This window comes from Bradyrhizobium sp. CB3481 (assembly GCF_029714305.1).
GTDB lineage: Bacteria > Pseudomonadota > Alphaproteobacteria > Rhizobiales > Xanthobacteraceae > Bradyrhizobium.
Genome location: NZ_CP121647.1, coordinates 7,714,062 through 7,940,212 on the forward strand (window position 1 = coordinate 7,714,062; position 226,151 = coordinate 7,940,212).

The following is a 226,151-nucleotide window of genomic DNA, read 5'->3' on the forward strand; positions in this document are numbered from 1 at the left end:
ATGATGGATCGGACGATGATCTAATGCTGATCCAGACTCATGATGACGTGCACGAGGCAGCCATTCACCGTCCGGCCCGGCGGGTGCGAGGATGACGGCGTCGCGACGTGGAAGTCGCCGGCCTTGAGATCGAGATCGCCGAACGAGAGATCCCCTTCGATCACCAGCGTCTGCTCGTCGGCGTCATGCGCGTGCGGCCGATAGGACGCGCCCGGCGCCATCCGGATCAACAGATGCTGCCGGTTCTGCGCGCGGTCGACATGCAGGAGACGGCCTTTGATGCCCGGGCTGATCTCGAACCAGTTCGCAGTGCCGCCGCGCCTTGTCACCGTACCCGGCAGCTCGGCGCCTTCGCTCTCGATCCGGCCGAGAATTTTCTCGAACAGGCCCGACGGCGGCGGCTCGGCCTCGCCGGCGGGTACGTTGGCAAACATACCCTCCCAATATTCGACCTGCGCCCGCAGCGCCTCGTCCGATTTCAGGCGCTGGGCGAAGGCACGGGCGTCCTCCGCGCCGAGCAGCCCGAGCACATACTCCGCCGCATCAGTGGCCCCGGGCTTCACTGGCTTAGACATAGCTGCAGCTTTCAACAGCACGGTGAATCCAGGTCTTGACGGTTCCGACCGGAACGGCCGAGTGCGCGGCCAGCTCCTCGTAGCTCAGCCCGTAATAATAGGCCAAAAGGACCGACTGCCGGTAGTTCTGTTCCAGGAGGCCCAGGCACTTTCGCAAGTCCGGAGCGAGCGAGGGATCGCCAGGCGACTGCCTTGACAGCGCGTCGATGGCGGAAGCGACGCTCTCGTCGGTCAGGGCTACCGGCGAAGACCGCCGCGCCGGCAGCCGATCCAGCACGACGCGGCGCGCGACCGTCACCATCCAGTTCAGCGCGGCGCCCTTGGCCGGGTCGTAGAGATAGGACTTTTGCCAGATCCGCAGCATCGCCTCCTGGAAGGCGTCTTCGGCGGCGGCGCGATCCCGCAGGATGCGGCTGCAAATCCCGAACAGGGTCGGCCCGGCCTGCTCGTACACCGCGCGGAAAGCCGCCCGGTCGCCTTGGGCGACAGATCTTAGCAGCTGCCCCAAATCGTCCTCGGGAATCTGTCGCATTCTGAGCGGGATAGGCCGGATACACAATCAAGGGTGGCGTTTCCTCGCGAACTATAGGGCTCAGGAAGCTACGGTTCAACGGGCCGGGGTTTCAAACGGGGCCACTTGGCCAAGACCCAAAAATTTTGGCCGGCCGGTAGCGGCACCGAAACTTTTTTCGCGGGCGATCCGTATTGGGGGCCATACGGCCAATCCAGCGAGGGATAGCCGGGACCAACGACCATCGAGCTGGAGAAACCATGGTGAACGCGACACCACAGGCGAATATCGGACAGCCGGACGGCCGAGCGCTTCTTCTGCAATTGATCACCGAGGTCGCCCAAGGCAACAAATCCGCTTTTGCAAGGCTATATGGCCTGACCCACGCCAAGCTGCTCGGCGTCGCCTTACGCATCCTGCGGGACCGCGCGCTCGCCGAGGACGTGCTGCAGGAGAGCTACCTGAAGATCTGGCGTCATGCCGCCAGCTACGATCCAAAGATCGCCTCGCCGATGACCTGGATGGCGACCATCATCCGGCATCGCGCCATTGACGCCGTGCGCAAACGGCAGCTCGAGGCGTTCGGCTGCGACGATGAGATCTCTGCGATGGCCTCTGATGATCCCGACCCGGTCGAGGAGATGCATCTGGCGCGGCTGCGTCCGAAGGCGCTGGCGGCATTCGCGCGGCTGCCCGAAGGCAAGCGGCGCCTGATCATGCTGGCCTATCTCAGGGACCGCAGCCGCCAGGAGCTGTCGATGCGGCTCGGCATTCCCGCCAACACGGTGAAAACGCATCTGCGGCGAGCGCTGCTGGAGCTGCGCGCCACGATGTTTGCGTCGGTCGAGACGCGAACGCGCAGCGCGGCATAATACTGTTTGATGACGACTTAGACCCTCCACGTCATTGCGAGCGCAGCGAAGCAATTCACCTACCCAAGCGCCGAGACGTGGATTGCTTCGCTTCGCTCGCAATGACGGGGAAAGAGCTGGCTTCGCTATTTCCCCTCATCCCTGAGGAGCGCATCTTCGCGCGTCTCGAAGGACGAATGGCACAGACCCCGGGCCACGTGGTTCGAGATGCGCGGAGCCTGTCATCGAGCCGCGCTACGCGCGGACCCGGTGGCGCTCCTCACCATGAGGGTCCGATAACGCAGCATGACTAAAATAAGAAGGGCGGCCCTCTCGGCCGCCCCTCGTTGTTCTCGAATGGCTCGCTTGTTTGGCCGCGAGCCTACTCCGCCGCGAGCTTGGTGTCCGGCGCAGCGGCGCGGACTTCGGCGTCGACCTGGGCTTCGAACTTGGCAAAGTTCTTCTGGAACATGCCGACCAGCGCGCGCGCCGTCTTGTCGAACTCGGCCTTGTCCTTCCAGGTGTTGACGGGATTGAGGATCTCGCTCGGCACGCCCGGCAGCGCGGTCGGCACCGCAAAACCGAAATACTTGTCGGTGCGGAATTCGACGTTGCGGAGCGAGCCGTCGAGCGCGGCCGTGAGCAGCGCGCGCGTCACCTTGATCGGCATGCGGCTGCCGACGCCATACTTGCCGCCGGTCCAGCCGGTGTTGACCAGCCAGCAGTCGACATTGTGCTTGGCGATCAGCTCACGCAGCATGTTGCCGTACACCGAGGGATCGAGCGGCAGGAACGGCGAGCCGAAGCAGGTGGAGAATTCCGGCTGCGGCTCGTTGCCGAGGCCGCGCTCGGTGCCGGCGACCTTGGCGGTGTAGCCGGACAGGAAATGATACATCGCCTGCGCCGGCGAGAGCTTTGCGATCGGCGGCAGCACACCGAAGGCGTCGGCGGCGAGCATCACGACGTTCTTCGGCTGGCCGGCGCGGCCGGTGCGCGAAGCGTTCGGGATAAAATCGAGCGGATAGGCCGAACGGGTGTTTTCCGTCTTCGAGCCGTCGTCGAAATCGACCACGCGGGTGTCTTCGTCGAGCACGCAATTCTCGAGCACCGCGCCGAAGCGGCTCGAGGCAGCGAAGATCTGCGGCTCGGCTTCCTTTGACAGCTTGATACACTTGGCGTAGCAGCCGCCTTCGAAATTGAAGACGCCATCATTGCCCCAGCCGTGCTCGTCGTCGCCGATCAGCGTGCGGTTCGGATCGGCCGACAGCGTGGTCTTGCCGGTCCCTGACAGCCCGAAGAAGATCGCAGTGTCGCCCTTCGGCCCAACATTGGCCGAGCAGTGCATCGGCAGCACGCCCTTGGCGGGCAGGTAGTAGTTCAGCGTGGTGAAGACCGACTTCTTCATCTCGCCGGCATAATAAGACCCGCCGATCAGGACGATCTTGCGGGCGAAGTCGATCGCAACGACGTTCTCCGAGCGCACGCCGTGACGTTTCGGATCGGCGTGGAAACTCGGCAGGTCGATGATGGTCAGCTCCGGCACGAAGTCCTTCAGCGTCGAAGCTTCGGGGCGGATCAAGAGCGTGCGGATGAACAGCGAGTGCCAGGCGAGCTCGGTGAAGACGCGGGTCTTGATCTGGAAGTTCGGATCGGCGCCGCCATAGAGGTCCTGCGCGAACAGCGTCATGCCTTCGGCATGTTTGAGGAAGTCGGCATAGAGCGCCGAAAACTGCTCCGAGGTGATCGACTGGTTGCCGGCCCACCACATGTTCTTGTCGGTGGTCGCATCGCGAACCGTGAACTTGTCCTTGGGGCTGCGTCCGGTGAACTCACCGGTATCGGCGCAGAGCGCGCCGTCGGCCGACAATACGGCCTCGCCCGCCGCAAGCGAATATTGATAGAGCTGTGGCGCACCGAGATTCCAATGCACCGTCTTGAGATTCTTTAAGCCGAATTTGTCGGCGCCGAAGGCACCGTTCCGTAGACCCGTTTCTTGCACGAAGAAATCCTCCTCGAACCCGCGTTACTTAAGATCGCGCGCACACCGCTTGACGCGCTCTGTCGCGGTGACCCCTGAATATAGCCTTCCGGCTTCGGTCCGGCGACCTAATACTGATGAACGCGGTGCTTGCCAAGCCGATCCCGCCGATTTGGTTTATTCAAGCGGGCGCGATTGATCTGAATCAATCACTTGCTGCGGCGCTTCGCATTGGTTTGCCCTTTTGGTTGCGCGACCATCCGTCGTGGGTTAGCTCAGCGACAATTGTTGCGTCGCACAATCATATCATTTGCTCCTCTCTGATCAGCGCGAACGGAGCCCAAAATGTCGGATAGGCATTAAGCGGCGAGGATGTATCGTTGAGATCGGCCAGCATGGCATGACGCAGCGCCACCGCTCGTTTTTCCAACAGCAGCGACTGAATCTCCTTCACTGTCATCGGCGATGGATTCGACAGCACGGCGTAGTTGCTCGCTGACGGCAAGCGTTAACTCTTGTCAGCCCTTGGCGCGCGCCTCGCCCGCCAACCGCACCAGCATTTTGCGTAGCGCGATGGCACTGGTGACACGCTCCGGAAAATCCAGCCGGAGCGTTGCGCTGCCGGCTTGCATGTCCATACCGCCGGGGTCGCAGCCGATGCAGCGCCAATCGGCGGACTCGGCACCGAGCAATCTCGTCGCGTAGAGTTTCATCGCGTCGCGGTGATCCTCATTCATATGTTCGACAGCGCCCTGCTCGGCTTGCAGCAAATCGCCGGCGTCGCCGATCTCGGTCAAAAACTGCTCAGGCTTGAGATCGATGATGCGGCCGAATCCGGCAACCAGATGCAGGCCCGAGGGCGCTATTCGAAAGAACGAAAAATCCTTGAAATCGACGAACGCTTCCGCCGCCGGATGCGCGTTGAGGTAGCGCCGGCGCAGGATGTTTGCACTCTCGTCAGTCGCCTCCTCAGCCCGGCCCGCCAGCATGATTCGTGCGCCTTCCAAGGGATCGCCAGTGGCGCGCTCGTCGAGCATCAGCGATACTCTGGCGTCGGCAAGGATGTTTTTCGTATGCAGCGCCAGGCGCGAAAGCAGCAGAATCGGCGAGGCGTCGGCATGGCTCGCTACGTTCACCAGTGAGCAGTAAGGGTCGCCACTTTCAGGCATAAGCGTGGCCAACGCGCCCTGCCGACTTCGTCGCAGCAGCGAGCGGGCGAGCTTGGAAGCATCAAAATCTGCGGTTGGCTGCATGGCTTTCTTTCCGGCCATCTTATTGCAAAAAAGGGGTTTTCTCAGCCTGAGGGGGTGCTATATGGGGGTCGGCGCGTCTCCTCGGGAGCGTTTTACGGAACTCGGTCATAGTTCAGCCCAGCTTGCATTGCTCGTTGACCGTGTACGAAGCCCTTTTATGCGGCGTCTGGCTGAAGTGCCCGCCGTTTAAGCCACTCTTATTCGAAAGCAGAGGCTCATGCCCACAATCGCCCTGGTCGATGATGACCGCAACATTCTTACTTCCGTGTCGATCGCACTCGAAGCCGAAGGCTATCGCATCATGACGTACACGGACGGTGCTTCGGCGCTGGACGGCTTCCGCACTTCGCCGCCCGACCTCGCGATACTCGACATCAAGATGCCGCGCATGGACGGCATGGAAACGCTGCGCCGGCTGCGGCAGAAATCCGATCTGCCGGTGATCTTCCTGACCTCCAAGGATGAAGAGATCGACGAACTGTTCGGCCTCAAGATGGGCGCCGACGATTTCATCCGCAAGCCGTTCTCGCAGCGCCTGCTGGTCGAGCGCGTCAAGGCCGTGCTCCGCCGCGGCCAGCCGAAGGATCCGACCGCCGTGCCGAAGGAGCCGGATGCGCGGGCGCTGGACCGCGGCCTGCTGCGGATGGATCCGGAGCGTCACACCTGCACCTGGAAGAACGAGCCGGTGACGCTGACGGTGACGGAATTTTTGATCCTGCAGGCGCTGGCCACGCGCCCCGGCGTGGTGAAGAGCCGCAATGCGCTGATGGACGCCGCCTATGACGATCAGGTCTATGTCGACGACCGCACCATCGACAGCCACATCAAGCGGCTGCGTAAGAAGTTCAAGGTGGTCGACGACGATTTCGAAATGATCGAGACGCTGTACGGCGTCGGCTATCGCTTCAAGGAAGCCTGATCTGCGTTTTCCGGGCGGATGTGCCGACTGACACATCCGCCCGTTCGGCGTAAAAGCGTAGAACTACAACGGCGCATCACAACCGACGGCTCAGCCATTGCTAGATCGAACGCAGTCCGACCTTACCCTGACCCACGAGGACACTTCCGAGCTCCTCGAACGGGATCGCGTTGCCGAGGATAATGCGGGCGAGACGGGCTGGCGGCGACCGCTCGGCTGGCTGCGCCGGGCCGGCCAATTCTTTTTCGCGCTCTCCTTCTCCAGCCTCACCCGCCGCATCGTCTCGCTCAACCTGGCCGGCCTCGTCGCGCTGGTGGCGAGCATTCTCTACCTCTCGCAGTTCCGCGCCGGCCTGATCGACGCGCGGGCGCAGAGCCTTCTGGTGCAGGCGGAAATCATCGCCGGCGCGATCGCCGCCTCGGCCACCGTCGAAACCAACACCATCACGATCGATCCGGACCGGCTGCTCGATCTGAAGCCCGGCGAGAGCTACGGCGCGCCGGATGAATCCTCAGGTCTCGATTTTCCGATCAATCCGGAACGCGTCGCGCCGGTACTGCGACGGCTGATCTCGCCGACCAAAACGCGCGCGCGCATCTATGGCGGTGACGGCGGCATGATCCTCGACAGTCGCAGTCTCTATGGCCGCGGCGACGTGATGCGCTTCGAGCTGCCGCCGCCATCGACCGAGAAGCCGGGCTTCGTCGAGCGTGCCACCATCTCGATTCGCACTTGGCTCAATCGCGGCGACCTGCCGCTTTATCGCGAGCTCGGCCCTGAGAACGGCAAGGGCTACCAGGAGATCGTGCAGGCGCTCGACGGCGTCAAAAGCAGCGTGGTACGTGTCAACGACCGCGGCGAGGTGATCGTCTCGGTCGCGGTGCCGGTGCAGCGCTTCCGCGCCGTGCATGGCGCGCTGATGCTGTCGACCCAGGGCGACGACATCGACCAGATGGTGACGGCCGAGCGCCTCGCCATCCTCAAGGTCGGCGGCGTCGCTTCCGCCGTCATGATAGTGCTGTCGCTGTTGCTGGCGAGCACAATCGCAGGTCCCGTGCGGCGGCTCGCCGACGGCGCCGAGCGTGTCCGCCGCCGCATCCAGACCCGCGTCGAGATTCCCGATTTCACCCGCCGCCGCGACGAAATCGGCCATTTGTCCGGCGCGCTGCGCGACATGACCAATGCGCTCTACAGCCGCATCGAGGCGATCGAGATGTTCGCCGCCGACGTCGCCCACGAATTGAAGAACCCGCTGACCTCGTTGCGCTCGGCGGTGGAGACGCTGCCGCTGGCGCGCAACGACACCAGCCGCGCCCGCCTGCTCGAAGTGATCGAGCATGACGTCAAGCGGCTCGACCGCCTGATCTCGGATATTTCCGACGCCAGCCGGCTCGACGCCGAACTGCAGCGCCAGGATATGGCGCCGGTCGATCTGCGCCGCTTGCTGACGACCCTGACCTCGGTGGCCAACGAAACCAGGCTGGGGCACGACGTCGCAGTCGAATGCCGTTTCGAGGGCCGCGGCGCGACCGACACCTTCTCGGTGCCGGGCCATGATTCCCGGCTCGGACAGGTGATCTCGAACCTCTTGTCCAATGCGCAGTCGTTCTCCACCCCCGGCGGAAAGGTCCGCGTGATTAGCCGCCGCGCCCGGGGAGAAATCGAAATCGTCGTCGATGACGACGGGCCGGGCATCGGCGAGGATGCGCTGGAGCGCATCTTCGAGCGCTTCTACACCGACCGTCCCCATCAGGGCTTCGGCCAGAACTCAGGCCTAGGGCTCTCGATCTCCAAGCAGATCATCGAAGCGCATAACGGGCGGATCTGGGCGGAAAACCGCCATGGTCCCGCCGACGCTGACGGCAAGCCGAGCGTCGCGGGTGCGCGCTTCGTGGTCCGGCTGCCCGCACTATGATGACGCAGGTCGCGAGCGTCCACGCGTCCGCCGTCCTGGTGGGCGAGCGCGCCGTGCTGATCCGCGGTCCGTCAGGCGCCGGCAAGTCGCGCCTCGCCTTCGATCTGATTCTCGCCGGACGCGCCGGGCAGGTTCCCCCGGCCATTTTGGTCGGCGATGACCGTGTCCATCTCGACACAGTGGACGGACAATTGTGGATTCGCCCGGTGCCGGAACTGGCCGGCCTGATCGAAATTCGCGGCCTTGGAATCCGCCGCTGCGCGTTCGCCAGCGAGGCCGTGGTTGGACTGATTGCGGACCTCGCGGCGACCGATGCGGATCGGATGCCCACGCCAGAAGCGCTCTCCATCAGCCTTAATGGTGTTACAATACCGCGAATCCCGGTAGGAGAGGGATATGACCCCCTCCCGTTGATTGTAGCGGCCCTGACAACAACCGACGGTACAGGTTCGGTCCAACCTTTGGATGATTGTTCGAAGGGGATTGGTAACCATATAAGCCCCAATATCGCCACCGATTAATCCGGCGCAGGCCTCACTTCTTACCGGCAAATTCCGGAACAATAGCCAAGATGCCCTCTTGCGCGGGGCCTCTGGATGGTCAAAGTGGCGCGTTCGTGCGGTGCACCAAAAAGCACCCGCGAGGAGTTTCCGATGATTGGTCTAGTGCTTGTGACCCATGGGCGCCTTGCCGACGAGTTCAAGGCGGCGCTCGAACATGTCATGGGTCCGCAAAAACAAATTGAAGCCATCACGATTGGAGCCGAGGACGACTCCGATCTGTGTCGAAGCGATATCATCGAAGCGGTGAATCGCGTTGACAGCGGCGATGGTGTCGCCATCCTCACGGACATGTTCGGCGGCACGCCTTCCAACCTCGCCATTTCCTGCATGAGCCGTCCCAAGGTGGAAGTGCTCGCAGGCATCAATCTCCCCATGCTGGTCAAGCTTGCCAAGGTGCGCGAAGAGCGCTCACTTCCCGATGCTATCGCGATGGCGCAGGAGGCCGGGCGCAAATACGTCACCATCGCCAGCCGCGTGCTCGCCGGCAAATGAGCGACGACGCCGCGCCCGAAAAGGAACTCGGGTCCGGCGTGCCTGCCGGCGCCATCTCGCGGGAACTCCTGATCATCAACAAGCGCGGCTTGCATGCGCGGGCGTCGGCGAAGTTCGTGCAGATGGTCGAAAAGTTCAACGCCGAGGTCTGGGTGACGCGCGGCAGCGAGACCGTCGGCGGCACCTCGATCATGGGCCTGATGATGCTGGCGGCAGGACCTGGAACCACCGTCACGGTCTCCGCCATCGGCCCCGAGGCGCAGCAAGCGGTTGATGCAATCGCCGCGCTGGTGGCGGATAAGTTCAACGAAGAGGGTGTGTGAAGCCTGCGGGGTTGACGGTGCCGTAGGGTGGGCAAAGGCGCACTCGCGCCGTGCCCACCATCTATCCGAGCCGTTGCAGCAGATGGTGGGCACGCTCCGCTTTGCCCACCCTACAGGACCGTCGCCATCAAAACGGATTCGTGACAATCCCGCCATCAACGCGCAGTGCGGCGCCATTCGTGGCGCTGGAGGCTTTTGAGCAGACGTAGCAGATCAGATTGGCGACCTCTTCCGGCTTGGCGTAGCGCTGCAGCAGCGAGGCCGGGCGGCGTTCGCTGAAGGTGCGCGAGACCAGATCGTCGACGCTCGTTGCCATCGCCTTGGCGCGCGCGGCCAGGCGCACCGGCGCCATCTCGACCCAAGTCGGGCCGGGCATCACCGAATTGACTGTCACGTTGGTGCCCTTGGTGGTTTCCGCCGCGCCGCGCGCGATCACGAGCTGCGCCGATTTCGAAAAACCGTAATGCACCATCTCCTTCGGAATGAAGACGCCGGATTCGCTTGAGACGAACACGACGCGGCCCCAGTCCTTGTCGTCGAGCATCCGCTTCAGATAGTGCCGCGTCAGCCGCACCCCGCTCATGACGTTGACCTCGAACATTTTCGACCAGTCGGCATCCTCGATTTCGAAAAAGCCCTTCGGCTCGTAGATGCCGAGATTGTTGACGAGGATGTCGACGTCAGGGAATTGCGCGATCAGCGCGGCGCAGCCTGCGGCGTTGCCGAGGTCGAACGCCGCGGGATGCACCTTGGCCGCGGGCGCCGCCTGCTGAACTTTCGTCACGGCCTCGCCGACCGCCGCCGCCTCGCGGCCGTTGACGATGACATCAGCGCCCATCTGCGCAAGGCCGATCGCCGTGGCGAGCCCGATGCCGCGCGTCGAGCCGGTGACCAGCGCCGTCTTGCCTGTGAGGTCGAGATCCATGCGTCACTCCCTTTGATTTTCTTGTGGCTGCTTCTATCTGGCCGGCGGCACGATGAAGATGTTCCAGGCCGTGGCCGGGCCGGGATGGCCCAAAAAGAACCGCCGCGTGGTCATCACGATGCGCTCGGCATTGGCGGCATGGGCCTTCATCCACGCCTCGCATTTTTCCAGCTTCCAGTCGCCGGTTTCGCAGATACCGATGAAGCCCGATCGCTTGGCGTCCTCGAGCGAGGTCAGGCCGGACGACCACGGCTCGTCCGGTGTCAGCGGCGCCGGATGATCGGGGCTGTAGAAGGTGACAGGCTGGCCGGTATCGGTATAAGCCGCCACCACCGGCCAGCGTGAATTGAAGCGCAGGCGCCAGACTTGCGTCAGTTCGCGGGCAAGTTCAGACCGCGCCCGGTAGGTGGCGCCGGCCGTGCGCTTTTCGCTGAGCTCGTACGCGACGATCCTCGGCGAGACCGCCAGCACCACGAGCGTGATCACCAGCCAGCTCACGGTCAGGTTTGCGAGCGCGACTTTCCGGACCCGCACCGCTGGGATCGCGATCAGCGCGAGCGGCACCAGGAAGAACATCGGGATGCCCCAGTCGGTCTTGATGTAAAAATGGAGCAGCAACGCACCGAGCGGCGGGCCGACGGCGACCACCGCCTGGATGATCCAGACGTGAATCGCTTGCGAGACGTTCACGCTGGCATTGCCGCCGCGCGCCAGCGCCGGAAACGGCGCCAGGCGGAACGGCCGCCAGACCAGCGCGATCGCGCCTAATATGACCGGCGCGGCGAGCAATGCGAGATTATGCCCGACGTAACCCAGCGCGAGGTCGTTGATCATCGCGCGGTCGGTCAGGGAATAGGTATCGCCGGCATAAGTGAAGGGGACGAAATCGACTTGCTTCAGCCACATCAGGTGCGGGAGCATCGCAACCACCGTCACCGCGATCGCCACCCAAGGCGCCGGAGAGCGCAGGAACTGTAGCCGCGCGGGATGGATCAGCGCGGCAAGGCCGATGGCGCCGATCACCGTGACGGCCCAGTATTTGGTCATCAGCGCCAGCGCACCCGCGAGCCCGAGCCACACGCCGGACCTGACACTGCGCTTCTCGAAAGCATCGAGATAGGCCAGCACCATCAGCGGCAGCGTCACGAGCTGCAGCAGGTCCGGATTGTATTTGAAGCCCTTGAAGTTGAAGATCGGGTAGAGCGCGAGCATCACCACGACGAAGAACGCGCGGCGATGATCGACCACGCGCAGCGCCACGAGCCAGCAGATCACGAGGCCGCAACTCACCGTCGCCATCGCCAGCGCATAGCTCGCCCAGTCGGTGACCGGAAACAGCATGAACCAGACACCGGCGACCCATCCTGACAGCGGCGGGTGCTTGCCATAGCCGAGCAGGAACTTCTGCCCCCAGGCATAGGCTTCCGCGACGTCCATGTGGACGTCCTGCCCAGTCTTCAGATTGACCAGGATCAGCGTCCACAGCACGGCGTGAATCACGGCAAAGCCGGTCACCAGCCACAGACCGGGAATCGGGGCAGCCCTGGGGCCGCTGGCCAGCGCGGCCAGCCACGCCGCCGGCCGCCGGATTGACAGGGAACGCTTGCCGCGCGCGGAAGTGGGCAAAATGGATGCAGTCGACATGGCCCATTCCGTAGCGTGTTTTTGTGCCTAGTGGAATCAGCTTGGCGTGAAGAAACCCCCTTGAAATTCAGCAAGATGGTTGCCGCACGGGGACGCCAATGCTATCCCGCGCCCCATGACAACGACGCCGATTTCCAACATCCGCAACTTCTCCATCGTCGCCCATATCGACCATGGCAAATCGACGCTGGCCGACCGCCTGATCCAGATGACAGGCGGGCTGTCGGACCGCGAAATGGCGGGCAAGGAGCAGGTGCTCGATTCCATGGATATCGAGCGCGAGCGCGGCATCACCATCAAGGCGCAGACAGTGCGGCTGAACTACCGCGCCAAGGACGGCAAGGATTACGTCTTCAACCTGATGGACACGCCCGGCCATGTCGACTTCGCCTACGAAGTCTCGCGGTCGCTGGCGGCCTGCGAGGGCTCGCTGCTCGTGGTCGACGCCAGCCAGGGCGTCGAAGCCCAGACGCTCGCCAACGTCTACCAGGCGCTCGACAACAATCACGAGATCGTGCCTGTCCTCAACAAGGTCGACCTGCCGGCGGCCGAGCCGGACAAGGTCAAGCAGCAGATCGAGGACGTGATCGGCATCGACGCTTCCGACGCCGTGATGATCTCGGCCAAGACCGGCCTCGGCGTTCCCGACGTGCTGGAAGCCATCGTCACCCGCTTGCCGCCGCCGAAGGGCGACCGCGACGCGACGCTGAAGGCGCTGCTGGTCGATAGCTGGTACGACGTCTATCTCGGCGTCGTCGTTCTCATTCGTGTCGTCGACGGCGTGATGAAGAAGAACCAGCGCATACGCATGATGGGCACCGGCGCGGCCTATGATGTCGAGCGCGTCGGGTTCTTCACGCCGAAGATGGAGCAAGTCGAGGAGCTCGGCCCCGGCGAGATCGGCTTCATCACCGCGGCGATCAAGGAAGTTGCAGATACCCGCGTCGGCGACACCATCACCGACGACAGGAAGCCGATCAGCGAGATGCTGCCGGGTTTCAAGCCGGCGATCCCGGTGGTGTTCTGCGGCCTGTTTCCAGCGGATGCCAACGATTTCGAGACGCTGCGCGGGGCGATGGGCAAGCTGCGGCTGAACGACGCGAGCTTTTCCTACGAGATGGAAACGTCAGCCGCGCTTGGCTTCGGTTTCCGCTGCGGCTTTCTCGGCCTGTTGCATCTCGAAATCATCCAGGAGCGGCTGTCGCGCGAGTTTGACCTCAACCTGATCGCGACGGCGCCGAGCGTGATCTACAAGATGCACTTGACCGACGGCCAGGAGATTTCGATCCACAATCCGGTCGACATGCCGGATGTCGTCAAGATCGCCGATATCGAGGAGCCGTGGATCGAGGCCACCATCCTCACCCCTGACGAATATCTCGGCAGCGTGCTGAAACTGTGCCAGGACCGCCGCGGCGCACAGAAGGAGCTCACTTACGTCGGCTCCCGCGCGATGGTGAAATACGATTTGCCGCTCAACGAAGTCGTGTTCGATTTTTACGACCGGCTGAAGTCGGTCTCCAAGGGCTACGCCTCGTTCGACTATCACCTGACCGACTACAAGGTTGCGGATCTCGTCAAGATGCAGATCCTCGTCAACAACGAACCGGTGGACGCGCTGTCGATGCTGGTGCACCGGACCCGCGCCGAAGGCCGCGGCCGCGCCATGGTCGAGAAGATGAAGGAGCTGATCCCGCCGCACATGTTCCAGATCCCGATCCAGGCGGCGATCGGCGGCAAGGTGATCGCCCGCGAAACCGTCCGCGCGCTGCGCAAGGACGTCACAGCGAAGTGCTACGGCGGCGACATCACCCGCAAACGCAAGCTGCTGGAGAAGCAGAAGGAAGGCAAGAAGAAGATGCGGCAGTTCGGCAAGGTCGACATCCCGCAGGAAGCGTTCATTGCCGCGCTGAAGGTGGATAGCTGAGGCGAGCGGGCAGAGCCGCATACTCTTCCTCCACCATCCGCTCCAGCGCAGCCTTTGAGGCGCGCTGGTCGCTTACCAGCTTCTTCACCATCGCAAGCCGCGTAATGGTCCGCACCAGCGCCGTCGCTATGAGATTGCCTGCTTCCGGTTTCGCGCAGCGCAACGACAGATGCGTACCGCCGTTTTCGAGCGGCGTGAGTTCCGCCGTCTGCCTCACGATGGCGCCCATCGGGAGCCGGATGTGCCAGGTGACGTAGTCGAACGGCCGCCAGTCGACGATATCGTGCACCGTCGAATCCTTGCCATGGGCGCAATGCTGCGTCGCTCCCAGCCCGATCCGTCCCCCGGCAAGTCCGGTCATCGTCATGGCGTCGATGCCGTGCTGCCAGCGGATCTTCTTCTCGATGTCGGTGACATAGGCCCAGGCAATCGCCGCCGGCACCGGCAGGTCGCATTCCATCGATTCGAAAGCCAGGGGCTCGTCGTGCTGCACCACAACGCGGCGCGTCGTGCGCCATCGCGCAAAGATCGGGGCCAGATCGTAAACGTAACAAACCGTCTCGCCGAGCTCGCCAAGGCTCTCGACGTGACGGATCGCGGCTGCGAAGAAATCCGGCAGGTCGATGGCGGCTGCCGCCTGCTCCGTCACCAGCGCGTAGGCCTTGATGCCGGTCGCCGCCGTCACCGAATTCTTCATCAGCCGGTGCAGACGGATCACCTCCGCTCCCTGCAATTCGGTGCGTCCCGCCATCTCCTGCGTGGCATAAGTGCCGTGATGCAGGAAGAACTTCAGATCGAGCTGATCCATGTTGCGGCATGCATTGCAGGTGCACGACGTATTCAGGCGCATGGCACCTAGCGTATTGGCAAAACTGCAATAGATGCGCTCGATCGCATCGAGCGGAAACTGGCGCTGCGGCAGGTTCGTGTCGGGCAGATAGGCCAGCGCCGCGTCGCCCTGCAGGTTGGACAGAATGATCGGCGCCTTGATCTCGGCAAAAATGCTCTTGAATAGCGCGTCGAGAATTCCCTGTGCGTGCTCGAGCTCCGAGCGCGTGAGGAACATGGTGTAGCCGGTAATATCGGCAATGAGCAGAAAACCGGTTTGCGTCATAGCCTGCCCCTTCGGGATCGCGACGCGAAATACGGCTATTTTAGCAGAAAGTTGCAGCCTATGCGGCCGACAAATGATGCCCCCGGGCTACCCGCGATCCGGGTAAGAGGCATTCCCGTCTACGCCTTGCCCGGCGGCGCCGAATAGGCCACCATCACCCCGCGCATATAAACAACAGCACACGCGCGAGGAAACGCATGAGCCAATCGTCCGGATCTTCCTACGGCTGGGTCGTGGTCGCGGTCGGCGCGCTGATGACCTGCGTGGCGTTCGGCTCGATGCTGTCGCTGGCGGTATTTTTGCAGCCGATCTCCGAGGCGATGGGCTGGTCGCGCAGCGGTATCTCGGCGGCGGCCACGATCGACTTTCTTGCGATGGGCCTGGCGGCGTTTTTCTGGGGCGCGCTGTCCGACCGGTTCGGCACCCGTATCGTCGTACTGTTGGGCACGATGCTGCTCGGCGCCGGCCTGATCGGCGCGAGCCAGGCCACCAGCCTGTGGCAGTTCCAGCTCGCGTTCGGGGGATTGATCGGGATCTCGGCCGGCAGTTTTTACGCGCCGATGGTCGCCGCGGCGAGCGCCTGGATCGAACACCAGCGCAGCCTCGCGGTCGCGCTGGTCTCGGCGGGCATGGGCGTTTCGCCGCTGACGGTGGCCCCGTTCGCAAGCTGGCTGATCGCGAACTATGATTGGCGCACGGCGATGCTGATCATCGGCGTCGTCGCGTTGACACTGTTGATCCCGGCCTCCCTCCTGGTGCGGCAGCCGCCCGCGCCCTCAACGCCCGCCGCAACCAATGGAGCCGACATTCCCGACCGGGAGTGGACCGTTGGCCAGGCCTTGCGGACACCGCAATTCATCACGCTGGCGCTGGCCCATTTCGCCTGCTGTGCGGCGCATTCGGGGCCGATCTTCCATCTGGTGAGCTACGCGATGGTCTGCGGCATCGCGCCGCTCACCGCCGTCACCGTCTACAGCCTCGCCGGATTCTCCGGTCTCGGCGGCCGGCTGGTGCTCGGCGTGCTCGCCGACCGTTTCGGCGCCAAGTACGTTCTGGTCGGCGGCCTGTTCGTGCAGGCGCTGGCGATCGCGACCTACCTCGCGGTCGGCCAGCTCGGCGAATTCTACGCGCTGTCGGTCGTCTTCGGCCTCGCCTATGGCGGCGTGATGCCGCTCTATGCCGTGCTGGTGCGCGAATATTTCGGCGTGCGCATCATGGGCAGCGTGTTCGGCGCGGTCTCGGCCTTCGCCAGCCTCGGCATGGCGCTCGGCCCGCTCGCCGGCGGATGGGTGTTCGACACCTTCCACGCCTATCGCTGGCTCTATGTCGGCTCGTTCGCGATCGGCCTGGCCGCCGTTGCGGTGGCGCTGAGCTTTCCCTCCGCCAGGCGGCCGTCGCAACGCTCGCTCGATATCGAGCGGGCGGCGGCGTAAGCGGCCGGCCGTCTCCGCCGTCTTGATCGACGGCGATGGATGCGTCACCATCGCCGCTAAAGCCAAGAAAAAGCCAAGAACAAGAGAATGCGGGGAAGCATGAACAAGCATCCGGGCGTCGATCTCGTGGAGCGCGCCCGCGCGCTCGGCCCCCTGATCATGCGCGAGGCCGACGAGATCGAGCGGACGCGGCGGCTGACGCCGGCGGTGACAGAGGCGCTGATCGAGAACGGGCTCTATCGCGCGCTGCTGCCGAAGCGCTTTGGCGGCGCCGAGGTGCCGCTCGAAACCTTCATGCAGATGCAGGAAGAGATCGCCAAAGCCGATGCCTCGACCGCCTGGTGCCTTGGCCAGTGCAGCGTCTGCGCCATGACCGCGGCCTATCTCGATCCCGACGCCGCCAACGAGATCTTCAACGTCGCGCCCGGCATTCTGGCCTGGGGTGCGATCAACCATGAAGTGCAGGCAGTGCCGGGCGGCTACATGGCCAGCGCGCGCTGGGATTTTGCCTCCGGCATGCGGCAGGCGAGCTGGCTCGGTGCCCATGTCCGCGTCGTCGAGGCCGACGGCACGCCGCGGCGCAAGAAGGATGGCACGCCGGAGATCCGCACCATCCTGTTTCCCATCACCAGCGCCACGCTCCACGACGTCTGGGACGTGATCGGCCTGCGCGGCACCGGCACCGATTCCTATTCGGTCGAGAACCTCTTCATACCGGAGAAATTTGCCGCCCTGCGCGACGAGCCGGAGGCCCGCCGCGAGGACGGGCCGCTGTACAAGCTCTCCACCAACATGGTGTTCGGCATGGGCTTTGCGGCGACCTCGCTCGGCGTTGCCCGCGCCACGCTCGACGCGGCGATCGACCTTGCTCGCGCAAAAACCCCGCAGGCGCTGAAGGCGATGCGCGACAACAATGCCGTGCAGGGCGTGATCGGCCGCACCGAGGCACAATGGCGCGCCACCCGCGCCTATCTCTATGCCACCGCAGGGGAGGTATGGCGCGACCTCTCGCGCGGCGATGCAATTACGGAAGCCCACCGCATCGCGCTGCGCATGGCAGCGACCTGGACCATCCATCAATCGGCCGCCGTGGTCGATACCGCCTATCGCATGGCCGGCGCCACCGCCGTGTTCAACGCCAACAAATTCGAGCGCCGTTTCCGCGACATGCACGGCATCGCGCAGCAGATCCAGGGCCGCGATGCGCACTATGAGGATGTCGGCAAGGTAATCCTGTCAGGTGATCTGGACTCACCGCCAACCGCGCGGTGATCGATGGTCCGTATTTCTACGGACCCCGCCGGCCGCCCTGTTATTAAGTAATCCATGAAATCTCTTGAGGGCCTCGCCTTCGGGAGCTTGCGTAAAACTCATGTTCAAACTTCGTTCGATCGCCGCCCGGCTGATCCTCGCCATTTCATTGACGGTCGCCGTCGCCTGCGGCGTCCTTGGAACCTTTTCGATCGTCCAGCAGCGCACGCTGACCCACCTCGCACTCGATCAGCAGCTCAAGCTGCAATATGACAGCGTGATCGCCGCCATCGACTACGAAGGCCGCGCTGCGCTCGCCGTCTCATCCGTAATCGCCGCCCTGCCCCCGGTCGCCGACGCCATCGCGAAGACCGACCGCGATGCACTGGGCAAGTTGCTCGGCGACACCTTGGAGCCGATGAAGGCGCAGGGCATCCCGCTGATTTCGTTCTGGCGGGCGCCCGCGATTTCGATCTACCGCGTCCATGCGCCAAAAGTGTTCGATGACGACGCCTCGGCGCGGCGCTCCACCGTGGTGGAGGCTATCAAGACCGGCAAGACCATCGTCGGCGTCGAGCCCGGCCGCGAGGCGCTCTCGATCTTCGGCATGACGCCGATTGTGCGCGACGGCAAGACGCTGGCCAATGTCGACGTCGGCGCCGCCTTCGGCAAGGAATTCGTCGATCGCGCCAAGAAGCGTTTTGGCATCGACCTTGCGGTCTATTCGTACGACGGCAAGGCGTTCAAGAAGCTGTCAGCGACCTACAGCGACGAAGCGGTCACGACATCAGACGAGCTGAAGGGCGTGTTCGACGGAAGGCCGTTGCGCCGCGACGCCACCATCAACGGCCGGCCTGCCGCGCTCTATCTCGGCCAGATCAAGAATTACGCCGGCCAGCCGGTGGGTATTCTCGAGATCATCAAGGATACCACGGAGTATGAAGCGGCGGCGGCGAGCTCGCAGCGCAACCTGATCCTCGGCACGATCGCCATCCTGTTCGGCGCGGTGATGCTGGCGTTCCTGCTCGGCCGCGGCCTGTCACGGCCGCTGGCGGCGATCACGGTGGTGATGAACCGCCTTTCCGGCGGCGAGATCGACGTCACGATTCCCGGCCGCGAGCGCCGTGACGAACTCGGCACTATGGCGAGCGCCGTCGACGTGTTCCGCCGCAGCATGATCGAATCGCGCGATATGCGCGAGGCGCAAGAGGCCACCAAGCAGCAGACCGAGCTCGAGAAGAAGGCCCTGCAGCGCCAGATGGCCGATCGTTTTGAAAGCGACGTCAAGAGCGTCGTCGCCGCGGTCGCACAGGCTACGTCAGACATGCAGCGCGTGGCCGGCGAGATCGCGACAAGCGTGAACGGCACCTCGCAGCGCGCCGCGGCTGCTGCGGCAGCCTCCGACGCGGCATCCGCCAGCGTCAGCGCCGTTGCCGCTGCGACCGAGGAACTGGCGTCGTCAGTGACCGAGATCGGCCGCCAGGTCACCCATTCCAGCCAGGTTGCCGACAACGCCGTGGTCAAGGCCGGGCAGACCACCGAAATGGTCGGTAGCCTTGCATCAGCCGCCGAAAAGATCGGCGACGTGCTTCGCCTGATCGGGGCGATTGCGAGCCAGACCAACCTCTTGGCGCTGAACGCGACCATCGAGGCCGCGCGCGCCGGCGAGGCCGGCCGCGGCTTTGCCGTCGTCGCTTCCGAGGTCAAGGGACTTGCCAGCCAGACCGCGAAGGCCACCGAGGAGATCGCCGGCCAGGTTGCCGCGATTCAATCCGCCACCGGCGACTGCGTGACGGCGATCGGCGGCATCAGCGACACCATCCGCGAGATCAGCGGCATAGCCACCACCATCGCGGCTGCGGTGGAAGAGCAGGATTCGGCGACGCGTGAAATCGCCCGCAGCGTCCAGCAGGCGGCCACCGGCACCGGCGAGGTCTCGGCAAACGTCACCGGCGCGAGTCAGTCCGCTGACCAGTCGCGTGCGCTGGCCGAGAACGTCGCAGCGGCCACCGGCCAGCTCAGCCGGCAGGCGGACGCGCTGTATAGAAGTGTCGACACCTTCCTCGCGGGCCTTCGCGACGCCGCCTAATCGAACGGAACCCCCTCGCCGAGCCTGCGTTGCTCTTCGGTAACCGCAGCAACGAGGGAGATCCAACATGCCCCGCGGTGACAAATCGAGCTACACGAACAAGCAGAAGCGCAAGGCCGAGCATATCGAGGAAGGTTACGAGGAGCGCGGTATCGGCGAGAAGGAAGCCGAACGGCGCGCCTGGGCGACCGTCAACAAGGAGACCGGCGGCGGCAACAAGAGCGGCTCCGGCCGCGGCGTGAAGGACACCAACATCGCAGCGAAAAAGGGCGGCCGGATCGGCGGCCCGCGCGGCGGCAAGGCCGCGGCGCGGCGGCCCGCAGCGGCGCGATCCCGCTCCGCTAAGAAGGCGGCGGCGACGCGCAAGCGAAAGGCCGCAGCAAGGTCCAGCGCCCGCAAGACCACGCGATCCGGCACGCGCAAGACGTCTCGCTCGAGCGCCCGCAAGACCGCGCGCCGAAGGTAACGTCCCGTTTCCGCTTCCGCCGGATGGCATCCTGCCTTAGGTTGCGTGTGGCAATCCGGGCAGGATGGGCGGACCTTCAATGGCAATGTCGGCGAAGAAGGCGGCAAGGCGCATCGCCGCGAAACCGCTAGCCGCCTTCACTGCGAGCCACCGGGCACGGGTCGGCGCGACCCGATGGCTCGCAATGACGGCTTGCGAAGGTGGCGCCAGCTTTACGCCACCAACGCCGCACCCGATGGCGTGCTCCAGTTGCCCTGTGTCTTCAACAGGCTCACGATTTCCGCATTGGGCCGCGCCCGGCTGAACAGGAACCCCTGTCCCTCGTGACAGCCCTCGCTGCGCAGGCAGTCGACCTCGGCCTCCGTCTCGACGCCTTCCGCCGTGATGGTGACGCCGAGCCCCTTGCCGAGGCTGATGATCGATCGCACGATCGCCTGCGCGTCCGGATTGGCGGTGAGGTCGCGCACGAAGGACTGGTCAATCTTGATCTTGTCGAACGGAAAGCTACGCAGATAGCTCAGGCTGGAATAACCGGTGCCGAAATCGTCCATCGAGATGCGAACGCCAAGCGCGCGCAGCGCATGCAGCGTCGCCAGCACTTCGCTACTCTTTTCCAATAGCAGCGTCTCGGTGATTTCGAGCTCCAGCCGCTTCGCCGGCAGGCCGGACTGCTTCAACGTTTCCAACACCAGCGACAACAGGTTGCCGACGCGGAACTGCAGCGGCGACAAATTGACCGCCACGCGGACGTCGTCCGGCCATTGCGCGGCGTCGGTGCAGGCCCGCCGCAGCATCAACCCGCCAACGGCATTGATCAGCCCAGTCTCTTCCGCGACGGGAATGAATTCGGCCGGCGAGATCATGCCGCGCTCGGGGTGCGGCCAACGTACCAGCGCCTCGAAGCCGGTGATGCGGCCGCTCGAAAGGTCGACCAGCGGCTGGTAGTACGGCCGCAGCGCGTCGCCCCTGATAGCCTCGCGCAATTCGGTTTCGATCTTGCGGCGGGTCTGGGCCCGCGCATCCATTCCCGCCTCGAAGAACGAGAACGTGCCGCGAGAATCGTTTTTTGCGCGCGAGAGCGCGAGGTCGGCATGCTTGAGGAGTTTTTCGGATTCATCGCCATCGCCGGGCGATATCGCAATGCCGATGCTGGCCCCGACCACGACGGAATGGCCGTCGATGAGATGGGGATCGCCGATCGCGTCCAGGAGGCGCCGCGCCAGGAACGCGGCATCCTCGGGCCGTGTCACCCCGCCTTGGACGATAGCGAACTCGTCCGAGTTGAGTCGGGCCAGCGCATCGTCTTCACGCAGCATCGATTGCAATCGCTTGCCGACGCCGCGCAAAAGCTTGTCGCCGATGCCATGGCCGAGCGTATCGTTGACCGCCTTGAAATGGTCGAGGCCGAGCATCAGCACCGCGGCCTTCTCCGCGCTGCGGCGCGAGCGCAAGAGGATGTCGTCCATCTGCTGGCGCAGCAGGTTGCGGTTCGGCAGCCCGGTGAGCGCGTCATGCTGGGCCATGAAGGTCAGCCGCGCCTCGGCGCGCTTGCGTTCGGTCGTGTCCATCAGCGCCAGCAGTACCGCGGGCCGGTCGCCGTAGACGAGCTGGCGCGAATAGATCGCCAGATCGATCAGCGCGCCGTCGGCCCTGACATGCTTCCAGGCCCGTGCCGCGCGCTCTTCGCCGGCATGCTCAGTCGCCCATGGCGGCTCGATGTCGAAGGCCTGCAGATTGCGGATCGTCAGCTTCTCGAATTCGGCGCGGCTGTAACCGTAATGCTCGACCGCGGCGTCGTTGACGGCGAGGATACGTTCGTCGCCCAGCGCGCAGACGATCATCGGAACCGGATTGCTGTCGAACAGCAGGCGAAACGACGCCTCGCGCTGCTTCAGCTCGGTGATGTCGGCTCGCTTGCTCGTAACCTCTTCGGTCGTTTGTCGCCGGTTGATTGACAGTTTCGGAGCGGGCTTTGCTGGCCGGCCTGGGAAGCGGGTCATCGTCGCCTGTTTCGGCTTACGGCTCGTTCTGGGCTTCTTCGGCATTGCTCCGCTCTACTCGCACTCTGCGTGCAAAGTTTTCGGATAAGTCTCTGAAAAAATGCTTTCTCTTGTCGATGAAACTGGCCTATCTGCGTAATCACGTGTGATCAGGCAAAAATACAACCACACGCCTTGCGTGTATCGCTGCTGCAAGCGGCAGTCGCAAATCGCAAATTCGCGAGCGAAATCGTCACCCCAATATAACGGCCATGCCCCGCTTGTCCCCGCGGTACAAGGAATGCGCGAAACCCCGCGCGTTCGTTTAAATGTCTATCGATAATCAGCAGGGTTATTGCACCGTTAAGGCAATCGCGGACACAACGCCAGTTCAGCTCAGGGAGGCCGCCGCGGCCCGCGCCTCCGGCACAACGTCATGATCGTACAGCCGCCGGCGGAATGCCGCATGGGCCGATATTTCGGCATCGCGCACCCCGAGATCGGCATAGGACGAGTCGTAGCGCATGCCGTTTTCGCGCGCGCCGCGCTGCACCGCCGCGACCCGCTCGCGCCTCAGTCGCTCATAGGCCAGCAGCGCGGCCGGCACGTTGGCGTGCGAGGTCAGCGACAGAATGGTTGCCAGCGCCATGCCGTCCTCGATCGACTGGTTGGCCCCCTGGCCGAGATGCGGCAGCATCGGGTGCGCGGCATCGCCGAGCAGCGTCAGCCGGCCGCGCGTCCAGGCCGGCAGCGGCTCGCGATCGTACAGCGCCCAGCGGAACGTCCTGTCGACCTTGCTCAATAGGGTCCCGATGCGCGAGTCCCAGCCCACGAACTCGCGGCGCAGCACGTCGGGATCGCCGGGCGCGGACCAGGATTCCTTCATCTCTGCGTCGGCCGGCACGAAGCCGACATAGTTGATCAGGTCGCCCGCTCGAACCGGAAAACTGAGAAAGTGTTTTCCCTTGCCCAGCCACATCTGCCAGCGATCGGTCGGCCAGTGCGGAAGGCGCTCACGCGACAGCAAGCCGCGATAGGCAACGGAGCCGTGAAACACCGGCCGCGACGGCGGCGCTACATACCGTCGGAGCTCGGAGTGGATGCCATCGGCGGCAATGACGATATCGCCCTCGGCAACAGCGCCGCCCGCGAACGTCACGCGCGCAATCTCGTCGGTCTGCTCGAATCCCGTGGCGCGATGGCCGGTGTGAACCACGGCAGACGGCAATGCATTGGCCAGAATATCGACGAGATCCGCGCGATGCATGCCGAACGTCGCGTTCCAGCCCGCCGTATCAGTCACCTGCACCGGCGCGATCGGCGCGCCGTCATGGCGGAAATAATGCGACGCCTTGCCCACCCTGGCGCCCCATTTTTCCACCGGAGCCGCAAGACCCAGGCGCTGCAGTTGCCGCACGCTGTTGGGCGTCAGAAAGACCCCTGCTCCGACCTCACCGAGCGCGGGCGCCTGCTCATGGACGGAAACATTGAAGCCATGCGCGACAAGCGCGTTGGCGGCGAACAATCCACCTATACCGCCACCAATGATCACAATGTTGAGCTGCGGCCGGGTCATCATCACACGCGAAAAATGCTTGGAAGCTCGTGCGTTCAAGCTATCCTCCCTCGCTGCAAACACAAGTGGCGGGTGCCGATGGCCGGACCGAACGAACGACAGCGGAGGAATTCAATGCATGGCTTCATGCCAGCTCTGCTTGCCGCCTGCCGTAGACCGCAGCTTCGGCCGCTGGTTCTGGCCCTATTCGCGCTTTTTGGTGCGCCGGCATCGGCCGCTGACTATCCGAACCGCGCCGTCAAGATCGTCGTCCCCTTCCCCGCCGGGGGAACGGCCGATGCCATTCCACGGATTGTCGCGGACTGGCTGTCACGCAAATGGGGACAGCCGGTGGTGATCGAAAACCGCACCGGCGCGGCAGGCAACATCGGCGCCGAACAGGTCTTTCATTCGGCGCCCGACGGCTACACGCTGCTCGCCTCGCCGCCGCCGCCGCTCGTGATCAATCACAATCTGTACCCAAAGCTCGGCTTCGATCCGACCAAGTTCGAGCCCGTCATCGTGATGGCCCAGGTCCCCAACGCGCTGATGGTCAATCCGGATAGCATCAAGGCATCGAGCGTGCCCGGGCTGATCGCGTTCCTTAAAGGCAATTCCGACAAGACGCTCTGCGCCACCCAGGGTAACGGCACCACCTCGCATCTGACATCGGAGCTGTTTCAGCTGAAAGCGAAGGTGAAGCTGCGGCACGTTCCCTATCGCGGCTCGGCGCCTGCGCTGCAGGGGCTCGTCGCTGGCGATGTCGACGTGATGTTCGATAATCTCGGCGTCTCGCTGGCGCTGGTTCAGGCCGGCAAGCTGAAACTGCTTGCCGTTGCCTCGTCCGAACGGCTCCCGACGCTGCCGAACGTGCCGACGATATCGGAAACGTTGCCGGGATTCGAAGCGGTCGCCTGGTACGGCATCGTGGCGCCGCCGAAAACGCCGAAAGAGATCGTCGACAAGATCAACGCCGATGTGAACGAGGCGCTGCGCCAGCCCGAGATACGCAATCAACTGAAGAAACTGTCCGCCGAAATCTTCGGCGGCCCGGTCGACAAGTCGTCCGCCTATATGCGCGCGGAGATCGACCGCTGGGCCGCAGTGATCAAGTCAGCCAATATCGAGCTGCAATAGGCTGCCTTCCGACGGACATGATCGCGGCAATGGCGCTTATTCCTTCTTGCCGATTTCGTGCTATTTTTGCGCGAACAGAGTGATCCGATGAACCCCCGCCTGATTCTGATCCCGCTCATCGCCTTGATCGTTGCCGCCAATGCGCTGAGCGCATCGGCGCAGGACAAAGGCACGGTCAACCCAAAACCGCTGCCGCCGCTCGCCAATCCGCACGATCCCAAGATCGCCGCCAAGGAGTTGTTCGGCCGCAAGCGGCTGCCGGCGGCGATGCCGACACGCGTGTTCGGTTTCTACGCCCATGGCTGCATCGCGGGCGCAGAAGGGCTGCCGATCAATGGCGACAATTGGCAGGTGATGCGGCTATCGCGCAACCGCAATTGGGGTCATCCCGATCTGGTTGCGCTGGTCAAGCGGCTGGCCGCTCGGGCGCACCGGGACGCCGGCTGGCCCGGCATATTGGTCGGCGACATGTCGCAGCCGCGCGGCGGGCCGATGTTCACCGGCCATGCCAGTCACCAGGTCGGGCTCGATGCCGACATCTGGCTGACGCCGATGCCGAACCGGCAGCTATCGCGCAACGAGCGTGAGGAAATGTCGGCGGTGATGATGGTGCGCGGCGACCGGCTCGACATCGATCCGCACGCCTGGACGCCGACGCATCTCGCGGTGATCCGCGCCGCCGCGCAGGAAGCCAGCGTGCAGCGCATCTTCGTCAATGCCGCGATCAAGAAGGCGCTGTGCCGCGAAGCGAGGGGCGATCGGTACTGGCTGCACAAGGTGCGGCCGATGTACGGCCACGACTATCATTTTCACATCCGGATCAAATGCCCACCCGGCGCCGGCGATTGTGAGAGCCAGCCCGACCCGAACGAAGGTGAAGGCTGCCAACCTGCCGATCTCGCCTATTGGTTCAGCGATGCCGTACTGCATCCCAAGCCGCCCAAGGTGCCGCCAAAGCCGAAGCCGCCGATGACGATGGCTCAGCTGCCGCCGGCCTGCAAGGCGGTACTGGACGCACCGGATGCCAAACACGAAGTGTCAAGCAGACCCACCGGAGAACATCAATGAAGATTTGGCCCCTGATTGCATCCATCGCCTTGGTCACCAGCGCGCACGCCCAGACCCCATACGCTGGAATGCAGTCGCGCCCGATCAAGGCGCTCTCCGAACAGCAGGTCGCGGACCTGAACGCCGGCCGCGGCATGGGGCTGGCGCTCGCCGCCGAGCTGAACGGATATCCGGGTCCATCACACGTGCTCGAACTTGCCGACAAGCTCGAACTGTCCTCCGATCAGCGCGCCAGCATGCTGCGCCTGTTCGATGCCATGAAGGCCGAGGCGATGCCGCTCGGCGCCAAGCTGATCGAGCAGGAGGCGGAGCTTGACCGGCAGTTTGCCGCCCGGACCGTGACACCAGAGAGTCTGAAGGCGTCGACGGCGGCCGTTGCCACAACCCAGGGAATACTGCGCGAAACCCATTTGAAGTATCACCTGTCGACCGAAAGCATTTTGACCCCCGCACAGATGACGAAGTATGCAGAATTGCGCGGGTATGGGAGCGGCGGCCACAAGCGTCACCATCATCACTGACGGCGCGGCTGCATCTTGCAACGGGATGCGGCCGCCTTTACCTCCTCCTGAAACCTGACTATTGTCTGGGTGAGCGATATCCCGATCGACCGCAAGTCCTTCGGGGAATACCGGAACGGCGCTTCCGACGATCGCTCCTATCCAACCAACGCCTGTTCTGCGTGCGGAATCCGTCGCTCGCACATGCATGGAGCGCCCTATGTATCGCCTTGCCGGCCTCTTTCTGAGCTTTGCCGTGCTGTTCGCGGCTCTTCCTGCGGATGCACAAGACAAGGCCCTGACCGTGTTCGCCGCTGCGTCGATGAAGAACGCGCTCGACGAGATCGACGCGGCCTACACCGCCAAGACCGGCGTCAAGATCACGGTGAGCTATGCCGCCTCTTCGGCGCTCGCGAAACAGATCGAACAGGGCGCGCCAGCCGACGTGTTCATCTCCGCCGATACCGACTGGATCGACTACGCGATCGGAAAGAAGACCATCAACGAGCCGAGCCGGGTCAATTTGCTCGGCAACAGCATCGTGCTGATCGCACCGAAGGATTCGAAGATCGACAACGTCAACATCGCCGCCGGCTTCGACCTTGCAAAACTCGCCGGTGACGGCCGAATCGCAACCGGCGACGTCAAGTCCGTGCCAGCAGGCAAATATGCCAAGGCGGCGTTGGAAAAGCTCGGCGCATGGCAGGCGGCGGAGCCGAAATTCGCCATGGCCGAAAGCGTGCGCGCCGCGCTGACGCTGGTGGCGCGCGGCGAAGCCGCGCTCGGCATCGTCTATGCCACCGACGCCAAGATCGAGCCCGGCGTCAAGATCGTCGGCACCTTTCCACCCGATTCCCATCCGGCGATCGTCTATCCGGTGGCGGCTACGGTGACGGCAAAGCCGGAAGCGTCCGGCTATCTCGCCTTCCTGCGCTCGACGGCTGCCAAGACCATCCTCGAGAAATACGGCTTCAAGTTTCTCGTCAGCCCCTCGACCTGATGTTCGACATCTCGCCCGCCGAATGGACGGCCATCCTGCTGTCGCTGCGGGTGGCCGTCATTGCCACCCTAGTGGCGACGCCGTTCGGCATCGCGCTGGCGTGGCTGCTGGCGCGTCGTGAGTTCTGGGGCAAATCGGTCGTCGATGCGCTGGTGCATCTGCCGCTGGTGTTGCCGCCGGTCGTCACCGGCTATCTGCTGCTGCTGAGCTTCGGCCGCCGTGGCCTGATTGGCGCCTGGCTCGCCGACAATCTCGGCATCGTGTTCGCGTTTCGCTGGACCGGCGCCGCGCTGGCCTGCGGCGTGATGTCGTTTCCGCTATTGGTGCGTCCGATCCGGCTCTCGATCGAGGCGATCGACCGCCGGCTGGAGCAGGCCTCGAGCACGCTCGGCGCTGCGCCCTGGCAGGTGTTCGCCACGGTCACGCTGCCGCTTGCGCTGCCCGGCGTGCTCGCCGGCATGGTGCTCGGCTTCGCCAAAGCGATCGGCGAGTTCGGCGCCACCATCACCTTCGTCTCGAACATTCCCGGCGAGACCCAAACCATTTCGTCCGCGATCTATTCGCTGATCCAGACGCCGGATGGCGACACTGCCGCCATGCGGCTGGTCGTCGTTTCCACCGTGATCGCGATGGGCGCGCTGATCGCCTCCGAATGGTTCGCGCGGCGCGCCACCAAGCGCCTGCACGGGAATTGACCATGCTGCGCGTCGACGTCACAAAACAGCTCGGCGAGTTCTCGCTCGAAGCCAAATTCGAAAGCCAGGGCCGCGTCACCGGCCTGTTCGGCGCGTCGGGCGCCGGCAAGACCTCGCTGATCAACATGATCGCCGGGCTGCTGCGACCCGACCGCGGCGTCATCGCACTCGATGATGAGACGCTGGACGATACGTCGGCCGGCGTGCATGTGCCGCCACACCGGCGGCGGATCGGTTACGTGTTTCAAGACGCGCGGCTATTTCCGCATCTCGACGTACGGCAGAACCTCGATTACGGCCGGCGGATGAATCGCCTCGCAGCGGATAAAGCGCAATTCACCCGCATCACGGATTTGCTCGATATCGGCAGTCTGCTCGACCGCCGGCCCGGAAAACTCTCCGGCGGCGAACGCCAGCGCGTCGCGCTCGGCCGCGCGTTGCTCTCAAAGCCGCGCCTGTTGCTGATGGACGAGCCGCTGGGCTCGCTCGACGAGAGCCGCAAGGAGGAAATCCTGCCCTACCTGGTGCGGCTGCGCGACGAGGGCATTCCGATGGTCTATGTCAGCCACGACGCCGCGGAGCTGCGTCAGTTAGCTACGCAAATCGTGATGCTGAGGCGCGGCCGGGTGACCGCGCTCGGTGGGGTGAAGGTGTTGACTTAGCTTCTTCGTAGGATGGGTAGAGCGAAGCGAAACCCATCAATCCCGATCGCCGATACATGACGGGTTTCGCTTCGCTCTACCCATCCTACAAGACTGACGTAAGGCGATACAGCATCCGCGAACGCGGTGCGCCCCCTCTCCCGCTTGCGGGGGAGGGCCGGGGTGGGGGTGCTTCCACGAGTCAAACCGCCCGTGTGGAGAGAGCCCCCACCCGGCGCTTCGCGCCGACCTCCCCGCAAGCGGGAGAGGTGAAGGGACTCGCGGACAGTTCACTCACACATGACGCAGATCTTCACTCCGGCACAATGCGCACCGCGCCCTTGGCGGCGCTGGTGGTCAGCGCGGCATAGGCCTTGAGCGCCATCGTGACGTTGCGCTTGCGTTTCTGGGCCGGCTTCCAGGCCTCCGCTCCGCGCGCCAGCATGGCCTCGCGGCGCTTCGCCAGCGTGGCATCATCGACGACCAAGCTGATCGAACGCGCGGGGATATCGATCTTGATGAGATCGCCGTCCTCGACGAGGCCGATCAGGCCGCCTTCGGCGGCTTCCGGCGAGAGATGTCCGATCGACAGACCCGAGGAGCCGCCGGAGAAGCGGCCGTCGGTGACCAATGCGCAGACCTTTCCGAGCCCCTTCGATTTCAGGTAGCTGGTCGGGTACAGCATCTCCTGCATGCCGGGACCGCCGCGCGGGCCCTCGTAGCGGACGACCACGACATCGCCGGCCTTGATCTTGCCGCCCAAGATGCCTTCGACCGCGGCGTCCTGGCTTTCAAAAATCCGCGCCGGGCCCTCGAACTTCAAGATGCTCTCGTCGACGCCGGCGGTCTTCACGATGCAGCCATCGAGCGCGAGATTACCCGACAGCACCGCGAGGCCGCCATCCTTGGAGAAGGCATGCTCGGCATCGCGGATGCAGCCGGCCGCGCGGTCGGTGTCGAGCTCCTCGAAGCGGCGCTCCTGGCTGAAGGCGACCTGCGTCGGCACGTTGCCGGGCGCCGCCGTGAAGAACTTTTTAACGCTCTCGCTCTTGGTGCGGATGATGTCCCAGCGGCCGAGCGCATCCTCCAGCGTCTTCGAATGAACCATCGGCAGGCCGCGGTTGAGCAGGCCGGCCCGGTCGAGCTCGCCCAAAATCGCCATCACGCCGCCGGCGCGGTGGACGTCTTCCAGATGCACATCGGCCACCGACGGCGCCACCTTGCAGAGGACCGGCACGCGGCGCGACAGGCGGTCAATGTCCTGCATCGTGAACGGCACTTTGCCTTCGTAAGCGGCGGCCAAGAGATGCAGCACGGTGTTGGTCGAACCGCCCATCGCGATATCGAGCGTCATGGCGTTCTCGAACGCCTTGAAGTTCGCGATCGTGCGCGGCAGCGCGGTCTCGTCATCCTGCTCGTAGTAGCGCCGCGCCAGATCGACGATCAAATGGCCGGCCTCGACGAACAGGCCCTTGCGGTCGGCATGCGTCGCGAGCACCGAGCCGTTGCCCGGCAGCGCCAGCCCCAGCGCCTCGGTGAGGCAGTTCATGGAATTGGCGGTGAACATGCCCGAGCACGATCCGCAGGTCGGACAGGCCGAGCGCTCGATCACCTCGACATCGGCGTCGCTGACATTGGTGTCGGCGGCGGCGACCATGGCGTCGATCAGATCGACCGCGCGGATCTTGCCCTTGAGGTTGACCTTGCCCGATTCCATCGGCCCGCCCGAGACGAACACGGTCGGGATGTTGAGGCGCAGCGCCGCCATCAGCATGCCGGGCGTGATCTTGTCGCAGTTGGAGATACAGACCATGGCGTCGGCGCAATGCGCATTGACCATGTATTCGACGCTGTCGGCGATGATCTCGCGCGACGGCAGACTGTAGAGCATGCCGTCATGGCCCATCGCGATGCCGTCATCGACCGCGATGGTGTTGAACTCTTTCGCAACGCCGCCCGCCTTCTCGATCTCGCGCGCGACAAGCTGGCCGAGGTCCTTGAGGTGCACATGGCCGGGCACGAACTGGGTGAACGAATTGACCACGGCAATGATCGGCTTGCCAAAATCCTCGTTCTTCATGCCGGTGGCGCGCCAGAGGCCGCGGGCGCCCGCCATGTTGCGGCCGTGGGTCGTGGTGCGGGAGCGATAGGCGGGCATGATCTGTCCTTCTGGAAGCGGGAAAGGCGTCTTTTAGACGCTGGGCCCGGCCGATAAAAGCGGCTTGGCGCAGGGTCGCCATGCGCCGGCACGCCCAAAACGGGACAGGAACCGGATGCCCTGCCCCGGCTACGGCTAGAGCATGATGATTTTTAGTTAGATCGATCCGGCCCGCAGACGCGCTTCACCTCTCCCGCTTGCGGGGAGGTCGGCGCGAAGCGCCGGGTGGGGGCTCTCTCCACTCGGGCAATATCGCCCGCGGAGACACCCCCACCTCAGCCCTCCCCCGCAAGCGGGAGAGGGAGCGCACCTTCTTCTTGGTCGCAATCAAAATCTAATTTCATCATCCCTTAGACGACCTCGCGGGCCCGCAGTTCCGCGATGGCTTGCGTATCGTAGCCCAGCGAGGCCAGCACCTCCTCGGTATGGGCGCTGAGCGCGGGCGCCATTCGGTCGAGCCGTCCGCCGCCATGGGCGAGCTGAAAGCCGCTGCCGGCAAAGCGTAAGCGGCCATAGGGCGTATCGAGCTCCTGGATGGCGCCGCGCGCGACGATCTGCGGGTGATCGATCACCTCCTCGACCTTCCAGATGCTGGCGCAGGGCGCACCCGCGGCCTCCAGGATCGTCTCCCACTCGCGCGGGTCCTTCTTCGCCAGCGCCTCCTCGATGATGGCCCGCAGCGCCTTCTCGTTCTCCTGCCGGGCGAACCAGTCGGCGAAGCGCGGGTCCTCCAGCGCATCGGCGCGGCCGAGCGCCGTCATCAGCGCCTGGTATTGCTTCTCGCTGTTGACGGCGAGCAGCAGGTAGCCGTCGCCGGCCTTGAACAGATTGGCGGTGGGCCGGCGGCTGACCGCCTGATTGCCGGAAAGCTGCTGACGATGGCCGGCGACCGAATAGTCCGCCACCTGCCCGGACAGGAACGCCAGCGTCGCCTCCAGCATGGAGACGTCAACCAGCTGGCCCTTGCCGGTATGGGTGCGCTGAAACAGCGCGCTCGACACGCCAAACGCGGCAGTTGCGCCCGACAGCACGTCGCAGACCGCAAACCCGGCGCGGGTCGGCCCGGTCTCGGGATGGCCGGTGATCGACATGATGCCTGACAGGGCCTGGATCTTGCCGTCATAGCCGGCGCCCGATCGGCCCGGTCCGGTCTGGCCGAAGCCGGAAATCGCGCAATAGATCAGCCGCGGATTGATTGCCGACAGCGCGGCATAGCCGATGCCGAGCTTGTCCATCACGCCGGGGCGGAAATTCTCCATCACCACGTCGGCCTGCTCAGCGAGCTGCTTGACGATGGTGATCGCCTCCGGCTTGGAGAGGTCGAGCGTCAGGCTGCGCTTGTTACCGTTGATCGCCTGCCAGCCGGGCGCCAGGCCCCGTTCGGCCCATTCGCGGCTCAGCGGCGTGCGGCGCATGTCCTCGCCCTCGCGCCGCTCCACCTTGATGACATCGGCCCCGAGCAGCGCAAGCTGGTAGCTCGCATAGGGGCCGGCCAGCACCTGCGTGAAGTCGAGAATCTTCACGCCTTCGAACGGTCGGGTCAAAGCGGCATCCTCCTGATTCTTTTTCACCCTCCCTTGGAGGGGGAGGGTCGCCACGCATCGCCAGATGCGTGGCGGGGGTGGTGACGGTCTCTCCACGTCCAACAGTGCCCGAGTGGAGAGATCACCCCACCCCGTTTCGCATTTCGCTGCGCTCTATGTGAGCCGACCCTCCCCCTCCAGGGGAAGGTGAAGCGATCACGCCGCGCGGTTGCCGCGAGCGATCTCTTTCTGCTTGTCGAACTCGGCGCGGCGGCGTGCCAGCTCTTCCGGACTCATCTGCGCGATGTTGTTGTAGTCGAGCTTCCAGGAGGCATCCTCGCTCCAGCGCAGCGGCGACTGCATCGTGGTGCGCGCACCGGGCGCGGATTCGAGGAGGCGCAGCGCCAGCTCCAGCGTCAACGCCTGTGACTCCACGTCATGCGGCTTGCCGGCGGAGTTGCCGAGCGGGAAGTCCGAAAACAAAAAGCGCGGCGCGGCGGCGAATTCGACGATGTCCTTGGCGCAGCCCATGACAACGGTCGGAATACCGTTGGCTTCCAGATGACGCGCGACCAAGGCCGACGTCTGGTGGCAGACCGGGCAATTCGGCACGATCACGGCAGCATCGACCTTGTCGGCAAGGCAGCGGACGAGAATGTCAGGCGCATCGGTCTCGATGGTGACGCGGTGGCTGCGATTGGTCGGCGCGCCGAAGAAGCGCGGCGCCACTTCGCCGATCCGCCCTGAGGCCTTGGCTTTCAGAAGCTGCGGCAGCGGAAACCAGGTGCCGCTGTCGGTGGCTGTCGTGTGCTTGCGGTCGTAGCCGATATGCGAGATCCGCAAGTCGTGCTGCTTCGACGTATCGCCGTCATAGACTTGGTAGAATTTTGCGCTGCCATTATACGCCGCACCCGGCCCCTGATCGCCCTTGGTAGGATCATATGGCGCGGCTGTGGTGACGATGGTGACGCGCGATTGCGCGAGCGGTTTTTTCAGCGGCTGAAACGGCGCGTCGACGTAGTGCGCCCAGCGGTAGGGCGTGGTGTAACCGATCGCCGCGTAATAATCGCGGGTCCGCTGCATGTAGGGCACGGGAGAATCGTAGTCGGGCGCAAAGCCGAGCTGTTCGTCAGAGGGGGCGGACATTGTTCTGTCTCTCCTTGCGTTTCCACCGTGAGGCCAGCGGCTGGCCGGCAGCTAAGCTAATGATAGTTTAGCCATTCCTCAACAGCGGAAAATGCGCAGGAAGGCCCGCGTGTTGCATGCCAGTCGCGCGGCGGCGCATTGCGGCCGCCAGATGCACAGGCTGGCAGAAAGTCTTGAAACCAAAATCTTGGAACTGGAGCGGTCGCCAACTCGTTCACCACCGAGCAGCAATCGCCGCAACGGAGGATAGCCATGGCCGATACCGGAATGAAGGATCACGTCTACAAAATCCTGGATCTCGTCGGCTCGTCCGAAAAAAGCATCGAAGATGCGATCCAGAACGCCATCACCCGCGCCTCAAAAACCATCCGCGAAATGAAATGGTTCGAGGTCGTGCAGACCAGAGGCCATATCGAAAACGGCTCCGTGCGACACTACCAGGTCACCTTGCGGGTCGGATTTACCCTGGAGGAGTAATTTTGGGCTAACCCCGTCATTGCGAGGAGCCAACGGGTCGCGCGAACGCGCGCCCGATGACAGGCTTCGCGACGAAGCAATCCATCCATCCGTTATGCCGCGCGCTTCGCTTCGCTCGCAATGACGAGGAAGCGGCGGAGCCTCTATACGCCAAATTGAAGCACCGCGGCTTCCGGGCGATCAGACACCTGCCACCGACGCCCAGATCTCTGCCAGCTTGCGCCTTGCCCGCTGCATGCGTGTCAGCGGCACGACCACCTCCTCTTCTTCCGGCAATCGGAGGCCGACGACGTTGACGCGTCCGCCGCCGATGTTGCGCGCGACCAATACGATCGGATCGAGCGCCAGCTCGGCGCCCTCCTTTGGTGCATGGTCGAGGTGAATGTCGAAATAGTCCGCCAGCGTCAGTTTTGCCTGCTCTTCCGCGACGGATACACCATAGATCTCGGCCAGTTCGCCAAGCGTGTGCTCGCCCGACACCATGAAATCGCCGAGCAGATGTGGATCGGGCGCCGAGCTCGGCGCCATGTCGACGAAGAAGCGGTCGAGCGCCTCGGCCTTTTCCGGCGGCGCCAGCAGGTAGAGGTAATCGCCGGCCGCGACGGGATCGGCCTCCGCAGGCGACAAGATCCGCTCGTCGCGGATCACCAGCGTCGGCTTCGACCAGGACGGCAGCAGGCCGCGGCGGAAGTAGAGGCTCTTCGGCCGCACCGGATAGCCGACCAGTTGCTGCTCGAGCTGGCCCGGCAGATCGAGCTCGACGCGCCGCGGACCGCGGTCGACGCGCGGCAGCGCCACGTGCAGCCACCGCGCCGCCGGCGCCAGCGTCCAGCCCTGCAGCAGCAGCGAGATGATGACGACGACAAAGGCGACGTCGAAATAGAGATAGGCTTTCGGCAATCCGATCAGCATCGGGATCGAGGCCAGGAAGATCGCGACCGCACCGCGCAGGCCGGTCCAGGCGATAAAGATCTTTTCGCGCCAGTTGAAGCGGAACGGCACCAGACACAGCAACACCGCCAGCGGCCGCGCCACCAGCATCAGCACCAACGCCACGATCACCGCAGGCCCCACGCTGTCCAGGATGCGCTGCGGCGATGACAATAGCCCGAGCAGGACGAACATCACGATCTGCGCCAGCCAGGTCGCGGCGTCGAGGAAGGTGACCACGGAATTGTGCGCGCGGGTCGGCCGGTTGCCGATGATGATGCCGGCGAGATAGACCGCGAGAAAGCCGGAGGCATGGGCGATCTGCGCCATGCCGAATATCACCACGGCCGCCGTCGTGACGAACGGCGCATGCAGGCCCTGTGGTAGCGCCATGCGGTTCAGCGCCAGCACCACCAGGCGTCCGCCGATCACGCCGACGAAGGCGCCCAGCAGGCCTTCACGGGCCAGCTCGAACACGACATGCGAGGGCGAGCTCTCGCCGAGCGAAATGAATTGGACCAGCATCAGGGTGAGGAAGATCGCGAACGGATCGTTGGTGCCGGATTCCGCTTCCAGCGTTGCCCCGACGCGGGGCCGCAGGCGCAGGCCCTGCGTATGCACCAGCAGGAACACCGCCGCCGCATCCGTCGACGCCACCACGGCGCCGACCAGCAGGGACTCGGTCCAGTTCAGATCGAGGACGTATCTCGCGGCCGGCGCTGTGACCAGCGCAGTGAGCAGGACGCCGATCGTCGCCAGCACCATCGACGGCGCCAGCACCGTGCGAATGCTTTGAAACTTGGTCCGCAGGCCGCCGTCGAACAGGATCAGCGCCAGCGCCACCGATCCGACCAGATAGGTGGTGCGGACGTCATCGAAGCTGAGCTTGCCCGGCCCGGCATCGCCGGCCAGCATGCCAATTCCGAGGAACACCAGCAGCAGCGGCGCCCCGAACCGCAGCGCCAGCAGGCTCGACAGGATGCCCGCCATCACCAGAACGGCGCCCAGAAAGATGGCGATGCTGACCGAGTCGAGAGAAGCCATGAACCTCCGATAATTCGCCCGCAAATACCTGCAATTGCATCCTTATCGTTGCCATAGTTGAACGCCAACCCATTTCTGCGATAGCGGCAATGAGCCCTGTTTTAAGGACTGAACCGGCTTCGCCGGTCCAGGTACCGATGGTCCGCCTGCCCGGTTTGTGGAAATCTGCCGTGCGTGCGAATCAAATTGCCTTGCGCTCCCTGACGAGATTTGCCGATGGACATGGCCCCGAAAGAAATCATTGAGTTTCTGCAATCGACGGCGCGGTCGGTCGGCGCCGAGATCACCTCACCATGGTTCTATCTGCAGTTCGGGCTGATGCTGACCGCGGCCGGCATTGCCTATGCGGCGGAGACGGCGATCCGTAAGCGGGTCGACATGACCTCGCTGGCGATGCGCTGGCCGCTGCCGCTCCGGCATTTCGTCCGCGTCTTGGTCGGCAGCGCGTCGACCGCGGTGTTCGCCATCCTGGTGATCGCCGAGCGCGTCACGATGTACCACCTGACGTGGCCAAGCCGCAGCTACCTCCTGATGGTCGCCGCCAAGCTGGCGCTGGCCTGGCTGGTGATCCGGCTGATCACGTCGGTGATCCGCAACGCCTTCATCGTCAAGCTGGTCTCGATCACGGCCTGGTTCGTCGCGGCGCTGAGCATCCTCGGCCAGCTCGACCCCGCGGCGGAAACGCTTGATTCGTTTGCGATCGAGATCGGCGGCCTGCGGCTGACGCCGCTGCTGCTGATCAAGGCCGGCGCGCTGTTGATCGCGGCGTTGTGGCTGACCAACATCGCCGCCAACTTCATCGAAAGCAGGATCACCCGCGCCAGCGACCTGACGCCGTCGGTCCAGGTGCTGCTGGTCAAGATCATCCGCATCGGCCTGATGGTGGTGGCGATCGCCATCGCGCTCGGCGCCGTCGGCATCAACCTTTCGGCGCTGGCAGTCTTTACCGGCGCGGCCGGCGTCGGCATCGGTCTCGGCCTGCAGAAGATCGTCGCCAACTTCATTTCGGGCATCATCCTGCTGGCGGACAAATCCGTGAAACCGGGCGACCTCGTCACCATCGGCGACAATTCGGGCCGGATCAGCGCCATGAAGACGCGCTATATCTCGGTGGCCGCCGGCGACGGGCGCGAGTTCCTGATCCCGAACGAGGATCTGGTGACACAGAAGGTCGTGAACTGGACCTATACCGACAAGAACACGCTGGTGAAGGTGCTGTTCAGCACCAATTACGACGCCGAACCCCGCCTCGTCTGCAAGCTGGCGATCGAGGTCGCGGCGGCCGCCCCGCGCGCCATCAAGAACAAGCCGCCGAACTGCATCATCACCGAGTTCGCCGAGGCCGGCATGAAATTCTCGCTGACCTTCTGGATCGCCGACCCCGATGGCATGGACAATGTGAAAAGTGACGTGATGCTGGCGCTATGGGACGCCTTCAAGCGCGAGGGCATCCGTGTTCCCTATCCGGTCCGCGAAATCCGTATCCGCGGCGGCGCGCTGCCGGTCGAGCCCGTGGTGGAAGTTTCCGGCTAGATGCAGGCCATTTATGCGGGCCTGCGGCCCAACGTCAGCTTGCACTGACCGTCCCGATCATTAAATTAGGCCTTCAAATCAGCCCCTTGCCATTTTCACCGAAGCATGACCGCCCATGAGCTATATTGAAGCGACCGAAACCTCGTTGCGGAAGACCGGCCAGATCAAGCTGCACGGCCCGAGCGGATTTGCCGGCATGCGCAAGGCCGGCGCCCTGGTCGCCAAATGCCTGGATGAGCTCACCGACATCGTCAAAGCGGGCGTGCCGACCTCGCGGGTCGACGAATTCGTCCGCGACTTCGCCTTCAGCCATGGCGCCTATCCGGCGACGCTGATGTATCGCGGTTACCGCTACTCGACCTGCACCTCGATCAATCACGTGGTTTGCCACGGCATGCCGGGCGACCGTGCGCTGAAGGACGGCGACATCGTCAACATCGACGTCACCTTCATCGTCGACGGCTGGTATGGCGATTCCAGCCGCATGTATGTGATCGGTTCGATCCCGCGCAAGGCGGAGCGGCTGATCGAGGTCACCTATGAAGCGATGATGCGCGGCATCGCCGCCGTGAAGCCCGGCGCCACCACCGGCGACATCGGTCACGCCATCCAGAGCTTCGTCGAGCCGCAGGGCATGAGCGTGGTGCGCGATTTCTGCGGCCATGGCCTCGGCCGCATGTTCCACGACGAGCCGAACATCATCCATATCGGCCGGCCCGGCGAAGGCGTGATGCTCAAGCCCGGCATGTTCTTCACCATCGAGCCGATGATCAACCTCGGCAAGCCGCATGTGAAAATCCTGTCCGATGGCTGGACCGCGGTGACGCGCGACCGCTCGCTGTCAGCGCAGTTCGAGCACTCGGTCGGCGTGACCGCTGATGGTGTCGAGATCTTCACGCTGTCGCAGCGCCACGGCGAGAAGCCGCTGGTTATCACGTAAGCCGGCCAGCACTTTAGAGTTGCAAAAGCCCGCCGGCTCGGCATGGTTACGGCCGATGCCAGCCAAGACCAGCAATCCCCCGGATCAACCCGCCGAGACGCCGCATTATCACGGCCACCGCGAGCGCCTGCGCGAGCGCTTCCACGCGGCCGGGCCGGAGGCGCTGAGCGATTACGAGCTGCTGGAGATGGCGCTATTCCCGGCCTTGCCCCGCCGCGACACCAAGCCGCTGGCCAAGGCGCTGCTGAATAAATTCGGCTCGTTCGCCGAAGTGATCCACGCCCCCGTTGCGCGCCTGCGCGAAGTCGACGGCATCGGCGAAGCCTCGATCAACCAAATCAAGCTGCTGGCGGCCGCCGCGCACCGCGTCGCCAAGGGCGAGATCAAGCGCAAGGTCGCGCTGTCGTCCTGGAATGACGTGATCGATTATTGCCGGACCGGCATGGCATTCGCCGACAAGGAGCAATTCCGCCTGCTGTTCCTCGACAAGCGCAACCAGCTAATCGCCGACGAGATCCAGCAGACCGGCACCGTCGACCACACCCCGGTCTATCCGCGCGAGGTGATCAAGCGCGCGCTCGAACTGTCGGCGACCGCGCTGATCCTGGTGCACAACCACCCTTCCGGCGATCCGACACCCTCGCAGGCCGACATCCATATGACGAAGGCGATCATCCAGATCGCCACCCCACTCGGCATTTCCGTGCACGATCACATCATCGTCGGCAAGAATGGGCACGCGAGCCTGAAGGGGCTGCGGCTGATCTAGGAGCACATGTTGATTAACGACCCTTTCCTGTCTGACCAGAAGATAGCGGAGATCATACTCCGTGTTGCCTCCGAAATCAGACACGCCGACAGGCCGCGCCGGCAAACAGCCATCCGCGACCTGTCCGATCTCTGCCGGAAAGTCCGGGTTCGCGCGCGCGCAGCGATTCCCGTCTGGCTTGAGCTCCTGGACGATGAAGACAAGGAGGTCGGCGAGAGCGCGAGCTATGGCCTCAGCCATTGTGCGCCAGACAGCATCGAACCGTTGATCGAGCAGCTCAGGCACAATAATCACCTCGTGCGCCAGCGCGCATGCTCGTCGTTCGGGACGATCGGCAAAGAGGCAGTTCTCGCCACAGACAGTATCCTGCCGCTGCTCGAAGACTCCGCTCAGGCGGTGCGCTCTCGCGCAGCCTGGGCCCTTGGTCTGATCGGAGACGGCCGTCAACGCACAATTGCTGTCCTGTTCGACATGGCACGCACGGGAATGACAGAGGATCGGCGCGCTGCCTTGCATGGCCTTGGCAGCGTTGCAAAAGCGGCCATAGACCTCGCGCCATTGCGCGCACGTCAGCAGGAAATCTTCGACGCGCTCACAGACGAGGATGACGACGTCCGCTGGAGCGCCTGCTACGCCATCGAATCCCTCGATCTCGATCCGGCGACTCACGTCGACCTGATCGTGCCTCGGTTATCGGATCGATCCGCGCGGGTTGAGGAGATTGCGATCTGTCAACTGAAAGAGCTCGCGGACGACGTCGATCTCACGTCCCACCTTGCGCCGATCTGTCAGGTCGTCCGGGGCGCGCGAAAACGCTCGGCGGCTACCGCCTGCAAGGTGATTGGCATGTTGGGCCCGAGGGCGCATGCGGCCGTGCCGTCCCTCATCGACGCGCTGAACGGCGAAGACGACTTCACCGTCATCGCTGCCGCTGTGGCACTGTGGCGTGTAGACGGCCGCATTGACGCGTCGCGGCCCCACCTGGCAAGGCTGTTCCCCGATTCCGGCGAAACAGTGTGCGACGCGATCAGTCAGATTGGCCCTGCTGCGACTCCACTCATCGGTCAAGTTCGTGCGGCGCTGGAGTCCGATGATTGGGACTTGCAGTGGGCCGCCGCCGACGCACTGGGCTCCATGGGCTCTGGCGATCCTGCAACCCTTTCGGCGCTAACGGCAGCGCTCGGACACGACAGCGGCATCGTCGTGTCGGCGGCAGCAACGGCACTTGTCCGCATTGGTGTCGCGGCGGTACCGGCACTCTCGGACACTCTTGTGCAGCAAGGCGATCCGCGCGCAGAATGGGCGGCGGACGCGTTGGGACGGATCGGGCCGGCCGCCGTCGCGGCAGCTGAATTGCTACTCGCACAATTGCACTCATCGCGACCCGGGCTGGCGGCGTGGTCAGCAATCGCCCTGGCGAAGATCACGGGGGATGAAAGGGCCGTGCCTATGCTGGTGAAACTTCTCGAAAGGACGGACCGCGCCGACTTGAGACAGCAGGCAGCCCTCGGTCTCAAGGCTGTTGGGCCGCGGGCGTGCGGTGCCGTCGGGGCCCTGAATGCGCTGCTTGAGGATCCGGATGACGATGTCAGGACGGCCGCCGAGGCAGCGCTATCTGCCGTAACAGCGGCGCGCCACTAATCATCTCGGCAAGAACGGCCATGCGAGCCTGAAGGGGATGAAGCTGATTTGATCTTGTCGGGCGAAATGCGCTCCGCTCATTGTGCACACGCCGCCTGCATTTACCATTTATTAACTCTGCGCTTCGCGCTTTGGTGAATGCGTGAGAGAGTAGTTCAGCGGATGAGAGGGGTAGCTCATTCTCGAATGAGAGGGGATCCATGATAGCTCAACTGGCATGGCGGATACGGGGCGCGGCTCTTTTGATGAGCCCGAAGCATCTGGTCGACAAATTTCTCGACCGGATCGAGGAACTGAGGAGCGCGATGTCGCTTGCTGAAACCGACAGATTGGTCCGCAACGAGTTGCGAACCAGGATGCTGTTCGATTGATTCGGTGACCCTAGCGCGATGGCACGATCGAACGGCCATCGCGCTTTATTATTGGCCGGGTTCAATGGCACAAAGAGCCGCCTCAAATGGGGCGGTCCTCGTAGGGCACAGTCGCATCGGAGAGGTTGTTTATGCGAAGCCTCTTGTCGCGCGACATACGATCCCTGGCATCGCACGCCGACAGCCATCATAGATATCGCCGCCCCACTAAGGCATCTCCGTCCGCGGCCATATCCATTATCGGCAAGAACGGTCACGCAAGTTTGAGAGGACTGAAGCTGATCTAGCGGTGTTTAGCTCGGGCGGCGCGGCCCTGCCGCGATGATGGAGCCCCGAATGCGGACGACCCGCCGGACCTTCCTGCAAGCCTCCCTGGCCGTGGCTGCGTCCTTGCCGGGCACGTTGCGTGCGCAGCAAGGTCAACCCGTCCGCCGCGCCATCCCCTCAACCCGCGAGGAGATTCCGGTCATTGGCCTCGGGACCTGGATCACCTTCAATGTCGGCGAAGACGCAGCGCTCAAGGACGAATGTGCCGCCGTCATCGCCGCTTTCTTCGAGGCCGGCGGCCGCGTGATCGACTCCTCGCCGATGTATGGCTCGTCGCAGCCGGTGGTCGGCTATGGGCTGCAAAAACTCGGGCGGCCGCCGGCGTTGTTCGCAGCCGACAAGGTCTGGACCTCCTCGGCATCGGCAGGCCCGGCCCAGATCGAGCAATCGCGTCGCTTCTGGGGTGTACCGAAGTTCGATCTGCTTCAGGTTCATAATCTCCTCACCTGGAAGCCGCACCTGCAGACGCTGTTTCAGATGAAGGCCGCCGGCACGGTGCGATACGTCGGCATCACCACGTCCGAAGGCCGCCGACATGACCTGCTTGAACAGATCATGCGCAGCGAGCCGATCGATTTCGTGCAGTTTTCCTACAATGTCGTCGACCGCGAGGCGGAGGCGCGGCTGTTGCCGCTGGCCGCGGAGCGCGGCATTGCGGTCATCATCAACCGGCCGTTCCGACAGGGCGCGCTGATCGAGCGGCTGAAGCGCGAGCAGCTGCCCGAATGGGCGGCTGAAACAGGCGCCTCGAGCTGGGCGCAGCTCATGCTGAAATTCATTCTCGCCCATCCGGCCGTCACCGTCACCATTCCCGCGACCACCCGCGTCGACCACGTCCGCGAAAACCTTGCGGCCGCCACCGGCCCGCTGCCTGACGCTGCCATGCGGCAACGCATCTCCGCGCATGTGAAGGCGCTTTGATGTCGGAATGGTGGACCTATCGTCCCGAGGATTTCCTGCTGTTTTCGCCGCGCGTCTATTGGCGCCTGTTCGAAGCGCACAATGCGGCGCTATGGCCACTGCACCTCGTGACGCTCACCGCCGGCCTCGCGATCATCCTGCTCATCGCGCGGCGGCCGCAAATCGGGACGCGCTGGATCGCCCTCATCCTCGCCATCGCCTGGATCTTCGTCGGCTGGTCCTTCCTGTGGAACCGCTATTCGACCATCAACTGGGCTGCGACCTATGTCGCGCCGGCGTTTTTCGTCGAGGGCGCGCTGCTCCTTGTCGCATCCCTGCGCGATGCCCTCGCCTTCGACCGGCGCGGGCCTTCCGATTGGATCGGATACTTCATTCTCGGCTTTGCCTTTGCCGGGCAGCCATTGCTGGCGCCGCTAGGGGGACGCGGCTGGGCGTCGTCGGAGGTGTTCGGCATCGCGCCCGATCCGACTGTGATGGCGACGCTCGGCGTTCTGCTGCTCGCCCAGAGCAAGCTTGTGCCATGGCTGCTGCCGATCCCCGTTCTCTGGTGCCTCCTGAGCGGCATGACCCTGCAGACCATGGGAGAGCCGCAGGCCTGGGCGCCCTATGGCGTCCTCGCGCTTACCGCTGCTGCCGCCATCTGGACGGCCGTCCGTCAGACGCGGTAGCAAGCGCAACCGTCAGACCACCTGCGAAACGGCGTAGGCGATGCCGCCCTCCACCAGATAGCCCGATCCGACACAGACGATGTCGTTCATCCAGGCATATTGTTTGGCCCCGGTTTCGAACAGCGGGTTGGTGCGGAAGTAGTAGCGCGACGGATCGACCCGATATCGTTTAGCCGGGTCAGCCATCTCGGCGCGCAATTCGGGTGGCGTGATCCAGCGGCCGCCATAGGTCATCTGTATCAGCGCATCGTCATGGGTGCGCAAGGTCAGGCGTACGTCGAGCGACATCGCGCCATCAGCGCGAAACAGCGCCCAGTCGCCGCCGCCCGGCACCACCTCGCCGCGCAGGCTCGGACCTTCGAAGCGGCCGCCGGCGGCGCCGAACAGGATGCGGCGGCCGAACGGGCCATCGCCGATGTTCAGCCGTGGATTGAGATCGACGACGATGTCGAAGAGAGGTGCCGTGCTGATGGCTGCAACGGATTTGACGCGCGGGTCCATGTTCATCTTTAAACTCTTGCCTTGCTGGGAGACATCATTCGGCGGCGACCGGCCGGGCGGTGGTGGCGCCGAAAATCCGGCTCCTGACCGCATCGGTCGAGACGCCCGACTGGGCGCACAGCTCCGATAGATCGAAAAAGAAGCGTTCATGGACGATCAGGTCGTCCCTGAAGGCGAACTGAATGAAGACCGGCAGCTCGGCCCGCGCACCGTTAGGAACGACGCCAAAGCGGTCGCCCGTCATGGTCATCTGTGCATGTCCCCAGCAAACCAGGGTCTCGTCGTTGGCGGCATGGCCATCGAGGACGACGTTGTAGTCCGGGAACGCCGCAAAGAAGCGGCCGAGCACTTTCTCGTTCTCGGCAAGACCGCGGGCACGGGTACCGAATGCCGGATTTTCCAGCAGCATGTCGGGATGGAGAACCTTCAGCGCCGCCGGCACGTCCTGCCGGCTCTTCGCAACAGCAAGCGTCTTGGCAAGCTCGAACATCCGATCGCTATTCATGAGCCGCTCCCTCGCGCCTGAAGCCTGTTCGTACCGCGTGTCTTTCACATACAGTATGTATGTTATATGCTGGTGGTATCTAGTACGTCAAGTGGTATGTCGGAAGCATGCAGGAAACTGGACGCGAACGAACCCGCCGCGAGGAGTACACGGAGGCCACGCGGCAGGCGCTATTGGCCGCCGGCCGTGAGGCTTTTGCGGATGAGGGCTATCAGGCGGCGGGAATAGAGGCGATCTCGCGCGCGGCGCGGGTGACGCGGGGCGCCTTCTATCATCACTTCGAGGACAAGACGGCGCTGTTCGACGCCGTGGTCGTGGCATTGCAGATCGAGGCTGCCGGTAAAATCGAGGCGCGCGCGAAAACTCAGCGCAAGATATGGGATCGCCTGACCGAGGGCATCGAGGCTTATCTCGATGTCTGCCTGGAGCCGGCGTATGCGCGCATCGTGATCCAGGAAGCACCGGCGGTGCTCGGCAATGCGCGCTACCGCGAGATCGAGGAAGCTCACCCGATGGCCCTGCTCACGGCAACGCTGGCGGCGCTGAACCGCCAGGGTGAGCTCGATTTCGAGGACATCGAACTATTGAGCCGGATGGTCGATGCGATGATCTGCGAGATGGCGCTGCTGCTGCCGGGAGCCGAGAATCCGAAGAAGCTTCGCGCCCGCGGTCAAAAGATCATCGACAGCCTGCTCGGTTCCTTTCGTCCAACGTAACCGCGTGCAAGCTCACGGCGTGACCCACCGCTGCACCGCCTCGGCGGTATCGGCCGGCGTGGTGTTGAAGCAGATGCGGGTTTGCGGCGCGGCGAGGTGAACCAGATTGATGATCCGCTCGAACAGCTCAAGCCGCTCGCGCGGCTCGCGCAGGCCGGCGCCGATTACCACGCAATCATAATGCTTGGCGCCCAACGCCAGCGATGCGACGGCTTCAGCGGTGTCGCCGAGATCGATCAGGCAGCTGTCGGCGTCATAACCCATGGCGCGAAGCCGCTCGATCTGAGCCTGAAGGGTGCTCGTCACCAATTCGTCCGTGAGCCCCGGGAAAGCGCTGAAATCGACGAGGGAGGGTTCGATGCCGATCGCAAGCACGGTCTTTTTCGCCATGGACCTGCTCCATTTCCAAAACCGGCGGCAGGATGCCTAACGCGTCGGTCGCCAGGCGGGTTCCAACATCACGACCACGACAGTTCGATACCTATCGAAACATCCCGTCGTGCAAGCGCGCATGATGACCGCAAGCCACAGGCCGGAGAAACCAACTGGCAGCGGCCTCCACAGGAGAGAGCATCATGGCAACCACCGACGCTACAAACCAGAACCTGATCGTCACCGCCTTCTGGGAAGTCAATTCCGGAGAGGAAGGCGCGGTCGCGGCACTTCTGAAGGATTTCCTTCCGCAGGCGCAGCGCGAACCGGGCGTGAAGGAGTTCCAGATTCACCAGAACCTCGCCAAGCCGAGGGAGTTCTTTTTCTACGAAGTGTTCAAGGGCGAGGCGGCGTTTGCCGAGCACCAGCAAACCGATCACTTCAAGAATATCATCCTTGGCCAAGCCATTCCGAAACTCGCCAAGCGCGAGCGCTCGCAGTTCCGCTTCATCTGATCTCGCTTCATCTAATCTAAAAGGCGATCCGGCGCACTGCCGCGTAGCGCGGCGGCGCGCCGTTTCAGCAGTTCTTGCTCGCGCCTGTTACCCGCAAGCGCCGCGGCGATTTCAAATGCCGCGCGGGCTTCAGCATGGCGGCCGAGCCGGCAGAGCAAATCGCCGCGGACGCTCTCCAGCAAATGATAATTCTTCAGCGCCGGCTCGCCAGCCAGCCCATCCACGATCGCAAGCGCGGCGGCTGGCCCCTCGGCCATGCCGATGGCGACCGCGCGGTTGAGCTCGATGATGGGCGAACGTACCAGGGCCGCCAGTTCGGCGTAGAGCGCGGCGATGCGCGGCCACTCCGTCTCATCAGGCGTGGCGGCTCTGGCGTGACAGGCGACAATCGCCGCCTGCAGCGCATAGAAGCCGCGTCCGCCGTCGAGTTCATGCGCGCGCGCCAGCGCCGTCAGCCCGCGGCGGATCTGAAGTTGATCCCAGCGGGCGCGGTTCTGGTCCATCAACAGGATCGGATCGCCTGAAGCGTCGGTGCGCGCCGCGGTTCGGGAGGCATTTAGCTCCATCAGCGCCAGCAGGCCGTGGGCTTCGGCCTCCTGCGGCGCGACCAGTGTCAGCACACGGCCCATGCGCAGCGCATCGTTGCAGAGCTGCGGCCGCAGCCATTCGTCGCCGTGGGCGGCCGTATAGCCCTCGTTGAAGATGAGGTAGACGACCTCCAGCACCGAGGCCAGCCGCTCCGAGAGCTCCGCGCCGCGCGGCGTCTCATAGGCGAGCCCGGATTCCGACAGCGTCCGCTTGGCGCGCACAATACGCTGGGCAATGGTCGCCTCCGGCTGCAGGAAGGCGCGGGCGATCTCTTCCGTGGTCAGGCCGCAGATCATCCGCAGCGCCAGCGCCGCGCGGGCCTCACGCGGCAATCGCGGATGGCAGGCGGTGAAGATCAGCCGCAGCAGCTCGTCGCCGATATCGTCGTCAAGCGCCGTGTCCGGGTCAGGCATCGTCTGCTGTTCCTGCTCGAGATCGCGTATCAGCATCTCGTGCTTGCGGGCGAGCATGCTGCGCCGGCGCAAATCATCCAGCGCGCGGCGCTTGGCGGTTGCCATCAGCCACGCGCCGGGCTTTTCGGGCACGCCGGTATCAGGCCAATGTTCGAGCGCCGCGACCAGCGCCTCCTGCGCCAAGTCTTCGGCCAGCGGCACATCGCGCAACATCCTCGACAGGCTGGTGAGCAGGCGCGGCTGCTCGATGCGCCAGACCGCCAGGATGGTGCGATGGATGTCGGCGGCCGTCATCGCCGCCGACTGCGTCCGGCCAATGTCGGCATCAGGCGTGGGCGCGGATGGCGGCCTCGCAGGCGCCATCGACCCCCGGTGTCGCCATCACGCGAACCTCGCAGGTGCCCTCCCATCCCGGCATATGCTCGAGGTGCAGCTGCATGAATTCCCGCGCGGCCGCCACCGCCTCATCCATGCCGCGGAATTCGAAGATCGCGTAGCCGCCGATCAGCTCCTTGCTTTCCACAAACGGCCCGTCAGTCACGCTGATCTTGCCATTGGTGATCCTGACCTGCGCGCCGCCCATGGCAATCGGCAGCAGCCCGCCCATGTCGAGCATGCGGCCGGCCTTGATCTCGCGCTCGGCGAGCTTGCCCATCGCTTCCATCAGGGCGGGCGTCGGGGCTTTATCCGGCTGGGGTGAGGTAACGATAGACATGAAGCGCATCGAAAAAACTCCCGTTGAGGCGAGCCGCGGCGGCAATCGCCGCAAAACTGTCTCGCTATGGGAGACGACGAACGGGAGGGCGCCGGATCGACAGGGCCGCTGAATAAATTTTTGCGGCTTGCCGCGGACCAGCCGGCCTATCCGGCCGCGACCGGGGCATCGGCCTGGAGTTTAGCCGTTACAGTTCCAGAAAAACGCAACATGCGATGTCGGTTCGGCAGGCTTTCAACCGTCTTTAAGCCGGGACGATCGCCCTTTGCGCCATTCGCTGGAGAGGGACATCCAACAGGTGAAGGAAAGAGTTATGAGCAATATGATTTTTGTGAGCCTGCCGGTCACCGACCTGAAGGCGTCCATGGCCTTCTACGAATCCATCGGTTTCAAGAACAATCCCCAGCTGACCGATGAGACGGCTGCGTGCATGGTGTGGAGTGAAGCAATCAACTTCATGCTGCTCACCCATGCAAAATGGCACACCTTTACGAGCCGCCCCATCCCGCCAAAAACGTCGAGCGAAGTGATGCTGGCTCTGTCGTGCGACAGCCGCGACGCTGTCGATGCGATGAACAGCGCAGCCGCCGCAAATGGCGGCACCGCCGACATCAACCCCATTGAAGACCATGGCTTCATGTACGGCCGCGACTTCGCTGATCCCGATGGCCATGCTTTGGGAGCGATGTGGATGGACATGTCCGCGATGCCTTCGAGCGACAAGGCGGGCTGATCGCCCGGCGATGTCCGCCTTTGCGCTGCTGTTGAGCGACGGGCCAAAATCAGGCGCGACCAAGACCAAGCGCCTGATTTACGAGTACACGCCGCCGTTCACGATCCGAACAACTGGACGCTACTGCCCGCGCAGCATGATCAACGGATCGGCGGTATCGGGCACCCGCCGCCACTGCGCATTGTCGTCGGCCTCGAATTGCCAGCTTTCGCCGGACTTCGACATCAGGATCATCTGCCCGCGATCCAGCCGCCATTCCGTCGGCGCGAAGGCCGCGACCGCCGGATCGCATTTCGGTTTCAGGAAAACCTGGAAATTATCGCCCGAGGCCTCGGTGTTGGTCAGCGTCAGGCCGCAGATCGTCTGGCCGCTGCCCCGGACCATCGACCAGTCGCCGATCATCTGGTCCATCGACTTGGCGAGCGAGCGGGCGGCGGCGAGGTTTTGCAGGATGTAGACGCCCTCCCCGGTCCGCAGGCCCTCGAAGATGCCGCTTTCGACCTCGGTGAAGTCGATCACCGGCTGGCCGGCCGCATCCTGCAACCGGACGATGTCCAACCCCTTGATGTTCCAGGCCGCGATGTCCTTGGTGAACGGCAATGCCTTCGGGCAGTTCGGCTCAAGCTCGAGCTTGAGCCCTTGCGGCGCCGCATCGCCCTTCAGCGTGACGACGCAGGTCTTGCCACGCTCAGTGGTGGAAAGCTCCCACTGCCCGATCATGTCCTTCTTCAGGTTCGAAGCATCCTGCGCCGCCGACGGCGTAAGCAGCGCGATCAGCGCTGCTGCTGCGATACCCGAACGCGAAAGCGACATCAGCGTCCCTTCACCGGGGTTTCCGGCACCGGCGTCAGCGGCGCCTTGCCGGCAAACCAGGTCTCCAGATTGTCGACCACGAGCTGGTCCATGGCATTGCGCGTTACCACCGAAGCCGAGCCGATATGTGGCAACAGCACGACATTTTGCATCGCCTTCAGCTCGTCCGGCACGTTCGGCTCGTTGGCGAAGACGTCGAGCCCGGCCGCGAGGATGGTGCCGGATTTCAAGGCGGCAACCAGCGCCGGCTCGTCGACGACAGAGCCGCGCGCAACATTGATCAGGACGCCGCGCGGCCCGAGCGCCTTGAGCACATCGGCGTTGATCATCTTGGCGGTGGAGGCGCCGCCCGGAACGATCACGACGAGCGTGTCGACGTCCTTCGCCATCTCCATCAGATCAGGATAGTGCTTGTAGGACACCGCCGAAGACTTGTTGCGCGAGTGGTAGACGACCGGCACCAGCGACGCTTCGAGCCGGCGTCCGATCGCCTGGCCGATGCGGCCCATGCCGACGATGCCGACCGTGCGGTCGCGCAGCGAGCCGGCGCTGAGGGGATAGTTCTGCGCCTGCCACAGGCCGGAGCGCAAATAGCGGTCGGCCTTGACGAATTCGCGCAACGTCGAGATCAAAAGCCCCATCGCGACGTCGGCGACTTCTTCCGTCAGCACGTCGGGCGTGTTGGTGACGACGATATTGTGCTCGCGCGCATAGGCGGAATCGACGTGGTCGTAGCCGACGCCGAAGCTTGCGACGATTTCGAGCTTTGGAAACTGCGACAGCGCCTTCGCGTCCGCCGGCACCATGTGATAGGTCACCGCCATGCCGCGGATCTTTGCGACCGTATCAGGCGTCAAGCGTTCGAGGTCGGCGCGGCTCTCCGCCATATGCAGGACGTACTGATCCGAAAAGCCGTTTTCCAGGATCGGCCTGACAGGCCCATAGATCAGGAGATCGATCTTGTCGGACGAAACATTAGCGGCGGCCATCAATTTTCCTTTCCAAGCGCGCTTTCGTGCCAGCGGCGTAGCACGAGGTGCGAAACTAGCGCCAGCAGGGCATAGATGACAATCCCGGCCACCGACAGCAACAACAGCGCCGCGAACATTCGGGGAATGTTGAGGCGATAGCCGGATTCTGCGATCCGGAAGGCGAGGCCAGAGCCGGCGCCGGCCGTGCCTGCCGCAATTTCGGCGACCACGGCGCCGATCAGCGAAAGACCGCCCGCGATCCGAAGGCCGCCGAGAATATAGGGCAGTGCCGCCGGCAATTTCAGATAGCGAAGCGTCTGCAGGCGCGATGCGCCATAGAGCTGAAACAGCCCGGCCAGATTGCGGTCCACCGAATTCAGCCCGAGCGTGGTGTTGGCGAGAACCGGAAAAAAGCCCACGATCCAGGCGCAGACTATCACCGCGGTCTGCTGCGGCAGATAAATCAAAAGCAGCGGCGCGATGGCGATGACAGGCGTGACCTGCAGGATCACGGCGTAAGGAAACAGCGAATATTCCAGCCATTTCGACTGGTTGAACAACAGCGCCAGCGCGATGCCGACGACCGCGGCCGCGATGAAGCCTTCCAGCGTCGTGAGCAGGGTGACGCCGAGCGATTCCGACAGCACGCTCCAGTCGGCAACAAGCGTCTGCAACACGACATAGGGGCTCGGCAGCACATAGGGCTGGATGTCGTTGACGCGCACCACGAGTTCCCACAGCGCAAGCCCTGCCGCAGCCACAATGATGGGCATGAGCATGCGGCCGATATTCTGGAACGAGCTCATGCGCCGCGCTGCCCGGAATAGGACGGCGCGAGCGCGCCGGAGACCTCACGGCAGTGGGCCGCGTACTCCGCCGAGGTACGAAACTCCTCGCTGCGCGGCTCCGTCGTCGTGATGCGAAACTCGCGTGCCAGGCGGCCCGGCCGCGCCGTCATCACGATCACCCGCTGCGACAGATAGACCGACTCGAACACCGAATGGGTGACGAAGATGATGGTCTTGTGCAGCTTGCGCCAGAGATCCAGCAAATCGTTGTTGAGCCGAAAGCGCGTGATCTCGTCGAGCGCCGCGAACGGCTCGTCCAGCAGCAGAATATCGGGGTCGGTGACCAGCGCGCGCGCCAGCGAGACCCGCATCTTCATGCCGCCGGAGAGTTCTCTGGGGTATGCACCGGCAAATTCGACAAGGCCGACCTGAGCCAGCGCCGCGTCGATGCGCCGGTCGGCGTCATCAGTCGTTACATGCGCCAGCTTGAGCGGCAGACGCACGTTCTCGCGCACGCTCGCCCACGGCATCAAGGTGGGCTCCTGAAACACAAAGCCGATGGGATGACGCCCATCCGCCTTGCTGGCGCGATGGGAAACCTCCACCGTGCCCGCGCTCGGCGCAGCGAGCCCTGCAATCAGCCGCAGCGCGGTCGATTTTCCGCAGCCCGACGGCCCGAGCAGCGAGACGAATTGGCCCTTCGCGACATCGAGATCGAGCGGCCCCAGCGCCGTCACGCCGTTGTCATAGGTCTTGGTCACGGCGCGCAGCCGCACCGCGAGGCCGGCGGCGTCGATATCCGTCTCGGACAAGGCCGGCTCGGCCATCTCGCGTCAGTTCTTCGGCCGCAGATCGACACCGACGCCCTTGTTGACGAAGCGCAGCGTGTAAGCCTGGCGATAATCGATATCGCGGCGAACCACGCCGGCCCGCACCATCTTGTCGAAGAAGCTGGCGACGCGCGCATCGCTCATGGCGCCGATGCCGTCGCGCAAGGTGTCGCCGGAATCGACGATGCCGTATTCCTTCATCTTGGCGACGGAATAGCTCAGCAATTCGTCGGTCATTTCCGGGTTCATCTTCTTGATCATGGCATTGCCAGCCGAATTATCGCCATAGAGATAGTTGTACCAGCCGATCGCGGAGGCATCGACAAAGCGCTGCACGAGGTCCGGCTTCTTGTCGACGATCTCGCGGCGCGTCTCGATCAGCGTCGAATAGGCGTTGAAGCCGTGATCGGCGAGCAGGATTACGCCCGGCTTGAAGCCGGCCGCCTTCTCGACGGCAAAGGGTTCGGAGGTGACGTAACCCTGCATCGCGCTCTGCTTGTTCACGATGAAGGGCTGCGAATTGAAGGTGTAGGGTTTGACCTTGCTCTCGCTGAACCCGTATTCGGACTTCAGCCACTGGAAATAGCTCGCGACGCCTTCCTTGGACACGAACAGCGTGAGCGGCTTGAGATCTTCGAGTTTGGTGAACTTGGTTTCCGGATGGATCAGGAAGACCTGCGGGTCCTTCTGGAAGATGGCGGCGACCGCGACCACCGGCACGTTGTTGGTGACGGCGTCGAACGATTGCAGCGTGTTCGCGGTCATGAAGAAATCGAGCTTGCCGGCAGTCAGGAGGATGCGGTTGTTGGTGTTGGGACCGCCGGGAACGATGGTGACGTCGAGGCCGTATTTCTTGTAGGTGCCGTCGGCGACCGCCTGGAAGAACCCGCCATGCTCGGCCTCTGCGACCCAGTTGGTTCCAAACGACACCTTGTCGAGGGTTTCCGCGCGGGCGGGCATCAGTCCCGTCAGCAACGCCAGAAGACCTGCGGTTAACGCTCGCGCAAAAAAGGCCGCCTTCATGGTTGGACTCCGTCTCTTGTTCTGGCCCATGATGGGATTCTATGGACGTTGACCACGTCCCCACGGAATTTCTCAGGGATCTAATCCAGGATTGGACTCGTCCCCGGAATATCTAGCAAACTACCCGGCAAATTCATCCAAAGAAACGCTCCGCTCGATGGCCTCCACCGTTCCGCCCCGCAACTGGACCGACATCAACTGGCCAGATGTCGCCAAAGCCGATGCCGCGCGCTGGATCGCGGTGCTGCCGCTGGCGGCGACCGAGCAGCACGGCCCGCATCTGCCACTGGAAACCGACGTCCTGATCGGCGAGGCCTATCTGGCCCGCGTGCGCGAGCTGTTGCCCGCTGCGCTGCCCGTCACCTTTCTGCCGCTGCAGCCGATCGGCATTTCCACCGAGCATATCGATTATCCCGGTACCAAGACGCTGCCGACCGATGTCGCCTTGAAGGAATGGATTGATATCGGCGAGATCGTCGCCCGGTCGGGTATCCGCAAGCTGGTGATCGTGACCAGCCATGGCGGCAACAGCGCGGCGATGTCGCTGGTCGCGCAGGACCTGCGCGCGCATCACAAGCTGCTCGTCGTCACCACGAGCTGGTCGCGCTTCGGCGTACCGGACGGATTGTTTTCCGCGGAAGAAATCCGCCACGGCATTCATGGCGGTGCGGTCGAGACATCGATCATGCTGGCGCGCTATCCGCACACGGTGCGCCGCGAAGCGATCGCCGATTTTCGTCCCGCCAGCATCGCGATGGAGCAGAAATTCCGCTGGCTCTCAGCCCATCGGCCGGTCCCATTCGCATGGCAGGCGCAGGACCTCAATGAAAGTGGAGCGGTGGGAGATGCCACCAAAGCCTGCGCCGAGAAAGGCGAGCAATTGCTCGATCACGGCGCGCGCGCGTTCTGCGAATTGCTTAGCGATGTCGACACATTCGACGTCGAATTGTTTCGTCGTAAGCCCCGCTGACAGCCTAACTATCTGTAATATTTATGAAATAATTGACGAAACCATATTTCCGGGCGGCCTTTCGAACCGCTTTGGAGGGCGCTCCGTCCAACTCGCATGCGGACCACAATGGCCGCGCAACACAGGATGGAGATTGAAATGTCCCTCAAGACCAAGTTCGCCGCTCTCGCTCTCGCCACCCTTGCGATCACCGGAACGGTTGCTTCCGCGACCCAGGCCCAGGCCAAGCCCATCGGTTGGGGCTGGGGTGTCGGTGCCGGTCTCGTCGGTGCTGCCATCGTCGGCAGCGCCATCGCCGCCAGCAATGACGGTTACTACTACGACGGCTATCGCCGCTGCGGCTGGGTTCGCCAGTTCGACGCTTTCGGCAACTACATCGGCCGCGTCCGTACCTGCGCTTACTGATTTCCGCGGCTGACCTGGTCTCTGTTTGAGAAGCGTCTTCTTTCAAGCAAGCCACTTCAGACCTGAAAACGCTTCTCGTGGATCTGGGTCCAGCACGGGCGCCTCATCCACCCCGTGCTGAACCCGACCCGCCCGGTGGTCCCCCCGGGCGGGTCACCTTTTTCGTGCGGAGGCCCCGCAACGTCTGCGCACGCGCGACGTGTCAGCCATATCTCCGAATACCTGTCAGCGATCTGTCCGAACGGCGGCCAACCCTGCCTGAGGCTGTTGCAGCCGCGTCACGTAACGATGCCATCCAACCCTAGCAGTCCGGCAGCTTCTTGCTATTGCGAATTACTTGCAATAAGGATCGAACGGTAAATGGCGGATCGTCCTAGTCTGAGGGCTGGACCCGGGCGGAACCGCGCGCATTCGATTGGGGCGACGGGGTTGATGACTGTATTTGTTGGGTGGCGGCAGGCGTTCGAATCTGCGGTGATGGTGCGCGGCGACGACAGGCGTCGCATTGGGACGATCAGCCCTGTGAACAGCAACCGCCGACCTCTGGAACATGCGCTGGCCGGTGCCGCATTCGGTGCGTTGGCGCTCGGCAGCCCGGCCATTGCGGCCGACCTGCCGCTGAAGGCGCCCTACCTTCGCCCGGCATTCGACTGGAGCGGCTTCTACATCGGCGGGCATACCGGCTATCACCGCGGCTCTTCGTTCGCGACGCTGGCCGACCCCGCCGTCAGCACGACCAACAGCGTGGTCAGCGGCCTGATCGGCGGCGTGCAGGCGGGCTACAACTATCACCTGCCTTCAGGGCTCCTCCTCGGCGTCGAAGCCGATCTCACCTTCCCGAATTATCTGCCGTCCAACCACGTCGTGGCCAAGTTCGCCACGCCGAACTCCGATCTCGAAGAGCGCTGGGACTATTTTGGCACCGTGCGCGGCCGCGTCGGCTATACCAGCGGGCCCTGGCTGGCCTACGCCACCGGCGGTTTCGCATGGACCGGCGGGCGGTTTCTGAATACGCCAACCGGCGTCGACGTCGAAGAAAAGCATATCAACGTCCGCCCCGGATGGGCCGCGGGCGCCGGGCTGGAATACGCCTTCGCGCCGCACTGGACCGTGAGGCTTGAATATCTCTATGCCCAGTTCGGCAAAGCCGATGTCAATTTCCCGTCAGGGACGCAGTACAATTCGACGCTCGATTTCCAGTCACTTCGGCTTGGCCTGAACCGCAAAGTCGATTGGCCGGGATCGAAAGGCTGGTCGCCGAAAACCGACATCACCGATCCTGAATCTGACCGCTGGGAGATCCACGGCCAGACCACCTATCTGGGACAGGGCTACCCGGCATTCCGCGCGCCCTATACCGGCACCAACAGCCTGACGCCGGCGCGGCAGGCGCAGGCCACCTGGAGCAACAGCCTCTATCTGAACGCCCGGCTCTGGGAAGGTGGCGAGGTCTACTACAACCCCGAACTGCTGCAGGGTTTTGGCCTCAGCGACACCGTCGGTGTCGCCGGCTTCACCAGCGGCGAGGCGCAGAAGTCGAATTTCCCCTACCCGCACTACAACACCTCGCGGCTCTACGTGCGCCAGACCTTCGGATTCGGCGGCGAGCAGGAGGAGCTCGCCAGCGCACAGCAGCAGCTTGCCGGCAAGGTCGACGTCAATCGCCTGACGCTGCAGGCCGGCAAATTTTCGGTCGGCGACGTCTTCGACGGCAATTCCTACGCCAAGGATACCCGCCGCGACTTCATGAACTGGTCGATCTGGGCGCCCGGCGCCTTCGACTATGCCGCCGACAAGCTGGGCCTCACCTACGGCTTCACCGCCGAGCTCAACCAGAAGCAATGGGCGTTGCGCGCCGGCTATTTCCTGATCGGTGCTGTCTCCAACTCCAACAATTTCGATACCCAGGTCTTCCGCCGCGGCCAATATGTCGCCGAGCTGGAGACGCGCTACTCCATCTTCTCCCGTCCGGGCAAGCTGCGCACCATCGGCTGGGTGAGCAGCGCCAATTCCGGCAGCTATCGCGACACGTTGAACGATCCCTCGCTCAACATGGACATCGCACTGACACGCACCGGCCGCACCAAATACGGCTACGTCCTCAACGTCGAGCAGTCGATTACGGACGATATCGGCCTGTTCGGCCGCTGGAGCTGGAACAACGGCAAGACCGAGATCATGTCGTTCACCGACATCGACGCCTCACTGTCGCTCGGCACCTCGATCAAGGGTACGGCGTGGGGCCGGCCCGATGACACCATCGGCATCGCCGGCGCGATCAACGCGCTGTCGCGCGACCATCGCGACTTCCTCGCCGCCGGCGGCCTCGGCCCGCTGATCGGCGACGGCCAGCTCAACTACCGCAAGGAGCGCATCCTCGAGACCTATTATGCCTATGCGCTCACCAAGGCGGTCACGCTGACGGCAGACTATCAGTTCGTCACCAATCCCGCCTTCAATGCCGACCGCGGGCCGGTTCACGTGTTCTCGGGACGACTGCACGGGGAGTTCTGAAGATTCTCCCCCGTCGTCCCTGCGAGCCCAATCCGGCTACGCAGTGCTCAGGTGTCTTGTGGGGCTGGAGCACCATCGACCTTCGCCGCCAGCACCTTGTCGATGCGCCGGCCGTCGAGATCGATGATCTCGAAACGCCAGCCTTCCACGTCGGTGTGATCGCCGACCTCGGGTATCCGCCCGAACTGGCTGAGCAGGAAGCCTGCCACCGTTTGGTAGTGCCGCGACAACGGCAATTCGAGCTTGAGCAGCGACGCAAACTCGACGGCGGGCATCCAACCCGAGATCAAGTACGAACCATCATCGCGCTTCACGGCCGCTGCCTCAGGCGGTCCTTCGTCGGTATGAAAACCGCCGACAATTGATTCCAGGATGTCGGCGCTGGTGACAACGCCCTGGAATTCACCGTACTCATCATGGACCAATCCCATATGGACGGTGGAGTCGCGCAGAATAGCAACGACGTCCCGCGCATCGAGAAATTCCGGAATGACGGGCGCGGGGCGAACCAGCTTGCCGACGTCGAGTGACTGCTCCGCGAGAACGCAGTCCAGCATGTCCCTGGCCTTGACGATTCCGACCACGGTGTCAGCCGCCGGATCGAACACCACAAGGCTGGAATGGTTACTGCTCGCCAGCGCGGATCGGATCGTCTGCTGATTGTCGGTCAGGTTGATCATGCTGACCTCGCGGCGCGGCGTCATGACGGCGCCGACCGGAAGATCACCAAGGCGCATGACGCCCGCGATCATTTCCTTCTCGCCGGGTTCGAGCACGCCGGCGTTCTCCGCTTCGACGGCCAGCGTGTGGATTTCATCCTCGCTGACCTTGCCGCCCGCCGGACCGCGGTGGCCGAGCAGCCATAACAGCGCCTTGCCGGACCGGTCGAGAAGCCAGACTGCCGGCAACGAGATCTTCGCAAGCAGCATCATGTAGGGCGCCACCCGCACTGCTACCGATTCCGGGTCGCGCAGGGCAATCTGCTTGGGCACCAGTTCGCCGATGATGAGCGAGGCATAGGTGATCACAGTCACGACCGTGCCGACGCCGATCGTATCGGCCAGGCCTTGCGACCATCCGGCCCCGACCAGAAAGCCGCTCAACCGCGCGCCGAGCGTGGCGCCGGAAAACGCGCCCGACAGAACGCCGATCAGCGTGATGCCGATCTGGACCGTCGAGAGAAACTTTCCGGGATCAGACGCCAGCGCGAGTGCGCGGCGCGAGCCCTTGACGTTCTTTTCCACCAAGGCCGCCAGCCGTGCCGGCCGCGACGAGACGACGGCCAGCTCTGACATCGAAAGCAGACCATTGGTGACGATCAGGATCGTGACGATCCCGAGTTCTAAGGTGAGCATTGTCGCTTACTTATAGATCCCGTTGCAATTCGCTGCGGAACCGTATCAGAAAGCCGTCACAGCAAGGCTCAACACACCGTGGGAACCCGGCGAAGATTTTATCCCACCGGCTGGAACGAATCTGCCTGCGCCATCGCCCAGGCATCGCGGAAGCGCGGATCCTGGGTGCCTTCGATCAACTCGCCAGGACGCAGCGACGGATAAAGCTTCGCGAACGACATCACCTCGGTGCTCGACGTCCGCTTCGAGAAGTGGATCGGTCGCAGCTGTTTCGGGTGATCGAGGCCGGAGGCGGCGAGAAGCTCGGCGAGGGCGTGCAGGGTGGCATGATGGTACATGTAGACGCGGTCGGTCTTGAGTGGCACCACCAGCGCCCGGGCGCGGATCGGATCCTGCGTGGATACGCCGGTCGGGCAGCGATCGGTATGGCAACTCAAGGATTGGATGCAGCCAAGCGCGAACATGAATCCGCGGGCGGAATTGCACCAGTCGGCGCCGATCGCCATCGCGCGCGCCATGTCGAAGGCGGTCGCGATCTTGCCGGCGGCGCCGATCTTGATACGGTCGCGCGCGTTGATGCCGATCAACGCATTGTGGACGAAACTGACGCCCTCGCGCATCGGCATACCCAGATGATCCATGAACTCGAGCGGCGCCGCGCCGGTGCCACCCTCGTTCCCGTCGACGACGATGAAGTCAGGATAGATGCCGGTCTCCAGCATCGCCTTGCAGATCCCGAGGAACTCCCAGGGATGGCCGATACACATCTTGAACCCGGCCGGCTTGCCGCCGGACAGGCGGCGCATCTCGCTGACGAATTTCATCATCTCAATCGGCGTCGAAAACGCGCGGTGATTGGCCGGCGAAATGCAATCCTCGCCCATCGCCACGCCCCGGATCCTGGAGATCTCCGCCGACACCTTGGCCGCCGGTAGCACGCCCCCATGGCCGGGCTTGGCGCCCTGGCTGATCTTGAGTTCGACCATCTTGATCTGGTCGTCGGACGCCACGCGGGCGAATTCTTCCGGATTGAACGAGCCGTCACGGTTACGGCAACCGAAATAGCCGGAGCCGATTTCCCAGATGATGTCGCCGCCGTTCTCGCGATGGTACGGACTGACTCCGCCCTCGCCGGTGTCATGCGCAAAGCCGCCCTTTTTGGCGCCAGCGTTCAGCGCACGTACGGAGTTTGCACTGAGCGCGCCAAAACTCATCGCGGAGATATTGAAGACCGACGCCGAATACGGCTTGATGCAATCAGGGCCGCCGATGGTGACGCGGAATTCCGCGTTGCCTTTGGCCTTTGGCGCCACCGAATGATGCATCCATTCGTAACCCTCGCGATAGACGTCTTCCTGGGTGCCGAACGGCCGCTTGTCGAGTTGCATCTTGGCGCGCTGATAGACCAGCGCGCGGGTATCGCGGGAGAATGGCATGCCGTCCTTCTCGCTCTCGAAGAAGTATTGCCGCATCTCCGGGCGGATTTCCTCGAGCAGGAAGCGGATATGCGCCGAGATCGGATAGTTGCGCAGGACCGCGTGATTCTTCTGCAGGAGGTCGCGAATACCGAGCAGCGTGAGCGCGCCGAAAATCGCGACCGGCACCATCAGGATTTCCCACGCCTTCGGGTTATGGTCGAAAATCCCGATGCCGAGCAGCAATGCGGTCACAACGGCACAGACCGTCAGCACGATGTAGCGTGGCGAGAACGGAAGCAGCAGCGTATCCATGGAATCCCTCAGCCGGATTGTCGCGTCGCCAGCAGCAGCTTAGTCCAACCGCCGGCGCAAGCGCTACACGGATATACGGAGCGACCTAAGGGAACGTGACGGCGGCTTGAATAAATTTTTCTGCTTGACCAGGCGAACAACCCCGTCGCCTTTTGCAGTGCAGCGTAGCGGAAGGGCAGCCGGAAGCTCAGTGGCTGTGCAGCCGCATCTCGTGCGGAATCCTGCCTTGCTGCAGGCCGTGCTGGGTCAGCCACGCGTCGGTCGAAAGAATGGCGCGGTCGATATGGTCGGCCGTTCGCGAAAAGTCGTAGGGCGAGCCCACCAGCGGGCATAACGGCGGAACCACGAAATATTCGATGTCAGGCCCGAGGGCTTCAAGCTCGTTGACCAGTTGCCGCGCGATCAGCAGCGTCAGTGCGTGGAGCGCATTGGCGACCGCCCCGACCGGTGGGTCCTGGTTGGCGCAGGCATGCCCGGTCGGCAGGATGATCAGCCGCCTCGCCCCCTTCCTCACCGCGACCTGGATCGGCGTGTTGGAGGAGATCGCGCCGTCGGCGAGATAATGGTCCCGATAGCGGATCGGTGAGAACGCGCCGGGGATCGCGGTCGAGGCCACGATTGCCTCCGCGGTCGAGCCTTCCGACAGCACCACGCTGTCGCCCGAGATGATGTCGGTTGCGACGATATGCACCGGCAGCGTCGCCTCTTCGAGATTGCGGTAGGGAATGTTGTCGTCGATCAGCTTGCGAATGCCGTCATGGGGAATCAGGAAATCGCGGCGCCACAGAAAGCCCAGCATGGTCCGCCAGGTGACCGGAAAGACGTCGTGCCGCTGCAACGCGCGCCAAATGACACCGAGCCGTTCCACGCCCTCCAGCGTGGGATCGCCGGCATAGAAGGCGCCGTTCAGCGCCCCGACGCTGCAGCCGACCACCATATCGGCAGTCACGCCATGCGCGGCCAGCGAATGCAGCATGCCGACCTGGATGGCGCCAAAACTACCGCCGCCCGCGAACACGAAGGCGGTTTTGCCAGGACCGATCTCATCACGAACCGGCACGCACGCGCTCCCTCAATCGCCGCGTCGGCGTCGGACCGCGCGGCGTTCGGGCGTGGTTATAGCAGTGGGGGAATGTAAGGGGCTATAGGACGCGAACGACGATCTTGCACCGCGTCGTCCCTGCGAACGCAGGGATCCATAACCACAAATGCAAGTTGTTGCGCCGGAGGTGGCCGCCCCGACGTTTTCCAACAACACGCATTTGTGGTTATGGGTCCCGGCTCAAGGCCGGGACGACGAAGGATTAAGCTGCGTACTTATCAGCGCTCGACGAATGCCTTCTCGATCACAAAGTGGCCGGGCGTGTTGCCGCTGCCTTCGATGAAGCCTCCGGATTCGAACATCTGCTTCAGCTCTTCCAGCATCGCCGGGCTGCCGCACATCATGATGCGGTCGGTCTCGATATCGAGCGGCGCCTGGTGGATGTCGTTGAACAGTTGCTCGGACGAGATCAGGTCGGTGATGCGGCCGCGGTTGCGGAACGGCTCGCGGGTCACGGTCGGATAGTACAACAGCTTTTCCGAGAGCAGCGGCCCGAACAGTTCGTCGTCGCGCAGCTTGGCGACCAGATCCTCGCCATAGGCGAGTTCGGAGACCTGCCGGCAACCATGCACGAGCACGATCGTCTCGTAGCGATCATAGACGTCAGGGTCCTTGATCAGGCTGGCGAACGGCGCAAGGCCGGTGCCGGTCGACAGCAGCAAGAGGCGCTTGCCGGGAATCAGATTGTCCGTGATCAGCGTTCCCGTCGCCTTGCGGCCGACCAGGATCTCATCGCCTTCGCGGATCTTCTGCAGCTTCGAGGTCAGCGGACCGTTCGGCACCTTGATGGAGAAGAACTCGAGCTCTTCCTCGTGATTGGCGCTCGCCATGCTGTAGGCGCGCAGCAGCGGCCGGCCCTCGACCTCGAGGCCGATCATCGCAAACTGGCCGTTCTGGAAGCGGAAGCCCGAATCGCGGGTGGCTCGGAAGCTGAAAAGCGTATCCGTCCAATGGCGAACGGAAAGAACCTTCTCTTTATAGAACGCGCTCATGGTGTTTTCGTTTTTCCTGACGTCTCGGTGTAGAACGTTTCGGTCTGCGGGCTCGAAGTGCCAAAAATCAGCGAAATCCTCGGCGATTTGGCGCTTCATTTGCGCACGGCACACACATAGTCAATATGACCTACAGCACAATCGATAACTCGGAATGGCAGTCGGTCCATTTTGCAAAAAGGTTCGATTGCCTTCGTTAACGCCACCTTCGCGTAATTAACTTGCTGAATTTGGCGCCGATCTGGCAATAAATGACTACGCCCGATTAAGAACGTTTCAAAAGAGATCGCATGCGAAGCCCAAAAAAGTTTCGAACGGGAAAACCGGGCTTTTATCCGGACCAGGCGGTCTATGCGGAATTTGCCTGCGCCGAATTTGGGCTAACGTTTTGCGATCTCGATAGCGGATCGGGGTTGCTGTTCAGCATCGCCTCGCGCGACAGGCTGGTTCATTTCGGCGCCGGCCGCTGCTCCTGGTATCCGCAGAACAGCGCGACCGCCTCGACGCTGGCATCCGACAAGTCGTTTGCGAGCAGAATCTTGCGAGAGGCCGGCGTGCCGGCCTTGGGCGGCGAATATTTTTTCCTGCACGAGCGCCACCGTGCGCATCGGCCGACAGGACATGAACGCCGCGATGCGATCGCCTGTTTCAGGACGCTGGGCGGATCGGCCTTCCTCAAGCCGCTGACGGGATCGCGCGGCGATTTCGCGCAGGCCGTACACGGCGAAGCTGCGCTTGTTCGCTATCTCGACGACGTGATGAAGTATTACGACGCGGTCCTGATCCAGCCGATCGTCGAAGGCATCGAATATCGCATCTTCCTGCTCGACGACGAGCCGCTCTATTGCGCGCGAAAATATCCGCCACAGGTTACGGGTGATGGCGTGCGCACGATGCGCGAGCTCCTCACCGCCCACAACGACGCCCTGCGCGCGCGCGGCCTCTCGCCCGTCTCGCGGTCGGCCGACGATCCATCGCTCGATGTCGTGCCGGCCAAAGGCGAGCGCCGTGAGATTCCCGGACGGATGAATCTGAGTGCGGGCGGCACGATGGTGCTGGCAGACGCGCCATCCGAAAATGCCGTCACCCTGGCGCGGCAGGCCGCCCGCGCGATCGGGCTCCGCGTCGCGGCCATTGACCTGTTCGTCGACATCGGCGGCGAGCCGGATGCGATCGAAATCATCGAGGTCAATTCCAATCCATCGATCCGGCTCCTGGAAGATTCTGGTCGTGGCGACCTTATCTTAAGAATCTGGCATCACACCTTTTCCGCGATGGGTCTGTTGTGATGTTCGACCTGCCCAAGTATGGCGACGGGATCTGCCTCGCGCGACTGGCAGCGCTGCTGGACACGCTGGCGATCGACCGCGCCTGGCTGCAGCGCAATTCGGTCGTGGTAACGGGATCGAACGGCAAGGGCAGCACGGCCGCGATGTGCGCCGCCATTGGCCATGCGTACGGCCAGCGCACCGGCCTCTTCACCTCGCCGCATCTCTTCCGCTTCAACGAGCGGATTCAGGTTGGCGGCATCGAGATCGATGACGGCGCCCTCACCCCTCTCAAGCGACAGGTCGAAGCCGCCATCGCCGACCTCGCCAGGCGCGGCGAGAAATTCGGCGCGTTCGAAGCGTTGTTCGCGCTCGCCTGCCTGCACTTTCAGGATAGCCAATGCGATTTCATCGTGTTCGAGGCCGGCATCGGCGGCCGCTACGATCCGGTGCGCCTGGTCGGTGCGCGCACGACCTGTGTCACTTCGGTTGATTACGAGCATGTCGCGCTGCTCGGACATTCGCTGGAGCTGATCGCCTCAGACAAGAGCGACGCCTGTGCCGCCGGTGGCACGATCATCTATGGCGAGAACTGCCGACCGTTGCGGGCGCACCTCGCCGAATTCAACCGCGGGCCGGGGCGCACGCCGCTGTTCGTTCGCGACGAGGTCGCTATCGGCAACGAGACGCGGTCCCCATCGGCACAACATTTCGATTACGGATTCGGCGATCGGCAGTTTGAGCACGTCGAGCTTAACCTGCCCGGCGCCTTTCAGGTCAACAATGCCGCCATTGCCATCACGCTGTTCCTGCTATGGCTGCAAGGTAACCAACCAAGGAGGGCCGCCGGCGACGCCGAAGCGGCGATCCGCAGTGGCTTGCGTAACGTACGCTGGCCCGGCCGCCTCGAGATCATCCAGCGCGAGCCGCTTACTGTGATCGACGTTGGCCACACGCCCGACGGCATCCGGCAGGCCCTCCGAGGCCTGATTGCGACCCATGGTCCCGGCGGCTGGATTCTCGTCACCGGCACCTCGCGCGACAAGAAGGCCGACGAAATCGCCGGCGCGCTAGCGCCCGCCTTCGACACCATCATCTGCACGGCGGCCCATCACAAGGGCGCCGACCCGCAGGCGATCGCCGCCGCCGCGCGCCGCGGAAATCCGACCGCAAACGTTCATGTCGGCGCGACAATGGCGGACGCCGTGCGGCTGTCGCAGGAGATGGCGAGGGCACAAAAGCGAAGGGTGTATGTGGCCGGCGGACTCTTTCTGGCGATCGAATACGCGACTGTCGCCAAGGGCGGCCGCATGGAAGAGCTGGATTTTTTCTGACAGTCCTTCCGTCATGGCCGGGCTTGTCCCGGCCATCCACGCCTGCTTTCTTATGCTGCGAAAGACGTGGATGCCCGGGACAAGGCCGGTATTCCTCAAGAGCTTCTAATTGCTCGACCCCTGCGTATCGTCGAGCGCCTTGAACGCCTCTTCGAGCTGCAGCGAGATCGGCACGCCCAGCCGTTCGCCGGTCGGCAGCCGGCCCACGAACCATTTGTTGTAGAGCGGGACGAGGTCGCGGCCCGAGCCGAGCTTGCGGAAGGTGCGCTCGACCACGGCCTTCAGCTGCGGCTCACCCTTGCGGAACATGATGCCGTAGGGATCGTAGGACAGATACTCCCCCGTCACCTTGAACTTGTCCTGCGTTTTGTGCCGCGCGATCAGGCCATAGAGCAGGATGTCATCGGTCGCAAAGGCGTCGACCTTGCCGTCCACCAGCATCTGGTAGGACTGCTCGTGGTCGGGCGAGGTCACGATGCTCAGGCCGAGCGAGAACTTCTTGTCGATCGTGTGCATCGCCTGTTCATTGGTGGTGCCCTTCGTCACCACCACGGCCTTGCCTTTCAGGTCCGTCGGCGCGGCAATGCTGGACGATTTCGGCACCATCAGCTTGGTGCCGGCGACGAAGATCAGCGGCGAGAATGCCACCACCTTCGAACGCTCGGCATTGGCCGTGGTCGAGCCGCATTCGAGATCGATCTTGTTGTCAATCACCGCGGGAATGCGATCGTCGGAGGTGACCTTGACGTATTCGACCCTAAGATTGGTGTCGTCGACCTCGACACCGATTTCCTCGACGATCGCCTCGCACAGTTCGAGGCTGTAGCCGATCGGCCGGCCCGCCTGATCCAGGAACGAGAATGGCGGCGAGCTCTCGCGATAGCCGAGACGCACGACATGCGCCCGCTTGATGTTGGCAAGCGTGGGGCTAAGTCCTTCGCTGGCGGTCTGGGCCGCGACCGGCGTAGCCAGCAAGCACATTGCCAGCAGCATTCCGCCCGCCGCTATTGCCTTCCTTGGGGGCTGATGCATGCACCGCTCCCCTCACTGAGCCGGCACGGGATCGCCCGGAACGGCATCGCCAGGCACGATGTCATCCGGCCCGAGCTCATGCTCCGCCTTCAGCTCGCCCTCCCATTTCGCTACCACGGCGGTCGCCAGCGAGTTGCCGATCACGTTGGTGGCGCTGCGTCCCATGTCGAGGAAGGTATCGATACCCATAATCATCAACAGCCCGGCCTCGGGAATGCCGAACTGGCTGAGCGTCGAGGCGATCACCACCAGCGAGGCGCGCGGCACGCCGGCAACGCCCTTGGAGGTGATCATCAGCGTCGCCAGCATCGCGAGCTGGGTGCCGAGCGGCATGTCGATATGGTAGGTCTGCGCGATGAAGATGCTCGCGAAGGTGCAATACATCATCGTGCCGTCGAGGTTGAACGAATAGCCGAGCGGCAGCACGAAGGCCGAAATCCGTGACGAGGCGCCGAAGCGGTTGAGGCCTTCCAGCGTCTTCGGATAGGCGGCTTCCGACGATGCCGTGGAGAACGCGATCATCAGCGGTTCGCGGATCAGGCGCAGCAAATGGCTGTATCGCGGCCCGATCGCGATGAAGCCGACCACGACCAGGATGCCCCACAGGATCATCAGCGACAGATAGAAGCCGCCCATGAACACGATCAGCTTCCACAGCACGCCGAGGCCGTTCTTCGATACGGTCGCCATGATCGCCGCCCACACCGCGAGCGGCGCGAACAGCATCACATAACCGGTCACTTTCAGCATGATGTGGGCGAGATCATCGATCAGCCCCATGATCGGCTTGGCGCGCTCGGGCAGCGCGCCGAGCGCGACCGCGAAGAACACGGCAAACACCACGATCTGCAGAATTTCGTTCTGCGCCATCGCGTCCGCGATCGAGGTCGGGATCAGGTGCGTCAGGAACTTTTCGATCGAGAACGCCGAGACCGGCAAGCCGGTCGATTGGCCCTTATCGGGCAGCGTGCCGGGGAAATTGGCCCCCGGCTGCAGCAGATTGACCATGACAAGGCCGAGCAGCAGCGAGACGAAAGAAGCGCTGACGAACCAGCCCATCGTCTTTGCGAACACGCGGCCGAGCTTGGACCCGGTTCCCATATGCGCGATGCCGCCGACGAGGGTTGCGAACACCAAGGGTGCGATGATCATCTTGATCAGGCGCAGGAACAGCATCGCGATCAGGTTGACGGATGCCGCGATCTCGACGCGGCTGTCGGGCATGTAGTTGTAGACTACAGAGCCCATCACGATGCCGAGCGCCATCGCGATCAGAATGAGTTGCGTGAACCTGTTGGACATTCTTGCCCCCGTTTCTTGGCAACCGGCGGTGGTAAGTTTGGCAGATTTCAGGAACGGCGCAACAGCCGTCGGAGCTTGGCGGCGTTGCGGGAATGTTTCTGTTGTAGAAAGCGCACACGCCGATTAGCGTTCATGCAGCGCACAATCTGTGCAGATGATCGCTTCATGCGCAGTCCGTTGCATCGGAAATGCCACGAGAAAAATTATAGGGAGGGGAGAACATCATGAGCGACACCGTCAATCGTCAGATCCTGTTGGTCGAGAAACCCACCGGCAAGCTCGGCCCTGAGCATTTCAAGCTGGTCAAGGGCACAGTGCCCGAGCCGAAGGACGGCGAGGCGCTGGTGCGCACACGCTATATCTCGCTCGATGCCGCCAACCGTGCCTGGATGCACGGCGCGACCTATCGCGCCGCCGTCGAGGCCAACACGGTGATGGCGGGCGGCAGCATCGCAGAGGTCGTCGCCTCGAAGGCGCCCGGCCTCGCGCCGGGCGATATCGTGTTCGGCGACACCGGCTGGCAGGATTATGCGGCTGTACCAGGCAAACATCTCACCAAGATGCCGAGGATGGAGCCGATGACGCATCTGCTCAGCGTCTACGGCATCGCCGGCCTCACCGCCTATTTCGGCCTGCTGCACGTCGGCAAGCCGAAGGAGGGAGAGACGGTGGTGGTCTCGGCGGCTGCCGGCTCGGTCGGGTCGATCGTCGGCCAGATCGCCAAGATCAAGGGCTGCAACGTCATCGGCATTGCTGGCGGCAAGGACAAGTGCCAGTGGCTCACCTCCGAGCTCGGCGTCGACGCCGCGGTCGACTACAAGGACGGCGCCACCTTCAAGGCGCTGCGCGCGGCGGCGCCCAAGGGCATCGACGTCTATTTCGACAATGTCGGCGGCGACATTCTCGAAGCCTGCCTGTCGCTGATGAACAACCGCGGCCGCATCGCCTGCTGCGGCGCGATCTCGCAATATGACGGCACACCGTCGGCCCACGGCCCGCGCGGCGTGCCCGGCCTGATCGTGGTGAAGCGCCTCATCATGCAGGGCTTCATCGTGATGGACTTTATGGACCAGAGCGCCGCGGCATTGAAGGACCTGCAGTCCTGGGTCGCCTCCGGCAAGCTCAAGGTGCAGGAAGACGTGATCGACGGCTTTGAGAACACGCCAAAAGCGTTGATCGGGCTCTTGGCCGGAGAGAACCGCGGCAAGCGGATGGTGAAGGTGTAGGGCGACGCGGCACCAAGCGGTGTTCGTTAGACCCGAACGGAAGCTTGGCCTATTGTCATCTGACGGGGAAGCGAGGGGAGCGATCGTTGCCTGTGATAGCCGCGAGATTTTTGACGAGGTTGCGTCCAGGCGCGTAGCCGTCATAGCATTGGCCGCGTTCCGAACCGAGGCCATCATGGTGCAGATGCAAGCTCGTCCTGCGTTCCTGGAAGTCGATTTGACTTCCGCGCAGGGCGCCGCGCTTCTGAGTTCCGTCTCGGAGAAGTATGGTCCGAAAATCGTCGAGGCCGCCAGCCTCGCGGCTCGAATGTTTCTGTTGCGCTCGCCATGGGCGCCCGGGCTGCGCTTCACGGGCGCGGAGACCAAGCGCGCATTTGGCGGAGAATGGTCTACCGAGGTTTCGTTCAGTCTGAGCGGATCGGGAGAGACGCTCGAGGATGCATTCGTGTCCTGCATAGGAGAGGGAATCGACCGACTCGCACAGATCGAATGCCCCGGCGACATCGCCGCTTTCGGAAGGCTGGCAGAGATCGCTGATCGTGCCTTGCCAACGGCAATAGTCGCGCTAGGGCAGGACATGACCCAACAGGCATTGCCCGTAACGACGCCGCTTGCCTGGGTCAGCGGCAAACTGTTCGACACCAACTTCAACGCCGACCGTGGTGGCGGTCGCGACGTTCTGCTCCCTGCCGATTGGTGCCTGCGGCGCGCTCCCGGCCAGCAGCGCCTGCGGCCACGAACCGCACTCAGCGTTGGCGTTGCAGCCGGCCCGACATTCGATTGGGCAGCCTCACGCGCGCTATTGGAATTGATAGAACGCGACGCGGCAAGCCTGTGGTGGATAGGCGGGCGGCGCGGGCGGGACGTGCCGTTGGATCACCCGGCGACCACGGAGATTCGCCAATTGATCGGAACTTTGCGGCAAGATTCGCGAGATCGCACGTCCTGGGTACTCGATCTCACCACCGACATCGGAATTCCGGTCATTGCGGCTCTGTCATGTGACGCAGACGGCAAGTTGCTTGCCTATGGATTAGCGGCGCGGCTATCGCTTGAGGATGCTGCGCGCGCGGCAATTCTCGAACTTTGCCAGACCGAGCTCGCGATCTTGCTCGCGCAAATCCGCCAAGCCGAAAACGGCGAAGACAATCTTCCGCCGGAGGATCGCGCCCATCTCGAACGCGGGGCGGCGATCAAGGCCGATCAATGTACGCTGCTGCATGCGCTTGGATGCCATCTGACGCCGCCGGCGGATGTCGTAGGGCCCGCGCTTCCGGCGATCGCAAGCGCGATGGCCCGATGCGGGATAGAGGCCGCCTTGATCGACATGACCCGTCCGCAGTTCGGTATTCCGGTGGTGCGCGCAGTCGCTCCCGCATTGCAGCTGATGCCGTCCAACACCGTGACGGACCGGATGCGGCACGCCTTTGAGGATTGGGGCGGCGGCAGCCGGTATACGGGCGGAACGCCGCTAATATCGTAGCCGGGGCACAATGGAACAACCCCGCGCGGCGTGATATGAACATGGGATCAGCGCAGCAAATCGCGGCAGGACCATGGGGCTGCAAGGCGCAAATCACCGAAGCAAAGATGACAGTGGCGCAACGCGCTCCACTTTATCGATCAAATTGCTCGGCAAATATTCATTGCATGTTGACGATCATGAAATCGAGCTTTGGAGCCGCAAGACCAAGGCCTTGCTCGGATATCTGGCGCTAACCGAAATTCAGCAGGAGAGCCGCGAAAGGCTAATCGGACTGTTCTGGAGCGAAGCACCGGAAGAGCGGGCTCGGGCCTCCCTGCGCCAGGCGCTTCACGAGATCCGCAATGCGCTTGTGCCCACCGGTTTCGATGGGTTCCACACGGACAAGCTTGTGGTCGGACTGGATCGGACGAGAGTGCGCGTCGATCTGATCGACGTACTAAAGGACGCGGAGGGCGGGTCGGCACATCCGCTGCTGCTGAAGCAGCAAAACTTGGTGGACGACATCCTTGCCGAAGTTGAAAGCAGCGATCCCGCGTTCCAGACTTGGGTACTGGCAAGGCGCCAGACCATCCGCGATCAACTGATCCGGAATTTTGAAGGTGCGTTGCGCGCCCAAATCAAGATCACGGAGATCGGGCGAGATATCGCGGTCGCGATACTGAATCTCGACCAGACCCACGAGGAAGCCTGCCGATATCTGATTCGGGCGCACGTGGAAGACGGAGCGATCGGAAGTGCGCTCAAGGTATACAAGACCTTATGGGATCTCCTCGACGCCGATTACGACGTCGAGCCTACCCGACAGACGCAAGATTTGATCGCCGAGATCAAGGCTGCACTGCCATTCAGCGGTGAGCCGAGCACGCCTGCGGTATATTCGCATGTTCCGGCAGACGACGAGCCGGAGGTCACGCCGCCGCGAGCGGGGCCATTGCCCGGCGTGAATGTGGATCCGCTACTGGCGGCCCGCGAGGCCAGGCTTATTCTGTCGGTGGGTCCGTTCGTGTTGTCCGGCAGCGCTCCAAAGAGAGACTACCTGGCTCAAGGTTTCCGGCGGGAATTGATCGCCTGCTTCGTGCGGTTTCGAGAATGGCAGATCCGCGACTTTACAAGCCCTCCTGCCGACGGCCCGCTGCAGGACCCAAAGGATGAGTTCATCCTTGATGCAAGCGGGTTCGAAACGCGCAAGGCGCTTCATCTGGTATTGACACTGCGCGACGGAACGACGGGTACATACCTCTGGAGCGAGAGCCTCACTCTGACTCTGGAGAACTGGCACCAAGCGCAACAGAATCTGGTGCGACGTATTGCTTCCGCACTTAACGTCCATGTTTCTGCAGAGCGATTGAGCAGGATCATGAGCCGGCAGGTCGCCGACCTGAAGGCGTACGATATCTGGCTGTTCGGCCAAGCTACACTGCTCGGTTTCGATCCGCAGCGCTGGAACAATGCGGCGGATTTGTTTCGGCAAGTCGTGCAGCTGATGCCGGATTTCGCGCCGGCTTTCTCCAGCCTTGCGCAGTTGAACAACTCCTATCACATCGTGAAGCCCGGCACGCCCCGGGATGCCAATCGCACGATGCAGGCCCTCGCATACGCGCAGGAAGCTGTTCGGCTGGACCCGCTCGATTCGCGCAGCCAGCTCTGCCTCGGCTGGTCGCACGCGATGGCAAAGCATTATGAACAGGCAATGATCTACATTCCGCTGGCGCACGGATTGAACGACAACGATCCCTGGACGCTGGTGTCGGCGGCGAACTGCTATGCGTTTTGCGGATACGACAATGAAGCTGCCGAGATCGTCGATTCAATGCTGCAGCGAAAGGCGACAATTGCGCCCCTGCAGTGGGCTTACCATACCGCGGTGCGCTTCATGATCGGCGACTATGAAGGTTGTGTGGCCGCTGCCGAATTCGCTGGCGATCTCAATTCGAACGTCCCAGGCTGGAAAGCTGCCGCGCTCTACCATTTGGGTCGCAAGGAGCGGGCGGCCGCCGAACTCGAGCATTTCTTCGCTGTCGTGCGAAGCCGGTGGTCGGTACAAGAGCCTGCAACGCCAGCCGCGATGACGCGCTGGTTCCTCCAGCTCTTTCCGATCGCAATGCCCGAAAGCTGGGAACGCCTGCGCGCCGGCATAGCCGGCGCCGGCGCGCCCACCGATGGCTTGTTTCACCATCAATGGTGAAACTTATCAGCCGCAATTTCGAATTGAGTAGTCACCAATCCGCGCGGCGTGCAGTTGAAGAAGCATCGCCTTGTCCATTTTCGGCAATGGAGCATGGAAGAATTCTTCATAGAACCGCGGTATCGGATAGAACGCATCCGGCGCCTCGAATTCTCCTTCGGTGTCTTCGACCATGGTTTTCGGCGGCAGCTTGATCACCGCGGTTTGACGGCTGTATTGAACAATCTGTAGTCCCACCATTCCGTCGGGGAACGATATTCGAAGCCCGATCTCGGCGGCCTGCGCGAGCAATTCGTCGAGGGTTCGGGGGATCGGAGGCGCCGGCCTGTCACGTGTGATATAGTTTTCTCCGGTGGCCCACGACTTCACCAGTTTGCCCCAAAGAATATCGTCGCTGATCTCCAGCTTGGTGCCCATCACGCCCTCCAATTTCCCGATTGGCTGGATCAATTGCAGAACGGCTCGACGACTGCCATTCGCGTCGAGCCGGCCGGAACGCCGCCGGTCAGCCGCAGTTCCGAATTGAATAGTCTCCGATCCGCGCGGCGTGAAGCTGGAAGCGTTGGGCCTCGGCCAGCGGCGGGAGCGGGACGCCGAAGAATTCCTCGTAGAACTTCGGCATCGGATATTTTGCATTTTCTTGTTTCAACTTCGCTTCGGTCTCCTCGACCATATCTTTCGGCGGCAGCTTGATCACGACAGTTTGCGGGCTGTACTGGATCACCGCCAATCCCACCATTCCGTCGGGAAACGTTATCCGAAGGCCGATCTCACCGGCGGTCCTGAGCAAATCATCGAGTGTTCGCGGAATTGCAATCGGGCCTGCGCCCGGGTTGACATAGTTCTTGCCGGTCGCCCAGGATTTCACCAATTTGCCCCAAAGCACATCGTCTTCGATCTCAAGAGTGGTACCCATATTCAGCCCTCCATCGTTGCCGGTTATGCAGACCGCCTTTGGCCCGCGGTTCTTTCATTGATCGTGATCGAGGAGTCCTCGCAACTCCATGAACGTGAGAAGATCTTCGAAAGTCTCGACCTCAGGCATGTTATTGAGCGCCGGCTCTCCAACGCCCAACCTCTCGAACGGCTCGAATTGTTCTTTCAAATGGAGAAGTGGATCGTACATCCACTTCGAGACTTGCAGGGGATACTTCACCATCGCCCCCACCATCGTTTCCGCGATGATGATCGAGCCGAGCACGCCGAGACGCTCGCCATTGTGGCTCTCGTGCGCTTCATACAGGACAAAGAACGGCAATGGCGGATCCTGCGCAATCTCAGCGACGTCTCCAGGCTCGAACTGTTCGGATAAGCCGTCGGGCCGGCCGGTGGCCTCGAGCCAGGCCGTCAAGCCGGGAACAAGCCCATCATAGGCCGGTAGAAATGCGGCGAGTTCGGGCTTCTTGGCGCGAAGGGCGTCAACGAGCTTGGGCACCGACCAGATTCGTCCGAACATGGCGCTTATGAGATCTCGGTTCGGCAGCCCGGGCGCATCTTCCTTGCTGAGAGGCCCGAAGAAGAACTCGTTCCTCGCGAGCGACGAAAAATTTGGGCGCAGCCGGCGGCTGAGATTTTTCGGCTGGCCTCCGCCGTTGATCTGGAAGAAATTGTCCCATTTCACGACCCATTCCTCGCTCAATGGAGTAAAGCCGGGAGATCGCCGCGAATTGATGAGCATCGCACGAGCGGATTCGATCAAGCCGTTGCCGTTCACATCATAGTGGCTTCGCACCATTGCGTGTCCGAACCGAAACGCACCGTGCGAAAACTCAACCGGAATTCGATCTAGGACGCCCTGCTCGGAGGCGAGTTTGTCCTTGTTCATGTTGGGCAGGAAATAATATCGGTAAACCGAGGGATCCAGCAGACGATAGAGCACGTCCTTAACGATGATCCTTCGATACAACAGCGCCAGAATGAACCGCGCGCATATGAAGTTTCGATAGGCCTCAGGCGCGGTCGACGGAGGAAGTACGGCGTCCAGCTCGTCGATGATGTAGTTGTGCATCCGGAGAAACAGCAGCGTCATCTGGGAAATGAGCGCCTGATCCTCATTGCGAGCGTCGGCGACCAACGCCTCGGTACGCACGCACCGTCCGCGGAGTCCATCATCCCTGACATCGACCGGCACGGCGCGTCCGATGTCGGCAAACGGCATATTGGCGGTTGAGCCGGCTCTATTGCGCGTGCGACCGCAGCGAAATCGCGTGCGCGGCATGAAACCACGCGACTGTGCACAGAACTGGCTGTACTCGTAGGCCTGCGGCGAAACGTCAGGACCGCCGCCATAAATGGTTTCGAGCGTCAATGGCAGTTGCCTGGCGTTCTGGAATCCAAAGCGTCGGCCGTCGCTCACAGCAAGTGAGACAGATGTGTTCACCATATCGTGGGCGATGAACTGAAGCAGGTAGGTATATCCCGACGGAAGGTTGGGGTTCGTCCCCTCCTCCGGCCTCTCCTCACTCAAATCCGGCTCGCGGCTGATGCGCGCCGACAGTTTGCGCATCAGGTTGCGTAGGTCCTGCGGGTCTTTCCCCGCACCAAACATCGAGGCTGCCGGCAGCGGAAGTAGATTTCGCATTCCACCAAGGTCGCCGTCTGCGTTCAGCAATTTCGCGCCGTCCCGGATCTCGGGAATCGTTGAAAGATTTAGTCCGTGCATGGCATCCACCTCCCGGTTTCACGATATTGAATCCAGATCACCATCAATTCAGCGTCAAAGCGCCATAAGCCAATGATTCTATTTAATTTTAAGAAGCCACCTCACCCAGAACGCGGCACTGAAAGACGCGTACCGGAAGGCACATATTTCGGAATTTCTGAATTCCCAAATCTTCCAGCGGCAACGAGAGGCTGGGGCCCACCAACTCGGCAACCCTGTCGGTCATCGCGATTCCGCCAGCCGGCGCAACGGTTTGCAGCCGCGCCGCGACGTTGACATCGTGGCCGTAGATGTCTTCCTTATCGGCAATGATGTTGCCGCAGCTCAGTCCCATGCGGAAGACGATTCGGCGATCGCCGCTCTCGCCCTTGCAGCGTTCGACCATCTGCTGCTGAACCTGGATGGCGCACCACACGGCGTCGAGGGCCGTCTCGAATTCAGCCAATATGCCGTCGCCAGTCGATTTCACAAATCTGGCCCGGTATTCGGCGGTCATCGGATCGATCAGCTCTCGACGATGAGCCTTGTAGCGCAAATAGGTTTGCTCTTCATTCAGGCTCGTCAACCGTGAATATTCGACGACATCGGCGGTGAGAACCGCGCCCCATCTCCGCTCCAGTAGTTGCGCGGTCGGGCCGTCCACGACTTCGGACCTTGCCGGCCGTGCTCCTGCTGCGATGAAATGCTCCGTACGCATCTTCGACCTCGCACTGTTTGAGCTTCCCGTGCCGCCTGCGACGTTGCTGCGACAACTTGCAGCGCTTGCCGTCTCGCGAATTGCGGGCACCCTGGCAGTCCGCCGTCATACGAGCGTTAGTTGGGAGATCAGGGGCGTCATTCGATCAGCAAACGCGCCTGACTGTCGGACGGCCGGCGCTTCGGATTCCGGGCGGCCCCGGCGTCCTCGCGTTCGGCAAAATGGGCGCATTGGTCCCATGAGAAAGCCGCTGGAGAGGTATCCAGCGGCTTTCTCATGTGTTGGGGGAACGTGGTCTCTGCTTCGGGCGCGCAAGCGTCAACTGGCTACGGGGAATCGTTGAATGCGATCCTGCGTCAGGATCCTGCCCCCGTGTCAGCAACGGCTCGCTGCGTCGTCGGCCCGCCAGCCTTCTTCGCCTTCCGCTCCTTCAGCCAGTTCTCGAACCGTTGGATCACGACGAAGAACGTCGGCACGAACAGCACGGCGAGACAGGTCGAGGCCAGCATGCCCGAAAACACGGTGATGCCGATCGACTTCCGCGCATTGGCGCCGGCGCCGGTGGCAAGCACCAGCGGCACGACGCCGAGGATGAAGGCGAACGATGTCATCAGGATCGGGCGGAAGCGGGCGCGCGCCGCGTTGACCGCGGACTCCAGCAGCGGCTTGCGGTCGCGCACGTGCAGTTCCAGCGCCACCTCGACGATCAGGATCGCGTTCTTGGCCGACAGCGCGATCAACAGGATAATGCCGATCTGGGTGTAGAGGTTGTTCTCGATCCGCAGGCTGGTCAGCACCAGCATCGGTCCCAGTAGCGACAACGGTACCGCGAGGATCACCGAGATCGGCGCGTACCAGCTTTCGTATTGCCCGGCCAGCACGAGGTAGACCAGCAGCAGGGCAAGGCCGAACGCCCAGTAGATCTGGCCGCCGACCACCTTCTCCTGATACGACATCGCCGTCCACTCGAAGCCGGTGCCCTGCGGCAGCGTCTTGGCGGCGATCTCCTCCATCAGGGTCATCGACTGGCCTGAGCTGTAGCCGGTGGCCGGCAGGCCGATGATGGTGGCAGACGGATAGAGGTTATACAGGCTGATCAGCGACGGACCGACCGCCGGCGTGATTTTCGCCACCGCACCGAGCGGGATCATGTCGCCCTGGCTGTTGCGCACCGTCAGCCGCTCGATATCGCGTGGCGTCAGGCGGAATTGCGCGTCACCCTGCGCATAGACCTGGAAGGTGCGACCGAACTTGTTGAACTGGTTGACGTAGCTCGAGCCCATGTAGGACGACAGCGTCGAGAACACCTGGTCGGTCGTGACGTGCATGGTCTGGGCCTTGACGCGGTCCACCTCGACGTCGAATTGCGGCACCATCGAGCGGAACGGCGAACTGACCCGCTGCAGCGCGCTCTGCGTCCCGGCATTGGCGACGATCGCCCCGGTGATCGCCTGCAGCTTGCTGAAATCGGAGTTGCCGTCGCGGAGCTGCACCTGCATCGCAAAGCCCGCCGCGTTGCCGATGCCCTGGATCGGCGGCGGCGGCACCACCAGGATGCGCGCCTCGTCAATGACCGACAGTTTTTCGTTCAAGCCGACGAACAGCGACCGCAGATCCTCGCCCTGCCCGCGCGCGCTCCACTCCTTGAGAATGAGATAGGCCACGCCGGCATTGGCAAGGCTGGAGGAATTGTCGAGCGCGGAGATGCCCGCGATCGTGATCACCTGCTCGACGCCTGGCGACTTGCCGGTGATCTCGCTGACCCGCGTCAGGACGCGCTGGGTTCGATCCAGCGAAGCACCGTCGGGCAGTTGTACGGCAACCAGGAGGTAGCCCTGATCCTCGATCGGGATGAAGCCGGTCGGCACTCGCGACAGGCCATAGCCGCCGATCGCGATCAGGATCAACGCTCCGATCACCGAGACGTTGCTGTGCGCGACCAGGCGGGCGATCAACCGGCTATACCAGGCTTCGATACGGTTATAGGCCGCGTTGAAGCCACGGTAAAAGAAGTTGCGCTGCTCCGGCGGCGCGGGCGGGCGCAGCCACAGCGCGCACTGCGTCGGCTTCAGCGTCGCCGCATTGATGGCGCTGAGCAGCGCGGTCGCGGCGATCACCAGTGCGAACTGGGCGTACATCCGTCCCGTCAATCCCGGCAGGAACGCCGACGGCAGGAACACCGAGATCAGCACCAGCGTGATGCCGACGATCGGCGCAAACAGCGCGTCCATCGCGCTGATCGCCGCATCATGGCCGGACATCCCCTTCTCGATATTGTGGGCCGCGCCTTCGACCACGACGATGGCGTCATCGACCACGATGCCGATCGCAAGTACGATCGCAAACAGCGTCGAGATATTGACGGTGAAGCCGAGCGCCGCCATCGCCGCGAAGGCGCCGATGATCGTCACCGGCACCGTCGTCGCCGGCACCAGCATTGCGCGCCAGTCCTGCAGGAAGACCAGGATCACGATCAGCACAAGCAAGCCGGCCTCGATCAGCGTCTTGTAGACCTCGTTGATCGATTCGGAGACGAATTTGGTAGTGTCGAACGGCGTATCGTAGACCACATCCTGTGGGAACGACTTCGACAGCTGTTCCATCTTCTTCTTGACGGCCTGCTCGACCTCCAGCGCGTTGGCGCCGGGCGACTGGAATACACCGATGCCGGTCGCCGGCTTGTTGTTCAGCGAAAACTGCTGGCTGTAGGTCTGGGCGCCGAGCTCGACCCAGCCGACGTCGCGCACCCGCGTGACGTCGCCGCTGCTGCCAGTCTTGACGATCACGTTTTCGAACTCGCTGACGTCGTCGAGCCGTCCGGCGACATTCAGCGTATATTGAAACGACTGCCCGGCAGGCGCCGGCGGCGCGCCGACCTGTCCGGCGGTGACCTGCTGGCTCTGCTGCTGGATCGCCGAAATGACGTCCTGCGGCATCAAGTTGCGCGCATAGAGCTTGTTCGGGTCGAGCCAGACCCGCATCGAATACTGGCCGGCGCCGAACACCGTGACGTTGCCGACGCCGGGCAGGCGCGACAGCTCGTCGCGAATATTGATGGTGGCATAGTTCGAAAGGAACAGGCTGTCATAGGTCGATTTCGGCGAGGTCAGGGTCACGAACAGCAGGATCGCCGTCGACTTCTTCTGCACGGTGACGCCCTGGTTCTGCACTGATTGCGGCAACTGCGCCAGCGCGCTCGACACCCGGTTCTGTACCAGGACCTGCGCGAAATTGAGGTCGGTGCCGATCTTGAACGTCACCGTCAACGAATAGGAACCGTCGGAGCCGCTGTAGGACTGCATGTAGAGCATGTCCTCGACGCCGTTGACCTGCTGCTCGATCGGCAGCGCTACCGTATCGATCACGGTTTTCGCGCTGGCGCCGGGATAGCGGGTCGTCACCTGCACCGTCGGCGGCACGACCTCGGGATATTGCGCGACAGCAAGGCGGAACAGGCAGACGCCGCCGATCAGGATCATCAGGATGGCGATGACGTTGGAAAGAACGGGCCGTTCGATGAAGAATTTTGAAATCATGGCCGGCTCCTATTTGGCCGACGCCGGCTGCGCTTCGACTTTCTTGATTTGCGGATCGACCTTCTGGCCCGGGATCGCGCGGAGCAGCCCGGCGGTGATCACGCGGTCGTCGGCTTTCAGGCCCTCTTCGATGACGCGGAGCTCGCCTTCCAGCGGCCCGACCCGCACCTTGCGCTGCTCGACGATATTGTCGGCGTTCACCACCAGCAGGTAGCGTCCGGCCTGATCGGCACCGAGGGCGACGTCGGGCACGAACAGCGCATTCTGCACCTGATCCACCGGCACGCGAACCCGGACGAAGAACCCCGGCAACAAGGCGCGGTCGGCATTGGGCAGCACCCCGCGCACGGGAAGCGTGCCCGTCGACTGATTGAGCGTCGCGGCAGCATAATCGAGGTTGCCCTTGTGCGGAAAGCCGGTCTCGGTCTGCAATCCGACTTCGACCGGCAACTGCCTGAGATCGTCGGCCGTCATTCCACGCTTGCGGGCTTCCGCGCGGATTCGCAGCACGTCCTGTTCGTTGACGTTGAAATTCACATAGATCGGGTCGAGCGCCACGATGGTGGCAAGCTGCGTCGGCGAAGACGCACCGACGAATTCGCCGATCGAGACGAGATGCGCGCTGACCACGCCGTCGAACGGCGCGGCCACATTGGTATAGCCATAATTGACCGCCGCGATCTTGGTATTGACCTGGGCCTGCAGCAGGTTGGCCTGCGCATTGTCGCGGTTCGAGGTGGAAGTATCCAGCGTGGCCTGCGAAACGGCCTGCCGCTGCACCAATTCCTGCTGGCGCTTGAAGTCTGCTTCGGCCTGTCGCACCGTTGCCTGCGCGCCTGTTTCCGCCGCCTGCGCCTGTTCGAGCTTGAGCTTGTAGGTGTCGGGCTCGATCGTGAACAGCGAGGTGCCCTCCTTTACGAAGGCGCCGTCCTTATAGTTGATCGATTGCAGAAAGCCCTGTACGCGCGCGACCAGATCGACATTCTTGAACGCAGCCGTATTGCCCGTCGCTTCCAGATAGCGCGTGAAGGGGCGCTGCACCGGTGTCATCACTTCGACCTTCGCCGGCGGAGGCGGCACAAAAGTATTTTGTTCGCAGGCACTTAAGACGGCCATCGCGACCATCGCGAAGCCGGCACGGCTGATCGTCGCGCCTTTTTGTGCGGCAGTGCCGCATGATTCCGGACGTGCAGGCGAACGCGAAGCCTTCATTTTTCGTGCCCCAATCTTTTTGTCTGGAAAAGGCTTTAGTCAGAAATCGGCTTTCCGCTACCCCATGAAAATAGCAACAATCCGCTTGCGGCGGAACCAGAAAGCGAAAATGATGTGTCCCGATTTTTCTAAATGACTTTCGAGATTCACTTCCGGTTGGAGCGGCGGCTTCCGGCGACGACAAAAGGATTTATTCAAATGATCAACACTTTGACGCGCACGAGAAAGCTTGGGCCGCTGCTGGCGGCCGCAATAGTCGCAACTGCAGTACCGGTGTTTGCGCAAGCGCCGACCCAGGCGCAGCGCGACGCCGTCAAATCCCAATGCCGCTCCGACTACATCGCGCATTGCTCAAGCGTGCCGCCGGGCGGCGAGGCATCGCTGCAATGCCTGGCTAAGAACATGTCAAGCCTCTCGCCGAGTTGCCAGAGCGCGGTGCGCGCCGTAGAGGCAGCGGCCGCACCCGCCAAGCCGGCGGACACGGCGAAGCCGACCGAAACCGCGGCGCCGAAATCTGCAACTCCGGCCGCGGCAACGGCAGCACCATCCAAGTCTGGCGAACCAAAGGCCGCAGCCGCGCCGGCCGCAGGACAGCCGTCCAGCGCGCAAATTTCCGCGATCCGCAGCGCGTGCCGCTCCGATTATCCGAAGGTCTGCGCGGGCGTGCCGACCGGTGGCGCACCGGCGGTGCAATGCCTGGAGAAGAACAAGGCCAAACTCTCGGCCGGCTGCGCGACGGCTGTCTCCGCGGTGACCGGCGGTGGCGCTGCGTCGGCCGCGGCAGCGCCCGCAGCGGGTGCAGGCGCGGCCGCTACCGCTGCGCCGGCGGCGGCGCCAACCGTCATCGTGCTGCGTCCGCTGCGCCCGCGCGAAGAACTGTTCGTGCTGCGCTCGGCCTGCGGCGCCGACGTCCGCACGATTTGCGGCGGCGTCGCGCCGGGCGGCGGGCGCATCGTGCAGTGCCTTGCGACCAACGCCGCCCAGCTGTCGCCGGCCTGCAAGGACGTGCTGTCACAGTTCGCCGCGCGTTGACCGCCGCGTCCGGCGATCCCCATCGATCCGGGATCGCCGGTCACTCGCCGCCGCGAAAGGCGAGGATGAGCTGAATGAGCCGCACCGACAGCGAGACATAGAAGATCGTCATCAGGATTTGGTAGGCGATATGCCAGTTGAGCCTGGCGAGCTTGTAGAGTCCGTCGAGGAAGTTCAGCAGCAGGAGAATGACGCCGAACAGCATGACGCCGCGGCCGATCAGGCCGTGCCTGAGATAGCCGAACAGCTGGATCGCCGGCTCGTTGCTCGATACATGCGCGCCGGCCGATACGATCAACGTCCCGATGATCATCTTTTCGACGTGAGAGAATACTTCTTTTGAGACCGGTCCGACACGTTCGGCATAGAACGATAGCCATTTGGCCCTGAGCTGCGCCATTGGATTTTCCTTAGGGTTCTTGCAGCAACGAAATGGAGTTTCACTACAGCGGGTCCGCGATCAAGAAGCAAGGATGAGCCCCGCTTGATCTACGAACAATCCATTCGACGAGATCGTCGTCCGTACACGCCGTGACATCCGCAGAACCTTACGAAGAAACTTCAATAAGAAACTTTCGAGACTGAATACGAGCAACATTCCGGGAGACTGCCATGCGTTATTTCCTGATCATTGCATCCGCCCTCCTCGCCTTCGGCACCACGATGACGTTTGAATCGACGGAAGCCAATGCCGTCGTATGCGCCAGGGGCGTCTATCGCGCCGGCTGCGCCGGAGCCCGTGGCGCGGTCGTCGTCCGCAAGCCCGTCGCCGTGGCCTGCCGCTGGGTATGGGTCGGTGGCGTGAAGGTCCGCCGCTGCGTCTGACGTAGCCGGTTTGCCCGTCATCCGCCGCGGGATACTGGTCCGCTTGGCGGACAGCCGTTCGCGGATAGAACTGGCGGGCCGTGACGGGCGGCACGGGCCGGATCCTGAGGTCGTGGGGACCGGACGCTCGCCCCGCGCCGGCATCATTTTTCTGTAGCGCAAATTTCTGGCGCGGATTAGTCTCCGCTTCAAATTAGTAAGTATACTGTCGATTTGGGAGGAAGACGTGCGTATCGCCGTCATCGGCGGAGGCCCCGGCGGCCTCTATTTCGCCTATCTCTGGAAGCGGCGTCGCCCCGACGCCCATATCGATCTGTTCGAACAGAACCCGGAAGGCGCCACCTGGGGATTTGGCGTGGTGTTTTCCGAGCAGGCGCTGGAATTCTTGCGCGCCGACGATCCGGAGACCGTCGATGCGATCACGCCGCGGATGGAGAGCTGGAAGAACATCACGCTCAATCTGCGTGGGCAAAGCGTCGAGATCGACGGCATCGGCTTCTCCTCGATCGGCCGGCTCGAACTGTTGACTCTTCTGCAGCAGCGCGTGCGCGCAGCCGGCGTTGCGGCGCGCTATGACACCACGATCAAGTCGCTCGACGAACTGGCGGGCTATGACCTGATCGTCGCCGCCGACGGGCTGAATTCGCTGGTGCGCCGCGGCTTTGAACAGGAATTCGGCGCCACCGTTTCGCACTCCACCAACAAGTTCGCCTGGTATGGCACGGCTAAGCGCTTCGCCACGCTGTCGCAGACATTTGTGAAGACCGATCTGGGTTTCTTCAACGCGCACCACTACCGCTACTCGCCCTCGATGAGCACTTTTCTGGTCGAATGCGACGCCACGACCTGGCAGGCCTACGGCTTCGAGCACAAGACGATCGAGCAGTCGCAGGCGATCTGCGAAGAGATTTTTGCCGAGACGCTCGACGGCCACGCGCTGGTCTCGAACAAATCGGTATGGCGCAACTTCCCCTGGATCTGGAACGAGAACTGGTCGTACAGCAACATGGTGCTGATCGGCGATGCCCTGCATACCGCGCATTTCTCGATCGGCTCGGGCACGCGGCTTGCGATCGAGGATGCAATCGCGCTGACCAAGGCGCTGGAGGCGGAAACTGATATTGCCGCAGGCCTCGCCCGCTACCAGGCCGAACGCAAGCCGATCGTGCAGAAGCTGGTGACGGCCGCGCGCACCAGCGCCGACTGGTACGAGCGCTTCCCCGAGCACATGAAGCTCGGCCTGATGGATTTTGCCTACAGCTACATCACCCGCTCCGGGCGGATCGCCGACGACCGGCTGCGCGCGATGTCGCCGGAATTCATGGCGCGCTACGAGGCGGCGAAGACAATCGGGAGCCAGGCATGACGTCACCCATTTCCGATTTGGTCCCCCGCGACAATCCGGGCGCCCGCGAGATCGGCTTTGCGATTCCAGAAGACTATAACGCCAGCCGCATCCTGTTCGACAATCTCGCCGCGGGCCGCGGCGAACGGCTGGCGCTGACCGGCCCCGGCGGCACGCGGACATATGCACAGCTCTGCGCCGAGGCCGCGCAATGGGGCCACGGCTTCCGGTCGCTCGGCCTGAAACGCGGCGACCGCATCCTGATGTTCCTCGACGACACCCCGGCCTACCCGGCCGCCTTCTTCGGCGCGGTACGCGCAGGCTTCGTGCCGCTGTTGATCAACACGCTGACGCCGCCGGACTTGTTGCAGTTCTATCTCTCGGACGCCGGTGCGGCCGTCGCGGTCGCCGAGGCCGAGTTCACGTCGCGGTTCAATGCGGAGGCCTGCAAGGATACGCCGCTCAAGACCCTGGTCGTAGTCAACGGCGCAGCCGGCGAACACGCCGTGCCGAAAACCCTGATCGCACCGCAATGGCTCGAGGACCTCCCGACCGATCTGGCTGAAGCCGACACCCGGCGCGACGATATGGCGTTCTGGATGTATTCATCCGGCTCGACCGGCCGTCCCAAAGGCATCGTCCACCTGCAGCACGACATGGCCTATAGCGAGCAGGCGTTCGCCCGCAGCGTGCTCAAGCTCGGCCCCGATGACATCTGCTTTTCGGTGCCGAAAATCTTCTTCGCCTACGGCTTTGGCAACGCCATCACCTTCCCGTTCTCGGTCGGCGCGGCGACGCTGCTGCTGCCGGGCCAGCCGAAGCCCGCCACGATCTTCGAGGCGATCGAAAAATACCGGCCGTCGGTGTTCTACGGATTGCCGACGCTCTATACCTCGCTGACCAAGGCCGAAGGCGCTGAAGCGACCAATTTCTCCTCGCTGCGGATGGCGCTGTCGGCCGCTGAGGTGCTGTCGGCGGAAGTCTTCAACGGCTGGAAGAAGCTGACGGGCCTCGAGATCATCGAGGGCCTCGGCTCGACCGAGGTGCTGCATATCTATCTCTCCAACCTCCCTGAGAAGAAAAAGCTCGGCGCTGCCGGCTTGCGCGTGCCCGGATACGAAATCCTCCTGAGGGACAAGGACGGCCGCGAGGTCGGCGACAACGAGGAAGGCATTTTGTGGGTGCGCGGCGATTCCAACACGCCGCTATACTGGAACCGGCCCGACAAGTCGGCCGAGACCATTCGCGAGGACGGCTGGATCTATACCGGCGACCGCTTCATGCGCGACACCGACGGATTCCATTTCTTCCGCGGCCGCGCCGACGACCTGATCAAGATTTCGGGGCAATGGGTCTATCCGCTCGAGGTCGAGCTCTGCCTTGCCGAGCACCCCGATATCAGGGAATGCGCGGTGTTCGCCGCCGAGCTGCCGGATAGACGCATGACACTGAAGGCCGTGGTTGTCATGAACACGGGCGAGTTCGACACGGGCGACGCGACGAAGAAGCTGCAGGATTACGTCAAGGCAAAGCTGCTGCCGTACAAATATCCGCGCGAGATCAGGTTCATTGCGGAACTGCCGAAGACCGGCACGGGGAAGATCGATCGCCAGGCATTGATGAGGATGTAGCCGATCCGCATCAACAAACTCGATGTCGTCCCTGCGAACGCAGGGACCCATAACCACAGGCCGTCGTGGCTATCGCAAGCTGGAGCTCCGGCGCATCGCAAAACTCAATGCTGTGGTTATGGGTCCCGGCTCAAGGCCGGGACGACAGCGGAGGTTTTGGCGCGGACTCTGCGTCCCTTACGCGCGCCCCTCACCCCGCCTTCCCCAGATGCTCCAACGCATCTTCGGCACGCAGCGGCACGCGCGAGGCTTCGTTGTTGAGATCGACGAGCTGCGTCAGCAGCGCCAGCAGCGTCTTGCGGTCGGCCGGCTTCAATGGCTGCAGCATCCGCAGCTGCGCGCGCTCGACCGAGGGCATGATGTCGCGCAGCACGGCGGCGCCGGCCTTCGAGAGATAGAGCAGCTTGACGCGCTTGTCCTCGCGCGATGGCTTGCGCTCGATCAGCGTCTTGCTCTCGAGCCGCTCGATAACGTTGCCGAGCGTGGAACGGTCGAAGGCGATCACCGCCGACAGCCGCGTCGCGTCGATGCCGGGATGGGTATGGATCGCCACCAGCGCCGCATATTGCACCGGCGTCAGGTCGAACGCGCTGCATTCCTCGACGAAGATCGAAACCGCGATCTGCTGCATGCGGCGGAACAGGTAGCCGGGCGCGGTGTAGACCGCGTCCATGGTGATGGGACCTGGCTTACTCGGCATCGCTCTGCCTGTCCGGTGCGGCGTCCGCGAACGCCTTCATCTCCCTGGCCGCGGCTTCGGCCTCGAGCAGGCGGGGAAAGCCGGACACATCGACCCCGAAGCGCCGCGCGTTCGCCAGCTGCGGCACGAGACAGAGATCCGCCATGGTGGGCTTGTCGCCGAAGCAGAACGGCCCCTTCTCGCCCTTGACCAGCGCTTCGCAGGCGGAAAGGCCCTCGCGATTGACCCAGGCCGCCCACTCCGTCACCTGCTCTTCCGCCAGGCCGAGCTGGCGCAGGCGGGCGAGAACTTTCAGGTTCTGCACCGGGTGAACGTCACAGGCGATCGCCAGCGCGAAGGCGCGCACCTTGGCGCGGCGCAGCGGATCCTTGGGCAGCAGTGGCGGACTCGGATGGGTCTCATCCAGCCATTCGATGATCGCGAGTGATTGGGTCAGCACCGCACCGGACTTCTCCAGCGTCGGCACCAGCCCCTGCGGATTAAGCGCGAGATAAGCGGGTTCGCTCTGTTCGCCCTTGCGAAGATGATGCGGCAGGTGCTCGGCCGTGAGCCCCTTGAGGTTGAGCGCGATCCTGACCCGATATGCCGCGCTGCTGCGGAAATAGCCGTGCAGCTTCATCTGAAACCTCCCGTGATTCTTACCTACCCTTACGCTTTTACCACATTGACGCTACCGATATTGTAAGTATACTGTCAATCTCAAGACATAAGAACAAACGGGAGGCTTGCTATGGAAGCCGTGCAGAAGACGCCGGAACGCGAGGCGTTCTACAAGAGGATTGACGGCGACAATCTCTCCGCGTTGTGGACCGTGCTGGGCGACCTCGTCACGCCGGAGCCGCGAAGCGCCTGCCGGCCGCATCTGTGGAAGTTCGATTCGATCCGCGACTACATGACCGAGGCCGGCAAGCTGATCACGGCGAAGGAGGCCGAACGGCGGGTGCTAGTGCTGGAGAATCCCGGCCTGCGCGGCCAGTCCAAGGTCACGACATCGCTGTTTGCTGGCGTACAGATGGTGGTCCCGGGCGACGTCGCGCCCGCCCATCGGCACAGCCAGTCGGCGCTGCGCTTCGTGCTCGAAGGCAAGGGCGCCCACACCACGGTCGATGGCGAGCGCACCGCGATGGAGCCCGGCGATTTCATCATCACGCCGTCGATGACCTGGCACGATCATTCCAACGAAACGTCCGATCCGATGTTCTGGCTCGACGGCCTCGACATCCCGATGGTGCAATTCTTTGACGCCTCCTTTGCCGAGGGATCGAACGAGGATCAGCAGAAGATCAGTAAACCCGCTGGCGACAGTTTTGCGCGCTACGGCCACAACCTGCTGCCGGTCGACGAGAAGCGCAAATCGAAGACCTCGCCGATCTTCAACTATCCCTACAGCTACACGCGCGAAGCGCTGGAGCGGGCGAAGACGCGCGACGAATGGGACGCCTGCCACGGGTTGAAGCTGAAATTCTCCAACCCCGAAACCGGCGATTTCGCGATGCCGACGATCGGCACCTTCATCCAGCTACTGCCGAAGGGTTTTAAAACCGCGCGCTATCGCTCGACCGATGCCACCGTGTTCGCCGCAATCGAAGGCAAGGGCCGCACCAGGATCGGCGACCAGACGTTTGAGTGGGGCGCACGCGATTTGTTCGTGGTGCCGAGCTGGCACTGGGTCACGCATGAGGCCGATACCGACGCGGTGCTGTTCTCGTTCTCCGATCGGCCGGTGCAGCAGAAGCTCGACCTGTTCCGCGAAGATCGCGGGAATGCGTAAGGGGTCGGCCCGCAAAACCGTCGCCCCGGCGAAGGCCGGGGCCCATACCGCGTGATTTATCGGTAGGACGATCTGGCAAACGCTCGTCTGCCATAACACACATTTGTGGCAATGGGTCCCGGCCTTCGCCGGGACGACATCGCGTTTGTGGCGCGCTCACCGCCAGTGCAACAACCGCGCCTCCAGCACGTTGATCGCCTTCCCCACCGCCAGCCCGAACAGTGATAGGATGACGACGCCGGCCAAGAGCTGATCGGTCTGCATCAGATTGCCGGCCTGCAGCACGAAGGCGCCGATGCCGTACTGGGCGCCGATCATTTCCGCGCTGACTACCAGCAGCAGCGCCACCGAAGCGGTGATGCGGAAGCCCGCGAGGATCGAGGGCAGCGCGCCCGGCCAGATCACGCGCCGCACGATGGCATGGAACGGCACGTTAAAACTCTGCGCCATGCGGATCAGGTTGCGCGGCACAGCATCGACGCCGCTATAGACCGAGATCGCGGTGGAGAAGAACACCCCGAGCGCAATGGTCGCGATCTTCGGCTCCTCGCCGATCCCGAGCCAGAGGATCAGAAGCGGCAGTAGCGCGATTTTCGGAATCGGGAACAGCGCCGAGATAAAGGTGATGCCGACGCCGCGCGCCAGCGTCGACAGCCCGATCGCGAAGCCGACGATCACGCCCGCCACAGTGCCGATCAGCCAGCCGGAGCCAATGCGAACCACCGAGGCCGCAATGTGCTGCCAGAGCGCGCCTGACATCGCGAGCTTGTACATCGCGAGCCCAATAGCCGACGGCGGGGGCAAAAACAGCGGATTGACCCAGCCGGCGCTGCCGGCGAGTTGCCAGAGCGCGATGACAAGCGCCAGGGCGATCCATCCCGACGCGCGGCCTCCGCCCGGTACAAAGCCCGCGCCGCGAAAGGCGACCGGCCGGGTGCTTTCGTCTGCCAGCTTTTCCTGCGGCGCGCGTTCAAGCATGCTGCACCTCACGCTCGGCGTCGATCGCCTCGTCGCGGATCAGCGACCACAACTGGTTTTGCAGGTTGAGCAGCTTGCTGCGGGCATCGGCGCCGCCGCGTTCGTCGCGAGTCATCGAAATGCTCACGATCTCGCGGATGCGTCCCGGCCGGCGCGACAGCACGACCACGCGGTCGGCGAGCCGCACCGCCTCCTCCAGATTATGCGTGATGTAGACCGCGCCCATTGCACCATCGGCGAGCAGGCGGATGAAATCCTCCATCAGCAGTTCGCGCGTCTGCGAATCCAGCGCCGACAGCGGCTCGTCCATCAACAGGATCGCGGGCCGCACCGCCAGCGCCCGTGCAATGCCGACGCGCTGGCGCATGCCGCCGGACAATTGTTTTGGATAGGCGCCGCGAAAATCGGATAGCCCGGTGCGGCGCAACGCATCCTCGACGACGGTCTTGCGCGTGGCGGGATCGAGCGCGGTGTGAACCAGCGGGAATTCGACATTCGCCGCCACCGTACACCAAGGCAGCAGCGCAAAATCCTGGAACACGAAGGTCAGCGGATTGAGGCTATCGGCCGGCGGCGCGCCGCGCAGCTCGGCGGCGCCCGCGCTCGGCTGCAGCAGGCCGCCGAGGATCGACAGCAGCGTGCTCTTGCCGCAGCCGGAAGGCCCGACGATCGCAACCACCTCGCCGGAGGCGACGGTGAACGACACCCGGTCGAGCACGTCGAGGCCGCCGAAGCGGTGGCTGATTTGGTCGGCAATCAGGTCCATGTGGTTCCGTTTCTGCAGCCACCGCAGAGGCCGCTCGGCCTCATCGTTCGAGACGCCGCATTGCGGCTCCTCACCATGAGGGGTAACAGCGTCTTCCGCAAATCGAGGTCTCTCTCCTCATGGTGAGGAGCGCGGCATGCCGCGCGTCTCGAACCATGAGGCCACGCTGTTTCATCAATCCGCCTTCACATATTCCTTGGCGATGATCGCATCGGCGTCAAAGCCCTTGTCGACAAAGCCCTGCTCCTGCAGCCAGCTGATCTGGTTGGCGACATTCTTCACATCGAGCTTGCCCTCGGGATCGATGTACGCGCAATTGCCGACCACCTGCTCCACCGGCAGATTGGTGTATTTGGCGATAATCTCCAGCAGCGGCTTTGTCTTGTCGTTAATCTCGGCCTTGCCGTCCTTCACCGAGGCCAGGATCACGTCGTGATATTCGCGGTCAGCCCGCGCCAGCGCGGCGAGCAACTTGGTCACCAGCGGCTTGTTGGTCAGCGTCTTCGGCGAGGCAAACACCGCGCCGAGCTGCCAGGGCGTCTCATCGCCGACCCAGCCGAGGAATTTGGCGCCGCCGGAATCCACCAACGCCCGCGCCGTCGAGATCGGCAGCAGCGCGGCATCGACCGTCTCGCCCTTCAGCGCGGCTGCGGCGTTCGACAGCGATTGCAGCGGCATCACTTTTACGTCCGCGAGCTTGAAGCCGTATTTGTCGGCAAGCAGGCCGAGCGAATAGTGAAAGCTGGAGCCGACCTGCGTCATCGCGATGCGCTTGCCCGCGAGATCCTTCGGCGTCTTCAGCCCGGCGGCATAGGCGTTGTTGCTGGCGAAATAGCCGATCAAGGGATAGCCGGCCTTCTCGCGGCTCATGCCGCCGATCACCTTCAGCGTGCCCTTGCCGGCGAGATTGTAGAGCCCGGCGGTGAACGCGGTGATGCCGAAATCGACGTCACCGGAGGTGGTCGCCACCGCGATCGGCTGCGCCGCGTCGAAGAATTTCAGCTCAATATCGAGCCCGGCCTCGCGGAAGTAGCCCTTGTCCTGCGCGATGAACACGGGCGCCGAGGACGACAGCCGGAGCACGCCGATCTTGGCCTTCAGCGCCTCGGCACGGGCGATCCCGCCTGCCGCCATCGCCAATACGCCCGCCAGCGCGAGCCGCGCAACCATCCTCATCCGGCTTCCTCCGCCCATTCTTGTCATAACCAATCTAATCACGTCGTCCCTGCGAAAGCAGGGACCCATACGCCGCGGCCGCGCTTTGGGCCCCGGGCAGACGGCCTTTGCTATCACTAAATCCTGTGGTTATGGGTCCCTGCTTTCGCAGGGACGACGTGGCGTATTTCCATAATCACCTATCTACAACCCCTCGGGCACCGACTGATCCCGCCCGATAAACGCACCCTGTTGTTTTAGCATCTGTTGCAACTTTTCAACCGCAATGTCGCGCGGAATCGTATTGCCGGACAGCGCCAATGACGCGGCGAGGCCAGCCGCCTCCCCCATCGCAAAGCAAGCGCCTGAGACCCGGGCCGCCGACTGGCCCTCATGGGTCATCGAGGCGCAGCGGCCGGCCATCAGGAGGTTGTCGATGCCCTCGGGCACCAGCATGCGATAGGGCAATTCGTTGAAGCCGCGCGATTCCGGGATCGGCGGGAACTTGAACACGACGTCGCCCGCGACATGCTGCTCCATCGGCCAGCCATTGACCCCGATCGAATCCTCGAACGAGGCGCAGCCGAGCACATCCTCGCCCGACAGCATGTAGCCGCCGATCACACGCCGCGTCTCGCGGATGCCGAGTTGCGGCGGCAAATCGATGATGTAGGATTTTTCGAAGCCGGGCACCGTGCGCAGGAATTCGAATGCGGCGAGCGCCTGCCGCCGCCCATCTATTTCGCCGCGCGTCATCTGGTCCGGGTCGATGCCGCTAACCGCGCTGCCGTCCTCGCGCGCGAGCTGGGTGAAATTGACCCGCCATTCGATCTGGGAACGCTGCGGCCGGACGATCGCGGTCTTGCGGGGAAAATGATGCGTGCCGGCGGCTTCCGCCTTTTCCATCAGCGCCGGGATGGTCCGCCAGGCCTCGCCCGCCTTCTCCGGATCGATGCCGTTGAGGCGGAACATCATCGACGGGTACATCATGCCACCGGCATTGTCGCCGACTTCAAAGGGTGCGCCCGCCCAGGCCGCGAGATCGCCATCGCCCGAGCAATCGATAAAGATGCCGGCGCGTATTGCCTGTCGTCCGGCCTTGGTCTCCACCATCAGCGCGTCGATGCGCCGCGCTCCGTCCATCACCACGCCGGCGCCCAGCGCGTGAAAGAGAATGTCGACCTTGTGCGCGGCCAGTAGATCGTCCGCAGCGATCTTGTAGGCCGCGGTGTCATAGGCCTGTGCAAAGATCTTGCCGAGGATCAGATGCGGCGCGTTGAGCCCGTCCAGCCGGTCGATCCGCGCCAGCAGGTCGGAGGCGATGCCCTGCACCACCCGGTGCATTCCGCCATAAACATTGGCGTGCAGCCCGCAAAAATTGGTGACGCCAGCAGCCGTGCCCATGCCGCCGAGAAAACCGTAGCGCTCGATCAGCAGCGTCCGGCGCCCGGCGCGCGCTGCGGCCACCGCGGCCGCGATGCCGGCTGGCCCGCCGCCGAGCACAGCGACCTCGTACTCGCCGTAGAGCGGGATCTGGCGGGCGGGTTCTTCGATTGTCGTGGCCGTCACGGGCGCTTCCATTCCCTTTGATCTCGTTGGGGACACTATGAATTGATGCGCAATGCACTACAATCCACCAAATTGCGCGATCAGCTTTCTCGAATCGTGAAAAGCGGATGGATACGCTCACCAATCTCCAGGCGTTTTTGGCTTCGGCCGATGCCGGCGGCTTTTCCGCCGCCGCCCGCAAGCTCCATGTTTCGACCTCGGTGGTGGCCAAGCGGGTCACGCAGCTCGAGGCGCAGATTGGGATCGCGCTGTTCCGCCGCTCGACCCGCCAGTTACGGTTGACCGAAGCGGGCCAGCAATATCTGCACCGCGCCCGCGGCGTGGTGGCCGACGTCGGCGATCTCCTCGCGCGCATGGGCGAGAAAGACCAAGATCTGGTCGATCACCTTCGCATCAAGGCTCCGACATCGCTCACCATTGCCCGGCTTGCCGATGCGTTCAGCGCATTCCAGACGCAGAACCCGCGGCTGAAGCTCGAGATCGTGCTGATCGATCGTCCCGTGGACCCGGTGACGGAAGGATTCGACATCGCCATCGGCGCTTTCCCGCATTCATTCGGCGGCGTGGTCGATGAACCGCTATGCTCGCTCAGGCGGCTGTTATGTGCATCGCCCGCCTATCTCGCGGCGCATGTCCTGCCGAAACACCCGCGCGATCTGGTCGAGCATCGATGCCTGAGTTTTCTGCCGACCGGATCGGAATGGACGTTTGACGGACCTCGAGGCCGGATCAACATCCAGGTGCGTCCGCTCCTGAGCTCGAACGAGGGCCATGTGCTGGTGAAGAGCGCGATCGCCGGCAACGGCATTGCCTTCATCTCACATTACCTCGTGGCCGATGCGCTGAAGAGCGGCGCGCTGCAGGTGGTGCTGCCGGATTTCCAAATACCCGAACTTTGGGTCAAGGCCACCATTCCGGAGCGGCGCGTCAACGCCGCCGCGGTGCAGGCGCTGCTGCAGCAACTGAGACGTTCGCTTTCCCCGGCGCTCTAGGGCCGCAGCGCTTTACGTTCCGACCTGCAGCGGCGAGGTCAGCTTGCGCAGCGCCGCAATCACCGACAGCGCGGTGATGCGACCCGTCTTGGGATTCTCCGACGGGATGTTCTCGATCGACATCGAAAACGAGGCGGAATCGGAATCGACTCTGATTTGGTGACAGTTCCGCGTCACCGCCGGATCGGCCCAGATCTCGATTGTCGTGCGGTCGGGACCGATGCCCGCCAGCGACAATGCCGCCACCACGTTCACATTAGCCGGAAAGGCGGCGGCCGCGTCGCGCGCCGAACCCTTGAACACGCAGAGCGCCGAAGTCAGACCCTCGACGGAAATTCCGTTCTCGACGAGATAGGGCGCGCCGGCAAGACCCTTCGGCGGCTTGCGCGTCACCATCTGCACCGAATAAATCGTGCCCTCGGCCGCGGCCGAGACCGCATCGAAGCCGATCAGCGCGCCAGTCGGCACGATGATCTGGCCACCATGCGCCCGGGCGAGATCGATGAGATCGGGACGCGGCAACAGCGCGCTGGCGCTCAGCACCATCACCTGCTTGCCGGCGGTAAGCATCGGCCCGCAGATCTGGTCGAGGATGGCGGCCGGCGCGCATTCGACAACGAGGTCGGCATGCTCGGGCAGCGCATCGAGCGAAATCAGCGGGCACGAGATGCCCTCGCGATCGAGCCACGCTTTCGCCTTTGCAGGATCCCTGCTCGCGATCGCCGCAAGCGAGAGGCCCGGCAAGCCTTGCGCCAGCCTGCGCGCGACGGTTCGACCGATCTCACCAAGGCCGGCGATGGCGATACGTTTGGATGGCAAATCCGATACTCCTGCGGCGGACGTTATAAGGCATGTCTACCGCCGCGCCGAATCCATCTTCACCAGCCGCTCATTGAGGCCCCTGCGATGACGTCCCGCGCTGCCGTCAGGCTGCGCGAATGGTCTGCAGAAAGTCGCTGACGTTGCTCTTCAGCGAAACGGCCTGCTGCCGAAGCGCCGCTGCAGCCGTAAGCGCGGCTTCGGCACCGGCGTCGGTCTCGCTGGCCACCGCGCGCACGTCGCTCATCTCCTGCGTGACCGCGGCGGTTCCGCTTGCCGCCTCTTCGACATTGCGCGCGATGTCGCCTGTCGCGGCGCCCTGCTCCTCGACTGCGGCGGCAACCGCCGAGGCGATTTCGGCCATTTCCTTGACCGTGGCACCGAATTGCGTGATTGCCGCCACCGTCTCGCCGGTGGCGCTCTGGATGGTTGCGATCTGGCTAGCGATCTGTTCCGTCGCCTGCGCGGTTTGCGACGCGAGATTCTTCACCTCGCTGGCGACGATCGCGAATCCCTTGCCGGCATCGCCGGCCCGCGCCGCCTCGATCGTCGCGTTCAGTGCCAGAAGGTTGGTCTGGCTTGCGATCGCCTGGATCAGCTGAACGATGGTGCCGATCTTTTCCGCGGCGCTGGACAGCCCGGCGATCAATTCGGAGGTCCGCTGCGTCTCGCCCGTTGCCCTGCTCGACACCGTGACGGAGCGCTGCACCTGGCTCGATATTTCACGGATGGAGGCGGCGAGTTGCTGAGTGGCAGAAGCAACCGTCTGAACATTCATCGACGCCTGCTCGGCGCGGGTTGCAACCGCTTCCGCAAGCCCCCGGCCGCGTTCGGCAACCCGTGCCAGCTCCTCGGCGCTGCGGCCCATCTCCTCCGCGCGGCCGCCAACGCCCGTAATCACGCCCTGCATGCCTTGCTCGAAGCGGCTGGCGAGCTCGGACATCATGCGCTGGCGATCCGCCTCGGCTGCGTCGTGTTGCGCTGCAGCTTCCCGTTCCATGCGGCGAACAGCCAGCGCGTTTTCACGGAATACCTCGACAGCTCGTGCCATGCGGCCGATCTCATCGCGCGACTCGCCACCCGGGATCGCATCGTCGAGCTCGCCCGCGGCAAGCGATTGCATCCTTTCCGTCATGCGGCGGATCGGACCGGAGACGCTGGCGCCGATCAGCCATGCCAGCACCGCGCCCAAAAGGAGAGCACCGGCCGCGCTGAAGATCACCGTCTGCTTCGTGTGCTGAACCGCAGCAGCCGTCTTCTCGCCCTGTTCGGCGCGCACCGCACCAAGTTTCGTGTTGATCTTGTTGACCTGCTCGTCGATCGCAGCACCGGCTTTCACCAGATCGGCTTGCTTCGCACGCAGATCGCCGGCAACCTTGACCACCTCGTCCAGCGCAGCGGCGTCAGCGGTGATCGCGGCCTTCAGCGCCGCAACCAGCGACTTCAATTTGGCCTCTCCCGTGCCAGCAATTTCAGCTTCTGTGTCTGCGATTGCGAGCTGGACGTAGGTCAGCGCAAGCTTGGCGTCGTCGGCATCGGCCGTCGACAGCGTCTTTCCATATCGCATCACGGTGATCCGCAACGCGTCGACGACGGCGGCGAGCCGCATCGGGTTGACGAGGCGTTCCGGATCGGATCGGTTGGCAAGCGCGACCTGGATGCCGCCGACATTAAGCGCCGCGACGGCACCATGTGCGTCAGTTTTCGTCGTGGCGGCACGCAGCCGGTCGACGGCCTCCGCCGCCGCCGCAAACGAAGACCGGTAGGTCTCCAGCGCTGCCCGCACCGGACCGACGCCCTCCACGATGGTCGGCAACGTGCCGAACTGGCGTTCGATCTGGTCGGCCAGCTGGCCGACACGCGAGATCGCCTGCGTCGCAGCATCCTTGTCGCCAACATTCCAGGTCCGGATGAATTTCTCCACCGCGCCGTTTGCGCTGAGCAGCGCGGCGCGCACCTGCGACATGCCGGCGTCACCGGCGGCGCTGGTCACGAGTTCATTGACCGTCCCGCCGATTCGCTCGACCTGAACCATGGCGAAGCCGCCGAGCACGACGAGGAAGCTCAGGACCAGCGCGAAGCCGCCAAATACCCGCGGACGGACACCGATCCAGGACATCATAGAAGACAGTTTCATGGTATTTCCGAAAGCTACTAACGAGTGGACCGAATGGCGGCGATCAGATCCTTGCCGAAACGCTTTTCGAATTCCGGATCGAGCGGCTTGAGCGCGTCCAGGAAGGGCTGGCGGTCAATCGTCTCGATCACCTCCATGCCGCCTTTGCGCACTTGTTCGAGCCTAGGGGCGTCAAGCTGGGCCTGCCAGGTAACCTCGGCCGCCGCCTTGGCGGCCGCGATCAGCACCGCCTGGTCGGCAGCATCGAGCTGCTCGAACATCGCGCGATTGGCGACGAAGGCGATCGGTGCAAAGAAATGTCCGGTGAGGGTGAGGTATTTCTGGACTTCGTAAAACCGGCTGTTGGCAATCGTCGGCACCGGATTTTCCTGGCCGTCCAACCGTCCGTCCTTCAGCGCGGCGTAGACCAGCGGAAATTCCATGGGCACCACTTCCGCGCCCAGCGCCTTGAAGGTCATTGGATAGATGTCGTTCGGGATAACGCGGATCTTGAGTCCCTTGAGGTCGGCGGGTGTCCGAATCGGGTGCTTGGAATTCGTGATGTTGCGAAAGCCCTGCTTGCCAAGCGCCAACAACGTCAGCCCTTTGTCGGCGAATTTGGCGGCGATCGCCGCGCCGATCGGACCTTGCGCCACCGCCTTGGCATGCGCCACGTCGCGAAACAGGAAGGGAACGTCAAACACGCCCAGTTCGGGAACGACCGAGCTGACGACGCCGCCGGAGATCACCGCCATATCGACGGCGCCGGATCTGGTCGCGGCAAGAACCGTGTTTTCGCTGCCTAGCGCCCCGCTCCCGCGGTAGTCGACGGCGATACGCTTGCCGGACAGCGCCAGCAGTTTCTGACGAAACTCGTCCGAACCGAATTGCTGCGGCGCCTGAGACTGCGAGTTGAATGCGAGCGAGATCAACCGGGGTGAAGCAATAGCCGGATGCGGCAGCAGCAGCGTTGACGCTGCAATCATCGATCCCGCTATCCAAAAGCGTCTTAACTGTCTGCGCATGTCACACCATTGCCTTGGCCGTGATCGCAGACCTACCAAACAATTATGGTTAAGGTCTTAAGGCGCCCTGCCCTTTCGACCAAAGAAGCGGGCCGCTACGCGACGGGCGACGCTTTGGGGCGGCGTTCCGGCGCTGGAACGGCAACTGCCAAAGCCTGGCTGTGGCCGCATGCGCGTCCTTTTTGGCGGACGCCATCGGTGCATCGCCGGCCTGCTAAGCCTTGCCTCCCCAATTCGCCGCGCGCTTTTCCGCAAACGACGCCAGCCCCTCCGACGCCTCGTTCGTTTGCCGCCGTGCCGAATGCATTTTCACCAGCCGTGCATAGGCTGCGTCATCGACTCCCATGCCGCCGAACGAGCTTTCCATCGCCAGCGCCTTGGTCTCGGCCAACGCTTCGGGACCGTTGGCGAGCAACTGCTCGACGACCTTGGCGCCCGCGATCTCCAGATCAGCCAGCGGCACCACCTCGTGCACCAGGCCAATGCGGCGCGCCTCCTCCGCGCCGAACCGTTCGCCTGTCAGCGCATAGCGGCGCACCTGGCGGACGCCGATGGCGTCGCAGAGCTGCGGGATGATGATCGCGGCCGTCAGACCCCAGCGCACTTCAGTGATCGAGAACATCGCATTGTCGGCTGCGATCACGACGTCACAGGCCGAGATCACCCCGGTGCCGCCGCCGAAACAGCCGCCCTGCACCAGCGCCACCGTCGGGATTGGCAGCGTGTTCAGCCGCTGCACTGCCTCGAACGTCGCGCGCGACACCGCCTCATTCTCTTCGGCCGATTTCGGCCGCACGCCATTGATCCATTTCAGATCGGCGCCGGCCTGGAAATGCCTGCCGTTTCCCTTAAGCACGACGAGGCGAAGGTTCGGCTTCTTGCCAAGCTCGTCCATTGCGGCGAGCACGCCGCCGATCAGTCCGCCATCATAAGCGTTGTTCACCTCGGGGCGATTGAGCGTGACGGTCGCGACACCGCGCGCGTCGAGATTCCATAGGACGGGATTGGCAGTCATCGGCAGCCTCTTTGTTCGGCATTCTTGTTATGCCGAACAGTAGGCCGGGATCGCAGTCGATGTCACGGCTGCCGAACTACCTTCGGCCGTATCGCTGCATCATATCTGCCCTGTCGGCAACCGAGGTCCGCCGCGGGCCGATCGCCTCGAATTGCGCCTTCTGCTCGTCGTTCAAGGTCGCATAGAAGTCATCGAGCGCCGTTCGCACCTGCTTGACTGCCTGCAGCATGACATCCAGCCGTTTGCCGGTCGCCGCGAGCCGTGCCGTCGGCGTGGCCGCTTCCTCAGGTCGGCACGAGGTAGCGAGCATATCGGCAGCCTTGGTGCTGGCATCCTGCAGCGCCGTCAGCTTGGCACGCTGGGTATCCGCCGGGCGTAGCCTCGTCTCGATTTCCTCGGTCGGCCATCGCAGGCTGGAGGATTGCGTGACGTCGCAAGGCGGCGCCAACGATCTGCTGCGGCGTCGCTCGGTCTTGCGTTCCTGATCTTCCGCCACCGCGTTCAGCCGGGCCTTCTGCTCGTCATTCAAAAGACCGTATAGCTTCTCCAGCGGCGGCTGAACGGTCGCGACGCCCGCGATCATCGCTTCGATCCGCTGCTGCATTGAGGCCAGCCGGCCCGAGGCTGTCAGTGCGATCGAGCTCGGGCACGCCGCCTTGATCTTCTGTGCCGAAGTCACCGATGCATTGGCGAGATCGTCGAGCGCAGCGCGTTGCGCCTCGGTCGGATCGATGGTCTGCGCAATGAGGTCGATCGGCAAGCCTGCGATTTCGCGGCTGTCCTCGCCGCAGAGCAGCGCCAGCCGGTCCGGACCGCCGGCAGCATCGCGCGGCGGCAGGTAGCCGGAAAGGCCCTGATAGTCATAGGGTCCGAACAGGCCGGCATAGATGTCGTCATAGCCATAATACCAGAACGGCGCGCCGATGCGCGGTCCCCACAACGCATAATCATAGATATCGAAATAAGCGAACGGCCAGAACAGCGGCCCGACCCAGCCGTACCCGCCATTGCCGTGCCGCCACCAGCCGCCGCCCCGGCCGCGCCCGTATTGCCAGCCGGCCAGCGCCGCGCCGGCGGTGACGCTGGCGCGCATGGCGGGGCTATGCAGCGCGGCAGTATGACGATAGCTGCGGGCGAGCGCGCGCGAGTTCATCGCGCGGCCGCTTCCGGCAAAATTCATGCGCTGCGCCGAGAACGAGCGGTGCGCTGAAAATCCGCGGTGTGCGGATCTGGCGTGAAAATGGCCGCCGTGATGCCGCCCGCCGAAATGGTGCCCGTGACCGCCACCACGATGACCGCCACCACGATGACCGCCGCCGTGTCCGCCCCCGTGGCCACCGCCATGTCCACCTTTCGCAATCGCGAAATCGGTCACGCACAGCGCCGTCGCGAAAACAATGGCCGCGATTCCTAACGCGATCTTTGACATGGCACGTCCCCTCATCGTCGCACGTCTCATTGTCGCTAGGCCGCAAACTTGACGGCAAGGTGATGAACGCCGACGGAATACCAAAAGTTCCCGAAATGCCTGGGGCTGCGCCCGCCGCAACCCGCCCTGTGGGGTCCGGCGGTTGCGCCCAAGCAGAGCTTCGTGAAAACTGGCAGCGCCACTCCTTCTCAGCGGGATTTCTCATCCATGCGGATTTGCATTTTCGGCGCGGGCGCCGTCGGCAGCCATTTTGCGGTGCGGCTCGCGCGCGCCGGACATGACGTTTCCTGCGTGATGCGCGGGCCACATCTGGACGCCGTGAAAGCCAGCGGGCTGACGCTGCGGGTCGGAGATGGTGAGTTCAAGGCGAAGGTAAAGGCGTCGAGCGATCCCGCCGCGCTGGGCCCACAGGATGCCGTGATCTGCACGCTGAAGGCGACGGGACTGCCGAGCCTCGCGGGCAGCCTGCTGCCGCTGCTCGGCGAAGATACGGCGGTCGTGTTCGCGCAGAACGGCATTCCCTGGTGGTACGATATCGGGCTTTCGCCGACGCATCCGCCGGTGCCGGACCTGGCTTTCCTCGATCCCGGCGGCCGTCTGCGCGCGGCGATCCCGAAAGCGCGCATCATTGGCGGCGTGGTGTTTTCGTCCAATGAGGTCATTGCGCCGGGCGTAGTGGCGAACCTGTCGCCGGAGCGCAACCGCCTGCTGATCGGCGAATGCGACGACCGCGCCAGCGCGCGCGTCGCAAAGCTGCGCGCGGCGCTCAACGACGCTTCGATCGATTCGCCCGATGTCACCGAGATCAGGGAAACGATCTGGTCAAAACTCCTGACCAACATGTCGATGTCGGTGCTGTGCCTTGTGACCGGGCAGACCGCCCGGGCCGTCCGTGACGACCCCGATCTCGCCGAGATCGTGCCGCGCCTTTTAGACGAGGCCAACAGTGTCGCGCAGAGCTACCTTCCCCAGGTCAAGCGCGTAACGCGCACGGGCCCGGCGCCGGACCACAAGCCGTCGATCCTGCAGGATTACGAGCTCGGCCGCGCGATGGAGATCGACGTGCTGGTCCGCGCGCCGGCCGCCTTTGCCCGTGCCGCCGGACTTTCGACACCGATGCTCGACATGATGGCCGCGCTCGCCATCCGCCAGGCGCGCGCCAAGGGCCTCTACAAGAACTGAAAGCACGAAGGCAGGGGAGTTGCGTCATGCACGTCAAGGGCAAGGTCTGCGTCGTCACGGGAGCCGCCAGCGGCATCGGCGAAGCGGTGGCGCGGGCCTATGCGGAAGCCGGCGCCCGCGGCGTCGTGCTCGCCGACCTCAAGACCTCGCGTGACAGACTGGCAAAAGTTGCCGGCGACATCGATGGCCTGCCGATCACCGCCGATGTCGGGCTGGAAGAAGACATCAAGGCGTTGATCGCCGCGGCCGAGGACAAATATGGCCCGGTCGACGTGTTCTTTTCCAACGCCGGCCTATCGCGCAAAGGGCAGGAGACCGCTTCCGATGCCGACTGGGAGGTGAGCTGGCGGGTCCACGTCATGAGCCACGTGTTCGCGGCGCGTGCGCTGGTGCCGGGCATGCTCGCCCGCGGCTCGGGCTATCTGCTCAACACGGCTTCCGCAGCGGGCCTCTTGGCGTCGCTGAATTCGATGCCCTACGGCGTGACGAAGAACGCGGCGGTGGCGCTCGCCGAGCATCTCGCCATTCAGTATGGCGACCGCGGCATCCGCGTCTCCGTGCTGTGCCCGCAATCGGTGCAGACAGCAATGACGACGCCGGGCCCGAGCGCGGCGCGGGTCGACGGTGTGCTGCAGCCGCCGGAAGTGGCGCGCATGGTGATCGAGGCGATGGCGGAGGAACGCTTTCTCATTTTGTCCCACCCGCAGGTCGCCGAATACGTGCTGCGCAAGGCCTCCAATCGCGACCGCTGGCTCGCCGGCATGCGCCGGCTGCGCGACAAGATTTACGGCGCGCCGACTTCCGTGTAGTCAAATTCGATCGTGGGTCCCGGCTCTGCGTCGCGTCACTGCGTGCCGCGCCGCGTCCGGGACACGAAAACCCTTGACGCCAACCACCGTTCCCCGGACGCAGCGCATAGCGGTGCGGTGCAGAGCCGGGGCCCATGCGTTGCATGCTTATGGATTGCTTCGCTTCGCTCGCAATGACGGGTCTGACGGCGCGAATCCTTCCAGAAGTCCAGTGTAGTCCTTCGCGCCCGGCGAGGCATACGACCCGCGCTTCGACGTCGTCAGCTTCAGCCCAGCCAGCGCCTCGGCCTGCTTCACCGCCGCCGCCACGCCATCGACGATCGGCACGTCGAACTTTCGCGACAGTTTTTGCGCGAGATCGGCCATGCCCGCGCAGCCCAGCACGATCGCTTCCGCGCCCGTGTCCAGCGCGCGGTCAATCTCGGCTTCCAGTTTCGCTTCCGCGCCGGAACCGGGCTTTTCGAGATCGAGCACCGCAACGTCGCAGGCCGTGACCCGCACCCGCTCCGCAAAGCCATAACGGCGCACCAGTTCTTCCAATGGCACGATCGAGCGCGGCAGCGTGGTGATGACGGCGATGCGCTTTGCGATCTGGCCGGCCGTCAGCAGCGCCGCCTCGCAAATGCCGACCACCGGAAACGGTGCCGCGGTGCGCGCAGCATCGAGCCCGGTGTCGTCGAAGCAGGCGACGATCGCCGCATCGGGTTCGGGAGCATTGAGGAGCGCCTCGATCAGGCCGGGGACGGCGAACGCCTCGTCGTAATAGCCTTCGATCGAGACCGGCCCCATCGCCGAGGTGACGGCAGATATCTCGGTGCCGGGGCCGGCAACGGCGCGCGCGGCGGCACCGATCGTTTCGGTCATCGAAGCGGTCGTGTTGGGATTGACGATCAGGATTTTTGTCATGGCGCATCGTAGCCGGGATCGGGGACCGCGCAACTCTCGTCGTCCCGGCCCTGAGCCGGGACCCATACGCCGCGGCCGTCGGAATAGGCACAAGGAGAGACATCTTCTTTCACTCACGCGCTCCTGTGGTTATGGGTCCCCGCCTTCGCGGGGACGACAACTAGCTGATGATCGTCTCCACCCACGCCGCGAACGCATCCAGCGCCTCGTCCAGAACAACACGATCGTTCCGCCCCGAGCTCTTCAGCACATGGAAGGAATGATCGGCGGCTTCGAGCAGATGCAGCGTCGCGCGCGATCCGAGCGCCTTCACGACCGGTTTGAGCAGGCTCAATTCGGCCAGCGCATCGCGCGTGCCCTGCAGGAACAGCATCGGTATCTTGACCTCGGCGAGATGCTTGGCGCGGTCGCTGGACGGCTTCCCGGCCGGATGCAGGGGGAAGCCGAGAAACGCGATCCCGCGAACGCCCGGCAGGGCGACCGACGCCTGCGCCTGCGACGTCATCCGTCCGCCGAAGGATTTACCGCCGGCGATCAGCGGCATCGCGGGATAGCAGCGCGCCGCTTCCGTCACCGCCGCCCGCACCGCAGCGTGCGCGAGCGCCGGCGGATCGGGCCGTTTGCTGCCTTTCTCCATATAGGGGAATTGATAACGAAGCGACGCAATGCCGCGCTCGGCGAGGCCGGCGGCGATCGCCTCCATCGAGGCATGAGTCATGCCGGCGCCGGCCCCGTGCGCGAACACGTAACAGGCGCGAGGCTGTGGCGGCTGCACCAGCAGGGCAGACACAACCTCGGAAAATCCGACTTCAATTCGCAGGAGCTCCGCAGCTTTTTCCATCATGTGATCTGCCTGACACTTCACCGCATTGGGGAGCTTCTATACTGCAAAAAAGGCCGAGCTCGGCCACGCAATGCCCCGAGGAGCCGGATTTATGGACAGAGCCATGGCGCCACTATAGGATGGCATCATGTTCAACCGCACGCCGAGGGTGATTCGCCTTCCGGCGTTTTTTGATAACAGACGGATATTGCGCGCTGATAGCGCGGGTTTGGGGAAGGGGCGGGCCATGCGCGGCTGGGGAATTGCGAAAATTGTGATCGCGCTGGCGATCGTCGGTGTCGGTTACGCCGCCTTCAAGGATGACATCGCCAAGACCTGGCAGGATCTTCACGTCAGGCTCGTGGAGCATCCGACGCCGAAGAAGACCGTGTGGCTCGACCAGGGCATCAGCAAAGATAGGCTGAGCTGGTTCTATCACGCCGACCAGGGCACCCGGACGTTCAGCTTCCCCTACGAATGGCTGATGGCGCTCGAGCAGCCGACGATTTCGTGGGTGCCGTTCACCAAGGTCGGTCTCTTCAGCGACCCCGCATATCTCGATCGCTACGGCTTCATTGCGGATACCATCATCCCCGGCAAGGCAGAGCTTCCGATCGGGTTCGCGAAAGGCTCGGTGATGCTCGATCCGACCGGCGCGCCGTGGAAGAATCCGCGAACCAAGCAGGAGATGAAAGGCGTTGGCCTGACCTGCGCGGCCTGCCACACCGGCAGCTTCACCTACAAGGACACCCACGTCGTGATCGACGGCGGTCCGGCGCTGACCAATCTCTTCGCAATGAAACAGGGTATGGGCATTTCGCTGGTGCTGACGCGATACTGGCCCGGCCGCTTCGATCGTTTTGCCGACCGCATCCTCGGACCGGACTCCACCGTCGACGACCGCGAGACGCTGAAGACCCAGCTCGATCAGGTTCTCGCCCAGTATAAGCAGGTCAAGAATCTGGAAGAGCGCGTCGCCGCGCAGAGCATTCTGGAAGGCTATGGAAGGCTCGACGCCCTCAACCGGATCGGCAACCAGGTATTCTCACTCGATCTGAAGAAGCCGGAAAACTACGCCGGCTCCTCCGCGCCCGTGCATTTTCCGCGGATCTGGAACACGCCGTGGTTCGACTGGGTCCAGTACAACGGCTCCATCATGCGGCCAATGGTGCGCAATGCCGGCGAATCGCTCGGCGTTTCCGCGGAGCTCAACCTGACCGACCCGTCGAAGGGCCTATACAAGTCGAGCGTCGACCTGATGTCGCTTTACGACATGGAGCAGATGATCAAGGGCGACAAGCCGCCGAACGCGAAGGACGGATTCTCAGGGCTGAAATCGCCGAAATGGCCTGGCGACATCCTGCCACCGGTCGATCCGAAGCTCGCCGAAAAAGGCGCCGAACTCTACAGGACACATTGCCAGGAATGCCACCGCCCGCCGGTTACGAGTGCGGCATTCTACGACTTCAACAACAAGGACTGGTGGACCAAGAACGAGGCGGGCGAAGCAATCCTCAAGGTCGAGAACGTTCCGATCTCGCATATCGGCACCGATCCCGCCCAGGCGGCGGACATGCTGGCACGCACTGTCGCGATGCCCGAAAACCTCGGCATCAAGAACAACAGTTTTGCGTTCGCGCTCGGCGAACTCGTCGAGAAGACCGTCGACACCATCTACAACCAGCAGAAGCCGCCGACGAGCCCCGCGGACCGGAGCCGGATCGACGGCTACATGCCGAACGAACTGCGCGGTGAACTGGCTTACAAGGTTCGTCCCCTGAATGGCGTCTGGGCGACACCGCCCTATCTGCATAACGGCTCGGTGCCGACCATCGACGACCTGCTCGGCGATCCCGAGCAGCGGCCGACGAAGTTCTATCTCGGCAGCCGCGAATACGATCCCGTCAAGCTTGGTTACAAAAGCGAGCCAATCGCGGGCGGCTTCGAATTCGACACTTCGATTCGCGGCAATTCGAATCGGGGCCACGAATTCCGCAAGGACTACGACAAGAACAAGGAGATCACGGGCGTGATCGGACCGGCGCTCTCGCCGGACGATCGCAAGGCGCTGATCGAGTATCTCAAGACGCTCTGAGTCTGTTTGCATGCGGCCCGGCGTCGCCCGGTCGCTGGCGCCCTCCCGCGCAACACCGCACAGCAGATGGACGGCGCGTCCTTACCGGCTCGCCACCAACCGCAACTGCGGTTTGATCGTTTCTTCCAGTTCGGACTTGAGCTGGTGCACGCGTGGATCGTCCGAGCGCGCCGCGCAGATCGCGTATTGGTTGACCGAGCGCTTCAGCGCCTGCCGTTCTTCCGCCGTGCGCGTCACCTCCGGGCTGGACAGCCTCAGCACCATGCCGCCGAGTTGCACCAGCATTTCGTCGAGCGCCCGATCCATTCCAGCAAATTGATTCATCGCACCACTCCCTCGAAAAGGAGTAATGAGCGGCGCGCCCGCACGTTCCCCGCGCGCTCGTTTACAGATAACCAGGAGTAAACGGCGCCAGCCTATCAGCCCGCCCTGCGCATCTGATTGCCGAAATCACTCTCAATTGAAGGAAATCAGCAGGGCTGCCCGGCAAAGGGCGCAATTGCGGCAGTCCGGGCCGTTACCTATGCTGCCGCCTCATTCCATATGAGGCCCCGCATGATTCCGCCGCTCGATCCCGTCGTTGCCCAGATCATTCCGCTGCTGCCGCTGCGCGATCCCGCGACGATGACGCCGCAAACCTGCCGCGATGACCTGCGCGCCCTCGCCGCCGCGCGCGCAAAGGTTCCACCGCCGCCGGTCGCAAGCACGGAAGACATCAAGGTGAAAGGCGCGGCCGGGTTCCTTGACGCGCGGGTCTACCGGAATTCGAACGGCAAATCGCCAACGGTGGTGTTCTTCCACGGCGGCGGCTGGGTGGCCGGCGATCTCGAGACCCATGACCGCCAGGCGCGCTGGCTCGCGATCGAGACCGGCGCGGTCGTCGTCTCCGTCGATTATCGCCGCCCGCCCGAGGTGCGCTTTCCCGGCGCATTCGAGGACGCGTTCGCGGCAACGAAAGATGTCATCGCCCGCATCGCTGAGTTCGGCGGCGATGCCGCGCGTGTCGGCGTCGCCGGTGACAGCGCCGGCGGCAATCTCGCAGCGACCACCGCGATCGCCTGCCGTGACGCCGGCATCAGGCTGGCGGCGCAATTGCTGGTCTATCCCGTCACCGACGTGCTCGGCAATTTCGCCGATGCTGGTGAGAATGCGCGCTTCCCCTCACGTCATGAGAATGCGGACGGCTATTTCCTGACCCGCGCCACCATGGAATGGTTTTGCGACCACTATCTCGAAGACCGCGCCCACGGCACCGACTGGCGCGTCTCGCCGCTACGCGCCAAAAATCTTTCCGGCGTCGCGCCTGCGATCGTCACCACGGCATGGTTCGATCCGCTCCGCGACGAGGGCAAGGCCTATGCCGACGCGCTGAAGGCCGCCGGCGTGCCGACCAGCTATCACGACGGCCTCGGCCTGATCCACGGCTATTTCGGTCTCGGCGAAGCCTCCGAGACCGCCAAGCGCGAGGCGCAACGCGCTCGCGCCGAGTTCAAGGCGTTGCTCGACAAGGGCGCGTGAAGCGTTCGAGCAGCGCGCGGCTCATCCCGCCAGGCTTCGGATGAACTCGATCAGCGCAGCGCTGACCTCGTTCGGCCGCTCCTGCTGGGTCCAGTGACCGCAGCCGGGCAGCATCTGGATCTTGCGCAACGCCGGAACGAAGTTCTTCATATTGGCGAGCAACTGTTCCGTGCCGGGGAAGGCGACGATAAAGTCGTGGTCGCCCGCGATGTAGAGCGCCGGGATCGACACCGGCAAGCCGGCCATCGCGCCCGTGATCTCCCAGTTGCGGTCGATGTTGCGGTAGTAGTTCAGCGCCCCGCGAAAGCCGGTGCGGCGAAACTCCTCGCCGTAAAAATCGATGTCGCTCTCGGTCAGCCAGGCCGGCAGGGTTTTCGGCGCGCCTGGTCCTTGCAAAAATCCGCCGCCCTTCGGCACCATGCCGAGGTTCGGCGCCGGCCCGCCGACGGCTGCGGCCGCCCGCGCCGCCGCGACACCATCGCCGGAGGCGCCGAAGAGCATGTTGCGGATGGTTGAACGGGGGTCGCGCCCCAGCTCCGCCTCGGCCACGCCCGGCTCCTGGAAATAGAGCTGATAGAACTGCGCATTCTCGGTGCGCGGCATCAGGCTGGTCGGCGGCGCCTTGCCGCGTGGCCGGAACGGCACGCTGAGCGCTGCGACCGCCCTGAAGCGGTCGGGCCGCATCAGCGCGGCCTGCCAGGCGACGCTGGCGCCCCAGTCATGGCCGACGATGACGGCGGTCGCCACGTCCAGCGCATCGAGAATGCCGACCAGGTCGCCGACGAGATGCAGGATCGTATACTGGTCGATCGCCTGCGGCGCATCGCTCTTGCCGTAGCCGCGCATGTCGGGGGCGACGACACGGAAGCCGGCGGCGGACAGCGCAGCAATCTGATGTCGCCATGAGAACCAGGATTCGGGGAAACCGTGCACCAATAGGACCAGCGGCCCCTCGCCCTGCTCGGCGACATTGAGGCGAATCCCGTTGCACTCAATGATCCGTTGCGTCGGCATGCTCACCTTCTCGTCTTTCGATGCAGTTGCTGCGACCGCGCGCGACGCGGCCGCAACGCGCCATGCGAGCGGTAGCGACGCGGCGGTCAGCAGTTGACGTCTGTTCATGACATTTTCCCCCGATCAGGTTTGCGCAACGGCAGCCGGCTGCGGCGCCAGCTCCGACTGCTGCTCGCGAACGAATTCTTCGAACGTCTTCGGCTTGGCGCCGCCGATCTTTTCGATCGTATCCGTTACTGCGAAGCGTGCGATCTCGGCCGACAGGCTGGCGGCCCGCAGCGATTTCCAGAGCGCGGACAGATGTTCGACCGCATGCGCATTCCAGCCGCGCGCGAGAACCTCGCTCCGCCACGCTTCGTCCGATATCTCCTCGTAATGCACGTCCCTCTCAAAGACGCGCGCGAAGGCGCCGACGATCTCGCGGATCGAGTTGGTGCTCCCGATCACGGGAAATGCGGCTCCCGCGGGCCGCTCCGGCCCCGTCAGCAGGCCGACCGCGATCCGCGCGACGTCTTCGGCGGAAATCAGCGGCAGAATGGTGTTTTCGTCTCCGAGCGGCAGGCGGATGGCGCCGCGCGCCGGCATGCTCGCGCCAACGAGGCGCGCCACATTCTCGTAGAACACGGTGGCGCGAAGATGCAGCGGACCGACGCCGGCCCATTCGAACACCTGTTCCGATAAATAGTTCTGCCGCATGCGCGGCGTCGGCGCATCGATCGACGACTGGTACATCACGAGATTGACCAGCCGCGAAACGCCATGCCTGCGGGCCGCATACGCCATCGCGGCTGTCGCATCGCCCAGCCCGTCCTGCACCGGATAGGCAAAATAGATCGCCGAGACATCCCTCGCGGCCTGCTCGACGGAACGGACATCGAGAAAATCGCCGACGAAGATTTCGGCCCCGAGCGATTTCAGGCGATCGGAGCGCTCGTCGATCTGGCGCACGAAAGCGCGGACGGGAACGCCGCGCTTGAGCAGCATTTCGGAGACATGCCGGCCGGTTCGGCCTTGAGCGCCGCCGGCCGCTGAGGTCACGAGGATGGGTTTCGTCATGAGAACGATCCTTTTACATCGGGGCCCGGTTTTGGTACGATCCGGTACCAGGCAACCCCGAATATGGTACCGACTGGTACCAAGTCAAGTGGAAAAGTGAGGCGATGAGTCCAAAGGTCAGGGCGGGCGGCGGGGAAGCCGATGCAACCGAAGTCCGGAAGCGAATCATCGGCGCCGCCCTTTCGGCCTTCATGGAGGGCGGCTACGCGCAGACCTCGACGCTGGAGATTGCGACGCGCGCGCGCGTTTCGAAGCGCGAGCTCTACGCGCTGTTCGGCAACAAGGAAGCGATGCTCGTCGCCTGCATCACCGAGCGCGCCCAGCGGCTGAAGGCGCCGGCCGATCTGCCCGAACTTCGCAACCGGGAAATTCTGGCTGAAGTCCTCACCGCCTTTGGCACGAGGCTGCTGACGGAAACGACCGATCCCATCGTCGTCGCGATGTTCCGCCTCGCCATTTCGGAGACGGTGCACGCGCCAAAAGTGGTGCAAGCGCTGGACGCGGTCGCGCGCAAGCCAACGCGCGATGCGTTGCGTGCGATCATGGCGAGCGCGAAATCAGCCGGGCTTGTCGCCGGCGAGACCGATCCGATGGCCGAAAAATTCCTCGGACTGCTCTGGGGCGACCTGATGACCAGCCTGCTGCTTCAGGCGGCGAGCCGCCCCACGGCCGCCGAAATCGCGCGACGCGCCCGCGAGGCAACGGTCGCGCTCCTCAAGATCTATCCAGAGCCTGGTCAGACCCGGCCTTGATCGGATTGTTTGGCGTAAAGACTGGCGATCCCGGGAAGACTCGAACTTCCGACCTACGGTTTAGGAAACCGTCGCTCTATCCGGCTGAGCTACGGGACCGCGGACCCGCGCATCGAGGCGGGTGCTTGCGGGCTTCATAGCAAAGCAGGCGCGACATCGCCAGCCCTCTAAAGTCCGGGCGCCCAGGTCTTGATATTGCCGTCTTGATATCGCCGTGGCCGGCATGCCGCCTGAAGGAAGATGTTGGCTCCGCCCGGGATGAACCGAAGGGACGAGGAACGCGCGAGCAGCGCCCTGCCCGCCCCGAACCGACTTGAGCCGGCGCAGGCGATGGAGAGCAACAGGCGCCCATGCCGGGAACGGGTTAGATGTCAGCGCGTACCGATGCGTTGGTGTCGCAGCAAGAAACCGGCAAAATAACTGCGTCCATCGATCTCCGTTACGGCCGGTTGCCACCCAGCATGAGCTGCCGGTTCAACGCAGACGATCGCCGTATGTTTCAACGAAGGCTGCACATCGACATGCGCGCATTCCGAAACATCCTCCGCAGCGTCGAGGAACATTCATTGGTGCGTTCAGTTCTAGAAGCACCAATCAACCTTTCGAGGAGGATACAATGCAGAAACTTTTGGCCGCGGCTCTCCTGAGTGCCGCTTTGTTCAGTGTGCCTGGCTACGCGCAGTCTCCCCAGCCCGCTGACCGTGCCGCGCCAGCGGCGACGACCGCCAGCTCGCAGGAAAAGATGGCGCTCAAGGGCAACTGGCGCGCATCCAAGCTGATGGGTCTCGACGTCTATAACGAAGCCAATGAAAAGCTCGGCGACATCAATGAATTGATCCTCGACAAGAACGGCAAGGTCGCCGCGGTGATCATCGGCGTCGGCGGCTTCTTGGGGATGGGCGAGCACGACATCGCCGTCTCCATGGACAAGCTGAAATTCGTTGAGGAGCCGATGCGCACCAGCTCGACGGCGCCCGCGACGACAAAGGAGACAACCACCAAGGAAACCACGACCGGCGCGGCCACGACCACCACCACCACGAACGCGCGGACGTCCAATGCAAACGACTGGACGCCCGACCACGCCGTCATGAGCGGCACCAAGGAACAGCTCAAGGCGATGCCGCAGTTCAAGTACTCGGATTACAACTAAACGTCCGGTATTTTCTCTCGAAAGGCCCCACCTTGGTGGGGCCTTTTTTCAGGCAGCGAGCCAGGAAAAATCATCGGCACGAAGTAAAAAAACAGGAACCATTGGCATCGCCCGGCGTCAAATTCCTGGCTTTCGATTTCATCCCCCATGATCGGAAGTCATTGGAATGACGGCCTCGGCGCCCGCCGCACTGAGGCCGTTTTTCGCTCAACGCCTCATTTCTGTGGCGCCCTGTGTCGTGCGCCGGGCAACGCTACGCCTTGATGTTGTTCTCGCGGACAACCTGGCCCCAGGTACCGACCTGCTTGGCGAAGAAGGCCTGGAATTCCTTGCCGTCGGCGAGCAGCAGGGTCATCTGCTGCGTTTCCTGAAGTTGCGTGGCCACTGCCTTGTCGCTCAAAATTTCCTTCACCGATTTGGCCATGCTGGCGATGACGTCCACCGGCGTATTCTTGGGCGCGAAGATGCCCCACCAGGCCAGCGTCTCGAAATCGGGGAAACCCGCCTCGATCGCGGTCTGCGTATCCTTGAGCACCGGCATCCGCTCGCGCCCCATCTGCAGGATCGGCCGCAGCATATTGGTGCCGAGCTGCGCGGTGATCAGCGCCGCCGAGCCGATGATCATGTCGACATGGCCGCCGAGCACGTCGTTCATCGCCGGGCCACCGCCGCGGTAGGGCACGTGCGTGATCTCGACCCCGGCCTTCTTGCCCAGCACAGTCATCGCGAGATGGCCGAGCGTGCCGATGCCCACGGAAGCGTATTTTACGGCGCCGGGCTTTTCCTTGCAGGCCGCGACCACGTCGGCAAAGTTCTTGTAGGGACGTTCGGCATTCGCGGCGAGGACATAGGGCGCGGTGCCGACCAGGAACACAGGCACCAGATCCTTCTCGACATCGAGGCCCGGCTTTTCGAGGATCGAGGGAATCACCGCGTGCGAATCGAACGTTACCAGGAAGGTCGCACCGTCAGGCGCGCTCTTGGCGACCTGGATGGCGCCGAGCGAGCCGGCCGCGCCGGATTTGTTCTCGACCAACACGGTGCGGCCGAGTTTTGTCTGCAAATGAGATTGCAGCAGCCGCGCCAGCGCGTCGGTCGATCCGCCGGGCGGAAACGGCACCACCAGCGTCATGTTCTTGGCCGGCTGCGCCAGCGCCGGCGTCACCACAAACGCGGCTGACGCCGCAAGCAGATTGCGTCGCGTAATCTTCACCAGAACTCTCCTCCCAATTGCGCCTGCGATTTTTTGTTCTTGTTCGTCAGGCTTGATATTTAAGTGCCGAAACCGGACCCGGCTTTCTTGTACTCGGGCCGCGGCGGGCTGAAGATGTCAAGCACACGCGCCCCTTCCGGTCCAGCCCGCATGGTGTGCGGCACGTTTCCGGGTGTGCGCCAGAAATCGCCCTTCCTGACCGGAATTTCCTCCCCGCCCTGAACGCGGATCGCCGAACCGTCGAGCAGCACCCCCCATTGCTCCTCGGGGTGATGGTGCAGCGTGCCTTGCGCATTTGGTCCCAGCGTCACCACCGACAGCATGGCGTGCTCGCCGGCGAAAATCCGCGTCGTGACGCCGGCGGCAAGCTCGCGAAACAGGCCGTCGGCCGGATTGTCGAGGTTATGAAATTCGTCTTTCTGACTCATGATTTCCTCCGTCAGCGCCGGCTTCAGGACTTGCCGTAGCTGCCCTGATAGCGGCCTTCGCGAATCGAGATGATGGTCTGCTCCTCGCGCGCGATCTGGGCGCGCACCGCCTCCAGCAGGCTGCCCGCGATCGACGCGGGAAACGACACCACGCCGTCCTCGTCGCCCACCACGATGTCGCCGGGGGAGATCACCGAACCACCGATTGAAACCGGCACGTTGATTTCGCCGGGGCCGCTCTTGTAGGGGCCACGATGGATGGCGTTGCGCGCAAAGCACGGAAATTCGGAAGCCGCGAACGAAGCCGCGTCGCGGATCGCGCCGTCGATCACATAGCCCGCGGCGCCCCGGTATTCGGCGATATTCTTCATGATCTCGCCGACCAGCGCCCGCGTCTCGTCGCCGCCGCCATCGACCACGATCACGTCGCCAGGACCGACCAGTTCGAGCGCCTTGTGGATCGCCAGATTGTCGCCCGGCCGCGTGCGCACCGTGAAGGCGACGCCGACCAGCTTGCTGCCGCGATGGAACGGCCGCAGGCCGACCGCCCCCGGCAGCCGGGCCAAATTGTCAGAGATGACGGAAGTCGGCGCGCCCCTGAATGCCTCGATCAGCTCGGGCGCCGGCTTTGGCACGCTCGCCATGGCTGTGGTAATGCTCATGCGGATTGTTTCCCCCTGTGCGGCAGCCGAACCTTTCGCCATCTTCGCGCGGCGCGGCCACTTGAATTCCTCCCCGGCGGCAAAACCAATAGCATTCCGCAGGAGCAGCTATAATGGATTTGCAACACGCCGGACGGCATCACGGCAATATCAGATGATCCGGTACCATTAGCGCCCAAGCCTTGAACTCGCGGCTCCCAATCGCCTGGGCGACCGGACGAACGCACATTTACGCATATCAAGGCCGCGACGCGAAATCGCACGTGCCTGGCCACACCTGTTAACACCAAGTTAACCAGACCGTTCGACGCTAAAACCGGATCCGACGCTTCAAACCCATCGCCTCGCAATGCTTTTACAGAACCTTTCACCCTCACCGGCGCTTTCGATCGTTCAGTTTTCCGACATCGACGCCTTCCGGCCGGTCGAGTTCGTCGCCGACGCGCGCAGCGTGCCGCTGACGCTTGCCAATTTCCATACCGCGCGGGCGATGGTGCAGTTGCCCCACTGCCAAATTACCGTGCTCACCTCGTTTCCCCGCATCGTCGATGTCAGCTACCGCGCCGCGCATGGCATCGTCATCTTCCAGCTCCAGGACGCCTACGAAGTAGCGGTCAACGGCCTGTCCGTGGACCGGCCGACCTTTGTCGGCATGCGCGGCAATCTGGATCTGCAATTCGTCGAGCCACGCGGGTCGCTGCACGCCATCATCACCCTTGGGGCCAGCCTGCGCGACCGCGAATGGTTCGATTCGCCGGACGAGCTGTGCCCGTTCACGCCGCATGCCGACGACCTTGCGATGGTTCGATCGGCCACCGCCCGCATTCTGCAGACGGCTTCTGCCAGGCCGGACCTTTTGCGGGAGCCGAACTCGGCGCTCGCCATCCAGGAAGGCCTGTTGCTCGCGATCGACGAAATGTTCCGCCGCAGCCGGACGCCGGAATTGACCAACCGGATTGCCAGCCGCGGCTATTGCCGGCTCGTTCGCATGATCGACGAATATGTCGCCTTCAACGCCGCCTCGGCGATCTACAGCGCCGACCTCGCCGAAGAATGCGGCGTGTCGGTGCGAACGCTGGGCACCGCGGTCGCAACCGTGCGCGGCATGAGCCTGCATCGCTACTTGCGGCTCAAGCAGCTTTGGTCCGCCCGCGCACAACTCGTGAAAGGATCCGACGCCGTCACCGTGACGTCCTGTGCCCGCGCCAACGGCTTCCATCACATGGGCGAGTTTGCAAAGCTCTATCGCGCCACGTTCCACGAAACGGCGTCGCACACGCTGGCCCGCGCCCGAGGGTCTGACTGATTGTTGCCACAATGTGGCGTGCTTATCCGCTCGCCTCCGAATCTTGCAGCTAGAATCACTGCAAGATCTCGCGCGGAACTTTGCTTTGCCTTTGAATTTCTTTAGGATTTTTAAGGGCATGGCGCTGTGTTCCAGCGGTCACATGCTGGCGATATGGTCACAACGCCAACGGGAATAGCGTGCAATTTCGGCGTGACAGCGCTGCCAAAATGATGACAATCGACTCGTTCAAAGTTCCCTAGAGAATTTGACTGGAGCACACCGTCCGTGATCGCCTCACGTGCATCTTCGTTTGCTGCTGCCACTATCGGAGCGCTGTTCGTGCTCGCGCCGGTGGCTGCGGATGCGCAGTGGTGGCGCAGCGCGCCGCACGACTTCGAATCATGCGCCGATGTGGCCGAGAAAGCCGCGACCAAGGAAGAAAAGACCACCAAACTCGCCGAATGCAACGCGAAGTTCGCCGGCCGCCGCAAGGCAGGCGGCGGTTACACCTATTACGACTTCATGCAGGACCGGACTTTCGACATCGCGGGCCCCAACCCGACGCCGGAAGAGCAGAAGAAGATCGACGAGCAATATACCGCCTATCTCGAACGCGAGCGGCGCAACCACGCCGCGGCGCAGGCGGCCACAGCCAGGCAGCAACAGGCGGAGCCACCGCCGGCGCAGGGGATCCAACAGGTCTCGCTGCGCGAGGAGCCAGCGGCCCCTCCGCCGGTTGAAATCGAAAAGGTGCCGATCCCGGTGGCGAGCCCGGTCAAGCAGGCCGCCCGGCTGAGGGCTGCCCATTGCGCCAAGAACCAGTTCTCCTGTGAATGGCCGCGGCTCTCCGAGAGCCTCAACGGGATAAAGCGGATATTCAATTCGCAGCAGCAGCCGCAGCAACAGGCGGCCAAGCAGAAGAAGGGCTGACGCCCTCGTTATTCCTGCGAACGCAGCGACCCATCAGCCACCGAATGCAGCTGTCTAACGATGACGTCTGCCGTTCTGCCCAGCGGATAGATCACGCGGTATGGGTTCCCTGCGCCCGCGGGCGCGCCCACGTCATGATGTCAGCACTAATGCGTGCGCACCCGCTTGACGCGGCGCGACTTGACAACGGGTGCTGTGACGGCGCGCGACGCCGCGCGCTGCTCCTGCAACCTCGCATCATAGCCCGGTGACGGTGTCACCGTCGGCGGCACGGCACGGGCCGCAGTCGGCGCCGATCCCGCCAGGGCAATCGCGATCAGCGCCAGGTACGATCGTTTCATGGGCCTCTCCCTCGCACGCCCATAATAGAGTCTTGCCCAAGCAGCGACAATTCACGGTAAGGATATCGTTCAGCGCGCACGAACCTGCTCCGGCGTGAGCCCCGGCGACCCCTTGCCCTCGCGCTCGGCCTGCCGGATCAACTCCGCGATCCGGCGCGACAACGGTGCCTCCAGGTCGCGGCGCGCGGCAATTTCGGTGATGACGCCCTGCAGATAATCGATTTCGGTGCGGCGGCCGTGTTTCAAATCTTCCCACATCGATGAGCGCGCCTCGGGATCGATCTTCATGGTCCGCCCGAGCAGCATTTCGAAGATGAAGTCCGGCAGGCAGAGCAGCGACGGCAGCCATGCGAGCGGGATCGGGGTCGACGAGACCGGCTTGATACCGTCGGCCGCGATCGCCGCGAGCGCTTCGGCAACCTGGTCGGCGAACAGGCGCCGCCAGGGCCGCAAGCCGATCTGCCGGCGCAGCGGCAGATCGGCCAGCGCATTGAGCGCGTTGTTGAGGTTGAGCACGAGCTTGCCCCATTGCACGCCCTCGATGTTGTCGGTGGCACGCATCTTCAGGCCCGGCACCGACAGCTTCTCGGCCGTGCGCGTCTCGTCCCGCTCGATCACGATGTCGCCGGAGGTGGCGCGGTGAAACCGCCCATCGCCGAGTGCGATCACATTGAACGGCACCATCCCGCCGAGCACGCGCCGCCCCGGCAGGCGCTCGCGCAGCACGGCTTTGTTGCCGACACCGTTCTGCAGGCTGACGATGACGGCATCTGATGGCGCGTTCTTTGCGATGACATCGGCCATATCAGCCGTATCCGCGCTCTTGACCGTAACCAGCACGATGCAAGCGGTCTCAAAAACGGAAGGATTTTCCGACAATACGAACCGATCGCTTGCGACCGTCTGATCGAACCCTTCAAAACTCGTCGGACGCAGGCCGCTCGCCTCGATTTCGGCGATGATGCGCGGCCGGGCCAGCAGCGCAACGCGGTGCCCGCCGGCGGCCAACATGCCGCCGACGAAGCAGCCGATGCTGCCCGCCCCTGCGATAGCGATCGTTTGACCAGAAACCATTTGGCACCCATCGCGTTGCAACAGGCTTCGATAGCAGAACCCTCAGCCAGTGCCTATCGAACGCGGCCTTCGACGCCTTGTAACCGTCATAGGCCGTCTTTATGTTTCGCACGGGGCTACGGAGGAGATGAACCATGGGTTTGCTCGACGTCCTCAACGGCATGATGAACGGCCCGCGCGGCCCGAGCCGGCCGAGCGCGCCATCCCAGGGCGGCGGAATGTCGCCGCTCACCATGGCGATCCTCGCGCTGCTGGCCTGGAAAGGCATCAAGCATTTCAGCGGCAACCAGACCGGATCGGCGCCGCAGCCGGCGCCCGCGCCGGGCAATGTACCTGGCAATGTGCAAGCCGGCCTGCCAGGCGGTGGCATGGGCGGCGGCCTCAGTGACATGCTCAAGGGCGGCCTCGGCGGCCTGCTGGCGGGCGGCGCGGCCGGCAGCATCCTGAGCGGCGGCCTCGGCGATCTCATGAAGCAGTTGCAACAGAACGGCCTTGGCGATCAGGCCGACTCCTGGGTCAGCAACGGCCCCAACAGGCAGATCTCGCCCGGCGACCTCGCCAACGCGCTCGGCGCCGACCAGATCGATTCCCTCGCCTCGCAAAGCGGGATGTCGCGCGACGATCTGCTGCAAGGCCTCAGCCAGTTTCTGCCCGACGTCGTCAATCATCTGACGCCGGACGGGCGGCTGCCGAGCGAGAACGAGATGTCGGAACGGATTTAACGCCGCGTCGGCGCGGCGCTATGGATAGCGCCGCGCTGCTTCACCATCCGCGATCGAAAAGGCACAGCACATGAGCGGCATCATCTGGATCATCGTCGTCGGCTTCGTCGCCGGCATCATCGCGCGCATCCTGTCGCCGGGACCGAACAATCCGACCGGCTTCATCCTAACCACGGTGCTCGGCATTGCCGGCGCGTTTCTGGCGACGTTCATCGGCCAGGCGATCGGCCATTACGGCCCCGACCAGGGCGCCGGCTTCATCACCGCCACCATCGGCGCGCTGGTGGTGCTGTTCATCTGGAATCGCTTGGTGGCGAGCCGCGTGATCTCGGATCCGGGGAATCGATAGATCTCGTAGGGTGGGCAAAGGCGCAACGCGCCGTGCCCACCATTGCCGACCGAACAAGAGATGGTGGGCACGGCGCAAGAGCGCCTTTTCCCACCCTACCACATCTCGCAATGACGCGACGCTCTTACACTTCTGATCACAGCACCAGATGCATGCCCGCATCCATGCGGACGAACTCGCCGGTCATGTTGCTCGACGCGGGCAAGGCCAGGAAACACACGAGTTGCGCAATGTCCTCCGCCGTGGACGCGACCTTGAGCGGCACCTTCGCCACCACCGCATCGCGCACCGCTTTTGCGCCCGCCTCGCCACGGCCCTTGGTGAACCAGGGCGTATCGATATAGCCGGGGCACACCGTGTTGACGCGAATCAGCGGCGCCAGCGCCCGCGCTAACGATTGGGTCATGGTGTTGAGTGCGCCCTTGCTCGCCGCATAGGCGACCGAGGAGCCGCCGCCGGAAATGCCGGCGACCGAGGACACGTTGACCACCGCCGACGGCGTGCCGGAAGCTTTTGCGCCAGCCTCGAGTTGGGCGCGCGCTGCGCGGATCATCTGGAAGGGCCCGATCGTGTTGACAGCGTAGATGCGCTGGAAATCCTGCGCCGAAAGCCCGTCGAGATCGTGATGCGGCACATGCTTGGTGGTGCCGGCATTGTTGACCAGCACATCGAGCCGGCCCCAGGGCGCCGCGGCTGCGGCGATCTTCTTGCAATCCTCGTCACGCGACACGTCGCCCTGCACGACCACGACTTCGGCGCCAGCACTACGGCACAGATCGGCAGTGGCCTCAGCTTCCGCCTTGCTGTTGGAATAGTTGACGACGATGCGCGCACCGCCCTTGGCCAGAATGGCGGCGGTGGCGGCCCCGAGGCCCGAGGCAGAACCGGTGACTATCGCGCACAAACCATCCTTCGACATCCGCATTTCCTTTTGCTTTTTGGCAGGGCTTCGAACCGCCCGCTGGTAGGTCGGGGCGTACCATATCGCGCGGCCCATCGCGCGCAACCTCGACCAAATCCGCTTCGCGGAATTTATTCTTGGGTACGTATTCATCATGCCGCCCTCGCAGGCCGCCCTGCGGACAGCGCTTGTCAGGGCTATGGCTTTTGCCCATCATAAAGCGCAAGAAAAGACCGCGGCCGACCCGGCACTAACAGTCGGGATTGGCATGCCAATTTCAAATCGGGGAACGCTGTGGCGGAGAGTGAGAACATCGTTGCCGAGACCGCGGAGAAAATCTTCGCCGATCTCGCCGACGCCCAGACCATCAATCACGACAAGAAGGGCGAATGGAAAGCGCCACTATGGCAGGCGCTGACCGACGCTGGCCTGCCTCTGTCCTGGGTGCCGGAAGATTGCGGCGGCTCGGGCGCATCGCTTGCCGAAGGTTTTAGCGTGCTTAGCGCCGCCGGCCGCTTTGCGGTCGCCGTTCCCCTCGCCGAGACCATGCTGGCCGGCTGGCTGCTGGCGCAGGCCAAAATTATCTCGCCCGATGGCGAGATGACCGTGGTGCCCGCGAGCCCGAAGGACCGGATTACCGTCAGTGCCGATGGCAGCCTGTCGGGCCGGGCGCGCGGTGTGCCGTTTGCCAAGGCTGCCAGGCATTTCGCCGTGCTGGCGAGCGATGCGAAGGGAAGTTTTTCCATCGCTCTCGTCGACGCCGGCAAATGCCGGATCGAAAGCGGCCTCAACCTCGGCGGTGACCAGTCCGATGTGGTGACGCTGGACAAGGTGCAGCCGGTCGCGATCAAGCCGGCGCCGCACGGTTTTGACCAGACCCGCTTGCTGCTGATGGGCGGCGTCGCAAGGTCGCTGCAGATCGCCGGCGCGCTGGAATCGATGCTGGAAATCTCCGTGCGCTATTCCAACGAGCGCGTCGCCTTCGAGAAGAAGATTTCGAAATTCCAGGCGGTGCAGCACAATCTCGCACGTCTCGCCGGCGAATCGGCGGCGGCGCTTGCGGCGGCGACGTCGGCTGCGGACGCCATTTCCAACGCGACCTCATTCAACGACGAAGTATTTCTCGAAGCGACGGCGGCAAAGATCCGCTGCGCGGAAGCGGCGGAAAAAGGCGGCGGCATCGCCCACCAGGTGCATGGCGCGATCGGCTTCACCATCGAGCACATCCTGCATCGCTATTCGCTGCGGGCGCTGGCCTGGCGCGACGATTTCGGCTCCGAAAGCTACTGGGCGGTCGAGCTCGGCAAGCGCGTCTGCGTCAGGGGCGCCGATGAATTGTGGCCGCTGGTCGCCTCGCGCTGACACCAACATCCTGCTGAGAAGTCGAGACACATAAATGACCGCAGCCCTCCGTTTCGATCCGATCCGCCTGCCGGAAAAATGCGAGCAGCTCCGCAAGGAAGTGCGCGCCTTCCTTGCCGAGGAAATCGCCGCCGGCACCTTCGATCCGCACAAGCCGAACCGCGAAGACACCGACGTGCCGGAGTTTTCCCGCAAGGTCGGCGAGCGCGGCTGGCTCGGCATGACCTGGCCAAAAAAATATGGCGGCCACGAGCGCTCGTTCCTCGAGCGTTATGTCGTGACCGAGGAAATGCGCGTGGCCAACGCGCCGACACGGCGCTTCTTCGTCGCCGACCGCCAGAGCGGCCCGGTGCTGCTGAAATACGCGCCCGAGCACATCAAGATGGAGATCCTGCCGCGCATCTGCAAAGGCGAGATCTGCTTTGCGATCGGCATGAGTGAGCCGAATTCCGGCTCCGACCTGTTCGCGGCGAAGACGCGCGCGACCAAAACTGACGGCGGCTATCTGATCAACGGCACCAAGATCTGGACCTCCTCGGCCCATATCGCCGACTACATGATCGCGATCTTCCGGACCTCGCCGCCGACCAAGGAAAACCGCCGCCACGGCCTGACCCAGTTTCTGGTCAAGATGAAGCAGCCGGGCATCAAGGTGAACCCGATTGGCCAGATCACCGGGCAGTATGAGTTCAACGAGGTCGTGTTCACCGACCACTTCATTCCCGACGATCACGTGCTCGGTGAAATCGACGGCGCCTGGAAGCAGGCGACCAGCGAGCTGGCCTACGAACGCTCTGGCCCCGAGCGTTTCCTCGAAACCTACTACGTCCTGACCGAGCTAGTCCGCGCCGTCGGCAATAACCCGGATACCCGCAGCGCCGAGGGCATCGGCCGCCTGGTGGCGCAGGTCCACACCATGCGGCGCATGTCGGTGTCGGTGGCGGGCATGCTACAGGCCGGCAAGGAGCCGGTGGTCGAGGCGTCGATCGTGAAGGACATCGGCACGATCTGGGAGCAGCAACTGCCGCACCGCGTCCGCGAGCTCGCAGCGTTTGTCGAGGAAACCGCCACCAATCGCGAGACGCTGGAAAAGCAGCTCGACTTCGCCACCAAGACCGCTCCGAAACTGACGATCCAGGGCGGCACCACCGAGGTGCTGCGCGGCATCATCGCCCGCGGGCTCGGCCTGCGCTAGCGCGCGGCATGGCCTGCACCAATTCAACGAGGAAACCTGATGACCAAATACACTGATATCGGCGTGGAGAAGCACGGTCACGTCGGCCTGATCGAGATCCGCAAGCCCCCGCTCAACTTCTTCGACGTCTCGCTGATCAACCAGATTGCCGACGCGCTGGAGGAATTCGACAACGACATCGAGATCCGCGCCTCGGTGCTCGCCGCCCAAGGCAAGGCGTTCTGCGCCGGCGCCGATTTCTCCGATCCGAAGCGGCAGGAGCAGGAAGAGAGCGCGAAAAAAGATCCGGCCGCGAACTTGCCGATCAACCATCTCTACGTCCAGGCCGTGCGCATCTTCCGCAACAAGAAGCCGGTCGTCGCCGCCGTGCATGGTGCCGCCATCGGCGGCGGCCTCGGCCTTGCCGTCTCCGCCGACTTCCGCGTCACCTGCCCGGAAGCGCGCTTCGCCGCCAACTTTACAAAACTCGGCTTCCATCCGGGTTTTGGCCTGACCACGACGTTGCCCGAACTGGTCGGCAAGAACAATGCAGAGCTGATCTTCTACACCAGCCGCCGCGTCACCGGCGAAGACGCTACCAAAATGGGCCTTGCCAATATTTGCGTGCCGCAGGATCAGGTTCGCACGGAGGCGATGAAGCTTGCGCAGGAAATCGCCGAATGCTCGCCGCTCGGCCTGATCTCGACGCGCGCCACCATGCGCGCCGGCCTCGCCGACCGCGTGCTCGCCGCCACCAACCACGAGCTCGTCGAGCAGACCAAGCTGCGCGCGACGGAAGATTTCAAGGAAGGCGTCAAGGCCACCGCCGAACGAAGGGCGGCGAATTTCAAGGGGCGGTAAGCGCGCAATCGGCTGTTTTCCAGAGGTATGAAAAGCAGAAGATCTGCTGAGACGGCGCCACTTTGGCGGGAGACGATGTCATGCCGCGGTCCCTTGCTCAGGCCGTGGCATGACAGTTTACGGGATCAGAATTTGGTGCCGACGTACCTGAGGCGGCTTATGTCGGATTGTCCCTGCTCCGGGAATTCGAGCGTCGGCGTGACATGGCCGATGAGTATGCCGGGTGTCACGGCTGTCTTGATGTACTTCGTCTCGCCCGCTGCCAATTGGAACGTAACCGCATTTTCGACCTCGGTTGCCGTTGTTACGGCGTATCTGCCCGGCGGCCGGTCTACATAAGAGAAGCCGCCGGGCACAGACCTGCCGACGACCTCATTGTTCATCCGAATCTCGGGCTGAACAGCCGATCCCGCAAATTCGCCCGGCCGGGTGAAGTAGACACGGCCGTAACCCGGCTTCAATGCCGGGATCTGCAGCGGCGGTTCATCGAGGCCGCGTGGACTCGCACAACTCGCCAGCAAGAAGCCAGCAAGCAAAAGGGGCAATGCCCCGATCTTCGATTTCATATACCCCCGCCCCAATACTGAAAAAGCGCCCAGTCTTAAATCGACGGCGAACAACGAATGGCCGGCAATCGCCTCGCTGTTTCCTCGTCCCCAAGGCGGCAATTAGGCATACGCGCGGAGATTGTGCAACCGTTTTCCTCCGCACAATCTCCGCGGCTATGCGCGAGCAAATCACCTTGTCGTCGATGGAGTGGGGCACAATCGACGATGGATGGTGGGCACGTCACTTAGACTCCTTTGCGCACCCTACGGCAATGTGCCGTCACGCCACCAGCTTGAACGTAATTCCACAGAGATCGAAGCTGTTGCCCGACACTTTGCAACCCTTCGCCTTGGCCGCGTCAAGCACCTTGGCGACATTGACGACCTTGAAAGTCAGCCCGCTCATCAGATCACTGCCGCCTTTGACGAAGTGGAAGCTTGCATTCGGCAGCTTCAATTCCGGCCCGTTGCTGGCCGATATTTTCAATATCTTCCCCCAATGCTCCGCCAGCCCCTGCGGGTCCGGGCCCTGCATCTCGACTTCCGTCAAGGCCAGGGTCACATCCTTGCGGATTGCCTTCTGCCAGTCCGGCCCCGCCGGCGGATACGGCCCGAGCACGTCGTCGCTGCCGTCGGTGTGGTTGAACTCGATGAAGACGGCGCGGCAGTCGCGCGGGTGTAGTTGCACGCCGTAATAGGGCGCGTGCGTGATCACGTTCGCCGTGCGCACGCCGATGGCGTTGGCATGTTTGCCGCGGGCATCAGGGTCCTCGCAGCAGAAGATCGCCATGTAGCCACCGCGCCCGCCGGTCTTGTCGAGGAAACGTCCGGCCGCGGTGCCCGGCTGGAACGGTGCCACCACCTCCAGCAAAATGGTGTCGACCGGCAGCAGCGCGTTCTCCAGCCCGTATTTCGCGACGTTGCCGTCGCGGTAGCAGACGTCCAGGCCCATGATCTCTGAAATATCGGAAATCACCGGTTCCAGATGCGGCGCCACCAGGCAGATCTGCCGCAGCCTGAGATATTCGGCCATGTCACTGCCCTCGGTCATTTTCAATGACCTGAGAAGACAGGCTTGCGCTTCTCGACAAAAGCCTTTGCCGCTTCCTTGTGGTCGGCGGTGTCGCCCGCGCGCGTGTGATGGATCGCTTCGCCATCGAAGCAGGCCTCCAGCGACATCGTCTCGGCATTATTGATGTTGCGCTTGATATAGCCGAGCGCGATCGAGGGTCCTGTCGCCAGCGACATCGCAAGATCACGCGCCTCGGCGTCGATATCGGCGTCCGGCACAACCCTTGTCACCATGCCGAGATTATAGGCCTCGGTCGCGCTCAGGACGGGCGACAGAAGATAGAGCTCGCGCGCCTTGGCGCTGCCGAGCAACTGCGTGAGAAAATAGGTGCCGCCGTAATCGCCGGAGAAGCCCACCTTGGCGAAGGCGGTGGTGATCTTGCAGGAAGCGGAGGCGACGCGCAGGTCGCAGGACAGCGCAATCGAAAGCCCGGCGCCGGCCGCCGCGCCATCGAGCTGCGCTACCACGGGCTTCGGCATCTGATGCAGGATCCGCGAGACTTCCATGCCGCGACGCAAGTTCGCCATCTTGGCCTCGAACGGAAGCGGCGCCCTTCCCTCCGCCATCGACTTGACATCGCCGCCGACGCAGAACGTGCCGCCCGCGCCCTTGATCAGCACCGCCCGCACCTCGTGATCTTCCTGCGCGCGTCGCGCCGCCTCCACGAGCCCGCGCGTCATGTCGGGATTGAGCGCATTGCGGCGGTCCGGACGGTTCATGGTGATGGTGAGGAGGCCCTGTTCGAGTGTCTGGAGAACCATTTCGTTTGCGCTCATGGGATGGTGCTTTCGTTTGCTTTTGATTTGCTGCCGTCATTCCGGGGCGATGCGAAGCATCGAACCCGGAATCTCGAGATTCCGGGTCTGGTGCTAGCGCACCAACCCGGAATGACGGCCTTCGGCCGTCACTTCTTCACCAGCGGGCACCGCGACGCCTCCAGCGGCTGGAACGCCTCGTTGCCGGGGATCGTCGCCAGCAGCTTGTAGTAATCCCAGCGCGCCTTCGACTCCGACGACTTCTTGACCTCGAACAGGTACATGTCGTGCACCATGCGGCCGTCGTCGCGGATCTTGCCGTTCTTGGCGAACATGTCGTTGACCGGCGTCTCCTTCATCACCTTCATGACCGCGGCGGCATCCGTGGTGTTCGCCGCCTTCACGGCTTTCAGATAATGCAGGACGGACGAATAGACGCTGGCCTGCGCCGCGGTCGGCGGTCGCTTGACGCGGTCCTGGAAGCGTTTTGAGAACGCGCGGGTGTCGTCGTTGAGGTCCCAGTAGAAGGCTTCCGCCAACAGCAGGCCCTGCGCGGTCTCGAGGCCAACGCTATCGATATCGGTGACGAAGGCGAGCAGCGGCGACAGTTTCTGGCCGCCGCTCTTGGTCAGCCCGAACTCCGCCGCCTGCTTGATCGCGTTGATGGTGTCGCCGCCGGCATTGGCAAGCCCAACTACCTTCGCCTTCGAGCTCTGCGCCTGCAGCAGGAACGAGGAGAAGTCTGACGTGTTGAGCGGATGCTTGACGCCGCCGAGCACCTTGCCGCCGGCCTTCACGACGACATTGGTGGTGTCTTTTTCCAGATCCTGGCCGAACGCATAGTCGGCGGTGAGGAAGAACCAGGTCTCGAAACCGGATTTCACGGTGGCGAGCCCGGTGACGTTGGCCTGCGCAAAGGTGTCGTAGGAGTAGTGCACGGTGTAGGGGCCGCAGGCCTCGTTGGAGAGGCGGATCGAGGCCGGGCCGCTATACATGACGATCTTGTTGCGCGCCTTGGCGATCTCGCCGGCGGCCAGTGCGGTCGCGGACGCCGCGACGTCGTACAGCATCTCGACGCCCTGGTTGTCGAGCATGTCGCGCGCGATGCTGGCGGCAAGGTCGGCCTTGTTGAGATGGTCGGCGGCGAGGATCTCGATCTTCCGCCCCAGCACCTCGCCGCCAAAATCCTCCACCGCCATCTTGGCGGCGGTCTCCGAGCCCGGCCCGGTGATATCGGCGTAAAGCCCGGACATGTCCAAAATGCCGCCGAGCTTGAGCGGCGGCTTGCCTTGTGCCAGGGCCGCACTCGCCGACATCGCCAGCGCGGCAGCAAAAATGCTTGCTGTTGCTCTCTTCACGGAGTCCTCCCCTCTTGGCGCGCCGCATTGACTGCGGCTTTAAAATCTTCGGCGCGATCATGCCGCATGGGTACAACAGCGGCAAGGCAGAGTGGCGAACCGATTCTGTCCTCGATTTCCGCTTAGCGGAATGATTGCGCAGAATGGGTAGAGCGTTAGCGAAACCCATCAATTCATCGGCCGCCGCAATGATCCGTTAATACAAGGCGCTCGCTTTACGTGTCTTATCCCCACATGCCTGCTAGATTGCGAATCGGCATTTGAAACCATCGGCCTCTACAAGGCGTCCATGATTTCACATTGGATAGCAGCGACTGCACTCATCCTCCTCGTCGCGGGAGGCATGGCCATCGCCTGGCCTTTGCGCAAGAAGGCCAAGTTGGGCACTGATATTTCCGGTCCCGGCCCATCGATCGGCGGATCGGATTACGGTTCGGACGGAGACGCGTCGAGCGACGGTTAGGACGAATTCACTGTTCAGAAAAACTCTGAGGAGCTGGCCAAGTGAAATTAGCAGAAATCATTCGAGCGGCGATAGAAATCGGTGAGGCCAACGGCACCATTACCCTCGATCAACTGAACGAGCTGATCGAAGAAGAGAAACTGGAAGCAGAAGATATTGAAAGCCTGTTCGAGGCTCTACGAGATGAGTGCATAAATGTCGTGGAAGCGAACGACGCTTCGCCCGAACCGGCATGTTCATTCTGCGGAAAGAGCCAGCCGGCTGTCTTGCAACTGATCGCAGGCGCCGGAGGTTTCATTTGCAATGAATGCGTGCAGCTGTGTGTCGGCATCATTGCTACCCAGAACCCCGGCTGGCTCGATCAGCATCGTCAATTCCTCACGACGCTACCGCTAAAGACCGGAGATTGAGCCCGCGTTATCAGATGTCGGCGGTGCACAGAGTGACCCGAAAAAGAACTCGCTATGATTGTTATTGCGGATAATGGAACTCTAAACGCGATTGATCTTATGGTCGATGCCGCTGGCGTTGACGTGCTGATTGATCGCCTGACCCAGTTGAAGAACTCGTCCATGAAGCATCATCTGCATCTGGAAGATCCGCATGTTGGCATGATATCGCCTGCCGGCCATCGCAAGATTTTCGGCGGGCTCGTTCTTGTCTGGATCGACGAAGACGCGCTGGGCCAAAACAATTGATGCTGTTCGTTTCATGCCAGCGAAACCGCGAAGCCAGACGGCGATGGAGCCGACAACTCGTGGGGATGGGTAGAGCGCAGCGAAACCAATCAATTCCCGGCGCAGAGACGCGATGGGTTTCGCTGCGCTCTACCCATCCTACAAGGGCAACTACCCCAACAATCCCTTGCCCGGCACATGGTTGAGTTCGAGCCGGATACCATCGGGATCCTCGAACAGGATCGAATAGTATCCCGGCGCCCACTGCTCCTCGCGCGGCGCGCGGATGATTTTGGCGTCGAGCGTCAAAAGAAAGGCATGCAACTCGTCGACATCGGCGCGCTCACGGGCGCGGAAGCAGAGATGGTGCAGCCCGACGCGCTTCTGCTCGAACGCCGCGCCTTCGTGCTCGGCCGACGGCGCGCTGATGCCGACCGCGGTGCGGCCGCCGACGCAGTAATAGGTCGTCTCCGTCTCGATGACAGGCTTTAGCCCAAGAAACGGCAGCAGCTTGCGATAGAAATCGCGCGAACGTTCGAAATTCGAGGCGGTGAGAAAAATGTGCGCGATGCCGTTGACTTCCATTGTCTGCCCCTGCGTGGCAATCTAAGGTAGCGGCTCGGCTCCTGATCAAGCATACAGGAACAAGCGGAACGATGAGCAGCGTTATAACGCGTCCGATATTGCGCGGCTCCGCCTGGCTTCCTGCAAGCGCCGTATCGCTTCAGTTGCTGGCGTGCATGGGGCGGGCTGACGCCGCCGATTGCGCCCTGGATCAGCAAGGCGAAGGCCGTGTCGCCACAATCGTCGATGCGCGCAGCTTTCGGCTCGAAGACGGTCGCGAAATCCGCCTAGCCGGCATCGAGCGGACGGGAACCGATGGGGCAAGCGCCAGAGCGGCACTGTCGGCCGTCGTCGAAGGCCGCGAAGTGATTCTCCATGGCGAGAACGACGCACCGGATCGTTACGGCCGCCAACTGGCTTTCGTCTTCGTGGCCGGCTCGGAACACTCGGTGCAAACGGAACTGCTGCGCCGCGGTGAAGCGTTGATTTCGAGCGACACCGCAGAGAAAAATTGCGCCGCGATGCTGGCGGCGGCGGAACAAACGGCGCGAGACGCCAAATTGGGCATCTGGGCCGAAACCGCGGCCATAAAAAACACGGAAAGTCCGGGCGATATTCTGGCCGCGATTGGGCACTTTACGGTGGTCGAGGGCAGAGTACTGTCCGTGCGGCAGGCTGGGTCAGTGACCTACCTGAATTTCGGGCGGAACTGGACACAGGACTTTGCTGCGACTATTCCAAGGCGCATCATTCCGGCGTTTGAGGGCGCCGGCCTTGGACCTAAGTCGTTTGAAAACAAAAGGATTCGTGTCCGCGGCGTTGTCTCGTCGCGGGGAGGACCACGGATTGAAGTGCTCCGGGTGGGGCAGATCGAGGTGCTGGGCGGGAAATAGCGCGTGATCCGAAAACTGGGCACCGGTTTTCGCTGGGATCAGGCGCAAAAAAGGGATGAGATTACGGTTCCGGTGGGGGCGTGATCTTAGTGGCTGATTTGACGCATCGTGCAGAACGGCGCGAAGGAAATAGGGGCTGCCGATTTCTGGCTGCGCCGGTGCTTGTCTGCGCCGCGCTGACGCTTTCCGCCTGTGGAAATCTGGGAAAAATCGAGACCGCCGCGCCGACCGCGCCGGCGCCGAAGCCGTCCCGCACCGTCGCGCAGACGCCGGCGAGCGAGCGCGAGCACGAGCGCATTCTGGCCTCCTATGGCGGCGCCTATGACGACCCGAGGCTCGCCACCCTGATCGGCAAGACTGTCGACCGCCTGGTGGCGGCCTCCGACCGCCCCGACCAGGCCTACCGGGTCACCATCCTCAATTCCGGTGCGGTCAATGCCTTCGCGCTGCCGACCGGACAGCTTTATGTGACGCGCGGCCTGATCGCGCTGGCCAGCGATACTTCGGAACTGTCCTCGGTGCTCAGCCACGAGATGGCGCATGTGCTGGCCAAGCACGCCTCGATTCGCGAAGACCAGGCACGGCAGGCGGCGGTGGTGACGCGCGTTGTCACCGACATGAGCAACGACCCGGATCTGACGGCACTGGCGCTGGCGAAGACCAAGCTGACGATGGCGAGCTTCTCGCGGCAGCAGGAATTCGAAGCCGACGGCATCGGCGTCGGCATTTCGGCGAAGGCCCATTTCGACCCATATGGCGCCTCGCGCTTCCTCGCTGCGATGGAACGCAATGCGGCGCTGAAGGCCGGCAAGACCTCGCTCGACCCGCGCACGCAGGATTTCCTGTCCTCGCATCCGGCGACGCCTGAGCGCGTGCAGAACGCGCAGGCCAGCGCCCGACAATATACGTCCCCGCAGGGCGGCGAGCGCGACCGCGAGACCTATCTCGCCGCGATCGACAACATCGTCTATGGCGAGGACCCCAGCGAAGGTTTTGTGCGCGGGCGCCGCTTCCTGCATCCGAAACTCGGCTTCACCTTCCAGGCGCCCGAGACGTTCACGCTCGACAACACCGCGCAGGCCGTGATCGGCGTGCGCGAGGGCGGCACGCAGGCGATGCGCTTCGACGTGGTGCGCGTGCCGGCCGAACAGTCGCTCGCCGATTACCTCAATTCCGGCTGGATGGAAGGCGTCGACAAGGGTTCGACCGAAGACCTCATGATCAACGGCTTCCCGGTCGCCTCGGCGTCCGCGAACGGCGATCAGTGGCAGTTCAAGGTCTTCGCGCTGCGCTACGGCAGCGACGTCTACCGCTTCATCTTCGCCGCCAAGCAGCGCAACACCGAAAGTGAGCGCAATGCGCGCGAGACCGTCAACTCGTTCCGCCGCCTGACGCTGGAAGAAATCCAGGCCGCGCGCCCGCTGCGCATCAAGGTGATCACGGCGCAGCCCGGCGACACCGTGGAATCGCTCTCCCATCGCATGACCGGCGTCGATCGTCCCGCCGAGCGCTTCCGTATCCTCAACGGCCTCGACCAGCACGCCCAGGTCAAGCCGCGCGATCGCGTGAAGATCGTGGTGGATTGAGGCCGGGGCCGCATCGATTTCGAGCGCCCCTCTTCGCGCCGGAAAGAGTCCCGCAATCTTAAAAAGGCGCTGCGATTTTGCAGTGAGGCGGACCGCGCTGCCGATCGTCCGTGAGTGAACGCGCTAGATTTGCGCCGCCGTTTTTGCTTCCGGGCTGCTTTGCCCCAGCCGCGGCTCTGTCCCGGCCAGGAGCCGCTGAATATTGGCGCGATGGCGCACAATCACGTAGATGCCGCCTGCAATCACCAATAAGCGGTAGGGCAAGGGCTGCTCCAGGAACAAGACGAGGGCGAGCGCGGCCGACGCCGCCAGCATCGAGCTCAGCGAAACAATCCGGGAAACAGCCAGTGCAATGCCAAAAGCCGCGGCCGCGCCCAAACCGACCGGCCAGGACATCGCCAGCAGCACGCCGAGCCCCGTCGCGGCGGATTTGCCGCCCGTAAAGTTCAACCAGACCGAACGGCCATGCCCCAACAGCGCGGCTAGTCCCGAAAGGCACACAGCCCACGGCACAACGGCTTGCAGATCGAGTGTGGCCGGCGGCGCGGCGGCCGGCCATTCATAGAGCCGGCCATAAAGCCACCGGGCAAAGACGACCGCCGCCACGCCCTTCAGCACGTCGATCAGGAGCACCGCCAGCGCTGGCCATTTTCCCAGGATGCGCAACACGTTCGTTGCACCTGTGGATCTGGAGCCATGCTCCCGAATATCGATGCCCTTGAGCAGCTTTCCCGCCAGATAGCCCGTAGGCGTGGCGCCGAAGAGGTAGGCGATCGCCAGCCCAACCGCACACACCATCCAGAAAACCATGGGATTACCTCGACACCCGATTCAGGCAGTCATCGTGCTGCCCACGAACGGTGGCCGCGATCGTCACTGGATCAGAGAACGCTCCGTGAGGAAAGGCCCATCAGCCGACATCGTGAGCCGACATCATCGCGAGCTGACATTGCGCGATCGCGGTCACCGGCATCGTCACAGCAAGGAAAGCGGATATCGAGCTCGTCGCGATCCGTCCACGCCCTTGCGACCGGGCCGCGCGAATGCGCGCCCGATGGCGGGCTCCGCGATGCAACCATCTCTCATCGCGGGGGGGTTACGTCGATTGCTTCGCTGTGCTCGCAATGACGGCAGCCGCGGCTCGGGCGACGGTCGCTACTTGCCCGTCAGGAATTGGCTGCAGCCTCGCGTGCAAGGCGCTCGGCCTTGAGCCGTTCGAAATTAGCCCGGAAGGCGTCGTCAGCCTTCTTGCGCTCCATGAGCGCCTGCTCGGCATCCTCACGGCGTTTTTCCATCAGCGCGGCTCGCTCCTCGCGAGAGCGCGGCGGTACGGTTCGGTTTTCATAGGTCATCTATTTCAACGCATCGCTGCGCCAAAAGTTCCCTCCCGGAACCCTGGCCTCAAACAAGCCGTCCCGTGCGATCAACGCTGGCGGAGCGACATGGTTCTGCGTCTAGAGCCCGCGGGCGCGCGCCTGCCAGCGCGATTCAAAGCTGTCGGAATCATCGGTCATCTGTGCCCGCGCATTCAGAGGATCACTGCGCTTCTCGGTCACGATACCGACGGTCGCCGCCTCGGCGGCTTTGGCTTCCACGGTGGACGCCACCGGAGGAGCCTTGGCTTGCGCAGGCGCCGTGGCGGGCCAGCGCAACGCTGATTTCGGAATCACAGTCTTGCCGGCGTACCAGCATTTGCGGCCGTCGATCAGACGCCACGACCAATGCCCTTTCGCCGATGCGGGCACGCGGGCGATGCATTCCTTGACCTGCGCGGCCGGCGCGCTGATGGGAAGAAGCGCGGCCGACAAAGCTGTCATCAGAACAGCGAAGAAGACGTACTGGCCTTTCATCGTATCCCCCTTGCGGTAGATGGATGTGGCCGGGACCATCTCCCCCGATTCGGGTCACAAGAGGTCGAAAACTCGTCCTTTCCGCGCTGAGAAATTGAAATGGAACCCAGGCCGGGTTCCGTCACCGCTGGCCTTGATTCACGGTGCCCGCAGGCATTCGTCGAATGCCAGCGCGGCAAGTCAGCTCCGCAAATTGCAAATGGCCGGAACGAAATCGCCGGTTCAAACGTCACCTACCTGACAAAGAGGAGACGCCGCATGGAAAACTTTCTTCTCTTCATCCTGTCGAGCAGCTCCTGCACGCTGGTGACGAGCGTGGTTCTTTTGTTGCGGCCGATCACGGCGATGCCCTGACGGGCCGGGAACCGCCGCCTTGTTGCCGCACGCATGAGTTCAAACAAAAAGCCCGGTCTTTCGACCGGGCTTTTCGTTTTAATGCTCGGGATTCTTTCAGGCGGCTTCGTCCGCCACCGCCGCGTCGTCGCCATCGGCGTCGACATCCGCCTCGTCGGCCTCGGTCGCTTCAGCCTTGGCGCCGCGGCGCGGGCTCTTGGCCAGCTGGCTCTCGATTTCCTTGACCGCCTCGGTCTCTGTCGAATGCTGGACGACGGCGATTTCGCGCGACAGCCGATCGAGCGCCGCTTCATAGAGCTGCCGTTCAGAATAGGACTGCTCGGGCTGCGATTCGGAGCGGTAGAGGTCGCGGACCACTTCGGCGATCGCGACGATGTCGCCCGAATTGATCTTTGCTTCGTACTCCTGCGCCCGGCGCGACCACATCGTGCGCTTGACGCGGGCACGGCCCTTCAGGGTTTCCAGCGCCTTCTTGACCAGCGCCGGCTCGGACAGCTTGCGCATGCCGACATTGGCGACCTTGGCGGTCGGCACGCGGAGCGTCATCTTGTCCTTCATGAAATTGATCACGAACAGCTCGAGCTTGGCGCCCGCGATCTCCTGTTCCTCAATCGCCAGGATCTGGCCGACGCCGTGCGCCGGATAGACCACGAATTCATTGGCCTTGAAGCCCTGACGCTGGGTCACGACCTTCTTCGGCTCCTCGACGCGCGGCGCAGCAGCGGCGGGGGCCGGCTTGTGGGCAGGGGCCTTCGGCGCAACGGCAGCCTTCGCAGCAGCAGCCTTCACAGCGGTCTTTGCGGGAGCTTTAGCAGCAACTTTCGCAGCAGAGGTCTTCGAACCCGTCGCTTTCGCGGCGGTCTTGGCAGTCTTTTCTGGCATTGCGCTTCTTTTGTTCTTGGAGGACTTTGCAGCCGAAACCTTCTTGGCGTCCTTCATGGGCGCCTTGGCACGGCCCTTGGTTGCGCTGCGGCTGGCCGGAGCGGCTTTTTTAACGTTCTTGGAAGCACTCTTTTTACGCGTTTTCTGTGACACAGCCTGCGCGCGGAACTGCCACGCCCCTGTTCGATGTTTTTACGGTAACCCACCGGGGCCACAGGATACGCATGGCCGGGATCGGCTTGTAATGTGCCCAATATAGCACATTTTCCGCAAAAATCAATGATTTACGGCTGGTTCCGGGCCTTTACGGGCCGTTTCCGCCATAAGACCGCTAACAGGGTTAAATCCGACAAGCTGGTTCGGTTCAGATTGGGGCCGAAAACAGGCTCAATGAGCCCTTAACTTATCCACAGTCTTTAGTCGCCGGCGCCGGGCTCCTTGGAAAAATATTTCTCGAACTTGCCCTCGACACCTTCGAATTCTTTCGCGTCCGCCGGCGCTTCCTTCTTCTGGGTGATGTTGGGCCAGCTCTTGGCGTACTCGGTGTTGACCTCGAGCCACTTCTCCAGACCCGGCTCGGTATCGGGCTTGATGGCGTCGGCGGGGCACTCGGGTTCGCAGACGCCACAATCGATGCATTCGTCGGGATGGATGACCAGCATGTTCTCGCCCTCGTAGAAGCAGTCGACGGGGCAGACCTCAACGCAGTCGGTATATTTGCATTTGATGCAGGCTTCAGTGACGACGTAAGTCATCCAGCGCTCCGAACAAGGCTCAAATACGGATCAGATTTCCGGGGTTTGCGTAGCGCATGCAGTGCGCTGCCGCAAGGGAAGCCGCGGGCCTTTGGCAGCCCAATTTCAGCTTCCCTGCGCGCCTTTTGCAGATAGTTACGGCTTGCCACTGTGCAATTCGTCATAGAGCACGCGCGCGGCCGCCGCATCGCCCCGCCGCTCACAAAAGCCCACCACCTTGAGGATGCGCACGCCGCGATCGAGCCCGATGGTGAGGACATCGCCGAGCTTCACCGAATGGCCCGGCGCTTTCTCCCGCACGCCGTTGATGCGGACATGGCCGGCCTCGACGAGCGCGGCAGCGGAGGTGCGGGCCTTCACCACCCGCGCATGCCACAGCCATTTGTCGAGACGCTGCCGCTCCAATCAACCCTCTAGAAACCTATTTTTGACGCGCTTTCTTGACGCGAACCGGTGTCCACTTCGCTTGAAAACGCTCTGTTATTCCTTGCGGCCGGCGAGCTGCTCCTTCAGCGCCGCGAGCTTTGCGAACGGCGAATTCGGATCGGCGGCGCGATCGCGCTCGCGCGGGCTCGCACTGGTCGCCCATTGGCGATGCGACGGACCCGACTCGCGCTTGTCACGGCCGCCCTTGTCGCGCCCGCCGAAGTCGCGGCCACCGCGCTCGCGATCGCCCTTGTCGCGGCCACCCTTGCGGTCGCCCTTGTTGCGATCGAATTTGTCGCGGCGCTCGTCGCGGTCACGGCCCTTGCCCTCGAAGCGCTCGCGCGGCGGACGGTCCTGACGTGCTTGAGGTGCCGGTGCGCCCTCAGCGGCAGGCGCGCTTGCTGCTTCAGCCGGCGCGCCCTCGCGCGGCTTTCTGAAATCGCCGCGACGGCCACGGCGGTGACGCTGCGCCCCCTCGCCTTCGCCGGCAGCCGGCGCGCCTTCCGCGGCGCGGCCGTGGTGGCGCTGACGGTTGCGATCGTGATGCGGGCGGCGCTCGTCGGAGCGGCCGCCGGGGCGCCAGACTTCGACGAGCTGCGACTCGGCCGGCGTCTCGGCTTTCGCTTCTGCTTCAGGTTTGGCCTCGGTGGAAGCGGCCTCGGCGGGCACAGCTTCAGCGGCAGCGCCTTCGGCCGGCGCTTCGCTCGCGGTGGCGGGCTCGGCTGCGGCTTCGGCGGAGCTGACCGCTTCCGGCGTCTCCTGCTCCGGCGGCGCATCCAGGATCGCGGCTTCCGCCGGCGTGACTTCAGGCGCACTAAGCTCCTCGGCTACGTGCGCGAAGGGCGTGACTTCCGGAAGCAGCGATGACGACGGCGCAGGATCGCCGGAAACAGGCAGCTCAGCGGCGACTTCCTCGGCCGGCGTTTCGGCCGTTGCCTCGGCGCTCGCCTCGACTGGCGGCGCTTCGGCAGCAACCGTTTCCACCGGCGGCGTCTCGGCGGTAACCGTCTCGACCACTTCCACCGGTTTCGGCGGCAATGGCGGACGGCGGTCCATGCGGTAGCCGAGCGCGCGCAAGATCGAGGCAAAGTCTTCGCCGGCCGATCCGGTCAGCGACGTCATCGCCTGCGTCACCACAAAGCCGCGGCCGTCGAACGCGCCGGCGGGCTTCTCGCCCGGCGAGGTCTCGCGCCACGCCAAAGCGGGACGAATGAGATCGGCGAGACGCTCCAGGATGTCGACGCGCACCGCGCGCTCGCCGCACTGGCGATAGCCGAGCACGCGATAGGCGTCACGATGCAGCGCCTTGTCGACCGGAAACGAGGTGCGTCCCGAGCTCGCCAGGTGCTGCGCGCCCGAGAGCGCGGACATGTCGACATTGTCCTGCTTCTCGGCCCACAAGAGCGACGCCAGCGCTCGCGCGGCGGGCTTTAGCAGCGCGGGGAAATAGATGTGGTAGGCGCCGAAGCGCACGCCGTATTTTCGCAAGGTCGCGCGCGAGGTCTGATCGAGATCCTTCATCTCGCTGGCGATCTTCGAGCGCTCCAAAACGCCGAGCGCCTCGACGAGCTGGAACGCGATGCCGCGGCCGATACCGGTGATGTCCTCGGCCTTCGACAGGCCGAACAGCGGGCCCAGCAGCTTTTCGATATGCGTCTTCAGCCAGAGATCGAGCCGCGCCTGCACGGCCTCGCGCGGCGCGCCGGAGAGGCGCTCATCGGAGATGATCCTGATACGCGGATGCAGCGCATCGTCGGCGGCGACGAGCTTTGCCACCGCATCGCCGGTCCAGCGGATGGTACCGTCCGAGGTCAGCACGAACTGGTCGTCGGGAGCAGCGCCAAGCTTTGTCGCGCGCGCGTCGATCTCGCTGGCCAGCACCTGGCTCGCCGCGGCCTGTAGCGCCTTCGCGTCAGACCCCGCCTCCGCCGCATCGGGCGCAAAGGTAAATCCATCGAGCCGGCCGATCGTGTGGCCTTCAACAATCACTTCGCCGGTCTTGCCAATTTCCGTATTCAAAACTGAGTTCTCCCGCAGGCGGCGCATCAATACACTGGTCCGCCGGTCAACGAAACGCTCTGTTAAGCGTTCATGCAGCGCATCGGATAATTTATTTTCCACCTCGCGGGTGATCCCCTGCCAGTGGTCGGGGTCGGCCAGCCAGTCCGGGCGGTTGGCGACGAAGGTCCAGGTACGGATTTGCGCGATCCGGCCCGACAGCGTGTCGATATCGCCGGTAATGCGGTCGGCCTGGTCGACCTGGGCGGCGAACCATGCGTCAGGGATGTAGCCCTTTTTGATCAGGAATGCATAAAGCGTGGTCACCAGCTCGGCATGCGCCGCGGGCGCGATCTTGCGATAATCTGGGATCGCGCAGGCGTCCCACAGCCGCTCCACGGCGGCCTTGCCGTGGGCCATCTCCCTCACCTCGCCGTCGCGGGCGGCGTGATCGAGCACGCGCTGGTCCTCGGCGACCGGCGCGCGGGTCAGCGCCTCGTGCCCCGGCGGCAGCGCGAGCGAGACCTGCAGGCTGCCGAGCGAGGAGAAATCAAGCTTCGAATTCCGCCACTGCAGCATTTTGACGCTGTCGAAGGTGTGGTTCTGCAGCGCGTTCACCAGCTCCGGCTCGAACGGCGCGCAGCGGCCCGTGGTGCCAAAGGTGCCGTTGCGGGTGGCGCGCCCGGCGCGGCCGGCGATCTGCGCGAACTCGGCCGGCGTCAGCCGGCGGAACTGGTAGCCGTCATATTTGCGGTCGGAAGCAAACGCGACGTGATCGACGTCGAGGTTGAGGCCCATGCCGACCGCGTCGGTGGCGACGAGATAATCGACGTCGCCGTTCTGGAACATCGCGACCTGTGCATTTCTGGTGCGTGGGCTGAGCGATCCCAGCACCACGGCTGCGCCGCCATGCTGGCGGCGGATCAGTTCGGCGATCGCGTAGACTTCATCGGCCGAGAACGCGACGATCGCGGTTCGGCGCGGCTGGCGCGTGATCTTGCGGTCGCCCGCGAATTCGAGCTGCGACAGCCGTGGCCGCGTGATGATGGACGCGCCGGGCAAGAGACGCTCGATGATCGGGCGCATCGTCGCCGCGCCCAGCAGCAGCGTTTCGTCGCGGCCGCGGCGATGCAGGATGCGGTCGGTGAAGACGTGCCCGCGCTCCAGATCGGCGGCGATCTGGATTTCATCGACGGCCAGAAAAGAAACGTCGAGATCGCGCGGCATCGCCTCGACGGTCGAGACCCAGTAGCGCGGATTCTTCGGCTTGATCTTCTCCTCGCCGGTGACCAGCGCGACGCTCTCGACGCCTGCGCGGTCCACGATCTTGTTGTAGACCTCACGCGCGAGCAGGCGCAGCGGCAGGCCGATCACGCCGGACGAATGCCCCAGCATCCGCTCGATGGCGAGGTGCGTCTTGCCGGTGTTGGTCGGCCCGAGCACGGCAGTGACGCCCGCGCCGGGCGCGCGTTCGGAGGCGAACGAGGAAGGAGAGAAGGCCATTACGTGCAGGTGTTTCTTTGAAATCCGGCGCTTCCACCGTCATTGCGAGGAGCAACGCGACGAAGCAATCCATACTTTCTGCGGCCCGATGGATTGCTTCGCTTCGCTCGCAATGACGGGAAACTGTTTCACTTTGCGACGGTGATGCGGTCGCGGCTTAAGCTCTGGAACGAGTCTGGAACGAATCGCGTCCGAATCGCTGACTCCTACCGAAACCCGATACGTTCACCGCAACATCTCGCGCTGAAGCGCACAGGGAGGCACTAGATCAAGTTTGCACGGGCTCCACAAGCGGCGGTTTTGAGCTCGATTTCTTAAAGTCGTGTGTCGAATCAGAAGTGGCGAAGAGTCAACATGATTCATAGCGGTTGTGTTGCGCATCGGTGCCGCCTCAGGTGACGCCGCGTTCCCTCCCCCCTTGCGGGGGAGGGTTAGGGAGAGGGGTAGCGGCAACGGTGGTGCTCGTGGCTTACCCCTCTCCCCTACCCTCCCCCGCAAGGGGGGAGGGAGCGATAGAGTATCCGTCCCTCACTTTGCTTTCGCGATCATTCTCGCAACGCCGCTGTGCGGGCGGCTCGAAATCAATTCGTCTTCGCCACCCGCGGCGGTGCCGCTGATGTCACAAACGACGTCGCTTCCAGCATGGCGAGCCCCAACGGCGTCGGAATGCTCATTCGGAACGGAACCAGGATGCGGGTTCCCGCAATCGGCACGAAGGCGATTTCGATGCGCCGTTCGGTGGCGAGGTATTTGATGACCGGGCGGTCGGGGATGTAGCCGGCGACCGGGGTGAAATAGATGGCGCAGACCAGCGCCGGCCCGTGATAGCCGCGCTCGGCCTTCACCGTTTCCATGCGCTTGTAATCGAGTTTCAGATCATAGCGCAGGCGGCCGTCGAAGATCCCTGCGCCGGTGCGGCAGGAATCCGGCGACAGCACCTCGCCATTGCCAGGCACGCGCAGCATCGAGCCGGTCATCGGATCGAGCACGCCCTTGCGATGCGCCTCGGTGACGGGAATGCGGTCGGGATCAACCGGCGGTACCGGGTCGAACGAAAATTCCTTCACATTGCCGTTCGCCAGCGAGATCCGGATGGTCTCGGATTTCTTCTGCGTGGTGGTTGTCGCGGTGTAGTTGCTCGCCACCAGCGCGCCATTCACGATGCGTCCGACGCTCGCGCCGGAGCCGCTGCCGCCGGAAAACGCCTTCAACAGCCCCGCGGTGCCGCCTTGGGCGGAGGCGGAAAAGGTGTCGTCGCCGATTTCGATGGTCCAGGCGCCCTTGCCGACGGGAATGCCGGCCAGCGTCGCCTCATATTGCGCATCGAGCCGCCCCTGCGCGGAAGCTGCTTGCGGTGCCAGCGCCAGAAGCGCCGGGACGAACAGGCCGAAAACGAGCCCGAGCCTTGAAGAAGGCGCGAACGAAGAGACGGCGCGAGGCGTGGTCACCAATGAAAAGTCCCGGGGTCGGCGCGTGCTGATGTTCATTTAGGCAGAAATATCCGGCAAACAACGCGTGTTTTCGCGATAACCACGCAATTCCGACCTCTCCTGGCTGCCCGCCGCTATGCGGGATGGCTGGGGCCGACGGCACTCTCTCGAAAGCCATGGTGTCGGCGCGGATTGCGCCCTTTATATGGTCCCTTAAGTGACTGGAAGCCCTAGTAAACCAGCCGTTACAGCGGACGATACAAATCGCGTTTTCTGGCGCAGCACGCCCTCGGACTCGATCCGGAGGTGGACCTCCGGTTCGCGCCAGAGAAAACGCGTCAAAAACAGAGGCTTGGAACCGCGGCGGCCATGGTCCAAGCCACCCAACAAACCTTGACCTCGCGGCCGTCTCCCCCTATACACCCGCGGTTCCTGGAAATGGACGCGATTTTGGACCCCCCGCGCGCTGGCCGCGTGACACGCTTGGCTTTGGCGGGGATGGAAGAGGATTTTGACAATGTCCCGGCGCTGCGAACTGACGGCCAAGGGCCCCCAGGTGGGCCACAAGGTGAGCCACTCGAACATCAAGACCAAGCGGCGCTTCCTGCCGAACCTGACCAACGTCACCTTCATCTCGGACGCGCTCGGCCGCAACGTGCGCCTGCGCGTCTCGACCAACGCACTCAAGAGCGTCGACCACAATGGCGGCCTCGACGCCTACCTGCTCAAGGCCAAGGCCGACGTCCTCTCCCCCCGCGCCCTCGACCTGAAGCGCGCGATCGAGAAGAAGGTCGGCAAGCCCGCGTTCGTGAAGAAGGCGAGCTAAAGATTTAAGCTACATCGGCGGATTGAGTTTGGAGCGGCCGGGTCGGAAGACCCGGCCGTTTTTTTTTACTGATAGCTTTCCCATCCCGCACGTCTCGACACTTTATTAGGCAGAAGTTCGCGATTGCGCAGAAGTGCAACAAACCAACTGCGATGGTAAAGCAAGCATCAAAGCTGATACGCGGCATTGTGGATCATTTTCAATCTGCAGTAGTATTATAAGTAAGAACTTCTTGGCAAGGACACCGCCTCCGCCATCCAACCAACAGCACGAGCCATGCCTTCAGAGATGCATTTTGACGCGCTCAAGATCTACTATTACGTCATTCTAGAAACGGACGACCTCAAGGACGTCACTCTGCTGCAAGGCTTCTCGATTAGCTGGCCCTCAGTCGAATGGGCGCTGACTATGATTGCGCGACTGCCAGCAGATGTTCTCGAACCAACATCGAAGATAGATGACATAGTTGCCCAACGCATGGGCGGCTTTCGATCGCTTTGCTGGGCTCCACTAAACATCGGCGCTCTTGAAAGCTTGTCTACCAACGACCTTTCGCCCTTTGTCGTACTCTTCTCGGGCGAGCGCACTTGTGCGGCGCGTGTTCGCGCTTGGCAGGCACAACAGCAGCGCCCGGTGCTGCACATTTCGAACATCGATGTTCAAGAAGGAGTCACCCCAGCAGCTTTCACGATTGAAGTCTTGCGCGATTACTGCCTGCAGGCTCTTAATCAATCTCCGCAGTTATTTTCGGATGAGCAGAGAGCCGCGACGGAAACTGCGTTACCGCAATGGATGGAACCGCAATTCATTCCAAGCGGCCTCAAGCAGCAGGGACACAACGTAACAATTCCTAACTATCTCTCTCTCCTCCGATCGGGCCGCTCTGTCGAACCAGGGGAACACTTCATTGGCAGTACTGAGAAGGAGTATACTGACCTGATCCTGGAAACGGCCAAGGCCGTAATTGACGTTCGAGATCAGATAGGTTTTCAACCATTTCACGCGATGACGCTTTTGCGCCCAGCGCTAATCCTCGCCGAACCTGCTCTCTACAGGATTAACTACCGACCGATTGAGATCAAAGATCACGCTGAAGAAAGGATGGTTCGGCAAACGCTTCGACTCATCCAAAAGCAAAAGGGATTGCATAACTGGACCACAAATGAATTCGCTAGCGATCTACAAAATTCACCTGCATCACAAGCGATAAATCCACTCACGCGCGACCGAACTCCGAATTTTTGCGGCTGGGCTAAGTGTTCATGCCGCGCAGACGGCTTCCGCCGTTGTTCGACTATCTCCGGCGGTCAACCATGTCTTTCCCGCACTCTCTGCATATGCTCGAAGTGACCGATCACAAACACTCGCCGCTCGCCTGAAGGCGCGACGGCTGTTTAACTCGATTCAAGATGGGTTATGCGAAGCTTTAGGCAAGGAACGAATCACTTTTATCCAAGACATTGGCGGTCCTCTAAAGATTGTTGCAGATGCGCCGCTCGAGTGGCTGCCCGTTGGCAATCTTCCGCTTTGCTTGCGGTATGATTGCTCTCGCATCAATGCCACTCCAGGCAATATGCTCATGGCTCTACTGACTGAGCCTGTGACTATTACCTTTGAACCGCGGGATCTTCAGAAAGTTCTAGTTCTTAGTTCCTTTACAGATGATGATCCGCTCAAAGACATTTTGACCAGAGCAATAAACACCCTTCGAGAGCGATGGGATGGCAAAGTTGAGGTAATTTTCAAGAAGGCCACCACGCTCGACCACTTTGTTGAGGCCTTGAATAGTTACGATGGCCAGATCCTTATTTTTGATGGTCATGGAGCAGACAACGCAAGTGAGCCCATTGGAAAACTTGTCATAGGAGATGAGGCCATAGACGTTTGGAAGCTTCAGGGAAAAGTCCGAGTTCCTCCTATTGTGATTCTTAGCGCTTGTGACACGCACGGTCTCGACGCTTCCTCACATGCTACAGTGGGCAACGGCTTTTTGTTCCTTGGCGCTCGTACTGTCCTTGCCACGCTGCTTCCAGTGAATGCATTCCACTCAGCTTTATTTGTCGCGCGGCTCGTTTACCGGTTGGCAGACTTTATCCCAGCAGCCCTATCGGCGCGGAAACGCGTTCTAAATTGGACCGAAATTATCTCGGGAATGCTCCGCATGGCCTTCGCGAGCGAATTGCTCGATGAGCTTATCGGCCCCCCAGCCCCGGAAGGCTCACCGCGATCGAATCTTCAATTGGCGTCGAACGTGGATATAAATTTGAGACAAGAAGATTGGTATGGAAATCTCTTAGCAAATATCGCGCGAGAGCGAAATCAAGGCGTGGACATCATCGAAAGCAGGGCGAGCGCCATCACCGCACGTTGCGAATCTATCCGCTACATTCAGCTTGGAAATCCTGAAACCATCTTGGTGGATGATGGGTCCATCTTGAAGCAGGTGCAGCAAGCAGCGCGCAACTTTCACGACGACGGAGCGGAACATGCTTAAGTGCCGAACGAGGCGCTTAACCCCATACGACTATCTTCAGCCGTCCTGAGTGGCAATTCCACTACTGGGCGCTAGAACAAAAAAATAGCGTCCCACTTAAAGATTCGCGCAGTAACCGAGGCGACCGGAACCGAAGCCTTTTACGGTCCGGAATGGCCGTGGACGAAGCGCCGTTGGCGCTCGCAGCATCATCCAAAATCCCCAGATCCTGCTAAACTCGCCCAGGTAGCACCCCTGCCCCCGCGAGTCCCCCCATGCGCAACATCATCATCTGCTGCGACGGCACCGGCAACGAGATTTCCGAGAACATCTCCAATGTGCTCAAGCTTTATCGCTGCCTGCGCAAGACGGAGAAGACGGAGCCGCGGCAGCTTGTCTATTACGATCCGGGGTCGGCACGCTGGCGCGGCCGGACCCGTGGCACAAGTTCAAGCAGGATTTCAACGCCATCCTCGGGCTCGCCACCGGCTATGGGCTCGATGACAACGTGCTCTCGGCCTATGCCTTCCTGGTCCACCATTACAAGACCGGGGATGCGATCTACCTGTTCGGCTTTTCCCGCGGTGCCTATACCGTGCGGGTGCTGGCGGGGCTCATTCATAAAATTGGCCTGATCACGCCCGAGCAGGTCAATCTCGCAGGCTCGGGTCTGATCGCCTACAAGCAGTTCTCCTCGGATGAAGCGCCGAAGCTGCGCGCAAAATTCAAGTCGGCGATCGAGGTCGCCGCCGGGGAAGATGCGGTGCAGACCGCGTTCGACAACGCCGCTCAGTTCGCGCGCATCACCTCGGCGCGCTGGCCCACCATCCGCTTCGTTGGCGTCTGGGATACGGTCGCGAGCGTGATCGTGCCGCGAACGGATCGCTTGTTCTTCTGGCCAAGCCTGGAAGAGCTGGCGTTCACGATTGTGAACCCGAGCGTGCAGACCTTCCGGCAGGCGATCTCGATCGACGAGCGGCGCTGCATGTTCCGCCTGAAGAAGTGGGACGCCCCGCAGACCTTCAAGCACAACCGCTTCAACGATGCACATGCCGAGCCGCAGGATATATTGCAGGTGTGGTTCGCCGGCGTGCATGCCGATATCGGCGGCGGCTATCCGGAAAAGGAAAGCGGGCTTTCCAAATATCCGCTGCTCTGGATGATCGACGAAGCGACCAAATGCGGGATCACGGTCAACCAGGCGACCGTCAACCAGCTCGCCTGGGGCGTCCAGCGCAAGAGCAGCCCGTTTTCCTATGTCGCGCCCGATATCCGCGGCGATCTCCACACCTCGCTATCGGGCGCGTGGTGGCTGCTCGAATATCTGCCGAAGAGCGCGCGTTACAAGGAATGGCCGGCGCGGCAGAGCTATCTCGGCTATTACATCCCCGACGCCGAGCCGCGCTTCATTCCCGACGGCGCGGTGATCCACGAGAGCGCGCTGCAGCGCATGGACGCGCTGCCGAGCTACCGCCCGGTGAACCTGCCGAAACAGTTCGAGAAATTCCCGATGCCGATCCCGCCGCCGCATGCCAGCGCGGAAGAGCCAGAGGAAGCGGTCGCGGAGGATTGAGGGGCTCTGCTTGTCACTGCGGCCGGGGTGCGGCAATGTTAGGTGCACGCACCTTCGCCGCAAGGGCAGTCGGCTCCCTCCCCCCTTGCGGGGGAGGGCTGGGGAGAGGGGTTCTCTCCACGAGCACGGGCCGAAGATATGGCGATCGCTCGCATGATTCCTTGTCGAGCAACCCGCACCGCCGATGCCGCCACCCCTCTCCCTGACCCTCCCCCGCAAGGGGGAGGGAACGGAGCTTTCAATGGGGCGGCCAGCGATCGAACCAATACTGGCTTGAAGAGGCCACATGCCCGGTACCACTCGGCCATTGGCCGACTGTCTCCGCAGTACTACGGCCCAATTGTCGCCGCCGCACGACCCCAATGGTTTACGGATCGTTCAACTCTGCTTCCTATTCTCATCCATCTGCTGCCAGAACTGGCCCGAAACGCTCAGGACGAGCGATGCTGACACGATCGATCACAGCCGAGGTCGAGGCGGCCATCCAGGCCGGCTCCGCCGAAAAACATCTGGACACGCTGCGGCAGGTCACGGACCTGTTCGTGCTGTCTGCCGAAAGCTATTCCGGCGAGCAGATCGAGCTGTTCGGCGACGTGCTGGAACGGCTGATCAAGACGATCGAGCTGCGCGCGCTCGCCGACGTCGCCGCACGCATCGCACTCGCTGAAACGTCCACCCAGCTTGCCTCCATCAAGCAGGCCCCGGCCGCGGTGGTCCGGCGCCTCGCGAACAATGACGAGATCACGATCGCCCGCCCGGTGCTGACCGAATCGGCGCGGCTGTCGGCCGAGGACCTTGTCGAGCTCGCCGAGACCAAGGGCGAGCAGCATTTGCTCGCGATCTCCGGGCGCTGGTGGCTGACCGAGATCGTCACAGATGCGCTTTTGAAGCGGTATTATCCTTCGGTCAGCCGGCGGCTCGTTACCAATCCCGGCGCGCGGATGTCGGCGTCAGGCTTTGCCATCGTGCTGAAGCAGGCGGAGAACGATCCGGATCTCGCGGTCGAGACCGGCATTCGCGTCGACCTGCCGGCCGATCAACGGCATCAACTATTGAAGAACGCAACTGAAGCCGTGCGCCAGCGGCTGCTGTCGCGCGCGCCGCCGCATATGTTCGAGGAACTCCGCAACGCGATCGCGACCGCCGTCAATGGCGCCAGCCGCGAAATGTCGCGCACCCGCGATTTCGTCGCCGCGCGCCGCTTCGTCGCGGCGCTCGCCAAGCACGGCAAGCTGAGCGAGCCGGCGCTGAAGGCGTTCGCGAATGAGCGGAAGTATGCCGAGACAGTCGCGGCGCTGGCCGAACTGTCGGGGTCGAGCGTCGAGGTGATCCGCCCGGTGATGCAGAGCCTGCGTGATGACGGCGTCTTGATCCCCTGCCGCGTCGCCGGCCTTGACTGGGAAACCGTCGCCGCCGTGCTCGAGGCCCGCTTCGCCTCCGGCAGCATGGGCCGGCATGAACTGGCAAAGGCGAAAGAGCAGTACGCCAAGCTGACGGTAGAGAGCGCCCGCCGCCTGCTGAAATTCTGGCAAGTCCGCGCCGCGGATGCGAAACCGCAGACGCATTGAGGCTGAAAAGCCGGCGCTGCCTCCACCGTCATTGCGAGGAGCGAAGCGACGAAGCAATCCATCCATCCGTTATGCCGAGAGATGGATTGCTTCGCTTCGCTCGCAATGACGGAGGATACAGCCCACTTCCTTCTCCCTTGTGGGAGAAGGAAGAGTGCTCACGCCGCTTTCGCCACTCCGGCGTCGAGGTGCTTGAGCCGCGGCATCACCTCTTGCTTCAACAGCCGCAGCGAATTGTGCCAGGCCTCGGGCTTGTGCTTGTAGTCGAAGCCGAACACGAGCAGCGTGCCGAAGCCACCGACCTCGTGATAGATCTTTTCGATCTTCTCGGTAACCGTCGCCGGTGATCCCACGATCCAGTTGTTCCGCGCGCAGTATTCCGCGGTGACGTCGGTATCGGCCACGTCGGGCGACGCCTTGAGGTAGTCCTTGAAGCCGAAATGGCCGAGCAGCGGCAGGAAGTATTCGGTCATCATCCGGCCCATCATGTCGCCGACCGAAAGCCGCCACGCCTCCTCGTCGGTATCGGCGACGAACACCTCGCGCACCATGCGCCAGTCGCTGCGCTTCGGCTTGCGTCCGGTTTTTGCCGCGCCAATCTCCACCGATTCCCAGTGGCTGCCGACATAGGCCGGGTTGAGGTTGAGGCTCATCGGAATGTAGCCGCGCTCGCCGGCGAGCTTGAGCGTATCCGAGCCCTTGGAGAGGCCGGCGACGCCGATCGGCGGATGCGGCGCCTGCAGCGGCTTGATGTGGGGCTTGAGGAAATCGAACATCGTGTCCGGCTTGTTCACGGTCCAGAATTTTCCCGCGTGGCTCCAGGGGCCGGGCTCGGTCCACATTTTCAGGATGATCTCCAGCGCCTCGCGCGTCATGTCGCGGTTCTGACCGGACATCCCATCGACGTTGAACATCGCCCAGTCGCTTGGCAAGCCGCTCGCCGCGACGCCGAAGTTAAGGCGGCCACCGGAGAGGTGATCGAGCATCGCGACGCGATTGGCGAGTTCCGCCGGGTGATGATAGGGCAGCAGGAAGCCGCCGGGGCCGAGGCGGATGTTTTTCGTTTGCAGGAACGCCTGCGCGAGAATGAGATCGGGCGAGGGATGCGGCTCCCAGGGCGCGGTGTGGTGCTCGCCGATCCAGGCTTCCTGGTAGCCGAGCTCATCAAGCCAGCGCAGCGTCTGCAGGTCCCAGTCGTGGCCCTCCTTCAACCCGCACTCCGGCGGATGGGACGGCATCGTGAAATATCCGATCTCCATGGGGCATCCTCGCTGTTATTGAAAGCGCGTCTGTCGCGCGCCAGCGAGAACATAGCACCCGTGACGTGTGGCCGAGATATGACGAATTGTCTTGGCAGAGGTTCGCGCGGCGGAGTGACGCTGCTTACCCTTCTCCCCTTGTGGGAGAAGGTGGCGCGAAGCGCCGGATGAGGGGTTTGCGTCCGCGGAGACAGACCCCTCATCCGTCTCGCTGCCGCTGCGCGTCAGCGATCCACCTTCTCCCACAAGGGGAGAAGGGAAGAGGAGCGCTACCTTGTCCCGAACGTCGTCGCGCCGAACAGCGCTTTCTGCGTCGAGGGCTGCGAGCGCCAGTATTGCGGCGGCGCGAATACTTCGCCGCCGAGTTCGGCCGCGGCATGCCAGCCCCAGCGCGGGTCGTAGAGCATGGCGCGCGCCAGCGCGACCATGTCGGCCTTGCCGGAGGCGATGATCTCTTCGGCTTGCTTCGGCTCGGTGATCAGGCCGACGGCGATGGTGGTCAGGCCCGTCGCCTCGCGGATTCCTTGCGCGAACGGTACCTGGTAGCCGGGGCCGAGCGGAATCTTCTGCAGCGGCGACACCCCGCCCGAGGACGCATCGATCCAGTCGACGCCGCGCTTTTTCAGCTCGTGCGCAAATTCGATGGTCTGCGCGAGATCCCAGCCGCCCTCGACCCAGTCGGTCGAGGACACGCGAATGCCGACCGGCTTGTCATGCGGAAACGCTGATCGTACCGCGTCGAACACTTCGAGCGGAAAGCGCATGCGGTTTTGCAAGCTGCCGCCATATTGATCGGTGCGCTGGTTCGATATCGGCGACAGGAACTGATGCAGCAGATAGCCGTGCGCCGAGTGCACCTCGATGGCATCGATGCCGAGCCGCTCGGTGCGTTTCGTGGCAGCGACGAAAGCCTCTCGCACGCGGGCAAGCCCCGCGGTATCAAACGCAACCGGCGGCGTCTCGCCCTCCTTGTGCGGGATCGCCGACGGCCCCTCCGGCCGCCAGCCGCCTTCGGCCACCTGGATCAGTTGTCCGCCGTCCCAGGGCGTGTGGCTCGACGCCTTGCGGCCGGCATGCGCGAGCTGCATCATCACCGCAGCCTTCGAGCGCTTGCGCACCGAGGCGAGGATCGGCTTCAGCGCAGCTTCGGTAGCGTCATTGTAAAGGCCAAGGCAGCCCGGCGTGATGCGGCCGCTCGCCTCCACGGCAGTCGCCTCGATGCAGAACACGGACGCGCCCGACAGCGCCAGCGAATTGATATGCGTGAAGTGCCAGTCGGTGGCCTCGCCATTGACGGCGGAGTACTGGCACATCGGCGCCACCATGATGCGGTTGGCAAGGGTAAGGCTGCGCAGCTTGATCGGGGTAAACAGAGCGCTCATGAAAGGGTGATCCGGAGTGGCAGGAAAGCGACCCTGATGCTAGCGAGCCGCTCTCCCCTGCTCAACCCGCGCCAGCCGCAACCCTCCCCCTACGGCGCGATGCCCGCGGCCTTGATCAGCTCCAGATTGGCCGCCGTCTCGCGCTTGACGAGTTCGTCGATCTCGGCCGGCTTCATCGGCATCGGTTCGACGGCAAGCTTCTTCAGGCTTGCCTGCGTCGCCGGATCGGCCAGCACCTTCATTCCGGCCGCATGCAGTTTTTCGACGATGTCGCGCGGCGTCTTGACCGGCACGAACACGCCATACCAGCTCACGCTCTCGGCGCCTTTCAGACCGATTTCCGACGGCGTCGGCACATCGGGCAGATCGGCAGCGCGGGTCGGCGTTGAAACCAGCAGCGCCTTTACCTGGCCTTCGCGGATGAAGGGCAAGGCGGTGGCGAGCGGGCAGAAATAGAGGTCGATCCGCCCGCCGATGATATCGGTGATCACCTCCGGTCCGCCGCGATACGGCACATGCGTCGCTTCGATGCCGGCGGCGAGGCGGAATTTCTCGGCGGCGATATGCACTGCGCTGCCGATGCCGACCGAGCCGAACGAAATCGATCCCGGCTTGGCCTTCGCGTCCGCGATGAAATCCTGGATGGTTTTCCAGGGGCGTTCCTTCGGCACGATCATGACCATGGCGCTGGAGCCGATCATCAGCGCTGCGGCGAGATCCCGGGTCGCGTCGAAAGTGAGGTTAGGGAAAATCGCCGGTGCAATGGCGAGTGCCGAGGAATGGGCGAGAATGCTGTATCCGTCCGGATCGGCCTTCGCGACCAATCCGGTGCCGAGCGTGCCGCCGGCGCCTGCGCGATTCTCGATCACGATCGGCTGGCCGAGTTCGGTCGACAGGCGTTCGAATACCAGGCGCGGCACCACGTCGGTAGCGCTGCCGGCGCCGAACGGAATGGTCGCCTTGATCAGCCGCGACGGCCAGGTTTCAGCATGCGCCCCCTGGGTAACGACAAGGCAGGGCAGGATACAGAAGGCGCGAAAGGACTTGTACATCATAACTCCGGTTTCATCGTCCGGAGCACTGCAAGAACCGTTCCTATTCGTCAAATTACCGACCGGGAGGGCAAATAGCCGGTTGCCTCGCCTCCGGCGCTCGCGGCCAAAATCACTCCACCAGCGTGAACTGCAGCAGCAGATTGCGCTGGATCATCGAAAAATTGTCGTCGGAGACGAGGGTCAGCACCGTGTCGCCCTCCGGCGTGACATGGGCGTCGATGCCTTCCATGTTGTCGATCTCGTGGCCGAGATCGGCATTGAAGATTGAGGGACCGTCGATCAGCGCGCCCGGTGCGATCGAGGAAAGCGCGATACGGCGGATGCGGATGCCGACGCCGCCGACCCAGGAGAATTTTCGCTCCAGAACCAGAAGCCCGCCGGACGGCAGAACGACCGCATCGCTGACGTCGAAATCGTCGGTGCGGCGGACCGTGAACTGCCCGGGCGATTTGCCGCCGATCAGGAAGCCGAGAATGTTGCCCTGCGCGTCGAGCCCGCGTTCGGAGATCGCGATCAGCGTTCCCGCCAGCGGCTGGTTGCCCCTGGGCACCACGACCAGCGCTTCGATACCCTTGTTGTAGGGCAGCTTGCGCGCCGCCGGCGGCAGCGCGATCGGTTCGCCATGGGCATGCGTGAAGCTTTTGGTGAAATCGAAGCGCAGCACCTGGTTGACGCGCTCGAGGCCGACATAGACCAGCGGTCCGTCGAGCGCGAGCGCCTCGGTATCAAACCAGCGGCGCGAGGTGATCGGCTTGCCGTCAGGCCCAAGGATCGGCGAGGCCTCGACATCGTCGAGCCCGATCATCTCGCGCCCCTTGTAGACGATGCGCCCGGTGAACCAGCCGGCCTTGTCGCTGATCGCGATGAAGCGCTCGCCCTTGGCATCCAGCCGCAGGCCGGACAAGCCGCCGAAGCCGCGAAACGGTGAGGTCAGGATGAGCCCGCTGCGATATTCGAGTTCGCCAAATCGCATTCGCGACCGGTCGCGGGTATCGAACGAGGTGAGCTGCCGGGCATGGACTTCGATCGAAACAGGCGTGGTGACCGAAAATTCGTCAGGGACGACCTGTCTCGGCGGGCGCTGAACAGCCGTCTGCGCCAGCGTGGCGCCCGGCACAGCCGCAACCGAAAGCCCCGCCGCTGCATATTTCAGAAGGCGGCGGCGGCCTATGCGCGGGGACATGCTCTCACGAGTGCAACCGGCGCGGCCGGCGATGACCGTTGGTCGCGGGCGCGACACCCTGGGTCTCGCTGAACAGTTCAGCGAGTTTCTCGGTGATGGCGCCGCCGAGCTCCTCGGCATCGACGATGGTGACAGCGCGGCGATAGTAGCGCGTGACGTCGTGACCAATGCCGATCGCGATCAGTTCGACGGGCGAACGGGTCTCGATCTCCTCGATGATGTGGCGCAGGTGCCGCTCGAGGTAGTTGCCGGGATTGACCGACAGCGTGGAATCGTCGACCGGCGCGCCGTCCGAAATCATCATCAGGATCTTGCGCTGCTCGGGGCGGCCGAGCAGGCGCTTGTGCGCCCAGTCCAGCGCCTCGCCGTCGATATTCTCCTTCAGGAGACCCTCGCGCATCATCAGGCCGAGATTCTTGCGCGCGCGCCGCCAGGGTGCGTCGGCGGACTTGTAGATGATGTGGCGGAGATCGTTGAGGCGTCCGGGATTGGCCGGCTTGCCGGCGGCGAGCCACGCCTCGCGCGACTGCCCGCCCTTCCAGGCGCGGGTGGTGAAGCCCAAAATCTCGACCTTGACACCGCAACGCTCCAGCGTGCGCGCGAGAATGTCGGCACAGGTCGCGGCGACCGTGATCGGGCGGCCGCGCATCGAGCCGGAATTGTCGAGCAGCAGCGTCACCACGGTGTCGCGGAACGTCGCTTCCTTTTCATGCATGAAGGACAGCGGATGATAGGGATCGGTCACCACGCGTGACAGCCGCGCCGGATCGAGGATGCCCTCCTCCAGATCGAACTCCCAGGCGCGGTTCTGCTGCGCCATCAGGCGGCGCTGCAACCGGTTCGCCAGCCGCGCGACAATACCCTGCAGATGCGCGAGCTGCTTGTCGAGATAGGAGCGCAGGCGCTCCAGCTCGTCGTGATCGCAGAGATCCTCGGCGGCGATCACCTCGTCGAACTTCGGCGCAAACGCGTGATATTCCGGCCCGCGCGGCTCGTTGGCGCCGCGCGTATTGGGCCGCGTCGCCTCGCCCGGGGTCTCGTCGTCGCCGAGCTCGCCGTCGTCGAACGTATCGCTGGTGGAGGCCTGCGCGCTCTCCATCGCGCTCTCCGACATTTCGTCGGTCGAGGCCTGCGCCTGGTCGGCGCTCATTTCCTGCGCGGCGTCGCTGTCGGGTGAGCCCTCGGCACCGGACTGGTCGTTCTCGCCGTCCTGGTTCTCGTCGTTCTCGTCATCATCGGCGTCGGCATCGCGGTCGTCGCCGAGATCGAGCGCCGACAACAGGTCGTGCACGAGATCGCCGAACTTGGCCTGGTCCTCGGTGACACGGCTGAGCTTGTCGAGCCGGGTGCCGATCTTGTCCTCCAGCACCGGACGCCAGAGGTCGACCATCTTCTTTGCGGCGGTGGGCGGCGCGAGGCCGGTCAACCGCTCGCGCACCAGCATCGCCAGCGCATCCGACAGCGGCGCATCGGCGCGATCGGTGATCTCGTCATATTTGCCGCGGTGGAAATGATCGTCGAGCATCGCGGTGAGGTTCTTCGCAACGCCCGACATCCGGCGCGAGCCGATCGCTTCGACGCGGGCCTGCTCGACCGCCTCGAACACGCCGCGCGCCTGCGGATTTCCCGGCATCAGCTTGCGATGCACCTTGGGATCGTGACAGGCGAGCTTGAGCGCGATCGAATCGGCGTGGCCGCGCACGATCGCGGCATCCCGCTTGGTCATCTTGCGCGCGGGCTCCGGCAGCCGCGCCTTGCCCGGCGCAAGGCCGGGTCGCTCAGCCGCAAACGTCACGTCCAGCTCTGGAGCTTTCGCGATCGCCTTCAGGCAGGAGCTTACGGCGCGCTTGAACGGCTCGGTCGGCGCTTCCTTGGATCCGGTACGGAATTTGGAGTTGGATGTGCTCATAGCGCTTTCGTAAACCAGTGCCGTGTGACGCCGCCGGGATAGCCTTCGATGGAGCCGAACTCCTCGTAACCGCACGCGCGGTAGAAGCCCGGCGCCTGAAAACTCATCGTATCGACATAGGACCGCGTCGCCCCGAACTTTCTCGCCTCGTCCTCAATCGATTTTATCAGCCGCGTCCCGTAGTTCTTGCCGCGAAGCTTCTGCTCCATCCAGAACAGCTGAATGAACAGCACCTTGGTCCAGACTTCACCGACAATCCCGCCGACGATCTTGTCTCCTTCACGCAGCGAGATGGCGAAACGCTTGTATTTCTGCTTCCCCATGTGCTCGGCATTGAAGCCGAGGAGCCCGCCGAGCACCGCCTTCTTGGTCTGTCCAATGGTGCGCTCGACGGAGATTTTCGCCATGGGCTAGCTGAGCGCCACGTTAACAGCCGATTCCGGCAGCTCCGCGTTGAAGCAGCGCTGATAAAACTCGGCGACCAGCGGCCGCTCCAGCTCGTCGCACTTGTTGAGGAACGTGACGCGGAACGCAAAGCCGATGTCGCCGAAGATTTCGGAGTTCTCGGCCCAGGTGATCACCGTGCGCGGGCTCATCACCGTCGACAGATCGCCATTGGCGAAGGCGTTACGGGTGAGATCGGCGAGCCGTACCATCTTGTTGACGATGTCGCGGCCCTCCTGCGTGCGATAGTGATGCGCCTTGGAGAGCACGATCTCGACTTCCTCGTCATGCGCCAGATAGTTCAGCGTGGTGACGATCGACCAGCGGTCCATCTGGCCCTGGTTGATCTGCTGGGTGCCGTGATAGAGGCCCGAGGTGTCGCCGAGGCCGACCGTGTTGGCGGTCGAGAACAGGCGGAACGCCGGATGCGGCTTGATCACCTTGTTCTGGTCGAGCAGGGTCAGGCGGCCGGAGACTTCCAGCACGCGCTGGATCACGAACATCACGTCCGGACGGCCGGCATCATATTCGTCGAACACCAGTGCGATGTTGTGCTGCAGCGCCCAGGGCAGGATGCCGTCGCGGAATTCGGTGACCTGCTTACCGTCCTTGACGACGATCGAGTCCTTGCCGACCAGATCGATACGGCTGATATGGCTGTCGAGGTTGACGCGGACGCAGGGCCAGTTCAGGCGCGCCGCGACTTGCTCGATATGGGTCGACTTACCGGTGCCGTGATAGCCGGTGACCATGACGCGGCGGTTCTTGGCGAACCCGGCTAGGATCGCCAGCGTGGTGGCGCGGTCGAAACGGTAGTCCGAATCGACTTCCGGCACATGCGGGTCGACTTCGGAATAGGCCGGCACTTCGAGATCGCTGTCGATACCGAAGACCTGCCGGACCGACACCTTCATGTCGGGCAATCCGACGGGTTCCGTAACTTGGCTCATGGCGGCGGTCGTCATCAATCCTCCGAGGTCCCGGGCATTCCCGAAACCAGATCTGTTGAATGGCTGCGGATGGGGGCTATTGCCAACCTAGCAGAGAGCAACGGCCGGCAGAAGCCCGCGGCGCAATCAAAGTTCCGTTGGCTTATCATCGAGATAGGGCCTGTATTTGGTTTTTGGAGGGCTGCCCTGCGAATCACGCCGCACTTTTGCCCGCTTGGGCACGCCACCGGGCGCAAAACAAGCATCGCGCCAAGCCCTTTCGGCCCCTGTCCGGGCTTGATAGCTGTGAGATTGCCCATTTCCACCAGGCGGCAGGCTTGTGACTTCATTCCTCGATCCCCTGATTGCGTTCGTTTCTGCCCATCCTTGGCTGGCGTATCTGACGCTATTCCTTGCCGCCCTGCTGGAGGCGATCCCGGTCGTGGGCGCGCTGGTGCCGGGCTCGACCATCATTCTCGCCCTCAGCGCGCTGGTTCCGGGCGGCGAACTCACATTATGGGGCGTGCTGGCGGCGGCGGTCGCGGGAGCCGTGCTCGGCGACGGCTCGGCGTTCTGGACCGGACATCGCTCGCAACGCGAGATTCTCAACGCCTGGCCGATGTCGCAATATCCAGCCGTGATGGCCCAGAGCGAGGCGTTCTTCCAGCGCTGGGGAACGCTGGCCGTCTTGTTCGCGCGTTTCGTGCCGCCGATCCGCGCCTTCGTGCCGGTTACCGCCGGCGCACTCGGCATGCCGCCGGCCCGGTTCTACGGCGTCAATATTGCCGCGGTCGTTGCATGGGCTTTGGCGCACGTGCTGCCGGGCGTGTTCGCGGTCTCGGCGCTGCATCACTATGCCGGCCTCCCGCATCACCAGCACGTCGGCAAACATATCTGGATTCTGGGCGTGGTCGCCGTGGCGATCGTCGCGCTCGGCATCTGGACGCTGCGCCGCCGTCAGGCGCGGGGGCTGCGTCCCGGTGCAGGCCCGACATAGCGCGCGCGGGGCCGGATCAGCCGGCCGTGGCGCAACTGCTCGCAGGCATGCGCGATCCAGCCGACCGTGCGCGCCATCGAGAACAGCACCAGTTCGTGGCCCGGCGGCAGGCCGAGCGTATGCACCAGCACTGCCAGCGCATAGTCGATATTGACGAACTCGCCGGTCGCCTCTGCGATCCGCTCGGGGATTTCGTGGGTGAATTTGCGATTCCCGCCCGAGCGCGCCAGCGCCTCCAACAGGGCCCGCGCGCGGGGATCGCCGTGCTTGTAGACGCCGTGGCCAAAGCCCGCGAAGCGCTCGCCGAGTGCGACGCGCTCGCGGATCAAAGGCGCGACCTCATTATCGGCAAGCGTCTTCAATAGCTGCGCCGCCAGCACCCCGGCGCCGCCATGCTTCGGGCCCTTCAGCGCGACGAGGCCGGCGATCACCGAGTCATAGAGGTTCAAGCCGGTCGAGGCCGCGCAACGCACCGTGAAGGTCGAGGCGTTCAGTTCGTGATCGGCGAGCAGCACCAGCGCGCGGCGGATCAGATCCGGCGCGTGCTTGTGATCGGGCGCCCAGGCGCGGGCGATCTGCACATGAAGCGGTTTTGCCGATGATTTCGCATTCAGCATGGTCGCCACCACCAGCCGCACGATACGGCCGCCGACCATCGCGCGCCCGTCGGGCGCCCGGGTGAAGGCGCGCGGGTCCGCAGCGGCGGCCAGCGCCAGCACCGCGACGGCGCGATCGATCGCGTTGGCATTGCGTGTGGCATCGGCGACGGCGCGCATCTCATCCGAGACGATCGGGCAATTGTCCTGCTCAAAGGGATCGACGCCGGTGACGTCCCACAAAAGCGTCGCCGCATGTTCGAGCGTATCGCGCTCGGCGAGATCGATGCAGTTGACGCCGCGATAGATCGCGCCGTCCTCGGTGATGGTCCCGACCGCCGAATCCATCACCGGCAGATCGGCATCAAAACTGCGCAGGCCACGCGGCTCCGGCGACGGCGTACGGCGCTCCTTCAGCGTGCGGACGTCCTCGGCCCAGTAGCGATGGCTGCGGGAATCCTCCGACGGCTCCGAGCGGATTAGGCCGCGGCTGACATAGGCGTAGAGCGTCGCCTGCGAGATCGCGAGTTCGGCGGAGGCCTCACGGGCCGACAAATAAAGGCCGGCGGATTTTTTCATATTGATTTACATAATCAAGATTGATCAATCTGTCGAGAGGCCCGACCTTTGCCGGCAAGCAAAGGGAGCCGCCATGAACATGCAGATTTCAAAAACCCCGATCGGCCTCGACGGCATTCCGGCCGCCGAAACCGTGCTTAGCCATGTCGACGGCGAGCGCGGGGAACTGATCATCGCTGGCGAGCGGGTCGGCGACCTCGCCGGCAAATCGAGTTTCGAGGGCGTGACCGCGCGGCTGTGGAACGCGGCAACAGGCGCGTCGCTTACCGAAGCCGATGTGCGCTCGAGGCTCGGGGCAGCGCGGGAACGCGCCTTCGCCCGACTGCCCGAGCTGCTGCCGGCAACGCGTGGCATGTCGATCGTGGATGGTTTTCGCGCAGCCGTCGCAGGCCTACGCGGCGAGAACGGACTTGAGCCTGAAGCCACCATTGTCGGCGCGTTACCCGTGATTGCGGGCGCACTGCTGCAGCGGGCCAAGGGCAATGATCCCATCGCGCCCGATCCGACGCTTGGCCATGCGGCCGACACGCTGTCGATGCTGCGCGGCCGAAAGGCCGAGCCGCGCGAGATCACCGCTCTCGACACCTATTTTGTCACCGTCTGCGATCACGGCATGAACGCGTCGACTTTTGCGACGCGTGTCGTGGCCTCGACGCAGGCGGATCTGTTCGCCGCCGTCACCGCCGGCTATTGCGCGCTGACGGGCCCGCTGCATGGCGGCGCCCCCGAGCCCGTGCTGGAAATGCTGGATGCGATAGGTTCGACCGAGCGGATCAAGCCTTGGGTCGACAGCGCGCTGGCCCGTGGCGAGCGGTTGATGGGATTCGGCCATCGCGTCTATCGCGTCCGCGATCCGCGTGCCGATGTGCTGAAGGATGCAATCCAGCGGTTCGCGGGAGGCGGCACCGATCTGCCGTTCGCGGGCGAGGTCGAGGCCTATATCCGCAGCGCCCTACGGAAGAAAAATCCGGACCGGCCGCTCGATACCAATGTGGAGTTCTTCACCGCGATCCTGCTCGACGCGCTGAAAATCCCGCGCCAGGCATTTACGCCGATCTTCGCGGTGGCCCGCGCCGCCGGCTGGACCGCGCACGCCCGCGAGCAGCAGCGCGGCGGCCGCCTGATCCGGCCGAGCTCGGCCTATATCGGGCCGATGCCGGGGTGACGTACGGAAATGAGCATGTGGAAGGCAACGGCGGAGCTAACAACTCCGCTGTCGTCCCTGCGAACGCAGGGACCCATAACCACAAATGCGTATTGTCGTGCGAAAGCCGTCGACCAGCGGAGTAAAATTGAGAAGCCGCGGCGTATGGGTCCCTGCTTTCGCAGGGACGACTGAAACTACGCGCGCACCACAGTCTTCAGATAATTGTACGCCTTGATGATCTCGATCAGGCGATCCTCGGTAGAGCGGTCGCCGCCATTGGCGTCGGGATGGTGCTGCTTGACCAGCGCCTTGTACTTGGCCTTGACGTCATCGAGTGTCGCTTCGGCGGACAGCCCCATCACCTGCAGCGCCTTGCGCTCGGCATTCATCACCTTGCGCGTTTCGGCCTTGGTCTGCGTATCAGGACCAGGCCGCCAGCGGCCACGGCCGTTGAGCTCGGAGAACATGCTGAAGGGATCGGCGGCGCCGTCGAAATCCTCGGCGCTCGGCGTCTTGCCCTTCTTGCCGGCGGTGTTGGCGCCCATCTTCCAGGTCGGGCGATGGCCGGTCAGCGCATCCTTCTGGTAGCGCGCGACGGCATCGGCATTCATGCCCTGGAAGAAATTGTAGGACTGGTTGTACTCGCGGACATGGTTGAGGCAGAAGTGCCAGTACTCGCGGGAATTCTCCCGCCCCTTGGGCGCGCGGTGCGGCCCCTTGTTCGGGCAGCCTGCCCACTCGCACATGGCGGATTCTTCATTCGCGCGCGCCTGCGCCTTCGCGCTGACCTTGTTGGGCTTGATGCGAATGGAATCGAAGAACTTGGATGAATCGATCGGCATAGCTGACTTTGACTACGCAATGCGCAAGGCTTCAAGTCTTGACATTGCGAATACCTCCGGTTCGGATGCCTCATTGACGGAAAACCGACAGAGAATTATCTGCCGCCATCATGAGCACCAAGGACACTATCATAAACAAGTTGCGTGAAGCTTTCTTGCCGGAAAGCCTCGACGTCACGGACGAATCACATCTGCATGAAGGCCATGCCGGCCACAGGCCGGGCGGCGAAACACATTTCAGGGTTTATATCGTATCTCCGGCCTTCGAAGGGAAGAGCCGGATCGAACGCCACCGCATGGTAAATGCGACGCTCGCGGCGGAACTCAAGGGCTCCGTGCATGCGCTCGCCGTCAAGGCGCAGACGCCGGGAGAAACCGCCGGCGGGTGATTTTGGCAGAAGCTCGCGATTCTGGCGGCAGCGAGAGCTTTCTGTGAAGATCGGCCGGAACGGTAGCACGGTTTTAGCAACTGTGAGACAATCCCCGAAGCGATGGACATGGTTCCGTCCAAATGCCGGTTGCCTCCCGCGAGTTGACCCCCGCATACCTACCGTTTTCCCCACTTCTTCAATTGCTGATGCGCCAGCAACTCCGCACCGACCCAATATATGCGCCGCGAAAGGTCGGTCATGTCTTCGAGAAGGTCACCCAGGAATTTGAGATCAACAACCCTTATCGGATCGAAGCTCATATTTGCTCTATCATATCGCAAAGGTTGAACCGGGTATTGGTTCGGCGTTTCGATGGGCAGCCAAAGTGCGTGACTTAGGGCATTCCTGCGATGCTGCACATCCTGAAATCTATCAAGTGTCTCTTCAAAAAATGTGAGCAGCTTGGGATTTGAAGTTGCGACTTTCGTGCCGATGTTTTTCCGCGCTTTCTCTTTTCGCGCGGCCAGGGCTGGTGTGGAAAAGAACGCCTCTCTCCATTCATTAGCTTGACCGACATCGATTGATTTCATCGACAGATAGAGGGCCTGCTCCAATTTCCCCCAGTTCATTGTGATTTGGGAAAGTAAGTGAGCCATCTCATTTCCTATGAGATCGCTGTTGAATCGCTGAAAGTGTGCGTTATCGAATGTATCAACCACATGAGTTTTCTTAGTCATCATTCAGCTCGCAAAGGAAAAACCCTGGTCCAAAATGCCTTGCCGTACAAGGCCATAGCTTCCCGTTGCCGTCACATGGGCCGAAGTCGAGAAACGGCGCACCGGCTACGAAACCTGGGCCGATCCGAGGCGACGCTCGACACACCCGCCCGAGCGGCTACAGGCGCAAGCCATCGAGTATCTGGCGTGACCTATCGCCCAGCTCCTGTGAAGATCGGCCGGAACGGTAGCACGGTTTTCGCAACTGTGAGACAATCCCCGAAGCGATGGACACAGTTCCGTTTGAACGCGGGGTCGGGCTGCCCCGGTGCCATCGCAGGTCGACGAGGTCGTCCGATGCGACGTTGGGCACGCTTCAGATGGGCCGCTATTGTCGCGCTGCTGGTCGCGGCCTCCCCGATCAGGGCGCAGACGCTCGACATGCCGAGCCCGTTCGTCCAGGAAGTGCTGATCAAGAGCATCCTGGTGACGCTCAACGATGCCGTGACCTCGGATAATTTCACGGTTCTCCACGCCAAGATCTCAAAGCCGTTCCGCGATCAGTTTCCGCCGGAGAAGCTGCGCACCGTGTTCAAGGACCTGGTCGAGAAACACGCCGTGTTCGACGCCATCGTCGCCAGCGCCGTCATTCCGGAGGAGGACGCAAAAATCGACGAGAAGGGCGTGCTGCGCCTCAAAGGCCGTTTCGATACCACGCCGAAAAAGGTAAAGTATCAGCTCGGCTTTATTCCCTCCGACGGCCAATGGAAGCTCGCCAGTGTCACCATCGACATTGAATAGCTCGAACCGCTTGCGCGTCCGCGTCTAGAACGCCGTCCCCGCCCGCCTCGGCTTCGGGTCTTCAGCTTCGCGCGGCAGCGGCGTGATCTTGAGCGCGGTGATGCGGTTGCGCTCCCGCCGCAGCACGCGGAAGCGGCAGCCATGAAAGGTGAAGTTCTGGCCGCGCTCGGGGATCGAGCGCGCCTCATGGATGACGAGACCGGCGACGGTGGTCGCTTCCTCGTCCGGCAGGTGCCAGTTCATGGCCCGGTTGAGATCGCGGATCGGCACCGAACCGTCCACCACGACAGAGCCGTCGGCCTGGACGCGGACGCCGGCGACCACGACGTCGTGCTCGTCGGAAATGTCGCCGACGATTTCCTCCAGGACGTCTTCCAGCGTCACCATGCCCTCGACCTCGCCATATTCGTCGACGACGAGCGCGAAGTGGGTCTTGCGGCGGCGGAACGCCTTGAGCTGTTCGGACAGTGGCCGCATTTCCGGCACGAACCAGGGCGGCAGCATGATGGCGGAAACGTTGATCCGCGAGGTGTCGCCTTCACTGGCGCGGATCGCGCGCAGCAGGTCCTTGGCGTGCAGCACGCCGATGATATTTTCCGGCTTGTCGCGCCAGAGCGGAATGCGGGTGTACTCGGTCGCCAGCACCTCGCGCACCAGTTCGTCCGGCGGCAAATCGGCGTTGATCATCACCATCGCGGTACGGTGAACCATGACGTCTGATACGGCGAGGTCGCCGAAACGGAAGACGTTATGGATGTATTCGGCCTCGCCGCTCTCGATGCCGCCGTGCACGGCGGATTCCTCCACCAGCCCCTCGATCTCGGAGTCGGTGAGGATTTCGTGCTGCGACGATTCCTTGACGCCGAACATCCGCAAGATCCCGCGGGACGCGGTATTGAGCAGCCAGTTCAGCGGATAGAACACGAGATAGGACAGGTACAGCGGATAGGCGATCCACTGCGAGACCGGCGTCGGCTGGCGGATCGCGAACGTCTTCGGCACCTGCTCGCCGATCACGATGTGAAGCGAGGAGAACACCAAAAAGCCCGCCACAAACGACACGAAATGCAGGGTGCGCTCGGACATGCCGAGCGGGATCAGCAGCGGCTCGAGCAGCGCCGACACCGTGGGTTCGCCGACCCAGCCGAGACCGAGCGAGGCCATGGTGATGCCGAGCTGGCAGCAGGCCAGATAGGCCTCGATATTGCCCATCATGTCCTGCAACAGGCGCGCGCCGAACCGGTCCTGCTCGACCATCGCCCTGATGCGAAAGCCGCGGCTCTTCACCAGCGCAAACTCGGCGGCCACGTAAAACGCGTTGGCGGCGAGCAGAAGGATCGCGAGCAGCAGGTTGAACGCCGTCGAGCTCATGTATTCCTCACAACGGACCCGGCCCCGCGCAATGCCGCGCCGGGCTCCGTCCGGACATCCCGTTCTCATCCCGCCAGTTTCTGTTGCAGGAAATCGCGCACCAGCGACGGCTCGACGTCCCCCGCGACCACCGCGCGGCCGATCGCCTGCAGCAGGATGAAGGTCAGCTTGCCGCGCTTGACCTTCTTGTCCTGCGCCATCAGCGCCATCAGGGCGTCGGCATCGGCCAGACCTTCCTGGGCGAAGCCCGCGATGTCCTGCAAATGGGTCGGCAGGCCTGCGGAAGCAAGGTGGCGTTCGACGCGCGCGGCATCATCAGCGGAGATCATGCCGAGCTTGGCCGAAAATTCCGCCGCCAGCACCATGCCGATGGCAACACCCTCGCCGTGGAATAGACGGTCGGAAAAGCCGGTCGCGGCCTCCAGCGCATGGCCGAAGGTATGGCCGAGATTGAGCAACGCACGCTCGCCATTCTCGCGCTCATCGCGGGAGACGATGGCCGCCTTGGCACGGCAGGAGGTCGCGATCGCATGCTCGCGCGCCGCGCCGCCTGCGAAGATGTCGGCGTGGTTGGCCTCCAACCAGGTGAAGAAAGCCTCGTCGCCGAGCACGCCATACTTGGCCACTTCGGCGTAGCCGGCGCGAAACTGGCGCTGCGACAGCGTGTCGAGCACGGAGGTATCGGCGATCACGAGCACTGGCTGATGAAACGCGCCAAGCAAATTCTTGCCCTGCGGCGAGTTGATGCCGGTCTTGCCGCCGACCGAGGAATCGACCTGCGCCAGCAGCGAGGTCGGCACCTGCACGAAATCGACGCCGCGGCGCAGGATCGCCGCCGCGAAACCGGCGAGATCGCCGACCACGCCGCCGCCAAGCGCGATCACCAGATCGTTGCGCTCGATCTTGGCCGCGATCAGCGCCTCGGAGACCTTTTCCAGGCCGGCATAGGTCTTCGATATCTCGCCTTCCTCGACGATGATGCGCGAGGTCGGGATGCCGGCCTCGCCAAGCGAATGCTCGGCCGGCTCCAGCCAATGTTTTGCAACGGTGCGGTCGGTGACGATGGCGGTCCGCGCGCCGGGGCGCAGCGCGGCCACGCGCTGACCAAGCGACTGCAGCACGCCGCGGCCGATGACGATGTCATAAGCGCGATCGCCGAGCGCGACGTCGACCGTGATATCCGCGGAATGTTTCAGGGGCGCAGTCATGGCGTAACGCTGATCCCGTCGGTTGTCGGCTGGTCGGAAGGGTTTTCTGCGCATAGCCGCCCGCGCAGGGCGTCGAGACACTCCTCGACGATGCGGTCGTGCGGCACGTCGCGCGAGGCAATCGTCAGGTCGGCGGTCCGATAGACCGGCTCGCGCGCCTCAAGCAGACGGCTGACGGTCGCGACCGGATCTTCGGTCTGCAAAAGCGGCCGGTCGGCGCGGCGCTTGACCCGCTTCATAATGACGTCGATGTCGGCCTTGAGCCACAGCGAGATCGCCTTTTCGCGGATGCGATTGCGGGTCTCCTCGCGCATGAAGGCGCCGCCGCCGGTCGCGATCACGGCTGGTCCGCCATCCAGGAGCCGCGCGATCACCCGCGCCTCGCCGTCGCGGAAATACGGCTCGCCATGGGTCGCAAAGATTTCCGGGATGGTCATGCCGGCATGGGCGACCTCGATCTCGACGTCGGCATCGAGAAACCGCAGGCCGAGCCGGGCCGCCAGCCGCCGGCCGATCGTCGACTTGCCGGCGCCCATCATGCCGACCAGCACGACCGAACGCCGTCCCAGCGCCGACGTGATGTCGGCCTCCTGGGTCGGGCTCGCTGGTGCCGGTGCGGCGGTCTCGGACATCAAAAATCCTTTGAACTGGCGGGGGTTGCCCCGTGCTGCGACACCTATACTACCCCCTGTGACGCCGTTGCCAGAGACTCTTGCCAGGGGGAGAGGAACATGTTGGATGATTTCATTGGTTAATTCGCCGCCCTGAGCCCCCCATGCCCAGTTTGTTCCGCTTTCTGACGGTCGTCGGCATCATCGCCGGGCTGATCTACGGCGTCATTTTCGCGCTGGCGAATTTCGTCACCCCAAAACCCCGGGAAATGACGGTCACCATCCCCGCTGACAAGTTCCTCAAGAAATAGCCGCTATCGTCTGTTTGGTGAGAGGCGGACTCGGGGGAGACGCTCTCGCCGACGGGGATGTCGAGGGCATGCGTTCCAGCAAGACGGCCAAAGACGAGAGACTGATCAACCTGTTCCTCGACATGCTCGCGGCGGAACAGGGCGCAGGCGTCAATACGCTCGACGCCTATCGCCGCGACCTGACGGATTTATCCGAATTTCTCGGCCGTAAGGGGCAAGGCTTTGCCGGCGCCGAAACTGACGTATTGCGGGATTACCTCGCCGATCTCGACGTCAGAGGTTTCAAATCATCCAGCGTGGCGCGCCGGCTCTCAGCAATGCGGCATTTGTTCCGCTTCCTGTTGAACGAGCGGATCCGCGCCGACGATCCGGCCGCGATCCTGTCCGGCCCGAAACGCGGCCGGGGGCTGCCGAAGGTACTGTCGATCGCGGATGTCGACCGCATGCTGACGCGGGCCAAGGAACTGACGAAAGCCGGGAACGCCTCGCCGCAGCAGCGGCTGCGCGCGATGCGGCTATATTGCCTTCTGGAAGTGCTTTACGCCACCGGTCTGCGCGTCTCGGAGCTCGTCGCCTTGCCGCTGTCAGCGGCACGGCGCGATGCCCGCATGATCATGGTGCGCGGCAAGGGCAACAAGGAGCGCCTGGTGCCGCTCAACGAAGCCTCGCGGCAGGCGATGGCGGATTATCTCGCCGCGATGGAAGCGCTGAAACCTGAGAAAAAGAAAAACCTCCCTGGCTCGAAATGGCTGTTTCCCTCGTTCGGCGAGAGTGGCCATCTGACCCGGCAGCATTTTGCCCGCGACCTGAAGGAGCTGGCGTCGGCCTCCGGCCTTGCGCCGCGGCTGGTTTCGCCGCACGTGCTGCGCCACGCCTTCGCCAGCCACCTGCTGCACAACGGCGCGGACCTGCGCATCGTGCAGACGCTGCTCGGCCATACCGACATCTCGACCACGCAGATCTACACCCATGTGGTCGAGGAGCGGCTGAAAAGCCTGGTGCGCGACCTGCATCCGTTGGCGGAGAAGTAAGTCCCGTGCCCCGGACGCAGCGCAGCACCGAAAGCGCGTTTACGCGCGTCTTCGACCCGCTATGGTGATGCGCTGCTGAGCCGGGGCCCACATCGCGGCGGAATGGGTCCCGGCTCTGCGGCTAGGCACCATAGTGCGCCGAAGACGCGCGCGAACGCGCTTATGGCGCCGCACCGCGTCCGGGACACTGAGATTTAACCCCGCGCGCAACACCCGCCTTGACTTCCGCGGCGTCTCCCCCGAAACAGCCGTCTCCCGCCCCGCGGCCTTGTTTGGCGCGCTTTTCGGAAAAGCCGGCCCGTCCGGCCCGAGATGCGCGCTAAATCATTGAAGATGCGTGCTTTCCTGGAGCGAATCGAAAACCGCTTCGCCTGACAGTGCGTTGTTACCTATATTGTCTTGATGCCGGATCAGATGCGCAGCTATCTCGACTTCGAAAAACCCGTCGCCGAACTTGAGGCCAAGGTCGATGAATTGCGCGCGCTCGCCGCCTCGGGCAGCGACATCGGCGATGAGATCTCGCGGATCGAGGACAAGGCGCAGCAGGCGCTGGCCGATCTCTATGCCAACCTGTCGCCCTGGCAGAAGACGCTGGTGGCGCGTCATCCGCAGCGCCCGCATTTCACCGATTTCGTCGGCGCGCTCATCACCGAATTCACCCCGCTCGCCGGCGACCGCAAGTTCGCCGACGACGAGGCGCTGATGGGCGGCTTCGGTCGTTTCCGCGGCGAGGCTATCTGCGTGATCGGCCAGGAAAAGGGCGCCACCACCGACAGCCGCATCAAGCACAATTTCGGCATGGCCCGCCCCGAAGGCTATCGCAAGGCGGTGCGGCTGATGGAGATGGCCGACCGCTTCGGCATTCCCGTGCTGTCGCTGGTCGATTCCGCCGGCGCTTATCCCGGCATCGGCGCCGAAGAGCGCGGGGTTGCGGAAGCGATCGCGCGCTCGACCGATACGTGTCTGTCGCTGGGCGTGCCCAATGTCGCGATCATCACCGGCGAGGGCATGTCGGGCGGCGCCATCGCCATTACCACGGCGAATCGCGTGCTGATGATGGAGCACGCGATTTACAGCGTGATCTCACCGGAAGCGGCGTCCTCGATCCTATGGCGCGACGGCACCAAGGCCCAGGAAGTCGCCACCAACATGAAGATCACGGCGCAGGACATGCTGCGCTTCGGTGTGATCGACCGGATTCTCAACGAGCCCTCCGGCGGCGCCCATCGCGATCCCAAGGCGATGATTGAAGCCACCGGCGATGCCATCGCGGAAGCGTTCAACGACTTTCGCAATCTCGATGCGGACGCCATCCGCAAGCAGCGGCGGCAGAAATTCCTCGAGATCGGCCGCAAACTCGGGTGATCGGATACGTGTCGGCGCGAAAGCCCGAGACGCGCCCTCCAAGTTAATGACCCGTAAACGCCTTTATTTCGCCCACCTGCAAATTTTGGCCCTAATTCAGCCCTGACCGCGGTCTTTAAACTCTGTTGACCATCCCTGCTGCCGCAGCCGCTGGACGGCCTCGTTCGGGTTGCGGCGCAGAGGGTCAATGGCTAATATTTTAGACAATGGCTTCAGGGCATATTCGCTGTACTTGGGGTGCGAAAATGCCCGGTGGGTGTGGAGCTTAGCCTTTGAATAATCGCTCGCTGGTTCGCGCGCTTCTCACGTCGGTCGCCCTACTGGGCGCGGGCGTATTGATGGCCGGCTGCAACGGCGACGACATTTCGCTGGCCAACAACGCCAAGGCCAACCAGCCGGTCCCGCCGAAACTCGTCGCCGACATAGCGGCGAAGGACATGGAGCTGCAGTCCCCGATTCTGGTCCGCCTGTTCAAGCAGGAAGCCGAGCTCGAAATCTGGAAGCAGGACCGCTCCGGCCGCTTCGCCCTGCTCAAGACCTATCCGATCTGCCGCTGGTCGGGCGACCTCGGCCCCAAGATCAAGGAGGGCGATCGCCAGGCGCCGGAAGGCTTCTATTCGATTTCGCCGGCGCAGATGAATCCGCAGTCGGCCTATTACCTCTCCTTCAACACCGGCTATCCGAACGCCTTCGACAAGGCGCTCGGACGCACCGGCTCGCAATTGATGGTGCATGGCGACTGCTCTTCGCGCGGCTGCTACGCGATGACCGACGAGCAGATCGCGGAAATCTATTCGCTGGGCCGCGAATCCTTCTTCGGCGGCCAGAAATCGTTCCAGCTGCAGGCCTATCCGTTCCGGATGACGCCCGCCAACATGGCCAGGCACCGCAACAACCCGAACATGCCTTTCTGGAAGATGATCAAGGAAGGCAATGATCATTTCGAGGTGACGAAGCAGGAGCCGAAGGTCGATTTCTGCGAAAAGAAATACGTGTTCGATGCCGCCAAGCCGCCGAACGCCACGCGTGACCCGGTATTCGACGCTTCGGCCAAGTGCCCGGCCTATGAGATTCCCAAAGAAGTCGCCGACGCCGTGCGCGAGAAGCAGGCCAGCGACCTCGCCGAGACCGCGCGGCTGATCGCCAAGGGGACGCCGGTGGCACGCATCAATACCGGCATCGACGGCGGCATGCACCGGGTGTTTGCTGCGCGCGTGCCCGAGGGCAATACGGGTCTCTCCGAAGGCGGCGATGCGCAGAGCCTGCAGAGTTTCTCGCTGGCGCGCGCCCCCGGCACCATCCCCTCCCACGTCAATCCGCCGAAGGTGCCTGCCGAAAACCGTTCCCCTTCAGAGAATCTGCTGGCGGGTGCGCCGGAGCAGCCCAAGCTGGCCGCAGCGCCGGCTGCCGCACCTGCCCCGACGCGGGTCGCCAATGCGGCGCCTTCGGCGCAGGACGAGGGCTTCTTCTCCAGCCTCGCCCGCAAGGTCGGCATCGGCGGCTCCGCCGACGCCACCGCCAGCACGCCGCCGGCCAAACCGAAGGCGACCGAGACCAAGCAGCCGCCGGCCAAGGCAACTACGCCGAAGCCGGAAGCCAAGCATGCCGCAAGCCGCCCGCAACTGAAGCCGTCGGTGTCGGATACGCCGGCTGCCGCCGCGCATGGTCAGGTCTCGGGCTCGGCGCCGATCGTGTCGACCAACTCGTTCGACAGCCGCTTCGGGGCGGCGAAGTAAGAACGCCCAACGCATCCTTGCGACGTTTATCCAATCCTGCAACGTTCGTGCGTGTCGGACATCAGACATTTCGATCTGAAAGCGCGCCGTACCGGAGTGCCGTTGATCCTGCTTTACCGTCAGGCCAATCGCGTCCGCAGATCGCAGCGCAATTGATCGCGCTTCCGCGTGGCATCAAGCTGAGATAGCCTTAGGGCAGGCCGCCGGCGGGCAGTGCCGAAGGCCCGCCAGAGTATCAGCGGCGTCATGCCCACGGCAGGGCTGCAGTCCTTCATTCCAGGTTTTGGGACGGCTCATTTTTCACTGAGCCGCACGAGAGGCGAACGCCTCATCGATCAAACGCGCCCCAACAGGAGGACATCATGCATTTTTGTATGACCGCGCAATACACGCCAAAATCTCTTAACGCCATTCTGGAAAATCCCACGACCAATCGATTTGAGGCCGCCAGGAAACTGGTTGAAGCCGCCGGCGGCAAATTGGTTTCGATGTACAGCACAGCCACCAACGGGCCTGGCGTGCTCGTGATATTCGATGTGCCGGATCCGAGCGCAGCACCGGCGATATCAGGCACGGTGGTGGCGAGCGGCGCCGTCCACAATGTGACCCTCACCCGCCTGTGGACGCCGGATGAGATCACACAGGTTCGGCAAAAGGCGGTGCAGCTTAAGGGCGCGTACACGCCGCCCGGCGGCTAGAGCATGATCCGGAAAAGTGTGCAGCGGTTTTCCGAAAAGATCATGCTCAAACAAAGAGCTAAAGCGCGATGACGATTCAACCCAATCTCATCGCGCTTTAGATTATCGGTAGCTTGCCATTTTGCCGGTACACCACCGAGCTTGGCCAACAAAAAAGGTGGCAGGCGATCGCCTGCCACCATCGTCGTTGACAAGAACTATCGAACTCAGCGCCTAAGCATACTTGCCGTGGCAGTGCTTGAACTTCTTGCCGCTGCCGCAGGGGCAGTCCTCGTTGCGGCCGACCTTGCCCCAGCTGGCGGGGTTTTTCGGATCGCGATCGGCGGCGGCGACCTGGGGCACCAGCGAGACGTTGGCGAAAGCCAGCTCGTCCTCTCCGGTGTTCGGATCGAACTTGTGCGCCTCCATCGCCGGCAGCACCGGCTGCTGCTCTTCCGGCGGCACGATCTCGACGCGGATCAACTGGGCGGTGACGGCTTCGCGCAGATGCGCGCCCATGGTCTCGAACAGATTGAAGGCTTCCAGCTTGTATTCCTGCAAGGGATCGCGCTGGCCATAGCCGCGCAGGCCGATCACCTGGCGCAGATGGTCAAGCATGATCAGATGCTCGCGCCAGAGATGGTCCAGCGTCTGCAGCAGAATGGTCTTCTCGACGTAGCGCATCACGTCGGGGCCCCATTGCGCGACTTTGGCGGCCATGCGCTCGTCGACGTGCTTCTCGATGCGCGCCAGCAGTTCCTCGTCGGCGATGCCCTCTTCCTTGGCCCATTCGTCGACCGGAAGATCGACGTCGAGCACGCGCTTTAATTCGTCCTTCAGCCCCGCGGTATCCCACTGCTCGGCATAGGCATGCTCGGGGATGTGCTTGGCGACCACGTCGTCGATGAAGGCGTGGCGCATGTCGGTGACGGTCTCGGCGACACTGTCGTCCTTCATCAGGTCGACGCGCTGGTCGAAGATCGCCTTGCGCTGGTCGTTCTGGACGTTGTCGAACTTGAGCAAGTTCTTGCGGATGTCGAAGTTGCGGGCCTCGACCTTCTGCTGCGCCTTCTCCAGCGCCTTGTTGATCCAGGGATGGATGATGGCCTCGCCCTCTTTCAGGCCGAGCCGTTGCAGCATGCTGTCGAGCCGGTCGGAGCCGAAGATCCGCATCAAATCGTCTTCCAGCGACAGGAAAAATTTTGAGCGGCCCGGATCGCCCTGACGGCCGGAACGGCCGCGGAGCTGGTTGTCGATGCGGCGGGATTCGTGCCGCTCCGAGCCCATGATGTAGAGCCCGCCGGGCTTGGTCACTGTCTTGGCCGGCTTGCTTCCCTTGGCGGGCTCGACCTCCACCACTTCCTCGGCCTTCAGCACGATCTCGCGGAAGCGCTCGATGTCGGCCTTGATCTGCTCGATCTTTTTCGCCTTCTCGGCCTCATCGGTAATCGTGGCGGTCTCCTGCTGGATCCGCATATCGAGCGAGCCGCCGAGCTTGATGTCGGTGCCGCGTCCCGCCATGTTGGTCGCGATCGTGATCGCGCCGGGCACGCCGGCCTCGGCGACGATATAGGCTTCCTGCTCATGGAAGCGCGCGTTCAAGACCGCGAACAGTTTTGCCGGCTTGCCGGCGCGGGCCGCGGCATAGAGCTTCTCCATGCCGGCTTCGCTGCCGAAATCGATCTGCTTGTAGCCGTGCTTCTTAAGGTACTCGGCCAGCACTTCCGACTTCTCGATTGAGGCCGTGCCGACCAGCACCGGCTGCAGCCGTGCATTGGCACGCTCGATCTCGGCCAGGATCGCGGCGTATTTCTCACCCTGCGTGCGGTAGACCTCGTCGTCCTCGTCGAGACGCGCCACCTGTACGTTGGTCGGGATTTCCACGACCTCCAGCTTGTAGATGTCGAACAGTTCGTCGGCTTCGGTCGCGGCCGTACCGGTCATGCCCGACAGCTTTTCGTACATGCGGAAATAGTTCTGGAACGTGATCGAGGCCAGCGTCTGGTTTTCAGGCTGGACCTGGACATGCTCCTTGGCCTCCAGCGCCTGGTGCAGGCCTTCCGAATAGCGCCGTCCCGGCATCATGCGTCCCGTGAACTCGTCGATGATGACGACTTCGCCTTCGCGGACGATGTAGTCCTTGTCGCGGGTGAACAGCGAGTGCGCGCGCAGTGCCTGGTTGACGTGGTGCACGACCGAGACGTTCTCGACGTCGTAGAGCGACTCGCCTTTGAGCTGGCCGGCGTCGCGCAGCAGCGTCTCGATCTTCTCCATGCCGCCTTCGGTCAGCGTCACCGTGCGCTGCTTCTCGTCGACCTCGAAGTCGACGACCTTCTGCAGCTGCGGCATGAAGGTATCGATGGTGTTGTAGAAGTCCGAACGGTCGTCGAGCGGGCCGGAGATGATCAGCGGCGTGCGCGCCTCGTCGATCAGGATCGAGTCGACTTCGTCGACGATCGCGTAATAGTGCCCGCGCTGGACCATGTCCTCCAGGCGGTACTTCATGTTGTCGCGCAGATAGTCGAAGCCGTATTCGTTGTTGGTGCCGTAGGTGATGTCGCAGGCGTAGGCCGCCTTGCGCTCAGCGTCGTCGAGGCCGTGCACGATCACGCCGGTGGTCATCCCGAGGAACGAATAGATCTGGCCCATCCAGCCGGAGTCGCGGCGGGCGAGGTAGTCGTTGACGGTGACGACATGAACGCCGCGGCCGGCGAGCGCGTTGAGATAGACCGCCAGCGTCGCCACCAGCGTCTTGCCTTCGCCGGTCTTCATCTCGGCGATGTCGCCCTCGTGCAGCACCATGCCGCCGATCAGCTGGACGTCGAAGTGCCGCTGGCCGAGGGTGCGCTTGGCGGCCTCGCGCACGGTGGCGAACGCCGGCACCAGGATGTCGTCGAGCGTCTTGCCCTCGGCGAGCTGCTGGCGGAATTCGGCGGTACGCGCTTTCAGCGCCTCGTCTGACAGTTTGGAGATTTCGGGTTCAAGCGCGTTGATGGCGTTGACGCGGGATTGATATCCCTTCACCCGCCGGTCGTTGGCGGAGCCGAAAAACTTGCGGGCGAGCGCGCCGATCATGCCAATTCCTGCCTTTGCCGTTACTTGCGTTGCAAGCCGTGACGTGGTCCACCAAGTTGCCTATCAACTCACCGTGACGCATCGCGGCACATACCCCGTTCCGGGGCGTCATCCGCTAATGAGTGGGAATTAAGCAATCCAAGGTTCAACGGCAAAAAACGCAGCAAAATAAGCGCTGTCGCCGCTGTAGGTTCCGGCACAGATATGGCCGGGTGGGGGCCTTGTCAACGTGCGTCCGTCTGTCAAGGAATTCATCATTTTGACAGACTTTTCGCGTTGCCAAGGCCGCTTGATTGGGCGAGTGTCCCGCCGCCTTTGCCGCCCTCTCTTCAAGACAAGGATTTTCCATGACCACCTCGTTCCCGGAAACGAAAACCGGCTTGCGTTTCGGCGTGACCTCCCTGGCTGTGACGGCCTGCCTGGCCGCGGTTCTGGCCACCAGCCTGCCGGCACGCGCCCAGGACAATCCCGTTCTCGCCAAGGTTAACGGTGTCGAGATCCGCCAGAGCGACGTGGCGCTCGCGGAAGAGGAACTTGGCCCCAGCCTCGCGCAAATGGACCCGGCGACCAAGAAGGACAATGTGCTGGCCTTCCTGATCGACCTGAAGATCGTCGCCAAGGCCGCCGAGGACAAGAAGATCGAGAACTCCGAAGACTTCAAGAAGCGCCTGGCGTTCACGCGCAGCCGCCTTTTGATGGACAGCCTGCTCGCCAGCGAGGGCAAGGCCGCGACCACCGAAGAGGCCATGAAGAAGGTCTATGAGGAGGCCGCCAAGCAGATCACCGGTGAAACGGAAGTCCACGCCCGGCACATCCTGGTCGAGACCGAGGACGAGGCCAAGGCGATCGCGGAAGAATTGAAGAAGGGCGGCGACTTCGCCGAGCTGGCGAAGAAGAAGTCCAAGGACCCCGGCGCCTCCGATGGCGGCGATCTCGGCTTCTTCACCAAGGAACAGATGGTGCCGGAATTCTCCGCCGTCGCCTTCACGCTGGAGCCGGGCAAGATCTCCGACCCCGTCAAGTCGCAGTTCGGCTGGCACATCATCAAGGTCGAGGAAAAGCGCGCCCGCAAGGCCCCCGAGTTCGATCAGGTCAAGGCCCAGATCGAGACCTATGTGACGCGCAAGGCGCAGGCCGAATACGTCGCCAAGCTGCGCGAGGCCGCCAAGGTCGAGCGCATGGACAAGCCGGCCGAGGCCGCCAAGACCGAGGCTCCGAAGCCCGCCGACTCCAAGATGGCGCCGCCGGCGAAGAAGTAAAAAATCGCTGTCACTTCTTCGAGACCAATAGTATCTAGCATCGTCATGGCCGGGCCGAAGCGCCCGGCCGTTTCATGTCCGGACCGCCGGTTCAGGGCGCCGGACCACGCTTGAAGCCGGCAGGCCCGGCCTGGATTGATCTGGTCGAAGAAGGTGCTCGCATGTCCACCACTGTTTCCCCCCTCGCCCCGACCGACGTTCCCGAAATGCCCGCGATCGCCGGCGTGAAGCTCGCGACCGCCGCCGCCGGCATCCGCTACAAGGGGCGTACCGACGTGCTGCTTGCGCTGATGGACAAGGGCACCACCGTCGCCGGCGTGTTCACCAAGTCGAAATGTCCATCGGCCCCGGTGGAGTGGTGCCGCACCAAGCTCGGCCGCGGGCAAGCCCGCGCGCTGGTGGTGAACTCCGGCAATGCCAACGCCTTCACTGGCAAGACCGGCAAGCAGTCGACGGCGCTGACGGCGCAGATCGCCGCAAAGGCGGTCGGCTGCTCGACATCCGACGTGTTCCTCGCCTCAACCGGCGTGATCGGCGAACCGCTCGATGCCACCAAATTCGACGGCGTGCTGGCGACACTGGCTGAAACCGCCACGCCCGACGACTGGATGGGCGCGGCCAAGGCGATCATGACCACCGATACCTTCCCGAAGGTCGCGACCGCGACCGTAAAACTCGGCAAGACCAAGGTGACCATCAACGGCATGGCCAAGGGCGCCGGCATGATCATGCCTGATATGGCGACCATGCTGTCCTTTGTGTTCACGGACGCGCCGCTGTCGTCCGCCGTGCTACAGGCGCTGCTCAAGAGCGGCGTGGAGGATACCTTCAACGCCATCACGATCGACAGCGACACCTCGACATCGGACACGCTGCTGGCGTTTGCGACCGGCGCCGCCGCGGCTAATGGCGCGCCGAAGATCAGCCGGGCCAGCGACCCGCGCCTCAAGGCATTCGCCAAGGCGTTTCACGGCGTACTGGCCGACCTCGCCGAACAGGTGGCCCGCGACGGCGAAGGCGCGCGCAAGCTGGTCGAGGTGGTCGTCGAAGGCGCCACCACCAAGCCCTCGGCGCGCAAGATCGCGATGTCGATCGCCAATTCGCCGCTGGTGAAAACGGCGATCGCCGGTGAGGATGCGAACTGGGGCCGCGTGGTGATGGCGGTCGGCAAGGCCGGCGAGCCCGCCAACCGCGACAAGCTCTCGATCTCGTTCAACGGCATCCGCGTTGCCAAGAGCGGTGCGCGCGATCCGTCCTACAACGAGGCTGAGGTCTCCGAGGTGATGAAGAGCCCGAAGATCCAAATCAAGGTCGGCCTCGGCCTCGGCAAGGGCCGCGACCGCGTGCTGACCTGCGACCTCACCAAGGAATATGTCGCGATCAACGGCGACTACCGGTCGTAAGCGAGAGAGTGCGCATGGCGGACATCAAGCTCACCCTCGTGGTCGCCTGCGCCCTCGTTGACGTCGACAAGCGCGTGCTGATCGCGCAGCGGCCGGAGGGCAAGGCGCTCGCGGGCTTGTGGGAATTTCCCGGCGGCAAGGTCGAGCCCGGCGAGCGACCAGAGCAGACTTTGATCCGCGAGCTGCACGAGGAGATCGGTATCGACGTCAGCGAGCCGTGCCTGGCGCCGCTGACCTTCGCGAGCTACGCCTATGACAACTTCCATCTGTTGATGCCGTTCTACATCTGCCGGCGCTGGGAAGGCCTGGTCGTCGCACGCGAGGGCCAGCAACTGGCCTGGGTGCGCGCCAACAAGCTGCGCGACTACCCGATGCCTCCAGCGGATATTCCGCTGATCCCGCATCTGATTGATTTATTGATGTAAAGCCGGCCCACGCAGGACCAGGACGCAAAATCGCGAAAACAACCCCATGCACAGTAGAAATTGGGGGGCCTGTCGGCGCCTTCCGCTGAACGGAACTACGCGTCAATCGCGCTTCGCCTTCTTCACCGCCGCTTCCAGACTCGCTTTTGCCGAGCCGGGCTTGAGCGGCTTCTGCTGGCTCTCGTGCGGCGCCCAGCCGGATAGCCAGACAATATCAAACGTCGCGCGGATGCGGCCGTCGGGATCGGCAAAGCGTTCGCCGTAAATCTGCGCCATCCGCAGCATCGTGGCGCGGCGGGTTGGCGTCCGCCGCCGTTCGACCAGAATATTGCTCGCACCCATCCGCCTGAGATCGGCCATCAGCGCAAATGCATTGTCATAGCGCACCACGACGCGGTCGACGTCGGTGACCGGCAGCGCCAGCCCGGCCCGCTGCAGCAGCGCACCGATATCGCGCAAATCCGCAAACGGCGCCACGCGCGGCGACACCCCGCCCTCGCATTCGGCCTCCGCCGCGGCAAACGATTGCCGAAGCTCGGTCAGCGTGTCGCCACCGATCATCGCGGCGAGCAACAGCCCGTCGGGCCTGAGCGCGCGGCGCATCTGCGCCAGCACACCCGGCAGATCGTTGACGAACTGAAACGCAAGCGCCGAGACGGCGAGATCAAGCGATTCCGGCTGCAACGGCAGAATTTCCGATGCATCTGGATCGATGCGCACGATCGACCGGAAACGATCGGCCAACGGCTTGCGCAGCAATTCGCCCGGCGTCCAGATATCGGCCACGTCGGCGAAATTCCGCGTCACCGCCTGCAGCCGTTCTTCGAAATCTTCCCGAACGCGATCGAGCAGAAACGTCGCAGGCGCGCTGCGCCGCGCGCGGTCGCGTCGCGCGCGCAAGAGCGCACGATCGAATATGGTGGGCGCGACGGTCGGGTTCGAGGCCATGCCGGTTGGTACGACCATCAGCGATAGACCTCAATCCTCTTCAAGCCTCAAATCACGAAGCAAGCCTCTTTTCGCGAAGTTCAGGCGTGACCGCACGCCGGCGGCCGCGCTAACAGTGAGCGCTAGGTTCGAGGCGCGACGGAGCACGAGACGATGATCACCTGTTACCTGCGATACGAAGTCGATCCGAACAAACTCGCCGAATTCGAAGCTTACGGCAGGATGTGGCTGGAACTGGTCCCGAGATTCGGCGGCATCCACCACGGGTACTTCCTGCCATCGGAAGGAGCGAGTGATGTTGCCCTAGCGATATTCAGCTTCCCGAGCTTCGCGGCCTATGAACAATATCGGAAAGATAGCGCCGCAGATCCAGACGTTCAGAAGGCAGTGGCCTTTGCAAAGCAAACTCGCTGCTTCATCCGCTATGAGCGATCGTTCTTCCGGCCCGTGCTTCCGAAAGAGCCGGATGCCGGGGCCAGATAAGAACAGTCCACCGACTTGAGCGGGGCGCAGGGGGGCGCTAGCCTCACGACATGAGCGCCGAGGCATCACCACGCTCCATCTCCGACCATCTGCGCGGCGTGCTCGGCGCTTGCCGCGACGTGCTCGCGCATCTGCCGCGGCTTGCGCTCGACATTGCGCTGCCGACGCAGTGCGTCTCTTGCCGCGAGCCGGTCGATGGCGAGGGCGTCTGCGCGTCGTGCTGGGCAAAGCTGTCGTTCATCGAACCGCCTTATTGCCCGCGGCTCGGCATCCCCTTTGTCTACGACCCTGGTCCGGAATTGCTGTCGATGGAGGCGATCGCAAACCCACCGGCTTACCAGCGCGCCCGCGCTGCGGTGCGCTATGACGACATCGCCCGCACGCTGGTGCATTCGCTGAAATATCAGGACCGCACCGATCTCGCGCCCGCGATGGGCCGCTGGATGGCCCGCACCGGCAAGGAATTGCTCGACGAGGCCGACGTGCTGGTGCCGGTTCCGCTGCATTGGCGGCGCGGCTGGAGCCGGCGCTACAACCAGTCAGGCGCGTTGGCGCGGGTGATTTCGCGGCAAAGCGGTGTGAAATTGGCCGCCGAGGCGCTTCGCCGCATCCGCCCCACCGAGCAGCAGATCGGGCTGTCCCGTCCGCAGCGCGCCGCCAATGTTCAAGGCGCGTTCAAGGTCGCGCCCGAGCGCAGCGCCGACATCGCCGGCCGCCGCGTCATCCTGATCGACGATGTCCTGACCTCTGGCGCCACGACGGATGCCTGCGCCCGCGCCCTGCTCCGCGCCAAGGCCGCGCAGGTCGACGTGCTGGTATTCGCGCGGGTTGTGGACAGCCACCGCCCTCCCATATAATTCAAAGACTTGTAATTCAAAGACCCGACAAAAAGACTTGGCTGATCAGAGCGTCCCATGACTGCTGCCGTTGAAATCTATACCCGCCCGGGCTGCGGCTATTGCACCGCGGCCAAATCGTTGCTGACGCGCAAGAATGCCGCGTTCACCGAATTCAACGTCGCGACCGACCCGGCCTACCGCGACGAAATGTACGACCGCGCCGGCCACGGCTCGACCTTCCCCCAGATCTTCATCGGCACAACCCATGTCGGCGGCTGTGACGAGCTTTATGCGCTGGACCGCGCGGGCAAGCTCGATGGCCTCCTGGCGGCAGAAAAGGCTTCCTCATGAGCGCTGGATCGACCTTCACCGCGGCCATGGTGCAGATGCGCACCGGCCTGTTGCCCGAGCCGAGCCTCGAGCAGGGCATCGCCCTGATCCGCGAGGCGGTCGGGCAAGGCGCCGACTATGTGCTGACGCCCGAAGTCAGCAACATGATGCAGCTGAACCGCAAGGCGCTGTTCGAGCACCTTGCATCCGAGGAAGACGATCTGTCGCTGAAGGCTTATCGCGCGCTCGCCGCGGAACTGAAGATCCATCTCCATATCGGCTCGCTGGCGCTGCGCTTTTCGCCGGAGCGCGCCGTCAACCGCTCGTTCCTGATCGGGCCGGACGGCCATCTGCTCGCCAGCTACGACAAGATCCACATGTTCGATATCGACCTGCCCGGCGGCGAGAGCTATCGCGAATCAGCCAATTACCAGCCGGGCGAGACGGCGGTCATATCGGACCTGCCTTGGGGCCGGATCGGCCTGACGATCTGCTACGACGTGCGCTTCCCGGCGCTCTATCGGGCGCTGGCCGAGGCCGGCGCGTCGTTCCTCACGGTGCCCTCAGCTTTCACCAAAAAGACCGGCGAAGCGCATTGGCATACGCTGCTGCGCGCCCGCGCCATCGAGAACGGCTGCTTCGTGTTCGCGGCGGCGCAGGCTGGCATGCATGAGAACAAGCGCGAGACCTACGGTCATTCGCTGATCATCGCGCCCTGGGGCGAAATTCTCGCCGAGGGCGGCGTCGATCCCGGCGTGTTCCTCGCCGAGATCGATCCGTCGAAGGTCGAGGCCGCCCGCAGGAGCGTGCCATCGCTGCAGCACGGACGCCGCTTCGGCATTGCCGATCCCAAGGCCGGCCCCGAGCACCTGCATCTCGTCCGGGGCTCGGCATGATCCGCTACAACCTTCGCTGCGAGAAGGGCCATGCTTTCGAAAGCTGGTTTCAAAGCTCCGCGGCGTATGAAGGGCAGGAAAAGCGCAAGCTGGTGAGCTGCCCGTCCTGCGGCTCGGTCAAGGTCGAGCGTGCGATCATGGCCCCGCAGATCGTGACCAAGAAGGGCCGCGAGCAGGCCGCGCCCGCGCCGGCCCCTGCTGAAGCGGCCGGACCGGAATCGACGCCGCTGCTGATGGCGCAGGAGCGCGAACTCCGCGCCAAGCTGAAGGAACTCCGCGATCACATCGTCAAGAACGCCGACAATGTCGGCGAGCGCTTCCCCAACGAGGCGCGCAAGATGCATTATGGCGATATCGAACACCGCCCGATCTACGGCGAAGCTTCGGCGGAAGAAGCCCGCGCGCTGATCGATGAGGGCGTCGAGGTCTCGCCGCTGCCGGTGCTGCCGGAAGATCGGAATTGAGGCGAGGCGTGATGCCGTAGGGTGGGCAAAGCGACAGCGTGCCCACCATCTATCCGCAACATCGGTGACTAGAATGGTGGGCACGTCGCTACGCGCCTTTGCCCACCCTACGGCACCGTCTATGCCGCCACCAATAGCGCCACACCGATCACGATCAGCACGATCCCCGAGACTTCGCGCGGCGACATCGGCTGCTTGAACGAATAATACGACACTCCTTGCGCGAACAGCACCTCGACCAGCGCCAGCGTACGCACGTTCGCCGCCGCCGTCAGCGCGAACGCCAGAAACCAGAACTGCGAAGCGAAGGCGCCCATGAAGCCCGCGAGCATCGAAGGTTTCCATAGCCCCAGGATTTTCCTGAGCACGTCGGGCGCACGCATGAGCAGGTAGATCGTCAGCACCAGCGTCTGCACGAACAGGCCGAACACCAGCGTGTAGGACGCTGCCGTCACGAAGGAAACGCCGGGCACCGCGATGACGGCGCCGCGAAAGCCGACCGCCGAGAGCGCAAAGCCCGCGCCCGCAACCAGGCCGATGATGGTGGGCTTGAGCTCTGCAAAGCCTTTTTCGCCGCCCGGCCTCAGCGCTGTAATCACCACACCGATGGTCGCGATCACGATCGCGACCATCTTCAACAGCGTCAAATGATCGCCGAGGAAGATGAAGCCGAAGATCGCGGTCTGGATCGCCTCGGTCTTGATATAGGCCGTCGTCACCACGAACGAGCGGTCGTTCATCGCCACCAGCATCAAGCCGGTGGCAACGATCTGGCTGAGCGCGCCGAGCAGCAGCCACGGCCAGAACATCGCCGGTGGCCACGGCACGGCATCGCCCGTCACCCCCACCACGAGCGCGAAGAAGACAATCGAGAATGGAAAGCCGAACAGGAAACGGATGTTGGTGGCGCCCCAGGTCCCGAGCGGCCCGGTCAGCGACCGCTGCATCGCATTGCGCGCGACCTGGCTGAGCGCGGCAATTATGGTGAAGGGAATCCAGAGCGTGGCGACGGAGAACATTGGGGATACCGGCGGGAAATCGTTGCACCGTGCCGGGCAGGATGCGTTAGGTCAACGGGATCAGTGTCATGACAGGATTGCGCGCGCGCCAAACCCTGCGCTTGGAGGGACGACAGCGGGGGCAATGGGCAATCGGGCGCAACAAAACTCCGCTGTCATCGCCCGGCCTTGTGCGCACTTGCGCACTAGGACCGGGCGACCCAGTACGCCGCGGCCTATCGGCTTGATCTCAGCCTTCCCGGCGTACTGGATCCCCGCCGGAGCCTGTCATCGGGCGCGCGTTCGCGCGACCCGGTGGCGGGGATGACGAGTTGTGGCGGGATGACGTGCGCACGCATGCCTGTCGTCCCTGCGAAGGCAGGGACCCATACGCCGTGCTCTCTGATGTGAGCAGGAATGGCAGACGTCTCGTAACCCAATTGGCGCCGCGGAGTATGGGTCCCCGCGTTCGCGGGGACGACAGCGGTGATACCGCTAAAGCGTCGGCATCAACTCACGCCCCCTCGGCCACCACCATGTAGTTCACGTCCATGTCGGACGAGATGCTCCAGCGGTCGGCGAGTGGGTTGTAGACCACGCCGGCCTGGTCGGTGATGGCAAAGCGATTGTTGGCGAGGTGCTGCGTCAGCTCGTCCGGCGTGACGAACTTGTCCCACTGATGGGTGCCGCGCGGCAGCCAGCGCAGGATATATTCGGCGCCGACGATGGCGAGCGCAAAGCTCTTCCAGTTGCGGTTGAGCGTCGAGAGTACCATGATCCCGCCCGGCTTCACCATCGCCGCACAGCGGGCGATGAACGCGCCGACGTCGGTGACGTGCTCGACCACCTCCATCGCCAGCACGATGTCGAAGCGCTCGCGGTGGTCCATCTCCTCCACCGTGATGCAGCGGTAGTCGATCGACAGATGGCCCTTCTCGGCATGCAGCCTGGCGGCGGCGATGTTGGTCGCCGACGGATCGATCCCGATCACCTGCGCGCCGAGCCGCGTGAACGGCTCGCACAACAGGCCCGCGCCGCAGCCGATATCGAGGATCCGCAGGCCCGACAGGCAGCTCAGGCTCCGCGCGTTGCGGTCGAACTTGCGGCACGCCGCGTCGCGGATATAGGCCAGCCGCAGCGGATTGATCTTGTGCAGCGGGGCCATTTTGCCCTTGGGGTCCCACCATTCATCGGAGAGTTTTGAAAACTTCGCGACCTCAGCCGGGTCCACCGTGCTGCCCGTGGCGGAGAGACCGGCGGAAGAATTTTGCTGCATAGCCATGATTTACGCGCCGGCCGGTCGTGCCGTGATGGCATTGCGAAATGCCAACGGCGAAGCGATCATATCGAGGGTCTTGCCGCCCTCGCCGACCCCGAGGACCGTGACATCGCCGTAGTTGAGGATGCGGCCGAGGATGCTCTGGTTGACGTCGACGCTCTCGACCTTGTCCACGCTCATTTCAAACGTCTGCCGCTGAACAAAGCCGGTCTTGTGGACGACACGGAAATTGGTGACGTCGGTCTCGGTGGTCCATCGATGGAACCAGGCGGTCGCGGTTTTGTACAACGCCGCGATGGCCGATACCCCCGCCAGCGACAGGCAGATCAGTGCGGATGGGCCCGCCGGCACCATGCCCGAGAGCACCAGGAATACGCCCGCGACAATCCAGCCGATGATCGCCGGCAAGAAGAATATCCAATGCGCGTTGGTCGAATACAGCACCCTTTCCCCGGGCTGCAGTATTTCGTCGATATACCGGCCCATACGCTCGCCCTGAATTAACCCGCTACCACAGCAATTTACGCCATTTTGGATCGAAAACGAAACCGGGGGTGCTTGCCCCGGACCGCGCCGCTATGTATACGCCGCTTTCGACCCGGGCGCTCCACTTTCCGTACGGGTCACCTAACTTATCCTCACAGGGAATGCACGCGTCGTCATGGGCCGCCTCGTGATGAAATTCGGCGGCACGTCCGTCGCCAATATCGACCGAATCCGCAACGTCGCGCGGCACGTCAAGCGCGAAGTCGATGCCGGGCATGATGTCGCCGTCGTCGTCTCTGCGATGGCCGGCAAGACCAACGAGCTGGTGGATTGGTGCCGCGACGCCTCGCCGATGCATGATGCGCGGGAATATGACGCGGTAGTGGCATCCGGCGAACAGGTGACCTCGGGCCTCTTGGCGATCGTGTTGCAAGGCATGGGCATCCAGGCCCGCTCCTGGCAGGGCTGGCAGATCCCGATCAAGACTTCCGACGCCCACGCCTCGGCGCGGATACTCGAGATCGACGGCAGCGAGATCGTCCACCGTTTCAAGGATCGCAAGGAAGTCGCCGTCATCGCCGGCTTCCAGGGTATCAATCCGCAGACCAACCGAATCACCACGCTCGGGCGCGGCGGGTCTGACACCTCGGCGGTGGCGATTGCCGCCGCCCTCCGGGCCGACCGCTGCGATATCTACACCGACGTCGATGGGGTCTACACGACCGATCCACGGGTGGTTCCCAAGGCGCGGCGCCTCGACAAGATCGCCTTCGAGGACATGCTGGAACTGGCCTCGCTAGGCGCCAAGGTGCTGCAGGTGCGCTCGGTGGAACTCGGCATGGTGCACAACATGCCCGTTTTCGTCCGTTCCAGCTTCGACAAGCCCGAGGATATCGACCCGCACGGAACGCCGCCGGGCACGCTGATCTGCAGTGAGGAGGAAATCATGGAAAGCCACGTCGTCACCGGCATCGCCTTCACCAAGGACGAGGCCCAGATTTCGCTGCGCCAGATCGAGGACAAGCCGGGCGTTGCCGCAGCCATCTTTGGCCCCCTGGCGGACGCCAATATCAACGTCGACATGATCGTGCAGAACGTCTCCGAGGACGGCAAGACCACCGACCTCACGTTCACCGTTCCGGCCGCCGACTATAACCGCGCCCGCGAGACCATCACCGCGGCAAAGGGCAAGATCGGCTATATCAGGCTCGACAGCGCCACCGACGTCTCCAAGGTCTCGGTGATCGGCAGCGGCATGCGCAGCCATGCCGGCGTTGCGGCCAAGGCGTTCAAGGCGCTTTCCGAGCGCAATATCAACATCCGCGCCATCACCACCTCCGAAATCAAGTTTTCGGTGCTGATCGACGCCGCCTATACCGAGCTTGCGGTGCGCACGCTGCACACGCTCTACGGGCTCGACCAGACTTAGAACGATTTTCTCTCAAATTTAGCGCATGGTCTGATCGTCAGACCGGTCAGTTTGGCGGATCATGCGCTTCGCTGGCGCAGCATCGGCCCTGACACATACGTTATTGCTTCTGGCAGGCGTTTTGCTTGGCAAAGCAAGCCTCGATTGGCTATAGGCCTAGAGAGGTGGGTTGCCGCACACTGCGCCATCGTTGGCGATCCCATTCGGCGGGATCAGGTGCCTTGCGGCAGCGCCGAATGAATAAAATTGTTGGTTTTGGTGCGTTTCACGCCAGCTGCCGGCCACCCGGCGGGCTGGCCTTGCGGGGGAGGATATCAACACATGCGGAGCACGTCGGGAGGCCCCCGCGTCTTGTTGAGACGGCTCCGCGAAACCATGGCGGAGAAGGTCTCGGCCCAGGAACGGCTGGACAAGATCGTGGTGCTGATCGCGGCCAACATGGTGGCCGAGGTCTGCTCCTGCTACGTGCTGCGCATCGATAACACGCTCGAACTCTACGCCACCGAAGGTCTGAACCGCGACGCGGTGCACCGCACGGTGCTGAACGCGCATGAGGGCCTCGTCGGCCTCGTTGCCAGCGAGGCGAGCCCGCTCAACCTCTCCGACGCGCAAAGCCATCCGGCGTTCTCGTTCCGCCCGGAAACCGGCGAAGAAATCTACCATTCGTTCCTCGGCGTGCCGATCCTGCGCGCCGGCAACACGCTCGGCGTGCTGGTCGTGCAGAACCGCGCCAAGCGGACCTATGTCGAGGAAGAGGTCGAGGCGCTGCAGACCACCGCCATGGTGCTGGCGGAAATGATCGCCTCCGGCGAGCTGGCGGCGCTGGCGCAGCCCGGCGCGGAACCGGCGGCGCGGCACTCTCTGCACAAGACCGGCGCGATCCTCTCCGACGGCATTGCGCTCGGCCATGTGGTGCTGCACGAGCCGCGCGTCGTCATCACCAACTACATCGCCGAAGACCTGCCGAAGGAAATCAAGAAGCTCGATGCCGCGCTGGCCAAGCTGCGCGCCGACCTCGACCGCATGCTGGAACGCGGCGACGTCGCCGAGAGCGGCGAGCATCGCGACGTGCTGGAAGCCTACCGGATGTTCGCCAACGACCACGGCTGGTCGCACAAGCTGCACGAGGCGGTCGCCACCGGCCTCACCGCCGAAGCCGCCGTCGAGCGCGTGCAGTCCGACACCCGCGCGCGCATGCTGCGCTCGACCGATCCCTATTTGCGCGACCGCCTGCACGACCTGGAAGACCTCGGCCACCGCCTGATGCGGCAACTGGTCGGGCAGGATCACGCGCCATCGCGCGAGCAGCTTCCCGAAAACGCCATCCTGATCGCGCGCGCGATGGGCCCGGCGGCGCTACTCGATTACGACCGCAAGCGGCTGCGCGGCCTGGTGCTGGAGGAAGGCACCGCCAACTCGCATGTCTCGATCGTGGCGCGCGCGCTCGGAATCCCCGCGGTCGGCGAAGTCCCGAACGCGCCCGGCATCGCCGACCCCGGCGACGCCATCATCGTCGACGGCACGTCGGGCTCGATCTACATCCGCCCCTCGGCCGAGATCGAATCGGCCTATGCCGAGCGGGTGCGTTTCCGCGCCCGGCGGCAGGCGCAATATGCCGCGCTGCGCGACAAGCCCTGCGTGACCAAAGACGGCCAGCGGGTCGAGCTGATGATCAATGCCGGCCTCGTCATCGACCTGCCGCATATCGACGACACCGGCAGCGCCGGCATCGGCCTGTTCCGCACCGAGCTGCAGTTCATGGTCGGGCAAAGCCTGCCGCGCTCCTCCGACCAGCTCGCGCTCTATCGCACCGTGCTGGATGCTGCCGGATCGAAACCGGTGACGTTCCGCACGCTCGATATCGGCGGCGACAAGGCCCTGCCTTACATGGAGACCGTGATCGAGGAGAACCCGGCGCTCGGCTGGCGCGCGATCCGGCTCGGGCTCGACCGTCCCGGATTGTTGCGCGGCCAGATCCGCGCGCTGCTGCGCGCCGGCGGCGGCCGCGCGCTGAAGATCATGTTCCCGATGATCTCCGATGTCGTCGAGTTCGACCAGGCCAAAGCGATCGTCGAGCGCGAACTGACCTATTTGCGCCAGCACGGCCATGCGCTGCCGGAACGGATCGACGTCGGCACCATGGTCGAGGTGCCGGCGCTGCTCTACCAGCTCGACGAGCTCCTCAAGAAGGTCGATTTCGTCTCGGTCGGCTCGAACGACCTGTTCCAGTTCCTGTTCGCGGTCGACCGCGGCAATGCCAAGGTTTCCGACCGCTTCGACACCATGTCGGCGCCGATCCTGCGGGCGCTGCGCGACATCGTGCGCAAGGCGCAGGAGGCGAAGAAGACGGCCTCGCTGTGCGGCGAGATGGCGTCAAAACCGCTTGGCGCCTTGGCGCTGATTGCGCTCGGCTACCGTTCGCTGTCGCTTTCGGCCACCGGCCACGGCCCGGTGAAGGCAATGATCCTGGACCTCGACGCCAGGAAGGCCGAGGCGGCCCTGATGCCGCTGCTCGACGCGCCGGCCGGCAGTGTCTCGATCCGGCAGAAGCTGACGGAATTCGCGGAAGCGGAAGGGCTGTCGTTGTAGCGAGGCTTGTCCCGACAACACCGCCCGCATTCCCCCTTGAGAACAACGCCATGCTACCCGAAGCCAAACTTGATATCCTGCTCGCCCATCACGCCTCGCTCGAGGCCGAGCTGCTGGGCCAGGTCAATTCGGAAAAATACGTCCAGATCACGCGCGAGCTCGCCGAGCTCAATCCGCTGATCGACGCGGTGAAGGCCTATCGCTCGGCACGGGCCGAGATCGCGGGCGCCGAGCAGCTGTTGGCCGATGCCGCCACCGATCCGGAAATGCGCAGCATGGCCGAGGCCGAGCTGGAAACGCTGCAGGCACGCGTCGCCGACCTGGAGCAGAAGATCCGCGTCGCGCTGTTGCCCAAGGACGCCATGGACGACCGCAACGTGATGCTGGAAATCCGCGCCGGCACCGGCGGCGACGAGGCGTCGCTGTTCGCCGGCGACCTGTTCCGCATGTATGAGCGGTTCGCTGGTCTGCAGGGCTGGAAGGTCGAGGTGATCTCGGCCTCGGAAGGCACGGTCGGCGGCTTCAAGGAAATCATCGCCGAGGTGCAGGGCCGCGGCGCTTTTGCAAAACTGAAATTCGAATCCGGCGTGCACCGCGTGCAGCGCGTGCCCGACACCGAAACGCAGGGGCGCATTCATACCTCGGCGGCGACCGTTGCGGTGCTGCCCGAGGTGGAAGATGTCGATGTCGACATCAAGAACGAGGATTTGCGGATCGAGACCATGCGGGCGCAAGGCGCCGGCGGCCAGCACGTCAACAAGACCGAATCGGCGATCCGCATCACGCATATTCCGACCGGTATCGTCGTGATGATGCAGGACAGCCGTTCCCAGCACAAGAACCGCGCGTCCGCGATGAACATCCTGCGCTCGCGCATCTACGACGCCGAGCGCCAGCGCGTCGACGCGGCGCGCTCGGCCGACCGCAAGGAGAAGGTCGGCTCCGGCGACCGCAGCGAGCGCATCCGCACCTATAATTTTCCGCAAGGGCGCGTCACCGACCACCGCATCAACCTGACGCTTTATAAATTGCCGCAGGTGATTTCAGGCGAAGCGCTGGGCGAATTGATCGACGCGTTGACCACCGAGCACCAGGCGGCGCAACTCGCCGCACAGGGCGCCGCGGCGTGAGCGGCATCCAGCCGTCGTCCCCGCGAAAGCGGGGACCCATACGCCGCGGCCTCTCGGTATGGGCGGTCTCGGCGGCGACCTTTCGCAACAACAAAAAGCTGTGGTTATGGGTCCCTGCGTTCGCAGGGACGACATCGAGTTTGCCGCACTGCCGGTGCGAGGCGATCGCCACATGACTTCATTCGCCAGCCAAACCGTCGAGACCGCGCGTCGCGCGCTCGCTGCGAGATTCAAATCCGCTGCAAATGATTCGGCCGAACTCGATGCGCGGCTGTTGCTTGGTCACGCCCTCGGCCTCGACCTGACCGGCCTGATATCAGCCGCACAGCGCCGGCTGACGCCAGACGAATCGGCACGGCTTGAAGAATTCGCCAACCGCCGGCTCGCCGGCGAGCCGGTCGCCCGTATCATCGGCGAGAAGGAATTTTGGGGCCTGCCGCTGCGCCTCTCGCCGGCAACGCTGGTGCCGCGGCCTGATACCGAAACGGTGGTCGAACTGGCGCTGGAACTGCTGCGCGCCGGCGGAGACCTTAATCGTCCGCTACGCATCGCCGATCTCGGCACCGGGACCGGCGCGATCCTGCTGGCGCTGCTGTCGGAACTGCCGGCGACGCGAGGGTTTGGCACCGACATTTCGGAAAGCGCCCTGCAGACCGCCGCTGCGAACGCAGCGCGCGCGGGGTTGTCGGACCGCGCGGCGTTCCTCGCCTGCGACTATGCGAGCGGGCTGTCCGGCCCGTTCGATCTGATCGTGTCGAACCCGCCTTATATCCGCTCGGCTGATATCGCCGCCCTGGCCCTGGAGGTGAGGAACCACGACCCGATTGCGGCATTGGACGGCGGCGCCGACGGGTTGGACGCTTACCGCGCGCTGATCCCGCAGGCGGCCGATCTATTGGCGCCGGGCGGCGCCCTGATCGTGGAAGCGGGGGCGGGCCAAACGAGCCAGATCCAGGCCCTGATGGTAGCCGCAGGGTTAACGGCAACGACCACGCCCAGGGCCGATCTGGGGGGCATTCCGAGGGCGGTCGCGGGCCACAAAATGGCCCGATAAAGTCCGCCGGGAACGCAAAAAAACCCCTTGGAATATTCGCCGGGAGCGACTACGTTCCGCCCATAACATCGGTCCAGGGTTACCGGCCCCGTAAGGCGATACGGTGAGGCCGGCGTTCTCGAAACGAGAGCCCGCCGGGTGAAAGGTTCCAAACGCAGGTCGAATTGAGCGCAATAACCGAAGTGTGCTGCTCTTGGCCTTAAAGCGAACGAAAGCCTGATATTGCGGTTGAAGACTTACGCAACAGCCGATCACGCGAAGCCGTCACGCAAGACGATTAGGCTGATTTTGGCAGGCTAAACGATTTGGTCCGGCACGCGGCTGATTCGCGGCCGGTTGGGGAACGCGTCTTTGCTGAACGCGATGGTTGGCGACATCGATGACATGAATTCGAACGGCATCGTGATTCGGTGCGCCTTCGCGCGCGCCGCAAAGGCTCGGGCTAGCTAGGCAACGGAATAATTTCAGGGCTGGAATAGAAGGCGAGACATGAGAAACGGTCAAAACAACAAGCGGATGCGTAACCGGAATAACAACAATAACAACAATAATAACCGGCGTGGTCAAAACCCGATGACCCGGGTGTTCGAATCGAACGGCCCCGATATCAAGATCCGCGGCACCGCCTCGCATGTTGCCGAAAAATACGTCCAGCTGGCACGCGATGCGCGCTCTTCGGGCGATCCCGTCGCCGCCGAGAACTACTACCAGCACGCCGAACATTATTTCCGCCTGATCGCTGCCGCGCAGGAGCAGTTCCGGCAGAACCAGCCGCAGCCGCGCATCGACGCCGACGTGCAGCCGACCGAGGATAGCGAGGACGACGGCGAGAGCTTCTCGCATTTCGGCCAGGAGCCGGGCTTCGTCCCGCAGCAGCCGCAGCCCTATATCCGCGACAACAATCAGCGCGATCGCGGCGACGGCCAACCCTACCAGCGCGAACAACAGCAGCCGCGCGAACATCGCGGTGACCGTGACCGTGACCGCGAGCACCGTCCCCAGCCGCAATATCAGCCGCAGCCGCAACCGCAGCCGGTGATTGCCGATACCGGCGGCGTCGACCGCCTGCCCTCCTTCATCACCGGCCCGCAGCCGCAGGTGAACGGTGCGCCCGGCGGTTATGAAGAGGGCGGCCGTGGCGAACGCTTCCCGCGCCGTCGCCGCCGGCCGCACGGCCCACGCCCCGACATGGCCGCGCCGGCCGCCCCGAGCGAAGATTTCAATCCGGGGAATGAGTAGGTAGATTTTACTCAGTATCTCGTCGTCCCGGCCAAGCGAAGCGCGAGCCGGGACCCATACGCCGCGGCCTCTCATTGAGGCATGCGGAGCGGCGATCTTTTTCAATCAACTATCGCCTGGGGTTATGGGTCCCCGCGTTCGCGGGGACGACGTGTTGAGAGATCACGCCTTATCCCGCGTTGCCGTCGATGACGGCACCAGCACCGGCTCCAGCGATGGAATCAGCCGCGTGCGCTCGCGGCCCGCGGGGATCGCGCGATAGACCTGCTTGGTCGCTTCCACAATATGGACGCCGGCAAACGGCAGCGACAGCGCGGCGCCGACGCGCTCCCATGCCATCGCCGAGCGCAGGAACCAGCTGTTGCCGACCGGCGGCAGAAACAGTGCCTCGCCCCATGATGCCGGCGTGAACCAGGTCTGCCGCAGCAATTGCGTGATCTGCGCCCGCGAATAGGGACGGCCGTGGCCGAACGGCGTGTTGTCGGTGCGCGTCCACACACCGCGCCGGTTCGGAATCACCGCGATCAGCCGCCCGGACGGCGCCAGCACGCGCCAGACCTCGCGCAGCAGGCGCTCCGGATCATCTGACATTTCCAGCGAATGCACGAGCAGGATCCGGTCCACCGCCGCGTCCGGCAGCGGCATCGAGAATTCATCGATCAGGGTCGCCAGCGCCGGCCGCGCCGTCGGCCATTTCAGCACGCCTTGCGCCGCCGGCATGAAGGCGATGCAGCGTTCGGCATCTTCACGAAACAGCCCGAGATAGGGCGTCGGATAGCCGAGCCCGAGCACGCGCTGCCCCGCCGCATCGGGCCAGCGCGCCCGGATGCCGCGGTTGATCAACAGCCGCGCCACGATGCCGAGGCGCTGCGAATAGAAGTCGCGGAGATCGATGACGTCGATGGTCATGGGCACAATCTACCACACCGTGTTTCGTTGCGGCGCAACGAAAATGGCATTGCCGCGCAAGCGTTAACGCCATATTTCTTTGGGATTAATAGGGCTGAAAGCCTAACGCACGGAGCTGTCATGGCCGCGGAAATTCGCACCTTCACCTGCCTCAGCGACAATTTCGGTTATCTGATCCACGATGTCGCGACCAAGGCCACCGCATCGATCGACGCGCCGGAGGCCGGGCCGATCATCAAGGCGCTGGAGCGCGAGGGTTGGACGCTGACCGACATTTTGATCACGCACCACCATCACGACCATGTCGGCGGCGTCGCCGAGCTGAAGCAGAAATATGGCTGCCGCGTCGTTGCCCCCAACGACAGGTCGACCAAGATCGCCAATGTCGACCTGCGCGTGGCCCATGGCGATGTGATCAAGGTCGGCAGCCTTTTGGCGCGGGTGCTGGAAACGCCGGGACATACGCTCGACCACGTCTCCTACGTGTTCGACAATGAAAAGGCGGTATTCGCCGCCGACACGCTGTTCTCGATCGGCTGCGGCCGCGTGTTCGAGGGCACCTATCCGATGATGTGGGATTCGCTGCTCAAGCTGCGCGCGCTGCCGGACGATTTCAAACTCTATTGCGGCCATGAATATACCGCCTCCAATATCAAGTTCGCGCTCACCGTCGACGGCGACAATCCCGCGCTGAAGGCGCGCGCCGAGGAAGTGGCGCGGCTGCGCGCCGAGAACAAGCCGACGATTCCCGTGCTGCTCGGCGAGGAGAAGAAGACCAACGTATTCCTGCGCGCCGACGAGCCGTCGGTGGCGGCGGCGCTGCACATGAAGGGCGCGAGCGCCGAAAAAGTGTTCGGCGAGCTCCGCGAACGCAAGAACAAGTCCTGATGGCGCTGCCGAAACAAGCCGCGGATATCATCGCGCGGCTCGACCTCAAGCCGCATCCGGAAGGCGGCTACTATCGCGAGACGTTTCGCGATGAAGGCGTGGATGCAGAGGGGCGCTCGCGGTCGACCGCGATTTATTTCCTTTTGGCGCGCGGCGAGCGCTCGCACTGGCATCGCATCGATGCTGTGGAGGTCTGGCACTATTACGCGGGTGCGTCGCTGACGCTGAAAATCGCTGACGATCATGGGCAGCGCAGCGTGACGCTCGGCGCGGATCTTGCGGCAGGCGAAGCGCCGCAGGCGATCGTCCCGCCGCACGCCTGGCAGGCCGCCGAGAGCAATGGCGACTGGACGCTGGTCGGCTGCACCGTTGCGCCGGGATTTGAATTCGCAAAATTCGAGCTGGCGCCGAAGGGCTGGGAGCCAATTTCGTAGGATGGGTAGAGCGAAGCGAAACCCATCAATTGCAACCACGCGGTGAGATGATGGGTTTCGCTTCGCTCTACCCATCCTACGGTCTCTTTCTCAACACCATATCCTTCGCTGCGATCAATCCGCCGCCGGCGATCAATATCGCGGCAATGGCAATCGTCGCCGTCGCTTGCGCGAAGCCAGCCAGAATGAGAAACGCCGTCGACAGCAGCGGCGTCGCGTAGGAAGCGGCGCCGAGCACGCGGATATCGCCGCGCTTCATGCCGATGTCCCAGACGAAGAACGCGGCGCCAACGGGGCCGACGCCGAGCGCGATGACCGCAAGCCACTGCCCGATCGTCTCCGGCCACACCGTGACCTCGACCATGCCGTGAACCAGCGCTGATAGCAGCGCGGTGGCGAGGCAGAAGCCGGCCACCGCATCGGTCGGCACCGCCTTGAGCCTGCGCGACATCACCGAATAGGCCGCCCAGACGAAGGCGGCGACAAAGGCTGCCGCCAGTCCCGGGATCTGGCCGGGCGCAAAGCTTGCGCCATTGCCGGCAAACAGCAGCACGGTGCCGATAAGCCCGAGCAGCGCGCCGATGACGTGATGCGGCGCCAGCCGCTCGCCCGGCAGCAGCGAGGAGAACAGCACGATCAAGAGCGGCCAGAGATAATTCAAGAGCCCGGCCTCGGCCGGCGGTGCAAAGCGCAGCGCGAGGAAATACAGCGCGTGATAGCCAAACAGGCCGCCGACGCCGACGACCCAGGCGACGGGCGATTGCTTTAAGGCCGCAAAGGCGGAGGGCCGGAAAAGAAAGCTCGCAAAGGCGACCAGCGCGCCGATCGCAAACGTCATAGCGGCGAGCTGGAACGCCGGAATCTTGCCAGTCGCAACCGTCAGCACGGACAATAGCGACCACATCAGGATCGCGGTCAGTCCGATCAGCGTAGCGGTGCGGAGTGTCATGGGCAAAATTCTTTCGTCATGGCCGGGCTCGTCCCGGCCATCCACGTCTTCCTTGCCGCTGGTTGTAAAGACGTGGATGCCCGGGACAAGCCCGGGCATGACGACTTTTTATGAGCCACTGCAACACGCAGCAGCAGCTCGGCAACGACGAAACGCGATCACACCATGTACTGCCCGCCGTTGATTGTCATGGTCGAGCCGGTGATGCCGCTGGCTTCATCGGCGGCGAGGAACACCACGGCCCGGGCGATCTCCTCGGGCTCGCCGAGGCGATTGACCGGGATCAGCGGCAGGATGCTCTTCTCCAGCACTTCCTTCGGCACCGCCTGCACCATCTCGGTGTTGATGTAGCCGGGGCAGATCGCGTTGACGGTGACGCCGCCCTTGGCGTTCTCGAGCGCAAGCGCCTTGGTGAAGCCGATGTCGCCGGCCTTGGCCGCGGAATAGTTGACCTGGCCGAATTGTCCCTTCTGGCCGTTGATCGACGAGATGTTGATGATGCGGCCGAACTTGCGGGCGCGCATGCCCTCGATCACCGGGCGCGTCATGTTGAACAGGGAGCCGAGATTGGTGTTGATGACCGCGTTCCACTGCTCGAGCGTCATCTTGTGGAAGGCGCCGTCCTTGGTGATGCCGGCATTGTTGACGAGCACGTCGATCGGCCCGAGATCGGCCTCGACCTTCTTGATGCCCTCAGTGCAGGCGTCGAACGAAGAGACGTCCCATTTGTAGACGGGAATGCCGGTCTCGGATTTGAATTTCTCGGCGGCGGCGTCGTTGCCGGCATAGCTTGCCGCAACCTTGTAGCCTGCAGCCTTCAGCGCCTTGCTGATCGCAGCGCCGATGCCTCGCGTACCCCCCGTAACCAATGCAACACGTGCCATGTCGTAGTCCTCCTTGGTAAACTCTCAGTACGCCGGAATTGTCCCGGTCTTTTGACGAATCTCAATTTTCCGTTCTTCGAGCGCGCTCTTGTGTTGAGCGTGCTTGTCTTGAAGCGCTCGTGGAAACGCCTGCACAAGATGAAAATGCCCGGCGCGAGACCGGGCATTTCATCTTTACCAATTCGAGCCGCGGTTGCGAGATGATCTTTTCATCATTCAACCGTTCACTCTGCCTTTAGTTCAGTCGCGTGCAACGCACATTGCGATACCCATGCCGCCGCCGATGCACAGCGTGGCGAGGCCCTTCTTGGCGTCGCGCTTCTGCATCTCGTGCAGCAGCGTCACCAGCACGCGGGCGCCCGAGGCGCCGATCGGATGACCGATCGCGATCGCGCCGCCGTTGACGTTGACTTTGGAAGTATCCCAGCCGAGGTCCTTGTTGACCGCGCAGGCCTGCGCCGCGAACGCCTCGTTGGCCTCGATCAGGTCGAGATCGCCGACGCTCCAGCCAGCCTTCTTCAGGGCCGTGCGCGAGGCCGGGATCGGACCCGTGCCCATGATCTTGGGGTCGACGCCGGCCTGGCCCCACGACACGATGCGGGCGATCGGCTTCTTGCCCTGCCTGGCAGCTTCCTTGGCGGTCATCAGCACGACGGCGGCCGCGCCGTCATTGATGCCCGAGGCGTTACCGGCGGTCACGGTGCCGTCCTTCTCGAAGGCCGCGCGGAGCTTGCCCATCGCATCCAGGGTAGCGCCATGGCGCGGATATTCGTCGGCGTCGACCACGACGTCGCCCTTGCGGGTCTTGATGGTGACCGGGGCGATCTCGTCCTTGAACTTGCCGGCCTTCTGTGCGGCCTCGGCCTTGTTCTGCGAGGCGACAGCGAACTCGTCCTGCTGGGCGCGGGTGATCTGGTACTGCTTGGCGACGTTCTCGGCGGTATTGCCCATGTGGTAGCCGTTGAAGGCGTCCCACAGGCCGTCCCTAATCATGGTGTCGACCAGTTCGAAGCCGCCCATCTTGACGCCGCCGCGCAGATATTGCGCATGCGGGGCCATGCTCATCGATTCCTGGCCGCCGGCGACGACGATCGAGGAATCGCCGTTGAGCAGCGCCTGATAGCCGAGCGCCACCGTGCGCAGGCCCGAGCCGCAGAGCTGGTTGACGCCCCATGCCGGGCTCTCCACCGGAATACCGGCGTTGATCGAGGCCTGGCGCGCCGGGTTCTGGCCCTGCGCCGCCGTCAGTATCTGGCCCATGATGACTTCGGAGACCTGGCCCGGCTCGATACCGGCGCGCTCCAGCGCGGCCTTGATGGCGACGGCGCCGAGGTCGTGCGCCGGGGTGGTGGCGAATGCGCCGTTGAAGCTGCCGACCGGGGTGCGGGCGGCGCTGACGATGACGACATCGTCTGACATGGACATCTCCTTATGGGTTTTCTTGGCTTGGGTTCTTCGACGGCGGGCGGGCCGGGGTGGCGAGCCTGTCTCTCACCTTATCCTGTTAACCCCATTGACCCATGTCAATCGGCCAACGCCCAAATTCCTGCCGCGGCGCATTCAAAATGATCCGCCTGAGGGTTTTGATAGCAGCGTCCATGCCTTGGAATTAACCGTGCCGCACAAAACGGTAGCCGAACCGCATTGAAAATGCTTACTTTGCTGCGTTTGCGTTGCTCGTCTGCCCGTTGGCGAAGCCGCCCGGGTTCCCGCTCTCGGTGTTATTGTGTGAGCTTATGGCAAAGTCAGAACAACCTACGACCATCAAGAAGTACGCCAACCGGCGGCTCTATAATACCGGAACCAGCACTTATGTGACGCTCGAGGATCTCGCAGCGATGGTGAAGGAAGGCGAGGATTTTCTCGTCTACGACGCCAAGACCGGTGATGACATTACCCGCCAGGTGCTGGCGCAAATTATTTTCGAGCAGGAAAACAAGGCTGGACAAAATCTGTTGCCGACGACGTTCCTGCGCCAGTTGATCCGCTTCTACGGCGACAGCATGCAGATGGTGGTGCCGAAATATCTGGAGCAGTCGATCGACACGCTGACGCGCGAGCAGGAAAAATTCCGCCAGCAACTCGCCAATACGTTCAGCGGCACGCCGTTCGCGCCGCTCGAAGAACATGTCCGCCGCAACATGGAATTGTTTCAGCAGACCTTCTCGATGTTCAAGCCGTTCGTGCCGCCCCGCCCGGGAGCCACTTCGACTGAGCTGGAAAAGGCGCCGGAGCCGGCGCCCGACGACGACAACATCGACGATCTCCGCCGCCAGATGAAGGACATGCAGGATCGCCTCGAGCGCATGTCGAAGGAAACAAAGAAGGAAGAGTGAGACTCTTCGAGCTCTCTCCTCTGTCGTCCCTGCGAAAGCAAGGGACCCATAGCCACCAGCGTTGATTGGTTAGTGAAGTCGTCTACCAGGTTGCCTCATTGATAGGCCGCAGCATATGGGTCCCCGCGTTCGTGGGGACGACGGCCGGAGAGTGCGTGCGCACGTCATCCCGCCACAACTCGTCATCCCCGCGAAGGCGGGGATCCAGTACGCCGGGAAGGCTGAGATCAATCCGATAGGCCGCTGCGTACTGGATCGCCCGGTCCCAGTGCGCAATTGCGGACAAGGCCGGGCGACGACAGTGGAGTTTGTTGCGCCCGATTGCCTCCGCCGGAGAGGACTACCCCGCCGCCGGCAGCGCCGTATCACCCGGCTTGCCCGGCACCAGCCATGGCCGGTCTGGCGAGGCGAGCCCGATCAGGCGGCCCTGGATGTAGTCGCAGCCCCATTCGCGCAGCATCACGGCGGCTTCCTCGTCCTGCACCCATTCCGCGACGGTCTTGATGTGCAGACGGTTTGCCAGATCGATCAGCGTGTGCACGAAGGCGCGGTCATCGGCGGAGCGTGCGATGTTCTGCACGAAGGCGCCGTCGATCTTCAAGATATCGACGCCGAGCTTGCGCAGGTTGCGGAATGAGGTGTAGCCGGCGCCGAAATCGTCGATCGCGATCTGGCTGCCGAAACTTTTCAGCCGCGTGATGAAGCCCCTGATATCGTCGATATCCTGGATCGCGACCGTTTCGGTGATCTCGACGATCAGCCGCTCGCCGACGCCGGGATGGGCCTGCATCAGCGATTCGATTCCCATCCACCAATCCGGATCCATGGTGGTGTCGGGCGAGATATTGAGGCTGAGCCGCACGTTCGGCGAGGCCGCGAGTTCAGCGACCGCAAGCTCGAGCACGCGGTGGTCGACCAGCCGGATCAGGCCGAGCCGTTCGGCGACCGGAACGATATCGGGCGCCAGCAGCGCCTGCCCGCCCGCCTGCTCCATCCGCACCAGGCACTCATAGAACGCCGGCTGCCGCGAGCGCGCCTCCACCACGGGCTCGAAGGCGGCGACGATCCGCCGGTCGTTCAGGGCGGTGACGATCTCGTCGGTGACGCGGATGTTGACGCGCCGCTGGGCATCGCGCTCGACGTTGGGCTTCCACAGTGAGAACGATCCGGCGCGGCGCCGCTTGGCGGCATCGAGCGTTTCCTGGGCGCGGTTGACGGCTTCATCGGCGTTGCGGGCGTGGCGCGGAATGGTGATCGCGCCGATCGAGGCCGTCACCGAGACGGGACCGGATTTGGTCGGGATCACCTCGTCGCGGATGCCGGTGAGGAAACGCTCGGCGGCGATATTGGTGTCGTCGACCGTGCAGTTGCGCAGGACCAGCCCGAACTTGTTGCCGGAGAACCGCCCGAGCACGTCGCCACCGCGCAGCTTGGCGCGGATGCGCTTGCCGACTTCGGCGATCACGGCATCCGCGACATCGAAGCCGAAGGCGTCGTTGATGCGCGCCAGGTGGTCGATGCCGATCAGCATGAAGACGCAGGACGATCGCAAGCGCATCGCCTCCTCGATGGCTTCCGCCAGCGAAGCGACGAGATGCGTGCGGTTGAGCTCGCCCGTCAGCGGATCGTGCCGCGACAGCCGCATCAGCTGCTCGTCGCGGGCGTGGCGCTCGTTGTTGATCCTGATGACGCCTTGCGCGCGCACCGGCTTGCCGTCGGGGCCTGCGAACCAGCAACCGGTCTCCTCGATCCAAAGCAGGGGCGCCGAGCTCGAGGCCCGCACGCCATATTCGATCCGGTAGGGGACGGCTTCGCCGCCCCGCGCCGGTCCCGATTGCGCGAGCGCGTCGTTGCGGATCGAACGTGTTGGCTCGATCAATCCGGCAAATCCGGCGCCGCTGGCCAGCGCTTCCAGAGGCAGGTCGACGAAAACAGCGCCAGCATTGTCGCTCCAGGCGATGGTGTCCGCCGTGAGGTCCCAGAGGAAGGTCGCCTGGCCGAGCGAGGCAAGGATACTGGAGGCTTGCGGGACAGGGGCCATCAGGACGCCTCGATTTGGGACACCACCGGGTGATTCCTCAAAAGTTGAGGATAGTGGCTGTTTCGAATGACAGGCTAGGCGAAGTTCATAAATAATCTGGAAACCATGTTTTGCGGACTTCGCTCACCCGGCGGGAACGAAACGGCGGGGCGCGGCATAGGGCTTGCGAGGTCAGATCGCAGTAGGGCGTTACGTCCCAAAACGTGACAGTTTAAGCCGGTTACGGTGTGCGATGCTGGATATCGACCGATCAGACGAAATCCTGGAAGGCGAGTTCGTCAGTCTCGACGAGCCGGCTTCGGTCGAGCTGGTGCCGGTCACCCAGTCCGTGCAGTGGACGCAGCGGACGGCGATACCGCGGCCCGATCCGACCTTCCTTGCGCAGCTGATCGCGACCGCCGACCAGGCCCCGCAAACCCGTAGCCTTCGGCGTGCCTCGCCGGCGGATGCGCAGGTGGCCTATGGCGCCAGCCGAGGCCGGCTCCGCGGTGCAGGCTTCCGGACGCGGCAAACCATCTAGAAAATTATCCTATCAGGTTCTGATGGATCAGAGCGGACGCGCACGCCGCTCGAAAACGGCGTGGATCAGCGCGAGGGCGTATCCGGCTTGTCCGGCGAAGGCGGGAAGCTTGAGCCGGGCTGCAACCTTGGCGAAGCAATCTCCGGGGGTGCGGCTTCGGGCGAGGACGCCGCCGGCGTAGGCGGCGCGGCCGGCTCCGGCGTCGCCGCCGATGCTGCCGGTTTCGGCTCGGGGTGCTCCACCGGTTGCGGTTCAGACGGCTTCGATTCGGCAGGTTTCGGTTCAGCCTGCTTCGCTTCAGCGGGTTTAGGTTCAGCCGGCTTCGGTTCAGGCGGCGCTGCAAGCACGGATTCGGCGACGGTGGCCGCCGCCGGAACGGCTAGCGCAGCAGGCGCGGCCGGTACCGGTGCGGGTTCGACCGCCGGCGCCTCAGCTTTCTCGACTGCCTTTGGCGGTGGGGCAGGCTCGGGCGACGGCGCAGGCGCCGCCGCGACGGGAACGGCACGCCGCCGGGTGCGCAAGGCAAGGCCAGACAGGAAGTCGACGAGCGCCAGTGCGGTCAGCAGGAAAAAGGTTGAGGTACCGAACTTCTGCCACATCACGAATTCCGCCGCTGCCGCGCCGAACACGATCAGCGAGAGCAAGTGGTCCGTAAGGTATTTTGCGCCGGGCCGTGCACCCTTGATGACTTCCGCCAGCAGCAGCAGGATGCCGAGCGTCAGCAGCACGTCGCTCAGCGTCACCTTCCATTCCGCCCCCGACATCAACGCCAGCTTCACCAACGGAGGATCGGTGAACGAGACGTCCGGCATCAGGAAGACGATGATGTTGTAGATCGCGAGCGGAATCAGAAGCAGCGGAAAACCGACCATGGGTCGCGCCTTGCTATAAACCGGATTGTCCCCGGGCAAAGCACTGCTTCGCCCCCATGGGAACCGTTGGCCCACTCGTTGGCCAAATTCGGGCAGACGCCACGTCCAGCGGCGTCTTATCCCCGAATCCGATCAGGATTCCTTCTTCTTCAGAACCTGGCGGCCCTTGTACATGCCGGTCTTCAGGTCGAGGTGGTGCGGACGGCGCAGCTCGCCGGAATCCTTGTCCTCGACATAGGTCGGCTTCTTCAGCGCATCCGCCGAGCGGCGCATGCCACGCCGCGAGGGCGATGTTTTTCTTCTCGGAACGGCCATAACGGTCCTCTAGGGGTGTTGTCGGAGGCATCGTCCAAACCGGACGGCCCGGCGCGTCGGGCGCGGGCTGCGATGCCGATAAGGCCGCGCTTATAGAGGATGGAGTGACGTAAAGCTAGGGCAGCTTGCGGTTAAAAGGGCCGGAAATTGGCTCAATAGCCCGATTTTCGCTCCAGCAACGCTGCACGGCGTTCGCCCGCGCCGCATAGGTTCCGGCCAGACGACGCACGCCGGGGCCGGGGTTGCGCGCGCTTCGCCTGACGGGGTTGGGCAGGATGGCCGCCAGCAGGGCGGCCTCCCGCGGCGAGAGCGTCGCCGCCGAACGGCCGAAGGCGTAGAGGGCGCCGGCTTCCGCCCCGAACTGCCCGGACGGGCCGAGTTCGGCGATGTTGAGGTAGATTTCCAGGATCCGCTGCTTGGGCAACACCAAATCGATCCACATCGCCAGCGGCAGTTCCAGCGCCTTGCGGACCACGCTGCGGCCCGGCCACAGGAACAGGTTCTTGGCCACCTGCTGGGTGATGGTCGAGCCGCCGCGGGCAGGCTCGCCATCCTCGGCATCGTCGATCGCGTCCCGCAATGCGTCCCAGTCGACACCGCGATGGCTGCAGAATCTGGCATCCTCGGAGCCCACCACCGAGCGCGGCAGATAGGGCGACATCGCGCCAAACTCGATCCATTGCCGCGTGACCTGCGCGCCCTTGAGCCAGCGCCAGGCCATCAGCGTCGAAACCGGGTGACCGGTACGGTAGAGCGGCGTCACCAGATAGGGCAGCAGCAGCACCGCGAGCAGGATCAGCAGTAAAATTCGGACAATCCGCAAAATTGATGCTTCCGATTCTGCCCAAGCCGGCCTCCGACCGATCAATAGGCCCCGCCTACGTGACATCTCCATGATATTTCGTGGTTTTTCCAGCCCCTTTTAAGGCGCTGTGATCCTCGTCATGGAATTGACGAAGCGCCCGCCATCAAACATTGTCCGGGCCAAATTGATCTGGAGCTATTCTTAATGTCGACCGCAACTGCCGATTTTGCCAAACGACTGGACCAGACCGCTGACGACACCGAAGCCCTTCTGGCCAAGCTGTTGTCCGACGAGCTGCTGCCCGATGAGATCGCGCGGCCGAAGCGGCTGATGGAAGCGATGCGCTATTCCAGCCTTAACGGCGGAAAGCGGCTGCGGCCCTTTTTGGTGGTCGAAAGTTCCGCCGTGTTCGGCGTTCCGCGTGAGGCCGCGCTGCTGGTCGGCGCCGCGCTCGAATGCATCCATTGCTATTCCCTGATCCATGACGATCTGCCCGCGATGGACAACAGCGATTTGCGCCGGGGACGGCCGACGCTGCACAAGAAGACCGACGATGCCACCGCGATCCTCGCCGGCGACGGCCTGTTGACGCTGGCCTTCGACATCGTCACCCGCGACGAGATCCACAAGGACGCTACCGTCCGCCTGCTGCTGACGCGGGCGCTGGCGCGCGCCTCCGGCATCGGCGGCATGGTCGGCGGCCAGATCCTCGACCTTGCCGGCGAGGGACGGTTCGGTGACCGCGAGCCGGTCGACGTGGCGCGGTTGCAGCAGATGAAGACCGGCGCGCTACTCCGTTACGGCTGCATCGCCGGCGCGATCCTGGGACAGTCTTCTCCGAGCGAATATCAGGCGCTCGACGATTACGGCCGTGCGCTCGGTGAAGCCTTTCAGATCGCCGACGACCTGCTCGACGTCGAGGGCGACGCCGCCGCGCTCGGCAAGCCGGCCGGCGCCGATGCCGCGCTCGGCAAGACCACCTTCGTCACCCAGCTCGGCATCGACGGCGCCAAGCAGCGCGTCCGCGACCTCTTGGCGCGCGCCGATTCCGCGCTGTCGATCTTCGGCGCAAAGGGCGACATCTTGCGGGCCGCCGCCCGCTTCGTCGCGGAGCGCAAGAATTAGAGCTGTGGTGAGATTTGGTTTGATTGCGACCACGAAGGAGGTGCGCTCCCTCTCCCGCTTGCGGGGGAGGGCTGGGGTGGGGGTGCTTCCCCGGGCGACACTGCCCGAGTGGAGAGACCCTCACCCGGCGCTTCGCGCCGACCTCCCCCGCACGCGGGAGAGGTGAAGCGCGTCTGCGGCTAATTCACCTAACCAAAACCATCATGCTCTAGCGCATCGGAAAGGCAGACTGGATGGACAAGGAATTCGAAGACCACCTTGTTCGCTTCCGGAACCTGCCGCTGCCGGTTCGCGTCGTCTACGGACGGCCGCGGACCTTCATCGCGATCGCGCTCGGCGTTGTCGTGTTCTTCCTGCTGCCGGACACAAGGCGGCTCGCGACGCGTCTCATCATCGGCTGGGATGTCTTCGCCGCGCTCTATCTCGTGCTCGCCTATGTCCTGATGCTGCGCTGTGACGTCAGCCATATCAGGCGCAGCGCGGTGTTGCAGGATGACGGGCGTTTCCTGATCCTGCTGGTGACCGCGTTCGGCGCGCTCGCCAGCCTTGGCGCGATCGTATTCGAGCTCGGCGCTTCCAAGGGCAACAAGGCCGGGCTGATCCTGGCGACGGTAACCATTGCCTTGTCGTGGGCCCTGGTACACACCGCCTTTGCGCTGCACTACGCGCATGATTTCTACCGCGGCAAGAAGCCCGGAGGACTGCAGTTTCCAAGCGGCGATAAGCAGGCCGAGGCGGATTATTGGGACTTCGTCTACTTCTCGTTCGTGATCGGCATGACCGCGCAGGTTTCCGATGTCGGCATCACCGACAAGATTATCCGGCGCACCGCAACCGTGCACGGCATCGTCTCGTTCGTGTTCAACACCGCGCTATTGGCATTGATGGTGAATATCGCGGCGAGCGTGATTTGAAAAAGACAATTGGCCCCGCTGTTGCGGGGCCGATGTCGTCAACTTGATCCGATGCCGGCTGCCGTTACGGGCACACGCCCGACATGATGGCCTGGTAGCCATTGCAGCCCTGCTGGCGTTCAAGGCCAGTGAGCGGACGGCCATTGGCGCCGATGCTCGGATCCTTTCCCTGATAACGTCCGGCGGTGGCCTGTCCGACCTGCGGCCCCCGATAGGATCTGGGTTCCGGGCCGTACGATCTGGCTTCGCGCGGCTGCCGCGGTTCGGGCCTTTCGCGCGTCGCGACCGGCTTCTTGGCGCGGCGCTTTTCGCATTCATTGTCGTCGTTGAGGAACGAGCCCTCGGCGCAGACGATCTTGGTGCAGCGCTCGCCCTCGGCCTTGAAGCCATGCTCGCAGACCAGCGGGCAGACGCGGGATGATTTCAGCTTGATCGTATCGAGCGTATCGACGCTGGCGACCTTGGTGTCGAGCTTGGTGCCGGCGTAGCGGTTGAACTGCGTCAGCGAGCGCTGCGAGGAGCTGTTCCAGTTACCGTCGGCATTGCCGGTCAGGCAGCCGACGCGGCGCAGTTCTGCCTGCACCGACTTGGTGACGTCGGCCTGCGGCGGCCCCGCGGCAAGAGCAGCCACGTTCATCGGCTTGTCGGCGGGTGCCGGAGCCTTGTCGGCGGCGCTTTCGGCGGCGACACGCTTCTGCTCGGCCGCGGCCGCCTGCTCCTGCGCGACCTGCTTGGCCTTTTCGGCCGCGAGGCGCGCCTGCTCGGCGGCCTTGGCTTCCGCTTCGGCCTTTGCCTGTTGCGACTTCTGGGCGCCTTCGGCTGCGAGCCGCGCCCGCTCCTGCTCGGCGACACGCGCTTTCTCGGTCGCCGCGACGCGTGCGTCCTCGGCGGCGATCTTGTCGAGCTGAAGTTTCGCCAGGCTGGCGTAGAAGCCATCGGGATATTGCGCGAGGAAAGCATTGAGCGCGCTCTTGTTGCCGATTTGCAGCGCGAGCTCGTAGTCGCGGAGGGCTTCGGCCTGCGCGCTGAGCGCGGGCGCCGCGGGGGCGGCCGCGGCAGGCGCCGGGCGGGGCGCCGGCACCAGCGGCACGTCTTCGCCGCCGAGCGAGCCATACACGAACGGTTCCTGGCGGTTGTTGGTGGTCTTGAGCACCTCGTCGCGGACAAAGCCGAAGGCGCGGCGCACGTCGAGCCCGGGCTTCGTCAGGTGGCGCGACAGTGCCGATGTGAACGGGCTGTTGTTGCCGTCACCGTCGGCCGCGGTGGAACCGGCCTTCGCCGAATAGGCGATCAGGACGTTCGGGCTGGTCGGCTCGACCTTGGCGAGGCCCTGCCCGATCGCACGCGACGCGACGGTGCGCTTCATGGTCCGCGAGAACGGGTTGTCGCGGCAGGCGTCGAGGATCACGAGGCGCAGCTTCTTGGCCGGCTCGATCGCGATCAGAACACGATCCAGTGAGAAGGCCTCGTCATAGACGTCGGTGTCGCGCTCCAGCCGGGCATCGACCGGAATCAGGTAGTTCGCGCCGTCGACCTCGATGCCGTGGCCGGCGTAATACACGACGGCGATATCGGCATCGCGGGCGCGATCGGCGAAATCGCGCAGCGCCCGGCGGGTTTCCGCTGCCGCGAGGTCGCGGCGGGAATCGACCACGTCGAAACCGGCATCTTTCAGCGTCGCTGCGATCTTCGAACTGTCGTTCACGGGATTGGCGAGGGGTGCGACGTTCTGGTAGTTGGAATTGCCGAGCACCAGCGCCACGCGCTTCTCGGCAAAAGCCGGCCCGCTCACGAACAGGACGGCGGCCGCTGCCGCGGCCCATCGAAGCAATTTTAGCGATCCAGACATCGTCATGACTCCTCCGGAGTCTCGTACCTTTTTTACCACACCGGTCTGGCTATCAGAAGCCAGCGCCCGGCTTTGTGAGTTAAGTCACGAACCACGCGGATGTGAATCGTGCCATCGCCATCTTAGTCAGGCGAAGAGGCCGCAAGGTTCGGACCGCGGCGCCGTTCTCTCCGGTTCCCGGCGCCGCCCAGGTAGAGGGCCCGCCGGGATGCACGCATTCTTCGGCAGTGATGCGAGCGTTCGCCTTTTCTCAATAGTGCAATCCGCCGGTTCATGGCTTAATTTCCCCTCCATAATTCCGTTATTTGTCCGGGAGGAAAATCGTGGGCGCTGACCGATCCACCGTCGAAGCCGTGGTGCAGAGCTATTTCGACGGCCTGTATGAAGGCGACGCCGACAAGCTCGGCGCGATCTTCGACACCACCGCCGATCTGCGCTGGCTGGAAAAGGGCGAATTGCAGGTGCTGACCGTGCCGGACTGGCTCGACCGGGTGCGCAAGCGCCCTTCCGCCAAGGCCGAGGGCAAGCCGCGCGAGGATTTTATCGTCACCATCGACCGCTCGGACGACCAGACCGCCTTCATCAAGGTGCGCTGCCAACTGCCGCCGCGTTATTTCACCGACTATCTGGTGGCGATGAAGCTGCGCGACGGCTGGAAGATCGTCTCGAAATCCTACCGCTACGATCTGCGCGAGTAACATTCCTCAGGCCTGCGCGCCGGCCGACACGGCTTCAGTGCCGTCATTGCGGCGGCCGAAATTGCCGCGGATCACCCGCATCACGATGGCGGGCTGCAGCAGCCGCGTCGGCGGCGCTTCCAGGTTGGCAACCTCGAGGAAGGCGGTCGCTAGCCTCGCATCGTGCCGCGCGGCCATGTGCAGCTTGCCGATGTACCAGTTGATGAAGCGCACCTTCGCCGGCCGCGGCCCCTCGACCGTCGGATGCCGGAGGTCGTTGCCGACCGCAATGTCCCAGGGCGTGTCGATCACCTCAGCAGCGCCGGCGAAGAAGCGCCGCGCCAGATCGGCCGCGCCGGCGCCGGCGTCAAGGCAGTCGCGCAGCAGCATCGCTTCCTGCGCCGCCACCGTCATGCCCTGGCCGTAGACCGGATTGAAGCTGCACAGGGCATCGCCAAAGACGAGGTAGCCGTTCGGAAAGCGCGTCAGCCGCTCGTAGCGGCGGCGCAGATTGGCGGGATAGCGATAGCGGACGAAATCGCCGAGCGGCTCGGCATGGGCGACGATGTCGTAGATTTCCGGCGTTGGCAGCGAGCCGGCATAGGCGGCGAACAACTGCTCGTCGTCGGGGGCATGGTCGCCGAAATAGCCGCCGATCGAGACGATCCAGCGGTCCTCAGTCTGGTACAGGATCACACCGTTGCGCCAGTTCGGCCCGCTGCCGGCGACCACCACCGCCTTCTTGCCGTCGAGATCGGTCGGCCGGCGGCGATAGTGACGCGTGGTGTAGCCGATCCCGATCTCGATCCGCTCTTCTTCGGGCTTGGCAAAACCAAAACTTTCCAGCCAGGCCGGGCTCGACGAGCCGCGGCCGGACGCATCAACCACGAGATCGGCCGTGATGCGGTGTTCCTCGCCGGTACCGATCTTGACGCGCACACCCTTGATGGCGGCCTTTTCGTCATCCGCGATCAGGTCGTGCGCCGTGCAATTTTCGATCACGCGCACATTGGACAGCGCCATCAGGCGCCGCCGCACATGACCTTCCAGCACCGGCCGCGCGGCCAGCAGCCCGACCATCTCGCTCGGCGCCGATTTGAGCGTAACGCCGTGGCCGACCCAATTGACGTCGCCGGCGATGTCGCCCCGCGCGCCCCCGCTGGCGACGACCTCGTCGGTCCAGCCGGGAAAGAAATTCTCGATCACATTGCGACCCCGCGCGAGCAGCCCGTGCGCATGGCGCCCTTGCGGCACGCCCTTGCGGGGAATATCCGCCTGCGGAAACGCATCGCGCTCCAGCACGGTGACGACGGCATAGAAATCCGATAGTGCGCGCGCGGCCAACAGGCCGCCCATGCTGGCACCGATCACAATTGCATGCTGACCAATATACTTCATCGCAATGCTCCCGCCCTCTCCACCTGCCGACGCAGGGTCTCCGCTGGTACGGGGCAATGGCGGTGCGGGTTTTGAGCCGGGCGTCACAAATTTGTCAGGGGCGGCGTGAAACCAGCGCGCCCCGCGTTCGTGAGCGCAACGCGCCTTGCGCATTGACCTCTCGGGTTTTCCTTGCGAAGGGGGGCGATCATGGAATCCACGTTTCAGATCTTCTTGATCCTGCTGGCCGCGCTGGCAGGAACCGCGCTGCTGGCGCGGCGCATCGATGTCGCACCTGCTATCCTGCTGCTGCTCGCCGGCATCGCGCTGGCCTTCGTGCCGGGCATGCCGACCGTGGAATTGCCGCCACAACTCGTGCTGCTGGTATTCCTGCCGCCGCTGATCTATTCGGCCAGCGTCGCGATGAGCTGGCGCGAATTCAAAGCTAATTTGCGGCCGATCATTCTATTGTCGGTCGGCTGCGTGATCTTCACGGCTTGCGCGGTGGCGACCGCGACCCATTACCTGATCGGACTGCCCTGGGGCATCGGCTTCCTGCTCGGCGCCATCGTCGCACCGCCGGATGTCGTGGCGCCGCTGGCGATCGCCCGCAAGCTCGGCATGCCGCGCCGGATCCTGGTCGTGCTCGAAGGCGAAGGGCTGGCGAACGATGCCACCGCGCTGATCCTCTACCGGTTCGCGGTGGCGGCGATCACGACCGGCCTGTTCTCGCTGCCGAAGGCGGAGGGTACCTTCGCGGCCATTGTGGTCGGCGAAATCCTGTTCGGCCTGGCGGTCGGCTGGCTCTCCCTGCGTGCGCGGCATCACGCGCGCGACCCGCAGATCGAGATCACGCTGTCGCTGCTCACGCCCTACCTCGCTTACTGGATCCCCGAACATCTCGGCGGCTCCGGCGTGATCGCGACCGTCACCTGCGGGCTCTATATCAGCTGGAACGGACCGCTGTTGATTTCATCGGCGACGCGCCTGCAAGGCATCTTCTTCTGGGACCTCGTGATCTACTTGGTCGAGGGCATGCTGTTCCTGCTGACGGGCTTCCAGATGCGGCTGTTGTACGAGAAGTCGAAGGCGTTTCCGCTGCACGACATCCTGCTCACCACCGTGCTGGTCGCCGTCATTATCATCGTCGCGCGTTTCGCCTGGGTCTATCCCGCGACCTATCTGCCGCGGCTCATCAGCAAGCGGATCCGCGAACGCGACCCACCTCCTTCCTGGCAGACGGTGTTCGTGGTCGGCTTTACCGGCGTGCGCGGCGCGGTATCGCTGGCCGCGGCGCTGGCGCTGCCGTTTACGCTGCCGGGCGGCGAAGCCTTCCCCTACCGCGACATGATCCTGTTCGTCGCCTTCGGCGTCATTCTCATCACGCTGGTGGGACTGGGGCTTGGGTTGCCGACCGTGGTGCGATGGCTCGGCGTCGCCAAGGACGGCCGCAGCGAGCATCTCAGGGAACATGAAGCCGAGATCGCGGCGCGGCGCGAGGCGCTCGACGCCGCGCTCAAATCGCTCGACGCCATCACGGATGACCGCGAACTCTCGGACGAGGTCGTGAAGCTGCTGCGCGCCCGGCACGAAATCCGCGCCAACCAGCTGCCCAGCTCGCTCGACCCCGACGCGCACGACATCACAGCGGCCGGCACCGCGCTGACGCGGGAATTGATCGCGGCGGAACGCAAGTTCATCCACATCCTGCTGCGCGACGGCAAGATCACCGACGAAACCAGGCGACGAATCGAACGCGACCTCGATCTGGAGGAAGCGAGTTTGAGTAATCGGGAGTATCGCAGGATCGTGATGTAGCGTTTCCCGCCATTGTCGTCCCGGCGAACGCCGGGACCCATACGCCGCGGCCGTGATTGTTTAGCAGGATGGTTGACGGCATTCGCTCAACAATTATCGCTGGTGATGGGTCCCGGCGTTCGCCGGGACGACGAGGGAGTGCGCCCTACTCCGCCGCCGCGTTCCTGCCGGCACCGCCGACAAAACCCGCCGCATCGCCGAACCGCTCGATCATGACGGCCGTGAGGTCCTTGGCCTTGCTGGTGACGCAGGCGCCGGACCGTACCGTGTAGCGGTCCTGGTGTTTGACATGCGGCGGCGCCTCGCCCTGCTGCAGCGCGCGGGCGGCATCCATCACCAGTTTCCGGAAATGCATGATGCCGAGATCGGTCGGGCCAAGATGCTCGCGGGTGCGATCGGCGATCGGGCCCTGGCTGTCCTGTACGGCAGCGTCCTGCTCGGACACGCCCTTGATGCCGGTGTAGCTCGAGGTTTTCTGCAGCTTGCGATCGATCAGATAGTCGTTCGACTTGTTGCGCAGCGGGACATAGTTCTCGTCGACCACGGCCATTACGCCATTGCCGCGATCATAACCATCGCGTTCGGCCTGGGTCAGCGGGCGGTCCGGATTCCACGCATAGGTGTAGATCCAGCAATTGGTATCCGTCACCGGCACAAAACTCTGGCCAAAGATATTCTCGCCGGGCATCGAACTCGGCGCATAGGCATGCACCGGCATCAGGAACTGGGCGATGCGCCAGTAAATATTGTCTGACCCGGTCAGCCGCCCGCCGGCGACAGTGAGGCCGGCCTCGTGCGGATTGATCTTGATCACGGGCCGCGGATCTTCGGCGATCCAGCGCATGTGGTCGGTCGCCACGCGCGTCAGCGGATTCACAAAATGCTTCTTGATGTCGAGAATCTCGTTCTCTTCCTTCTCGAAAGAGAGATGCGCGAAGGTGAAATGCGCGGTGTCGATCGAGCCTTCCAGCGCCTGCACCCAGTTGCAGTCCTGCCATTTCTTGGTGACGTAGCGGTGCGAGGGCGGCACCAGCGCCATCTCCAGCGCGGGCAATTCGGGCATCTGGTCCGCCGGGCCCATATAGGCCCAGATCATGTCGCCCCATTCGCGCACCGGATAGGACTTGATGCGAATCAGGTCCTTCGCATTGAGGTCGGGATAGGAGGTCGGCATGTCGACGCAGCGCCCGTCGGTATCAAACTTCCAGCCGTGATAGACGCAGCGGATGCCGCATTCCTCGTTGCGGCCGAGCCAGAGATTGGCGCCGCGGTGCGGACAGTATTGATCGATGACGCCGACCACGCCGCGGGTGTCACGGAAGGCGAGCAACTCCTCGCCCATCACGACGATCTTCTTCGGCGTGCCGTCGGCCTCGGGCAGTTCTTCGGAAAGCAGCACCGGAATCCAGAAGCGGCGGAGCAATTCGCCCATGCCGGTGCCCGCCCCGCTCTCGGTGAGGAATTTGTTGTCTTCGGCGCGGAGCATGGCGGACCTCCTGATGTTGTTTTTGCTTTTGCGGAAGATTGACGCGGGCGACCGGTAACGTCAACGTCCATCCTGCTCGCGTGTCCCGGACGCGGCGCGGCATGAAGTGACGCGCCGCAGAGCCGGGACCCATCATCGATGCAAAGTATGGGCCCCGGCTCTGCAGTGCACCGCTTCGCGATGCACTGCGTCCGGGGCACGATACTTAAACCGGCCGCTCGCCCTTCACTGTCACCCGCGTACCCGACCGCGTGTGTGGCCAGTAATCCCACATCGCGCGGTGCTGGGCACAGCGGTTGTCCCAGAAGGCGATGGCGTTTTCCGTCCAGCGGAAGCGGCACTGGAACAGCGGATTTTCCTCGTGCTGGTAGAGATAAGCCAGCATGGCATCGCTCTCGTCGCGGGGAATTCCGATGATGTGGCGGGTAAAGCCGCGGTTGACGTAGAGCGCCTTTTTGCCCGTAACCGGATGGGTGCGCACGATCGGATGCTCGGCGCGCGGATATTCCACCCGGTCGGCGACGCCGTAATTGGCGTAGAGACCGCGATAGGTCTGCTCGCCGTCATGCAGCGCGGTCAGCCCATCGAGATAGGTCTTCATGCGATCGGAAAGCGCCTCATAGGCCGCGTACATGTTGGCGAACAGCGTATCGCCGCCATGCGGCGGGCACTGCTTGATGTAGAGGATCGACCCCATCGGCGGCTCGAGGTCGCAGGAGACGTCCGAGTGCCAGCCCTCGCCATTGGCGCGCGGGGAATCCTTGTCGGCATAGATTTTCATCAGCGCCGGATCGCCCTCGTTGGGCGCCGCCGGATGGACATGCAGTTCGCCGAACTTGCGGCCGAAGGCGAGATGCTGTTGCGGGGTGATGTGCTGATCGCGGAAGAAGATCACGAGGTTTTCGGCCAGCGCCCGGTGGATCTCGTCCATCTGCCGGTTGGAGCGCGCGTCGTCGGAGACGAGTTTGCCGATGTCGACGCCGGAAATCTCCGCGCCAATGATCGGGGTGAGTTTTTCGATGCCGATGGTCTCATAGGGCTCACTGTCGCCGGCGGTGTGCCTGTAGCGAGGTCCCTGCTTGCCTGATAGCGAAGACATGGGCGTTCTCCCAACCGTTCTTGATTGGGAAGCATCGTAGCGCAGGCAATACGAAGCGCAACGCAATAGGCGTCGTCCCGGCCTCGAGCCGGGACCCATAGCCACAGGAGTACATTGTTGTGAAAGCTGGAGCCGCAGCCGGGCATAACCACGACGTCCTGTGGTTATGGGTCCCCGCTTTCGCGGGGACGACGGAGAGATACTACTCCGCCGCCGTCGTTTCCGGCGTCTTCGCGCCCTTGCCGTAGCGCTGGTCGATGTAATCGATCACCAGCGCCTTGAAGTCGGCAGCAATCGTCGGGCCGCGCAGGGTGCGGAATTTCTTGCCGTCGACGAACACCGGCGCCGCCGGCGCTTCGCCGGTGCCGGGCAGCGAGATGCCGATATTGGCGTGCTTGGATTCGCCGGGACCGTTGACGATGCAGCCCATGACGGCAACGTTGAGCTGTTCGACACCGGGATATTGCGTCTTCCAGTTCGGCATTTCGTCGCGGATGAAGTCCTGGATCGAACGCGCCAGCTCCTGGAACGTGGTCGAGGTGGTGCGGCCGCAGCCCGGGCATGCCGCGACCAGCGGCACGAAGGTGCGGAAGCCCATGGTCTGCAGCAATTCCTGCGCGACCTGCACCTCGAGGGTACGATCGCCGCCGGGCTCGGGGGTGAGCGAAATGCGGATGGTGTCGCCGATGCCGTCCTGCAAGAGGATGCCGAGCGCGGCGGAGGAAGCGACGATGCCCTTCGAGCCCATGCCGGCTTCGGTGAGGCCGAGATGGATCGCGTAGTCCGAACGCGAAGCGAGCGTCTGGTAGACCGCGATCAGGTCCTGCACGGCAGAAACCTTCGCCGAAAGAATCATCTTGTTCTTGGGCATGCCGAGTTCTTGCGCACGGGCGGCCGAGAGCAGCGCCGACTGCACCATGGCCTCGCGGGTCACCGCGCGCGCGTCGCGCGGATTTGCGGAAGCCGTATTCTCGTCCATCAGCTTGGTGAGCAGTTCCTGGTCGAGCGAGCCCCAATTGGCGCCGATGCGGACCGGCTTGTTATTCTTGTTGGCGATCTCGATGATGTCGGCGAACTGGGTGTCGCGCTTGTTCTTGAAGCCGACATTGCCGGGATTGATGCGGTACTTGTCGAGCGCCTCGGCACAATCAGGATATTCGGCGAGCAGCTTGTGGCCGATATAGTGGAAGTCACCGATCAGCGGCGTGGTGATGCCGCGCTTGCGCAGGCCGTCGCGGATGTGCGGAACGGCGGCAGCGGCCTCCTCGCGGTCGACGGTGATGCGCACCATTTCGGAGCCGGCGCGGGTCAGCGCCGCGACCTGGGCGATGGTGCCTTCGATATCGGCAGTGTCGGTGTTGGTCATCGACTGCACGACGATCGGCGCACCCCCGCCGACGGCAACATTGCCGACCATGACCTGGGTGGTTTTATGCCGGGCCTTGGGGCCGGCGACGTCGTCTTGCGGGATCATTTCGGGCTTGTTCATGGGGCCTCGAATAACAGGTTTTGGTGACAATCACCAAGAGGGCGGCGAAAGCGCTGTGCGCCCCGTCACACTTCTACTTTTATCTTGTATATTCAATAGCTTAAGGCGCGCGCAGTGGCCGAAAGCAGGGCGAAAGACCGCAGCCTTTCGTTAACCGCTATATTGGACAGGAATCGCGGAATTGAAAGGGCGAGCATGCATGCCCGCCGCCTTTTCATGGCCTGATGCGGCCTCTAGCATGGTCGGGACATCATAAAGGGAAGCGGGCATGCCGGCGCGAAACGACCTCATCACGACGGCGGAACTCGCCGGGATTCTCAGGTCCCCTGATCTGCGCCTGTTCGATTGCACCACCTATCTCGAGCCCGCCCCGGAAGGCTCCAGCCTGCCCTATCTCGCCGTAGCGGGACAGCACACATTCGAGGCCGGGCACATTCCGGGCGCCGATTTTCTCGATCTGCAGGGCGAGTTCTCCGACGCCACAACCGAGCTTCGCTTCATGATGCCTGGCGTGGCGCAGCTCGAGCGGGGGTTCGGCGCGCACGGCGTATCCAATGAGAGCCGGGTCGTGCTGTACAGCATCGGCTCGCCGATGTGGGCGACGCGGTTCTGGTGGATGCTGAGATCGCTCGGCTTCGACAACGCCACCGTGCTCGACGGCGGTGTCGACAAATGGAAGCTCGAGGGACGCCCGCTCGAAAGCGGCCCGGCGAAGGGATATGAGCCGGCGACATTCACGGCGCGGCCAAGGGACGGATTTTTCGTCGACAAGCACCAGACGCTGGCCGCGACTTCCGAACGGGGCACCGTCATCGTCAACGCGCTCGGCCCGCAATTCCACAGAGGACTGGAGCCAAGCCGCTACGGCCGACCCGGCCGCGTGCCCGGCAGTTGCAACGTCTCGGCAGCGACACTGTTCGATCCGACCACCAAGGCCTTCGTGCCGCTTGGCGACGCCGAGGCCAAATTCAAGGCACAGGGGATTACGAAGGACAAGCGCGTCGTCGCCTATTGCGGCGGCGGCATCTCGGCGACGGTCGATTTGTTCCTGCTGCATGCGCTCGGCTACAGCAATCTCGCCCTCTACGACGGCTCGATGGGCGAATGGGCGAACGATACGTCGTTGCCGATCGAGACGGGTTAGCGCGCCATGCGTTTAAGGTTCATTCGCGAAATCCGCCTTCGTCCGTTGACAACGGCCAATATCGGTCCAATCTAGTGGCATAAGTGAGAAAGATGATGAGCCCTGCGCTGGTATTAACCACTGTTAATGCGCCGTACAGCAAGCAGCTGGATGCGCAGGAGCTCGCCTTTTGTATCCTCCATCCCGAAGCGGCCAAGGCATCACCTGGACATATGTCTTCTTTCTTCGGTGAAGTAAGCCCAAAACTGCAGATCGAGTTTGCCAGTTCTTGCAATATTACCGAGCAACAGCTCGCAGCCGCAGCCAAGGCCTTTGCCATTTATTCTGGCGAGTCCTATCCCCTCGCCGCGTGAGTGCCACCAAACATTCGTCAGACTGGGCGCGGCTGTTCCGATTAGCCTGCGCTCTTATCCGTCAGGTCAATGCCGACCAAACAATCATCAATCATTGGACGTTTGGCGGCGGCACCGCAATGATGCTGCAGATTGATCATCGCGAGAGCCATGACATAGATATATTTCTGCCCGATCCTCAGTTCCTGGCCTATCTCGATCCGCAAAAGTGGGACTTCAAACTTGACGTTACTCCGACTGAGTATGACGGAGACGGTGCAAGGTTCTTGAAGCTCGCATTCGAAGACATGGGTCAGATCGATTTCATCGTTGGCCCATCGTTGACGACCTCACCGACTACTCGACGCACGATCGAGGACGAAACCGTCGAGCTGGAGAACATCCCGGAAATCATCACGAAGAAGATCTATCATCGAGGATCCAATATCAGGCCGCGGGATATTTTCGATATCGCTGCGGCGGCCCACACTCACGCAGATGCAATTGTTGAAGCATTACGTTCCTACCGGAGCCAAGTCGCCAAAACGCTTCTTGCACTCGACAAATTGAACCCCGACTTCGTCAATGCAGCGATTGCCGATATGACGATCAGAGGCTCTTATCGATCGATTGCCGAAACGGCGATCGAGCGGGCGAGGACAATTCTGAGCGCCGTCTAGCAAGAATTTCCGAGCCTGTCGGGCGCGACGTCCTCACGCCGGCAGGTTGGGATCCGGCACCACCTTCGTATCCGGCTTGTTGACGAGATAAAGCCCCGCAATGACCAGTAGCGCAGCGAGGCCGAAGGCGACGGTCAGCGTATCGTGCATGATGAAATAGCTTGCGACGACGCCGAACAGCGGGGTGACGAAGGTGAAGGCCGACAATTTGCTGGCCGAGTAGGTTTTCACCAGCGCGAACCACAGCAGGAACGTCAGCCCAACCACCCAGAACGACTGATAGGCCAGCAGCGACAGTGACAGCGGTGTCGGGACATGGCTGATGGTTTCGCCCGATACCCCCGCCGCCAGCGCGAGAATCGGAATCGATAGCGCGACCTGATAGCCGAGCCCTTTTTCTGCCGGAGCCTTGATCAGCCTGGTCGTCTTGACGATCAGCGTTGTCGCCGCCCACAGCGCGCCGCCGGCGACGATCAGGAGATCGCCCAGCAGGACCTTGGCGTCGACATTGGCCTGGGGCACCCCGATCGCCAGGGCGACGCCGGCGAAACTCAGGGCCAGGCCGCCCCATTGCGGCGCCCGCAGCCGTTCCCGGAGAAAGACATACGAGCCGAGCGCGACGAAGAACGGCGCCGTGTAGAGGAACACCACGGCGCGCGAGGCCGATGTCAGCAGCAATCCGCGATAGATCAAGACGAATTCGATGCCGAAGATCACACCCGCGCTTAACCCGGGCCACAGCGTCCCGTCGCGCTCGAAGAATTTCACGCCGCGAAACCAGCCGATCGCGAACAGCACCGGCAGCGCGCCGACAGATCGGATCAACGCCTGCAGCATCGGCGGCACATCAGGCAGAACCAGCTTTACCGCGATCTGATTAAAGCCCCAGCTCACGCACAGCATCAGCATCAAAGCGATGGCGCCCGGGGTGAGCGCACGCCCGGCTGAAAGTGCTGCTTGCTTGGAAGACATCGATCCTCGTGGCCGGCCTTGCCGCCGTTTCTTGTTATTTCTGGCAGTGGGCGCAGGTGCCGGCGATCTCGACGACGGAGAGTTTTGGGGCAAAACCGGACGCACGCGCTGCTGCATTAAGGCTTTGTGCCACCGGCGCCGCCGGAATTTCGCCGACCGAGCCGCAGAGCTCGCAGATCAAGAACGCCACCATCGAGGTCTCATCATGGTCGTGCGCGCAGGCGAGGAAGGCGTTGCGGCTCTCGATCCGGTGGACGAGGCCATTTTCCATCAGAAAATCGAGCGCCCGGTAGACTGTGATCGGCGCCGGCCGCGGCATCGATTTGGCAAGCTCGTCGATCACCTCATATGCGCCGAGCGGCCGGTGGCTCGACAGCAGCGCGCTGAGCACGTGGCGCCGGATCGGCGTGAATTTCTGCGCCCGCTTTGCGCAAACCGCCTCCGCATGCGCGATCGCTTCCGCGGTGCAGCGGCCGTGATCGTGGTCGGGCGCGGGAAATGTCGGCTTTGCCAGGCTCATATCGACCCTTGTAGCAGTTTCGCAGCCGATCCTGAAGCCCGCGCGCCATTCGGTTCCCAGCCATGTGCGGGAAGCGGATCAGGCCGCCACTTACGCCCCATGCGGAATTCATAAGCAAGCTTATTATATCGCTAGCTTATGGAGGCTGAAAACCATGCGCGGTTCCGTGGATGCGAATTTTCTGTTCACGCTGGGCGAGGTGCAGCGGATGGTGCGCGCTTATGCTGACCGGCAGGCGGCGCGCTACGGCATCACCCGCGCGCAATGGGCGGTTCTGGCCAAGGTCGAGCGAACTGAAGGCCTGAAGCAATCGGAACTCGCCGAGCAGATGGAGATGCAACCAATCACGCTGACGCGGCTGATCGACAAGCTCTGCGACAATGGCTGGATCGAGCGCCGTGGCGACGAGAACGACCGCCGTGTCAACCGCCTTTACTTGCGCAAGGCCGCAAGGCCGCTGCTCGGCAAGCTGGCCGGCCTTCGCTCCGAACTCACCGCGACCGCGCTCGACGGCATCAACCCCGCTGACGCGCATCGCCTGCTCGACCAACTCGACCTGATCAAGGAGAACGTTCGCAGCGCGATCCAGAATCCGGCGAACGACACTCCACGAAAGGAACAGCGTTATGGCTGATCCCGTCCTCAAATTCCCACCCGAGCAGAAGGGGGCGCCAGCGACGCCGTCGCGGCCGAAGCTCGCGGCCGAGCCGCGCCGCAGGCTGATGGCCGGCTTGCGCCGCTATCGCCGCTTCCTGCTGCTGGTGGTGCTGCCGCTGGTCGCATTGGTGGCCGGCGTGACCTTCTATCTCAATGGCGGCCGCTACGTGACCACCGATGACGCCTATGTCGGCGCGCAGAAGGTTCTGATCACGCCCGACATCTCCGGCAAGATCGAGAAGGTCGTGGTGAAGGAAGGCCAGCAGGTTGGCCCTGGCGACGTGCTGTTCGAGATCGATCCGGTGCCGTTCCGCCTTGCGCTGTCGCAGGCCCAGGCCAACCTCGCCCAGGCCAAGGTGACCTACGACAATCTGATTGCCGACCTCAGGATCTACGGCCAGATGAGCGAATTATCGCAGCAGGGCATGGACCTGAAGCGGCGCGATGTCGAACGCAAGTCGGCGCTGGTGAAGAACAATTTCGGCTCGCAGCTCGACCTCGACAATGCGTCGACGGCCCTTGTGACGGCGAGCGCACAGTACCAGCTGCTGCAGCAGAAGATCGCGACTGCGAAAGCCCAGCTGCTCGGCAATCCCGAGCTGCCGCTCGATGAATTCCCGCCCTATGCGCAGGCGAAGGCCGCGCTCGACCAGGCTCAGCGCAATCTCGACCACACCGTGATGCGCGCACCGATGGCCGGCATCGCAACGCAAGTCGAGCAGATCCAGCTCGGCCGCTTCGTTACCGCCGGCACGCCGGTGTTCAGCATCATCGACACCGGCAACCCGTGGGTCGACGCCAATCCGAAGGAATCCGATTTCACCTATGTCGCGGTCGGCCAATCGGTCACACTCGAGGTCGACGCGTTCCCCAATCATGTGTTCAAGGGCACGGTCGGTTCGCTCTCACCCGGCACCGGCGCGCAGTTCGCGATCCTGCCGCCGCAGAACGCCTCGGGCAATTTCGTCAAGGTGGTGCAGCGCGTGCCGGTGCGGATCTATTTCGACAAGAACGACAAGTTCGTACGCAAGCTCAAGGCCGGTATGAGCGTTTACGCCACCATCGATACCAACCATCGCCGCTCGCTGTCGGCGCTGCTCGGCCTGACCCCGGCGGTGGCGAACCAGGACCACGAGTAGCGCGATGGCGACGCCTGGGCAGCCATCAGCATCGGTTCCCGGTCTGCGCCGGAACATGGTGACGATCTGCGCCATGACGGCGACCATCATGCAGGCGCTGGACACCACGATCGCCAATGTCGCGCTGCCCTATATGCAGGGCACGCTGTCGGCCTCGCAGGACCAGATCAACTGGGTGCTGACCTCCTATATCGTCGCCGCCGCGATCATGACCGCCCCGGTGGGGTGGATCGCCAACCGCTTCGGCCGCAAGCGCATCTTCATCGTCTGCTCCGCCGGCTTCACCGTCGCGTCGGTGATGTGCGGGCTGGCGCAGGACATCAGCCAGATGGTGCTGTTCCGCCTGCTGCAGGGCGTGTTCGGCGCGGCGCTGGTGCCGCTGTCACAGGCCGTGATGCTCGATTCCTACACGCTGCAGGAACGCGCCAAGGCGATGGCGATCTGGGGCATGGGCGTGATGATGGGGCCGATCATGGGCCCGTCGCTGGGCGCTTGGCTGACCGAGACCTATTCCTGGCACTGGGTGTTCTTCGTCAACCTGCCGTTCGGCGTCATCACCGTGCTCGGCCTCGTGATCTTCATGGACGAGACCAAGAAGGACCTCGAACTGCGCTTCGACTGGTTCGGCTTCACCGCGCTGGCAGTCGCGATCGGCGCTTTGCAGCTTGCGCTCGACCGCGGCGAGCAGCTCGGCTGGCTGGAATCCAACGAGATCATCGCCGAGTTCATCATATCAGGCATCGGCTTTTATTACTTCCTGGCGCACTCGCTGACGACGGACCGCCCGTTCATCCAGTTTGCGCTGTTCAAGGACAAGAATTTCGTCGGCGGCTGCGTGTTCATGGCTGTCATGGGCCTGGTGCTGTTCTCGACCATGGCGCTCTCCTCACCGTTCCTGCAGAACGTGATCGGCTATCCCATCATCACCGCGGGCCTTTTGCTGGCGAGCCGCGGCTGCGGCACCTTCGTGGCGATGATGCTGGTCGGGCGCATGATGAAGCATATCGAGGCGCGGACGCTGATCGTCTCCGGCCTCGGCATCACCTGCCTGTCGTTGTTCTACATGACCGGCTGGACCGACCGGACCGGTGTGACCGAGATCGTCGTCATCAGCGTGGTCCAGGGCTTTGGCTTCGGCCTGGTGTTCGTGCCGCTCTCAACCGTCGCGTTTTTGACGCTGCCCAATCACCTGCGCACCGACGGCACCTCGATGCTGACCTTGATGCGCAATGTCGCCAGTTCGATCGGCATCTCGCTCGTGATCTCGCAGCTGACGCAGGGCACGCGCTACACCTACGCGGTGCTGTCGGAGCATATCAATCCCTTCAATCACGCCCTGCAGATGCCCGTCGTGCGCGACATGATCGACCTTGCCACCGACAAGGGCCGCGCCATGGCCGACATGATGGTCAAGATACAGGCGCAGATCATTGCGTTCTCGTACGACTACCAGATGGTGATGATATTCACCGCCTGCGCCATCCCGCTCGCCATCATGATCGGCTCGAGCAAGGCGACGCTGCGCGAGCAATCGGCCGCGCCCGATCATGCGGTGATGGAGTAGAATTTCTCGCCGCGAATTTCCCCGCATCGAGACTAATTTATTCTAAATCTCCATCAGTTCCTTGCTGAGCACCGTCCGCCACGCAGCGGGATCAGCGCTCATCTCCGGACCAACCGCATAGGTCTCGTAAAGTCCGTCGGCAGTCTTGTGTCCTGCACTCTTGATCATGCCGATGAATTCACCCCAGGCGCTGCCGAGACCCTCGTAGCCGCCGTGATAGGTGGTCTGCACGATAGTCATGGCGGGCCATTGCCCCGGCTTCATGCGATTTGCCGGCGCGACCGGCGTTGCGACCGGTAGGCATATTTCGAAGTCGAACACCTCGCCGGGGTTGCGGAGATGGTGGGTGAACCAGGGTCCGACCACCGCAACATTCTGCGCGGCGACAGCAGCCTTCAATTCGACAAGGCCGGGCCCCATCACTTTGCAAACATCGTCGCGCGAAACCCGAATAGGAATCAAGGCCGTGAGTTGTGGCGTCGTTTTGATGACGCGAAGCGGTTCGATCACGACGAATTCCATTGGTATGTTGCTGGGATGAGCGCTCTCGCTGGCGCGCGATGCGTCGCGGCTAGGCGCGAAGGGATGAGGCGATCATGCCCTCGAGCCGGGCGTAGCTTGCCTCCATGCCGTGTTCCATGCCGGTGGACAGCATAGCAGCCCGCGTCGCGGCATCGGGCAGTGTCATTCGCATGGTCATCAACGTGCCGGCACCATCGGGCGCGAAGGTCGTTTCAACGTGGTTGTCCGGCGTCGCATCGGGCATGTGCATGCGCTCGACATGAACGAGCCGGCTGAACGGCACCAGTTCGAGATACTCGCCGGTCACGTAGAATCCGGCACCTTGGCCGTTCGTCCACTCATAGCGAATCTTGCCACCCGGTCGCGCCTCGTTGATGCAGACCGGCATCGTCCAGCCTTCCGGACCGAGCAGCCATTTCTGGATCAGCGCCGGCTCGGTGTGCGCGCGATACACCGCTTCCGGCGCGGCGGCGAAGCGCCGCGTCACGATAACATGGCGGTCGCCTTCGGTCGTAAGCGTCATCTTGGTCATGCGATTGCCTTTCACTCTTCGGTTTTCATGGCGGCCAGAACGTCGTCGAGCCGATCGTAATTCGCGGATAGGGCTTTCCGGAGCATCGCAAGCCATTGGTCGATCTCGGAAATGGCTGAGGGTGCCAGCCGGCAGGGTCGTTTCGTGCCCTCGACGCGGCGGATAATAAGTCCCGCGCCCTCCAGCACCTTGAGATGACGCGAGATGGCAGGCTGGGTCAGTTCGAACGGTTCGACCAACTCCATGACTGTCGCTTCGCCCAATGCGAGGCGGGCAAGAATCGCCCGGCGGGTCGGGTCCGCCAGCGCGGAGAAGGCTGCATTGAGGTTTGGCATATATTCAATCCTTTATATAAATAATCTATTATATAAATGATTACGCATGTCAAGCCTCGATCGGCGGCGGCGATCCGCGGCGGCTGATGCGGTGGATGGCCGAGTGGCGTCACGCCGGGGCGGCTGAGGATCTATCGCGACCCGATCTGCTTGGCTTGCAGGCTCAGCCACATGCCGCCGAGCGACAGCGCGCCGCCAATCAGATGGATCAAGGTCGGCGCCTCCCCGAGAAAGGCGATCGACAGCACCGCGCTGACGATCGGCCCGAGATAGAGGCTGAGCGACGTCGACACCGCGCCGAACTTCGCGCCGAGCCAGGCATAGGCCGAATAGGCGAACAGCCCTGGGACCAGCCCGGCGAAGAGATATACCAGCGCCGCCCGGCCGCTGAACGCGGCTGATGGCGCGGACCACATTTCATTGATAGCAAAGGGCAGCGAGAACAGCGCGCCCGCCGCCGCGAACAGTCCGATCCGCGCCAGAAAACTCATGCCGCTGCCCACGCGGTTCTGCAGCAATGTGTAGCCCGCCCAGCCCAGCATCGCCATCAGCGCCAGCAGGTCGCCGGTCACCACGCCCGCCCCGATGGCGGCATTTCCTTTGGTGATGATCAGCGCCGCGCCCGCCAGCGACAGCAGCATGCCGATGATCTGGCTGCGATGGATTGCTTCCTGGCCCGACACGAACGAGAACAGTAGCACCGCCAGCGGCGCGAGCGCCATGATCAGCGCGAGATTGATGGCGGAAGTCGTGACGCCGGCCAGATAGACCGGGCCGCCGCAGACGAACATGCCGAGGAAGCCGGCCACGACGATGCCGAGCGTCTGGCCCCGCAACAGGCCGGGCTTTTCCCGCAATGCCATCACAATGGCCGGCAGGAGGCCGAGCGCGACGATGCTCCAGCGAAAGAACGCGATCGAGAACGGCGGCACGCTGCCGGCCACGCCGCGCGCCAGGATCATGTTGGAGACCTGCGCGGTGGCAACCAGCAGGAAGCCGAGCAGACCCAACACTTCGCGCGCTTTACTGGCGGCTTCCTTCGGTTCGACCATGTGCAATCCGGTGCTGACGCCCTGCGGATGACACGATCCTACCCCGCCGGCCTACCTGCAGCTATAGCTGGAAGCCTGCTTTGCATCTCCGTTGCCGTTCCACGTCGTTCGCGAAGGATAGACGCAGACGGGATAGCTGAGGCTGTTGTCCCGCGATGTCAGCAGGATTTCGCCGGGCGCAGCGCCCTTCTCGACCCAGTCCACCAGTGCGGTGAAGAACTGATCCTGCTCGCGCGTCGGCGTCTGGTTGGCATTGCCCGGCAGTTTCGGCAGTGGCACGCTGTCGTTCTTGCCGCCGACGGTATAGGCGCGCCCCTGCGAGGAGTGTGCCGAACCCGGCAGCAGGTACATCCGCATGTACTTCTGCACCTCGGCGTGGCCGCCCATCGCGGCGACCACGCGCTCGTGATAATTGATGTTGCCGGCCGGCGGGATCGCGTCATCGACGAGGCCGGTGTAGACGACGACCTTGCGGCCGAGATCACGCAGCCTGCCGAGGTCCGCCTTGTCCGTGATGAGGTCGCTGAACAGCGTCGGCTGCAGGGCGACGGCCTTGTTCACGGCGTCGGCAAGCCCGGCGTAATCCAGCTCCAGCCATTTGTTGCGCACATTGGTCGAGGCGTTCGTGATCGGCTCACCTCCGGAGGTGCTGGCATCGGGTGCGTAGCTGACGTCCTGCAGCGCCAGGGCGACGCCGTAGGAGGAGGCGCTCGTAATCAAATTGCCGATCGCGGTGCTCTTGGTGAACGTCCACCAGAGCTGGTTCTTGCCGAGCGATTTTCCGGACCGCGCGTCGGCGCTCTGGCTAACATCGAAGCTGCCGTCGCTGGTCGCGCCGTACCAGATCCGGTTCAGCGCGTTGGCTTCCTTGAGGCTCATGCAGGTCGCAGTGTCGCTGTTACGGCCTGTGACGCCCTCGCCAGCCTCCTCCGCGCATAGCATATCGGCATCGCGCGCGGGATTGTAATCGCAGGCAAAGGGATCGAGCAGGAATCCGAGACCGGCCTTGTCGCAGGCCGCAACCGCGCGCTTGTTGGCGGCGGCGATCTTGGCGGCAAAGGCTGCGGCCTTCGGCTTGTCCACTGAAGTAAAGCCGAGTTCGGTCTTCATCACGATTTGCGGATAGAGGCCGGCCGTGCCGAATTTGGCGATGTTCAGCGCCGGCTGCCCGATCATGTAGCCGTCATAGAGTTCGGGATATTCCTGCACGAGCTTCAGGCCCTGCCGGCCGCCCTGCGAATGGCCGTCATAATAGGTGAATTTCGGGGCCTTGCCGTAATAGAGGTTGACCAGCGCCTTGGTCTTGACCGCCTGCTCCACCATCGCACGCACGGAGAAATCGCGCAGCGCCTCCACGTTGATCTTGCCGTTGGAGAGAAACGCGAACGAGCCGTCCTGATACCAGGGCTGGCCCGCGTCGGTGGTGCCCGAGGCATAGCCGATATTGGCATTGACGATCGCCGGCACCTTGCTACCGATCTTGTCGGCATAGCGATGGCCGCCGCCGACCCATCCGCCGCCGCCATAGTTGCGAATGCGCTCGTTCCAGTTGGCGTGCGTCGGCAGCCAAACCTCGATGCCGATGCCTTCGGAATAAGAGCGTGCGTTCTTGTCCTTTTCCGCCGTCGCGCCGGGCCCGACCAGCAGTTTGACCAGGCAGAGGTCGGCCGCTGCGGTCACTGGCTGCGGCGCGTCGGGCGCTTTCAGTTCCTCGCCCTTCTTCACCTGCCGGACCGCAATAACCGTGGTTTCGGCGTCCGGACGGAAGGCCGTCTTGATGCCGTCATCGCAAGGAAGCGGATCGGCCATGACAGGCGTCAGATAAAAGCAGGCCGCGAGCAATAGCGCCGCGCCTATACCCTTCTCGTTGACCCGCATCGTCTCGCTCCCCTTTTCAGTTTTTTGTTTGCTGCTTTCACGCTTTCGGCATGGTGAGCAGCCGCGATTCCCGCGTTTGCGCCGCGAGCCTGATCGCGGCATTCGCGGCGCCAAAGCCGTGATAGTTGCGGCGTTCGACGACCTCGAAGAAGAACCGGTCGTCGAAGGCGTGGGTGTAGACCTGGAAGAATTCGCCATCACCTTCGCGGTCGTAAAGAATCTGATTATCGCGAAGCGCCGCCATGGTCGCGGCGTCGAGGCCGTATTTGGCTTCGATATCGTCGTAGTAATTGTCGGGAATCCGCAGGAAATCTGCCCCTCGCGCCCGCATGGCGGCGACTGTCGCGAAGATATCGCGGCAAGAGAATGCGACGTGCTGCACGCCGGAGCCGAAGAATTCGTGAATGAAGCGGGCCGACAGCGTGCGCGAGGCCGACGAACCGTTGAGCACCACGCGCAGGCCCTGATTGCCGTTGATCAGCGCCTGGCTCTGCACCAGCCCGACCGGATCAGCGATTTCCATCTGCGGCAGGCGCTGCAGATCGAGGATGCCGGTATAGAACAGCAGCCACGACAGCATCTCGTCATAGGGCATCGACTGAGAGATATGGTCGACGGCGTCGAGCCGGTCGCCTGAGGCATCGCCGCGCAGCGGCTCGAAATCGAGATCCCAGTTCTTGCCGGCCTCTTCCAGGAAATACAGCAGGCTGCCGCCGACGCCGCGGATCGCGGGAATTTCCAATTCGCCGGGCCCGACCGGCTGGTAGAAGGTCAGCGCCTTCAAAGCTTCCGCTCGCGCCATGGTGCGGCCGGCATCCTCGACATCAACCGCGATGGCGCAGACGCCGGGGCCGTGGGTGACGAAGTGTGAATGCGCAAATCCATCCGGCTCGCAATTGATCACGAGATCGATATGGCCCTGCGACCAGCGCTCGACATCCTTGCTGCGGTGAACGCCGGTTTTGCGAAAGCCGAGCTGGCCGAACAAAGCGGCAAGCTCGCGCGCCTTGTCTTCGCTGAGGGCGAATTCGACGAAGCCGACGCCACGGCTGCGCGCCTTCGGCTCCAACGGTGCAGGCGCAGCGCCGACCTGCTCCTCCAGCAGCATGAGCGACCGCAACCCGTCAGTCGCCGTGCGAACCGCGGAGCCGGCGCGGAACTGGTCGTTGAAAATTTCCAGCGACAGCGGACCCGCGTATCCCGTGGCAAGCACCGCTTCGACAAAGCCCGCGACCGGCAAATCGCCCTGGCCCGGGAAGCAGCGAAAATGCCGGCTCCACGACAGGACGTCGAGGCCGAGTTTTGGCGCGTCGGCCAGTTGCACCAGAAAAATCTTGTCGGCCGGGATCGATTGGATCGGCATTGTCGGGAACGACGGCGCCAGCGCATGAAAGCTATCGAGGATAACACCGATCGATTGGTGGTCGGCGCGCCGCACGATCTCCCAGGCGTCGCGGTAGTCATTGACGTGAAGCCCCCAGGCGAGCGCCTCATAGCCGACGCGCAAGCCGCGTGCCGCCGCGCGTTCGCCCAATTCGTGGAAATCGGCGGCGGCGCGGTCGATGCCGCCGAGCGAAGCCGGCGAGATGTTGCTGCAGATCAGCATCAGGTCGGTCTGCAGCTCCTGCATCAGGTCGAACTTGCGTTCGGCGCGCGCGAAATTTCTGGTACGTTGCGGCTCCGGCATGCCCTCGAAGTCGCGGAACGGCTGGAAGGCACAGATCGAAAGCCCGAGATCCCGGCACATCTGACCGACGTCACGCGGGCGGCCGTTGAACGACAGCAGGTCGTTCTCAAAAATCTCGACGGCGTCGAAGCCGGCCGCGGCGATCGCGCGCAGCTTTTCGTCGAGGGCGCCACTGAGCGAAACGGTTGCGATCGAGCGTTTGTTCATGCAGCCTGCTCCATGATCCAGGCCGGCGATACGCGATTGCCTGTGACCGCGGCTTCGCGCACGGCTTCCACGACGGCGAGCGTGCCCATGGCATCCTCGGCGGAAATCAGCGGCGCTTCGCGTCCCGCGATCACCGCGCAGAAATGCCGGAGCTGCTCGACCAGCGGATCAGTCTCGGGTACATCGACCGCGGCACGGGAGAGCGGCGCATACCAGCCGCCCTCGCCCGGGTACGACCACAGCTCCATGGTCGGCACCGAGAGCGCCCCCCTTGTGCCGGCGAACAGGTAACAAGGCTGGTCCTGCTTCGGATAGGCCGCGTTCTCGCCCGACGACAATTCCCAGCTCCACGGCGCCGGCGTTGCATCCGACAGCGTCACCGTGCCGAGCGCGCCATTGGCAAACTTCAGAAGCAGGCCGGCGGTATCCTCGACGGCAAAGCCGCGCGCCTTGTGCGAGGTCATGGCCTGGACTTCCGATATCTCACCGCAGATGAATCTGAGGTTGTCGATATCGTGCACCAGATTGATCAGTAGCGGCCCGCCGCCGATCTCGCGCCGCCACGCGACATCGAAATAATCGTCCGGCTTCTTCAGAAGCCACAGCCCGACGACGGCCGTGAGCTGGCCGATCTCGCCGCCCATGACTTTGTTACGGATCGCCTTGATACGGGGATTGTGCCGGCGGTGATGACCGACCAGCACCGGCACGCCGCTGTGCGTTACCGCTTCGCAGAGACGCTGCGCGGCAGCGACCGTATCGGTCACCGGTTTCTCGACGAGCGCCGGAACGCCAGCCGCCACACAATCGAGCGCCATCGGCAGATGCAGCGCATTGGGCGATGCGACGATCATTCCGTCGGGCTTCTCGCGCTCAAGCAGAGCGCGATGGTCGGCGCACCAGGGAATCCCCAGCGATTCGGCGAACGCTTTTGCCTTGGGTGAGGGATCGGCAATGCCGGCCAAAACACAATCGGACGACGCCGCGACCAGCTCGATGTGCCTGCGGCCGATCAACCCCGCGCCTGCTACACCGATGCGCAACGCGCCGCTCATGCCGCGCTCTCCGTCATCGCGCCGCCCAGGAACAACTGCCCGATGCGGGGATCACTCAGCACGCGATCGGCCTTGTCGACGAGCCGGGTCTGGCCGAGCTCGAGCACGATGCCGTAATCCGAAATCTCCAGCGCGGAGCGCGCGTTCTGCTCGATCATCAGGATCGACACGCCGCGGTCGCGAAGTTCTTTCAATATGTTGAACGTCTGCTGCACCATCAGCGGCGACAGCCCGATCGACGGCTCGTCGATCAGCACCAGTTGCGGATTGAGCAGGAGGCCGCGGACGATTTCGAGCTGCTTCTGCTCGCCGCCCGAGAGCGTGGAGGCCTGTTGCGCCGCCCTCTTGCGCAGCGCGGGGAATTTATCGAGCGCCGCCTCGATCCGGGCAGGCAGGTCAGTGATGTCGCGCCCGGCGACGACGGCGCCGAGCTGGATGTTGTCGCGCACCGACAGTTCGGGGAAGATGTTGCGGCCCTGGGGGACGTAGCAGATCCCCGATGTCAGCAATTCGCGCTGGCTTAATCCCGTGACGTCGCGTCCTTTGAATATGATCCTGCCTTCGCGCAGCTTGAGCAGACCGAAGATCGCCTTGAACACGGTCGACTTTCCGGCGCCGTTCGGCCCGATCACGGTGGTGATGGAGCCCGCCGGCACCGAGAAGGTGGTGCCGTTGAGGATCGTCATCTTGCCGTAGCCGCCGATGAGGCCTTGAACATCCAAAATGGCATCGCTCATAGTCGGACCCCTTTAGTGGCCGAGATAGGCTTCGATGACGGCGGGATTGGCGCGGACTTCGGCGGGCGTGCCCATCGCGAGCAGCTTGCCTTCCGCCATCACCATCACGCGGGTGCACAGCGACATCACGAATTCCATGTTGTGCTCGATCACCACGAAGGTGGCGCGCTTCTCGCGGTTGATCGCCGCCAGCCGCTCCTTGAGGTCGCCGAGCATGGTGAGGTTGACGCCGCCGGCGGGCTCATCGAGCAACACCAGCCGCGGCCCGCCCATGAACGCCATGGCGGCGTCGAGCAGTTTTTGCTGACCGTAAGAGAGTCCGCCCGCGGCTTCGGTGGCGAGATGATCGAGCTTGAAGAAGCCGATCATCTGGTCGGCCGCCGCTGACAGGCCAGCATCGGAGGGGCCGAACAGGCGCGACACCATG

General features: G+C 63.5%; 215 protein-coding genes, 1 tRNA gene and 3 pseudogenes (1 of these 219 only partly in view). 102 read left to right on the forward strand and 117 right to left on the reverse strand.

Translation table 11 applies throughout. From position 1 onward, the window contains the following. Positions 1–20 precede the first annotated feature (20 nt). Together QA643_RS37125 and QA643_RS37130 are read right to left on the reverse strand one after the other, a co-directional pair. Positions 21–575 (reverse strand): cupin domain-containing protein, encoded by a 555-nt coding sequence (locus QA643_RS37125; RefSeq protein ID WP_283030677.1) that lies wholly within the window; start codon positions 573–575, stop codon positions 21–23. Then, positions 568–1,083: a sigma-70 family RNA polymerase sigma factor gene (locus QA643_RS37130; protein ID WP_283030678.1), complete on the reverse strand. Its 516-nt coding sequence runs from the start codon at positions 1,081–1,083 to the stop codon at positions 568–570. Before QA643_RS37130 ends, QA643_RS37125 begins: the two co-directional genes overlap by 8 nt. A 263-nt stretch (positions 1,084–1,346) precedes the next feature. Between QA643_RS37130 and QA643_RS37135 the strand changes: the two genes are divergently transcribed. Then, positions 1,347–1,958, forward strand: coding sequence for a sigma-70 family RNA polymerase sigma factor (locus QA643_RS37135; RefSeq protein WP_283030679.1), 612 nt, complete (start codon positions 1,347–1,349; stop codon positions 1,956–1,958). Between the two features lie 361 nt (positions 1,959–2,319). On the opposite strand, the gene QA643_RS37140 is transcribed toward QA643_RS37135, so the two are convergent. The 3 genes from QA643_RS37140 to QA643_RS37150 form a co-directional block, all read right to left on the reverse strand. Continuing rightward, positions 2,320–3,936, reverse strand: a complete 1,617-nt coding sequence (locus QA643_RS37140) for a phosphoenolpyruvate carboxykinase (protein WP_283030680.1) — start codon at positions 3,934–3,936, stop codon at positions 2,320–2,322. Positions 3,937–4,216: 280 nt separating this feature from the next. After that, complete coding sequence (locus tag QA643_RS37145; RefSeq protein ID WP_283030681.1) at positions 4,217–4,420, reverse strand: hypothetical protein; 204 nt, start codon at positions 4,418–4,420, stop codon at positions 4,217–4,219. 13 nt (positions 4,421–4,433) lie between these two features. Next, entirely contained in the window at positions 4,434–5,168 is a 735-nt protein-coding gene (locus QA643_RS37150; protein ID WP_283030683.1) for a DUF2470 domain-containing protein, read from the reverse strand. A 217-nt stretch (positions 5,169–5,385) separates the two neighbouring features. Between QA643_RS37150 and QA643_RS37155 the strand changes: the two genes are divergently transcribed. From QA643_RS37155 to QA643_RS37175, 5 genes are all read left to right on the forward strand, one after another. Then, positions 5,386–6,087: a response regulator transcription factor gene (locus tag QA643_RS37155; protein WP_027541437.1), complete on the forward strand. Its 702-nt coding sequence runs from the start codon at positions 5,386–5,388 to the stop codon at positions 6,085–6,087. A gap of 97 nt (positions 6,088–6,184) precedes the next feature. Next, a complete protein-coding gene (locus tag QA643_RS37160; protein WP_283030692.1) occupies positions 6,185–8,002 on the forward strand; it encodes a sensor histidine kinase in 1,818 nt (605 codons plus the stop codon). Continuing rightward, positions 7,999–8,523, forward strand: coding sequence for an HPr kinase/phosphatase C-terminal domain-containing protein (locus QA643_RS37165; RefSeq protein WP_283030693.1), 525 nt, complete (start codon positions 7,999–8,001; stop codon positions 8,521–8,523). Before QA643_RS37160 ends, QA643_RS37165 begins: the two co-directional genes overlap by 4 nt. A 132-nt stretch (positions 8,524–8,655) precedes the next feature. After that, positions 8,656–9,057: a PTS sugar transporter subunit IIA gene (locus QA643_RS37170; protein ID WP_024339151.1), complete on the forward strand. Its 402-nt coding sequence runs from the start codon at positions 8,656–8,658 to the stop codon at positions 9,055–9,057. After that, positions 9,054–9,380 (forward strand): HPr family phosphocarrier protein, encoded by a 327-nt coding sequence (locus QA643_RS37175; RefSeq protein WP_283030694.1) that lies wholly within the window; start codon positions 9,054–9,056, stop codon positions 9,378–9,380. Before QA643_RS37170 ends, QA643_RS37175 begins: the two co-directional genes overlap by 4 nt. 127 nt (positions 9,381–9,507) lie before the next feature. On the opposite strand, the gene QA643_RS37180 is transcribed toward QA643_RS37175, so the two are convergent. Then, positions 9,508–10,305, reverse strand: coding sequence for an SDR family oxidoreductase (locus QA643_RS37180; RefSeq protein ID WP_283030695.1), 798 nt, complete (start codon positions 10,303–10,305; stop codon positions 9,508–9,510). 33 nt (positions 10,306–10,338) lie between these two features. Beyond that, the gene (locus QA643_RS37185) at positions 10,339–11,949 is read right to left on the reverse strand and encodes a glycosyltransferase family 39 protein (RefSeq protein WP_283030696.1); all 1,611 of its coding nucleotides are present in this window, start codon (positions 11,947–11,949) and stop codon (positions 10,339–10,341) included. A 115-nt stretch (positions 11,950–12,064) separates the two neighbouring features. Here QA643_RS37185 and lepA point away from each other — a divergent pair, with 115 nt between their 5' ends. Beyond that, complete coding sequence (lepA, locus tag QA643_RS37190; protein WP_283030698.1) at positions 12,065–13,876, forward strand: translation elongation factor 4; 1,812 nt, start codon at positions 12,065–12,067, stop codon at positions 13,874–13,876. Here lepA and QA643_RS37195 read toward each other — a convergent pair. Beyond that, the gene (locus QA643_RS37195; protein ID WP_283030700.1) at positions 13,848–14,990 is read right to left on the reverse strand and encodes a DUF2652 domain-containing protein; all 1,143 of its coding nucleotides are present in this window, start codon (positions 14,988–14,990) and stop codon (positions 13,848–13,850) included. The two genes, lepA and QA643_RS37195, sit on opposite strands and share 29 nt — an antisense overlap. A 197-nt stretch (positions 14,991–15,187) precedes the next feature. On the opposite strand from QA643_RS37195, the gene QA643_RS37200 reads away from it, so the two are divergent. The 4 genes from QA643_RS37200 (at position 15,188) to QA643_RS37215 (ending at position 20,229) form a co-directional block, all read left to right on the forward strand. Then, positions 15,188–16,423, forward strand: coding sequence for an MFS transporter (locus QA643_RS37200; RefSeq protein ID WP_283030701.1), 1,236 nt, complete (start codon positions 15,188–15,190; stop codon positions 16,421–16,423). A 99-nt stretch (positions 16,424–16,522) separates the two neighbouring features. Continuing rightward, positions 16,523–17,695, forward strand: coding sequence for an acyl-CoA dehydrogenase family protein (locus QA643_RS37205; protein ID WP_283030702.1), 1,173 nt, complete (start codon positions 16,523–16,525; stop codon positions 17,693–17,695). Between the two features lie 100 nt (positions 17,696–17,795). Beyond that, positions 17,796–19,763: a methyl-accepting chemotaxis protein gene (locus tag QA643_RS37210; protein ID WP_283030704.1), complete on the forward strand. Its 1,968-nt coding sequence runs from the start codon at positions 17,796–17,798 to the stop codon at positions 19,761–19,763. Positions 19,764–19,830: 67 nt separating this feature from the next. Next, positions 19,831–20,229, forward strand: coding sequence for a hypothetical protein (locus QA643_RS37215; protein ID WP_283030705.1), 399 nt, complete (start codon positions 19,831–19,833; stop codon positions 20,227–20,229). Positions 20,230–20,441: 212 nt separating this feature from the next. Here QA643_RS37215 and QA643_RS37220 read toward each other — a convergent pair whose 3' ends face one another. Next, on the reverse strand, positions 20,442–22,274 hold the full coding sequence (locus tag QA643_RS37220) for an EAL domain-containing protein (RefSeq protein ID WP_283030707.1): 1,833 nt from the start codon (positions 22,272–22,274) through the stop codon (positions 20,442–20,444). A gap of 325 nt (positions 22,275–22,599) precedes the next feature. Continuing rightward, a complete protein-coding gene (locus QA643_RS37225) occupies positions 22,600–23,823 on the reverse strand; it encodes an FAD-dependent monooxygenase (protein WP_283030708.1) in 1,224 nt (407 codons plus the stop codon). 75 nt (positions 23,824–23,898) lie between these two features. On the opposite strand from QA643_RS37225, the gene QA643_RS37230 reads away from it, so the two are divergent. From QA643_RS37230 to modC, 6 genes are all read left to right on the forward strand, one after another. After that, positions 23,899–24,900: a tripartite tricarboxylate transporter substrate binding protein gene (locus QA643_RS37230; protein ID WP_283030710.1), complete on the forward strand. Its 1,002-nt coding sequence runs from the start codon at positions 23,899–23,901 to the stop codon at positions 24,898–24,900. 87 nt (positions 24,901–24,987) lie between these two features. After that, on the forward strand, positions 24,988–25,968 hold the full coding sequence (gene mepA, locus QA643_RS37235) for a penicillin-insensitive murein endopeptidase (RefSeq protein ID WP_283030712.1): 981 nt from the start codon (positions 24,988–24,990) through the stop codon (positions 25,966–25,968). Then, positions 25,965–26,489 (forward strand): Spy/CpxP family protein refolding chaperone, encoded by a 525-nt coding sequence (locus tag QA643_RS37240; RefSeq protein ID WP_283030713.1) that lies wholly within the window; start codon positions 25,965–25,967, stop codon positions 26,487–26,489. Before mepA ends, QA643_RS37240 begins: the two co-directional genes overlap by 4 nt. 199 nt (positions 26,490–26,688) lie before the next feature. After that, a complete protein-coding gene (gene modA, locus QA643_RS37245) occupies positions 26,689–27,468 on the forward strand; it encodes a molybdate ABC transporter substrate-binding protein (RefSeq protein ID WP_283030715.1) in 780 nt (259 codons plus the stop codon). Next, positions 27,468–28,163 (forward strand): molybdate ABC transporter permease subunit, encoded by a 696-nt coding sequence (gene modB, locus QA643_RS37250; protein ID WP_283030717.1) that lies wholly within the window; start codon positions 27,468–27,470, stop codon positions 28,161–28,163. Before modA ends, modB begins: the two co-directional genes overlap by 1 nt. Before the next feature lie 2 nt (positions 28,164–28,165). Next, complete coding sequence (gene modC / locus QA643_RS37255; protein ID WP_283030718.1) at positions 28,166–28,825, forward strand: molybdenum ABC transporter ATP-binding protein; 660 nt, start codon at positions 28,166–28,168, stop codon at positions 28,823–28,825. Between the two features lie 292 nt (positions 28,826–29,117). On the opposite strand, the gene ilvD is transcribed toward modC, so the two are convergent. From ilvD to QA643_RS37270, 3 genes are all read right to left on the reverse strand, one after another. Continuing rightward, complete coding sequence (gene ilvD / locus QA643_RS37260; RefSeq protein WP_283030719.1) at positions 29,118–30,962, reverse strand: dihydroxy-acid dehydratase; 1,845 nt, start codon at positions 30,960–30,962, stop codon at positions 29,118–29,120. Positions 30,963–31,312: 350 nt separating this feature from the next. Next, the gene (locus QA643_RS37265; RefSeq protein ID WP_283030720.1) at positions 31,313–32,506 is read right to left on the reverse strand and encodes a CoA transferase; all 1,194 of its coding nucleotides are present in this window, start codon (positions 32,504–32,506) and stop codon (positions 31,313–31,315) included. Positions 32,507–32,701: 195 nt separating this feature from the next. After that, the gene (locus QA643_RS37270; protein ID WP_283030722.1) at positions 32,702–33,631 is read right to left on the reverse strand and encodes a glycine/sarcosine/betaine reductase selenoprotein B family protein; all 930 of its coding nucleotides are present in this window, start codon (positions 33,629–33,631) and stop codon (positions 32,702–32,704) included. Positions 33,632–33,898: 267 nt separating this feature from the next. Between QA643_RS37270 and QA643_RS37275 the strand changes: the two genes are divergently transcribed. After that, positions 33,899–34,108 carry a dodecin gene (locus QA643_RS37275; protein WP_156435839.1) on the forward strand — a complete coding sequence of 70 codons (210 nt, stop codon included), beginning with the start codon at positions 33,899–33,901 and terminating at the stop codon, positions 34,106–34,108. 180 nt (positions 34,109–34,288) lie between these two features. On the opposite strand, the gene QA643_RS37280 is transcribed toward QA643_RS37275, so the two are convergent. Next, positions 34,289–36,082 carry a potassium/proton antiporter gene (locus QA643_RS37280; RefSeq protein WP_283030724.1) on the reverse strand — a complete coding sequence of 598 codons (1,794 nt, stop codon included), beginning with the start codon at positions 36,080–36,082 and terminating at the stop codon, positions 34,289–34,291. Between the two features lie 216 nt (positions 36,083–36,298). Between QA643_RS37280 and QA643_RS37285 the strand changes: the two genes are divergently transcribed. From QA643_RS37285 to QA643_RS37315, 7 genes are all read left to right on the forward strand, one after another. Next, on the forward strand, positions 36,299–37,615 hold the full coding sequence (locus tag QA643_RS37285; RefSeq protein ID WP_283030726.1) for a mechanosensitive ion channel domain-containing protein: 1,317 nt from the start codon (positions 36,299–36,301) through the stop codon (positions 37,613–37,615). Between the two features lie 115 nt (positions 37,616–37,730). Next, positions 37,731–38,555, forward strand: coding sequence for a type I methionyl aminopeptidase (gene map, locus QA643_RS37290; RefSeq protein ID WP_283030728.1), 825 nt, complete (start codon positions 37,731–37,733; stop codon positions 38,553–38,555). Between the two features lie 55 nt (positions 38,556–38,610). Further along, on the forward strand, positions 38,611–39,324 hold the full coding sequence (gene radC / locus QA643_RS37295) for a DNA repair protein RadC (protein WP_283030730.1): 714 nt from the start codon (positions 38,611–38,613) through the stop codon (positions 39,322–39,324). Positions 39,325–39,330: 6 nt separating this feature from the next. Then, positions 39,331–40,965 carry a HEAT repeat domain-containing protein gene (locus QA643_RS37300; protein ID WP_283030732.1) on the forward strand — a complete coding sequence of 545 codons (1,635 nt, stop codon included), beginning with the start codon at positions 39,331–39,333 and terminating at the stop codon, positions 40,963–40,965. A 245-nt stretch (positions 40,966–41,210) separates the two neighbouring features. Continuing rightward, positions 41,211–41,336, forward strand: a complete 126-nt coding sequence (locus tag QA643_RS37305) for a hypothetical protein (RefSeq protein ID WP_283030733.1) — start codon at positions 41,211–41,213, stop codon at positions 41,334–41,336. Between the two features lie 336 nt (positions 41,337–41,672). Continuing rightward, positions 41,673–42,584: an aldo/keto reductase gene (locus QA643_RS37310; RefSeq protein WP_283030735.1), complete on the forward strand. Its 912-nt coding sequence runs from the start codon at positions 41,673–41,675 to the stop codon at positions 42,582–42,584. Continuing rightward, positions 42,584–43,252 carry a DUF6064 family protein gene (locus QA643_RS37315; protein WP_283030738.1) on the forward strand — a complete coding sequence of 223 codons (669 nt, stop codon included), beginning with the start codon at positions 42,584–42,586 and terminating at the stop codon, positions 43,250–43,252. The genes QA643_RS37310 and QA643_RS37315 overlap by 1 nt, the downstream gene beginning before the upstream one ends. Before the next feature lie 12 nt (positions 43,253–43,264). Here the strand turns inward: QA643_RS37315 and QA643_RS37320 are convergent, their stop codons facing one another. Then, positions 43,265–43,759 carry a DUF3237 domain-containing protein gene (locus tag QA643_RS37320; RefSeq protein ID WP_283030739.1) on the reverse strand — a complete coding sequence of 165 codons (495 nt, stop codon included), beginning with the start codon at positions 43,757–43,759 and terminating at the stop codon, positions 43,265–43,267. A 28-nt stretch (positions 43,760–43,787) separates the two neighbouring features. After that, positions 43,788–44,258 carry an ester cyclase gene (locus QA643_RS37325; protein ID WP_283030741.1) on the reverse strand — a complete coding sequence of 157 codons (471 nt, stop codon included), beginning with the start codon at positions 44,256–44,258 and terminating at the stop codon, positions 43,788–43,790. A 107-nt stretch (positions 44,259–44,365) separates the two neighbouring features. Here QA643_RS37325 and QA643_RS37330 point away from each other — a divergent pair, with 107 nt between their 5' ends. After that, the gene (locus QA643_RS37330; protein WP_283030743.1) at positions 44,366–44,974 is read left to right on the forward strand and encodes a TetR/AcrR family transcriptional regulator; all 609 of its coding nucleotides are present in this window, start codon (positions 44,366–44,368) and stop codon (positions 44,972–44,974) included. A 12-nt stretch (positions 44,975–44,986) separates the two neighbouring features. Here QA643_RS37330 and QA643_RS37335 read toward each other — a convergent pair whose 3' ends face one another. Then, on the reverse strand, positions 44,987–45,364 hold the full coding sequence (locus tag QA643_RS37335; protein WP_283030745.1) for a hypothetical protein: 378 nt from the start codon (positions 45,362–45,364) through the stop codon (positions 44,987–44,989). Positions 45,365–45,549: 185 nt separating this feature from the next. On the opposite strand from QA643_RS37335, the gene QA643_RS37340 reads away from it, so the two are divergent. Beyond that, positions 45,550–45,861 carry an antibiotic biosynthesis monooxygenase family protein gene (locus QA643_RS37340; protein ID WP_283030747.1) on the forward strand — a complete coding sequence of 104 codons (312 nt, stop codon included), beginning with the start codon at positions 45,550–45,552 and terminating at the stop codon, positions 45,859–45,861. Between the two features lie 11 nt (positions 45,862–45,872). Here QA643_RS37340 and QA643_RS37345 read toward each other — a convergent pair whose 3' ends face one another. Both QA643_RS37345 and QA643_RS37350 read right to left on the reverse strand, forming a co-directional pair. After that, positions 45,873–47,156, reverse strand: coding sequence for a sigma-70 family RNA polymerase sigma factor (locus QA643_RS37345; protein WP_283035055.1), 1,284 nt, complete (start codon positions 47,154–47,156; stop codon positions 45,873–45,875). Between the two features lie 31 nt (positions 47,157–47,187). Then, complete coding sequence (locus QA643_RS37350) at positions 47,188–47,577, reverse strand: YciI family protein (RefSeq protein WP_283030749.1); 390 nt, start codon at positions 47,575–47,577, stop codon at positions 47,188–47,190. A 313-nt stretch (positions 47,578–47,890) separates the two neighbouring features. Here QA643_RS37350 and QA643_RS37355 point away from each other — a divergent pair, with 313 nt between their 5' ends. Then, positions 47,891–48,310 carry a VOC family protein gene (locus tag QA643_RS37355; protein WP_283030751.1) on the forward strand — a complete coding sequence of 140 codons (420 nt, stop codon included), beginning with the start codon at positions 47,891–47,893 and terminating at the stop codon, positions 48,308–48,310. A 120-nt stretch (positions 48,311–48,430) separates the two neighbouring features. Here the strand turns inward: QA643_RS37355 and QA643_RS37360 are convergent, their stop codons facing one another. From QA643_RS37360 to QA643_RS37380, 5 genes are read right to left on the reverse strand one after another with little or no spacing between them, the layout of a single operon-like run. Then, positions 48,431–49,123 carry a protease inhibitor Inh/omp19 family protein gene (locus QA643_RS37360; RefSeq protein WP_283030753.1) on the reverse strand — a complete coding sequence of 231 codons (693 nt, stop codon included), beginning with the start codon at positions 49,121–49,123 and terminating at the stop codon, positions 48,431–48,433. After that, positions 49,123–50,112, reverse strand: coding sequence for a 2-hydroxyacid dehydrogenase (locus QA643_RS37365; RefSeq protein WP_283030755.1), 990 nt, complete (start codon positions 50,110–50,112; stop codon positions 49,123–49,125). The genes QA643_RS37360 and QA643_RS37365 overlap by 1 nt, the downstream gene beginning before the upstream one ends. Then, positions 50,112–50,900, reverse strand: coding sequence for an ABC transporter permease (locus QA643_RS37370; protein WP_283030757.1), 789 nt, complete (start codon positions 50,898–50,900; stop codon positions 50,112–50,114). Before QA643_RS37370 ends, QA643_RS37365 begins: the two co-directional genes overlap by 1 nt. Further along, positions 50,897–51,709, reverse strand: a complete 813-nt coding sequence (locus QA643_RS37375; RefSeq protein ID WP_283030759.1) for an ABC transporter ATP-binding protein — start codon at positions 51,707–51,709, stop codon at positions 50,897–50,899. Before QA643_RS37375 ends, QA643_RS37370 begins: the two co-directional genes overlap by 4 nt. Before the next feature lie 6 nt (positions 51,710–51,715). Continuing rightward, positions 51,716–52,735, reverse strand: a complete 1,020-nt coding sequence (locus QA643_RS37380) for an ABC transporter substrate-binding protein (protein WP_283030761.1) — start codon at positions 52,733–52,735, stop codon at positions 51,716–51,718. Positions 52,736–52,892: 157 nt separating this feature from the next. On the opposite strand from QA643_RS37380, the gene QA643_RS37385 reads away from it, so the two are divergent. The 3 genes from QA643_RS37385 (at position 52,893) to QA643_RS37395 (ending at position 56,624) form a co-directional block, all read left to right on the forward strand. Further along, on the forward strand, positions 52,893–53,705 hold the full coding sequence (locus QA643_RS37385) for a creatininase family protein (protein ID WP_283030762.1): 813 nt from the start codon (positions 52,893–52,895) through the stop codon (positions 53,703–53,705). A gap of 138 nt (positions 53,706–53,843) precedes the next feature. Further along, positions 53,844–54,110, forward strand: a complete 267-nt coding sequence (locus tag QA643_RS37390) for a hypothetical protein (protein ID WP_283030764.1) — start codon at positions 53,844–53,846, stop codon at positions 54,108–54,110. 432 nt (positions 54,111–54,542) lie between these two features. After that, the gene (locus QA643_RS37395; protein WP_283030766.1) at positions 54,543–56,624 is read left to right on the forward strand and encodes a carbohydrate porin; all 2,082 of its coding nucleotides are present in this window, start codon (positions 54,543–54,545) and stop codon (positions 56,622–56,624) included. Between the two features lie 47 nt (positions 56,625–56,671). Here QA643_RS37395 and QA643_RS37400 read toward each other — a convergent pair whose 3' ends face one another. The 4 genes from QA643_RS37400 to QA643_RS37415 form a co-directional block, all read right to left on the reverse strand. After that, a complete protein-coding gene (locus QA643_RS37400; protein WP_283030768.1) occupies positions 56,672–57,979 on the reverse strand; it encodes a hemolysin family protein in 1,308 nt (435 codons plus the stop codon). A gap of 98 nt (positions 57,980–58,077) precedes the next feature. Further along, positions 58,078–59,709: an FMN-binding glutamate synthase family protein gene (locus QA643_RS37405; protein WP_283030770.1), complete on the reverse strand. Its 1,632-nt coding sequence runs from the start codon at positions 59,707–59,709 to the stop codon at positions 58,078–58,080. 187 nt (positions 59,710–59,896) lie between these two features. Next, complete coding sequence (locus QA643_RS37410; RefSeq protein ID WP_283030772.1) at positions 59,897–60,769, reverse strand: patatin-like phospholipase family protein; 873 nt, start codon at positions 60,767–60,769, stop codon at positions 59,897–59,899. 260 nt (positions 60,770–61,029) lie between these two features. Further along, positions 61,030–61,803 (reverse strand): ferredoxin--NADP reductase, encoded by a 774-nt coding sequence (locus QA643_RS37415; RefSeq protein ID WP_283030774.1) that lies wholly within the window; start codon positions 61,801–61,803, stop codon positions 61,030–61,032. A gap of 290 nt (positions 61,804–62,093) precedes the next feature. Between QA643_RS37415 and QA643_RS37420 the strand changes: the two genes are divergently transcribed. Together QA643_RS37420 and QA643_RS37425 are read left to right on the forward strand one after the other, a co-directional pair. Next, positions 62,094–63,092 carry a hypothetical protein gene (locus QA643_RS37420; protein WP_283030775.1) on the forward strand — a complete coding sequence of 333 codons (999 nt, stop codon included), beginning with the start codon at positions 62,094–62,096 and terminating at the stop codon, positions 63,090–63,092. After that, a complete protein-coding gene (locus tag QA643_RS37425; RefSeq protein ID WP_283030776.1) occupies positions 63,092–64,405 on the forward strand; it encodes a cyanophycin synthetase in 1,314 nt (437 codons plus the stop codon). Before QA643_RS37420 ends, QA643_RS37425 begins: the two co-directional genes overlap by 1 nt. A gap of 105 nt (positions 64,406–64,510) precedes the next feature. On the opposite strand, the gene QA643_RS37430 is transcribed toward QA643_RS37425, so the two are convergent. Further along, positions 64,511–65,437 carry an amino acid ABC transporter substrate-binding protein gene (locus QA643_RS37430; RefSeq protein ID WP_283030777.1) on the reverse strand — a complete coding sequence of 309 codons (927 nt, stop codon included), beginning with the start codon at positions 65,435–65,437 and terminating at the stop codon, positions 64,511–64,513. 12 nt (positions 65,438–65,449) lie between these two features. Next, positions 65,450–66,739, reverse strand: a complete 1,290-nt coding sequence (locus QA643_RS37435; protein ID WP_283030778.1) for a dicarboxylate/amino acid:cation symporter — start codon at positions 66,737–66,739, stop codon at positions 65,450–65,452. A 224-nt stretch (positions 66,740–66,963) separates the two neighbouring features. On the opposite strand from QA643_RS37435, the gene QA643_RS37440 reads away from it, so the two are divergent. The 3 genes from QA643_RS37440 (at position 66,964) to QA643_RS37450 (ending at position 71,636) form a co-directional block, all read left to right on the forward strand. Then, positions 66,964–67,965, forward strand: coding sequence for an NADP-dependent oxidoreductase (locus QA643_RS37440; RefSeq protein WP_283030779.1), 1,002 nt, complete (start codon positions 66,964–66,966; stop codon positions 67,963–67,965). Positions 67,966–68,140: 175 nt separating this feature from the next. Beyond that, the gene (locus QA643_RS37445) at positions 68,141–69,448 is read left to right on the forward strand and encodes a YcaO-like family protein (RefSeq protein ID WP_283030781.1); all 1,308 of its coding nucleotides are present in this window, start codon (positions 68,141–68,143) and stop codon (positions 69,446–69,448) included. Between the two features lie 73 nt (positions 69,449–69,521). Then, on the forward strand, positions 69,522–71,636 hold the full coding sequence (locus tag QA643_RS37450) for a BTAD domain-containing putative transcriptional regulator (protein WP_283030783.1): 2,115 nt from the start codon (positions 69,522–69,524) through the stop codon (positions 71,634–71,636). A 6-nt stretch (positions 71,637–71,642) separates the two neighbouring features. Here QA643_RS37450 and QA643_RS37455 read toward each other — a convergent pair whose 3' ends face one another. From QA643_RS37455 to QA643_RS37480, 6 genes are all read right to left on the reverse strand, one after another. Next, positions 71,643–72,053: a hypothetical protein gene (locus QA643_RS37455; protein WP_283030785.1), complete on the reverse strand. Its 411-nt coding sequence runs from the start codon at positions 72,051–72,053 to the stop codon at positions 71,643–71,645. A gap of 88 nt (positions 72,054–72,141) precedes the next feature. Next, positions 72,142–72,552: a hypothetical protein gene (locus QA643_RS37460; protein WP_283030787.1), complete on the reverse strand. Its 411-nt coding sequence runs from the start codon at positions 72,550–72,552 to the stop codon at positions 72,142–72,144. 54 nt (positions 72,553–72,606) lie between these two features. Then, complete coding sequence (locus QA643_RS37465; RefSeq protein ID WP_283030789.1) at positions 72,607–74,298, reverse strand: peroxidase family protein; 1,692 nt, start codon at positions 74,296–74,298, stop codon at positions 72,607–72,609. 88 nt (positions 74,299–74,386) lie between these two features. After that, positions 74,387–74,941, reverse strand: a complete 555-nt coding sequence (locus QA643_RS37470) for an adenylate/guanylate cyclase domain-containing protein (RefSeq protein WP_283030791.1) — start codon at positions 74,939–74,941, stop codon at positions 74,387–74,389. A gap of 410 nt (positions 74,942–75,351) precedes the next feature. Continuing rightward, the gene (locus QA643_RS37475; RefSeq protein ID WP_283030793.1) at positions 75,352–78,531 is read right to left on the reverse strand and encodes a multidrug efflux RND transporter permease subunit; all 3,180 of its coding nucleotides are present in this window, start codon (positions 78,529–78,531) and stop codon (positions 75,352–75,354) included. Between the two features lie 9 nt (positions 78,532–78,540). Beyond that, positions 78,541–79,656, reverse strand: coding sequence for an efflux RND transporter periplasmic adaptor subunit (locus tag QA643_RS37480; protein ID WP_283035056.1), 1,116 nt, complete (start codon positions 79,654–79,656; stop codon positions 78,541–78,543). On the opposite strand from QA643_RS37480, the gene QA643_RS37485 reads away from it, so the two are divergent. Together QA643_RS37485 and QA643_RS37490 are read left to right on the forward strand one after the other, a co-directional pair. After that, positions 79,556–79,879 carry a hypothetical protein gene (locus QA643_RS37485; RefSeq protein WP_283035111.1) on the forward strand — a complete coding sequence of 108 codons (324 nt, stop codon included), beginning with the start codon at positions 79,556–79,558 and terminating at the stop codon, positions 79,877–79,879. The two genes, QA643_RS37480 and QA643_RS37485, sit on opposite strands and share 101 nt — an antisense overlap. A gap of 62 nt (positions 79,880–79,941) precedes the next feature. After that, positions 79,942–80,775 carry a cysteine rich repeat-containing protein gene (locus tag QA643_RS37490; protein WP_283030795.1) on the forward strand — a complete coding sequence of 278 codons (834 nt, stop codon included), beginning with the start codon at positions 79,942–79,944 and terminating at the stop codon, positions 80,773–80,775. Positions 80,776–80,815: 40 nt separating this feature from the next. Here the strand turns inward: QA643_RS37490 and QA643_RS37495 are convergent, their stop codons facing one another. Further along, positions 80,816–81,175 (reverse strand): hypothetical protein, encoded by a 360-nt coding sequence (locus QA643_RS37495; protein WP_283030797.1) that lies wholly within the window; start codon positions 81,173–81,175, stop codon positions 80,816–80,818. A gap of 212 nt (positions 81,176–81,387) precedes the next feature. Between QA643_RS37495 and QA643_RS37500 the strand changes: the two genes are divergently transcribed. The 3 genes from QA643_RS37500 to QA643_RS37510 all read left to right on the forward strand — a co-directional run bounded on the left by QA643_RS37500 (position 81,388) and on the right by QA643_RS37510 (position 84,576). Beyond that, complete coding sequence (locus QA643_RS37500; protein WP_283030799.1) at positions 81,388–81,600, forward strand: hypothetical protein; 213 nt, start codon at positions 81,388–81,390, stop codon at positions 81,598–81,600. Positions 81,601–81,826: 226 nt separating this feature from the next. Beyond that, positions 81,827–82,966 carry an FAD-dependent monooxygenase gene (locus QA643_RS37505; protein ID WP_283030801.1) on the forward strand — a complete coding sequence of 380 codons (1,140 nt, stop codon included), beginning with the start codon at positions 81,827–81,829 and terminating at the stop codon, positions 82,964–82,966. Continuing rightward, positions 82,963–84,576, forward strand: coding sequence for a benzoate-CoA ligase family protein (locus QA643_RS37510; protein WP_283030802.1), 1,614 nt, complete (start codon positions 82,963–82,965; stop codon positions 84,574–84,576). Before QA643_RS37505 ends, QA643_RS37510 begins: the two co-directional genes overlap by 4 nt. Before the next feature lie 190 nt (positions 84,577–84,766). Here QA643_RS37510 and QA643_RS37515 read toward each other — a convergent pair whose 3' ends face one another. Then, complete coding sequence (locus tag QA643_RS37515) at positions 84,767–85,276, reverse strand: MarR family transcriptional regulator (RefSeq protein WP_283030803.1); 510 nt, start codon at positions 85,274–85,276, stop codon at positions 84,767–84,769. After that, the gene (maiA, locus tag QA643_RS37520) at positions 85,266–85,895 is read right to left on the reverse strand and encodes a maleylacetoacetate isomerase (RefSeq protein ID WP_283030804.1); all 630 of its coding nucleotides are present in this window, start codon (positions 85,893–85,895) and stop codon (positions 85,266–85,268) included. Before maiA ends, QA643_RS37515 begins: the two co-directional genes overlap by 11 nt. 111 nt (positions 85,896–86,006) lie before the next feature. Here maiA and gtdA point away from each other — a divergent pair, with 111 nt between their 5' ends. Continuing rightward, a complete protein-coding gene (gtdA, locus tag QA643_RS37525) occupies positions 86,007–87,047 on the forward strand; it encodes a gentisate 1,2-dioxygenase (RefSeq protein ID WP_283030805.1) in 1,041 nt (346 codons plus the stop codon). A gap of 156 nt (positions 87,048–87,203) precedes the next feature. Here gtdA and QA643_RS37530 read toward each other — a convergent pair whose 3' ends face one another. The 4 genes from QA643_RS37530 to QA643_RS37545 all read right to left on the reverse strand — a co-directional run bounded on the left by QA643_RS37530 (position 87,204) and on the right by QA643_RS37545 (position 91,515). Beyond that, positions 87,204–88,025, reverse strand: coding sequence for an ABC transporter permease (locus QA643_RS37530; RefSeq protein ID WP_283030806.1), 822 nt, complete (start codon positions 88,023–88,025; stop codon positions 87,204–87,206). Continuing rightward, a complete protein-coding gene (locus tag QA643_RS37535; protein WP_283030807.1) occupies positions 88,018–88,791 on the reverse strand; it encodes an ABC transporter ATP-binding protein in 774 nt (257 codons plus the stop codon). The genes QA643_RS37530 and QA643_RS37535 overlap by 8 nt, the downstream gene beginning before the upstream one ends. A gap of 174 nt (positions 88,792–88,965) precedes the next feature. After that, positions 88,966–89,967: an ABC transporter substrate-binding protein gene (locus QA643_RS37540; RefSeq protein ID WP_283030808.1), complete on the reverse strand. Its 1,002-nt coding sequence runs from the start codon at positions 89,965–89,967 to the stop codon at positions 88,966–88,968. 183 nt (positions 89,968–90,150) lie between these two features. After that, positions 90,151–91,515 carry an FAD-dependent oxidoreductase gene (locus QA643_RS37545; RefSeq protein ID WP_283030809.1) on the reverse strand — a complete coding sequence of 455 codons (1,365 nt, stop codon included), beginning with the start codon at positions 91,513–91,515 and terminating at the stop codon, positions 90,151–90,153. A 107-nt stretch (positions 91,516–91,622) separates the two neighbouring features. On the opposite strand from QA643_RS37545, the gene QA643_RS37550 reads away from it, so the two are divergent. Further along, the gene (locus QA643_RS37550) at positions 91,623–92,507 is read left to right on the forward strand and encodes a LysR family transcriptional regulator (protein WP_283030810.1); all 885 of its coding nucleotides are present in this window, start codon (positions 91,623–91,625) and stop codon (positions 92,505–92,507) included. 12 nt (positions 92,508–92,519) lie between these two features. Here the strand turns inward: QA643_RS37550 and QA643_RS37555 are convergent, their stop codons facing one another. The 6 genes from QA643_RS37555 to QA643_RS37580 form a co-directional block, all read right to left on the reverse strand. Further along, a complete protein-coding gene (locus QA643_RS37555; protein ID WP_283030811.1) occupies positions 92,520–93,326 on the reverse strand; it encodes an aspartate dehydrogenase in 807 nt (268 codons plus the stop codon). A gap of 106 nt (positions 93,327–93,432) precedes the next feature. Continuing rightward, complete coding sequence (locus QA643_RS37560) at positions 93,433–95,463, reverse strand: HAMP domain-containing methyl-accepting chemotaxis protein (protein WP_283030812.1); 2,031 nt, start codon at positions 95,461–95,463, stop codon at positions 93,433–93,435. Positions 95,464–95,480: 17 nt separating this feature from the next. Further along, positions 95,481–96,467, reverse strand: coding sequence for a TRAP transporter substrate-binding protein (locus tag QA643_RS37565; RefSeq protein ID WP_283030813.1), 987 nt, complete (start codon positions 96,465–96,467; stop codon positions 95,481–95,483). Between the two features lie 214 nt (positions 96,468–96,681). Continuing rightward, positions 96,682–97,482, reverse strand: a complete 801-nt coding sequence (locus tag QA643_RS37570; protein WP_283030814.1) for an enoyl-CoA hydratase-related protein — start codon at positions 97,480–97,482, stop codon at positions 96,682–96,684. A gap of 76 nt (positions 97,483–97,558) precedes the next feature. Beyond that, positions 97,559–98,662: a Spy/CpxP family protein refolding chaperone gene (locus QA643_RS37575; protein WP_283030815.1), complete on the reverse strand. Its 1,104-nt coding sequence runs from the start codon at positions 98,660–98,662 to the stop codon at positions 97,559–97,561. Next, on the reverse strand, positions 98,659–98,826 hold the full coding sequence (locus QA643_RS37580) for a hypothetical protein (RefSeq protein ID WP_283030817.1): 168 nt from the start codon (positions 98,824–98,826) through the stop codon (positions 98,659–98,661). Before QA643_RS37580 ends, QA643_RS37575 begins: the two co-directional genes overlap by 4 nt. Before the next feature lie 292 nt (positions 98,827–99,118). Here QA643_RS37580 and QA643_RS37585 point away from each other — a divergent pair, with 292 nt between their 5' ends. Continuing rightward, entirely contained in the window at positions 99,119–100,093 is a 975-nt protein-coding gene (locus QA643_RS37585; protein WP_283030818.1) for a ketopantoate reductase family protein, read from the forward strand. A 26-nt stretch (positions 100,094–100,119) separates the two neighbouring features. After that, positions 100,120–100,902 carry an SDR family oxidoreductase gene (locus QA643_RS37590; RefSeq protein ID WP_283030820.1) on the forward strand — a complete coding sequence of 261 codons (783 nt, stop codon included), beginning with the start codon at positions 100,120–100,122 and terminating at the stop codon, positions 100,900–100,902. 147 nt (positions 100,903–101,049) lie between these two features. Here the strand turns inward: QA643_RS37590 and QA643_RS37595 are convergent, their stop codons facing one another. Both QA643_RS37595 and QA643_RS37600 read right to left on the reverse strand, forming a co-directional pair. Further along, the gene (locus QA643_RS37595; RefSeq protein WP_283030822.1) at positions 101,050–101,808 is read right to left on the reverse strand and encodes an aspartate/glutamate racemase family protein; all 759 of its coding nucleotides are present in this window, start codon (positions 101,806–101,808) and stop codon (positions 101,050–101,052) included. Between the two features lie 160 nt (positions 101,809–101,968). Continuing rightward, positions 101,969–102,652: an alpha/beta family hydrolase gene (locus QA643_RS37600; protein WP_349253249.1), complete on the reverse strand. Its 684-nt coding sequence runs from the start codon at positions 102,650–102,652 to the stop codon at positions 101,969–101,971. Between the two features lie 226 nt (positions 102,653–102,878). Between QA643_RS37600 and QA643_RS37605 the strand changes: the two genes are divergently transcribed. After that, positions 102,879–104,726 (forward strand): di-heme-cytochrome C peroxidase, encoded by a 1,848-nt coding sequence (locus QA643_RS37605; protein ID WP_283030824.1) that lies wholly within the window; start codon positions 102,879–102,881, stop codon positions 104,724–104,726. An 81-nt stretch (positions 104,727–104,807) separates the two neighbouring features. Here QA643_RS37605 and QA643_RS37610 read toward each other — a convergent pair whose 3' ends face one another. Beyond that, the gene (locus QA643_RS37610; protein WP_283030826.1) at positions 104,808–105,050 is read right to left on the reverse strand and encodes a hypothetical protein; all 243 of its coding nucleotides are present in this window, start codon (positions 105,048–105,050) and stop codon (positions 104,808–104,810) included. A gap of 231 nt (positions 105,051–105,281) precedes the next feature. On the opposite strand from QA643_RS37610, the gene QA643_RS37615 reads away from it, so the two are divergent. Further along, positions 105,282–106,244, forward strand: coding sequence for an alpha/beta hydrolase (locus tag QA643_RS37615; RefSeq protein ID WP_283030828.1), 963 nt, complete (start codon positions 105,282–105,284; stop codon positions 106,242–106,244). Between the two features lie 21 nt (positions 106,245–106,265). On the opposite strand, the gene QA643_RS37620 is transcribed toward QA643_RS37615, so the two are convergent. Both QA643_RS37620 and QA643_RS37625 read right to left on the reverse strand, forming a co-directional pair. Further along, positions 106,266–107,258 (reverse strand): alpha/beta hydrolase, encoded by a 993-nt coding sequence (locus QA643_RS37620; RefSeq protein ID WP_283035058.1) that lies wholly within the window; start codon positions 107,256–107,258, stop codon positions 106,266–106,268. A 123-nt stretch (positions 107,259–107,381) separates the two neighbouring features. After that, the gene (locus QA643_RS37625; RefSeq protein WP_283030830.1) at positions 107,382–108,314 is read right to left on the reverse strand and encodes an NAD(P)H-binding protein; all 933 of its coding nucleotides are present in this window, start codon (positions 108,312–108,314) and stop codon (positions 107,382–107,384) included. Between the two features lie 104 nt (positions 108,315–108,418). Here QA643_RS37625 and QA643_RS37630 point away from each other — a divergent pair, with 104 nt between their 5' ends. Continuing rightward, the gene (locus QA643_RS37630; RefSeq protein WP_283030832.1) at positions 108,419–109,066 is read left to right on the forward strand and encodes a TetR/AcrR family transcriptional regulator; all 648 of its coding nucleotides are present in this window, start codon (positions 108,419–108,421) and stop codon (positions 109,064–109,066) included. A 22-nt stretch (positions 109,067–109,088) separates the two neighbouring features. Here the strand turns inward: QA643_RS37630 and QA643_RS37635 are convergent. Further along, positions 109,089–109,165 (reverse strand) — tRNA-Arg (locus tag QA643_RS37635). 517 nt (positions 109,166–109,682) lie between these two features. Between QA643_RS37635 and QA643_RS37640 the strand changes: the two genes are divergently transcribed. Further along, a complete protein-coding gene (locus QA643_RS37640) occupies positions 109,683–110,219 on the forward strand; it encodes a PRC-barrel domain-containing protein (protein ID WP_283030834.1) in 537 nt (178 codons plus the stop codon). Positions 110,220–110,472: 253 nt separating this feature from the next. Here the strand turns inward: QA643_RS37640 and QA643_RS37645 are convergent, their stop codons facing one another. From QA643_RS37645 to QA643_RS37655, 3 genes are read right to left on the reverse strand one after another with little or no spacing between them, the layout of a single operon-like run. Beyond that, positions 110,473–111,432, reverse strand: coding sequence for a tripartite tricarboxylate transporter substrate-binding protein (locus QA643_RS37645; protein ID WP_283030837.1), 960 nt, complete (start codon positions 111,430–111,432; stop codon positions 110,473–110,475). A 59-nt stretch (positions 111,433–111,491) separates the two neighbouring features. Beyond that, positions 111,492–111,860 (reverse strand): cupin domain-containing protein, encoded by a 369-nt coding sequence (locus QA643_RS37650; protein ID WP_283030839.1) that lies wholly within the window; start codon positions 111,858–111,860, stop codon positions 111,492–111,494. Between the two features lie 23 nt (positions 111,861–111,883). Further along, entirely contained in the window at positions 111,884–112,522 is a 639-nt protein-coding gene (locus tag QA643_RS37655; RefSeq protein ID WP_283030841.1) for an RraA family protein, read from the reverse strand. 349 nt (positions 112,523–112,871) lie between these two features. Between QA643_RS37655 and QA643_RS37660 the strand changes: the two genes are divergently transcribed. Together QA643_RS37660 and QA643_RS37665 are read left to right on the forward strand one after the other, a co-directional pair. Next, positions 112,872–113,828, forward strand: coding sequence for a helix-turn-helix domain-containing protein (locus QA643_RS37660; protein ID WP_283030843.1), 957 nt, complete (start codon positions 112,872–112,874; stop codon positions 113,826–113,828). Positions 113,829–114,095: 267 nt separating this feature from the next. After that, entirely contained in the window at positions 114,096–114,740 is a 645-nt protein-coding gene (locus QA643_RS37665) for a hypothetical protein (RefSeq protein WP_283030845.1), read from the forward strand. Positions 114,741–114,886: 146 nt separating this feature from the next. On the opposite strand, the gene QA643_RS37670 is transcribed toward QA643_RS37665, so the two are convergent. Continuing rightward, on the reverse strand, positions 114,887–115,081 hold the full coding sequence (locus tag QA643_RS37670) for a hypothetical protein (RefSeq protein WP_283030847.1): 195 nt from the start codon (positions 115,079–115,081) through the stop codon (positions 114,887–114,889). 69 nt (positions 115,082–115,150) lie between these two features. Continuing rightward, entirely contained in the window at positions 115,151–116,155 is a 1,005-nt protein-coding gene (locus QA643_RS37675; protein WP_283030848.1) for a 2-dehydropantoate 2-reductase, read from the reverse strand. Positions 116,156–116,289: 134 nt separating this feature from the next. Here QA643_RS37675 and QA643_RS37680 point away from each other — a divergent pair, with 134 nt between their 5' ends. Together QA643_RS37680 and QA643_RS37685 are read left to right on the forward strand one after the other, a co-directional pair. Beyond that, positions 116,290–116,877: a YidB family protein gene (locus QA643_RS37680; RefSeq protein ID WP_283030850.1), complete on the forward strand. Its 588-nt coding sequence runs from the start codon at positions 116,290–116,292 to the stop codon at positions 116,875–116,877. Positions 116,878–116,947: 70 nt separating this feature from the next. After that, on the forward strand, positions 116,948–117,226 hold the full coding sequence (locus tag QA643_RS37685; protein WP_283030852.1) for a GlsB/YeaQ/YmgE family stress response membrane protein: 279 nt from the start codon (positions 116,948–116,950) through the stop codon (positions 117,224–117,226). 136 nt (positions 117,227–117,362) lie between these two features. On the opposite strand, the gene QA643_RS37690 is transcribed toward QA643_RS37685, so the two are convergent. Further along, a complete protein-coding gene (locus tag QA643_RS37690; protein WP_283030854.1) occupies positions 117,363–118,145 on the reverse strand; it encodes an SDR family oxidoreductase in 783 nt (260 codons plus the stop codon). Between the two features lie 276 nt (positions 118,146–118,421). Between QA643_RS37690 and QA643_RS37695 the strand changes: the two genes are divergently transcribed. Genes QA643_RS37695 through QA643_RS37705 form a run of 3 tightly spaced genes read left to right on the forward strand, consistent with a single transcriptional unit; the run spans position 118,422 to position 121,524 of the window. After that, the gene (locus QA643_RS37695; protein ID WP_283030856.1) at positions 118,422–119,489 is read left to right on the forward strand and encodes an acyl-CoA dehydrogenase family protein; all 1,068 of its coding nucleotides are present in this window, start codon (positions 118,422–118,424) and stop codon (positions 119,487–119,489) included. A 34-nt stretch (positions 119,490–119,523) separates the two neighbouring features. After that, the gene (locus QA643_RS37700; protein ID WP_283030858.1) at positions 119,524–120,684 is read left to right on the forward strand and encodes an acyl-CoA dehydrogenase family protein; all 1,161 of its coding nucleotides are present in this window, start codon (positions 119,524–119,526) and stop codon (positions 120,682–120,684) included. A 39-nt stretch (positions 120,685–120,723) separates the two neighbouring features. Next, on the forward strand, positions 120,724–121,524 hold the full coding sequence (locus QA643_RS37705) for an enoyl-CoA hydratase/isomerase family protein (RefSeq protein WP_283030860.1): 801 nt from the start codon (positions 120,724–120,726) through the stop codon (positions 121,522–121,524). 125 nt (positions 121,525–121,649) lie between these two features. On the opposite strand, the gene QA643_RS37710 is transcribed toward QA643_RS37705, so the two are convergent. The 4 genes from QA643_RS37710 to QA643_RS37725 all read right to left on the reverse strand — a co-directional run bounded on the left by QA643_RS37710 (position 121,650) and on the right by QA643_RS37725 (position 125,215). Next, positions 121,650–122,090 carry a DUF2846 domain-containing protein gene (locus QA643_RS37710; protein ID WP_283030862.1) on the reverse strand — a complete coding sequence of 147 codons (441 nt, stop codon included), beginning with the start codon at positions 122,088–122,090 and terminating at the stop codon, positions 121,650–121,652. A 262-nt stretch (positions 122,091–122,352) separates the two neighbouring features. Then, positions 122,353–123,105, reverse strand: coding sequence for a hypothetical protein (locus QA643_RS37715; protein WP_283035059.1), 753 nt, complete (start codon positions 123,103–123,105; stop codon positions 122,353–122,355). Between the two features lie 20 nt (positions 123,106–123,125). Further along, on the reverse strand, positions 123,126–123,920 hold the full coding sequence (locus QA643_RS37720; protein ID WP_283030864.1) for an enoyl-CoA hydratase: 795 nt from the start codon (positions 123,918–123,920) through the stop codon (positions 123,126–123,128). 128 nt (positions 123,921–124,048) lie between these two features. Then, the gene (locus tag QA643_RS37725) at positions 124,049–125,215 is read right to left on the reverse strand and encodes an ABC transporter substrate-binding protein (protein WP_283035060.1); all 1,167 of its coding nucleotides are present in this window, start codon (positions 125,213–125,215) and stop codon (positions 124,049–124,051) included. 546 nt (positions 125,216–125,761) lie between these two features. Between QA643_RS37725 and QA643_RS37730 the strand changes: the two are divergent. From QA643_RS37730 to QA643_RS37740, 3 genes and pseudogenes are all read left to right on the forward strand, one after another. Further along, positions 125,762–125,878 (forward strand): annotated as a pseudogene (locus tag QA643_RS37730) (RNA polymerase subunit sigma-70); the annotation flags it as partial. 33 nt (positions 125,879–125,911) lie between these two features. Continuing rightward, positions 125,912–126,067: pseudogene (locus QA643_RS37735) on the forward strand (ClpX C4-type zinc finger protein); the annotation flags it as partial. A 117-nt stretch (positions 126,068–126,184) separates the two neighbouring features. Beyond that, positions 126,185–126,418, forward strand: a complete 234-nt coding sequence (locus QA643_RS37740) for a hypothetical protein (RefSeq protein WP_283030866.1) — start codon at positions 126,185–126,187, stop codon at positions 126,416–126,418. A 150-nt stretch (positions 126,419–126,568) separates the two neighbouring features. Here QA643_RS37740 and QA643_RS37745 read toward each other — a convergent pair whose 3' ends face one another. After that, positions 126,569–126,982: a VOC family protein gene (locus QA643_RS37745; protein ID WP_283030868.1), complete on the reverse strand. Its 414-nt coding sequence runs from the start codon at positions 126,980–126,982 to the stop codon at positions 126,569–126,571. Positions 126,983–127,053: 71 nt separating this feature from the next. Here QA643_RS37745 and QA643_RS37750 point away from each other — a divergent pair, with 71 nt between their 5' ends. Further along, positions 127,054–127,854: a thermonuclease family protein gene (locus QA643_RS37750; protein ID WP_349253250.1), complete on the forward strand. Its 801-nt coding sequence runs from the start codon at positions 127,054–127,056 to the stop codon at positions 127,852–127,854. 158 nt (positions 127,855–128,012) lie between these two features. After that, positions 128,013–129,440: a M48 family metalloprotease gene (locus QA643_RS37755; RefSeq protein ID WP_283030870.1), complete on the forward strand. Its 1,428-nt coding sequence runs from the start codon at positions 128,013–128,015 to the stop codon at positions 129,438–129,440. Positions 129,441–129,563: 123 nt separating this feature from the next. On the opposite strand, the gene plsY is transcribed toward QA643_RS37755, so the two are convergent. From plsY to QA643_RS37795, 8 genes are all read right to left on the reverse strand, one after another. Beyond that, a complete protein-coding gene (gene plsY, locus QA643_RS37760) occupies positions 129,564–130,250 on the reverse strand; it encodes a glycerol-3-phosphate 1-O-acyltransferase PlsY (protein WP_283030872.1) in 687 nt (228 codons plus the stop codon). Positions 130,251–130,606: 356 nt separating this feature from the next. Then, entirely contained in the window at positions 130,607–130,735 is a 129-nt protein-coding gene (locus QA643_RS37765; RefSeq protein ID WP_349253251.1) for a hypothetical protein, read from the reverse strand. 159 nt (positions 130,736–130,894) lie between these two features. Beyond that, positions 130,895–131,329: a hypothetical protein gene (locus QA643_RS37770; RefSeq protein ID WP_283030874.1), complete on the reverse strand. Its 435-nt coding sequence runs from the start codon at positions 131,327–131,329 to the stop codon at positions 130,895–130,897. A 411-nt stretch (positions 131,330–131,740) separates the two neighbouring features. After that, positions 131,741–132,526, reverse strand: a complete 786-nt coding sequence (locus tag QA643_RS37775) for a CarD family transcriptional regulator (protein WP_283030875.1) — start codon at positions 132,524–132,526, stop codon at positions 131,741–131,743. Between the two features lie 416 nt (positions 132,527–132,942). Further along, positions 132,943–133,281, reverse strand: coding sequence for a ferredoxin FdxA (fdxA, locus tag QA643_RS37780; protein WP_283030876.1), 339 nt, complete (start codon positions 133,279–133,281; stop codon positions 132,943–132,945). Positions 133,282–133,416: 135 nt separating this feature from the next. Then, the gene (locus QA643_RS37785) at positions 133,417–133,686 is read right to left on the reverse strand and encodes an RNA-binding S4 domain-containing protein (protein ID WP_283030877.1); all 270 of its coding nucleotides are present in this window, start codon (positions 133,684–133,686) and stop codon (positions 133,417–133,419) included. A 75-nt stretch (positions 133,687–133,761) separates the two neighbouring features. After that, positions 133,762–137,208 (reverse strand): helicase-related protein, encoded by a 3,447-nt coding sequence (locus QA643_RS37790; protein ID WP_283030878.1) that lies wholly within the window; start codon positions 137,206–137,208, stop codon positions 133,762–133,764. A gap of 581 nt (positions 137,209–137,789) precedes the next feature. Beyond that, entirely contained in the window at positions 137,790–138,656 is an 867-nt protein-coding gene (locus QA643_RS37795) for a DUF3108 domain-containing protein (RefSeq protein ID WP_283030879.1), read from the reverse strand. Between the two features lie 499 nt (positions 138,657–139,155). On the opposite strand from QA643_RS37795, the gene rpmB reads away from it, so the two are divergent. From rpmB to QA643_RS37820, 5 genes and pseudogenes are all read left to right on the forward strand, one after another. Then, the gene (gene rpmB / locus QA643_RS37800) at positions 139,156–139,464 is read left to right on the forward strand and encodes a 50S ribosomal protein L28 (protein ID WP_283030880.1); all 309 of its coding nucleotides are present in this window, start codon (positions 139,156–139,158) and stop codon (positions 139,462–139,464) included. Positions 139,465–139,740: 276 nt separating this feature from the next. Next, on the forward strand, positions 139,741–140,814 hold the full coding sequence (locus QA643_RS37805) for a hypothetical protein (RefSeq protein ID WP_283030881.1): 1,074 nt from the start codon (positions 139,741–139,743) through the stop codon (positions 140,812–140,814). A 229-nt stretch (positions 140,815–141,043) separates the two neighbouring features. Continuing rightward, a complete protein-coding gene (locus QA643_RS37810; RefSeq protein ID WP_283030884.1) occupies positions 141,044–141,958 on the forward strand; it encodes a CHAT domain-containing protein in 915 nt (304 codons plus the stop codon). Positions 141,959–142,212: 254 nt separating this feature from the next. Next, positions 142,213–143,510: pseudogene (locus tag QA643_RS37815) on the forward strand (DUF2235 domain-containing protein). A 443-nt stretch (positions 143,511–143,953) separates the two neighbouring features. Continuing rightward, positions 143,954–145,078, forward strand: coding sequence for a DUF2336 domain-containing protein (locus tag QA643_RS37820; protein ID WP_283030886.1), 1,125 nt, complete (start codon positions 143,954–143,956; stop codon positions 145,076–145,078). A gap of 158 nt (positions 145,079–145,236) precedes the next feature. Here QA643_RS37820 and QA643_RS37825 read toward each other — a convergent pair whose 3' ends face one another. The 7 genes from QA643_RS37825 to cobS all read right to left on the reverse strand — a co-directional run bounded on the left by QA643_RS37825 (position 145,237) and on the right by cobS (position 153,275). Next, complete coding sequence (locus QA643_RS37825; RefSeq protein WP_283030888.1) at positions 145,237–146,337, reverse strand: LLM class flavin-dependent oxidoreductase; 1,101 nt, start codon at positions 146,335–146,337, stop codon at positions 145,237–145,239. A gap of 269 nt (positions 146,338–146,606) precedes the next feature. Next, complete coding sequence (locus QA643_RS37830) at positions 146,607–147,719, reverse strand: NADH:flavin oxidoreductase/NADH oxidase (RefSeq protein WP_283030890.1); 1,113 nt, start codon at positions 147,717–147,719, stop codon at positions 146,607–146,609. An 89-nt stretch (positions 147,720–147,808) separates the two neighbouring features. Further along, positions 147,809–148,771 (reverse strand): tripartite tricarboxylate transporter substrate-binding protein, encoded by a 963-nt coding sequence (locus tag QA643_RS37835; protein ID WP_283030892.1) that lies wholly within the window; start codon positions 148,769–148,771, stop codon positions 147,809–147,811. A 112-nt stretch (positions 148,772–148,883) separates the two neighbouring features. Next, positions 148,884–149,957 carry an esterase-like activity of phytase family protein gene (locus QA643_RS37840; protein WP_283030894.1) on the reverse strand — a complete coding sequence of 358 codons (1,074 nt, stop codon included), beginning with the start codon at positions 149,955–149,957 and terminating at the stop codon, positions 148,884–148,886. A 4-nt stretch (positions 149,958–149,961) separates the two neighbouring features. Continuing rightward, positions 149,962–151,866 carry a cobaltochelatase subunit CobT gene (gene cobT, locus QA643_RS37845; RefSeq protein WP_283030896.1) on the reverse strand — a complete coding sequence of 635 codons (1,905 nt, stop codon included), beginning with the start codon at positions 151,864–151,866 and terminating at the stop codon, positions 149,962–149,964. Beyond that, positions 151,863–152,273 carry a GNAT family N-acetyltransferase gene (locus tag QA643_RS37850; RefSeq protein ID WP_283030898.1) on the reverse strand — a complete coding sequence of 137 codons (411 nt, stop codon included), beginning with the start codon at positions 152,271–152,273 and terminating at the stop codon, positions 151,863–151,865. The genes cobT and QA643_RS37850 overlap by 4 nt, the downstream gene beginning before the upstream one ends. A 3-nt stretch (positions 152,274–152,276) precedes the next feature. After that, positions 152,277–153,275, reverse strand: a complete 999-nt coding sequence (cobS, locus tag QA643_RS37855) for a cobaltochelatase subunit CobS (RefSeq protein WP_283030900.1) — start codon at positions 153,273–153,275, stop codon at positions 152,277–152,279. Positions 153,276–153,579: 304 nt separating this feature from the next. On the opposite strand from cobS, the gene QA643_RS37860 reads away from it, so the two are divergent. Next, complete coding sequence (locus tag QA643_RS37860; RefSeq protein WP_283030902.1) at positions 153,580–154,236, forward strand: DedA family protein; 657 nt, start codon at positions 153,580–153,582, stop codon at positions 154,234–154,236. On the opposite strand, the gene QA643_RS37865 is transcribed toward QA643_RS37860, so the two are convergent. Beyond that, complete coding sequence (locus QA643_RS37865) at positions 154,197–155,411, reverse strand: citrate/2-methylcitrate synthase (RefSeq protein WP_283030904.1); 1,215 nt, start codon at positions 155,409–155,411, stop codon at positions 154,197–154,199. The two genes, QA643_RS37860 and QA643_RS37865, sit on opposite strands and share 40 nt — an antisense overlap. 73 nt (positions 155,412–155,484) lie before the next feature. Here QA643_RS37865 and QA643_RS37870 point away from each other — a divergent pair, with 73 nt between their 5' ends. Further along, on the forward strand, positions 155,485–156,576 hold the full coding sequence (locus QA643_RS37870; protein WP_283030906.1) for a citrate synthase/methylcitrate synthase: 1,092 nt from the start codon (positions 155,485–155,487) through the stop codon (positions 156,574–156,576). 176 nt (positions 156,577–156,752) lie between these two features. On the opposite strand, the gene QA643_RS37875 is transcribed toward QA643_RS37870, so the two are convergent. Further along, positions 156,753–157,400 carry a DnaJ domain-containing protein gene (locus QA643_RS37875; RefSeq protein ID WP_283030908.1) on the reverse strand — a complete coding sequence of 216 codons (648 nt, stop codon included), beginning with the start codon at positions 157,398–157,400 and terminating at the stop codon, positions 156,753–156,755. A gap of 110 nt (positions 157,401–157,510) precedes the next feature. Here QA643_RS37875 and QA643_RS37880 point away from each other — a divergent pair, with 110 nt between their 5' ends. After that, the gene (locus tag QA643_RS37880) at positions 157,511–157,789 is read left to right on the forward strand and encodes a BolA family protein (protein ID WP_283030910.1); all 279 of its coding nucleotides are present in this window, start codon (positions 157,511–157,513) and stop codon (positions 157,787–157,789) included. 158 nt (positions 157,790–157,947) lie between these two features. Here the strand turns inward: QA643_RS37880 and QA643_RS37885 are convergent, their stop codons facing one another. After that, positions 157,948–158,508, reverse strand: a complete 561-nt coding sequence (locus QA643_RS37885) for a hypothetical protein (RefSeq protein ID WP_283030912.1) — start codon at positions 158,506–158,508, stop codon at positions 157,948–157,950. Positions 158,509–158,844: 336 nt separating this feature from the next. On the opposite strand from QA643_RS37885, the gene QA643_RS37890 reads away from it, so the two are divergent. Further along, positions 158,845–159,288, forward strand: coding sequence for a hypothetical protein (locus QA643_RS37890; protein ID WP_283030913.1), 444 nt, complete (start codon positions 158,845–158,847; stop codon positions 159,286–159,288). Between the two features lie 24 nt (positions 159,289–159,312). Here the strand turns inward: QA643_RS37890 and QA643_RS37895 are convergent, their stop codons facing one another. The 3 genes from QA643_RS37895 to QA643_RS37905 form a co-directional block, all read right to left on the reverse strand. Beyond that, positions 159,313–160,659, reverse strand: a complete 1,347-nt coding sequence (locus QA643_RS37895) for a hemolysin family protein (protein ID WP_283030914.1) — start codon at positions 160,657–160,659, stop codon at positions 159,313–159,315. 65 nt (positions 160,660–160,724) lie between these two features. Further along, complete coding sequence (aroB, locus tag QA643_RS37900; RefSeq protein WP_283030916.1) at positions 160,725–161,867, reverse strand: 3-dehydroquinate synthase; 1,143 nt, start codon at positions 161,865–161,867, stop codon at positions 160,725–160,727. Beyond that, positions 161,864–162,499: a shikimate kinase gene (locus tag QA643_RS37905; protein WP_283030918.1), complete on the reverse strand. Its 636-nt coding sequence runs from the start codon at positions 162,497–162,499 to the stop codon at positions 161,864–161,866. The genes aroB and QA643_RS37905 overlap by 4 nt, the downstream gene beginning before the upstream one ends. 143 nt (positions 162,500–162,642) lie before the next feature. On the opposite strand from QA643_RS37905, the gene QA643_RS37910 reads away from it, so the two are divergent. The 5 genes from QA643_RS37910 to QA643_RS37930 all read left to right on the forward strand — a co-directional run bounded on the left by QA643_RS37910 (position 162,643) and on the right by QA643_RS37930 (position 167,619). Further along, on the forward strand, positions 162,643–162,789 hold the full coding sequence (locus QA643_RS37910) for a histidine kinase (RefSeq protein WP_283030920.1): 147 nt from the start codon (positions 162,643–162,645) through the stop codon (positions 162,787–162,789). A 68-nt stretch (positions 162,790–162,857) separates the two neighbouring features. Beyond that, positions 162,858–163,820 (forward strand): site-specific tyrosine recombinase XerD, encoded by a 963-nt coding sequence (gene xerD / locus QA643_RS37915; RefSeq protein WP_283030922.1) that lies wholly within the window; start codon positions 162,858–162,860, stop codon positions 163,818–163,820. A gap of 402 nt (positions 163,821–164,222) precedes the next feature. Further along, on the forward strand, positions 164,223–165,185 hold the full coding sequence (locus tag QA643_RS37920; RefSeq protein ID WP_283030924.1) for an acetyl-CoA carboxylase carboxyltransferase subunit alpha: 963 nt from the start codon (positions 164,223–164,225) through the stop codon (positions 165,183–165,185). 272 nt (positions 165,186–165,457) lie between these two features. Beyond that, positions 165,458–166,921 carry a L,D-transpeptidase family protein gene (locus tag QA643_RS37925; protein ID WP_283030925.1) on the forward strand — a complete coding sequence of 488 codons (1,464 nt, stop codon included), beginning with the start codon at positions 165,458–165,460 and terminating at the stop codon, positions 166,919–166,921. Positions 166,922–167,283: 362 nt separating this feature from the next. Then, on the forward strand, positions 167,284–167,619 hold the full coding sequence (locus QA643_RS37930; protein ID WP_283030926.1) for a GYD domain-containing protein: 336 nt from the start codon (positions 167,284–167,286) through the stop codon (positions 167,617–167,619). Here the strand turns inward: QA643_RS37930 and QA643_RS37935 are convergent. Both QA643_RS37935 and secA read right to left on the reverse strand, forming a co-directional pair. Next, the gene (locus tag QA643_RS37935) at positions 167,616–167,813 is read right to left on the reverse strand and encodes a hypothetical protein (RefSeq protein WP_283030928.1); all 198 of its coding nucleotides are present in this window, start codon (positions 167,811–167,813) and stop codon (positions 167,616–167,618) included. The genes QA643_RS37930 and QA643_RS37935 overlap by 4 nt on opposite strands. Before the next feature lie 19 nt (positions 167,814–167,832). Next, positions 167,833–170,673, reverse strand: coding sequence for a preprotein translocase subunit SecA (secA, locus tag QA643_RS37940; RefSeq protein ID WP_283030929.1), 2,841 nt, complete (start codon positions 170,671–170,673; stop codon positions 167,833–167,835). Positions 170,674–171,020: 347 nt separating this feature from the next. Between secA and QA643_RS37945 the strand changes: the two genes are divergently transcribed. The 3 genes from QA643_RS37945 (at position 171,021) to QA643_RS37955 (ending at position 173,760) form a co-directional block, all read left to right on the forward strand. Beyond that, positions 171,021–171,932: a peptidylprolyl isomerase gene (locus QA643_RS37945; RefSeq protein WP_283030931.1), complete on the forward strand. Its 912-nt coding sequence runs from the start codon at positions 171,021–171,023 to the stop codon at positions 171,930–171,932. 161 nt (positions 171,933–172,093) lie between these two features. Beyond that, positions 172,094–173,335 (forward strand): bifunctional glutamate N-acetyltransferase/amino-acid acetyltransferase ArgJ, encoded by a 1,242-nt coding sequence (argJ, locus tag QA643_RS37950; protein ID WP_283030933.1) that lies wholly within the window; start codon positions 172,094–172,096, stop codon positions 173,333–173,335. Positions 173,336–173,349: 14 nt separating this feature from the next. After that, on the forward strand, positions 173,350–173,760 hold the full coding sequence (locus QA643_RS37955; RefSeq protein WP_283030935.1) for a (deoxy)nucleoside triphosphate pyrophosphohydrolase: 411 nt from the start codon (positions 173,350–173,352) through the stop codon (positions 173,758–173,760). 102 nt (positions 173,761–173,862) lie between these two features. Here QA643_RS37955 and QA643_RS37960 read toward each other — a convergent pair whose 3' ends face one another. Next, positions 173,863–174,726: a methyltransferase domain-containing protein gene (locus QA643_RS37960; protein WP_283030936.1), complete on the reverse strand. Its 864-nt coding sequence runs from the start codon at positions 174,724–174,726 to the stop codon at positions 173,863–173,865. A gap of 135 nt (positions 174,727–174,861) precedes the next feature. On the opposite strand from QA643_RS37960, the gene QA643_RS37965 reads away from it, so the two are divergent. The 5 genes from QA643_RS37965 to QA643_RS37985 are packed head-to-tail and all read left to right on the forward strand — an operon-like array spanning position 174,862 to position 177,720. Next, complete coding sequence (locus QA643_RS37965; protein WP_283030938.1) at positions 174,862–175,191, forward strand: NIPSNAP family protein; 330 nt, start codon at positions 174,862–174,864, stop codon at positions 175,189–175,191. 50 nt (positions 175,192–175,241) lie between these two features. Beyond that, a complete protein-coding gene (locus QA643_RS37970; protein ID WP_283030940.1) occupies positions 175,242–176,048 on the forward strand; it encodes a ComF family protein in 807 nt (268 codons plus the stop codon). Positions 176,049–176,105: 57 nt separating this feature from the next. Further along, complete coding sequence (grxC, locus tag QA643_RS37975; RefSeq protein ID WP_283030942.1) at positions 176,106–176,381, forward strand: glutaredoxin 3; 276 nt, start codon at positions 176,106–176,108, stop codon at positions 176,379–176,381. Continuing rightward, the gene (locus QA643_RS37980) at positions 176,378–177,256 is read left to right on the forward strand and encodes a carbon-nitrogen hydrolase family protein (protein ID WP_283030944.1); all 879 of its coding nucleotides are present in this window, start codon (positions 176,378–176,380) and stop codon (positions 177,254–177,256) included. Before grxC ends, QA643_RS37980 begins: the two co-directional genes overlap by 4 nt. Beyond that, the gene (locus QA643_RS37985; protein ID WP_283030947.1) at positions 177,253–177,720 is read left to right on the forward strand and encodes a DUF1178 family protein; all 468 of its coding nucleotides are present in this window, start codon (positions 177,253–177,255) and stop codon (positions 177,718–177,720) included. Before QA643_RS37980 ends, QA643_RS37985 begins: the two co-directional genes overlap by 4 nt. A 119-nt stretch (positions 177,721–177,839) precedes the next feature. Here the strand turns inward: QA643_RS37985 and QA643_RS37990 are convergent, their stop codons facing one another. From QA643_RS37990 to QA643_RS38000, 3 genes are all read right to left on the reverse strand, one after another. After that, positions 177,840–178,739, reverse strand: coding sequence for a DMT family transporter (locus QA643_RS37990; protein ID WP_283030949.1), 900 nt, complete (start codon positions 178,737–178,739; stop codon positions 177,840–177,842). A 493-nt stretch (positions 178,740–179,232) separates the two neighbouring features. Further along, entirely contained in the window at positions 179,233–180,000 is a 768-nt protein-coding gene (ubiG, locus tag QA643_RS37995; RefSeq protein ID WP_283030951.1) for a bifunctional 2-polyprenyl-6-hydroxyphenol methylase/3-demethylubiquinol 3-O-methyltransferase UbiG, read from the reverse strand. Between the two features lie 3 nt (positions 180,001–180,003). After that, complete coding sequence (locus QA643_RS38000) at positions 180,004–180,483, reverse strand: PH domain-containing protein (RefSeq protein ID WP_283030954.1); 480 nt, start codon at positions 180,481–180,483, stop codon at positions 180,004–180,006. 175 nt (positions 180,484–180,658) lie between these two features. Here QA643_RS38000 and QA643_RS38005 point away from each other — a divergent pair, with 175 nt between their 5' ends. From QA643_RS38005 to QA643_RS38025, 5 genes are all read left to right on the forward strand, one after another. Further along, positions 180,659–181,912 (forward strand): aspartate kinase, encoded by a 1,254-nt coding sequence (locus QA643_RS38005; RefSeq protein WP_283030956.1) that lies wholly within the window; start codon positions 180,659–180,661, stop codon positions 181,910–181,912. Between the two features lie 321 nt (positions 181,913–182,233). Beyond that, positions 182,234–184,501: a phosphoenolpyruvate--protein phosphotransferase gene (gene ptsP, locus QA643_RS38010; RefSeq protein WP_283030957.1), complete on the forward strand. Its 2,268-nt coding sequence runs from the start codon at positions 182,234–182,236 to the stop codon at positions 184,499–184,501. A gap of 50 nt (positions 184,502–184,551) precedes the next feature. Then, complete coding sequence (gene prfA, locus QA643_RS38015; RefSeq protein ID WP_283030959.1) at positions 184,552–185,631, forward strand: peptide chain release factor 1; 1,080 nt, start codon at positions 184,552–184,554, stop codon at positions 185,629–185,631. Between the two features lie 172 nt (positions 185,632–185,803). Further along, positions 185,804–186,685: a peptide chain release factor N(5)-glutamine methyltransferase gene (prmC, locus tag QA643_RS38020; RefSeq protein WP_283030961.1), complete on the forward strand. Its 882-nt coding sequence runs from the start codon at positions 185,804–185,806 to the stop codon at positions 186,683–186,685. Between the two features lie 489 nt (positions 186,686–187,174). Then, a complete protein-coding gene (locus QA643_RS38025; RefSeq protein ID WP_283030963.1) occupies positions 187,175–187,924 on the forward strand; it encodes a DUF4167 domain-containing protein in 750 nt (249 codons plus the stop codon). Positions 187,925–188,086: 162 nt separating this feature from the next. Here QA643_RS38025 and QA643_RS38030 read toward each other — a convergent pair whose 3' ends face one another. After that, positions 188,087–188,833: a methyltransferase domain-containing protein gene (locus QA643_RS38030; protein WP_283030965.1), complete on the reverse strand. Its 747-nt coding sequence runs from the start codon at positions 188,831–188,833 to the stop codon at positions 188,087–188,089. A gap of 120 nt (positions 188,834–188,953) precedes the next feature. Here QA643_RS38030 and gloB point away from each other — a divergent pair, with 120 nt between their 5' ends. Both gloB and QA643_RS38040 read left to right on the forward strand, forming a co-directional pair. Further along, complete coding sequence (gene gloB / locus QA643_RS38035; protein WP_283030967.1) at positions 188,954–189,721, forward strand: hydroxyacylglutathione hydrolase; 768 nt, start codon at positions 188,954–188,956, stop codon at positions 189,719–189,721. Between the two features lie 5 nt (positions 189,722–189,726). Continuing rightward, the gene (locus tag QA643_RS38040) at positions 189,727–190,155 is read left to right on the forward strand and encodes a cupin domain-containing protein (RefSeq protein ID WP_283035062.1); all 429 of its coding nucleotides are present in this window, start codon (positions 189,727–189,729) and stop codon (positions 190,153–190,155) included. Positions 190,156–190,231: 76 nt separating this feature from the next. Here QA643_RS38040 and QA643_RS38045 read toward each other — a convergent pair whose 3' ends face one another. From QA643_RS38045 to QA643_RS38055, 3 genes are all read right to left on the reverse strand, one after another. After that, entirely contained in the window at positions 190,232–191,104 is an 873-nt protein-coding gene (locus tag QA643_RS38045) for an EamA family transporter (protein ID WP_283030969.1), read from the reverse strand. A 158-nt stretch (positions 191,105–191,262) separates the two neighbouring features. Continuing rightward, positions 191,263–191,988: an acetoacetyl-CoA reductase gene (phbB, locus tag QA643_RS38050; protein WP_283030971.1), complete on the reverse strand. Its 726-nt coding sequence runs from the start codon at positions 191,986–191,988 to the stop codon at positions 191,263–191,265. A 240-nt stretch (positions 191,989–192,228) separates the two neighbouring features. Further along, a complete protein-coding gene (locus QA643_RS38055; RefSeq protein ID WP_283030973.1) occupies positions 192,229–193,407 on the reverse strand; it encodes an acetyl-CoA C-acetyltransferase in 1,179 nt (392 codons plus the stop codon). A gap of 317 nt (positions 193,408–193,724) precedes the next feature. Between QA643_RS38055 and phaR the strand changes: the two genes are divergently transcribed. Then, the gene (gene phaR / locus QA643_RS38060) at positions 193,725–194,324 is read left to right on the forward strand and encodes a polyhydroxyalkanoate synthesis repressor PhaR (protein WP_283030975.1); all 600 of its coding nucleotides are present in this window, start codon (positions 193,725–193,727) and stop codon (positions 194,322–194,324) included. Between the two features lie 340 nt (positions 194,325–194,664). On the opposite strand, the gene QA643_RS38065 is transcribed toward phaR, so the two are convergent. Next, a complete protein-coding gene (locus QA643_RS38065) occupies positions 194,665–196,365 on the reverse strand; it encodes a bifunctional diguanylate cyclase/phosphodiesterase (RefSeq protein WP_283030977.1) in 1,701 nt (566 codons plus the stop codon). Positions 196,366–196,597: 232 nt separating this feature from the next. Here QA643_RS38065 and QA643_RS38070 point away from each other — a divergent pair, with 232 nt between their 5' ends. Beyond that, positions 196,598–196,885 (forward strand): hypothetical protein, encoded by a 288-nt coding sequence (locus tag QA643_RS38070; protein ID WP_283030979.1) that lies wholly within the window; start codon positions 196,598–196,600, stop codon positions 196,883–196,885. Positions 196,886–196,950: 65 nt separating this feature from the next. Here QA643_RS38070 and QA643_RS38075 read toward each other — a convergent pair whose 3' ends face one another. The 3 genes from QA643_RS38075 to mtgA all read right to left on the reverse strand — a co-directional run bounded on the left by QA643_RS38075 (position 196,951) and on the right by mtgA (position 198,895). Next, entirely contained in the window at positions 196,951–197,757 is an 807-nt protein-coding gene (locus QA643_RS38075; RefSeq protein ID WP_283030981.1) for a hypothetical protein, read from the reverse strand. 132 nt (positions 197,758–197,889) lie between these two features. Then, entirely contained in the window at positions 197,890–198,072 is a 183-nt protein-coding gene (rpmF, locus tag QA643_RS38080; protein ID WP_024509484.1) for a 50S ribosomal protein L32, read from the reverse strand. A 115-nt stretch (positions 198,073–198,187) separates the two neighbouring features. Next, positions 198,188–198,895, reverse strand: coding sequence for a monofunctional biosynthetic peptidoglycan transglycosylase (gene mtgA, locus QA643_RS38085; RefSeq protein WP_283030990.1), 708 nt, complete (start codon positions 198,893–198,895; stop codon positions 198,188–198,190). 186 nt (positions 198,896–199,081) lie between these two features. Between mtgA and QA643_RS38090 the strand changes: the two genes are divergently transcribed. Next, positions 199,082–200,002, forward strand: a complete 921-nt coding sequence (locus QA643_RS38090) for a polyprenyl synthetase family protein (protein WP_283030992.1) — start codon at positions 199,082–199,084, stop codon at positions 200,000–200,002. Positions 200,003–200,235: 233 nt separating this feature from the next. After that, a complete protein-coding gene (locus tag QA643_RS38095) occupies positions 200,236–200,916 on the forward strand; it encodes a DUF1345 domain-containing protein (protein WP_283030994.1) in 681 nt (226 codons plus the stop codon). A gap of 64 nt (positions 200,917–200,980) precedes the next feature. Here the strand turns inward: QA643_RS38095 and QA643_RS38100 are convergent, their stop codons facing one another. Further along, positions 200,981–202,765, reverse strand: a complete 1,785-nt coding sequence (locus QA643_RS38100; RefSeq protein WP_283030996.1) for a caspase family protein — start codon at positions 202,763–202,765, stop codon at positions 200,981–200,983. Between the two features lie 323 nt (positions 202,766–203,088). Here QA643_RS38100 and QA643_RS38105 point away from each other — a divergent pair, with 323 nt between their 5' ends. Further along, the gene (locus QA643_RS38105) at positions 203,089–203,463 is read left to right on the forward strand and encodes a nuclear transport factor 2 family protein (protein WP_283030998.1); all 375 of its coding nucleotides are present in this window, start codon (positions 203,089–203,091) and stop codon (positions 203,461–203,463) included. Positions 203,464–203,469: 6 nt separating this feature from the next. Here the strand turns inward: QA643_RS38105 and QA643_RS38110 are convergent, their stop codons facing one another. Beyond that, positions 203,470–204,840 carry an FAD-binding monooxygenase gene (locus QA643_RS38110; protein WP_283031000.1) on the reverse strand — a complete coding sequence of 457 codons (1,371 nt, stop codon included), beginning with the start codon at positions 204,838–204,840 and terminating at the stop codon, positions 203,470–203,472. A 189-nt stretch (positions 204,841–205,029) separates the two neighbouring features. On the opposite strand from QA643_RS38110, the gene QA643_RS38115 reads away from it, so the two are divergent. Beyond that, complete coding sequence (locus tag QA643_RS38115; protein ID WP_283031003.1) at positions 205,030–206,637, forward strand: Na+/H+ antiporter; 1,608 nt, start codon at positions 205,030–205,032, stop codon at positions 206,635–206,637. 145 nt (positions 206,638–206,782) lie between these two features. On the opposite strand, the gene QA643_RS38120 is transcribed toward QA643_RS38115, so the two are convergent. The 3 genes from QA643_RS38120 to ispG form a co-directional block, all read right to left on the reverse strand. After that, on the reverse strand, positions 206,783–208,123 hold the full coding sequence (locus QA643_RS38120) for a Rieske 2Fe-2S domain-containing protein (RefSeq protein ID WP_283031005.1): 1,341 nt from the start codon (positions 208,121–208,123) through the stop codon (positions 206,783–206,785). Positions 208,124–208,328: 205 nt separating this feature from the next. Beyond that, positions 208,329–209,222, reverse strand: coding sequence for a TauD/TfdA family dioxygenase (locus tag QA643_RS38125; RefSeq protein WP_283031006.1), 894 nt, complete (start codon positions 209,220–209,222; stop codon positions 208,329–208,331). Between the two features lie 202 nt (positions 209,223–209,424). Then, positions 209,425–210,711 carry a flavodoxin-dependent (E)-4-hydroxy-3-methylbut-2-enyl-diphosphate synthase gene (gene ispG / locus QA643_RS38130; protein WP_283031007.1) on the reverse strand — a complete coding sequence of 429 codons (1,287 nt, stop codon included), beginning with the start codon at positions 210,709–210,711 and terminating at the stop codon, positions 209,425–209,427. Between the two features lie 268 nt (positions 210,712–210,979). Here ispG and QA643_RS38135 point away from each other — a divergent pair, with 268 nt between their 5' ends. From QA643_RS38135 to QA643_RS38145, 3 genes are all read left to right on the forward strand, one after another. Beyond that, positions 210,980–211,855: a sulfurtransferase gene (locus QA643_RS38135; protein ID WP_283031008.1), complete on the forward strand. Its 876-nt coding sequence runs from the start codon at positions 210,980–210,982 to the stop codon at positions 211,853–211,855. A 95-nt stretch (positions 211,856–211,950) separates the two neighbouring features. Continuing rightward, complete coding sequence (locus QA643_RS38140) at positions 211,951–212,208, forward strand: hypothetical protein (RefSeq protein ID WP_283031009.1); 258 nt, start codon at positions 211,951–211,953, stop codon at positions 212,206–212,208. Next, positions 212,205–212,867, forward strand: a complete 663-nt coding sequence (locus tag QA643_RS38145) for a nucleotidyl transferase AbiEii/AbiGii toxin family protein (RefSeq protein WP_283031010.1) — start codon at positions 212,205–212,207, stop codon at positions 212,865–212,867. Before QA643_RS38140 ends, QA643_RS38145 begins: the two co-directional genes overlap by 4 nt. Positions 212,868–212,900: 33 nt before the next feature. Here the strand turns inward: QA643_RS38145 and QA643_RS38150 are convergent, their stop codons facing one another. Continuing rightward, positions 212,901–213,839 (reverse strand): DMT family transporter, encoded by a 939-nt coding sequence (locus tag QA643_RS38150; protein WP_283031011.1) that lies wholly within the window; start codon positions 213,837–213,839, stop codon positions 212,901–212,903. 34 nt (positions 213,840–213,873) lie between these two features. Continuing rightward, on the reverse strand, positions 213,874–214,359 hold the full coding sequence (locus tag QA643_RS38155; RefSeq protein WP_283031012.1) for a transcriptional repressor: 486 nt from the start codon (positions 214,357–214,359) through the stop codon (positions 213,874–213,876). 154 nt (positions 214,360–214,513) lie between these two features. On the opposite strand from QA643_RS38155, the gene QA643_RS38160 reads away from it, so the two are divergent. From QA643_RS38160 to QA643_RS38170, 3 genes are read left to right on the forward strand one after another with little or no spacing between them, the layout of a single operon-like run. Beyond that, a complete protein-coding gene (locus QA643_RS38160) occupies positions 214,514–214,993 on the forward strand; it encodes a MarR family transcriptional regulator (protein ID WP_283031014.1) in 480 nt (159 codons plus the stop codon). Next, a complete protein-coding gene (locus QA643_RS38165) occupies positions 214,986–216,155 on the forward strand; it encodes an HlyD family secretion protein (protein ID WP_283031016.1) in 1,170 nt (389 codons plus the stop codon). The genes QA643_RS38160 and QA643_RS38165 overlap by 8 nt, the downstream gene beginning before the upstream one ends. 4 nt (positions 216,156–216,159) lie before the next feature. After that, positions 216,160–217,719 (forward strand): MDR family MFS transporter, encoded by a 1,560-nt coding sequence (locus QA643_RS38170; protein WP_283031018.1) that lies wholly within the window; start codon positions 216,160–216,162, stop codon positions 217,717–217,719. 42 nt (positions 217,720–217,761) lie between these two features. Here QA643_RS38170 and QA643_RS38175 read toward each other — a convergent pair whose 3' ends face one another. The 9 genes from QA643_RS38175 to QA643_RS38215 form a co-directional block, all read right to left on the reverse strand. Continuing rightward, positions 217,762–218,229 carry a GyrI-like domain-containing protein gene (locus QA643_RS38175; protein WP_283031019.1) on the reverse strand — a complete coding sequence of 156 codons (468 nt, stop codon included), beginning with the start codon at positions 218,227–218,229 and terminating at the stop codon, positions 217,762–217,764. Positions 218,230–218,290: 61 nt separating this feature from the next. Then, positions 218,291–218,773: an SRPBCC domain-containing protein gene (locus QA643_RS38180; protein ID WP_283031021.1), complete on the reverse strand. Its 483-nt coding sequence runs from the start codon at positions 218,771–218,773 to the stop codon at positions 218,291–218,293. Positions 218,774–218,784: 11 nt separating this feature from the next. Further along, positions 218,785–219,108, reverse strand: a complete 324-nt coding sequence (locus tag QA643_RS38185) for a metalloregulator ArsR/SmtB family transcription factor (protein ID WP_283031023.1) — start codon at positions 219,106–219,108, stop codon at positions 218,785–218,787. A 131-nt stretch (positions 219,109–219,239) separates the two neighbouring features. Further along, entirely contained in the window at positions 219,240–220,160 is a 921-nt protein-coding gene (locus QA643_RS38190; RefSeq protein WP_283031025.1) for a DMT family transporter, read from the reverse strand. A 51-nt stretch (positions 220,161–220,211) separates the two neighbouring features. Further along, complete coding sequence (locus QA643_RS38195; protein WP_283031027.1) at positions 220,212–222,038, reverse strand: tannase/feruloyl esterase family alpha/beta hydrolase; 1,827 nt, start codon at positions 222,036–222,038, stop codon at positions 220,212–220,214. Positions 222,039–222,075: 37 nt separating this feature from the next. Continuing rightward, complete coding sequence (locus QA643_RS38200) at positions 222,076–223,932, reverse strand: sugar phosphate isomerase/epimerase and 4-hydroxyphenylpyruvate domain-containing protein (protein WP_283031029.1); 1,857 nt, start codon at positions 223,930–223,932, stop codon at positions 222,076–222,078. Beyond that, the gene (locus QA643_RS38205; protein WP_283031032.1) at positions 223,929–224,987 is read right to left on the reverse strand and encodes a Gfo/Idh/MocA family oxidoreductase; all 1,059 of its coding nucleotides are present in this window, start codon (positions 224,985–224,987) and stop codon (positions 223,929–223,931) included. The genes QA643_RS38200 and QA643_RS38205 overlap by 4 nt, the downstream gene beginning before the upstream one ends. Further along, complete coding sequence (locus tag QA643_RS38210; RefSeq protein WP_283031034.1) at positions 224,984–225,724, reverse strand: ABC transporter ATP-binding protein; 741 nt, start codon at positions 225,722–225,724, stop codon at positions 224,984–224,986. The genes QA643_RS38205 and QA643_RS38210 overlap by 4 nt, the downstream gene beginning before the upstream one ends. Before the next feature lie 12 nt (positions 225,725–225,736). After that, positions 225,737–226,151: the 3' portion of an ABC transporter ATP-binding protein gene (locus QA643_RS38215; RefSeq protein ID WP_283031036.1), read on the reverse strand. 329 nt of this gene lie beyond the right edge of the window; the window shows 415 of its 744 coding nt (coding positions 330–744); its start codon lies off the right edge, out of view; the stop codon is at positions 225,737–225,739.

Excerpts from the sequence above, each read along its gene's own strand:
- QA643_RS37355 (WP_283030751.1), top strand. The coding sequence starts at position 47,891 with ATGAGCAATATGATTTTTGTGAGCCTGCCGGTCACCGACCTGAAGGCG.
- QA643_RS37835 (WP_283030892.1), bottom strand. The coding sequence starts at position 148,771 with ATGTACAAGTCCTTTCGCGCCTTCTGTATCCTGCCCTGCCTTGTCGTT.
- QA643_RS37710 (WP_283030862.1), bottom strand. The coding sequence starts at position 122,090 with ATGAAATCGAAGATCGGGGCATTGCCCCTTTTGCTTGCTGGCTTCTTG.
- QA643_RS38170 (WP_283031018.1), top strand. The coding sequence starts at position 216,160 with ATGGCGACGCCTGGGCAGCCATCAGCATCGGTTCCCGGTCTGCGCCGG.
- QA643_RS37725 (WP_283035060.1), bottom strand. The coding sequence starts at position 125,215 with ATGTCGGCGAGTGCGGCCCTGGCACAAGGCAAGCCGCCGCTCAAGCTC.
- maiA (WP_283030804.1), bottom strand. The coding sequence starts at position 85,895 with ATGAAGCTGCACGGCTATTTCCGCAGCAGCGCGGCATATCGGGTCAGG.
- QA643_RS37580 (WP_283030817.1), bottom strand. The coding sequence starts at position 98,826 with ATGGCGGTGGCCACGGGGGCGGACACGGCGGCGGTCATCGTGGTGGCG.
- modC (WP_283030718.1), top strand. The coding sequence starts at position 28,166 with ATGCTGCGCGTCGACGTCACAAAACAGCTCGGCGAGTTCTCGCTCGAA.
- QA643_RS37990 (WP_283030949.1), bottom strand. The coding sequence starts at position 178,739 with ATGTTCTCCGTCGCCACGCTCTGGATTCCCTTCACCATAATTGCCGCG.
- QA643_RS37660 (WP_283030843.1), top strand. The coding sequence starts at position 112,872 with ATGCTTTTACAGAACCTTTCACCCTCACCGGCGCTTTCGATCGTTCAG.
- gloB (WP_283030967.1), top strand. The coding sequence starts at position 188,954 with ATGGCCGCGGAAATTCGCACCTTCACCTGCCTCAGCGACAATTTCGGT.
- QA643_RS38140 (WP_283031009.1), top strand. The coding sequence starts at position 211,951 with ATGAGCCCTGCGCTGGTATTAACCACTGTTAATGCGCCGTACAGCAAG.
- QA643_RS37395 (WP_283030766.1), top strand. The coding sequence starts at position 54,543 with ATGACTGTATTTGTTGGGTGGCGGCAGGCGTTCGAATCTGCGGTGATG.
- QA643_RS37360 (WP_283030753.1), bottom strand. The coding sequence starts at position 49,123 with ATGTCGCTTTCGCGTTCGGGTATCGCAGCAGCAGCGCTGATCGCGCTG.
- QA643_RS37640 (WP_283030834.1), top strand. The coding sequence starts at position 109,683 with ATGCAGAAACTTTTGGCCGCGGCTCTCCTGAGTGCCGCTTTGTTCAGT.
- QA643_RS38055 (WP_283030973.1), bottom strand. The coding sequence starts at position 193,407 with ATGTCAGACGATGTCGTCATCGTCAGCGCCGCCCGCACCCCGGTCGGC.
- QA643_RS37150 (WP_283030683.1), bottom strand. The coding sequence starts at position 5,168 with ATGCAGCCAACCGCAGATTTTGATGCTTCCAAGCTCGCCCGCTCGCTG.
- QA643_RS37575 (WP_283030815.1), bottom strand. The coding sequence starts at position 98,662 with ATGAATTTTGCCGGAAGCGGCCGCGCGATGAACTCGCGCGCGCTCGCC.
- QA643_RS37970 (WP_283030940.1), top strand. The coding sequence starts at position 175,242 with ATGAGCGCCGAGGCATCACCACGCTCCATCTCCGACCATCTGCGCGGC.
- QA643_RS37330 (WP_283030743.1), top strand. The coding sequence starts at position 44,366 with ATGCAGGAAACTGGACGCGAACGAACCCGCCGCGAGGAGTACACGGAG.
- QA643_RS37705 (WP_283030860.1), top strand. The coding sequence starts at position 120,724 with ATGACCAAATACACTGATATCGGCGTGGAGAAGCACGGTCACGTCGGC.
- QA643_RS37920 (WP_283030924.1), top strand. The coding sequence starts at position 164,223 with ATGCCGGATCAGATGCGCAGCTATCTCGACTTCGAAAAACCCGTCGCC.
- QA643_RS38180 (WP_283031021.1), bottom strand. The coding sequence starts at position 218,773 with ATGACCAAGATGACGCTTACGACCGAAGGCGACCGCCATGTTATCGTG.
- QA643_RS37405 (WP_283030770.1), bottom strand. The coding sequence starts at position 59,709 with ATGGATACGCTGCTGCTTCCGTTCTCGCCACGCTACATCGTGCTGACG.
- secA (WP_283030929.1), bottom strand. The coding sequence starts at position 170,673 with ATGATCGGCGCGCTCGCCCGCAAGTTTTTCGGCTCCGCCAACGACCGG.
- QA643_RS38150 (WP_283031011.1), bottom strand. The coding sequence starts at position 213,839 with ATGTCTTCCAAGCAAGCAGCACTTTCAGCCGGGCGTGCGCTCACCCCG.
- QA643_RS37180 (WP_283030695.1), bottom strand. The coding sequence starts at position 10,305 with ATGGATCTCGACCTCACAGGCAAGACGGCGCTGGTCACCGGCTCGACG.
- QA643_RS37475 (WP_283030793.1), bottom strand. The coding sequence starts at position 78,531 with ATGATTTCAAAATTCTTCATCGAACGGCCCGTTCTTTCCAACGTCATC.
- QA643_RS38075 (WP_283030981.1), bottom strand. The coding sequence starts at position 197,757 with ATGGTCGGTTTTCCGCTGCTTCTGATTCCGCTCGCGATCTACAACATC.
- QA643_RS37185 (WP_283030696.1), bottom strand. The coding sequence starts at position 11,949 with ATGTCGACTGCATCCATTTTGCCCACTTCCGCGCGCGGCAAGCGTTCC.
- xerD (WP_283030922.1), top strand. The coding sequence starts at position 162,858 with ATGCGTTCCAGCAAGACGGCCAAAGACGAGAGACTGATCAACCTGTTC.
- QA643_RS37945 (WP_283030931.1), top strand. The coding sequence starts at position 171,021 with ATGACCACCTCGTTCCCGGAAACGAAAACCGGCTTGCGTTTCGGCGTG.
- QA643_RS37390 (WP_283030764.1), top strand. The coding sequence starts at position 53,844 with ATGTCCCTCAAGACCAAGTTCGCCGCTCTCGCTCTCGCCACCCTTGCG.
- QA643_RS37720 (WP_283030864.1), bottom strand. The coding sequence starts at position 123,920 with ATGAGCGCAAACGAAATGGTTCTCCAGACACTCGAACAGGGCCTCCTC.
- QA643_RS37305 (WP_283030733.1), top strand. The coding sequence starts at position 41,211 with ATGAGCCCGAAGCATCTGGTCGACAAATTTCTCGACCGGATCGAGGAA.
- QA643_RS37400 (WP_283030768.1), bottom strand. The coding sequence starts at position 57,979 with ATGCTCACCTTAGAACTCGGGATCGTCACGATCCTGATCGTCACCAAT.
- QA643_RS38120 (WP_283031005.1), bottom strand. The coding sequence starts at position 208,123 with ATGCTCCGCGCCGAAGACAACAAATTCCTCACCGAGAGCGGGGCGGGC.
- QA643_RS37865 (WP_283030904.1), bottom strand. The coding sequence starts at position 155,411 with ATGAAAAAATCCGCCGGCCTTTATTTGTCGGCCCGTGAGGCCTCCGCC.
- QA643_RS37610 (WP_283030826.1), bottom strand. The coding sequence starts at position 105,050 with ATGAATCAATTTGCTGGAATGGATCGGGCGCTCGACGAAATGCTGGTG.
- map (WP_283030728.1), top strand. The coding sequence starts at position 37,731 with ATGAGCTATATTGAAGCGACCGAAACCTCGTTGCGGAAGACCGGCCAG.
- QA643_RS37155 (WP_027541437.1), top strand. The coding sequence starts at position 5,386 with ATGCCCACAATCGCCCTGGTCGATGATGACCGCAACATTCTTACTTCC.
- QA643_RS37415 (WP_283030774.1), bottom strand. The coding sequence starts at position 61,803 with ATGAGCGCGTTCTATAAAGAGAAGGTTCTTTCCGTTCGCCATTGGACG.
- QA643_RS37335 (WP_283030745.1), bottom strand. The coding sequence starts at position 45,364 with ATGGCGAAAAAGACCGTGCTTGCGATCGGCATCGAACCCTCCCTCGTC.
- QA643_RS37380 (WP_283030761.1), bottom strand. The coding sequence starts at position 52,735 with ATGAAGGCGGCCTTTTTTGCGCGAGCGTTAACCGCAGGTCTTCTGGCG.
- QA643_RS37870 (WP_283030906.1), top strand. The coding sequence starts at position 155,485 with ATGAACATGCAGATTTCAAAAACCCCGATCGGCCTCGACGGCATTCCG.
- QA643_RS37220 (WP_283030707.1), bottom strand. The coding sequence starts at position 22,274 with ATGCCGAAGAAGCCCAGAACGAGCCGTAAGCCGAAACAGGCGACGATG.
- QA643_RS37240 (WP_283030713.1), top strand. The coding sequence starts at position 25,965 with ATGAAGATTTGGCCCCTGATTGCATCCATCGCCTTGGTCACCAGCGCG.
- QA643_RS38135 (WP_283031008.1), top strand. The coding sequence starts at position 210,980 with ATGCCGGCGCGAAACGACCTCATCACGACGGCGGAACTCGCCGGGATT.
- cobS (WP_283030900.1), bottom strand. The coding sequence starts at position 153,275 with ATGACGACCGCCGCCATGAGCCAAGTTACGGAACCCGTCGGATTGCCC.
- rpmB (WP_283030880.1), top strand. The coding sequence starts at position 139,156 with ATGTCCCGGCGCTGCGAACTGACGGCCAAGGGCCCCCAGGTGGGCCAC.
- prmC (WP_283030961.1), top strand. The coding sequence starts at position 185,804 with ATGACTTCATTCGCCAGCCAAACCGTCGAGACCGCGCGTCGCGCGCTC.
- QA643_RS38000 (WP_283030954.1), bottom strand. The coding sequence starts at position 180,483 with ATGGGCCGGTATATCGACGAAATACTGCAGCCCGGGGAAAGGGTGCTG.
- QA643_RS37385 (WP_283030762.1), top strand. The coding sequence starts at position 52,893 with ATGGCCTCCACCGTTCCGCCCCGCAACTGGACCGACATCAACTGGCCA.
- QA643_RS37270 (WP_283030722.1), bottom strand. The coding sequence starts at position 33,631 with ATGTCCGCCCCCTCTGACGAACAGCTCGGCTTTGCGCCCGACTACGAT.
- QA643_RS37805 (WP_283030881.1), top strand. The coding sequence starts at position 139,741 with ATGCCTTCAGAGATGCATTTTGACGCGCTCAAGATCTACTATTACGTC.
- QA643_RS38005 (WP_283030956.1), top strand. The coding sequence starts at position 180,659 with ATGGGCCGCCTCGTGATGAAATTCGGCGGCACGTCCGTCGCCAATATC.
- fdxA (WP_283030876.1), bottom strand. The coding sequence starts at position 133,281 with ATGACTTACGTCGTCACTGAAGCCTGCATCAAATGCAAATATACCGAC.
- QA643_RS37895 (WP_283030914.1), bottom strand. The coding sequence starts at position 160,659 with ATGAGCTCGACGGCGTTCAACCTGCTGCTCGCGATCCTTCTGCTCGCC.
- QA643_RS37345 (WP_283035055.1), bottom strand. The coding sequence starts at position 47,156 with ATGACGGCCGCCGACATCCATCGCACCATCCTGGCGGTCTGGCGCATC.
- aroB (WP_283030916.1), bottom strand. The coding sequence starts at position 161,867 with ATGACTGCGCCCCTGAAACATTCCGCGGATATCACGGTCGACGTCGCG.
- QA643_RS37375 (WP_283030759.1), bottom strand. The coding sequence starts at position 51,709 with ATGGCCGAGCCGGCCTTGTCCGAGACGGATATCGACGCCGCCGGCCTC.
- QA643_RS37325 (WP_283030741.1), bottom strand. The coding sequence starts at position 44,258 with ATGAATAGCGATCGGATGTTCGAGCTTGCCAAGACGCTTGCTGTTGCG.
- radC (WP_283030730.1), top strand. The coding sequence starts at position 38,611 with ATGCCAGCCAAGACCAGCAATCCCCCGGATCAACCCGCCGAGACGCCG.
- QA643_RS37565 (WP_283030813.1), bottom strand. The coding sequence starts at position 96,467 with ATGCGCAGACAGTTAAGACGCTTTTGGATAGCGGGATCGATGATTGCA.
- modA (WP_283030715.1), top strand. The coding sequence starts at position 26,689 with ATGTATCGCCTTGCCGGCCTCTTTCTGAGCTTTGCCGTGCTGTTCGCG.
- QA643_RS37630 (WP_283030832.1), top strand. The coding sequence starts at position 108,419 with ATGAGTCCAAAGGTCAGGGCGGGCGGCGGGGAAGCCGATGCAACCGAA.
- QA643_RS37445 (WP_283030781.1), top strand. The coding sequence starts at position 68,141 with ATGGTGCAGATGCAAGCTCGTCCTGCGTTCCTGGAAGTCGATTTGACT.
- QA643_RS37890 (WP_283030913.1), top strand. The coding sequence starts at position 158,845 with ATGCGACGTTGGGCACGCTTCAGATGGGCCGCTATTGTCGCGCTGCTG.
- QA643_RS37850 (WP_283030898.1), bottom strand. The coding sequence starts at position 152,273 with ATGGCGAAAATCTCCGTCGAGCGCACCATTGGACAGACCAAGAAGGCG.
- QA643_RS38095 (WP_283030994.1), top strand. The coding sequence starts at position 200,236 with ATGGACAAGGAATTCGAAGACCACCTTGTTCGCTTCCGGAACCTGCCG.
- plsY (WP_283030872.1), bottom strand. The coding sequence starts at position 130,250 with ATGGTTTTCTGGATGGTGTGTGCGGTTGGGCTGGCGATCGCCTACCTC.
- mepA (WP_283030712.1), top strand. The coding sequence starts at position 24,988 with ATGAACCCCCGCCTGATTCTGATCCCGCTCATCGCCTTGATCGTTGCC.
- QA643_RS37880 (WP_283030910.1), top strand. The coding sequence starts at position 157,511 with ATGAGCACCAAGGACACTATCATAAACAAGTTGCGTGAAGCTTTCTTG.
- grxC (WP_283030942.1), top strand. The coding sequence starts at position 176,106 with ATGACTGCTGCCGTTGAAATCTATACCCGCCCGGGCTGCGGCTATTGC.
- QA643_RS38165 (WP_283031016.1), top strand. The coding sequence starts at position 214,986 with ATGGCTGATCCCGTCCTCAAATTCCCACCCGAGCAGAAGGGGGCGCCA.
- QA643_RS37775 (WP_283030875.1), bottom strand. The coding sequence starts at position 132,526 with ATGCCAGAAAAGACTGCCAAGACCGCCGCGAAAGCGACGGGTTCGAAG.
- QA643_RS37315 (WP_283030738.1), top strand. The coding sequence starts at position 42,584 with ATGTCGGAATGGTGGACCTATCGTCCCGAGGATTTCCTGCTGTTTTCG.
- QA643_RS37440 (WP_283030779.1), top strand. The coding sequence starts at position 66,964 with ATGAGCGACACCGTCAATCGTCAGATCCTGTTGGTCGAGAAACCCACC.
- QA643_RS37480 (WP_283035056.1), bottom strand. The coding sequence starts at position 79,656 with ATGGTCGCGATGGCCGTCTTAAGTGCCTGCGAACAAAATACTTTTGTG.
- QA643_RS37200 (WP_283030701.1), top strand. The coding sequence starts at position 15,188 with ATGAGCCAATCGTCCGGATCTTCCTACGGCTGGGTCGTGGTCGCGGTC.
- QA643_RS38110 (WP_283031000.1), bottom strand. The coding sequence starts at position 204,840 with ATGAAGTATATTGGTCAGCATGCAATTGTGATCGGTGCCAGCATGGGC.
- QA643_RS37980 (WP_283030944.1), top strand. The coding sequence starts at position 176,378 with ATGAGCGCTGGATCGACCTTCACCGCGGCCATGGTGCAGATGCGCACC.
- QA643_RS37230 (WP_283030710.1), top strand. The coding sequence starts at position 23,899 with ATGCATGGCTTCATGCCAGCTCTGCTTGCCGCCTGCCGTAGACCGCAG.
- QA643_RS37210 (WP_283030704.1), top strand. The coding sequence starts at position 17,796 with ATGTTCAAACTTCGTTCGATCGCCGCCCGGCTGATCCTCGCCATTTCA.
- QA643_RS37560 (WP_283030812.1), bottom strand. The coding sequence starts at position 95,463 with ATGAAACTGTCTTCTATGATGTCCTGGATCGGTGTCCGTCCGCGGGTA.
- QA643_RS37605 (WP_283030824.1), top strand. The coding sequence starts at position 102,879 with ATGCGCGGCTGGGGAATTGCGAAAATTGTGATCGCGCTGGCGATCGTC.
- QA643_RS37495 (WP_283030797.1), bottom strand. The coding sequence starts at position 81,175 with ATGGCGCAGCTCAGGGCCAAATGGCTATCGTTCTATGCCGAACGTGTC.
- phaR (WP_283030975.1), top strand. The coding sequence starts at position 193,725 with ATGGCAAAGTCAGAACAACCTACGACCATCAAGAAGTACGCCAACCGG.
- QA643_RS37765 (WP_349253251.1), bottom strand. The coding sequence starts at position 130,735 with ATGGAAAAACGCCGTGAGGATGCCGAGCAGGCGCTCATGGAGCGCAAG.
- rpmF (WP_024509484.1), bottom strand. The coding sequence starts at position 198,072 with ATGGCCGTTCCGAGAAGAAAAACATCGCCCTCGCGGCGTGGCATGCGC.
- QA643_RS37590 (WP_283030820.1), top strand. The coding sequence starts at position 100,120 with ATGCACGTCAAGGGCAAGGTCTGCGTCGTCACGGGAGCCGCCAGCGGC.
- QA643_RS37885 (WP_283030912.1), bottom strand. The coding sequence starts at position 158,508 with ATGACTAAGAAAACTCATGTGGTTGATACATTCGATAACGCACACTTT.
- QA643_RS37955 (WP_283030935.1), top strand. The coding sequence starts at position 173,350 with ATGGCGGACATCAAGCTCACCCTCGTGGTCGCCTGCGCCCTCGTTGAC.
- QA643_RS38160 (WP_283031014.1), top strand. The coding sequence starts at position 214,514 with ATGCGCGGTTCCGTGGATGCGAATTTTCTGTTCACGCTGGGCGAGGTG.
- QA643_RS37750 (WP_349253250.1), top strand. The coding sequence starts at position 127,054 with ATGAGCAGCGTTATAACGCGTCCGATATTGCGCGGCTCCGCCTGGCTT.
- QA643_RS37530 (WP_283030806.1), bottom strand. The coding sequence starts at position 88,025 with ATGCTTGAACGCGCGCCGCAGGAAAAGCTGGCAGACGAAAGCACCCGG.
- QA643_RS37620 (WP_283035058.1), bottom strand. The coding sequence starts at position 107,258 with ATGCCGACGCAACGGATCATTGAGTGCAACGGGATTCGCCTCAATGTC.
- QA643_RS37420 (WP_283030775.1), top strand. The coding sequence starts at position 62,094 with ATGCGAAGCCCAAAAAAGTTTCGAACGGGAAAACCGGGCTTTTATCCG.
- QA643_RS37460 (WP_283030787.1), bottom strand. The coding sequence starts at position 72,552 with ATGGGTACCACTCTTGAGATCGAAGACGATGTGCTTTGGGGCAAATTG.
- QA643_RS37685 (WP_283030852.1), top strand. The coding sequence starts at position 116,948 with ATGAGCGGCATCATCTGGATCATCGTCGTCGGCTTCGTCGCCGGCATC.
- QA643_RS37350 (WP_283030749.1), bottom strand. The coding sequence starts at position 47,577 with ATGTCTATCGTTACCTCACCCCAGCCGGATAAAGCCCCGACGCCCGCC.
- QA643_RS37205 (WP_283030702.1), top strand. The coding sequence starts at position 16,523 with ATGAACAAGCATCCGGGCGTCGATCTCGTGGAGCGCGCCCGCGCGCTC.
- QA643_RS38030 (WP_283030965.1), bottom strand. The coding sequence starts at position 188,833 with ATGACCATCGACGTCATCGATCTCCGCGACTTCTATTCGCAGCGCCTC.
- QA643_RS37600 (WP_349253249.1), bottom strand. The coding sequence starts at position 102,652 with ATGATGGAAAAAGCTGCGGAGCTCCTGCGAATTGAAGTCGGATTTTCC.
- QA643_RS37465 (WP_283030789.1), bottom strand. The coding sequence starts at position 74,298 with ATGCACGGACTAAATCTTTCAACGATTCCCGAGATCCGGGACGGCGCG.
- QA643_RS37515 (WP_283030803.1), bottom strand. The coding sequence starts at position 85,276 with ATGCCGAGTAAGCCAGGTCCCATCACCATGGACGCGGTCTACACCGCG.
- QA643_RS37280 (WP_283030724.1), bottom strand. The coding sequence starts at position 36,082 with ATGGCTTCTCTCGACTCGGTCAGCATCGCCATCTTTCTGGGCGCCGTT.
- QA643_RS38100 (WP_283030996.1), bottom strand. The coding sequence starts at position 202,765 with ATGTCTGGATCGCTAAAATTGCTTCGATGGGCCGCGGCAGCGGCCGCC.
- QA643_RS38205 (WP_283031032.1), bottom strand. The coding sequence starts at position 224,987 with ATGAGCGGCGCGTTGCGCATCGGTGTAGCAGGCGCGGGGTTGATCGGC.
- QA643_RS37215 (WP_283030705.1), top strand. The coding sequence starts at position 19,831 with ATGCCCCGCGGTGACAAATCGAGCTACACGAACAAGCAGAAGCGCAAG.
- QA643_RS37365 (WP_283030755.1), bottom strand. The coding sequence starts at position 50,112 with ATGGCCGCCGCTAATGTTTCGTCCGACAAGATCGATCTCCTGATCTAT.
- QA643_RS37340 (WP_283030747.1), top strand. The coding sequence starts at position 45,550 with ATGGCAACCACCGACGCTACAAACCAGAACCTGATCGTCACCGCCTTC.
- QA643_RS38210 (WP_283031034.1), bottom strand. The coding sequence starts at position 225,724 with ATGAGCGATGCCATTTTGGATGTTCAAGGCCTCATCGGCGGCTACGGC.
- QA643_RS37930 (WP_283030926.1), top strand. The coding sequence starts at position 167,284 with ATGCATTTTTGTATGACCGCGCAATACACGCCAAAATCTCTTAACGCC.
- QA643_RS37690 (WP_283030854.1), bottom strand. The coding sequence starts at position 118,145 with ATGTCGAAGGATGGTTTGTGCGCGATAGTCACCGGTTCTGCCTCGGGC.
- QA643_RS37840 (WP_283030894.1), bottom strand. The coding sequence starts at position 149,957 with ATGTCCCCGCGCATAGGCCGCCGCCGCCTTCTGAAATATGCAGCGGCG.
- QA643_RS37165 (WP_283030693.1), top strand. The coding sequence starts at position 7,999 with ATGATGACGCAGGTCGCGAGCGTCCACGCGTCCGCCGTCCTGGTGGGC.
- QA643_RS38090 (WP_283030992.1), top strand. The coding sequence starts at position 199,082 with ATGTCGACCGCAACTGCCGATTTTGCCAAACGACTGGACCAGACCGCT.
- QA643_RS37370 (WP_283030757.1), bottom strand. The coding sequence starts at position 50,900 with ATGAGCTCGTTCCAGAATATCGGCCGCATGCTCATGCCCATCATTGTG.
- cobT (WP_283030896.1), bottom strand. The coding sequence starts at position 151,866 with ATGAGCACATCCAACTCCAAATTCCGTACCGGATCCAAGGAAGCGCCG.
- QA643_RS38065 (WP_283030977.1), bottom strand. The coding sequence starts at position 196,365 with ATGGCCCCTGTCCCGCAAGCCTCCAGTATCCTTGCCTCGCTCGGCCAG.
- QA643_RS37625 (WP_283030830.1), bottom strand. The coding sequence starts at position 108,314 with ATGACGAAACCCATCCTCGTGACCTCAGCGGCCGGCGGCGCTCAAGGC.
- QA643_RS37135 (WP_283030679.1), top strand. The coding sequence starts at position 1,347 with ATGGTGAACGCGACACCACAGGCGAATATCGGACAGCCGGACGGCCGA.
- QA643_RS37175 (WP_283030694.1), top strand. The coding sequence starts at position 9,054 with ATGAGCGACGACGCCGCGCCCGAAAAGGAACTCGGGTCCGGCGTGCCT.
- QA643_RS37680 (WP_283030850.1), top strand. The coding sequence starts at position 116,290 with ATGGGTTTGCTCGACGTCCTCAACGGCATGATGAACGGCCCGCGCGGC.
- QA643_RS37300 (WP_283030732.1), top strand. The coding sequence starts at position 39,331 with ATGTTGATTAACGACCCTTTCCTGTCTGACCAGAAGATAGCGGAGATC.
- QA643_RS37535 (WP_283030807.1), bottom strand. The coding sequence starts at position 88,791 with ATGGACCTGATTGCCGACCAAATCAGCCACCGCTTCGGCGGCCTCGAC.
- ubiG (WP_283030951.1), bottom strand. The coding sequence starts at position 180,000 with ATGGCTATGCAGCAAAATTCTTCCGCCGGTCTCTCCGCCACGGGCAGC.
- QA643_RS37905 (WP_283030918.1), bottom strand. The coding sequence starts at position 162,499 with ATGTCCGAGACCGCCGCACCGGCACCAGCGAGCCCGACCCAGGAGGCC.
- QA643_RS37715 (WP_283035059.1), bottom strand. The coding sequence starts at position 123,105 with ATGGCCGAATATCTCAGGCTGCGGCAGATCTGCCTGGTGGCGCCGCAT.
- QA643_RS38115 (WP_283031003.1), top strand. The coding sequence starts at position 205,030 with ATGGAATCCACGTTTCAGATCTTCTTGATCCTGCTGGCCGCGCTGGCA.
- QA643_RS37740 (WP_283030866.1), top strand. The coding sequence starts at position 126,185 with ATGATTGTTATTGCGGATAATGGAACTCTAAACGCGATTGATCTTATG.
- QA643_RS37510 (WP_283030802.1), top strand. The coding sequence starts at position 82,963 with ATGACGTCACCCATTTCCGATTTGGTCCCCCGCGACAATCCGGGCGCC.
- QA643_RS37435 (WP_283030778.1), bottom strand. The coding sequence starts at position 66,739 with ATGTCCAACAGGTTCACGCAACTCATTCTGATCGCGATGGCGCTCGGC.
- QA643_RS38185 (WP_283031023.1), bottom strand. The coding sequence starts at position 219,108 with ATGCCAAACCTCAATGCAGCCTTCTCCGCGCTGGCGGACCCGACCCGC.
- QA643_RS37195 (WP_283030700.1), bottom strand. The coding sequence starts at position 14,990 with ATGACGCAAACCGGTTTTCTGCTCATTGCCGATATTACCGGCTACACC.
- QA643_RS37310 (WP_283030735.1), top strand. The coding sequence starts at position 41,673 with ATGCGGACGACCCGCCGGACCTTCCTGCAAGCCTCCCTGGCCGTGGCT.
- QA643_RS38155 (WP_283031012.1), bottom strand. The coding sequence starts at position 214,359 with ATGAGCCTGGCAAAGCCGACATTTCCCGCGCCCGACCACGATCACGGC.
- QA643_RS37275 (WP_156435839.1), top strand. The coding sequence starts at position 33,899 with ATGAAGGATCACGTCTACAAAATCCTGGATCTCGTCGGCTCGTCCGAA.
- QA643_RS37595 (WP_283030822.1), bottom strand. The coding sequence starts at position 101,808 with ATGACAAAAATCCTGATCGTCAATCCCAACACGACCGCTTCGATGACC.
- QA643_RS37550 (WP_283030810.1), top strand. The coding sequence starts at position 91,623 with ATGGATACGCTCACCAATCTCCAGGCGTTTTTGGCTTCGGCCGATGCC.
- QA643_RS38070 (WP_283030979.1), top strand. The coding sequence starts at position 196,598 with ATGCTGGATATCGACCGATCAGACGAAATCCTGGAAGGCGAGTTCGTC.
- argJ (WP_283030933.1), top strand. The coding sequence starts at position 172,094 with ATGTCCACCACTGTTTCCCCCCTCGCCCCGACCGACGTTCCCGAAATG.
- QA643_RS37875 (WP_283030908.1), bottom strand. The coding sequence starts at position 157,400 with ATGCCGATCGATTCATCCAAGTTCTTCGATTCCATTCGCATCAAGCCC.
- QA643_RS37675 (WP_283030848.1), bottom strand. The coding sequence starts at position 116,155 with ATGGTTTCTGGTCAAACGATCGCTATCGCAGGGGCGGGCAGCATCGGC.
- QA643_RS37965 (WP_283030938.1), top strand. The coding sequence starts at position 174,862 with ATGATCACCTGTTACCTGCGATACGAAGTCGATCCGAACAAACTCGCC.
- QA643_RS37455 (WP_283030785.1), bottom strand. The coding sequence starts at position 72,053 with ATGGGCACCAAGCTGGAGATCAGCGACGATATTCTTTGGGGCAAACTG.
- QA643_RS37770 (WP_283030874.1), bottom strand. The coding sequence starts at position 131,329 with ATGGTCCCGGCCACATCCATCTACCGCAAGGGGGATACGATGAAAGGC.
- QA643_RS37490 (WP_283030795.1), top strand. The coding sequence starts at position 79,942 with ATGATCAACACTTTGACGCGCACGAGAAAGCTTGGGCCGCTGCTGGCG.
- QA643_RS37655 (WP_283030841.1), bottom strand. The coding sequence starts at position 112,522 with ATGAGCATTACCACAGCCATGGCGAGCGTGCCAAAGCCGGCGCCCGAG.
- QA643_RS37910 (WP_283030920.1), top strand. The coding sequence starts at position 162,643 with ATGCCCAGTTTGTTCCGCTTTCTGACGGTCGTCGGCATCATCGCCGGG.
- QA643_RS37960 (WP_283030936.1), bottom strand. The coding sequence starts at position 174,726 with ATGGTCGTACCAACCGGCATGGCCTCGAACCCGACCGTCGCGCCCACC.
- QA643_RS37170 (WP_024339151.1), top strand. The coding sequence starts at position 8,656 with ATGATTGGTCTAGTGCTTGTGACCCATGGGCGCCTTGCCGACGAGTTC.
- QA643_RS37615 (WP_283030828.1), top strand. The coding sequence starts at position 105,282 with ATGATTCCGCCGCTCGATCCCGTCGTTGCCCAGATCATTCCGCTGCTG.
- QA643_RS37425 (WP_283030776.1), top strand. The coding sequence starts at position 63,092 with ATGTTCGACCTGCCCAAGTATGGCGACGGGATCTGCCTCGCGCGACTG.
- QA643_RS37825 (WP_283030888.1), bottom strand. The coding sequence starts at position 146,337 with ATGGAGATCGGATATTTCACGATGCCGTCCCATCCGCCGGAGTGCGGG.
- QA643_RS37320 (WP_283030739.1), bottom strand. The coding sequence starts at position 43,759 with ATGAACATGGACCCGCGCGTCAAATCCGTTGCAGCCATCAGCACGGCA.
- QA643_RS37745 (WP_283030868.1), bottom strand. The coding sequence starts at position 126,982 with ATGGAAGTCAACGGCATCGCGCACATTTTTCTCACCGCCTCGAATTTC.
- QA643_RS37430 (WP_283030777.1), bottom strand. The coding sequence starts at position 65,437 with ATGCATCAGCCCCCAAGGAAGGCAATAGCGGCGGGCGGAATGCTGCTG.
- QA643_RS37650 (WP_283030839.1), bottom strand. The coding sequence starts at position 111,860 with ATGAGTCAGAAAGACGAATTTCATAACCTCGACAATCCGGCCGACGGC.
- QA643_RS38200 (WP_283031029.1), bottom strand. The coding sequence starts at position 223,932 with ATGAACAAACGCTCGATCGCAACCGTTTCGCTCAGTGGCGCCCTCGAC.
- QA643_RS37670 (WP_283030847.1), bottom strand. The coding sequence starts at position 115,081 with ATGAAACGATCGTACCTGGCGCTGATCGCGATTGCCCTGGCGGGATCG.
- QA643_RS37790 (WP_283030878.1), bottom strand. The coding sequence starts at position 137,208 with ATGGCCTTCTCTCCTTCCTCGTTCGCCTCCGAACGCGCGCCCGGCGCG.
- QA643_RS37985 (WP_283030947.1), top strand. The coding sequence starts at position 177,253 with ATGATCCGCTACAACCTTCGCTGCGAGAAGGGCCATGCTTTCGAAAGC.
- QA643_RS37700 (WP_283030858.1), top strand. The coding sequence starts at position 119,524 with ATGACCGCAGCCCTCCGTTTCGATCCGATCCGCCTGCCGGAAAAATGC.
- prfA (WP_283030959.1), top strand. The coding sequence starts at position 184,552 with ATGCTACCCGAAGCCAAACTTGATATCCTGCTCGCCCATCACGCCTCG.
- modB (WP_283030717.1), top strand. The coding sequence starts at position 27,468 with ATGTTCGACATCTCGCCCGCCGAATGGACGGCCATCCTGCTGTCGCTG.
- QA643_RS37285 (WP_283030726.1), top strand. The coding sequence starts at position 36,299 with ATGGACATGGCCCCGAAAGAAATCATTGAGTTTCTGCAATCGACGGCG.
- QA643_RS37570 (WP_283030814.1), bottom strand. The coding sequence starts at position 97,482 with ATGACTGCCAATCCCGTCCTATGGAATCTCGACGCGCGCGGTGTCGCG.
- QA643_RS37540 (WP_283030808.1), bottom strand. The coding sequence starts at position 89,967 with ATGAGGATGGTTGCGCGGCTCGCGCTGGCGGGCGTATTGGCGATGGCG.
- QA643_RS37500 (WP_283030799.1), top strand. The coding sequence starts at position 81,388 with ATGCGTTATTTCCTGATCATTGCATCCGCCCTCCTCGCCTTCGGCACC.
- QA643_RS37820 (WP_283030886.1), top strand. The coding sequence starts at position 143,954 with ATGCTGACACGATCGATCACAGCCGAGGTCGAGGCGGCCATCCAGGCC.
- QA643_RS37830 (WP_283030890.1), bottom strand. The coding sequence starts at position 147,719 with ATGAGCGCTCTGTTTACCCCGATCAAGCTGCGCAGCCTTACCCTTGCC.
- gtdA (WP_283030805.1), top strand. The coding sequence starts at position 86,007 with ATGGAAGCCGTGCAGAAGACGCCGGAACGCGAGGCGTTCTACAAGAGG.
- QA643_RS38025 (WP_283030963.1), top strand. The coding sequence starts at position 187,175 with ATGAGAAACGGTCAAAACAACAAGCGGATGCGTAACCGGAATAACAAC.
- QA643_RS38190 (WP_283031025.1), bottom strand. The coding sequence starts at position 220,160 with ATGGTCGAACCGAAGGAAGCCGCCAGTAAAGCGCGCGAAGTGTTGGGT.
- QA643_RS37125 (WP_283030677.1), bottom strand. The coding sequence starts at position 575 with ATGTCTAAGCCAGTGAAGCCCGGGGCCACTGATGCGGCGGAGTATGTG.
- QA643_RS37810 (WP_283030884.1), top strand. The coding sequence starts at position 141,044 with ATGGCTCTACTGACTGAGCCTGTGACTATTACCTTTGAACCGCGGGAT.
- QA643_RS38045 (WP_283030969.1), bottom strand. The coding sequence starts at position 191,104 with ATGACACTCCGCACCGCTACGCTGATCGGACTGACCGCGATCCTGATG.
- QA643_RS37450 (WP_283030783.1), top strand. The coding sequence starts at position 69,522 with ATGGGGCTGCAAGGCGCAAATCACCGAAGCAAAGATGACAGTGGCGCA.
- QA643_RS37585 (WP_283030818.1), top strand. The coding sequence starts at position 99,119 with ATGCGGATTTGCATTTTCGGCGCGGGCGCCGTCGGCAGCCATTTTGCG.
- QA643_RS38125 (WP_283031006.1), bottom strand. The coding sequence starts at position 209,222 with ATGTCTTCGCTATCAGGCAAGCAGGGACCTCGCTACAGGCACACCGCC.
- ptsP (WP_283030957.1), top strand. The coding sequence starts at position 182,234 with ATGCGGAGCACGTCGGGAGGCCCCCGCGTCTTGTTGAGACGGCTCCGC.
- ispG (WP_283031007.1), bottom strand. The coding sequence starts at position 210,711 with ATGAACAAGCCCGAAATGATCCCGCAAGACGACGTCGCCGGCCCCAAG.
- lepA (WP_283030698.1), top strand. The coding sequence starts at position 12,065 with ATGACAACGACGCCGATTTCCAACATCCGCAACTTCTCCATCGTCGCC.
- phbB (WP_283030971.1), bottom strand. The coding sequence starts at position 191,988 with ATGGCACGTGTTGCATTGGTTACGGGGGGTACGCGAGGCATCGGCGCT.
- ilvD (WP_283030719.1), bottom strand. The coding sequence starts at position 30,962 with ATGCCCGCCTATCGCTCCCGCACCACGACCCACGGCCGCAACATGGCG.
- QA643_RS38195 (WP_283031027.1), bottom strand. The coding sequence starts at position 222,038 with ATGCGGGTCAACGAGAAGGGTATAGGCGCGGCGCTATTGCTCGCGGCC.